The organism is Hymenobacter monticola (genome assembly GCF_022811645.1).
GTDB classification, from domain to species: Bacteria; Bacteroidota; Bacteroidia; order Cytophagales; family Hymenobacteraceae; genus Hymenobacter; species Hymenobacter monticola.
Map to the genome: position 1 here is coordinate 2926111 of NZ_CP094534.1, position 230686 is coordinate 3156796.

Annotated in this window: 190 protein-coding genes and 3 tRNA genes (2 of these 193 running past the window's edge); 95 read left to right on the forward strand and 98 right to left on the reverse strand. The window is 61.9% G+C overall.

From position 1 onward, the window contains the following. On the reverse strand, window positions 1-608 hold the 5' end (the start) of the coding sequence (gene tilS / locus MTP16_RS12240) for a tRNA lysidine(34) synthetase TilS (RefSeq protein WP_243508867.1). 724 nt of this gene lie to the left of the window's left edge; only the first 608 of its 1332 coding nucleotides appear in the window; it begins with the start codon at window positions 606-608; the stop codon falls past the left edge of the window. Between the two features lie 216 nt (window positions 609-824). Between tilS and MTP16_RS12245 the strand changes: the two genes are divergently transcribed. The 11 genes from MTP16_RS12245 (at window position 825) to MTP16_RS12295 (ending at window position 11767) form a co-directional block, all read left to right on the forward strand. Further along, complete coding sequence (locus MTP16_RS12245) at window positions 825-2612, forward strand: OstA-like protein (RefSeq protein WP_243508869.1); 1788 nt, start codon at window positions 825-827, stop codon at window positions 2610-2612. Window positions 2613-2716: 104 nt separating this feature from the next. Further along, on the forward strand, window positions 2717-3547 hold the full coding sequence (locus MTP16_RS12250; protein ID WP_243508872.1) for an outer membrane protein assembly factor BamD: 831 nt from the start codon (window positions 2717-2719) through the stop codon (window positions 3545-3547). 92 nt (window positions 3548-3639) lie between these two features. After that, a complete protein-coding gene (locus tag MTP16_RS12255) occupies window positions 3640-3987 on the forward strand; it encodes a DNA-directed RNA polymerase subunit omega (RefSeq protein WP_243508874.1) in 348 nt (115 codons plus the stop codon). 149 nt (window positions 3988-4136) lie between these two features. Then, on the forward strand, window positions 4137-4712 hold the full coding sequence (locus tag MTP16_RS12260) for a flavoprotein (protein WP_380286635.1): 576 nt from the start codon (window positions 4137-4139) through the stop codon (window positions 4710-4712). Between the two features lie 137 nt (window positions 4713-4849). Then, window positions 4850-5500 (forward strand): phosphopantothenoylcysteine decarboxylase, encoded by a 651-nt coding sequence (locus MTP16_RS12265; RefSeq protein WP_243508876.1) that lies wholly within the window; start codon window positions 4850-4852, stop codon window positions 5498-5500. Between the two features lie 5 nt (window positions 5501-5505). Further along, a complete protein-coding gene (porD, locus tag MTP16_RS12270) occupies window positions 5506-6429 on the forward strand; it encodes a type IX secretion system protein PorD (protein ID WP_456237608.1) in 924 nt (307 codons plus the stop codon). Between the two features lie 89 nt (window positions 6430-6518). After that, entirely contained in the window at window positions 6519-8192 is a 1674-nt protein-coding gene (gene recN / locus MTP16_RS12275; protein ID WP_243508879.1) for a DNA repair protein RecN, read from the forward strand. Window positions 8193-8257: 65 nt separating this feature from the next. Then, complete coding sequence (locus tag MTP16_RS12280) at window positions 8258-8734, forward strand: hypothetical protein (protein WP_243508881.1); 477 nt, start codon at window positions 8258-8260, stop codon at window positions 8732-8734. An 86-nt stretch (window positions 8735-8820) separates the two neighbouring features. Next, window positions 8821-9651: an enoyl-ACP reductase FabI gene (locus MTP16_RS12285; RefSeq protein WP_243508883.1), complete on the forward strand. Its 831-nt coding sequence runs from the start codon at window positions 8821-8823 to the stop codon at window positions 9649-9651. A 139-nt stretch (window positions 9652-9790) separates the two neighbouring features. Next, window positions 9791-10732, forward strand: coding sequence for a pectinesterase family protein (locus MTP16_RS12290; protein WP_243508885.1), 942 nt, complete (start codon window positions 9791-9793; stop codon window positions 10730-10732). Window positions 10733-10813: 81 nt separating this feature from the next. After that, entirely contained in the window at window positions 10814-11767 is a 954-nt protein-coding gene (locus MTP16_RS12295; RefSeq protein ID WP_243508888.1) for a pectinesterase family protein, read from the forward strand. Between the two features lie 222 nt (window positions 11768-11989). Here MTP16_RS12295 and MTP16_RS12300 read toward each other — a convergent pair whose 3' ends face one another. After that, a complete protein-coding gene (locus MTP16_RS12300) occupies window positions 11990-12928 on the reverse strand; it encodes a D-2-hydroxyacid dehydrogenase (RefSeq protein WP_243508890.1) in 939 nt (312 codons plus the stop codon). Window positions 12929-13123: 195 nt separating this feature from the next. Then, window positions 13124-13927 carry an SDR family NAD(P)-dependent oxidoreductase gene (locus MTP16_RS12305; RefSeq protein WP_243508892.1) on the reverse strand — a complete coding sequence of 268 codons (804 nt, stop codon included), beginning with the start codon at window positions 13925-13927 and terminating at the stop codon, window positions 13124-13126. A gap of 136 nt (window positions 13928-14063) precedes the next feature. Here MTP16_RS12305 and MTP16_RS12310 point away from each other — a divergent pair, with 136 nt between their 5' ends. Beyond that, on the forward strand, window positions 14064-14720 hold the full coding sequence (locus MTP16_RS12310) for a hypothetical protein (RefSeq protein WP_243508894.1): 657 nt from the start codon (window positions 14064-14066) through the stop codon (window positions 14718-14720). Window positions 14721-14992: 272 nt separating this feature from the next. On the opposite strand, the gene MTP16_RS12315 is transcribed toward MTP16_RS12310, so the two are convergent. From MTP16_RS12315 to MTP16_RS12345, 7 genes are all read right to left on the reverse strand, one after another. Then, complete coding sequence (locus MTP16_RS12315) at window positions 14993-15259, reverse strand: barstar family protein (RefSeq protein WP_243508896.1); 267 nt, start codon at window positions 15257-15259, stop codon at window positions 14993-14995. Next, window positions 15256-15684, reverse strand: coding sequence for a putative toxin-antitoxin system toxin component, PIN family (locus tag MTP16_RS12320; protein ID WP_243508898.1), 429 nt, complete (start codon window positions 15682-15684; stop codon window positions 15256-15258). Before MTP16_RS12320 ends, MTP16_RS12315 begins: the two co-directional genes overlap by 4 nt. Before the next feature lie 4 nt (window positions 15685-15688). Beyond that, a complete protein-coding gene (locus MTP16_RS12325; RefSeq protein WP_243508902.1) occupies window positions 15689-15898 on the reverse strand; it encodes a hypothetical protein in 210 nt (69 codons plus the stop codon). Window positions 15899-15909: 11 nt separating this feature from the next. Beyond that, the gene (locus MTP16_RS12330) at window positions 15910-16149 is read right to left on the reverse strand and encodes an MmcQ/YjbR family DNA-binding protein (RefSeq protein WP_243508904.1); all 240 of its coding nucleotides are present in this window, start codon (window positions 16147-16149) and stop codon (window positions 15910-15912) included. Then, on the reverse strand, window positions 16130-16852 hold the full coding sequence (locus tag MTP16_RS12335) for a hypothetical protein (RefSeq protein ID WP_243508907.1): 723 nt from the start codon (window positions 16850-16852) through the stop codon (window positions 16130-16132). Before MTP16_RS12335 ends, MTP16_RS12330 begins: the two co-directional genes overlap by 20 nt. Window positions 16853-16962: 110 nt before the next feature. Further along, window positions 16963-18774, reverse strand: a complete 1812-nt coding sequence (locus MTP16_RS12340) for an ABC transporter ATP-binding protein (RefSeq protein WP_243508909.1) — start codon at window positions 18772-18774, stop codon at window positions 16963-16965. A gap of 61 nt (window positions 18775-18835) precedes the next feature. Then, a complete protein-coding gene (locus MTP16_RS12345) occupies window positions 18836-19201 on the reverse strand; it encodes a hypothetical protein (RefSeq protein ID WP_243508911.1) in 366 nt (121 codons plus the stop codon). 421 nt (window positions 19202-19622) lie between these two features. On the opposite strand from MTP16_RS12345, the gene MTP16_RS12350 reads away from it, so the two are divergent. The 3 genes from MTP16_RS12350 to MTP16_RS12360 all read left to right on the forward strand — a co-directional run bounded on the left by MTP16_RS12350 (window position 19623) and on the right by MTP16_RS12360 (window position 23222). Continuing rightward, complete coding sequence (locus MTP16_RS12350; protein WP_243508913.1) at window positions 19623-20234, forward strand: M949_RS01915 family surface polysaccharide biosynthesis protein; 612 nt, start codon at window positions 19623-19625, stop codon at window positions 20232-20234. A gap of 100 nt (window positions 20235-20334) precedes the next feature. Next, the gene (locus MTP16_RS12355) at window positions 20335-22575 is read left to right on the forward strand and encodes a xanthine dehydrogenase family protein molybdopterin-binding subunit (RefSeq protein ID WP_243508915.1); all 2241 of its coding nucleotides are present in this window, start codon (window positions 20335-20337) and stop codon (window positions 22573-22575) included. After that, window positions 22572-23222 (forward strand): class I SAM-dependent DNA methyltransferase, encoded by a 651-nt coding sequence (locus MTP16_RS12360; RefSeq protein WP_243508917.1) that lies wholly within the window; start codon window positions 22572-22574, stop codon window positions 23220-23222. The genes MTP16_RS12355 and MTP16_RS12360 overlap by 4 nt, the downstream gene beginning before the upstream one ends. 73 nt (window positions 23223-23295) lie before the next feature. Here MTP16_RS12360 and MTP16_RS12365 read toward each other — a convergent pair whose 3' ends face one another. Both MTP16_RS12365 and MTP16_RS12370 read right to left on the reverse strand, forming a co-directional pair. Continuing rightward, the gene (locus MTP16_RS12365) at window positions 23296-23874 is read right to left on the reverse strand and encodes a DUF4890 domain-containing protein (RefSeq protein ID WP_243508919.1); all 579 of its coding nucleotides are present in this window, start codon (window positions 23872-23874) and stop codon (window positions 23296-23298) included. A gap of 118 nt (window positions 23875-23992) precedes the next feature. Continuing rightward, window positions 23993-24385, reverse strand: coding sequence for a hypothetical protein (locus MTP16_RS12370; RefSeq protein WP_243508921.1), 393 nt, complete (start codon window positions 24383-24385; stop codon window positions 23993-23995). Between the two features lie 319 nt (window positions 24386-24704). On the opposite strand from MTP16_RS12370, the gene MTP16_RS12375 reads away from it, so the two are divergent. Beyond that, the gene (locus tag MTP16_RS12375; RefSeq protein ID WP_243508923.1) at window positions 24705-26261 is read left to right on the forward strand and encodes a M28 family metallopeptidase; all 1557 of its coding nucleotides are present in this window, start codon (window positions 24705-24707) and stop codon (window positions 26259-26261) included. 75 nt (window positions 26262-26336) lie between these two features. Here MTP16_RS12375 and MTP16_RS12380 read toward each other — a convergent pair whose 3' ends face one another. The 5 genes from MTP16_RS12380 to MTP16_RS12400 all read right to left on the reverse strand — a co-directional run bounded on the left by MTP16_RS12380 (window position 26337) and on the right by MTP16_RS12400 (window position 29330). Further along, window positions 26337-26627, reverse strand: a complete 291-nt coding sequence (locus tag MTP16_RS12380; RefSeq protein ID WP_243508926.1) for a hypothetical protein — start codon at window positions 26625-26627, stop codon at window positions 26337-26339. A gap of 79 nt (window positions 26628-26706) precedes the next feature. Further along, window positions 26707-27564 carry a dienelactone hydrolase family protein gene (locus MTP16_RS12385; RefSeq protein WP_243508929.1) on the reverse strand — a complete coding sequence of 286 codons (858 nt, stop codon included), beginning with the start codon at window positions 27562-27564 and terminating at the stop codon, window positions 26707-26709. Window positions 27565-27601: 37 nt separating this feature from the next. Continuing rightward, entirely contained in the window at window positions 27602-27973 is a 372-nt protein-coding gene (locus tag MTP16_RS12390; protein ID WP_243508931.1) for a cupin domain-containing protein, read from the reverse strand. Window positions 27974-28129: 156 nt separating this feature from the next. Further along, window positions 28130-29071, reverse strand: a complete 942-nt coding sequence (locus MTP16_RS12395) for a GNAT family N-acetyltransferase (protein ID WP_243508933.1) — start codon at window positions 29069-29071, stop codon at window positions 28130-28132. A gap of 13 nt (window positions 29072-29084) precedes the next feature. After that, window positions 29085-29330, reverse strand: coding sequence for a Kazal-type serine protease inhibitor domain-containing protein (locus MTP16_RS12400; protein WP_243508935.1), 246 nt, complete (start codon window positions 29328-29330; stop codon window positions 29085-29087). Window positions 29331-29571: 241 nt separating this feature from the next. Here MTP16_RS12400 and MTP16_RS26010 point away from each other — a divergent pair, with 241 nt between their 5' ends. Together MTP16_RS26010 and MTP16_RS12410 are read left to right on the forward strand one after the other, a co-directional pair. Further along, the gene (locus MTP16_RS26010) at window positions 29572-30009 is read left to right on the forward strand and encodes a CsbD family protein (protein WP_317244062.1); all 438 of its coding nucleotides are present in this window, start codon (window positions 29572-29574) and stop codon (window positions 30007-30009) included. 138 nt (window positions 30010-30147) lie between these two features. Beyond that, window positions 30148-30525, forward strand: a complete 378-nt coding sequence (locus tag MTP16_RS12410) for a YtxH domain-containing protein (RefSeq protein ID WP_243508937.1) — start codon at window positions 30148-30150, stop codon at window positions 30523-30525. Window positions 30526-30900: 375 nt separating this feature from the next. Here the strand turns inward: MTP16_RS12410 and lysS are convergent, their stop codons facing one another. From lysS to MTP16_RS12440, 6 genes are all read right to left on the reverse strand, one after another. Next, window positions 30901-32451, reverse strand: a complete 1551-nt coding sequence (gene lysS, locus MTP16_RS12415; protein WP_243508939.1) for a lysine--tRNA ligase — start codon at window positions 32449-32451, stop codon at window positions 30901-30903. Window positions 32452-32671: 220 nt separating this feature from the next. Next, window positions 32672-33760, reverse strand: a complete 1089-nt coding sequence (locus tag MTP16_RS12420) for a hypothetical protein (RefSeq protein ID WP_243508941.1) — start codon at window positions 33758-33760, stop codon at window positions 32672-32674. A 263-nt stretch (window positions 33761-34023) separates the two neighbouring features. Next, a complete protein-coding gene (locus MTP16_RS12425) occupies window positions 34024-36195 on the reverse strand; it encodes a carboxy terminal-processing peptidase (protein ID WP_243508943.1) in 2172 nt (723 codons plus the stop codon). A gap of 232 nt (window positions 36196-36427) precedes the next feature. Then, window positions 36428-37282 carry a hypothetical protein gene (locus MTP16_RS26015; protein ID WP_317244063.1) on the reverse strand — a complete coding sequence of 285 codons (855 nt, stop codon included), beginning with the start codon at window positions 37280-37282 and terminating at the stop codon, window positions 36428-36430. Window positions 37283-37433: 151 nt separating this feature from the next. After that, a complete protein-coding gene (locus MTP16_RS12435) occupies window positions 37434-37820 on the reverse strand; it encodes a hypothetical protein (RefSeq protein WP_243508945.1) in 387 nt (128 codons plus the stop codon). Window positions 37821-38065: 245 nt separating this feature from the next. Continuing rightward, a complete protein-coding gene (locus tag MTP16_RS12440; RefSeq protein ID WP_243508946.1) occupies window positions 38066-39265 on the reverse strand; it encodes a proline dehydrogenase family protein in 1200 nt (399 codons plus the stop codon). A gap of 146 nt (window positions 39266-39411) precedes the next feature. Between MTP16_RS12440 and MTP16_RS12445 the strand changes: the two genes are divergently transcribed. Then, entirely contained in the window at window positions 39412-40539 is a 1128-nt protein-coding gene (locus MTP16_RS12445) for a chorismate mutase (RefSeq protein ID WP_243508948.1), read from the forward strand. Window positions 40540-40548: 9 nt separating this feature from the next. On the opposite strand, the gene MTP16_RS12450 is transcribed toward MTP16_RS12445, so the two are convergent. Beyond that, entirely contained in the window at window positions 40549-40965 is a 417-nt protein-coding gene (locus MTP16_RS12450) for a hypothetical protein (RefSeq protein ID WP_243508949.1), read from the reverse strand. A gap of 26 nt (window positions 40966-40991) precedes the next feature. Further along, window positions 40992-41420, reverse strand: a complete 429-nt coding sequence (locus MTP16_RS12455) for a hypothetical protein (RefSeq protein ID WP_243508951.1) — start codon at window positions 41418-41420, stop codon at window positions 40992-40994. 137 nt (window positions 41421-41557) lie between these two features. On the opposite strand from MTP16_RS12455, the gene aroB reads away from it, so the two are divergent. After that, window positions 41558-42604, forward strand: a complete 1047-nt coding sequence (gene aroB / locus MTP16_RS12460) for a 3-dehydroquinate synthase (protein WP_243508953.1) — start codon at window positions 41558-41560, stop codon at window positions 42602-42604. A gap of 75 nt (window positions 42605-42679) precedes the next feature. Continuing rightward, complete coding sequence (locus MTP16_RS12465) at window positions 42680-43921, forward strand: 3-phosphoshikimate 1-carboxyvinyltransferase (protein WP_243508956.1); 1242 nt, start codon at window positions 42680-42682, stop codon at window positions 43919-43921. Here the strand turns inward: MTP16_RS12465 and MTP16_RS12470 are convergent. From MTP16_RS12470 to MTP16_RS12505, 8 genes are all read right to left on the reverse strand, one after another. After that, window positions 43905-44711, reverse strand: coding sequence for a helical backbone metal receptor (locus MTP16_RS12470; protein WP_243508958.1), 807 nt, complete (start codon window positions 44709-44711; stop codon window positions 43905-43907). The two genes, MTP16_RS12465 and MTP16_RS12470, sit on opposite strands and share 17 nt — an antisense overlap. Before the next feature lie 134 nt (window positions 44712-44845). Next, window positions 44846-45916: a M42 family metallopeptidase gene (locus MTP16_RS12475; protein WP_243508962.1), complete on the reverse strand. Its 1071-nt coding sequence runs from the start codon at window positions 45914-45916 to the stop codon at window positions 44846-44848. Between the two features lie 114 nt (window positions 45917-46030). Beyond that, window positions 46031-47599, reverse strand: coding sequence for an acyl-CoA carboxylase subunit beta (locus MTP16_RS12480; RefSeq protein ID WP_243508965.1), 1569 nt, complete (start codon window positions 47597-47599; stop codon window positions 46031-46033). Between the two features lie 185 nt (window positions 47600-47784). After that, window positions 47785-50397 carry an ATP-dependent Clp protease ATP-binding subunit gene (locus MTP16_RS12485; RefSeq protein WP_243508969.1) on the reverse strand — a complete coding sequence of 871 codons (2613 nt, stop codon included), beginning with the start codon at window positions 50395-50397 and terminating at the stop codon, window positions 47785-47787. A 183-nt stretch (window positions 50398-50580) separates the two neighbouring features. Next, window positions 50581-51255, reverse strand: coding sequence for a WbqC family protein (locus MTP16_RS12490; RefSeq protein ID WP_243508972.1), 675 nt, complete (start codon window positions 51253-51255; stop codon window positions 50581-50583). Between the two features lie 99 nt (window positions 51256-51354). Further along, a complete protein-coding gene (locus tag MTP16_RS12495) occupies window positions 51355-52542 on the reverse strand; it encodes an efflux RND transporter periplasmic adaptor subunit (RefSeq protein ID WP_243508976.1) in 1188 nt (395 codons plus the stop codon). Window positions 52543-52733: 191 nt separating this feature from the next. Further along, window positions 52734-57149 carry a CusA/CzcA family heavy metal efflux RND transporter gene (locus MTP16_RS12500; RefSeq protein ID WP_243508979.1) on the reverse strand — a complete coding sequence of 1472 codons (4416 nt, stop codon included), beginning with the start codon at window positions 57147-57149 and terminating at the stop codon, window positions 52734-52736. 150 nt (window positions 57150-57299) lie between these two features. Further along, entirely contained in the window at window positions 57300-57716 is a 417-nt protein-coding gene (locus tag MTP16_RS12505; protein ID WP_243508983.1) for a hypothetical protein, read from the reverse strand. 184 nt (window positions 57717-57900) lie between these two features. On the opposite strand from MTP16_RS12505, the gene MTP16_RS12510 reads away from it, so the two are divergent. Then, entirely contained in the window at window positions 57901-58770 is an 870-nt protein-coding gene (locus MTP16_RS12510) for a hypothetical protein (RefSeq protein ID WP_243508986.1), read from the forward strand. Window positions 58771-58772: 2 nt separating this feature from the next. After that, a complete protein-coding gene (locus tag MTP16_RS12515; protein ID WP_243508989.1) occupies window positions 58773-59690 on the forward strand; it encodes a lysophospholipid acyltransferase family protein in 918 nt (305 codons plus the stop codon). 200 nt (window positions 59691-59890) lie between these two features. On the opposite strand, the gene MTP16_RS12520 is transcribed toward MTP16_RS12515, so the two are convergent. Continuing rightward, window positions 59891-60523 (reverse strand): L-threonylcarbamoyladenylate synthase, encoded by a 633-nt coding sequence (locus MTP16_RS12520; protein ID WP_243508991.1) that lies wholly within the window; start codon window positions 60521-60523, stop codon window positions 59891-59893. 204 nt (window positions 60524-60727) lie between these two features. Here MTP16_RS12520 and mltG point away from each other — a divergent pair, with 204 nt between their 5' ends. From mltG to MTP16_RS12565, 9 genes are all read left to right on the forward strand, one after another. Further along, window positions 60728-61816, forward strand: a complete 1089-nt coding sequence (gene mltG / locus MTP16_RS12525) for an endolytic transglycosylase MltG (protein WP_243508993.1) — start codon at window positions 60728-60730, stop codon at window positions 61814-61816. 5 nt (window positions 61817-61821) lie between these two features. Continuing rightward, window positions 61822-62169 (forward strand): hypothetical protein, encoded by a 348-nt coding sequence (locus MTP16_RS12530; protein WP_243508995.1) that lies wholly within the window; start codon window positions 61822-61824, stop codon window positions 62167-62169. A gap of 21 nt (window positions 62170-62190) precedes the next feature. Then, a complete protein-coding gene (locus MTP16_RS12535; protein WP_196287696.1) occupies window positions 62191-62682 on the forward strand; it encodes an acyl-CoA thioesterase in 492 nt (163 codons plus the stop codon). A gap of 92 nt (window positions 62683-62774) precedes the next feature. Beyond that, window positions 62775-63779 (forward strand): YihY/virulence factor BrkB family protein, encoded by a 1005-nt coding sequence (locus tag MTP16_RS12540; RefSeq protein ID WP_243508997.1) that lies wholly within the window; start codon window positions 62775-62777, stop codon window positions 63777-63779. 112 nt (window positions 63780-63891) lie between these two features. Further along, a tRNA-Ser gene (locus MTP16_RS12545) sits at window positions 63892-63978 on the forward strand. Window positions 63979-64051: 73 nt separating this feature from the next. Further along, window positions 64052-64136 (forward strand) — tRNA-Ser (locus MTP16_RS12550). 253 nt (window positions 64137-64389) lie between these two features. Then, window positions 64390-65247: a DNA/RNA non-specific endonuclease gene (locus MTP16_RS12555; RefSeq protein WP_243509000.1), complete on the forward strand. Its 858-nt coding sequence runs from the start codon at window positions 64390-64392 to the stop codon at window positions 65245-65247. 149 nt (window positions 65248-65396) lie between these two features. After that, window positions 65397-66659 (forward strand): zinc dependent phospholipase C family protein, encoded by a 1263-nt coding sequence (locus MTP16_RS12560; protein WP_243509002.1) that lies wholly within the window; start codon window positions 65397-65399, stop codon window positions 66657-66659. A 411-nt stretch (window positions 66660-67070) separates the two neighbouring features. Next, a complete protein-coding gene (locus tag MTP16_RS12565) occupies window positions 67071-72227 on the forward strand; it encodes a beta strand repeat-containing protein (RefSeq protein ID WP_243509005.1) in 5157 nt (1718 codons plus the stop codon). A 125-nt stretch (window positions 72228-72352) separates the two neighbouring features. Here the strand turns inward: MTP16_RS12565 and MTP16_RS12570 are convergent, their stop codons facing one another. Then, on the reverse strand, window positions 72353-72835 hold the full coding sequence (locus MTP16_RS12570) for a cupin domain-containing protein (protein ID WP_243509007.1): 483 nt from the start codon (window positions 72833-72835) through the stop codon (window positions 72353-72355). Between the two features lie 202 nt (window positions 72836-73037). Here MTP16_RS12570 and MTP16_RS12575 point away from each other — a divergent pair, with 202 nt between their 5' ends. Together MTP16_RS12575 and MTP16_RS12580 are read left to right on the forward strand one after the other, a co-directional pair. Beyond that, a complete protein-coding gene (locus tag MTP16_RS12575) occupies window positions 73038-76334 on the forward strand; it encodes a pectinesterase family protein (protein ID WP_243509010.1) in 3297 nt (1098 codons plus the stop codon). 173 nt (window positions 76335-76507) lie between these two features. Continuing rightward, window positions 76508-77392, forward strand: coding sequence for a T9SS type A sorting domain-containing protein (locus tag MTP16_RS12580; protein WP_243509013.1), 885 nt, complete (start codon window positions 76508-76510; stop codon window positions 77390-77392). A 162-nt stretch (window positions 77393-77554) separates the two neighbouring features. Here MTP16_RS12580 and MTP16_RS12585 read toward each other — a convergent pair whose 3' ends face one another. The 4 genes from MTP16_RS12585 to MTP16_RS12600 all read right to left on the reverse strand — a co-directional run bounded on the left by MTP16_RS12585 (window position 77555) and on the right by MTP16_RS12600 (window position 84456). Beyond that, entirely contained in the window at window positions 77555-78433 is an 879-nt protein-coding gene (locus MTP16_RS12585; protein ID WP_243509016.1) for an EamA family transporter, read from the reverse strand. Next, a complete protein-coding gene (locus tag MTP16_RS12590) occupies window positions 78433-79821 on the reverse strand; it encodes a TolC family protein (RefSeq protein ID WP_243509019.1) in 1389 nt (462 codons plus the stop codon). The genes MTP16_RS12585 and MTP16_RS12590 overlap by 1 nt, the downstream gene beginning before the upstream one ends. Window positions 79822-80001: 180 nt before the next feature. Further along, window positions 80002-83109 carry an efflux RND transporter permease subunit gene (locus MTP16_RS12595; protein WP_243509023.1) on the reverse strand — a complete coding sequence of 1036 codons (3108 nt, stop codon included), beginning with the start codon at window positions 83107-83109 and terminating at the stop codon, window positions 80002-80004. A 126-nt stretch (window positions 83110-83235) separates the two neighbouring features. Next, entirely contained in the window at window positions 83236-84456 is a 1221-nt protein-coding gene (locus tag MTP16_RS12600; protein WP_243509026.1) for an efflux RND transporter periplasmic adaptor subunit, read from the reverse strand. A 199-nt stretch (window positions 84457-84655) separates the two neighbouring features. Here MTP16_RS12600 and MTP16_RS12605 point away from each other — a divergent pair, with 199 nt between their 5' ends. Beyond that, complete coding sequence (locus tag MTP16_RS12605) at window positions 84656-85006, forward strand: MGMT family protein (protein WP_243509031.1); 351 nt, start codon at window positions 84656-84658, stop codon at window positions 85004-85006. Window positions 85007-85009: 3 nt separating this feature from the next. On the opposite strand, the gene MTP16_RS12610 is transcribed toward MTP16_RS12605, so the two are convergent. Then, window positions 85010-86470: a hypothetical protein gene (locus tag MTP16_RS12610; RefSeq protein WP_243509033.1), complete on the reverse strand. Its 1461-nt coding sequence runs from the start codon at window positions 86468-86470 to the stop codon at window positions 85010-85012. Between the two features lie 224 nt (window positions 86471-86694). On the opposite strand from MTP16_RS12610, the gene MTP16_RS12615 reads away from it, so the two are divergent. Continuing rightward, window positions 86695-89427 (forward strand): TonB-dependent receptor, encoded by a 2733-nt coding sequence (locus MTP16_RS12615; protein WP_243509037.1) that lies wholly within the window; start codon window positions 86695-86697, stop codon window positions 89425-89427. A gap of 89 nt (window positions 89428-89516) precedes the next feature. Here the strand turns inward: MTP16_RS12615 and MTP16_RS12620 are convergent, their stop codons facing one another. The 6 genes from MTP16_RS12620 to xseA form a co-directional block, all read right to left on the reverse strand. Then, the gene (locus tag MTP16_RS12620) at window positions 89517-89930 is read right to left on the reverse strand and encodes a response regulator (protein ID WP_243509039.1); all 414 of its coding nucleotides are present in this window, start codon (window positions 89928-89930) and stop codon (window positions 89517-89519) included. Continuing rightward, window positions 89927-90703, reverse strand: a complete 777-nt coding sequence (locus MTP16_RS12625) for a sensor histidine kinase (protein ID WP_243509042.1) — start codon at window positions 90701-90703, stop codon at window positions 89927-89929. Before MTP16_RS12625 ends, MTP16_RS12620 begins: the two co-directional genes overlap by 4 nt. 223 nt (window positions 90704-90926) lie before the next feature. Further along, the gene (locus MTP16_RS12630; RefSeq protein WP_243509045.1) at window positions 90927-91625 is read right to left on the reverse strand and encodes a hypothetical protein; all 699 of its coding nucleotides are present in this window, start codon (window positions 91623-91625) and stop codon (window positions 90927-90929) included. A 22-nt stretch (window positions 91626-91647) separates the two neighbouring features. Continuing rightward, entirely contained in the window at window positions 91648-91908 is a 261-nt protein-coding gene (locus tag MTP16_RS12635; protein WP_243509048.1) for a hypothetical protein, read from the reverse strand. A gap of 153 nt (window positions 91909-92061) precedes the next feature. Beyond that, entirely contained in the window at window positions 92062-92352 is a 291-nt protein-coding gene (gene xseB / locus MTP16_RS12640; RefSeq protein WP_243509051.1) for an exodeoxyribonuclease VII small subunit, read from the reverse strand. 51 nt (window positions 92353-92403) lie between these two features. Next, window positions 92404-93771: an exodeoxyribonuclease VII large subunit gene (xseA, locus tag MTP16_RS12645; RefSeq protein WP_243509054.1), complete on the reverse strand. Its 1368-nt coding sequence runs from the start codon at window positions 93769-93771 to the stop codon at window positions 92404-92406. A 238-nt stretch (window positions 93772-94009) separates the two neighbouring features. Between xseA and MTP16_RS12650 the strand changes: the two genes are divergently transcribed. Further along, complete coding sequence (locus MTP16_RS12650) at window positions 94010-96067, forward strand: M13 family metallopeptidase (protein WP_243509057.1); 2058 nt, start codon at window positions 94010-94012, stop codon at window positions 96065-96067. A gap of 239 nt (window positions 96068-96306) precedes the next feature. Then, the gene (locus MTP16_RS12655; protein ID WP_243509060.1) at window positions 96307-98406 is read left to right on the forward strand and encodes a M13 family metallopeptidase; all 2100 of its coding nucleotides are present in this window, start codon (window positions 96307-96309) and stop codon (window positions 98404-98406) included. 244 nt (window positions 98407-98650) lie between these two features. Here the strand turns inward: MTP16_RS12655 and MTP16_RS12660 are convergent, their stop codons facing one another. From MTP16_RS12660 to MTP16_RS12675, 4 genes are all read right to left on the reverse strand, one after another. After that, window positions 98651-99856: a PAS domain-containing sensor histidine kinase gene (locus MTP16_RS12660; protein ID WP_243509063.1), complete on the reverse strand. Its 1206-nt coding sequence runs from the start codon at window positions 99854-99856 to the stop codon at window positions 98651-98653. Window positions 99857-99989: 133 nt separating this feature from the next. Continuing rightward, window positions 99990-100715, reverse strand: coding sequence for a peptidylprolyl isomerase (locus MTP16_RS12665; RefSeq protein WP_243509066.1), 726 nt, complete (start codon window positions 100713-100715; stop codon window positions 99990-99992). 65 nt (window positions 100716-100780) lie between these two features. Then, complete coding sequence (locus MTP16_RS12670; protein ID WP_243509069.1) at window positions 100781-101707, reverse strand: manganese catalase family protein; 927 nt, start codon at window positions 101705-101707, stop codon at window positions 100781-100783. Between the two features lie 152 nt (window positions 101708-101859). Beyond that, a complete protein-coding gene (locus tag MTP16_RS12675; protein WP_243509072.1) occupies window positions 101860-103053 on the reverse strand; it encodes a zinc dependent phospholipase C family protein in 1194 nt (397 codons plus the stop codon). Between the two features lie 155 nt (window positions 103054-103208). On the opposite strand from MTP16_RS12675, the gene MTP16_RS12680 reads away from it, so the two are divergent. Next, complete coding sequence (locus MTP16_RS12680) at window positions 103209-103829, forward strand: hypothetical protein (protein WP_243509075.1); 621 nt, start codon at window positions 103209-103211, stop codon at window positions 103827-103829. On the opposite strand, the gene MTP16_RS12685 is transcribed toward MTP16_RS12680, so the two are convergent. After that, window positions 103826-104383, reverse strand: coding sequence for a CinA family protein (locus tag MTP16_RS12685; protein ID WP_243509078.1), 558 nt, complete (start codon window positions 104381-104383; stop codon window positions 103826-103828). The two genes, MTP16_RS12680 and MTP16_RS12685, sit on opposite strands and share 4 nt — an antisense overlap. 201 nt (window positions 104384-104584) lie before the next feature. Beyond that, entirely contained in the window at window positions 104585-105883 is a 1299-nt protein-coding gene (locus MTP16_RS12690; protein ID WP_243509080.1) for a metal-dependent hydrolase family protein, read from the reverse strand. Window positions 105884-106130: 247 nt separating this feature from the next. Between MTP16_RS12690 and MTP16_RS12695 the strand changes: the two genes are divergently transcribed. From MTP16_RS12695 to MTP16_RS12715, 5 genes are all read left to right on the forward strand, one after another. Beyond that, window positions 106131-106385 (forward strand): acyl-CoA-binding protein, encoded by a 255-nt coding sequence (locus MTP16_RS12695; protein WP_243509083.1) that lies wholly within the window; start codon window positions 106131-106133, stop codon window positions 106383-106385. A 97-nt stretch (window positions 106386-106482) separates the two neighbouring features. Further along, the gene (locus MTP16_RS12700; RefSeq protein WP_243509085.1) at window positions 106483-107523 is read left to right on the forward strand and encodes a hypothetical protein; all 1041 of its coding nucleotides are present in this window, start codon (window positions 106483-106485) and stop codon (window positions 107521-107523) included. An 80-nt stretch (window positions 107524-107603) separates the two neighbouring features. After that, a complete protein-coding gene (locus MTP16_RS12705) occupies window positions 107604-109145 on the forward strand; it encodes a hypothetical protein (RefSeq protein WP_243509088.1) in 1542 nt (513 codons plus the stop codon). A gap of 140 nt (window positions 109146-109285) precedes the next feature. After that, entirely contained in the window at window positions 109286-111910 is a 2625-nt protein-coding gene (locus tag MTP16_RS12710; protein ID WP_243509091.1) for a hypothetical protein, read from the forward strand. 66 nt (window positions 111911-111976) lie between these two features. Next, complete coding sequence (locus tag MTP16_RS12715; protein WP_243509094.1) at window positions 111977-114685, forward strand: hypothetical protein; 2709 nt, start codon at window positions 111977-111979, stop codon at window positions 114683-114685. Between the two features lie 67 nt (window positions 114686-114752). Here the strand turns inward: MTP16_RS12715 and MTP16_RS12720 are convergent, their stop codons facing one another. Together MTP16_RS12720 and MTP16_RS12725 are read right to left on the reverse strand one after the other, a co-directional pair. Next, window positions 114753-114983 carry a CDGSH iron-sulfur domain-containing protein gene (locus tag MTP16_RS12720; protein ID WP_243509097.1) on the reverse strand — a complete coding sequence of 77 codons (231 nt, stop codon included), beginning with the start codon at window positions 114981-114983 and terminating at the stop codon, window positions 114753-114755. A gap of 109 nt (window positions 114984-115092) precedes the next feature. After that, window positions 115093-115620, reverse strand: coding sequence for a GNAT family N-acetyltransferase (locus MTP16_RS12725; RefSeq protein WP_243509100.1), 528 nt, complete (start codon window positions 115618-115620; stop codon window positions 115093-115095). A 113-nt stretch (window positions 115621-115733) separates the two neighbouring features. On the opposite strand from MTP16_RS12725, the gene MTP16_RS12730 reads away from it, so the two are divergent. Then, entirely contained in the window at window positions 115734-116189 is a 456-nt protein-coding gene (locus tag MTP16_RS12730; protein WP_243509103.1) for a hypothetical protein, read from the forward strand. Here the strand turns inward: MTP16_RS12730 and MTP16_RS12735 are convergent. Then, entirely contained in the window at window positions 116186-116641 is a 456-nt protein-coding gene (locus MTP16_RS12735; RefSeq protein WP_243509106.1) for a hypothetical protein, read from the reverse strand. The two genes, MTP16_RS12730 and MTP16_RS12735, sit on opposite strands and share 4 nt — an antisense overlap. A gap of 128 nt (window positions 116642-116769) precedes the next feature. Here MTP16_RS12735 and MTP16_RS12740 point away from each other — a divergent pair, with 128 nt between their 5' ends. Further along, window positions 116770-117393, forward strand: a complete 624-nt coding sequence (locus tag MTP16_RS12740; RefSeq protein WP_243509109.1) for a deoxynucleoside kinase — start codon at window positions 116770-116772, stop codon at window positions 117391-117393. Between the two features lie 99 nt (window positions 117394-117492). Here the strand turns inward: MTP16_RS12740 and MTP16_RS12745 are convergent, their stop codons facing one another. From MTP16_RS12745 to MTP16_RS12755, 3 genes are all read right to left on the reverse strand, one after another. After that, window positions 117493-118182 (reverse strand): DUF2461 domain-containing protein, encoded by a 690-nt coding sequence (locus MTP16_RS12745; protein ID WP_243509112.1) that lies wholly within the window; start codon window positions 118180-118182, stop codon window positions 117493-117495. Window positions 118183-118262: 80 nt separating this feature from the next. Further along, complete coding sequence (locus MTP16_RS12750; RefSeq protein ID WP_243509115.1) at window positions 118263-119087, reverse strand: MOSC domain-containing protein; 825 nt, start codon at window positions 119085-119087, stop codon at window positions 118263-118265. 24 nt (window positions 119088-119111) lie between these two features. Then, window positions 119112-119630, reverse strand: a complete 519-nt coding sequence (locus MTP16_RS12755) for a hypothetical protein (RefSeq protein WP_243509118.1) — start codon at window positions 119628-119630, stop codon at window positions 119112-119114. Window positions 119631-119955: 325 nt separating this feature from the next. Here MTP16_RS12755 and MTP16_RS12760 point away from each other — a divergent pair. Then, window positions 119956-120028, forward strand: a tRNA-Lys gene (locus MTP16_RS12760). Window positions 120029-120192: 164 nt separating this feature from the next. Here the strand turns inward: MTP16_RS12760 and MTP16_RS12765 are convergent. From MTP16_RS12765 to MTP16_RS12810, 10 genes are all read right to left on the reverse strand, one after another. Next, window positions 120193-121137 (reverse strand): Rossmann-fold NAD(P)-binding domain-containing protein, encoded by a 945-nt coding sequence (locus MTP16_RS12765; protein WP_243509121.1) that lies wholly within the window; start codon window positions 121135-121137, stop codon window positions 120193-120195. 366 nt (window positions 121138-121503) lie between these two features. Next, window positions 121504-121872 (reverse strand): hypothetical protein, encoded by a 369-nt coding sequence (locus tag MTP16_RS12770; RefSeq protein WP_243509125.1) that lies wholly within the window; start codon window positions 121870-121872, stop codon window positions 121504-121506. A 44-nt stretch (window positions 121873-121916) separates the two neighbouring features. After that, entirely contained in the window at window positions 121917-125147 is a 3231-nt protein-coding gene (gene carB, locus MTP16_RS12775) for a carbamoyl-phosphate synthase (glutamine-hydrolyzing) large subunit (protein ID WP_243509129.1), read from the reverse strand. A 92-nt stretch (window positions 125148-125239) separates the two neighbouring features. Beyond that, window positions 125240-125611, reverse strand: a complete 372-nt coding sequence (locus tag MTP16_RS12780; RefSeq protein WP_243509132.1) for a hypothetical protein — start codon at window positions 125609-125611, stop codon at window positions 125240-125242. Between the two features lie 33 nt (window positions 125612-125644). Then, a complete protein-coding gene (carA, locus tag MTP16_RS12785) occupies window positions 125645-126727 on the reverse strand; it encodes a glutamine-hydrolyzing carbamoyl-phosphate synthase small subunit (protein ID WP_243509135.1) in 1083 nt (360 codons plus the stop codon). Window positions 126728-126781: 54 nt separating this feature from the next. Continuing rightward, complete coding sequence (locus tag MTP16_RS12790) at window positions 126782-127087, reverse strand: hypothetical protein (protein WP_243509138.1); 306 nt, start codon at window positions 127085-127087, stop codon at window positions 126782-126784. Window positions 127088-127151: 64 nt separating this feature from the next. Beyond that, window positions 127152-128315, reverse strand: coding sequence for an aspartate aminotransferase family protein (locus tag MTP16_RS12795; RefSeq protein WP_243509140.1), 1164 nt, complete (start codon window positions 128313-128315; stop codon window positions 127152-127154). A 539-nt stretch (window positions 128316-128854) separates the two neighbouring features. Beyond that, window positions 128855-129835, reverse strand: a complete 981-nt coding sequence (argC, locus tag MTP16_RS12800) for an N-acetyl-gamma-glutamyl-phosphate reductase (protein ID WP_243509144.1) — start codon at window positions 129833-129835, stop codon at window positions 128855-128857. Further along, window positions 129825-131015, reverse strand: a complete 1191-nt coding sequence (argG, locus tag MTP16_RS12805; RefSeq protein ID WP_243509147.1) for an argininosuccinate synthase — start codon at window positions 131013-131015, stop codon at window positions 129825-129827. Before argG ends, argC begins: the two co-directional genes overlap by 11 nt. Continuing rightward, a complete protein-coding gene (locus MTP16_RS12810) occupies window positions 131016-131648 on the reverse strand; it encodes a GNAT family N-acetyltransferase (protein WP_243509151.1) in 633 nt (210 codons plus the stop codon). A 428-nt stretch (window positions 131649-132076) separates the two neighbouring features. Between MTP16_RS12810 and argB the strand changes: the two genes are divergently transcribed. The 3 genes from argB to argH all read left to right on the forward strand — a co-directional run bounded on the left by argB (window position 132077) and on the right by argH (window position 135298). Beyond that, the gene (gene argB / locus MTP16_RS12815) at window positions 132077-132859 is read left to right on the forward strand and encodes an acetylglutamate kinase (protein WP_243520049.1); all 783 of its coding nucleotides are present in this window, start codon (window positions 132077-132079) and stop codon (window positions 132857-132859) included. Further along, a complete protein-coding gene (locus MTP16_RS12820) occupies window positions 132847-133914 on the forward strand; it encodes a M20 family metallo-hydrolase (protein WP_243509155.1) in 1068 nt (355 codons plus the stop codon). Before argB ends, MTP16_RS12820 begins: the two co-directional genes overlap by 13 nt. A gap of 70 nt (window positions 133915-133984) precedes the next feature. Then, a complete protein-coding gene (gene argH / locus MTP16_RS12825) occupies window positions 133985-135298 on the forward strand; it encodes an argininosuccinate lyase (RefSeq protein WP_243509158.1) in 1314 nt (437 codons plus the stop codon). A 117-nt stretch (window positions 135299-135415) separates the two neighbouring features. Here argH and MTP16_RS12830 read toward each other — a convergent pair whose 3' ends face one another. Both MTP16_RS12830 and MTP16_RS12835 read right to left on the reverse strand, forming a co-directional pair. Next, the gene (locus MTP16_RS12830) at window positions 135416-136681 is read right to left on the reverse strand and encodes a T9SS type A sorting domain-containing protein (protein WP_243509162.1); all 1266 of its coding nucleotides are present in this window, start codon (window positions 136679-136681) and stop codon (window positions 135416-135418) included. Window positions 136682-136971: 290 nt separating this feature from the next. Continuing rightward, a complete protein-coding gene (locus MTP16_RS12835) occupies window positions 136972-137388 on the reverse strand; it encodes an EamA family transporter (protein ID WP_243509165.1) in 417 nt (138 codons plus the stop codon). A gap of 356 nt (window positions 137389-137744) precedes the next feature. Between MTP16_RS12835 and MTP16_RS12840 the strand changes: the two genes are divergently transcribed. From MTP16_RS12840 to MTP16_RS12860, 5 genes are all read left to right on the forward strand, one after another. Beyond that, window positions 137745-138461 (forward strand): PD-(D/E)XK nuclease-like domain-containing protein, encoded by a 717-nt coding sequence (locus MTP16_RS12840; RefSeq protein WP_243509167.1) that lies wholly within the window; start codon window positions 137745-137747, stop codon window positions 138459-138461. Window positions 138462-138769: 308 nt separating this feature from the next. Then, window positions 138770-141190 (forward strand): T9SS type A sorting domain-containing protein, encoded by a 2421-nt coding sequence (locus tag MTP16_RS12845; RefSeq protein WP_243509169.1) that lies wholly within the window; start codon window positions 138770-138772, stop codon window positions 141188-141190. Window positions 141191-141303: 113 nt separating this feature from the next. Beyond that, window positions 141304-141897 carry a TetR/AcrR family transcriptional regulator gene (locus MTP16_RS12850; protein ID WP_243509171.1) on the forward strand — a complete coding sequence of 198 codons (594 nt, stop codon included), beginning with the start codon at window positions 141304-141306 and terminating at the stop codon, window positions 141895-141897. Between the two features lie 45 nt (window positions 141898-141942). After that, window positions 141943-142869 carry an alpha/beta fold hydrolase gene (locus MTP16_RS12855; protein ID WP_243509174.1) on the forward strand — a complete coding sequence of 309 codons (927 nt, stop codon included), beginning with the start codon at window positions 141943-141945 and terminating at the stop codon, window positions 142867-142869. 72 nt (window positions 142870-142941) lie between these two features. Then, window positions 142942-143886, forward strand: coding sequence for an NmrA family NAD(P)-binding protein (locus MTP16_RS12860; protein WP_243509177.1), 945 nt, complete (start codon window positions 142942-142944; stop codon window positions 143884-143886). 15 nt (window positions 143887-143901) lie between these two features. Here the strand turns inward: MTP16_RS12860 and MTP16_RS12865 are convergent, their stop codons facing one another. Together MTP16_RS12865 and MTP16_RS12870 are read right to left on the reverse strand one after the other, a co-directional pair. After that, entirely contained in the window at window positions 143902-144927 is a 1026-nt protein-coding gene (locus MTP16_RS12865) for a J domain-containing protein (RefSeq protein ID WP_243509180.1), read from the reverse strand. Between the two features lie 24 nt (window positions 144928-144951). Continuing rightward, window positions 144952-145854 (reverse strand): histone deacetylase family protein, encoded by a 903-nt coding sequence (locus MTP16_RS12870; RefSeq protein ID WP_243509182.1) that lies wholly within the window; start codon window positions 145852-145854, stop codon window positions 144952-144954. Window positions 145855-146849: 995 nt separating this feature from the next. Between MTP16_RS12870 and MTP16_RS12875 the strand changes: the two genes are divergently transcribed. The 6 genes from MTP16_RS12875 to MTP16_RS12900 all read left to right on the forward strand — a co-directional run bounded on the left by MTP16_RS12875 (window position 146850) and on the right by MTP16_RS12900 (window position 156615). Next, a complete protein-coding gene (locus MTP16_RS12875) occupies window positions 146850-148025 on the forward strand; it encodes a PcfJ domain-containing protein (protein WP_243509185.1) in 1176 nt (391 codons plus the stop codon). Window positions 148026-148259: 234 nt separating this feature from the next. Beyond that, window positions 148260-149783, forward strand: coding sequence for a TROVE domain-containing protein (locus MTP16_RS12880; RefSeq protein WP_243509187.1), 1524 nt, complete (start codon window positions 148260-148262; stop codon window positions 149781-149783). Between the two features lie 419 nt (window positions 149784-150202). Then, entirely contained in the window at window positions 150203-151060 is an 858-nt protein-coding gene (locus MTP16_RS12885; protein WP_243509190.1) for a TIGR02452 family protein, read from the forward strand. Between the two features lie 1063 nt (window positions 151061-152123). Continuing rightward, entirely contained in the window at window positions 152124-153524 is a 1401-nt protein-coding gene (locus tag MTP16_RS12890) for an RtcB family protein (protein ID WP_243509194.1), read from the forward strand. Window positions 153525-153844: 320 nt separating this feature from the next. Next, window positions 153845-154741: a C1 family peptidase gene (locus MTP16_RS12895; protein ID WP_243509199.1), complete on the forward strand. Its 897-nt coding sequence runs from the start codon at window positions 153845-153847 to the stop codon at window positions 154739-154741. Window positions 154742-155214: 473 nt separating this feature from the next. Further along, complete coding sequence (locus tag MTP16_RS12900; protein WP_243509203.1) at window positions 155215-156615, forward strand: RtcB family protein; 1401 nt, start codon at window positions 155215-155217, stop codon at window positions 156613-156615. Between the two features lie 241 nt (window positions 156616-156856). Here the strand turns inward: MTP16_RS12900 and MTP16_RS12905 are convergent, their stop codons facing one another. The 3 genes from MTP16_RS12905 to MTP16_RS12915 form a co-directional block, all read right to left on the reverse strand. Then, window positions 156857-160927 carry a DUF4394 domain-containing protein gene (locus MTP16_RS12905; RefSeq protein WP_243509205.1) on the reverse strand — a complete coding sequence of 1357 codons (4071 nt, stop codon included), beginning with the start codon at window positions 160925-160927 and terminating at the stop codon, window positions 156857-156859. A gap of 183 nt (window positions 160928-161110) precedes the next feature. Further along, the gene (locus MTP16_RS12910) at window positions 161111-161626 is read right to left on the reverse strand and encodes an MOSC domain-containing protein (protein ID WP_243509208.1); all 516 of its coding nucleotides are present in this window, start codon (window positions 161624-161626) and stop codon (window positions 161111-161113) included. A 77-nt stretch (window positions 161627-161703) separates the two neighbouring features. Continuing rightward, window positions 161704-162168 carry a hypothetical protein gene (locus MTP16_RS12915; protein WP_243509211.1) on the reverse strand — a complete coding sequence of 155 codons (465 nt, stop codon included), beginning with the start codon at window positions 162166-162168 and terminating at the stop codon, window positions 161704-161706. A gap of 340 nt (window positions 162169-162508) precedes the next feature. On the opposite strand from MTP16_RS12915, the gene MTP16_RS12920 reads away from it, so the two are divergent. The 3 genes from MTP16_RS12920 (at window position 162509) to mutM (ending at window position 165546) form a co-directional block, all read left to right on the forward strand. Beyond that, window positions 162509-163477 (forward strand): M48 family metalloprotease, encoded by a 969-nt coding sequence (locus tag MTP16_RS12920; protein ID WP_243509214.1) that lies wholly within the window; start codon window positions 162509-162511, stop codon window positions 163475-163477. Window positions 163478-163609: 132 nt separating this feature from the next. After that, a complete protein-coding gene (locus MTP16_RS12925; protein WP_243509217.1) occupies window positions 163610-164524 on the forward strand; it encodes a PhzF family phenazine biosynthesis protein in 915 nt (304 codons plus the stop codon). A gap of 191 nt (window positions 164525-164715) precedes the next feature. Then, the gene (mutM, locus tag MTP16_RS12930; RefSeq protein WP_243509220.1) at window positions 164716-165546 is read left to right on the forward strand and encodes a DNA-formamidopyrimidine glycosylase; all 831 of its coding nucleotides are present in this window, start codon (window positions 164716-164718) and stop codon (window positions 165544-165546) included. A 121-nt stretch (window positions 165547-165667) separates the two neighbouring features. On the opposite strand, the gene MTP16_RS12935 is transcribed toward mutM, so the two are convergent. The 9 genes from MTP16_RS12935 to MTP16_RS12975 all read right to left on the reverse strand — a co-directional run bounded on the left by MTP16_RS12935 (window position 165668) and on the right by MTP16_RS12975 (window position 175870). Further along, complete coding sequence (locus tag MTP16_RS12935) at window positions 165668-170083, reverse strand: beta strand repeat-containing protein (protein ID WP_243509223.1); 4416 nt, start codon at window positions 170081-170083, stop codon at window positions 165668-165670. Window positions 170084-170337: 254 nt separating this feature from the next. Further along, the gene (locus tag MTP16_RS12940) at window positions 170338-170874 is read right to left on the reverse strand and encodes a hypothetical protein (protein WP_243509228.1); all 537 of its coding nucleotides are present in this window, start codon (window positions 170872-170874) and stop codon (window positions 170338-170340) included. Between the two features lie 98 nt (window positions 170875-170972). Then, the gene (locus tag MTP16_RS12945) at window positions 170973-171272 is read right to left on the reverse strand and encodes a hypothetical protein (protein WP_243509231.1); all 300 of its coding nucleotides are present in this window, start codon (window positions 171270-171272) and stop codon (window positions 170973-170975) included. A 17-nt stretch (window positions 171273-171289) separates the two neighbouring features. After that, window positions 171290-171610 carry a hypothetical protein gene (locus MTP16_RS12950; RefSeq protein ID WP_243509234.1) on the reverse strand — a complete coding sequence of 107 codons (321 nt, stop codon included), beginning with the start codon at window positions 171608-171610 and terminating at the stop codon, window positions 171290-171292. Window positions 171611-171753: 143 nt separating this feature from the next. After that, on the reverse strand, window positions 171754-173160 hold the full coding sequence (locus MTP16_RS12955) for a radical SAM protein (RefSeq protein ID WP_243509237.1): 1407 nt from the start codon (window positions 173158-173160) through the stop codon (window positions 171754-171756). 92 nt (window positions 173161-173252) lie between these two features. Next, the gene (locus MTP16_RS12960) at window positions 173253-174095 is read right to left on the reverse strand and encodes a tetratricopeptide repeat protein (RefSeq protein WP_243509242.1); all 843 of its coding nucleotides are present in this window, start codon (window positions 174093-174095) and stop codon (window positions 173253-173255) included. Window positions 174096-174099: 4 nt separating this feature from the next. Further along, window positions 174100-174588, reverse strand: a complete 489-nt coding sequence (locus MTP16_RS12965; protein ID WP_243509244.1) for a hypothetical protein — start codon at window positions 174586-174588, stop codon at window positions 174100-174102. Window positions 174589-174677: 89 nt separating this feature from the next. Beyond that, window positions 174678-175052, reverse strand: a complete 375-nt coding sequence (locus MTP16_RS12970) for a hypothetical protein (protein WP_243509247.1) — start codon at window positions 175050-175052, stop codon at window positions 174678-174680. A 29-nt stretch (window positions 175053-175081) separates the two neighbouring features. Beyond that, entirely contained in the window at window positions 175082-175870 is a 789-nt protein-coding gene (locus MTP16_RS12975; protein ID WP_243509250.1) for a prolipoprotein diacylglyceryl transferase, read from the reverse strand. A 36-nt stretch (window positions 175871-175906) separates the two neighbouring features. Between MTP16_RS12975 and MTP16_RS12980 the strand changes: the two genes are divergently transcribed. Together MTP16_RS12980 and MTP16_RS12985 are read left to right on the forward strand one after the other, a co-directional pair. Next, window positions 175907-176470 (forward strand): hypothetical protein, encoded by a 564-nt coding sequence (locus tag MTP16_RS12980; protein ID WP_243509253.1) that lies wholly within the window; start codon window positions 175907-175909, stop codon window positions 176468-176470. 295 nt (window positions 176471-176765) lie between these two features. Then, window positions 176766-177074, forward strand: coding sequence for a hypothetical protein (locus tag MTP16_RS12985; protein WP_243509255.1), 309 nt, complete (start codon window positions 176766-176768; stop codon window positions 177072-177074). Window positions 177075-177176: 102 nt separating this feature from the next. Here the strand turns inward: MTP16_RS12985 and MTP16_RS12990 are convergent, their stop codons facing one another. Then, on the reverse strand, window positions 177177-178223 hold the full coding sequence (locus MTP16_RS12990) for an SDR family NAD(P)-dependent oxidoreductase (RefSeq protein ID WP_243509259.1): 1047 nt from the start codon (window positions 178221-178223) through the stop codon (window positions 177177-177179). Between the two features lie 186 nt (window positions 178224-178409). On the opposite strand from MTP16_RS12990, the gene MTP16_RS12995 reads away from it, so the two are divergent. Further along, the gene (locus MTP16_RS12995; protein WP_243509263.1) at window positions 178410-178937 is read left to right on the forward strand and encodes a hypothetical protein; all 528 of its coding nucleotides are present in this window, start codon (window positions 178410-178412) and stop codon (window positions 178935-178937) included. Between the two features lie 207 nt (window positions 178938-179144). Continuing rightward, window positions 179145-180173: a bile acid:sodium symporter family protein gene (locus MTP16_RS13000; protein WP_243509268.1), complete on the forward strand. Its 1029-nt coding sequence runs from the start codon at window positions 179145-179147 to the stop codon at window positions 180171-180173. Window positions 180174-180300: 127 nt separating this feature from the next. Here MTP16_RS13000 and MTP16_RS13005 read toward each other — a convergent pair whose 3' ends face one another. Further along, window positions 180301-181014: a dienelactone hydrolase family protein gene (locus MTP16_RS13005; protein ID WP_243509271.1), complete on the reverse strand. Its 714-nt coding sequence runs from the start codon at window positions 181012-181014 to the stop codon at window positions 180301-180303. 146 nt (window positions 181015-181160) lie between these two features. Here MTP16_RS13005 and MTP16_RS13010 point away from each other — a divergent pair, with 146 nt between their 5' ends. The 8 genes from MTP16_RS13010 (at window position 181161) to MTP16_RS13045 (ending at window position 194172) form a co-directional block, all read left to right on the forward strand. After that, window positions 181161-182219, forward strand: coding sequence for an LLM class flavin-dependent oxidoreductase (locus tag MTP16_RS13010; RefSeq protein ID WP_243509274.1), 1059 nt, complete (start codon window positions 181161-181163; stop codon window positions 182217-182219). A gap of 158 nt (window positions 182220-182377) precedes the next feature. Beyond that, window positions 182378-183544 carry a DUF4856 domain-containing protein gene (locus tag MTP16_RS13015; protein WP_243509277.1) on the forward strand — a complete coding sequence of 389 codons (1167 nt, stop codon included), beginning with the start codon at window positions 182378-182380 and terminating at the stop codon, window positions 183542-183544. A 137-nt stretch (window positions 183545-183681) separates the two neighbouring features. Beyond that, window positions 183682-184803, forward strand: coding sequence for an imelysin family protein (locus MTP16_RS13020; RefSeq protein WP_243509278.1), 1122 nt, complete (start codon window positions 183682-183684; stop codon window positions 184801-184803). Beyond that, window positions 184803-186158: an HTTM domain-containing protein gene (locus MTP16_RS13025; protein ID WP_243509282.1), complete on the forward strand. Its 1356-nt coding sequence runs from the start codon at window positions 184803-184805 to the stop codon at window positions 186156-186158. Before MTP16_RS13020 ends, MTP16_RS13025 begins: the two co-directional genes overlap by 1 nt. Then, a complete protein-coding gene (locus tag MTP16_RS13030; protein WP_243509286.1) occupies window positions 186136-188601 on the forward strand; it encodes a TonB-dependent receptor domain-containing protein in 2466 nt (821 codons plus the stop codon). The genes MTP16_RS13025 and MTP16_RS13030 overlap by 23 nt, the downstream gene beginning before the upstream one ends. A 262-nt stretch (window positions 188602-188863) precedes the next feature. Then, a complete protein-coding gene (locus MTP16_RS13035) occupies window positions 188864-191353 on the forward strand; it encodes a TonB-dependent siderophore receptor (protein WP_243509289.1) in 2490 nt (829 codons plus the stop codon). Between the two features lie 111 nt (window positions 191354-191464). Next, on the forward strand, window positions 191465-192733 hold the full coding sequence (locus MTP16_RS13040; protein ID WP_243509291.1) for a PepSY-associated TM helix domain-containing protein: 1269 nt from the start codon (window positions 191465-191467) through the stop codon (window positions 192731-192733). 545 nt (window positions 192734-193278) lie between these two features. Continuing rightward, window positions 193279-194172 (forward strand): T9SS type A sorting domain-containing protein, encoded by an 894-nt coding sequence (locus MTP16_RS13045; RefSeq protein ID WP_243509294.1) that lies wholly within the window; start codon window positions 193279-193281, stop codon window positions 194170-194172. Between the two features lie 55 nt (window positions 194173-194227). Here MTP16_RS13045 and MTP16_RS13050 read toward each other — a convergent pair whose 3' ends face one another. From MTP16_RS13050 to dnaB, 3 genes are read right to left on the reverse strand one after another with little or no spacing between them, the layout of a single operon-like run. Then, entirely contained in the window at window positions 194228-195013 is a 786-nt protein-coding gene (locus MTP16_RS13050; RefSeq protein ID WP_243509297.1) for a sulfite exporter TauE/SafE family protein, read from the reverse strand. A gap of 19 nt (window positions 195014-195032) precedes the next feature. Further along, window positions 195033-195449 carry a hypothetical protein gene (locus MTP16_RS13055; RefSeq protein ID WP_243509300.1) on the reverse strand — a complete coding sequence of 139 codons (417 nt, stop codon included), beginning with the start codon at window positions 195447-195449 and terminating at the stop codon, window positions 195033-195035. 3 nt (window positions 195450-195452) lie between these two features. Beyond that, window positions 195453-198011 (reverse strand): replicative DNA helicase, encoded by a 2559-nt coding sequence (gene dnaB, locus MTP16_RS13060; RefSeq protein WP_243520051.1) that lies wholly within the window; start codon window positions 198009-198011, stop codon window positions 195453-195455. A gap of 280 nt (window positions 198012-198291) precedes the next feature. Here dnaB and MTP16_RS13065 point away from each other — a divergent pair, with 280 nt between their 5' ends. Further along, window positions 198292-199689 (forward strand): UDP-N-acetylmuramate--L-alanine ligase, encoded by a 1398-nt coding sequence (locus MTP16_RS13065; RefSeq protein WP_262922608.1) that lies wholly within the window; start codon window positions 198292-198294, stop codon window positions 199687-199689. A gap of 2 nt (window positions 199690-199691) precedes the next feature. Continuing rightward, window positions 199692-200393, forward strand: a complete 702-nt coding sequence (locus tag MTP16_RS13070) for an alpha/beta fold hydrolase (protein WP_243509303.1) — start codon at window positions 199692-199694, stop codon at window positions 200391-200393. Window positions 200394-200526: 133 nt separating this feature from the next. On the opposite strand, the gene MTP16_RS13075 is transcribed toward MTP16_RS13070, so the two are convergent. Next, window positions 200527-201084: a hypothetical protein gene (locus MTP16_RS13075; protein ID WP_243509310.1), complete on the reverse strand. Its 558-nt coding sequence runs from the start codon at window positions 201082-201084 to the stop codon at window positions 200527-200529. An 87-nt stretch (window positions 201085-201171) separates the two neighbouring features. Next, on the reverse strand, window positions 201172-201969 hold the full coding sequence (locus tag MTP16_RS13080) for a M48 family metallopeptidase (RefSeq protein ID WP_243509316.1): 798 nt from the start codon (window positions 201967-201969) through the stop codon (window positions 201172-201174). Between the two features lie 188 nt (window positions 201970-202157). Here MTP16_RS13080 and MTP16_RS13085 point away from each other — a divergent pair, with 188 nt between their 5' ends. The 7 genes from MTP16_RS13085 (at window position 202158) to MTP16_RS13115 (ending at window position 209993) form a co-directional block, all read left to right on the forward strand. Next, complete coding sequence (locus MTP16_RS13085; RefSeq protein WP_243509323.1) at window positions 202158-202772, forward strand: fumarylacetoacetate hydrolase family protein; 615 nt, start codon at window positions 202158-202160, stop codon at window positions 202770-202772. 201 nt (window positions 202773-202973) lie between these two features. Continuing rightward, a complete protein-coding gene (locus MTP16_RS13090; RefSeq protein ID WP_243509326.1) occupies window positions 202974-204977 on the forward strand; it encodes a M23 family metallopeptidase in 2004 nt (667 codons plus the stop codon). Window positions 204978-205246: 269 nt separating this feature from the next. Next, window positions 205247-205693 (forward strand): thioredoxin-dependent thiol peroxidase, encoded by a 447-nt coding sequence (gene bcp / locus MTP16_RS13095; RefSeq protein ID WP_243509331.1) that lies wholly within the window; start codon window positions 205247-205249, stop codon window positions 205691-205693. A gap of 362 nt (window positions 205694-206055) precedes the next feature. Beyond that, window positions 206056-206943: a transketolase gene (locus MTP16_RS13100; protein WP_243509336.1), complete on the forward strand. Its 888-nt coding sequence runs from the start codon at window positions 206056-206058 to the stop codon at window positions 206941-206943. Between the two features lie 151 nt (window positions 206944-207094). After that, window positions 207095-208465 (forward strand): vWA domain-containing protein, encoded by a 1371-nt coding sequence (locus MTP16_RS13105; protein ID WP_243509342.1) that lies wholly within the window; start codon window positions 207095-207097, stop codon window positions 208463-208465. A 102-nt stretch (window positions 208466-208567) separates the two neighbouring features. Then, window positions 208568-208930 carry an endonuclease domain-containing protein gene (locus MTP16_RS13110; RefSeq protein WP_243509348.1) on the forward strand — a complete coding sequence of 121 codons (363 nt, stop codon included), beginning with the start codon at window positions 208568-208570 and terminating at the stop codon, window positions 208928-208930. Between the two features lie 106 nt (window positions 208931-209036). Next, window positions 209037-209993 carry a transketolase family protein gene (locus MTP16_RS13115; protein ID WP_243509351.1) on the forward strand — a complete coding sequence of 319 codons (957 nt, stop codon included), beginning with the start codon at window positions 209037-209039 and terminating at the stop codon, window positions 209991-209993. A gap of 85 nt (window positions 209994-210078) precedes the next feature. Here the strand turns inward: MTP16_RS13115 and MTP16_RS13120 are convergent, their stop codons facing one another. Together MTP16_RS13120 and MTP16_RS13125 are read right to left on the reverse strand one after the other, a co-directional pair. Then, a complete protein-coding gene (locus MTP16_RS13120; RefSeq protein WP_243509353.1) occupies window positions 210079-210726 on the reverse strand; it encodes a hypothetical protein in 648 nt (215 codons plus the stop codon). A gap of 138 nt (window positions 210727-210864) precedes the next feature. Then, on the reverse strand, window positions 210865-211503 hold the full coding sequence (locus MTP16_RS13125; RefSeq protein WP_243509356.1) for an MBT domain-containing protein: 639 nt from the start codon (window positions 211501-211503) through the stop codon (window positions 210865-210867). A gap of 134 nt (window positions 211504-211637) precedes the next feature. Between MTP16_RS13125 and MTP16_RS13130 the strand changes: the two genes are divergently transcribed. The 4 genes from MTP16_RS13130 (at window position 211638) to MTP16_RS13145 (ending at window position 214632) form a co-directional block, all read left to right on the forward strand. Further along, window positions 211638-212186: an RNA polymerase sigma factor gene (locus tag MTP16_RS13130; protein ID WP_243509359.1), complete on the forward strand. Its 549-nt coding sequence runs from the start codon at window positions 211638-211640 to the stop codon at window positions 212184-212186. A gap of 65 nt (window positions 212187-212251) precedes the next feature. Next, window positions 212252-212710 (forward strand): hypothetical protein, encoded by a 459-nt coding sequence (locus MTP16_RS13135; protein ID WP_243509362.1) that lies wholly within the window; start codon window positions 212252-212254, stop codon window positions 212708-212710. 14 nt (window positions 212711-212724) lie between these two features. Then, on the forward strand, window positions 212725-213219 hold the full coding sequence (locus MTP16_RS13140; protein WP_243509365.1) for a hypothetical protein: 495 nt from the start codon (window positions 212725-212727) through the stop codon (window positions 213217-213219). A 216-nt stretch (window positions 213220-213435) separates the two neighbouring features. Then, window positions 213436-214632 (forward strand): aspartate aminotransferase family protein, encoded by a 1197-nt coding sequence (locus MTP16_RS13145; RefSeq protein ID WP_243520055.1) that lies wholly within the window; start codon window positions 213436-213438, stop codon window positions 214630-214632. Window positions 214633-214825: 193 nt separating this feature from the next. Here the strand turns inward: MTP16_RS13145 and MTP16_RS13150 are convergent, their stop codons facing one another. After that, window positions 214826-215284 carry a tellurite resistance TerB family protein gene (locus MTP16_RS13150; protein ID WP_243509368.1) on the reverse strand — a complete coding sequence of 153 codons (459 nt, stop codon included), beginning with the start codon at window positions 215282-215284 and terminating at the stop codon, window positions 214826-214828. Window positions 215285-215517: 233 nt separating this feature from the next. Between MTP16_RS13150 and pfkA the strand changes: the two genes are divergently transcribed. After that, window positions 215518-216489: a 6-phosphofructokinase gene (pfkA, locus tag MTP16_RS13155; protein WP_243509371.1), complete on the forward strand. Its 972-nt coding sequence runs from the start codon at window positions 215518-215520 to the stop codon at window positions 216487-216489. Window positions 216490-216611: 122 nt separating this feature from the next. Here the strand turns inward: pfkA and miaA are convergent, their stop codons facing one another. Continuing rightward, entirely contained in the window at window positions 216612-217538 is a 927-nt protein-coding gene (gene miaA, locus MTP16_RS13160) for a tRNA (adenosine(37)-N6)-dimethylallyltransferase MiaA (protein WP_243509375.1), read from the reverse strand. 183 nt (window positions 217539-217721) lie between these two features. After that, on the reverse strand, window positions 217722-219395 hold the full coding sequence (locus MTP16_RS13165) for an amidase (protein ID WP_243509380.1): 1674 nt from the start codon (window positions 219393-219395) through the stop codon (window positions 217722-217724). Between the two features lie 232 nt (window positions 219396-219627). Between MTP16_RS13165 and MTP16_RS13170 the strand changes: the two genes are divergently transcribed. Together MTP16_RS13170 and MTP16_RS13175 are read left to right on the forward strand one after the other, a co-directional pair. Further along, window positions 219628-220401: a hypothetical protein gene (locus MTP16_RS13170; protein ID WP_243509383.1), complete on the forward strand. Its 774-nt coding sequence runs from the start codon at window positions 219628-219630 to the stop codon at window positions 220399-220401. A 368-nt stretch (window positions 220402-220769) separates the two neighbouring features. Continuing rightward, window positions 220770-223772 carry a histidine kinase gene (locus tag MTP16_RS13175; RefSeq protein ID WP_243509386.1) on the forward strand — a complete coding sequence of 1001 codons (3003 nt, stop codon included), beginning with the start codon at window positions 220770-220772 and terminating at the stop codon, window positions 223770-223772. A 22-nt stretch (window positions 223773-223794) separates the two neighbouring features. Here the strand turns inward: MTP16_RS13175 and MTP16_RS13180 are convergent, their stop codons facing one another. Continuing rightward, complete coding sequence (locus tag MTP16_RS13180; RefSeq protein WP_243509390.1) at window positions 223795-224448, reverse strand: LuxR C-terminal-related transcriptional regulator; 654 nt, start codon at window positions 224446-224448, stop codon at window positions 223795-223797. Between the two features lie 208 nt (window positions 224449-224656). On the opposite strand from MTP16_RS13180, the gene MTP16_RS13185 reads away from it, so the two are divergent. Further along, a complete protein-coding gene (locus MTP16_RS13185) occupies window positions 224657-226516 on the forward strand; it encodes a beta strand repeat-containing protein (protein WP_243509393.1) in 1860 nt (619 codons plus the stop codon). Between the two features lie 42 nt (window positions 226517-226558). Continuing rightward, window positions 226559-227992: a T9SS type A sorting domain-containing protein gene (locus MTP16_RS13190; RefSeq protein WP_243509396.1), complete on the forward strand. Its 1434-nt coding sequence runs from the start codon at window positions 226559-226561 to the stop codon at window positions 227990-227992. A gap of 92 nt (window positions 227993-228084) precedes the next feature. Here the strand turns inward: MTP16_RS13190 and MTP16_RS13195 are convergent, their stop codons facing one another. Next, the gene (locus MTP16_RS13195) at window positions 228085-229197 is read right to left on the reverse strand and encodes a glycosyltransferase (RefSeq protein ID WP_243509399.1); all 1113 of its coding nucleotides are present in this window, start codon (window positions 229195-229197) and stop codon (window positions 228085-228087) included. Window positions 229198-229350: 153 nt separating this feature from the next. On the opposite strand from MTP16_RS13195, the gene MTP16_RS13200 reads away from it, so the two are divergent. After that, window positions 229351-230686, forward strand: the 5' end (the start) of a protein-coding gene (locus MTP16_RS13200; RefSeq protein ID WP_243509401.1) for a PAS domain S-box protein. The gene runs 2336 nt beyond the window's last position; the window shows 1336 of its 3672 coding nt (coding positions 1-1336); it begins with the start codon at window positions 229351-229353; the stop codon falls past the right edge of the window.

Below are 230686 nucleotides of genomic sequence, written 5' to 3' on the forward strand. Positions count from 1 at the left end.
AGCACGGGCAGCACCTCGTGGCGCAGCAGGTTGCGCTGGTACACGGGGCTGTCGTTGCTGTCGTCTTCGCGCCAGCGCAGGCCGCGCTCCACCAGGTAGTCGTGCAGGTCGTCGCGGCCCAGGCCCAGCAGTGGGCGCACCACGTGGCCATTTTTCACCTGAATGCCGTGCAGGCCGGCCAGGCCGGTGCCGTGCGTGAGGTTGAGAATCATGGTTTCGGCCTGGTCGCGCTGGTGGTGGGCGGTGGCAATGGCGGCCAGCTGCTCCCGTTCCCGCACTTCTTCAAACCAGCGGTAGCGCAGCAGGCGGGCCGCCATTTGCGTTGAAATGCCTTCCTGCTCGGCAAATTCCTTGGTGCGGAAAAACTCGGCAAAGTAGGGGAGGCCGTACTGCTTGGCCAGCTTGCGCACAAACTGCTCGTCGGCGTCGGCATCTTCGCCGCGCAGGCCGAAGTGGCAGTGCGCCACCGCTACCTGAACCCGGAGGCGATGCAAAATGTCTAACAGCACCACCGAATCGAGTCCGCCGCTGACGGCGACCAGAATGGGGTCGTTTTCGATGGAAAAAAGGTCGTGCTCCTCAATGAAGCGGCGTACGGCATCAAGCATAGTAACAGAAGTATTCAAATAAAAAGCCGGTCATGCCCATCTGGCGTCCGCGTAGCCGAAGCATCTCTGCCGCAGCAGTAAATAATTGAATTGCGCAGTAGAACTGCGGCTGCGCTCAGCATGACCGCCGGGTAACCAAGCTTGCGCGGGCCCCGCAGACACTACACCGCAAAGATGGCCGTTAGCGCGGGCCCCGTCCGTACCTTTGACCACCGAATGTCTTTCTTCCGCTTTTTAGTTCTGCTCTTTGCGCTGGGGCCGCTGCTGGGCCACGCTCAAAACCCGACGGTGGCGCGCCCTGGTGCTGCTAAAGCGCCGGTTGCTCCACCGCGGGCAACCACCGGCACGCCGCCGGCCAAGGGGGCGCCCATCAAGCTGCTCACCTCGGGCCAGTTGGTGGGTGGCGTATTTGATGGGGTGAAGATTCGGAAGCTGATTGGCAACGTCAGCTTTCAGCAGGACGACGTGTTCTTGTATTGCGATTCGGCCTACCAGTACATTGATAACAACCAGGTAGAGGCTTTCAGCAACGTGCGCGTGGTGCAGAGCGACACCATGACCATCACCGGCGACCACGGCTTCTACGACGGCGCCAAGCGCACGGCCCGCATGACCGGCAACGTGGTGATGCGCGACACCCGCATGACCCTCACGGCCCCCTCGCTGGAGTACGACATGAACCGGAAGACGGCCTACTACACCGAAACCGGCCACCTCACCGACCCGCAAAACACCCTCGACAGCCAGGAAGGCTTCTACGACCGCAACTCCAAGGTCTTCCTCTTCAAGCGCAACGTGCACTTGGTGACGCCTGATTCGGAACTGAACAATGACACGCTGCGCTACAACACCGTCACCAAAATTGCCTACTTCAACGGCCCCACGCGCATTAAAGGCAAGCAGGGCAACCTCTACGCCGAGGGCGGCAACTACAACACCATCACGCGCGTCTCAGACTTCAAGAAGAACGCGAAAATCGACACGCCCAACTACCTGCTGGGCGGCGACAACCTGGTGTACGATGAGCTAAAGCTCTACGGCGTAGCCAAGGGGCATGTGTCCCTCACGTCCAAGAAAGACAACCTCGTGTTACGCGGCGACGCCGGCAAATACTGGCGCGCGCTGGGGCGCACCAAGCTTTATGGCGGCCGGCCAGTAGTGCGCAACATCGGCTCTCAGAAAGACACGCTCTACATGGCTGCTGATACGCTCATCAGCATAGAAGCCCGGCCCGGCCAAACCACCAAGCGCACTGTGCTTTACGCGTTTCCGCGGGTGCAGATTTTCCGGGGCAACCTGCAGGGCATCTGCGACTCGCTGACCTACGACCGGCAGGACAGCATCATCTACCTCAACCAAGACCCCGTGCTGTGGCAGGCCAAAAACCAGCTCACCGCCGACTCGATGCAGATTCGCTCGAAGCGCGGCAAGGTGGATGAGATGCGCCTGTATGCCAACGCCTTCGCCGTGAGTCAGGACACGCTCCTGAATTTCAACCAGACCAAGGGGCGCAACATGATTTCGTATTTCCGCGACAACAAAATCCGACGCGTCGATGTGCTGGGCAACGCGGAAAGCATCTTCTACGCCCTCGACGGCGACACCGCTACCACCGGCATGAACCGGGTGCTCTCGGCCAACATGCGGATGCTGTTTGTTGATAGCAAGCTCAACAAAATATCGGTGCTCTCGAACCCCGAGGCTAAGTTTATTCCGCCCCACGAACTCAAGCCCGCCGATGAGCGCCTGAAGAACTTCCGCTGGCGCGCCAAGGAACGGCCCACCCGCCGGCAGGTGTTGGGCAAGCAGTTCGACGACCGGCCCAAAAAGCCCAAGGCCGTTAAGAAGAAAACCAAAACGACTCCCAAAAAAGCCCCCAAGGCCAAGCCCACCCCGAAAAAGACGACGGCCAAGCCCGCAAAGCCGGTGGCCAATGCCGCGCAGCTTCCCGCTGGCCCCGCTGCCAGCCCGGGGGCACCCAAAATTCCGGCCGCGCGGCGCTAGCTGCAACCTTTGGCCGCCGCCGCGCACTCTAGTGGCCGGTGGCCCGGCCCGATTCGGCGCCCCGTTTGCCTTCGCCGGCTCAAATCGTTACCTTTGCACCCCTTATGCCGATTTCCCGCCTCACGGTTCTGTTTCTGCTGGTTAGCACGCTCTTGCTGGGCGCTTGCGCCAGCGGCTACCAAAAATTGCTGAAAAGCACCGACGTCAATAAAAAGTACGCCGCGGCCGTGCAGTACTACGAAAAGGGTGACTTTTTCCGGGCCGGCACGCTGCTCGAAGACCTCATCCCGTTGCTGAAAGGCCGCCCCGAAGCCGAAAAAGCACAGTTCTACTTCGCCAACACCAACTACAAGCAGCGCAACTATGTGCTGAGCGCGTTCTACTTCAAGCAGTTCACTGACACGTATCCAAACTCGGAGTACACCGAAGAAGCCACGTTTCTGAATGCCAAGTCGCTGTTCCTGGACTCGCCCGGCTTTGAACTCGACCAAACCAACACGGTATCGGCCCTCGAATCCATCCAGGATTTCCTGAACCGCTACCCCGACAGCAAGTTCAAGGCCGAAACCGATAACATGGCCCAGGAGCTGCAGAAGAAGCTGGAGAACAAGGCTTTCGAAAGCGCCCGCCTCTATTACCAGCTGCGCTACAACCAGGCAGCCGTGGTGGCCCTCACCAATTTTCAGCTGCAATACCCCGCCTCGGCCTTTGCCGAGCAAGCGGCCTTCCTGCGCCTCACCGCCCAGTATTCGTGGGCCAAGGAAAGCGTGGAGTCCAAGCAGCGTGAGCGGTATCTGGAAGCCGTGAGCTTCTACCAGCAGTTCGTCGATACGTACCCCAAGAGCAAAAACCTCAAAGCCGCGCAGGACATGTACGATTCCAGCCAGGCCGAAATTACCCGTTTGAAAGCCGTGCCCACTGCTGCGGCCAATTAATCTTTTGTTGTTAGTTGCCTGTTGCAGATTTACTTCTGACACCGCACGGGCCTGACAACTGACAACAAATCACTATTAACTAATCTGTGCCCATGAAACCCAATCCCAACGCCGTATCGAGCTCCATCGTAACGCGCAACATCGCCGACATTACCGGCGACAACGGCAATGTGTACGAGGCCATTTCCGTGATTTCGAAGCGCGCCAACCAACTGTCGGTGAAGCTGAAAGAGGAATTGAACGACAAGCTGGCCGAGTTTGCCTCCACGGTCGACAACCTGGAAGAAGTATTCGAAAACCGCGAGCAAATCGAGGTTTCGAAGCAGTACGAGCGCATGCCCAAGCCCACGAGCCTCGCCATTGAGGAGTTTCTGCAGGGTAAAATCTATTACAGCACGCCCGAGCCCGAGGAGGTTCAGATTCCCCGCGAGCTGTTCTAAGACGCGGCTGTAAGTAGCCAATCGAAGAGAACGTCATGCTGAGCGCAGCCGAAGCATCTCGCGTGCAAGAGTAAATAATTACTTCTGCACGCGAGATGCTTCGGCTGCGCTCAGCATGACGTTCTTTTGTCAAAAGCAAATCCTCAATCATGGCCGACCTTACCCCGCCACGCAACGCCCTGCACGGCCGCCGCATTTTGCTGGGCGTGAGCGGCAGCATCGCAGCCTACAAAGCCGCGCCGCTCACCCGCCTGCTGGTGAAGGCGGGGGCCGAAGTGCAGGTCATCCTCACCGAAGCTGCTGCCGCTTTTGTCACGCCGCTCACCTTGGGCACGCTCTCCAAAAAGCCCGTGCTGACCGGCTTTTTGCGCAATGCCGCGGCCGGCGAGTGGCACAACCACGTGGAGCTGGGCCTGTGGGCCGATGCCCTGCTGATTGCGCCCGCCAGCGCCAATACCATCGGCCAGCTGGCCAACGGCCTGTGCCCGAACCTGCTATGCGCGGTGTACTTGTCGGCCCGCTGCCCGGTGTTTCTGGCCCCGGCCATGGATTTGGACATGTACGCCCACCCAGCCGTGACGCAAAACCTAGCCCGGCTGCGCTCCTTCGGTAACCACGTATTTGACTCGCCCAGCGGCGAGCTGGCCAGCGGCCTCAGCGGCCACGGCCGCATGCTAGAGCCGGAAGACATTGTGGAGGAGCTGGAGCAGTTTTTTGAAAAATAGCCCGTCCGTCATGCCAAGCGCAGCCGAGGCATCTCGCTTGTGGTAGTAAATTCTAATGACTGGATTACTTCCCCATGCGAGATGCCTCGGCTGCGCTCGGCATGACGTTCTTTGCAAGGCTTATACTTTTCTCAACCATGCACGTCCTCCTCACCGCCGGCCCCACCTACGAACCGCTCGACCCCGTCCGCTTCCTCGGCAACCGTTCGACGGGAAAAATGGGCTATGCGCTGGCCGAAGCTTTCGCGGCCGAAGGTGCACAAGTGACGCTGGTGAGCGGCCCCAGCCAGCTGGCCGACCCGGCCAATCCGCGGATTCAGACCGTGCGGGTGGAGACGGCGGCCGAGATGTTTGCGGCGGCTTCGGCCGCGGCTGAGGTGGCCGATGTATGGGTATTTGCAGCGGCGGTGGCCGACTACCGGCCGGCGCAGGTAGCAGCCGAAAAGATTAAGAAAGCGGGCGAAACGCTGACGCTGGAGCTGGTGAAAAACGTAGACATTGCCGCCACGCTCGGCCAACAGAAGCGGGCTGAACAATTTGCCGTGGGTTTTGCGTTGGAGACTACGAACGAGCTGGCCCACGCCCAGGACAAGCTGTACCGCAAAAACTTCGACCTGGTGGTGTTGAATTCACTGCGCGACCCGGGCGCCGGGTTCGGCCACGACACCAACAAGGTGACCGTGCTGGATGCGGCCGGCCAAATCGTTAATTTTGAATTACAGTCCAAAGCCGAGGTGGCCCGTGGGCTGGTTAGCCTGATTTTGGCCCGCCGGGCCGCAAAACTTTGATGCTCATGCTGCGAAAGCTTCTCGCCGTCCTGCTTTTGGTTGTTTGCTTGCTGTTGGCTGGCCCTGTTGCCCGCGCGCAGGAGCTGCAGGCCGAGGTGCAGGTAACCACCCAAAACGTTACCATCACCGACCCAACGCTGGTGACGCAGATGCAGAATGAAATCCGCAACCTGCTCAACACCACGGCTTGGACGACGCAAACCTATCGGCCCGACGAGCGCATCAAGGTGCGCATGTTCATCGGCATCACGGCCATCCCGCAAAACGGCACTTACAACGCCACCATGCGCCTGATTTCGACGCGCCCGGTGTACGGCACCGGCTACGAAACCAACGTCATCAGCCTCACCGACCGCAGCTTCAACTTCAACTACTCGCCCCAAAACCCCATCGCCTTCTCGCAAAACAGCTTCACGTCCAATCTGGCGTCGCTGCTGGGGTACTACGCCTACCTGGTGATTGGCATCGACCGCGACACGTTCGGCCGGCTCGGGGGCACGCCGTACTACGAGCTGGCGCGCAACATCGTCAACTACTCGGCCAACCAAACCCTCACCAACGAGCCCGACGAAGGATGGCGCGGCTCGGGCTCGCGCGAGCGACACAACCTGCTCGACAACCTGACCGACCCGCAGCTTGAAGCCTTCCGCCTCGGGTTTTATAACTACTATCGTTTGGGCATGGATTTATTCATCGAAAAGCCCGAAGAAGCCCGCGCTTCGGTGATGACCGCCCTCACGGGCATTCAAAAAGCCGTGGTGACGCGCCCCACCGCGCTGATAACCCGGGCATTTTTCGACGCCAAAGCCGACGAAATTGCCAACATATTCCGCACCAGCCCCGACGCGAGCCAGAAGCAACAATTGGTGGCCATGCTTACGGAGGTAGACCCCGGCAACTCCGCTAAGTATCAAACGGTGCTGCAATAAATTATGAATTATCAATGATGAATTCAGAATTGTTGTACAGGCGATTCTTGAATTCATCATTGATAATTTAAAATTCATAATTAATTATAATGTTAGTCGATTTACGAATTAAAAATTACGCGCTGATTGAGCAGCTGGAGCTGCGTCCGTCGCCGCTGTTGAATATCATTACGGGCGAAACCGGGGCCGGCAAATCCATCATGCTGGGCGCCATTGGCCTGCTGCTGGGTAACCGCGCCGACTCGCGCATGCTGTTCGATACCGAACGCAAGTGCGTGATTGAAGGGCAGTTTGACATCAGCAACTACCAGCTGCAGGACATTTTCGACGCCGAGGATTTGGACTATGACACGCACTGCATTCTGCGGCGCGAAATCAGCCCGAACGGCAAGTCGCGCGCTTTCGTGAACGACACGCCCGTGACGCTGGAAGCCCTGCGGAAAATAGGGGCCAACCTGATGGACATTCACTCGCAGCACGACACGCTGCTGCTGGGCGACGGCGTTTTTCAGCTCAACCTGCTCGATTTGTATGCCGGGCTGGTGCCGCAACGCACCATGTACGGCAGTGCCTTTCGCACCTACCGCAAGCTGGAAGTTGATTTGCAGGCCCTGGAAAGCCAGGCCGCACAGGCCAGCAAGGAGCTGGACTACAACAGTTTCCTGCTGAATGAGCTGGAGGAAGCCCGCCTCGACAACGAGGACCAGGAAGCCTTGGAGCAGGAAATTAAGCAGCTGGAGCACGCAGAGGAAATCAAGTACAAGCTGAGCCAGGCCCTCCATGGCCTGCGCGACAGCGAAACCTGCGCCACCGGCACCATGAAGGAGGCTTCTACGCTGCTGGGCCAGGTGGCCAGCTACGCCGACAACTTCCGGGAGCTGCGCGAGCGGCTGGAAAGCTGCCTGATTGAGTTGCACGACATTGCTGACGAAGTGGAAACCGCCGAGCGCCACACCGAGGGCGACCCCGCCCGCGCCGAGGAGTTGCAGGACCGCCTCAACGTGCTCTACACCCTGCAGCGCAAGCACCAGGCCCGCGACCTGCCTGCCCTGCTGGCCGTGCGCGACGAGCTACGCCAAAAGGTGAGCTCGGTGCTGAACCTGGACAAGGAAATTAACCGCCTGCGCAAAGACTCGGACGCCGCCCTGGCCGCCGTGACCAAGCAGGCCGCCAAGCTATCGGAAAGCCGCCGCAAGTCGTTTCCGCATTTCGAAAAGCAATTGGGCCTGCTGCTGGCCGACCTGGGCATGCCCAACGCCCGCATCGTGATTCAGCACAGCACCGGCGCGCCCGCCGCCAGCGGCACCGACGTGGTGAGCATCCTCTTCACCGCCAACAAAGGCGCCCAGCCCCAAACCCTGAGCAAGGCCGCGTCGGGCGGTGAGTTTTCGCGCCTGATGCTGTGCATCAAGTACATGCTGGCCGACAAAACGGCACTGCCCACGATAGTGTTCGACGAAATTGACACCGGCATCAGCGGCGAAATAGCCGTGAAGGTAGGCCGCATGATGCAGCAGATGGCGCATAAGCACCAGTTGGTGGCCATTTCGCACCTGCCGCAGATGGCCGCGGCCGGCGATGTGCACTACTTCGTGTACAAGGAAGACCGCGCCGACCGCACCGTGAGCCGCATCCGCGAGCTGAGCCAAGAGGAGCGCATCAAGGAAATTGCGCACATGATTGCGGGCGCCAAACCCAGCGAAAACGCTTTCCAGAGTGCTCGTGAGCTGCTGGCGCTGCGCGGTGAGGTGGCGGCAGGGTAGGGCAATGTGGCAAAGCCGATGGCAAGGCCGGAATGGTTTTGCTTTTGCGTTGCTAACCTTGCACCGTGCTGGGCAATTTAGAATACATCACCGTCAGACTGCCACTCCCGCCCAAACGCTGGTGGGCCGTGGTGCTGGCCGTGGCGTTGGGTGCCATCTGCTGGCAAGGTTTTGTGGTGTTAGCGGTATTGGTGTGGGCGCTGGTGCCAGTTGCGCTGGCAGTGGGCGACAAATTTGAGCTGGACCTGGCCCGGCGGCGTTATCGTGCGGGCCTGCATTGGGCCAATATTCTGAATCCGGGTTGGCAGCCGCTACCTGGGGTGGAGAAGATTGTAGTGAAGCCGTACCGCTACCGTGCGGTGCAGCCGACTCGCTACAACGGCACTGTTGATGAAGGCAGTAGGCACGCGTTTACGGTGCTGCTGTCGTTGTCACAGGCACGGCTAGGCACCGTGGTGGCCACCGTGCCCAGCGAAACCGAAGCTACTAAAATTGCCGCCATGCTCGCCGATGCCTTGCAGGTGCCCTGGCAACAGGCATAAGCGCGAATGCCTAACTTGCAGGCGTAATTCTGCTTAAGACGCGGCGGAAGCATTTTCGCCCATCCACTACTTTACCACCCCACCTCATGGCTAACAACCTCCTCGCCGGCAAAGTCGGCATCATTTCCGGCGCCCTCAACGACCAGTCCATTGCCTGGAAAGTGGCCCAGCGCGCGCACGCCGAAGGGGCCCGCTTTGTGCTCACTAACGCGCCGCTGGCCATGCGCATGGGCGAAATCAACAAGCTGAGCGAGGAATGCAACGCCCCCATCATTCCGGCCGATGCCACGTCGACGGAGGAGCTGGAAAAGCTATTTGCGGGTGCGCAGGAGCAACTGGGCGGCAAGATTGACTTCGTGCTGCACAGCATCGGCATGAGCGCCAACATTCGCAAAAAGAAGCACTACGGCGAGCTGGACTACAAATTCTTCCAGCAAACCATTGACGTGTCGGCCATGTCGTTTCATAAGATGATGGCCGTGGCCGAGAAGCAGGACGCCATGAACGAGTGGGGCAGCATCGTGGCCTTGAGCTACATCGCCTCGCAGCGCGCCTTCCTCGACTATACCGACATGACGCAGGCCAAGGCCATGCTCGAAAGCATCGCCCGCAGCTACGGCCAGCGGTTTGGCAAACTCAAGAAGGTGCGCGTGAACACGGTGTCGCAGTCACCCACCAAAACCACGGCCGGCACCGGCATCACGGGTTTTGACGCGTTCTACAACTTCGCCGACATGATGTCGCCGCTGGGCAACGCCCCGGCCGAAGCCTGCGCCGATTACTGCATCTCGCTGTTCTCGGACCTAACCCGCTACGTGACCATGCAGAACCTGATGCACGACGGCGGCTTCAGCACCACCGGCATCTCGGCCGAAATCGTGGACGTCCTGACCAAGGTGTCGGGCCAGCAGAGCTAAGCGCTGCCAATGATGAAAAGCAAAAGCCCGGCCGGTTGGTCGGGCTTTTTTGTGCGCTGTCGTCGGGAACGATTGCGCAGAAAACACGAGGATTCGACAGCGACGGCTGCTAGGTTTACGGTGGATTTATCGCGCTTCCATGAAGAATTTTTTGCTGCTCCTGCTCCTCATCAGCCTTTCGTGGGGCCGCGCCTTCGGCTACGATTTTGTGGTGGCCCAGGACGGAAGCGGCAAGTTTCGCACCGTGCAGGAAGCCTTCAACGCCGTGCCCGACTTTCGAAAAAAGGTCACGACCATTTTTATCAAGAAAGGCATTTATAAGGAAAAGCTGGTGCTGGCCGGCTCCAAGCAATTCGTCAAAATCATTGGCGAAGACCGGGATAAAACCATTCTGACTTACGACGACTACAATCAAAAGAAAAATATTTTCGGCGAGGACAAGGGCACGTCGGGTTCGGCGAGCTGCTACATCTACGGCGGCGATTTCTCGGCCGAAAACATCACCTTTCAAAACTCGTCGGGGCCGGTGGGGCAGGCGGTGGCCGTGTGGGTAGATGGCGACAAGGCCGCTTTTGTGAACTGCCGTTTCCTGGGGTTTCAGGACACGCTTTACACGTATGGACGCGGCAGCCGGCAGTTTTACAAGAGCTGCTACATCGAGGGAACGGTGGATTTTATTTTCGGCTCCAGCACGGCGTGGTTTGAGGACTGCGAGATTTTTTGCAAAAAGGGCGGCTTCGTGACGGCCGCCAGCACACCCGACACGGCGCGGTTCGGCTACGTGTTCAGCCGCTGCCGCATAATGGGCGACGCGCCGGCGGGCAGCTTCGGCCTGGGCCGGCCCTGGCGGCCCTACGCCAAAACCGTGTACCTGAACTGCCAGCTCGGGGCGGCGATTCGGCCCGAAGGCTGGGACCCCTGGGACAAAGAATCGAATAAGAAAACGGCTTACTACGCCGAATATAAATCGACCGGCCCGGGCGCCGCGCCCACCCAGCGCGCGCCGTGGTCGCATCAGCTCACGGAGGCCGAGGCCAAGCAATACACCCGCGAAAACGTGCTGCACGGCTGGCAGCCGTAGCGTGGACTCTGCGAGTCCGCGCCTGCCTGAATAATCCCCGCCACGCGCGGACTCGCAGAGTCCACGCTACATCCCGCCCCCATGAAACTTTCGTTAATCGCGCTGCTGGCCACTTTTGCCGCCCACGCTCAAACACCTTCTAAAACCGGTCCCATCACCGTGGCCCAGGATGGAACCGGCACCTACCGCACCGTGCAGGAAGCCGTGGATGCTGTGCCCAACCGAGCGCAGAAGCCGGTCATTATTCGCATCAAAAAAGGCACCTACCGCGAAAAGCTGGTGGTGCCTGCGGGCAAAACTCACCTTCGCTTTGTGGGCGAGGACAAGGACAACACCATCCTCACCTTCGACGACCACACCGGCGACGCGGGCGGGCACAACACCCATACCTCGCACTCGGTGCTGGTGCAAGGCAACGACTTCACGGCCGAAAACCTGACGTTTGAGAACAGTGCGGGCTACACCGCCGGCCAGGCCGTGGCCCTGCACGTGGAGGCCGACCGCGCCACTTTCCGCAATTGCCGCATGGTGGGCAACCAGGACGTGCTATTCCTCTCTACCGACCACACCCGGCAATATTTCAAAAACTGCTACATCGAGGGGACAACGGATTTCATTTTCGGGGCCAGCACGGCTGTATTCGACCATTGCACCATTCTCAGCAAGAAAAACTCGTTCATCACGGCGGCTTCCACGCCTCCTCAGCAAACATTTGGCTTCGTGTTTTTGAATTGCAAGCTGCTGGCCGACACGGCGCGGGCGAAGAAGGTGCACCTCGGCCGGCCCTGGCGCCCCACCGCCCGCGTGGTTTACATCAATACTGAAATGGGCGGCCACATCGCGCCCGCTGGCTGGGACAACTGGAAAAACCCGGAAAACGAAAAAACGGCTTATTTCGCCGAATATCATTCGACCGGCCCCGGCGCCAACCCCCAGGGCCGGGTTGGCTGGTCGTATCAAATGACGGCCGCCGAAGCCAAATCGTACACGCTGAAGGCCATTTTTATGGCAAAGGAGCCGTGGCTGCCGAAGTAGTGGATTGGTGGATTGGTGGGTTGTCATTGCGAGCGTAGCGAAGCAATCCGTCCTGTCAAAGTCAGACACGCTTTTTTACCACAAAGCCCCGGCACTGCGTAGCGCCGGGGCTTTTTATTTGAGCTTATCACAATAGAAGGCTGGTCGCTGAAAACAGGACGGATTGCCACGGCCTGCGGCATCGCAATGACAACCCGCTACCTCACCACTCCGCCAATCCACCTAATACCCTTTGCTCAGCTCCACCAGATTCTCCAGAGGCTGGCCGTTGCGAAGCTGCTCCACGTTGTGCAGCAGCACATCGACCTTGCTTTCGTCTTCGAGGGCCTGGCCGCCGCCGGTGTGCTGGGTGAGCAGCACGTTGGGTAGGCTCCAGAGCGGGCTGTCGGCGGGCAGGGGCTCAATGGCCGTCACGTCGAGCACGGCCCCGCCGAGGTAGCCGGCTTGCAGCAGGCGCACCAGTTCCGGCTCGTCGGTGGTGTTGCCGCGGCCCACGCTGGCGTAGATGCTGCCCGGGCGCATGGCCTGCACCAGTTCAGCCGAGAAAAAGCCCTCGGCGCTGCCGGGCAAGCAGTTGATGACGATGTCGGTTTCGGGCAGCACGGCCTTCAGCTCTTCCGGGGTGTGAAGCTGGGCCGAGGGGTCGGTGCGGGCCAGCAGCTGCACCTGGCACTCGAAGCCGCCGAGCTGCTGGCGCACGGCCACGCCAATGGCGCCGGCGCCCAGCACCACCACGCGCTTGCCGCGCAGCAGGCCGGCGCGGTTGCGCACGAAGGCACCGCCTACCCATTTCTTCTGCGATTGCAGCACCGCCAGCTCGGGCAGGTGGCGGTAGAGGGCCAGCAGGCCGCCCACCATGGTTTCGGCGCAGGGCCAGGCGAAGAAGTCGCCCATGTTGGCTACCGGAATGCGCAAATCGAGGTGGCGGTAGCGCTCGAAGCCGGCCGAGTCGATTTGCCAGAAGCGCAGCAGCGGGGGCGGGCCGGCCGTGAACCAGGCCGGCGGCGGGTTGCCCATCAGCAGCTCCGCTTCTTGGAAAGCCGGAAACTGCTGTTCGGTGGGCAGGTCGTTGCAAAAAGTAACTTCCAGGTCGGCCGGCGCCAGCCGCTGCAAGTGCCTGCGGGCCGAAGCACTCAGGGGCGAAAAAACAAAGAGACGCATGCGGGAGCCGCTTCAAAAAGCAGCAAAATGAAGGAAACGCCCAAAACGTAAGCGGGGCCGCAAAGTTGCCGCCCGCAAAGCGTAGTTTTCATGAAGCTAAAATATCCCGGCCGGAAAAGCGCCATGACGCCTCTGCCGACCGGGATATTCAACGGTAATCAATCAAGCCAAGAGCCCGCTTCAGGCCTTGCCGAATTAGCGGGCGCTTTCGTCGCCGTCCACGGGCTTGCTTTGCTGGTGCACCTGGGCGGCCACCAGCGGGTCGGGCATCACCTTGCTGAAGCCTACTTGCACGTTGTTCATCACGCCGGCAATGTGACGGCTTTCGCCTTTCATCAGGGCTTTGTAGCCTTCTTTGGCCACGTCGGCGGCTTCCATGCCCTGGCCTTCGGCCACGTTTTTGGCCTGCGTCATGTGGGCTTTGTTGAAGAAGTCCGTCTTCGTGATGCCCGGCAGCAGGTTGGTAATGGTGACGTTCGAGTCCTTGTTCTCCTCCTGAATGGATTCGACGAAGGAGTTCACGAAGGCTTTGGTGCCGTGGTACACGGCTTGCAGCGGGCCGGGCAGCTCGCCGGCGATGCTGCCCACAAACAGGATTTTGCCTTCGTTGCGGGCCTTGAATTCCTGCAGGTAGAGCTTGGCAAACACTACGTAGGCGCCGATGTTGAGCTGAATGATGTCAAGCTCCCGGTTGATGTCGGTGGTGTCGAAGGTGCCGTACTGGCCCTGGCCGGCGTCGTTCACCAGCACGTCAATCTGCGTGCCTTTGGCTTTGATTTCGTTGTAGACCTCGAACGGCGCGTCGCGCTTGAACAGGTCCTTGGTGATGGTCGTGACTTCGACGCCGTATTGCTGGCGGATTTCTGAAGCCGCTTGGTTGAGCAGGTCGGGCTCCAGGGCCACGAGCACGAGGTTGTATTTGTCTTGCGCGAAACAGTTGGCCAGCTCGCGGCCAATGCCGCTGCTGGCGCCGGTGATAAGGGCGGTTTGGGTTGCCATTAGATGTGGAAAGGTTTAGTTGGAAGGAGTATTTCCTAACGAGTCCGGTTTAGTTGAGGTTACTGCGGATGATGTGGCGGCCGAGTGCATAATTTGGGTGCGCGGCCGGCGCTCCATTTCCGGCCGCGCCCTGCGCATGCTGTTCGAAGACCTGGCCGACTTTACGCGCAACTCGAAATACCTGCCCGATTTGGCGCCCGACGTAGCCTTTCTGATAAAACCGGACTTTTTCTACGGCAACTTCAGCAAGCCCGAGCCGAACGATATGCGCGACAAGGTGGTGAAGCTCTACCAGCCCCGCCAAACGCGCAGCGGCCACCTAATGCTGAGCGCCGCCGCGCTGGGGCACGAAAACGAGCTGGCGCGCTACTACACCTCGGTGGTGCAGGCGGCGGCCAAGCACCGCAAGCAGCTGCGGGAGCAGTCGCACTACTTCTGGATGCGGCCCGTGCTGCTGAGCCGCGGGGAGGTGCAGCTCACGTTTCCGTGGTACGACAGCTACCCCGAAAGCGCCGGCCTGCTCAAAAGCCTGCTCGACCCGATGCCGGAAGGGCTTATCAATACCGACATGGACCAGGGCTGGCGCTTCGGCGCCTACGCCACCGCCGACAAGGTTTACTTCCTGCAAGGCGGCGAAACCGGCAAGCCCCACACCGCCGTGCACACCGACCGCGCCCGCTTGCAGCAGGCGGCTACCCTGGCGCTGGCGCGCACGCAGCAGGTGCTGGAGGCGCTGGTGAAACAGGTGGGGCAGGACTACTGGCGGTTTCGGCCCGACGTGCCGAAATGGTGAAACACGGCAAATCCCCGCGCAGCGTGTTTCGGCCCAAACGTCGTGTTTCGGTCTGCGCGGCCTCTTTTGGTCTGCGCGGCCTGCATGAGCGGGTTCGCGGGGCCAATGGTGCCTTTAGCGGCCTGCATGGGCGGATTTGCGACCTCCATGCGCGACTTAGCGGCCCCCCTGAGCGGATTTGCGGCCTGTAGGCATCGGTTTGCGTGGCCTATGAGCGGGTTTGCGGGGCCCATTGGCGGATTTGCGGGGTGTGACGGCGGTTTCGCGGCGTCCTACGGCGCGAGCAGGAGTTGCTTGCCGGGCTTTTCGAGGGGGTAGTTGGCGATGATGTCGCGTAGGATGAGCATGTCCTTGGGGCAGGCGGCGGCGAAGGTTTCCCAGTTTCGCAGCACCACGGTGTCGGGCATTTCGACCACGGCGATGATGGCGTCCCAGAAGGCGTCCCAGCTCACGCCGTACCAGTCGGGGAAGTGCAGCTCGCGCTTCATCAGGTGGTGAAAAGCGGCTTTGGTGTCGACGTGGGCGAGGTCGATGGTCATGGGTTGGAGGAAGACGGTTCCGGCAGCAAACGCAAAAAATCCTCCGCCCGAATGATGTTAACGACCGGAAACGGGACGCCGCGCAGCCGGTCAAAATGACGGTCATTCGTCACCAGATAGTCGGCGCCGCAGGCCACGGCGCAATCCACAAATTTGTCATCGTCGGCGTCCACATCGGCGAGCAAGTGCCATTGGTAATAAACGGTCAGCTCCCGCACGGAAGGCAGCTCCAGCAACTCGCGCATCTGCACCTCGGTGCGGGCCAGGCCCAGGCGGCGGCTGATTTGCTCCTCGTATTCGGCCAGCGTTTCGGTGGTGACGAATAGTGTCAGCCGGCCATCCAGCACGGCTTGGTAGAGCGCGTGAAACGGCGAATGGCTGGGCAGGGAAACCAGCAGCACGTTGGTATCGAAGACGACGCGCACGGGGCTACTGGTTTTCTTCGTTCAGCCAGTCGTGCATGGTTTGTGCGGTCCAGCCCTGCTGCTCCCAGGCGTGGTCGGCCAGCTTGGTGAGGCGCTGGGCGAAGTACTGGCCAATCAGGGTGCGGATGTTGAGCAGGTCCGTTTCGCTGACTTGCTGGGCGTACAGCTTCAGGAGTTCCTGTTGCAGGTTGGTGAGCGGTTGGTTCGGGGACATAGCCAGCGAATTTACAAACCTACCCGCACATGCCGGGGCGGGGCGATGAACGAGGCGGTGGGCGGCAGGGCATCGGGCGAGGTGACGCGGTACATTTTGCCGCCCACGCTGAAGCACAGGTGCACGCCCCATTTCAGGTCCTCGGTGGTGCCGGGCAGGCGCAGGCAAAGGGCTTGGAGGGCTTCGAAGGTCCTAGACCACTTTTCTGTCCGATAGAAAGCAGAAATGAAGTCATTTTTTTCGAAAAGCAAATGCTCTCTCTTGAACTAGAAGGGTGTCTCCACTAATAAGCTGGTTTACAATTGATGAATTAAATTTATTCCATAATCCACCGGACCCTAATGAACAGTATGTATTCGGGGATTGCTGCAATTTTACATAATAACCAAGTTGAGGCGCTAAAAGCTGTCCATTCACAATACTAATTAACGTGGTTGCACGAAACTTGCAAAACGAGCCAGGGGCTACAGGTTGACAACGTTCTGGTGTGCGAACAGCAGGAATACTCTCATTTAGCATTGCGCATCTACTCGTAATATCATAGCGGCGAGCAGCTGCTGAGTCAATAGCAAGAAGGTGAATTACTTCTGAGCTTCTGGATATTATGGCATAATTAGTTGTGTTGATAATAAAAGAATGTTTGGAAACTATTGTTGCTTTATTGTCTGGTGAAATGGTAAGCGTATATAAGACACCATTTGGGTCAGTTATATTAGAAATAGAGAATAATAAGGGGTTAGGTGTTACGGAGTTTCTTCTCATAAATTTTTCAATCACCGTTTGATTATTGATTGCCCCATTTACAGTATACATTACAATGGGATTAATAGCCAGAATCGTAGGAGTTGATTCATAGGTCCCTTCTAATGACGGTAAGGCCTCTTCCTTAGGTTCTTTTTTGCACGCACATAGCAAAAGCATTCCTGAGAAAAAGAGGTATGAAAGCTTATTCATAAATTAGCTGTTAGGGTGTTGTCAAATCTATGTGCAAATGACCAATATCTCACCATGTTGATGATAGTGAGCGGTAAAAAGCTTACTTAAAAACGCAAATACACTATTCATCACGAAGCCGTATCCAGTACCTCGTCGCCGTCGTCGGCCATTGTCTTGGCTAGCTTTTCGATGTTTAAGCTCCGGGCCGAGGCGTCGAAAATTTCGCGATAGGTGCCGTGGCGGGCGTAGAGCTCGTCGTGGGTGCCGCTTTCCACGAGGCGGCCTTTTTTCATGACGTGGATGCAGTCCGAATCCACGATTTGGGCGAGGCTGTGGGAGATGATGACTACCGTGCGGCCCTGCTTGATGGCGTCGAGCGAGTTTTTGATTTGCTCGGTGGCGATGGCGTCGAGGCTGGCGGTGGGCTCGTCGAGGAAGATGATGGGCGGGTTTTTGAGGAAGAGCCGGGCGATGGCGATGCGCTGCTGCTGGCCGCCGCTGAGCTGCTGGGCATCGGACTGGTACTGGCGGGGCAGGTCCAGAATCTGGTCGTGGAGGTAGGCTTGCTTGGCGGCGGCTTCGATTTGGGCCTGCGTGGAGGTGAAGTCGCCGTAGCGGATGTTTTCTTCGATGGTGCCCTTGAAAATGTGGTTTTTCTGGAGGACCAGGCCGATGCGCTGGCGCAGGGCGTGGGTGTCGTAGTCGGCCAGGGGGCGGCCGTCGAGGAGCATTTGGCCGGAATCGGGGGCGTAGAACTTGCAGAGCAGGTTGATGATGGTGCTTTTGCCAGCGCCGCTGAGGCCCACGAGGGCGGTGGTTTTGCCTTCTTCGATGGTGAGGCAGACGTCGTGCAGGGCCTGGGTGCCGCTGGGGTAGGTGAAATCGACGTTGCAGATGTCGAAGGTGCCGCGCACGTCGGCGGGCTGGAGCGGGCCGGTTTCCTCGATGGCCGCGTCGGCGTCGAGGATGGCGAAGAAGCCTTCGGAGTAGGTGAGGGCCTCGTTCATCTCGTCGTAGATGCGGTGGAGCTGCCGGATGGGCGCCGACACGTTGTTGAAGAGCAAGATGTGGAACATGATGGCGCCGATGGAAATCTGGCGGTCGAGCACGAGGTAGGCCGTGAGGACGATGATGACGACCACGCCAATCTGCTCGACGAAGGTTTTGAGGCCGTCGTAGCGGAAGTTGGTTTTGCGCGTCACCAGTTGGGCGTTCACCAGCTTGGCCTGGGTGTCGGCCTGCTTGTTGGCCTCAAAGGCTTCGCGCACGAAGCTTTTGATGACCACAATGGAGTCGATGATGCTGATGATGCCGTGGTTTTTCTCCTCGCGCAGCTTTTGCAGGCCGCGGCGCACGCCCTGCAGGCGGTCGGCCTGCCGGAAGCTCAGCCAGAAGTACACCGGCAGGATGGCCAGCGCCACCAGCCCCACCCATTTGTTGGCCACGAACATCACCACCAAGGCCACAATGGCGTTGGCAAACAGCGGCAGGATGTCGATGAAGAAGTTTTGGACCAGCTTCATGAGGCTCTCCACGCCGCGGTCGATGCGGGTTTGGAGCTTGCCGGTCTGGTTGCCCTCGTCGGAGAAAAAGCCCAGCTCGTAGCTCAGAATCTTGCTCACGGCCGTCTGCGACAAGGTGCTGCTCACGTTGATGCGGATTTTCTCGCCGTAGTACTTCTGCCCGAAGGTGATGAAGGTGTTGATGATTTCCTTGCCCAGCAGGATGCCGCTCACCCAGGCCAGCAGGTTCCAGCCGTCGGCCAGGGCTTGGCGCCGGTCGAGCAGGCCCTGCACGGTGTCGACGGTGTAGCGCAGCACGAAGGGATTGACCTGCGCGGCCAGCGAGCCCACCAGCGTGAGCAGCAGCGTGGCAATGACCAGCGGCCGGTAGGGCCGCACGAAGGGCAGCAGGCGTTGAATGATTTGCCAGAGACTCATCTAAGCGGGGAAGGAGTGGAGCCGGTTAGACGAGGGGGGCGGGGGTGGGGTTGTTTAGGGTTTAACCTAGGTTTTCTGGTGGTCCAAAGCCCCCGCCAAGTTCACCGCCAAATTTTATAGCCGAAAGTAGTCGTTGTACCGGCCACTGCAATTCATCCTTATTACACCAGTATTCTTCAAATTCCCCATAGTGCTGATAAGGCGAAATATTGAAGCCTTCTTCAATGTCATTATACCAAATAATTCTTCGCCCAAAAATGGCAACTACCCAGAAGCCACCGCCCTCTTTTCCATAAGAATCCTGAGCCCATTTCTCGGGAAATATTTGAATTAACTCCCAAAATCGTAGAAGCTCACCCCGCATTTCTTCTTCTGCATGAAGAATCTGGTTGTATAATTCTTCGAGGGTAATGGGTTCCCAAGTCATAAAAGTGGATGAATAGGCAGTAGCGCAAAGTTTATTGTTTGCGTGCCCCGCGCCGTCTCAACGGATATCGTTCTGCCGCGCGAACTACAAAGTTCGCGCTACTCGTGGCTTCGGCCACCGACCGGCTAATCCTAAACCAGTTCACTCCAAAGCCCAACCAGTTGCCCGCAACACTAAACTGACTATCCTTTCAACCAAACCAGTTGCCTTCCGAGCACAATTAGTTAGGGTCCGAACAGAACCTGTTGTGCTTGGAGGGCAACTCACTGCCTTCCGGACCCAACTGGTTCGGCTTTGAGGGCAACAACTTCTGTTTCCCGGCTGCTTCTGAAACATCTGGGGCCAGCCCCGCCGGCCGAGATGCTGCGGCGTCCAACTTTTCCTCGGCGGCCTGCGAATAGCCTTAAAACTATTCCATCTCATGCGTCCATTCCTCTTGCTGCTCCCGTTGCTGTGGCCGCTCGCCGGCCGGGCGCAGGTGAAAACTATCCCGCTGGAGCCCACCGCCGTGCCCGCCACCCTGAAGCACGCGGGCAAGGTGAAGCAGGCCCTGCGCTACACCGACCGCACCGGCACCTACACCGTGCTCGCCACCGAAACCGGCCTCGTGCCCGCCGCCAACCCCAACGACGGCCTGCGGGCCGACCTCTACGCCTACCACTACCAGCTGCCGGCCACTGGCGCGCCCACCCTCGGCTGGCAGGTGCACGACTTCGTGCCCGACTGCCCGCTCGACCTCGAAGCCCGGTTCCTGCCCGGCAGCCTCGCCGTGACCGACCTCGACCAGAACGGCACGGCCGAAGTGTGGGTGGTGTACCGCACCACCTGCCGGGGCGACGTGAGCCCGAGCACCCAGAAAATCATCATGCGCGAAGGCGCGAAGAAGTACGCCGTGCGCGGCAGCAGCCGCATCCAGGTAGGGGCCAAGCAGTACGACGGTGGCGACTATCAGTTGGATGCTGCCTTCCAGGCAGCGCCCGCGGCGTTTCGGCAGCAGGCCGTGCAACTGTGGCAGCGGTACGTAAAGGAATAACTGGCGTAGCACGGGTAGCGTCGGAGCCTAGTTGACGCCAGCCCGTTGCCGAACGAACCGCCGCCGGAGCCCGTAAAATCAGGCACTTGCCCGATTTTTTATGGAAAATTCCTCACTCGCCTCGCCTGCTACCGGCGAACCGCTCAACCGCGTTGATGGCCGCCAGAAAGTGACGGGCCAGGCCCGCTATGCCGCCGAGCACGCCGTGCCGGGCCATGTGCACGGCGTGCTGGTGGTCAGCACCATTGCCCGCGGCCGTATCCGGCGCCTCGACGTGGTGGCGGCCGAGCAGGCGCCGGGTGTGCTGCGCATCGTGTCGCACCTGAACGCGCCTAAGGCACCCGGCTACCTGCGCCCCGAAACCGCCAAAAACCCGCGCGTGGAAGGCGAAGAAATCAAGGTTTTCTTCGACAACCAATTGCATTTCAGCAACCAGCCGGTGGCCCTGGCCGTGGCCGAAACGCTGGAACAGGCCCAATACGCCGCCTCGCTCATTCGGGTGGAATATGAAGCCGCGCTCCACCAGACTGACTTGACGAAAAGCCTTGCCCAGAACATGGCGCCGAAAAAGGAGGCCGAGTACTCGCGTGGCCAGCCCGATGCCTACAAAACGGCCCCGGTGCACATCGAGCAGGAATACCGCACGCCCCTGCAGGTGCACAACCCCATGGAAATGCACGCCGTGGTGGCGCTGTGGGAAGGCGAAACGTTAACGGTTTATACCAAAACGCAGGGGCCGAAGCTGGCGCAACAAGACCTGATGCGCATGTTTCAATTGCCGGCCGAAAGCGTGCGGGTGCACTCCGAGTTCGTAGGCGGGGCGTTTGGGGGCTCGTCGCGCATCTGGCCGCCGGAAGTGGCCGCCATTCTGGCGGCGAAGCTGGTGGGCCGGCCGGTGAAGCTGATGAACCGGCGCGAGCACGAATTTAACCTGGTGGGCTACCGGCCGCAATCCATGCAGCGCATCGGCCTCGGCGCCCGGCCCGATGGCACGCTGGTGGGCCTCACGCACCGCGCCTATGGCAACACCTCGCGCTACGAGCAGTTTGTGGAGCGCATCGTGCATCCCACCAAAACGGCCTACGCGGTGCCCAACCTCAACACCCACTACCGCCTCGTGCCCCTCGACCTGAGCACACCCGCCTGGACGCGCGGCCCCGGCGAAACCAGCGGCTCCTTCGCCCTGGAAAGTGCGATGGACGAGCTGGCCGTGGCCCTGAACATGGACCCGCTGGCTTTGCGCCTGAAAAACTACGCCGACCGCGACCCCGAAACCGGCAAGCCCTGGAGCAGCAAGCACCTGCGCCAGTGCTACGAGCGTGGGGCTGCGCTTTTCGGCTGGAGCAAGCGCACCGCCGCGCCGCGCTCCATGCAAACCGACGGCTACCTGGTGGGCTGGGGCATGAGCACCGGCATCTACAAAGCCGAACGCCAGGCCGCCAGCGCCCGCGCCCGCCTGCTGCCCGATGGCACCCTGCTGGTGCAAAGCGCCACCGCCGACACCGGCCCCGGCACCGCTACCATCATGACGCAGATTGCCGCCGACGCCAGCGGCGTGCCCGCGGCCAGCATTCGCTTTGAGCTGGGCGACGCCGCTTTTCCCGAAGCGCCTTTGCAGGCGGGCTCGCACACGGCCACTTCGGTCGGCTCGGCCGTGCACGAGGTGTGCGCCGCCCTCAAAAAGCAGTTGCTGGATTTGGCCGCGAGCGTGCCGGGCAAGGCTTTGGGGAAAGTTGGGCCCGAAGGCTTGATGATTGAGAATGGCTTTATTATCTCAACCAAAAAGAATGGCCGGCGCCTGAGTTTTGGCGAGGTGCTGAAGCAGCATGGGCTGCCTGTGCTGGAAGTGACGCAGAAAGCGGAAAAGTCGCCGGAGATGGAGAATTACTCGGGCAAGTCGTTCTGCGCCAATTTTGTGGAGGTGCGCGTGCATCCGCTCACGCGCGAGGTGCGGGTGAGCCGCGTGGTGAGCGTGGTGGACGCCGGCCGGGTGCTCAACGCCAAAACGGCCCGCAGCCAGGTGCTGGGCTCCGTGGTGTGGGGCATCGGGCTGGCATTGATGGAGGAAGCCCGCCTCGACCACCGCTACGGCCGCGTGGTGAACCACGACCTTGCCGATTACCATGTGCCCGTGCAAGCCGATGTGCCCAATATCGAAGTCGAATTCATCAACGAGCCCGACCCCGTGCTCGACCCCATCGGCGCCAAAGGCCTGGGCGAAATCGGCTTGGTAGGCTTCACCGCCGCCGTGGCCAACGCCGTGTACCACGCCACCGGCCGCCGCGTGCGCGACCTGCCCATCACGCCCGATAAGCTGCTCACAGCCACCAAAGGCGCTTGACCCAAGTAGCTTTGGGCATGGACGTGCAAACTGCTTACAACGCTTGGGCCGGCTCTTACGACGAAGTCGTCAACAAAACCCGCGACCTGGAAGCAGCCGCCATTCGGCAGCTACTGGCCGATATTCCGCGTGCCGAAATCATCGAAATCGGCTGCGGCACGGGCAAAAACACCGAGTGGCTGGTCTCAAAAGCTCTTCACGTCACGGCCGTGGACTTCTCCACCGAAATGCTGGCCCGCGCCGAGGCCAAGCTGGCGGGCGGCAACGTCCGTTTCCAGCAAGCCGACATCACGCAGCCGTGGACTTGGGTAGAGCCGCCCGCCGACGTGGTGACCTGCAGCCTGGTGCTGGAGCACATCGAGAACCTGGGCTTCGTGTTCGAGCAATGCCGCGCGGCGCTGAAAGCGGGCGGGTGCTTCTACGTGGGCGAACTGCACCCTTCCAAGCAGTACCTCGGCAGCAAGGCGCGGTTTGAGGCCGGCGCCGGCGTGTTGGAGCTGCCGTGTTTCACGCACCACGTTTCTGATTTCATAGCCGCCGCGCAGCAGCACGGGTTCCGGTGCGTTGAGCTGCGCGAATGGTTTGATGGCAACGATAGAACCACCGTGCCCCGGATACTGGCGCTGCTGTTTCAAAAGCAGCCATAATCAGCTTATTTATAACAAAAAAGCCCCGCTCAAGCGAGCGGGGCTTTTTGTTGCGGCTGATACGCGAGCCGTATTATTGGTCGGTTTTCACTTTCAGCTTGCCTTCTTTGCCCGCGGCTTTGGCGGCTTTCAGCTTAAGCTTGTCTTCTTTCATTTTGACTTTGTCGCCGCCGTCGGCTTTGGCCTTCATCTTTTCGATGCCGGGGCCGTCCATTCCCGGGCCGCCCATGCCACGGCCACCGCCGCGGTTCATGCGGTCGGCCTGCATGGCGGTGTACTTGGTGTACTGGTCGGCGGTCAGCACTTCTTTGAACTGGGCGTCGTATTTGGTGCGGCTGGCTTGCATTTGCTCGCGCATGGCTTCGCGGTTGCCGCCCTGGCCCTGGCCGCGCATGCTCTGCATTTCCTGGCCGCGGGCCATCATGATTTGCTGAACTTTGGTGGCCTGGTCGGCGCTGAGGCCCAGTTCCTGGGTCATGCGCTCGGTCTGGCGCTTGGCCATTTCTTCGGGCGAGCCTTGCATGCGGCCGTAGCCGCGGCCCGGGCCCTGCATGCCGGGGGCTTCGGTGGTCGTGGTGGTCGTGGTTTGAGCCGCGGCGGTACCAATGGTGAAGGCAAAAGCGGCGAACAGGGGCAACAGATACTTTTTCATGAGGGAAAGTTGGGGGTGATAAATTGAAAAGCGGGACTTAGCATGTAAGCTGCGAAAAAGCCCCGTTCCACGGAATAGAACGGGACTTTCTCGTTGGAGTTAAAAAAGCGGGAATAGATTAACGGCGGCCGTACTGGCGGTGGGCAGCTTCCCGGCGGGCGCGCTCCTGGGCTTCGCGCTGGGCGCGCTCCTGGGCCTCGCGCTGGGCGCGCTGCTGGGCTTCCCAGCGGGCTTTTTCCTGGGCCGTCACGCGGTGGCTGCGCTCAAAGCCGTAGTTCTGGTTGCGGTCGTAGTGGTCGTCGCGGCGGTTGTCGTTGCGGTGGGCGGCCTCCCAGCGGGCCCGCTCGGCGGCGGTCACGCGGTGGTTGCGGTCGTAGCCGTAATTGAAGTCTTTGCTGTTGCGGTCGTCGCGGCCGTCATAGCGGCGGTCGAAAGGGCCTTCGGCGGCGAAGGAAGCGCTGGAAGTGAAGAGGGCCGCGGCGGCGATGATGGAAAACAAGGAAGCTTTCATGATTTCTAAGAGAAGTAAGAGAGGGGACAAAAACCAGGCTCGGGTGCTGCAGGCTGCGGGCGCCGGGGATGAGAATCGGCTCATCCTGCCAGGGTATTTGCAAACCATCGGCCGGGAATGCGGCCAAAAGCCCCGCGGTGGACGGGCAGGCAGCAGGCATCGACCAACCGGCACGAATGCCAGACCGAACCCTTCAATGCATGGCAGGAAATGGGCTTGAATGCGGCTTTTTAGGTCATTGGAGTTGAATGCCAGCTGCTGCGGGCTGCCCATTTTTCATACCTTAGATGGATAGATTCTCCCACTCCAGCTCATTTCAATGAATAAACTTGTGCTCCTGACGCTGGCCGGCGCCTTGGCCAACGCCGCGCCCGCCCTGGCCCAGGCTACCGAAAAGCTTGATGCCGCCGCGCTGGGCAAAATCCGCGACGAAGGCATGAACCGCTCCCAGGTGATGCAAACCGCCTTCTACCTCACCGACGTGAACGGCCCGCGCCTGGCCAACTCCGACGGCCTGAAGCGGGCCAACGAGTGGACCAAGGCCCAACTGGCCAAATACGGCCTCGTAAATGCCAACATCGAAGCCTGGGGCGACTTCGGCCGCGGCTGGGACATCGAGAAGTCGTACGTGGCCATGACGGCCCCCTACTACCACGCCCTGGTAGGCATCCCGAAGGCCTGGACGCCCAGCACGCCCGGCCCCGTGCGCAAGCAGGTGGTGGTGATGAAAGCCGCCACCGAAGCCGACCTTGCCAAGTACAAAGGCCAGCTGCGCGACAAAATTGTGGTCATGAGCGTGGCCACCCCGCCCAAGCCCGCCACCGAAGGCGCCATCCGCCGCCTGTCGGATGAGGACCTGAAAAAGATGGCCGAGCCGGCAGCTACGGCCGCCCGCCCCGCGCCCGATGCCGCCATGCTGGCCTCCCGCAAAGCCATGGCGGCCCTGCGCACCGCCATGGCTGATATGCTGGTGAGCGAAGGCGCGGCGGGCGTGCTCAGCACCCGCGGCGGCATCTACGGCACCTTCAACACCAGCAACGGCGCCCCCTATGCCGCCGACGCCAAGCCCGTGCTGCCCGAAATCGAAACCGCGCCCGAAGACCAGCTGCGCATCATTCGGCTGGTAGAAGCCGGCGTGCCGGTAGAGGTGGAGATGGAAACCAAAACCCGCTTCCAAACCCAAGACTTGAAGGGCTACAACGTGGTAGCCGAAATTCCGGGCACCGACAAAAAGCTGAAATCGGAAGTGGTGATGCTCGGCGGACACCTCGACTCTTGGCACGCTGCCACCGGCGCCACCGACAACGCTGCCGGCTGCGCCGTGATGATGGAAGCCGTGCGCATTCTCAAGGCCACCGGCCTAAAGCCGCGCCGCACCATCCGCATTGCGCTGTGGGGCGAGGAAGAGGAAGGGCTGCACGGCTCGCGCGGCTACGTGAAAAACCATTTCGCCGACCCCGCCACCATGCAGCTCAAGCCCGAGCACGAAAAGCTGGCCGCTTACTTCAACCTCGACAACGGCGCCGGCAAAATCCGCGGCATCTACGCCCAGGGCAACGAGGCCGCGGCAGGTATATTCCAGCAGTGGCTCGCGCCCTTCGCCGACCTCGGCGCCAGCACCGTGACCTTGCGCAACACCGGCAGCACCGACCACATCGCCTTCGACGCCGTGGGCCTGCCCGGCTTCCAGTTCATCCAGGACGGCCTCGACTACTTCCCCACCACCCACCACACCAACCAGGATACCTACGACCGCCTTATCGCCGACGACCTCAAGCAAGCGTCCGTCGTCGTGGCTAGCTTCGTGTACGACGCCGCCATGCGCGACCAGAAGCTGCCCCGCAAGCCGCTGCCCGCGCCGGCCAAGGCGCAGTAGGGGTAAGACGTTTGTCCTATAATCGTTTGTCATGCTGAGCGCAGCGAAGCATGACAAACGATTTTTTTTAACGCCCTACTCCACCAGCCCCAGCGTGCGCGTCAGCCCGTTTTTTGGTATGCTCACTTTCAGGGTTTGGTCGCCGGTTTCGGAGCGCTTGCGGCGACGGTCCAGGATGTCCTGCACCTTGCTTTTGCCCTCGGGGCTGCGCGAAAACAGCACCGAAGCCACATCCGTCACCAGCGACACGGCGCGGGGCACCGGCACCGTCACCTGCTGATAGTCAGGGTCGGCAGCCGATGGCCGGGCCGGCGTGGGCTGGCTTTGGGCCAGGCTGCTCGTGGCTTTAAACACCAAGGCAGCCAACAGAAGGGGTAGCTTCTTTCGCGACATGAGTACCGGTCGATACTGCAAAGATGCCGCTAAAAGCGCTGCGGTTGTCCGGCTAGCCTAGTTTTTCCTTGAATAGTTTCAGGGTGCGGTCCCAGGCCAGCTTGGCGGCTTCGGCGTTGTAGCGGGCCGGCGAGGTGTCGTTGTTGAAGGCGTGGTTGGCGCCTTCGTACACAAACAGTTCGTACCTGGTGCCGGCCGCTTTCAGGGCTGCCTCGTAGGCCGGAATGCCGGCATTGATGCGTTGGTCGAGCCCGCCGTAGTGCAGCAGCAGCGTGGCCTTGATTTTGGGCACGTCCTCGGCCTTGGGCTGGGCGCCGTAGTAGGCCACACCGACCTCAAGCGTGGGGTCGTGCACGGCCAGCTGGTTCACCAGGCCGCCGCCCCAGCAGAAGCCCACGGCGCCGGTGCGGCCGTTGCAGTCGGGCCGGGTTCCCAAGTAGGCAAGGGCGGCCAGGTAGTTGTTGAGGTTTTTCAGCGGGTCGAGCTGGCCGATGAGCTTCCGGCCCTCGTCCTCGTCGGCCGGCGTGCCGCCTAGCACGCTCAGCGCATCCACGCCCAGCGCCAGGTAGCCGGCCTGGGCCACGCGCCGCGTCACGTCCTTGATGTGCGGCGTCAGCCCCCGGTTTTCGTGAATGACCACCACGGCGCCGCGCTTTTTCTTGCCTTTGGGCCGGGCCAGGTAGCCGCGCACGGTAGCCCCGTCGCCGGGCCAGCTCACTTCCTCAATTTCGAGCTTGTCGTCCTCGGGCGCTACGGTGGCGGCGGCCGCGTAGCCGGGCTCCAGAATGGAAAGGGCCGAAAACGCCAGGGCCGTGCCGCCGGCCAGCTTCGCCAGCCGCTCCATAAACACCTTGCGCGATAGCGGGGCGTGGGTGTATTCGTCGAAAAGGTCGATGATGCGTTGGTCCATAAGGTAGAAGCTGCTGATTATGCGAAAGATATGACGGTTATTCTGCTTCGCGGTTCACCGTGTCGGGGCTGAAAGCCGGCACGCAGATGGACCAATACTCGCACTCCTCCTCAAACGGGTTGGAGTAGCGCACCCGCGCTCCGCCTTTTATCAGCAGCGCCTGCCCAGCCTGCAGTTCCACTACGTCGCCGTCGATTTCAAACCGCTTTCGGCCGCGCACCACAATCGTTATTTCATCGAAGCTGGGCGTCTGGTGCGGCTCGCTCCAGTGCGGCGGGGCCACCATGTGGGCCAGGCTGTAGGCGGTGGTGCCGGTGCTGGCGCCGCCCACGTGCTCTTCAATGAGTTTGCCGTCGGTGGTGGGCACCACGAAAGGAGAGAGGTTGAGGACGTAGCGTTTTTCGGACATTTTTAGTTAAGGTTAGTTGAGGTTGGTAAAAAGAACGGTCATGCAGAGCGCAGCGAAGCATCTCGCTTGGGGTAGTAGCTCAATTGAGTGATTTAGTCAAAGCAAGCGAGATGCTTCGCTGCGCTCTGCATGACATTCTTTTAGGTCGTTCTTACACTACGGCCGAAGCTTCTCGAGCAGCTCAAAAGCGCGCGAGGTATACTTCCACACAAAGAAATACGGTGTTTGCACCGCCCCAAACTGCACCCGGATGCGCTCCACCGCCGGCAGCATGCTGCCCTCAAAGTCGAAGCAGTCGAGCCCCAAGACCTCGCTGGCGTAGCGCACGGCCTCCCAAATCAGCAGGATGCCCGCGCCGCTGTCGCGCAGGGCGGGGTCGTCGCCGGCTAGGTGGTAGTAGGCCGCTTGTTGGTCCCATATCAAATAGGAAGCCGAGTGAACCCGGCCCTGCGCATCCACGGCAAAGAAAAACTGCCGCGCCTCGTGGGCCGCCAGCGCCGCATCGTGCCGCTCGAATTGTGCCCAGGAATAAGGCATGGGCAGCTGCTGCCGGTCAAAGCTCATCTTATTGAGCGCATAAAACCGCTCGGGGCCCAGGTCGTGCACCACCTGCACCTGCTCGCGCGCCTTCTGCACGTTGCGGCGGATGTTGCGGTTGATGCCCGCTTCTACCTGCGACAAGTTTTGCAAGCTAAGGAGGCGATAGGTATAGTAAGTGCTTTGCCGAAATTTTTGCCAATAGAAAGGCAGCCAGTTGGTAGTGCTGGGGTAAAAATTCTGCTTGAAGGCGGCCAGCGGCGGCAGTTGCTTGATTAGCTCCTCCAGCAGCAGGTGCTCCTTCTTCAGCACACCCCGAAACTCGGGCAGCACGTACGGCCCCAGCCACTTCACAAACGGCGGCATGGTAGCGTAGCGAAAGGGTCCTTTCTGCTTGTAGAAATATGGCAGCGCGGCCACCACGCAGCCGTTTTCTTCGGCCAGCACCACGTCCCAGCCACCGCCCTCGCCGCAGGCATCCAAAAACCACGGCTGCGCAAACACCGGCACATCGGGCGCGGTGCGGCAAAAGGCACGGTAACGGTCGGCAGCGGCTGGCAACGGAGCGGCGGGCTTATTTGGGTTGGGCCTCCGGGCAGGGCCCTTTGGTAAAGGTGCGCACCCCCGCGTTGCCGGCCACGCAGGCGTTGGAGTAGGTTTTGCCGTCGCAGCCGCACACCGGGTCGTACTGCATAGTGCAGATGCCGTCGGGCTTCACCTTGGCCGGGTCGATGCAATCGGCACCAGCGGAGGCCGGGGCGGGCCGTTGGCAGGCCGAAGCCAATAGCAGGGCAGCGTACAGAAGCGAAGATATTTTCATAGAATAAGGCCAGGAGAGGGGCGAATCTACAGCAACTGCTGCATAAGTGCGTCTGAATTTGCTGGAAGGGCTTTCTGGCAAAGGCCAGCTTCGGAAAATTTGCCCTTAAGCTCAACCCCTGGCCCGTGCCTTCGTATAGGCAGCCAGACCAAACGCGGCACTAAAACAGAATATTCCATTTTGTGTGTGCTGCGCGCCCTCTGAACCTCTTTCACTCATTCACCCTTCATTACCCATTACCATGTCGTACCACGAAGAAGACAACAACGCCGGTAAAATCCTTTTGGCCGCCCTCGCAGGTGCTGGCGCTGGCATCATCGCCGGCATGCTGCTGGCCCCCGACAAGGGCTCGGCCACGCGCGAAAACTGGAAAGGCGTTGCTTCCAAATACAGCGGCCAACTCGGCGAGCAAGCTACCAAGCTGGGCTCCGACCTCGAAGCGAAATTCAAAGAGTACGCCGGCAAGCTCGAAGACCTCGGCGTGACCCTGCCCGGCAGCAGCCTGAAAATCAAAGGCAACTGGGACGAGGCCAAAGGCAAGCTGAAGCAGCAATACGCCCAGCTCACCGACGAAGACCTGACCTACACCGAAGGCAAAGGCGACGAACTCGTAGGCCGTCTGCAAGACAAGCTCGGCAAAGGCAAAGCCGAAATCACCAAGTTGCTGAACGACCTGTAGGTCTTGCTCAGCTATTTGCTAAAAAGCCCCGCGCCATTCGGCGTGGGGCTTTTTGCTGAAATCCAACAACCCGGCCCGCATCTGCGTTAGCCAAAGGCTCCTGACCTTCATCAGGAGCCGCTCAAAACCTGCAAAATCATGAAAGACGACAAAGGCAAAGTCATTTTCTCGCTCATCGCCGGTGCCACCGCTGGCATCGTAGCCGGCCTGCTCCTCGCCCCCGAAACCGGCGACGACACCCGCTCCAACCTCAAACGCTCGGCCTCGAAGTGGGGCGGCGACCTCAGCAAGCTCGTAAAAGATGCGCTGGCCAAGGTGCAAGGCCAAGGCGCTGGCCACACCAATGAGAACGCCAGCCTGAGCGAAGACAAACAAGCCGCCGACCGTCTCCTTGCGGGCCTCGACGCCAATGCCAAAGCCCTTGGCGAGCCCGGCGACCTCACCACCCCGGCTTCCGGCAACGGCAACTCCCTGGCCGGCGACACCGCCGCTCCGGCCCACCTGAGCGAACAATAGGCCCTTTGCCAACAACATAATTTTGGCAATTTCGATGCTGGCGCAACCTCACCTGTCCAGCCCCGTAAAATCCATCACAACCAACTTGAAAGAAGGCCGAAACGTAATATCAGTAAAATTGCCGGTCGTAGGAGCTTCTGCTGAAATTGGTCAAACAACTCAGTAGTAAAATCAGACGAATCCATCGCAAGCTTCTGATAAGAACAGCGGTTTGAAGGGTAAGAAGGTTGTAAAAAGAAAAGCCCCGCACGACATTTTCGTGTGGGGCTTTTCGATTTTTAAGCCGTGTGGCACGAGTACCTCGAAGCTCCCGCTTCGGCCCGTCAGAGCGTCGTTGTTCTGGCGGGCCGAAGCAGGAGCTTCGGGGTACAAGTTTTATTTCTCTTCCTGCTTCTCCTTCTGCACGTTTTCCGGTTTCATCTGCGGGAAAAACAGCACGTCCTGGATGGAGTGGGAGTTGGTCATAATCATGCTCAGGCGGTCGATGCCGATGCCCAGGCCGGCCGTGGGCGGCATACCATACTCCAGGGCGCGTAGGAAATCCTCGTCGAGCACCATGGCCTCGGTGTCGCCGCGCTTGCCCAACTCCAGCTGGTCCTCGAAGCGCTTGCGCTGGTCGATGGGGTCGTTGAGCTCGGAGAAGGCGTTGCAGATTTCCTTGCCGTTGCACACGGCCTCAAAACGCTCTACTAAACCCGGACGGTCGCGGTGCTTCTTGGCCAACGGCGACATCTCCACCGGGTAATCGGTGATGAAGGTGGGTTGAATCAGTTTGGGCTCGACATGCTCCCCAAAAATCTCATCAATGATTTTCGATTTGCCCATGCTGGGGTCCACGTGCACGTTCAGCTCCTGGGCGGTTTCGCGCAGGGCCGCCTCGTCCATCTCGCCAATGGCCTTGCCCGTGTACTTCTCAATGGCCTCAAACATGGTGTAACGCTGCCAGGGCCGCTGGAAATTGATGACGTTCGGGCCCACCTGCACCTCCGTCTGGCCGTGCAGGGCCATGGCCACGCGCTCCACCATTTCCTCCACGAGGTCCATCATCCAGGCGTAGTCCTTATAAGCCACGTACAGCTCCATCTGGGTGAACTCGGGGTTGTGGAAGCGCGACATGCCCTCGTTGCGGAAGTCCTTGCTGAACTCATACACGCCATCAAAGCCGCCCACAATCAGACGCTTCAGGTACAGTTCGTTGGCAATGCGCAGGTATAGCGTCATGTCCAGCGTGTTGTGGTGCGTGGTGAAGGGCCGCGCCGCCGCCCCGCCGTACAGCGGCTGCAGAATCGGCGTTTCCACTTCCAGGTAGCCCTTGTCATTCAGAAAATTCCGCATCGACTGCACCAACTGCGTGCGCTTGATGAAAGTGTCGCGCACGTTGGGGTTCACCACCAGGTCCACGTAGCGCTGCCGGTAGCGCTGCTCGGGGTCGTTGAAAGCATCATAAGTCACTTTCTCGCCGGTGGCCTCGTCCACTTTCTCCTTTACCACCGGCAACGGCCGCAGGGCTTTCGAGAGCAGCTTCAGCTCTGTCACGTGTACCGAGGTTTCGCCCACCTGCGTCTTAAACACGTGGCCCTTCACGCCGATGAAGTCGCCCAAATCGAGCAGCTTCTTAAACACCACGTTGTAAAGCGTTTTGTCCTCGCCGGGGCAAATTTCGTCGCGGTTGATGTAGAGCTGAATGCGGCCCGACGTATCCATCAATTCCGCAAACGAGGCCTTGCCCATCACGCGCGACGACATCAGCCGGCCCGCCAGCGTCACTTCCTGGAAGTTGTTGAGTTCGGGGTGGTAGTTGTCGTGTATTTCCTTGGCGTAAAACGTCACGTCGAACAATTCCGACGGGTAGGCTTCGATGCCCAGCTTTTCCAACTCTTCAAGTTTCTGGCGGCGCTGTATTTCCTGTTCGCTGAGGTGCTGCATAGTGTTGTCTGAACCACGGATTCGCTCGGATTTTTCGGATTCCACGGATTTCGTGGACGATTGATTCAGCCGGAAAACCAGCCTGCTTCTTAAGGCAGGTAGGGGCGTGGTGCTTAAAGTGAACCGCAAAAGTACGGCACGAAAAAAGCCGCTCCGAAACCGGAGCGGCTTTCCATTCACAAAATCCGTGGAATCCGAAAAATCCGAGCGAATCCGTGGCTTAGGCGGCCATGCGGAACTGCGCGGCTTCGGCGGCAATGGCCGGGGCCGTGGGCGGCGTGGGCGCCAGCACCGGCTCGACGCGGGTGCGCAACCGCTCCTGCACAAAGCCCGACTGCAAGTGCGCCGGCAGCTCGTCTACCAACTGGCGGTAGCGCTCCAGGCCCAGGGCCTTGGCCACGTAGGTCTCGTGCACACCGTTGAGGTAGCTCACGATATTGAGCAGCGAAGCGTGGAACAGGCTGAAATCGATGTCAGCCTCCACGTAGCGCTCAATCTCACGGGTGCTCTCCGAAATGCGCAGGCGGCCCAACAAATCGAAGATGGTGGTGTAGCCCAAGCGCCAGGTAATCTGCTGCCAGTGCGCAGCCGTCCACTTGTCGAGCGGGCGGCCCGTTTTCTGGCTGCGAATGGCCGTGTTGGGGTTGGCCTGCACCTGCGCGCGGGTCCACTGAGCCTTCATCTTGCGCGTGGTGCGCAGGAACTGGCCAATCTGAGCTTGCGCGTCAATCTCCTTGCTGGCAATGTGCAGCCCGGCCTTATAGCCGGCCAGCGGCAGGCGGTGAATGCTGAAGTCGCCGTAAGCCCCGGCGGCGTAAAACGATACCGGGCGCGGGTAGGCATTCTTCACCACTAAGCGGCCCACTTCGCGGCGAGTGAGCTGGCTGTTGGTCGAGCGCACGCCCGTGGTGTACAGGAAAGCCTGCAGGCCCGATTGAATGGCGTGGTAAGCCTGCGGGAACGTCCAGTGCAGGGCGTTGCGCAGGAAGTTCTCATCGCCCAGCTCGGCCGTGGCGCGCAGGGCGTACTCCGTGCTCCAACTGGTGTGCAACAGCTTGGTGAGCGTGGCTACGTCGGCGTCGTTCAACTCAGCCGTGTGGCCGCGAAAGAACGGCAGGTTCTGCAGACCGCCGAGCACGTCGTCGTTTTCCTGAATGTGATAGTTAATGGCAAAGAAGTAGTTGAGGAAAACCTGCGCTGGAATGGATTTACGCCAGTTTTCATCAGCCAATTTCTGCTGCAGCTCATCGGCAGGAGCCTCTACCTGCGGATTGAGCGGAATGATGCGGGTTTCCTCTTTAGTTGTCATGCTAAGTAAACAGGGAGAAGGGTGCTAAAAGTTGCACGTTTGCTAATTTTGTTGTCAATTTATATGAAGCTTATTATCTTTGATAATCAATTAATTAACTTGAAATGATAAAATAATGTCGAAAGATTTAAAATGGGCTGTTTACTAGTGAGGTTGACATTCAAAAACGTGCCAAAAAAAGCCCCTGCGCCAAGAGGCACAGGGGCTTTTGCTAAACCAAGTACTGTAGTCGGCGAGTAGGCTGGCAGCCTTGGTTCGCAGGGCTACTTGCTTTTGATTTCGTCTTGAATAACGGCCACGGCCTCGCCAATGGTGATGTCTTTCTTGAGGCCCTTGGTGAAGCGGGCAGCGCGGTTGATGCGCACAGTATCGCCGCCCAGCGCCCGCACATCGGCCGAGAGGGGCGAGAAGGCCAGCGCCGTGGTGGTTTTCTGCGCCGCTTCGTAACGGTCCGAAATGGCTTTCGACTCCCGCTGCTCGGCCTGGTAGGCACTGAGCTTCAGCGAAACGGTGGTTTCGTCCTTGCGCTTGCGCATGCTCTTCACCATCTCATCCATCACCTTGAAGCTGGGGTTGGTGGCCACGCGGGCCTTGCTGGCGGCGCGCAGCTTATCCAGGTTGGGGGCATCGCCCCAAGTCTTGTAGCGGGCTGGCTGAATCTCATCCCACTTCAATGGGTAGTCCGATTCCTTTTCGCCCTGGTCAAGATACGAATACAGGTCGGGTACCACGATATCCGACAGCACCCCCTTGAATTGGGTCGAGCCCCCGTTCACGCGATAGAACTTTTGGGTCGTCAGCTTCAGCGAGCCAATGGGCTTCACGCTGCTCAACTCGGCGGGCAGCGCCTCGTCCAGGTCGAAAATGCGCTGCACCGTGCCTTTGCCGTAGGTGCTGGTCGAGCCCATGATGACACCGCGGTGGTAGTCCTGCACCGCCGCTGCCAGAATCTCCGACGCCGAGGCGCTGTACTTGTTCACCAGCACCACCAGCGGGCCGCTGTACTGCACGCGTGGGTCGTTGTCGGTCATCACCTGCGTGCGGCCCTGGCCGTCGCGCACCTGCACCATCGGGCCGCTCTCCATGAAGAGGCCGGCCATCGACACAGCATCGCCAAGCGAACCGCCGCCGTTGAAGCGCAAGTCCATAATCACGCCTTTCACGCCTTCGGCGTTGAGTTTGGCGAGCTCCTTGCGCACGTCATCGGCCGAGTTGCGGCCGCCGGTGTCGCTGAAATCGGCATAGAAGCCCGGCAGGTGCAGGTAGCCGATTTTCTGCCCTTTGTCGGTAATGACCGACGACTGCGCGTACTTGTCGTCAATTACCACCACATCGCGGATGATGGACACAATTTTGGTGCTGCCATCGGGCTTTTTCACCGTGAGGCGCACCTCCGAGCCTTTCTTGCCCTTAATCAGCGTCACGGCTTTGGCCGTGTGCCAGCCCTCAATGCTCACGGGCTCGGCGGCACCCTGGGCCACGCGCAGCAGCGCGTCACCTTTTTTCAATTCGCCCTGCCGGGCCGCTGCCGAGCCGGGAATAATCTCCTCGATGTAAATCAGGTTGTCTTTCTCGCGTAGCGTGGCCCCGATGCCTTCGAAGCGCCCGGTCATTTCGTAGTCGAAATCTTCCTTGGCCTTGGGAGCAAAATACTCGGTGTGCGGGTCGTAGGTGTTGGCAATGGTGTTGGCATACTCGGCCAGGCGCTCGCTAGCGTCGGTGTCGTTGATTTCCTCGAACTGCTCGTCGTAGTATTTCAACACGCGCTTGCGGGCCTCGGCTTCCATCTGAGCCGGAGTCCGCGGGGGCTCGGCCTCGGTGGGAGCGGCGGAATTGGCCGCGTTGGGCGCCGCAGTAGCACCAGTGGGCTTGGCTTGCTTGGCCTTCTCCTGGGCTTCCATCATTTCCGAAACACGCGTTAGGGTTTCGTATTTCAGCAGCTTGCGCCACAGCTCACGCTGGGCCGCTTTGTCGGCCGGAAAGGGGGCTTTTTCGAAGTCCGACTGGAAGGTTTCTTCTCCATTGAAATCGAAAGGCTTGGCCAGAATCTCGCGGTACAGGCCCTGCATTTCCTTGGTACGCTCGGCCATGAGCTTGGTGCTCAAATCCAGAAATTCGTGGCTGCCACGCTTCACCTGGTCGTCAATTTGCGACTGGTAGCGGCGCAGCTGCTCCACGTCCGACGCCAGCAGGAACTGCTTGCGATAGTCGAGGTGCTTCAGGTACAAATCAAAAACGCGCTTTGAGAAAGCGTCGTCGATGCGTTCGGGCTGGTAATGCTGGGAAGTGAGGCCGCTCATCATGAGCCCAATGATGACTTGGTCCTTGCTCGGCACCGCCGAGTCGGCCCGGCGGAACAGCCGGTAGGAGGCCAGAACAAACACGGCCGTCACCAAAAAGGCATACAGGCCGACCTTCAAGCGGGAGGGAGACATGGGCAAAAACTAAAACGGATGAAATTCAAATATAAGGCCGCTGCCATGCAACGCCAGGCCATTTTGCCTACGTCGAAAACGCCCCGGCGGGTGCATTAAGTGCCCGCTGCTGAAACGGGCTGACCATTACCTCCTAAGAACTACCCCAGCCAACCGAAGGTTGCAACAAAAAAGCCTTTCCCGGACGGGAAAGGCTTTTTTCAGGATAGACAGGTCGGAACCTGCGACGGACTTAGTACTTGTAAATCTTGTCGCCGTTGTGACGACGGAACTCCTCTTCGAAGTACTGGGCATCTTCGGCGTTGCGGGGTTTCACGCCCATCACAATGCCGCCATTTTTCACGCCTTGCTCGTACTCGGCAGCGTGCTCCTCGGGGATGCCCGAGCCCACCAGGGCGCCTACCAGGCCACCCGTGAGGCCACCGGCACCGGCACCGGCCAGCGCAGCGGCCAGCGGGCCGGCAATGATGAGGCCCAGACCGGGCAGGGCTACCGAAGTACCGATGGCGGCAATGGCGCCAATAATGGCACCGGCCGTGCCACCGATGGCCGAGCCTACGCCGGCACCTTCCATGGCTTTGTCGCCAAGTTCGGTATGGGCGGTGTCATCGCCGAAATGCGTTTTGCGGGTTTCGTCCGACATCAGCACGTTCACGTCGTCTTTGCCATAGCCGCGCGACGAGAGCGACTGGTAAGCCTTCTCAGCGCTGGTACGGTCGCGGAACATGCCAGTCAGGTTTGAACCGCGGCTCGAATCATAGGGCTGACCAGTTACGGCGTGAGCGGCGTGGTCAGCAGTGTTCTGCACGCCATCGATGGCGCGGCCCACTACTGCGCCGGCAGTGCCAGCGGCGGCAGCGCCTTTGGCGGTAGCGCTGAAGTCGTCGCCATCAACCGAGTTGGTGGTGTTGCCCAGCGATGCGCCGGAGGTCGACGAAGTACCCGTGCCGGAGGTAGAGCCGGTGCCAGCGTTGTAACTGGTGCCTTCGTTGATCATGCCGGTGCTGTTGCCCGTGTTCTGGGTGCCGTAGTTAGAGCCTGCGCCAGTGCCGGTATTTTGCGGGTTGTTCGAATCGTTGGTGTTCATGCTAGGGAGGGAATGAAAATGTGGAAAGAATAACCAACCTCCTGGCTGGTTGAGGCTCTTAACGGGGCCACCGCAGTAGAGGTTACATCCTACTTACTTTCCAACTATTTCTTGTTCCTATCCCGGCTGCGCACTTGAGCTGGCCGCTGCTCTACTGCGAGTCGCCGTTGGAAGCGAACTGTTGAAAGTTGGCTTCGTCGCGCCAGAAAGCGCGGCAGTCGCGAATAAGGCCCTTCAGAAACTCCTCGTCCTGCTTGAGGCTACGCCATTCGCCCATGCCCATTTTTTCGCAGAGCTTGTAGAAGTTATCGCCCTGGCCTTTCGAGCCCTGCACTTTCACCAGGCAGCTGAGCGGCGGACGGCCTGCTTCGTGTTCGATAGTAGATATTTCGGCCAGCATTTCATTGAGCCGGGATTTCTCATGCGAGATGTCCAGGTTCAGCCCTAATTCGGCTTCCTGCACAAGCGTGAGGTAGCTCACAGTTCCGGTTTGCAGCCGGGCATAACGAATCAAATACGTGCGAATGCGACCAATCATGATGGGACTTGAGGTGAAAAAACGATTTTTAGGGGGAGAAAATTAGCGACTTTCGGCTACACCGCACCGATAAGCAACGCGGTGATGTTCGCTACTTTTCCAGGCCCTCAAATCATACCTCGTGCCACTTTGGTGAAAAACAGGAATTGTTCAATATTTTTAGATATTCAACAATCAGAATTTCAATAAGTTGATTGGCTGAAAAAATATGATGCCCACGAATATGCTACAGAGATTCTTCGGGGTTATCTGTTCTGGCGGCGGCGAATTTCTTTTTGAATAAGTAAAAATTCGCGGCTGCTCTGGCCGGCAATGGCGGTGTTCTCGTCGGCGCGGCGCAGCAGATAGGGCATCACGGCGGCCACCGGGCCGTAGGGCAGGTATTTGGCCGTGTTGTAGCCGGCGTGGGCGAGATTGTAGGTGAGGTTGTCGCTCATGCCGTAGAGCTGGGCAAACCAGATGCGCGGGTCGCCGGGGGCCAGGCCGGCCTGTTGCATGAGCTGGGTGAGCAGCAGCGAGCTGGCTTCGTTGTGGGTGCCGGCGCAAATGCTGATGCGGTCGACATGCTGCACGCAATAGCTTAGAGCCTCGTCGTAGAGCGCGTCGGTAGCGTTTTTGGTGGGGTTGATGGGGTTCTGGTGGCCGCGCTGCTTGGCCACGCGGGCTTCTTTCTCCATGTAGGCCCCGCGCACCAGCTTGGCGCCGATGTAGTAGCCAGCTTCGGCCGCGGCGTCGTGGGCCGCTTTCAGGGCGTCGAGGCGGTCGTGGCGGTAGAGCTGGTAGGTGTTCCAGACAATGGCCTTCTCACGGTTGTACTTGGCCATCATGTCGTAGGCCAGCAGGTCGATGGTGTGTTGGAACCAGCTTTCCTCGGCGTCGATGAAGAGGCGGATGCCGTGCTGGTGGGCGCGGGCGCAAATGGCCTCTACGCGGGCCACGGCGCGGGTGTGGGCGGCCTCCTCCTGAGCGGTGAGGAGCTGGCCGGCCTGAATTTTCTCCAAGATGGCCACGTCGGCCACGCCGGTTACTTTAAAGACGGAGAAGGGGATGTGCTGGGAGCGGTGCGCCTCGTCGATGGTGGCCAGGATTTCGTCGCGGGTGTGGTCGTAGCTGGCGTCGCTGCCTTCGCCTTCCACCGAGTAGTCGAGGATGGTGCCGATGTTGTACTTGCCCAGCTCGGCCGTGACGGGGCGGCACTCGGCAATGGTTTCGCCGCCGCAGAACTGCTCAAATATGCTGTGCTTGATAAGAAACTTGGTGCCGGGCAGGCCCCACTTGAGGGCCGCTTTCATCAGGCCGCTGCCGGTTTTCACAAGGCTGCCGTTGTTCATGGCCGCAAACAGGGCGTAGACCTTGCGCAGCTGGGCATCGGATTTGGAGGCGAAGGCCACGCGGGTGTCTTCGAAGGAAATGGGCGGGGCTTGGGTGGGAGCGTCGGGCGACATGGGCAGGGGATGAGGGCGTGGAAATGGGGAGGAAAAGGAACGGTCGGGCGAAGGTAACCGGTAAACAACGTTCCCTTGAAACGAGTTACGTTTGCCGGGCTTTTCGGCTGCTGGTCGAAAAATCCGCTTCCTTTTTTTCCTTGCCAATGCCCGCCGCCGCTAATACGTTCTTCACCCGCTTGTTGGCTCAGAAAGGCCAGCCCATCCTCATCGCCGGCCCCTGCTCGGCCGAAACCGAAGAACAGGTGATGGCCACCGCCCGCGGCCTGCAGGCGCTGGGCAAAATCGATTTGTTCCGGGCCGGCATCTGGAAGCCGCGCACCCGGCCGGGTTCCTTCGAGGGCATGGGCGGGGTGGCGCTGCCCTGGCTGCAGCGCGTGAAGGCCGAAACCGGCATTCCGACCGCCATTGAAGTGGCCACGCCGCGCCACGTAGAAGAAGCCCTGGCCCACGGCATCGACGTGCTCTGGATTGGGGCGCGCACCACCGTGAACCCCTTTGCCGTGCAGGAGCTGGCCGACGCCCTGGCCGGCACCGGCGTGCCCGTGATGGTGAAAAACCCCGTGAACCCCGACGTGGCCCTGTGGGCCGGCGCCCTGGAGCGCTTGGAGCGGGCCGGCATCCGGGATTTGGCGGCCATTCACCGGGGCTTCAGCACGTTTGCACCCAGCCGCTACCGCAACGCGCCTACCTGGGTGCTGCCCATCGAGCTGAAAACGCGCTTCCCGCACATTCCCCTCATCTGCGACCCCAGCCACATCGGCGGGCGGCGCGACCTGCTGCTGCCCATCGCCCAAAAGGCCCTCGACCTTGACTACGACGGCCTCATCATCGAAACGCACCCCGACCCCGACCACGCCCTGAGCGACGCCGAGCAGCAGGTGACCCCCGAGCGCCTGGGCGAAATCCTGCACGAACTGAAATACCGCTACCGCTCCAGCAACAACGCCGACTACCTCAACAAAGCCGAGGACCTGCGCCACAAGATGGACGTGGCCGACCGCGAGATAGTGGAAGCCCTGGCCCGCCGCATGGCCCTGGTAGAGGAGTTGGCCGAGTACAAGAAGGAAAACGACGTGAAAATCCTGCAAATCGACCGCTGGCAGGAAATTTTCAGCACTCGGCAAGAGTGGGCCCGCAAGCTCAACGTGAATGAAAAGTTTGTGGCCGAGCTCTACAAACTCATTCACATTGAAAGCATTCGCAAGCAAACCGAAGTGCTCAACGGCCGCCCGCAGGTAGATGGCGTGCCGCACCTCGGGCCGGGGCTGTAGCCCGAGGCGCTAGGGCAGCCGCAGGTAGGTGTCGACGGGGTGGTCGCAGGGCCCGCCGTAGTCGAGCACCAGCGAATCGCCGCGCAGCGTAATGATGGCCTCGCGCGGGCCCAGAGTGGCATCGACGAAGCGCAAGCCGGACGCCGGCGTGGGAATGCCGCAGGTCTTTACCGACGCGACGCTGTAGGTGCCGCTGGAAACGGGCTGGGCGTTTTTGAAAAAGGTGTAATCGGTGGCCGTGAAAGTGGCCGTTTCGTTGGGCGGCGGGCCGGGAACGCAGTAGCACTGCCGGTGCACCAAGCGCCAGTTGCCCGTCAGCCCCTCGTGATGGGGCGTGGCTTCTTCGTCATCATCGGGGACACAACCGGCCAGACCCAAGCCGGCAACCAGCGAGAAGAGAAGCGAAAAGCGGATGAAATTGCTCATAACCAAGCTGATAGTGTTGGGTTGTCTTAGCGGCGCGTGTAGTAATAGCCCCGGCCATCGGTGTAGTCTTCCACGATGACCAGTTCGTTGGGTGAGAGTCGTTCGATAAATTCTTTTTCGGAGCCATTGCGGCGGCCATACGCCAGGAAGGTTTGGGGCCGGCGGTTGACGAAAGAGTTGGCTTTGAACAGCACGTACTTGGCCTTAGTGCTTACCGCACCATTAAGCAGAAACGTGGCTTGCTTGTCGTCATCAAACACGATTTCCTGGCGCTGGGCCGGGTCGGCTGGGTGGACCTGGCCGGTGAGGCCGCCGTCGGTTTGGGTAAGCTGCCAGCGGCCCACCAGCAGGTCGGCTTTTTGGTCTTCGGGCGAAACGGCGCCTTTGGAGCAGCCGGCCAAGCCGCTGGCGGTGAGGAGCAGAAAAAGGGCGTAGTGGTGATAAGAATGCTTCATAGTAGGGAGGGAGTGTAGAAGCGGTGAGCCGGCAAAAAGCGCGCCATCAGTCCACTTAGCCGCATGACCGGTGCTCCGGCCAAAAGGTTGCTCTATGGCAGCGGCTGAACTGAAAAATTTATCCTGACTTTTGCCCCATGGAGAATTCCGTCATCATTGGCCCCGAGGCGCTGCCGGCGCTGGCCGAACTGCTGTACCGGCCGGCCGTGAGCCGGGTGTTTGTGCTGGTCGACGCGCACACGGCGCGCGCCTGTCTGCCCCTGCTCGAACCGCATTTGCCAGCCAATTATTGCCTCATCGAAATCCCGGCCGGCGAAGAATACAAGTCGCTGGCCAGCTGCGAAGTGGTGTGGAGCCAGCTCACGGCCCAGCGCGCCGACCGCCACGCCGTGCTCGTGAACCTGGGCGGCGGCGTGGTGACGGATTTGGGCGGCTTTGCGGCGGCGCTCTACAAGCGCGGCATTCGTTTTGTGCAGGTGCCCACCACGCTGCTGGCCCAAGTGGATGCCAGCGTGGGCGGCAAGACGGGCATCGACTTTCAGGGCTACAAAAACCAACTGGGCGTGTTTCAGGAGCCGGCGGCGGTGTTCATCAACCCAAAATTTCTCGAAACCCTCGACCCACGCCAGGTGAAATCCGGCTACGCCGAAGTCATCAAGCACTGGCTCATTGCCGATGCCGACGCCTTTAACACCAACCGCCGCCTGGGCTGGCTGACCGACAACTGGACCCCCATCATCCGCGAGTCGGTGGCGTTGAAGCAGCGCATCGTGGCCGAAGACCCCCTGGAGGCCGGGCCGCGCAAGCTGCTCAATTTCGGCCACACCGTGGGCCATGCCATCGAAAGCTACCTGCTGTTGCAGCCCGGCCGCGAGGCCCTGCACGGCGAGGCCGTGGCCGCCGGCCTGGTGTGCGAAAGCTGGCTTTCGGTGCAGCACGGCCTGCTGAGCGCCGAAGAGCTGGACAAAATTGAAACCTTCGTGTTTTCGGTGTTCGACAAGCTTTCCTTCGTAATGATGGAAACCGCTGCCATTGCCGAATTTGCCTTGCAGGACAAGAAAAACGCGGGCACCACCATCAATTGCACATTGCTCAAAGGCATCGGGCACGGCGTGTACGACCAGCCTGTGACAGTAGCCGAAATCGCCGAGGCGCTTCGGTATTATCTCCGCTTGCAATCGTAGCACCTGCCTGCCCAGACGTCTGTCAGCGCATTTAGAACCTTGAAAAGCGCCCGCTAAAGCAGGCGTCCCTCACTCATGCACCTTTCCTGGCCCGGCGGCCTGCTCAGCGGCACCGCCCAACTCCCGGCTTCCAAAAGCGAAGCCAACCGCGCCCTCATCCTGCGAGCCCTGGCGGGTGGCGGCAAGGTTGATAACCTGTCCGACGCCAACGACACGCAGCTCATGCAACGCCTGCTGATGGAGGTGCCAAACACTAATGTGCTTGATGCGGAGGATGCCGGCACCGTTATGCGTTTTCTCACGGCCTATCTGGCCGTTACGGGTTGGAAGGGCCGCCTCACGGGCACTGCGCGGGCGCAGGAACGGCCCATTGCGGTACTAGTGGAGGCACTGCGCCAGGCCGGGGCGGTCATCAATTATTTGGCGAATGAGGGCTACCCACCCCTGGAATTTGCGGGCTTCGCGGCGGCCGATGCCTCAGAGCCCACTGAGCTGTCGGTGCGCGGCGACATCAGCAGCCAGTACATTTCGGCGCTGCTGATGGTGGGGCCGTACCTGCCTGGCGGCCTGCGCCTCACGCTCACCGGTCCTATTGGCTCGCGGCCTTACATCGAGATGACCCTGGCGCTGATGCGGCAATTCGGCGCGCAGGTCTCGGCTGAGAGCGACGTACTAACGGTGCCGCCGGGGCAGTACCGGCCCACAGATTATGTGGTGGAGTCGGACTGGTCGGCCGCCAGCTACTGGTATTCATTGGTTGCGTTAGCGTCGGCGGGCTCCGAAATTACCTTGCCGGGACTGCGGCGCGAGTCGCTGCAAGGCGACCAGGCCATTGCCGGAATAATGACGCATTTCGGCGTCAAAACGACTTTCCTAAGCGACGGTGTTCATTTGCAACAACAGCCGCCCGCGCCGCAGCAGGAAATCCCCACTCTTGATTTTACCGACTGCCCTGACTTGGCCCAAACGGTAGCCGTAGTGGCCGCGGCCCTCACGCGGCCCGTAGAAATGACCGGGCTCGAGAGCCTGCGCATAAAGGAAACCGACCGCATTGCCGCCCTGCAAATGGAGCTTGCCAAATTCGGCGGTGACCTGCGCGACTTGGGCGAAGGTCGTTTTCGGGCCGAATCGAACGGGTTTTCGGTGTTCGAGCAATCGGTGGCAACCTACCACGACCACCGCATGGCCATGGCTTTTGCGCCGCTGGCGCTGCTTGGCCCGGTGCACATCCAAAGTCCGGGAGTAGTCCGGAAATCGTATCCGCAGTATTGGAAGGAATTGGCGAAAATTGGCTTTTCTATTAGCGAAGCTGCCTAAAATAGGCAGCTGACTTTCGTAGCCGGCTGCCGTACCAGCTAAATAATTCGCCGTCGACAGTTTCAATGGTTGCGCCGGGGCAAATAGCCTGAAATTCGGCCACGTGCTTTTCACCAAAAGGGTAGGGCTCGGAGGAAAGCAGGATGCGCTTCGGCGCAACGGCAGCCAATTGCTCGGCGGTTATTTCCGGGTAGCGGGTTTGGCCCGCGAATGCATTGCGAAAACCCGCACGGCGCAGCATATCATCAATGAAAGTGCCGCTGGCGGCCACCATGTACGGTTTGCGCCAAATAAAGTAGGCGGCCGATGCCAGGCCATCAGGTGCCGGGACTTCTAACGCAGCGAAAGACGCTTTAATTTCCGCGGCCAGCGCAGCGGCTTTTTCCTTGGCGCCCGCAGTGAATCCAACGCGCCGAATCATGTCCAGCGCTTCGGGCAAGTTGCCGATGTCGCTGAGCCAAACCGAATAATCAGCGGCTAATTGTTCGATGCCAGCCTGGTAATTTTCTTCCTTATTCCCAATAATTAAATCGGGTTTTAGCGCGGCTATTTTCTCAAAGTCAAAATTCTTGGTGCCGCCAATTACCGCGGCTTTCGTGCGCGCCTCGGCGGGGTGAATGCAGAATTTGGTAACGCCCACAACTTTCTCACCCAGCCCTAAGTCAAATAACAATTCCGTTTGCGAAGGCACCAGCGACACAATGCGCTGCGGCGGAAACGGCACGGCCACGCGCCGGCCCATCTGGTCGGTGACGGTGAGCGGGAGAGAAGGAATAATGGGTAATTCCATATTAATAGCAAAGCGACGTATTGAAAATAGTTTGTCATCCTGAACGCAGTGAAGGACCTTATCGCGTTGAGGCATCATGCTCAACCGTGATAAGGTCCTTCACTGCGTTCAGGATGGCAAACGGAGCTTAAAGCTTAATTGAAATACCGGAAATCGTGACAGTCCTCGATGCGCAGCAGCGTCTCGTAAATCAGGCGCGTTACGCTTTCTACGTCGTCTTTGTGCACGGTTTCTACGGTGGTGTGCATGTATTTAAGCGGCAGCGAAATTAAAGCCGAGGCCACGCCGGAGCCCGAGTAAGCAAAGGCATCCGTGTCGGTGCCGGTGGCGCGGGTGGCGGCGGCGCGCTGGAAGGGAATTTCGGTTTGCTTGGCGGTTTCGATGATGAGGTCGCGCAGGTTGTTCTGCACGGCCGGGCCGTAGGTTATTACCGGGCCTTTGCCGCAGGAAATATCGCCAGCTGTCTTCTTCTCGTACATCGGCGACTGGCTGTCGTGCGTCACGTCGGTAATGATGGCCACGTCGGGATTGATGCGGTGGGCCACCATTTCGGCGCCGCGCAGCCCAATTTCCTCCTGCACTGCATTCACGATGTAGAGGCCGAAGGGCAGGGTTTTATTGTTTTCCTTCAGCATGCGGGCCACCTCGGCAATCATGAAGCCGCCCACCCGGTTGTCGAGCGCGCGACCTACGTAGAACTTGTCGTTCAGTACGGTGAATTCGTCCTCGAACGTCACCACTGAGCCCACGTGGATGCCCATTTCCTCCACTTCTTCCTTGGAGGTTGCGCCGCAATCAAGAAACACGGTTTCAATGGTCGGCGCCTTGTCCTGCTCCACCTTGCGCACGTGGATGGCGGGCCAGCCGAAAATACCTTTCACAATGCCCTTTTCGCCGAAAATATTCACGCGCTTGCTCGGCGCCACCAGCGGGTCGGAGCCGCCGTTGCGGCGCAGGTAGAGGTAGCCTTCCTTCGTGATATAATTCACGAAATAGGAAATCTCGTCGGCGTGAGCTTCGATGACGACTTTGTATTTCGCCTCGGGGTTAATGACGCCCACCACCGTGCCGTAGGTATCCACGAAATACTCGTCGATGTAGGGCTTGATGTATTCGAGCCACAGTTTCTGGCCTTCTTTTTCGAAGCCGGTGGGAGAGGGGTTGTTGAGGTAGGTCTGAAGAAATTCGAAAGACTCGGGACGCATAATAACTGTCATTCTGAGCGCAGCGAAGAATCTTATCACGTCAGCGCCGCTAGGTAGAAAAAGGAACGAAGGCAGCCGTGATAAGATGCTTCCTTCGTCAGCATGACAAAAAGTTTACAGCGGAATGTTGCCGTGCTTCTTACGCGGCATGGTGTCCACTTTGTTTTCCAGCATCTTAAAGGCACGAATCAGTTTCTGGCGCGTCTGTGAGGGCAGAATCACCTCGTCCACGAAGCCGCGGTGGGCGGCGCGGTAGGGCGTGGCAAACTTCTCTTGGTACTCGTCCACCTTTTCCTGCAGCTTGGCTTCAGGGTTCTCGGCCTGAGCTATTTCGCGCTTGAAGATGATTTCAGCCGCGCCTTTAGCGCCCATCACCGCAATTTCGGCGGTGGGCCAGGCGTAATTCATGTCGGCCCCGATGTGCTTGGAGTTCATCACGTCATACGCGCCGCCATAGGCTTTGCGGGTGATGACGGTGATGCGCGGCACGGTGGCTTCGCAGAAGGCATAGAGCAGCTTGGCGCCGTTGGTGATGATGCCGCGCCACTCCTGGTCGGTGCCGGGCAGGAAGCCGGGGACGTCTTCGAGCACCAGTAGCGGAATGTTGAACGAGTCGCAGAAACGCACAAAGCGCGCGGCTTTGGTGCTGGCGTTGATGTCGAGCACGCCGGCCAGCACCGCCGGCTGGTTGCCCACAATTCCGATACTGCGGCCTGCCAGACGGGCAAAGCCGACCACAATGTTCTCGGCAAAATTCTGGTGCACTTCCAGGAAAGAACCCTCGTCGATGATGCCCTCAATCACCTCGCGCATGTCGTAGGGCTGGTTGGCATTTTCGGGAATCAGCTTGTCGAGCACCGGGCGGCTTTCATCGCCGGCGGCCTCGTAAGGCTGGTTGGGAGCGGTTTCCTCGCAGTTCTGCGGCATGTAGCTCAGCAGTTGCTTGATGTGGTTGATGCACACCACTTCATTGGCACAGCTAAAGTGCGTGACGCCGCTCTTGGCCGAGTGCGTGCTGGCGCCGCCCAGCTCTTCACTGGTCACATTTTCGTGGGTCACCGTCTTCACCACGTTGGGGCCGGTCACGAACATATAGCTCGTGTGCTCCACCATCAGAATAAAGTCGGTGATGGCCGGCGAGTACACCGCGCCGCCCGCACACGGCCCCATAATGGCCGACAGCTGCGGCACCACGCCCGAAGCCAGCGTATTCTTATAAAAGATGTCGGCGTAGCCGCCCAGGCTTACCACGCCTTCCTGAATGCGGGCCCCGCCCGAGTCATTCAGCCCAATGACGGGAGCACCGTTCTTCATGGCGAGGTCCATGATTTTAACGATTTTCTCGGCGTGAGTTTCGCTCAGCGAGCCGCCAAAAACCGTGAAATCCTGCGAGAAAACGTACACGAGGCGGCCGTTCACGGTGCCGTAGCCCGTCACCACGCCGTCGCCGAGGTAATGCTCCTTATCCAGGCCGAAGTCCTTGGAGCGGTGCATCACAAACTTGCCGATTTCTTCAAACGAGCCTTCGTCGAGCAGTAAATCAATTCGCTCGCGGGCGGTGAGCTTGCCCTTTTTGTGCTGGGCGTCGATGCGGGCCTGGCCGCCGCCCAACAGGGCTTCTTCGTTTTTGCGGGCCAGCAATTCGGTTTTGGAGAGGTGTGCGTGGGCGTGCGGGTCGGGCATAAGTCAGGTATGGCGCGCGGGTGGGAAGCAGCGCAAAAGTGAAAGGCCAAAGGTAGGCTACGGGCCGATTATGAGCCACCGGAATGATGGCATCTGGTTCGGCTCGTACCTAAAAACAAAAAAGCCGGTCCCATTGCTGGAACCGGCTTTTTCAACTGGCACAACTCGAATTGTGAGCTATAATCTTACTTCTTCGCGTCAGCATCGTCGGCTTCCGGCTTGTCGGCCGGGCGCTCGTCGCTGGCAAGGTTTTGCGCCTCACCGCTCTTGCTTACGCTGAAAATCAGCTCGTCTTTGCCGTCCTCGTAGTCGGCAGTAATCACGTCGCCGTGCACCACCTGAGCTTTGAGGATTTCCTCGGCAATCGGGTCTTCGATGTACTTCTGGATGGCGCGGTTCAGCGGCCGGGCACCGTACTTGGGGTCGTAGCCTTTGTCGGCCACGAAGTCCTTGGCCTTCTCCGTCAGCTCGACACGGTAGCCCAGGGCCTGCACCCGCGAGAGGAGCTTGCTGAGGCTGATGTCAATGATGCGGTGGATGTCGGCTTTCTCCAGCGAGTTGAAGACGATGACGTCATCCAAGCGGTTCAGGAACTCGGGCGAGAAGGTCTTCTTCAGGGCGTTGGTGATGGTGCCCTTCGTAATCTCGTCCATGTTTTCCTGACGGGCCTTGGTGCCGAAGCCGATGCCAGCGCCGAAGTCCTGCAGGTCACGCGCCCCGATGTTCGAGGTCATGATGATGATGGTGTTGCGGAAGTCCACCTTACGGCCGAGGCCGTCGGTCAGGATGCCGTCGTCCAGCACCTGCAGGAGCAGGTTATACACGTCCGGGTGCGCCTTCTCAATCTCGTCAAGCAGGATTACTGAGTACGGCTTGCGGCGGATTTTCTCCGTCAGCTGGCCTCCTTCTTCGTAGCCCACGTAGCCGGGAGGCGCGCCCACCAGGCGCGACACGCTGAATTTTTCCATGTACTCCGACATATCGACGCGCACCAGCGCATCTTCTTTGTCGAAGAGGTAAGTGGCCAGCACCTTGGCCAGCTCCGTCTTACCCACGCCCGTCGGGCCGAGGAATACGAACGAGCCAATGGGCTTCTTGGGGTCTTTCAGGCCCACACGGGTGCGCTGAATGGCTTTCACCAGTTGCTTGATGGCTTTGTCCTGGCCAATTACTTTGCCTTGCAGCTCCTCGTTCATGTTGAGGAGTTTCTGGCTTTCGTTCTGGGCCACGCGCGAAACGGGGATGCCGGTCATCATGGCGATTACCTCGGCCACGTTTTCCTCTTTCACCGTGTAGCGCTTCTTCTTGGTCTCCTCCTCCCAGTTTTTCTTGGCAGTTTCGAGCTGGTCGAGCAGCTTCTTCTCGGTGTCGCGAAGCTTGGCGGCTTCCTCGTATTTCTGCGATTTCACCACGCGGTTTTTTTCACCCTTGATGTTCTCGATCTGCTCTTCGAGCGTGAGAATGTCCTCGGGCACCACGATGTTGTTGATGTGCACGCGGGCACCGGCTTCATCGAGAATGTCAATAGCCTTGTCCGGCAGGAAACGGTCGGACATGTAACGGTCCGACAGCATCACGCACTGCTCAATGGCCTTGTCGGTGTACACCACGTGGTGGTGGTCCTGATACTTGTCCTTGATGTTGTGCAGGATTTCGATGGTCTCCTCGGGCGTGGTGGGGTCCACCATCACCATCTGGAAACGACGTGCCAAAGCGCCGTCTTTCTCAATGTACTGACGGTACTCATCCAGCGTAGTGGCGCCGATGCATTGAATCTCGCCGCGGGCCAGAGCCGGCTTGAACATGTTCGAAGCATCGAGCGAGCCCGAAGCACCGCCGGCGCCCACGATGGTGTGCAACTCGTCGATGAACAGAATCACGTCGGGCGACTTTTCCAGCTCGTTCATCACGGCCTTCATGCGCTCCTCAAACTGGCCGCGGTATTTGGTACCAGCCACCAGCGAAGCCAGGTCCAGCGTCACCACGCGCTTGTTGAACAGCACGCGGCTCACCTTCTTCTGAATGATGCGCAGGGCAAGGCCTTCGGCGATGGCGGTTTTACCCACGCCGGGCTCGCCGATGAGGATGGGGTTGTTTTTCTTGCGGCGGCTCAGGATTTGGGCCACGCGCTCAATCTCTTTTTCACGGCCCACGATGGGATCGAGCTTGTCTTCCTCAGCGAGCTTGGTAAGGTCGCGGCCGAAGTTGTCGAGCACCGGGGTGCGCGACTTTTCGCCGGGCTTCTTGGCCGCGCCCGCTCCGGCGCCGCCACGGCCGCCACCGGGGCCCGAGGCGCCAAAGAGGCGGTCGTTGTCGTCGTCGTCCGTGTCGGGCGTGCGGTTTTGCGGGGCTGCGCCGGCATTACCGTGGTAATCCAGCGAGTCGCGCACAGTTTCGTAGTTCACGTTAAACTTGGAAAGAATTTGGGAAGATATGTTGTCCTCGTCCCGGAGGATGGACAACAGCAGGTGCTCGGTGCCAATGATTTCCGACTTGAAAATCTTGGCTTCGAGGTAGGTGATTTTGAGGACTTTCTCGGTTTGCTTGGTGAGCGGAATCGAGCCGGTGATGCTGGTGCCTTGGGTGGCCGTGTTGCGGGTGGCCTGCTCCAGCGAAAACTTGAGCTCGTCGATGCTCACGCCTAGCTTACGCAAGAGGCCGAGGGCGGTTCCTTCGGCTTCGCGAATCATGCCGAGCAGCAGGTGTTCGGTGCCGATGTAGTCGTGTCCGAGACGGATGGCCTCTTCCCGACTCAGAGAAATAACCTCTTTGACGCGGTTTGAGAATTTAGCTTCCATGCCAATAAACGTAGTGAAAAATCAGATAAGCCCCGCGTCGGGCATGTAAACACGAATGACGGGTTGGGCCGATGTAGCTTGAAAACAAGCTGGTTCGGGCGAAGGTTCGGGCCGGGCAAGGCCCGCAAGCAGTTAATTCTTAACGTCGGCAGAAATTGGCAGGTTACGGTGATGAGTACCGAATTACTGCAAAAAGGAGCCGGCCGCCGGGCCCTGCGAAAACAGCAGGTCCAGCACGCTCAAGCCCGGCTCAAAACCTGGGCCAAACACCTGCGGATAGGGCCGCACCCGGACCAGGGCTGCCGGAGTGTCAGGTTCGGGCGGTTTTGCGCCGGTTTTGGGTGTCAGCCAGTCGCGCTGGTCGGCCACGACGGACGGGGTAGAAGCAGGACCCGGGAAAGCGGGGGAAGGTTGCGCGGAATAGTGCGCGTGGTACTCGGAGGTAAGATGCACCGGCAGGGTGAGCCGGAAGCATTTCAGTAACAAACGCAAAAACTGCTGATTTAGGTCAAAAAGCAGGGCGGGCTTACCTACGTAAATATCGTGCAGGTAGTCGGCGTAGTACTCAAAATAAGGGCTATTGCCATAAGCCGTCTGCAGCGTGCGCCAGTGACGGTGAATCCAATTCTGCCGGTAGTCGATTTCGATTTTCGCAATGCTGACCTTTTCGGCCCGGTTGCCGTCAATGACCGGCACGGTGAGGGGCTGCACGCCCTGAGCCGTTTTGATGAGGCAACGGTTGCGGTAAGTCTGCTTGCGGTAGTGCTCATGCGCTTCGAGCAGCAAGCCGTCGGCGTGCGCGAGCGTGGCGAAGAAGGCGGCGGGCGGGTGGTAGTGGAGCTCGGAAAGAATAATCATGGGATGGCGTAGAGACGCATATTTGCGTCTCGTCGTTGAACCGGGCGGGCAAAAATCGTTCGCTGATTCCGTTCAACGACGAGACGCAAATATGCGTCTCTACTCATCACCACCCTGCCCTTTACTGCGCTCGGCATCCAGGAAATAAGCGCCCCGGATAACCAAACGAGTGGTATCGGGCAGCTTATCCAGCAAACTCACGGCTACCTGGCCCTGGTCGGTGGCGCCAGGGCGGAGGCTGAAGCGGCGGAAGGTGCTGCCACTGGCATCGGATTTTACCTGATAATAGCCGTAGCTGACTTCGCCGCCGGGCACGAGGGCATCTTCGGGGAGGGTGCGCTGCGGGGTGCGGCCGGTGAGGATACGGGCACTGACGTATTGGCCGGGCAGCAGGGTGGCGGTGGCGGCCGCGTCGGGGCCGGTGTCGTGCAGGTGGGCGTGCACGGGCACGGTGCGGCCGTCGTCATCGAAGGCTTTGCCGACCAAGAAAACGGTAGCGGCCAGGGGCCGGGCACTGGCGCCCTGCGACGGCACGCGGAATAGGACGTCCTGGCCCTCCTTCACCTTGGTGATGTCGCGCTCGAATACTTTCAGCTCCAGGTGCAGGTCGGAGCGGTCGACCAGCTCAATCAGCACGTCTTGCGGGTTCACGAACTGACCGGGGTTGACCAGCACGGCCTTTACGTAGCCGCCAATGGGTGCTACAAGCGGCACGCTGGGCCGGATGCTGGTGGCGCTGAGCGACTCAGGTTTCAGGCCAATGAGGCGGAGCTGGGCGGCGAGGCTGCCGGCCGCGGCCTGCTCGGTGCGCAGCTCGGCGGTGGCCTGCTGAAGCTTGCGGCGGGCGCCCACGTCCTCGTCGTTGAGAACTTGCTGGCGAGCGGTTTCCTGCTTCAGAAACACGATGCGGGCCTGGCTTTGGAGGTAGTCCTGTTGCAGCTTGAGGTACTCGGGGCTGCGCAGCGTGGCCAGCACGGTGCCGCGCGCCACGTGCTGGCCGGGCAGCGTCGGCAGCTGCTGTACATAGCCACCCATGATGGCCGTGACGGATACGCGGTGGCTGGGCGGCACGTCAATCTGGCCGGTGGCTTGTACTTCGGTGCCGAGGTCGCGGCGGGTGAAGGTGCCCAGCTCGATGCCGGCAGCTCGTAGCTGGGCTTTATTGAGGAATACTTCGTCGGGCGCGCGGGGTGGGGGCGGGGCGGGCTTGTCGGCGGTTTTTTCGTCGGCATTTTTACCGCAGGCGATGAGGAAGGGTAGGAGGGCGAGGCAAGTGACGGATTTCATGTTGTTTCTACTCAATTGATGAGAACGTTATGCTGAGTGGAGTGCAGCGAAGTCAAAGCATCTCTGGTGTTTTGTTCAAACGTGGGGCCTCACCCCCGGCCCCTCTCCCGCGGAGAGGGGAGCCAGACGATGCACATGAGATGCCTTGGCTTCGCTCGGAATGACGTTCTTTTAGTCTATTCAATTTTTAATTATTGCTCATCCGCTCCGGCCAGCGCCTGAATGTTGGCTACCAGTTCATTGTATTGCCGAAGCTGCTCGAAATACGCCTCCTGAATCTGCCAGGCGGGCTGGGTGTTCACCACGTACTCCACGTACTCGATGTCGCCGGCGCGGAAGCTTTTTTCGGCAGTGGTGAGGATGAGGCGGGCTTGCAGAAGAGCGTAATTTTCGTAATAAAGCAGAGAGGCCTGGGCGCGGGCCAGCTGCTGGCGCAGGGTGCTTAGCTGGGTGCCGAATTGCGTGTTGGCATAAGCCAGCTGCACCTGAGCAGCTTCTTCGCCTATTTTGGCGGCGGCAATGCGGGCGCGCTGGGCGCCGCCCAGCAGCGGCACGGCGATGCCAGCCTGGGCCACGTTGAAGCCTCGTTCCTTGTTAATGGTCTGGTTGAAGTAGCCAGCCCGCAGGTCGGGCAGCCGGCGTAGCTTTTCGAGCCGGGTTTGCTGCTGGCTGAGGGTGAGCTGCTGCTGGTAGAGGGCCAGGGTGGGGTTGGTGGCGGGCGTGAGGGTGGCCGTATCGGCGGGTAGCAGCACGGCGCGGGGGCTGGCGGTGGTGTCGATGTCGGCCAGACCGGACTGGCCCAGCAGCAGGGCCAACTGGCGGCGCTGCACCAGTAGTTCGGAGCGCAGGGTGGCGAGGCGGTTTTGCAGCTCGCGGGCGCGGGCTTCGGCCGATACCTGCTCCAGGCGGTTGGTTTCGCCCACCTGGTAGCGGATGCGGGCGGCCCGGGCGGCGCGCTGGTAGAGGCTGTCCTGCCGGCGTAAAAGGGCCGTGAGGCGGTAAGTCACCAGCAAATTATAGTAGCCCGACCGGATGTTGCGGGCCAACTCGCGGCGCTGGGCCCGGGCCCGGATGGTGCCGGCCTCGGCCGTGGTTTGGAGCACCTGGCGCTGCGCGCCGTACACAGTGGGGAAAGCCGACTGTTGCAGAATGTTGAAGGTCTGGTCGTTGAGCGCGCCCTGAATCTGGCCATACTGGTAGTCAATGGTCAGGCGCGGCAAGTCGTAAGCGCTGCGGGCCATGGCCGCCTGCTGCTGGGCCTGTAAGGTGGCCGACTGAACCAGCGGGCTTTGCGCCAAGCCGGTGCTCAGGGCCCGGGAGATGCTGAGCGGCGCATTGGTGGGGGCTTTGGTGGCTTGTGCGCGACCGGTGGCCGGTGCCAACAGCAACCCGCCAAGCAGCAGAATCACCGCGGCCGGGATACCGGCCGTGCCTCCTGTTTCGGCGGCTACTTTAGCTTCGTGGGCCGCCTCGGCGGCGTCAACGGGGCTAGGCTCGTCGTCTTTCACGAAGAAAGTATAGAGAACCGGCAGCACCACCAGCGTGAGCAGTGTGGCCGTTATTAGTCCGCCGATGACGACTGTGGCTAGCGGTTTCTGCACCTCCGCGCCGGCTGAGTTCGACAAGGCCATCGGCAGAAAGCCCAGCGAGGCCACTGAGGCCGTGAGCAGCACCGGCCGGAACCGCTCCTCGGTGGCGCGCAGCACCCGCTCGCGAATCTTCCGCACGCCGGCGCTGGCTAGCTCGTTCAGGCTGGCCACCAGCACAATCCCGTTCAGCACGGCTACGCCGAACAGCGCGATGAAGCCCACGCCGGCCGAAATGCTGAACGGCATCCCGCGCAGCCACAGCGCCAGTACCCCGCCAATGGCCGCCAGCGGAATACCCGTAAAAATCAGCAGCGCCTCCTTCACCGAGCGGAAGGCCAAGAACAACAGCATGAAAATGAGCACCAACGACACCGGCACGGCAATGGCCAGCCGGTCCTTGGCGTGGTTGAGGTTTTCGAACTGGCCGCCGTATACGATGCTGTAGCCGGCGGGCAGGCGCAGGCCGGTTTGCAGCTTGCCCTGGATGTCCTGCACGAGGCTTTGTACGTCGCGTCCGCGCACGTTCACGCCGATGTTGACGCGGCGGCGGGCGTCATCGCGCGAGATTTGGGCGGGGGCGGGTTTCAGGGCCACGGTGGCTACTTCGGCCAACGGAATCTGGCTGCCGTCGGGTAGGGACACGAGGAGCTGGTTGAGGTCGTCGGCCCCGCGGCGGTGCAGCGAGTCGAGGCGCAGCACGAGGTCGAAGCGGCGCTCACCTTCGTAAACCTGGCCGGTAGTTTGGCCGGCGAAGGCGGTTTGCAGCAGGGTGTTAAGGTCCCGCACGCGCAGGCCGTACTGGGCCAAACGGGCGCGGTCGTAGCTCACCCGCAGCTGGGGCAGACCGATGATTTGCTCCACCTTCAGGTCGCCGACGCCGGTTAGCGGGCGGATGAGGGCCGCCGCCTCGTCGGCTTTGGCTTTGAGTAGGTCGAGGTCATCGCCGTAAATCTTGACCGATATGTCCGACTTCACGCCGGATATTAACTCATTAAACCGCATCTGAATGGGCTGTTGGAATTCCAGACTGATGCCGGGCACGCCGTCCAGGGCTGCCTGCATCTTGTTAGCCAGCGCCTCGCGGGTGGGAGCGCTGGTCCAGTCGGCGCGGTCTTTCAGAATAATCATGATGTCGCCGTCTTCCATCGACATGGGGTCGGTGGGGATTTCGGAAGTGCCGATTTTGCCCACCACCTGCAGCACTTCGGGAAACTGGCTTTTGAGAATGCGCTGAATCCGCCCGGTTATCAGGACGCTTTCTTCGAGCGACGAGCCCGGGGCCAGTGTCACGTTCATGGCAAAGTCGCCCTCGTCGAGCTGCGGAATGAACTCGCCGCCCAGCCGCGAAAACACCAGGCCGCCCAGCGCCAGCAGCCCTAGCGCCACGCCCACCACCAGCCCGCGGGCCCCCAGCGCCGCCCGGATAATCGGCTCGTAGCCGCGGTGCAGGAAGCCGACAATCCGGTCGGCCAGATTGGGTTTATCGCTGATGTTTTTCTTCAAGGCCCAGGCCGTTACGGCCGGCACGTAAGTGAGGCACATCAGCATGGCGCCCAAGATGGCGAAACTCACCGTCAGGGCCATCGGCCGGAACATCTTGCCCTCGATGCCGGTGAGTGAGAGAATGGGCAGGTACACAATGAGAATAATGAGCTGGCCGAACAGGGCCGACTTCATTAGCCGGTTGGTGACGCCTTCGGTGATGTCGTCCATAGTTTCGTGGGCGGCCTTGAGGCGCTCGTGCACGAGATGGGCGATGACGGCTTCCACAATAATCACGGCCCCGTCCACGATGAGGCCGAAGTCCAGCGCGCCCAGGCTCATGAGGTTGGCCGACACGCCGAAGGTGCGCATCATGCCCAGCGCGAAGAGCATGCACAGCGGAATCATGCCTGCCACCACCAGCCCGGCCCGCAAGTTGCCGAGCAGCAACAGCAGCACCGCCACCACGATGACGCCGCCCTCAATCAGGTTTTTTACCACCGTGTGAATGGCCTTGTCTACCAGCTTGGTGCGGTCGAGGAACGGGTCGATTTCCAGACCTTGTGGCAGGGTTTGCTGGATTTCTGCTACCCGCGCCTTCACGTTTTTGATGGTGGCCTCGGAGCTGGCGCCTTTCAGCATGAGCACCACGCCGCCCACGGTTTCGCCCTGGCCGTCGCGGTTCATGGCCCCGTAGCGCACGGCGTGGCCGAAGCGCACGGCCGCCACGTCGCGCACCAATAGCGGCGCGCCGCCCTGGCCGGGCACACCCACGGGCTTCACCACAATGTTGCCAATGTCTTGCAGCGAGGTGGCCCGACCCTCGCCCCGAATGAAAAAGGCCCGCGGACCGCGCTCTAGGTAGCTGCCGCCGGCGTTGCCGTTGTTGGCTTGCAGGGCCTCGTAAAGCTCGGCCATGCTCACGCCCGCGCCGGCCAGGCGGGCGGGGTCCACGCTCACCTCGTACTGCCGCACGTAACCGCCGAAGCTGCTCACGTCCACCACGCCGGCCACCCCAGCCAGGCGGCGCTTCACCAGCCAGTCCTGGATTTCGCGTAGCCGGGCCAAGCTGTAGCGTTTCTCGTAGCCGGGTTTCACCTTGAGGGTGTACTGGTAAATCTCGCCCAGGCCGGTGGTAATGGGCGCCATGCCCGGTGCGCCCAAGCCTTGGCCAAGGTCGGCCTCGGCCACTTTTAGCTTCTCGGCCACCAGCTGGCGGGTGTGGTAGGTGTCCACGTCTTCCTCGAAAACGACGGTAATCACCGACAGCCCGAAACGCGAGATGGACCGGATTTCGGTGACGCCCGGAATGGTGCGCAGCTCCAGCTCCAGGGGCACGGTAATGAGCTGCTCCACTTCCTGGGCCGCCAGCGCGGGGCTTTGGGTGATGACCTGAACCTGGTTGTTGGTGACGTCCGGAATGGCGTCAAGCGGCAGGCTGGCAGCCGAAAAAACGCCCCAGGCAATGAGGCCCGCCAGCATCAGGCCCACCAACAGTTTATTGCGGATGCTGAAATTAATAATCGCCGAAATCATGCGAAACGATGCAATGCGGCCCGGCCCGAACGCGGCCACGTGGCCACCCCGGCAGGCGCTAAAAATCCAATAAGAGAGGGGAGAAGGCCAGGATTTCAGTGCCGAAGCCTGGTCAGGCGCGGGCACACTGCGTCCGGGGGCGCGGGCAGGCTAGGCTCGGGGCGGCTGGCCCAGCGAGCTGCTGAAGGTGAAAGCGTAACGCGGCGTGGCGGCCACGCGGTAGGCCCGCACGGGCGCCGGCACAGGCCGGGCCACAAACACCAGCCGCGTCACGGGCGCCACCACCAAACTGAGCAGCACGCAGCCGTGGTGGCAGCGCAGGGGCAAGTTGTGGTGGTCTTGCTGGTGGCGGGAGCTCAGGGTGCAGCCCGCGTAGTGCTTGGTGCCCGCACCGTAGTGCTCAGCAATGAACTGGCCGAAGCTCAGCCCGCCGCCCGCCGCCGAGTGGTGGTAATCGTAGTGCTCCACCAGTTGCGGCAGCTTGGCCAGCTCGCCTAGGTCGTTCTCGGGAATGAAGCTGCCCAGCAGCATCAGGATTCCCAGAAAGAAGGCGATGATGGGGCGCATGATGGGAGAGAAACGAGGCGGTGCGGGAAATGTTTGCCGCATTGCTGGCACAAAAATAGAAAGGAACGTCATGCCGCCGCGGATTGTAGCGTGGACGCTGCGAGTCCCCATACGCCCAGAACGTTCTTTCAGGCGCGGACTCGCAGCGTCCACGCTACATCATTACCCGCCGTACTTTTGCCTTATGCGCTACCTCCTGACTTTCCTCGCCGCTTTCGCCACGCTGGCCGCCCAGGCCGGCCCGCCGCAGCTCCTGCTCGACGTGGCCCGCTTCCGCAACCTCGATAAAGTAGTGAAGGGGGCCGAAGTGGAAATCTACGTGACTGTGCCCACCCAGCCGCTCACCTACCGGCAGCGGGCGCCAAAGTCGTTTCAGTCCTCGGCCGTGGTCACGCTCGATGTGTTGAAGGCCGACGGTACCTCGGCTTACCACGAAGTGGTGACGCTGAAGCCGCCGGTGCTCACCGACACCACCATTGCCATCAAAAACCCGCAGAGCTTCCTCAAGCGCATCCTGCTGCCCGACGGCAAATACACCCTGCGCGGCACCGTGAAAGACCAGTACCGCAGCGCGGGCGGCGAAACGACCGTGGAAAAGCCACTGGTGCTGGAAGCGCCCGTCGGCCCCTTTCTTTCAGACGTAATTCTGCTCTCGCGCCCGGCGGCCAAGAGCGGGGGCGACGATAACTTTGCCCGCGGCGGCTATCGCCTGGCCCGCGCGGCTGGCGGCACCTACGGCCGCGGCTCCGACAACGTGTTCTTCTACACCGAGCTGCACAACGCGCCGCAGGGCCAGCCCCTGCGCGTGCACTACCACCTCACCACCCCCGACGGCTCGGCCGCCGATGCCGATGCCTCGCTCACGCCGCAGAGCGGGCGTCCGACCACCATCGTGGGGCAGATTCCGCTGGGGCCGCTGCCCGACGGGCCGTTCACGCTTTTCATCGAAGTGTACGGCGGGCCGGGCAACAAGAAGCTGCTGGCCGGACACCGTGCCATCGGCCAGCGTGCCTCAGCCGAATTTGCGCCCGGCAACGCGGCCGTGCCCCGCTAAGCATGGCCACGAAAGGCACTCTTTCCAGCTCCGGCCGGCCTTATGCCTGGTACTTCGAGCCGCTGCGCTGGCTACTGCTGGGCCTGGCGCACCTGCCGCTGGCGGTACTGTACCTGTTTGCGGAGGTCATTTACTTCCTGCTGGCCTACGTGGTGCGCTACCGCTGGCGCGTCGTCACGGAAAACCTGCGCAACTCCTTTCCGGAGAAAACGCCGGCCGAAATTGAGCGCATCGGCAAGGCATTCTACCGACATTTCTCGCAGGTTATCATCGAAATTCTGAAGCTGGCCGCTATTTCGCCCGAGGAATTACGGCAGCGGATGCGCTTCGTGAACCCGGAGCTGATGACGCGCCATTTCGCCGAGAAGCGACTGGTGCTCTCGCTCGGTTCGCACATGGGCAACTGGGAGTGGATTCTGAGCGGCGCGGCGCTGGAGTTTCCCGGCCGGGCTGCCGGCGTATACAAGCCGCTCAATAACCTGTTCTTCGAGAGCTTCATGCGCCGCCTGCGTACCCGGCTCGGTGCCGATGCGGTGCCCATGCTGGCCACGTTGCGCTACTTAGTGGCGCATCGCGGCGAAGGCCGCACCCTCAGCCTGCTCACCGACCAGGCCGCCGGCCCCGAAGACCGGCCCTACTGGACTGATTTCCTGCACCAGGACACCAGCTTTTACACTAGTGCTGACCGCCTCGCCGTGCAGCTCGACTGCGCCGTACTCTACGTGGGCATCCGCCGCGTGCGGCGCGGCTACTACGAAGTCACCTTCACCGAACTGCCTGACGGCCGCGAAGCCAAGCAGGCACCGGCTGGCACCTTTCCCGTCACGGAAGCCTTCGCCCGGCAGCTGGAAAAAGATATGCGCGCCTCGCCCGAGCAGTACCTGTGGACGCACCGGCGGTGGAAGCATAAACGCAGTTAGGCGGCGCCTGTCATTGCGAGGGTGCAGCCCGCGGCAATCCGTGCGCTCAACGCGACAAGCCTTTTAATGTGATAATGCCTTAATAGAAAAGCCCCGGCACTGCGTAGTGTCGGGGCTTTGTCACTTTATTAAGCTGGTCGCTGAGAACAGGACGGATTGCTTCGCTGCGCTCGCAATGACGGGCGGGCCTGTCATTCAGACTACAAAAACTGCTCGATGTCGCCGGCGCCGTCGCGCACGATGTCGAAATCGTCGTTGGTGCAGTCCACGATGGTGCTGGGGGTGTTGCCGCCGAAGCCACCGTCGATGACGAGGTCCACGAGCAGGCGGTACTTCTCGTAAATCAGGTCCGGGTCGGTCACGTATTCTTCCAGGGTTTCCTCGCTCTCGCGCACCGAGGTGCTCACGATGGGGTTGCCAAGTTCTTTCACCAGCTGACGGATAATCTGGTTGTCGGGCACCCGAATGCCGACTTGCTTGCGCTTCACGCCGCCGAAACGGGGGGCCTCGGCGCTGGCCTCGAAGAGGAAGGTGAACGGGCCGGGCAGTGCTTTTTTGATAACCTTATAAGTCGAAGTCGAGATGCCGTGAGCGTAGTCGGAGATGTGCGACAGGTCGTAGCAAATGAAGCTCAGGTTGGCTTTTTCAGGCTTGATGCCTTTGATGCGGCACACGCGTTCCACGGCCTTGGCATTGGTCACGTCGCAGCCGATGCCATACACGGTATCGGTGGGATAGATGATGACTCCCCCCTTGCGCAGCACGTCAACGGCTTGCTGGATACGGGCTTGGGGCGGATTTTCGGGGTGAATGCGGAGGAGGGTGGCGGGCATAAAGGGAATAATGGATTGAATGCGTGAAGGCCAGCCAGCGCCGGCGATGGACAGCCCCCGGCGGCGGCACGGGGCCGGCCCAGCCGTAGGGGCGGGCAAGGTACTACACCCCGCCGAAACGAAACAACTACGCGCCGCGTGCGCGCCCGGGTTCCCGGCTTTCGTACTTTTGGCGCCGCGCTTCCGCTATCCGCTTTATCCTCCATGGCCAAACCCGCCCAAAAGTCTGTCATCGAACGCCGCGACGCGGCCCTCAAACGCCGCAAGCGCTGGGGCATCGTCAGCATTGTGTTCACGCTCACGCTGGTGTGCTTCTCCTACTATTTCTACCAGGTGTTCTTCACCGCCAACGTCGAAACCAAGGGCAAGCCCACCTACGTGGTGATTCCGCGCGGGGCCACCTGGAAGGACGCCCTCAACACCATCGACCGCACCGGGGCCATCGTCGACAAGCTCTCGCTGCACTTCGTGGCCCGGCTGATGAAGTACGACAAGCCCGGCGCCGTGAAGCCCGGCAACTACGAGCTCAAGGACGGCTTCACCAACCGCCAGCTCATCAACGTGCTCAAAAGCGGCGCCCAGTCGCCCGTAAAACTCACCTTCAATACGGTGCGCCTGCGCAACGAGCTGGTGGCCAAGCTGGCCAGCCAGGTCGATGTGCCCGCCGCCCGGCTCGACTCGCTGCTGCGCGACCCGGCTTACACCAAAAGCCTGGGTTTCGACACCACCACGGTGCTGACCATGTTCATCCCGAACACCTACGACGTGTACTGGAACACCTCGGCCAAGCGCCTGATGCAGCGCCTGAAAACGTCCTACGAGCAGTTCTGGACGCCCCAGCGCGACGCCGAGCGCGAGAAGCTGCACCTCACCCGCGCCCAGGTAAGCACCCTGGCCAGCATCGTGGAAGCCGAGCAGCAGCAGCACGCCGACGAGCGCCCGCGCATTGCCGGCGTCTACCTCAACCGCCTCAAGCGCGGCATGAAGCTACAGGCCGACCCCACCGTGGTGTACGCCAACCACGACTTCACCATTAAGCGCGTGCTGAACGTGCACCTGCAAAAAGACTCGCCCTACAACACCTACAAGTACGCCGGCCTGCCGCCCGGCCCCATCAACCTGCCCAGCATCGCCAGCATCGACGCCGTGCTAAAGCCGGAGAGCAACAATTACCTTTATTTCTGCGCCAAGGAGGATTTCAGCGGCTACCACGCCTTTGCCACCAATGAGCAGGAGCACATTGCGAATGCGCGGCGCTACCAGGCGGCATTGAACAGAGCTGGCATCAAATAGAAAAGGTGAAAGCGCTGAATGCAACGGCATTGCGTATTAGTTGGTGGTCAGTATGGCTGCTGATGGCTGCCGATGCCGCAATAGTGTCGTTCTGCTTTTATCAGAATGCTTATTATCACGGTGATGGGTTTGGCAATTTGCCCATTGGCGCACCCAAGTGGATGCACTCCTTAAAGGAAGCCATGGGCTGGCTGGTGTGCTTCGCAACAATCGTTATACCGGTGCTCGTTTTGGTGAGTGTTGCATTCAGCGCCGTCTATTGGCGGTCATTTAAACGGCTTATTCCGTTAGCCTTGCTGGCAGCGTTAAGCGCCATTATCATTTGGTTTTTCGGCGCATATATCTTTTGGTAAACCAATTTTAAGAATCCCAGCTTGTACACCTCCGACATCCAAATCCGCGTGCGCTACGCCGAAACCGACCAGATGGGCTACGTCTACCACGGCAACTACGCGGCCTATTTTGAAGTGGCGCGCACCGAGGCCTTTCGCAAGCTCGGCATCAGCTACAAAGAGCTGGAGGCCGATGGCGTGGGCATGCCGGTAGGGGAGCTGCGCACCCGTTTCCGCCGCCCCGCGCGCTACGACGACTTGCTGACCGTGCGCCTGCTGCTGCGCCAGCCGCCCGAAGGCACGCGGGTACTGTTCGAGTACGAGATTTACAACGAAGCCCAGGAACTGCTCACCGAAGGCCACACGCTCATGGTGTTTGTGAAAACCACCACCGGCCGGCCCGTGCCCATTCCCGAGAGTATCCAGCAGCAGCTGGCGCCGTATTTTAGCGAAGACGACCTGGAAAGTCCGGTGCTGCCCAAGCCCGGCGCCATTTTGCCCGATGCGCCCGCCCCGGCGGCGTTCAGAAAGTAAAAGGGTTGAGTTTTGAATGTTGAGGGTTGAGTTTCACTTGGCCGATTCACTCAAAACTCAAAACTCAACCCTCAACATTCAACCCTAAATCCGTGAAAGCCCCCGCCGCCATCAGCCGTGCCCGCTTCCCCGATGTGCGCAAGCAACGCACCTACCGGCGGCTGATTGTGGGCCTAAAGCGACTGCGGCTGCCCGGCGGCCAGGCCTCGCTCTACGACGTGCTCGACCGCATCCTGCACGAACTGCGCCTCGACTCGCTGGAAAAACGCGCCGCCTACATGGCCTTCAACCTCACGGTAGCCCTGTTTCCGACCATCATTTTCCTGTTCACGCTCATCCCGTTCATCAGCGACTACCTCAACATCCCCAACCTCAACGTCGACATCCTGCAGTACCTGGCCGATTTTATGCCGCCGGAGCTGTACGCCGCCACGGCCACGACCATTGAGGACATCGTGAACATCCCGCACGGCGGCCTGCTCTCGTTCGGTTTTGTCACGGCGCTGGTGCTCAGCTCCAACGGCATCATGGCGCTGCTCGATGCGTTCGAGAAGAAATACCCGTGGTTTAAGCACCGCAGCTACCTGCGCAAGCGCGTGATTGCAACGGCGCTAACTTTTGTGCTGGCGCTGATATTGCTGCTCTCCATTGCGGGCATCTTCTTCGGTACTTATATGATGGACGCGCTGGTATTCTATGAAATCGTGCCCGAGCGGTTCACCGACCTGGTGCTCACGCTCATTCGCTACGGCTCATTGGTGGGGCTCTTTTTGAGCACGACCTGCGTGATTTATTACTTCGTGCCGCCCGTGCACGACAAGTGGCCGCTGCTCTCGGCGGGGGCGGTGGTGGCCACGCTGCTCATTTTTCTGGTGTCTTTTCTCTTCACGCTCTACGTCCGCATCTTCAACTCCTATAACACGTTCTACGGCTCCATTGGGGCGCTGGTGGGCTTCATGGTGTGGCTCGAGTTTGTGTGCATGACGCTGATTATCGGCTTTGAGGTGAACGTGAGCATGGACGCCATCACCGGCCGCCGGCGCCAGATGATGCGCGAGCAGCTGGCGGCGCAACGCGACATGCCGGGCAAAAAATGAGGCCTTGACATTCAGGAGCGTAGCAAAAAGTTTGTGATTTTTTTTCAAAGCGGGTTTTTCATTCCGCTTTCCTTTTTACTTTTGCACTCCCCAATCACTCGGGGGCCTGTATAGAGAGGTGGCAGAGTGGTCGAATGCGACGGTTTCGAAAACCGTTATACCGGCAACGGTATCGGGGGTTCGAATCCCCCCTTCTCTACAAAAAGGCTTTTTCTGCGCTGGAAAAAGCCTTTTTTGTTGACTAACACCCAGCGCAACAACACAATTGACCCAGAGAAGTGGCAGAGTGGTCGATTGCGGCGGTCTTGAAAACCGTTGAGGGTTAAACCTCCGGGGGTTCGAATCCCTCCTTCTCTGCAAAAGCCCGTTTCCACCTTGGAGACGGGCTTTTTGCTTTTTCAGGAGACGCCAGCGCATCGGGTTGAAATGGTGGGCTGGGAGTATTGACGAGGGCTTTGCTGGGGGGCTTGCCACTAATAGCTACGGGTGGCTGCGCAATGAGGAAGTCGCCTGCACCCACGTTGGGCGCACCATTGCCTGGGCCGGGCCCGTATCATGGCACAAAGCCTTCGTCACCCCTGATTTCCCTTTTCCGCTGGACCTTTTCCGCATGCTTTGTAATCTTTTTACGCGCCTTCGCTGGGCGGCCTTCGCCGGGGGGCTGCTGCTGGCGGCGTGCCAAAAGCAGGAAGCCACGCCTGCAGCACCGGAACTGCCTGAGCACCTGACGCTGGGCAACCCCAGCGGGGCCACGGCCGATGCCAATGAGCCCACCAACTACCTGCTGCTAAAAACCCAGTACGCACTGTCGTACCACCGCGACCGCGGCATACCAAACTGGGTGAGCTGGCACTTGGATGCCAGTTGGCGGGGCACGGCGCCCCGGCAAGACGACTTCCGGCCCGACCCGGAGTTACCGACTGCCTGGTACCGCGTTGGCGCCGGCAGCTACAGCGGCTCGGGCTTCGACCGGGGGCACAACTGCCCCAGTGCCGACCGCACGCGCACCGCGGCCGACAACTCGGCCACTTTCTTGATGACTAACATGATGCCCCAGGCGCCGCGCCTGAACCAGCAGACCTGGGCCGACCTAGAAGACTATTGCCGTACGTTGGCCGGCCAGGGCAACGAGCTGTACATCATTTGCGGCAGCTACGGGCGCGGCGGCACGGGGGCCAATGGGTTCGTGAGCACCCTAGACCAGGGCCGCGTGACCGTGCCGGCCCGTTGCTGGAAGGTGGTGGTGGTGCTGCCGGCAGGGGAGGAAGATGCCCGCCGCGTCGCGGCCACTACCCGCGTCATTGCCATTGATGCGCCGAATGATAATGCGCTGAGTACCGCCTGGGGCAGCTACCGCACCAGCGTGGATGCCATCGAGGCAGCCACCGGCTACGACCTGCTTTCCGCCGTGCCCGCGGCGGTGCAGCAGGTGGTGGAAGCGCGCGTCGACACAGGGCCAGTCAATTAAGTGGCCCTTGCGCGCCAGGCCAGAGGCACCCGTAGCGGCGCGGCGGCATGTGTGAGCGGGGCACGCCGGGGCGCTCGAAAACAGAAGCGTGGGGTTTGCCGTTGCAGGACCCCGAGGCTGCTCCCAGCGTCGGGCTTACTCATTTCTGCATGTCGCGTATTTATTTCCTATTGCTGGCGGTGCTGCTGGCTTTTTCGGCTCGTCCGGCGGCGGGCTACGCTGTGCTCACGCACGAAGCCAATATTGACTCGACCTGGGAACGGTGCTTGGTGCCGGCCATTCTGAAGCGCTACCCCACCACCACGCCCGAGCAGCTGGTTGATGCCAAGGCCTATGCCTACGGCGGGGCTATTATTCAGGACATGGGCTACTATCCGTTTGGCTCGGTGCTGTTTACGAACCTGACCCACTACGTGCGCTCGGGCGACTTCATCCGCAACCTGCTCATGGAAGCGCAGGACCGCAACGACTACGCCTTTGCCCTGGGCGCGCTGGCCCACTACTCGGCCGACCTCAACGGCCACTCCGAGGGCACCAACCGCGCCGTGCCCATGGTGTACCCTGAATTGAAAGCGAAATACGGCGACGTGGTGACCTACGAGCAGGGCAAGTACCAGCACGGCCAGATGGAGTTTTCCTTCGACGTGGTGCAGCTGGCCAGCGGCAAGTACCGCAGCCAGGACTACCACCAGAAAATTGGCTTCCAGGTGAGCAAGGCCGTGCTGGAGCGGGCCTTCCTGAAAACCTACGGCCTGGAACTGGGCCAGGTAATTCTCAACGTGGACCTGAGCATTGCCAGCTACCGCTTTGCCGTGAGCCAGCTCATTCCGCAGGCAGCCCGGGCCGCCTGGCACTACAAGCGCAAAGAAATACTGAAGCTGAGCCCCGGCGCGCGCCGCCGCGACTATATGGCGCGCAACAGCCCCGCCGCGTTTCGCAAGGAGTACGGCAACGACTACCAACGGCCCGGCTTCGGGGCGCGCATCATCTCGTATTTCATTCGGGTGCTGCCCAAAATTGGTCCGCTCAAGCCCTTTGCCTTCAAGCTGCCCACGCCTGAAGCGCAAAAAGTATTCCGGACCAGCTTCCAGAAGGTGATGGCCAGCTACTGCGCCAACATCGCCCGCCAGCCTGCCGACACCGCCGCTGCCCCGCTCGCCCTGGCCAACGCTGACTTTGACACCGGCCACCCCACGCACGCCGGCGAGTACGGCCTAGCCGACGAAACCTACGGCGAGTGGGTGCGCAAGCTGGCCAAGAAAAAATTTGAGGCCCTGAGCCCGGTGGCGCGCCAAAACATCCTGGCTTTCTACGGCTCGGCGCCCAAAGGCCCGGTTTCGCAGGAAGAGAAGGAAGGTGACAAGCAAAAAGAAACCCAGGAAGCGCTGGAGCAACTGCGGGCGCTGCGCTGAGCACCCCTTCCCCCGCTGCGTGGGCGGATGCTGCTGAAAAAAGGTGCCCGGACGCCACGCGGCCCTTTGCTGCCATTTACCATCGGTCTCGGCGGTGCAGCACCGGCGGCTCGGGCCTCATTATAAAGAAAAGACGAAAGCAAACCGGCCAAAATCCTGCCGGAGGGCCGGCTTCGGTGCTGCCAAAATACTCCTGTCGGGACTGATTAAAGTATAGCTATGTCCACCAGAATTTTTCGTAGGTTTGATAAGAAGTCGGCAGGCTCAGGGCAGCGGTGTTTGCTGGTAACAGAAACTTTAAACAAAGAATAGTACCACAGGTGCTAATTTTGCCCTTTCTTGCTTGCATCGGAGTTCTTGTTTTTGATTTTCCCACGGTTGCGTTTTTCTTTTCCCACATTCCCACATTTTATGAGACAAACCACTACTGCGCGGCAGTCGGCTTTTGGAGCCTGGTTGCTTTTGTTGTCGCTGTTTTTAGGCCCTTTGGGTGCCTGGGCTCAGTTGCAAACCCCTACTGCCATCACGCCCATCAGCCTGGGCGCCACGGCCTATACGCAGAATTTCAACGTCTTGGCTGCCACGGGCACCAGTTCAATCGTCCCGGTGGGCTTTGGGTTTGTTGAAACCAACGTCTCGGGCTCGGGCGCCAACAATACCTACACGGCGCTAACCATTACCGCTGCCGGCGGCGGCAGTTCGGGCACCGGCGACACCTATAGCTTTGGCACGAGCGCGACGGGCTCGACGGACCGGGCGTTTGGTAGCGTGCGCAGCGGTTCGCTGAATCCTTCCTTCGGCTTTGCCTTCACCAACAACACCGGCGCTACCGTTACCAGCCTGAACGTGAGCTACACGGGCGAGACGTACCGCCTGGCCGGGGCCACCCCGGCCCGCGGCACCGCCGACCGTCTGGACTTCCAGTACAGCACGAATGCCACCTCGCTGACGACCGGCACGTACGTGAACGTGGACCCGCTGGACTATAACGGCGTGGTGAACAACGTCACTTCAAGCATTGGCCTGGATGGCAACGCCACGGCCAACCGGGCGACCGTTTCCGGCACCATCTCGGGCCTGACCATCGCCGATGGCGCCACCTTCTACATTCGTTTTAACGACTTCGACGCCACCGGCGCCGACGACGGGCTGGCTATCGACGACTTTTCCATCACGGCTGTCACGCCGGCCGTCTGCGATGCCCCGACCAACCTGGCGCCGGCCAACGTGACGACGACGACGGCGGACGTGACGTTTACGGGCAGCGCCTCGGCCACGAGCTACACGGTGACGACCACGCCGGCCACCACCCCGCAGACGCTGCCGGCCGGCGCCACGTCGGTGAGCTTCAGCGGGCTGACGGCGGGCACGGCCTACACGGTATCCATCGTGAGCAACTGCGCCGGCGGCGCCACCGCCACGGCCGCTACCACCACCTTCACCACGTCGGCGTCGGCGTCGCCCTGCGACGCGCCCACGGCGCTCTCGGTGAGCGCCATTACCAATACCACGGCCACGGTTTCCTTTACGGGCAGCGCCACGGCCACCGGCGGCTACACCCTGACCACCACGCCGGCTACTTCGTCGCAAACCCTGGCGGCCGGCGCCACCTCGGCCAACCTGACCGGCCTGACGGCGGGCACGGCTTACACGGTGAGCATCGTGAGCAACTGCAACGCGGGCGCTACTTCTGCTGCGGCCACCACCACGTTCACCACTACCTCGGTGTGCAACGCCCCCACGGCGCTGGCCTCGGCCAACGTGACCACCACTTCGGCCGATGTCACCTTCACGGGCAGTGCCACGGCCACGAGCTACACGGTGACAACCGTGCCAGCTACCACCACGCAAACGCTGGCCGCCGGGGCCAACTCGGTGAGCTTCAGCGGCCTGACGCCTGGCACGGCTTATACCGTGAGTATCGTGAGCAACTGCGCCGGCGGCGCCACCGCCACGGCCGCCACCACCGCCTTCACCACCGCCACTCCGCCGCCGCCGTCCATTAGCATTGCGGCGGTGAATACGCCTTACAGCGAGAATTTTAACAGCCTGGCCACGGGCGGCACTGCCAACAGCATCAGCACGCTGCCGCTGGGCTGGACTTTTGACGAAGCAGATACCAATGCCAACACAACCTACCGAGCCGATGACGGCGGCTCTGCCACGGGCGATACCTTCAGCTACGGCACGGGCACCGCTACGGAACGGGCTTTTGGCACACTGGCCAGCGGCAGCCTGCAGTCCACCATCGGCGCGACTTACACGAACAACACCGGTGTGCCCATCACCTCGCTGCTCATCAGCTACACCGGCGAGCTCTGGCGCTTATCGGCACTGAGCGGGCGGCTCGACCGGCTGGAGTTTAGCTACAGCACGGGCGGCGGCACCTTCGCCACGGCTACTTACACGCCTTTTTCGGCCCTCAACTTCTCGACGCCCACGACGGCTGACTTTAGCGCGGCCGTTGGGGCGCGGAACGGCAACGCCGCCGCAAACCAAACGGCCGTTTCGGGCACCATTTCGGGCCTGAACATTGCACCCGGCGCCGTCTTCTTCATCCGCTGGGTTGACCCGGACCTCACCGGCAACGACGACGGCCTGGCCATCGACAACTTCTCGCTGACCGCCAACCCCGTGGTGGTGGCCTGCGGCGCACCCACCATCGCCAGCATCGGCAGCATCGCCCAAACCACGGCCAGCGTGAGCCTGACGCCCGGCACCAACGGCGGTACCACCTTCACCGTAACGGCCACGCCCACGGCGGGCGGCACGGCCGTCACGGCCACCGGCACTTCGCCGGTCAGCCTGACGGGCCTCACGGCCGGCACCAGCTACTCGGTAACGGCTACGTCGGATTGCAACGCGGGCTTCTCCAGCCCCAGCCAGGTCTCGGCTTCCTCGCCTCTGACCACGGCGGCTGCGGTTACTGCCCGCCTGTCGGTGCGCCGCGGCATCACGGCCTACCCCAGCAACGGCACGACCTACAACTTTGGCAACCAGACGCTGGGCACCACCAGCGCGCCGATTTCCTTCACGCTGGCCAACAACGGCACGGGCACCCTCGCCATCAGCGGCATCAGCACCACCGGCGATTTTGCGGTGAGTGGCCCGGTGCCCACCACCATTGCGGCCGGCGACACGGCCGTGGTAAGCGTCACGTTTACGCCCACGGCGCTGAACACGCGCACGGGCACGCTGGTCATCAACTCAGATGCCAGCAACGGTGCTGCCTACACAGTGAACCTGACGGGCAACGGGACGGCCGTGCCGGTGCCCGTTATCACCGTGCTGCAAGGCGCTACGCCCTATGTTAGCGGTAGCACGTTCAGCGGATTTGCTCCCACCACGGTGGGCAGCTTCAGCAACGTCACGTTCACCATTCAGAACACGGGCACCGCGCCCCTCACCATCACCGGGTTGGCCCCGGGTGGTACCGATTTTTCGACTTCATTCGGCTCGGGTGGTCCGACGCTGCCCTTCACTATTGCGGTGGGAAGCTCGGCTACGTTTCTGGTGATTTTTGGGCCCACAGCTCCGGGCACTCGCACGGGTACTGTCACCATCAGCAGCAACAGCACCGTTAACAGCAGCTACGTTATCAACCTGAGCGGCCAGGGAACGGCCGCCACGCTGCCCGACCTGACGGTGACAACGGGCACGCCCACCGCGCCCACGCCCATTGCGGGCAACTACAACAACGTGACCATTGCCTCTGGCGGCAACGCCATCGTGGCCGGGGCGCTCACCGTGGCCGGCACCCTTACGGTGCAGCCCAATGGCCTGCTCATCCAGAACTGCCAGTCCATTTCGGGAACGGGCAATTTCGTGCTGCAGGCCGGCGGCGGGCTGGCCATCTGCGACCAGGCTGGCATCTACGGCACAGGCACGGGTGCGCTGGGCGCCATCCGCGTTTCGGGCAACCGTACCTACAGCCCGGCGGCAGCCTACATCTACAACGGCACGGTAGCTCAGGTGACGGGCCCGGACCTGCCCACGCAGGTGGCGGCTCTGGGCGTGACCAACGCTGCTGGCCTGACCCTCAGCCAGGCTGTGGCCGTGGCTCAGCAGGTGACTTTGCAGATAGGCAACCTGAACACGGGCGGCCAAACCTTCACGCTGCTCTCGTCGGCTGCGGGCACGGCGGTGCTCGATAACGGCACGGCGGGCAGCATAGTGAATGGCACGGCCACCGTGCAGCGCTACATCGACAACGCCAACCCCATTGGCTACCGCCACTACTCGGCGCCGGTGAGCAACACCACGGTGGATGACCTGGCCACGAGCAACTTCACCCCAGTGTTCAACACGGCTTACAATACCAGCCCGACGCCGAGCACAATTCCGAATTTCCCGAACGTGTTTGGCTACAACGAAGCCCGCGTGGGCACCGTCACGTCCACTTACGGGCCCTTCGATAAGGGCTGGTTTGTGCCCGCAGCGGGCAGCCCCATGGCCGTGAACCGCGGCTATACCGTGAACGCGCCCAACACCGCGCTGGTTGATTTTGTAGGCTTGCTGAACAACGGCAGCCAGAATTCGGGCGCGCTGGGCTACACCAGCGTCAACGGCGGCTGGCAGTTCCTGGGCAACCCTTATCCGGCCCCGCTGGACTGGAGCACCGTAGCCCCGGCCCAGCGCCCCGGCATGGAGGCTGCCATGTACGTGTTCCAGAGTAGCGGCCAGTACGGCGGCAGCTACCGCAGCTACACCAACGGCATCGGCGGCGCCTCGCCGCTGATTCCGACGGCCGCAGGTTACTTTGTGCGGGTGGGTACGATTGGCGCTGCCGGCGCAGTGAACCTGACCAACGCCAACCGCGTGACTACCTTCGGCCCGCAGCCCGCCTTTGGGCGTGGTGCTACCGACACGCGCCCGCAGCTGCAGCTGCAGTTGAACGGCGCCACGGCCGGCCTCGACGAGGCTTATATCTACTTTGAAGCCGGTGCTACCGCCGCCGCCGATGCTGAGTACGACGCCCGCAAGCTGGCCAACCCCAGCGGCCTGAGCCTGGCCTCGCTGGCTGCCGGTGAGGAGCTGTCCATCAACGGCCTGCCCGTGCTGACCAACGCTACCGTACTAGTACCCCTCACGGTGCAGGTGCCGCAGGCTGGCAGCTACCTCCTGCAGGTAGGTGAACTGGCCAACTTCACCGGCACGGCCACGCTGGTTGACGCCCTGACTGGCACTCGCACGGTGCTGGCCACCGGCACCCGCTACGCCTTCGCCCTGACGGGTACTTCGGCTACGGGCCGATTCTCAGTAGAATTCCGCTCGGCTAGCGTGCTGGCTAGCACGCCGGCGCAGGCCCTGGCCGCGCAGGTGCAGGTGTTCCCGAACCCGGCTTCGGGCTCGTTCCGCCTGCAGCTGCCGGTGCTCAGCAGTAAAGCCGCGGTATCGGCTACGCTGGTGAACGCCCTGGGCCAAACCGTGCTGACCCGCTCGCTAAGCGCGCCCGCCGGCCAGGCCATCGATGCCGCCTTCGACGTGCGCGGTTTGGCCGCGGGCGTCTACACGCTGCGTCTGAACGTGGACGGCACGCCGCTGGTCCGTAAGGTGGTGGTGGAATAAGCTACGCCACTCAATATTGGCAAAAAGGCCGGCCCTGATAGGCCGGCCTTTTTGTTGTGCCTTAGTCAATTTGCTGGTGAGGACAAATGCGGCGGGAGTGTTCGCACGCATTAATGTGGTGGTGTTCAATGTGTCATTTGCTCAATAACCGGGGCATACTCTGGGAATTCCTCGGTGAGCCGGGCGCGGTCGGCCAGCTCAAAATCAGCAAAATCGAAGCCCGGCGCCACCGTGCAGCTGACCAGCGCGAAGCCCGTGCCGCCCTGTACCCGCGCGCCAAACCAAGTGTGTGCCGGCACCACAGCTTGCAGCAGTTCGCCCTGGGTTACATCGTGGCCCAGCGTGAGAATGGTCAGTTCGCCATTTTGCAGCAACAGCACCTCCAGCGGCTGCCCTTGGTGAAAGAACCACAACTCGTCGGATTGGATGCGGTGGAAGTGCGAGCGGTTGTCGTTTTCGAGCAGGTAGTAGATGGCGGTGCTCACGTTGCGCAGGGCGCCGCTGTCGGCGGCGATTTCGAGTGCCGCCCGGTAGGTTTCGCGGTAGTAGCCGCCTTCGGGATGGGGCTGTAGTTGCAGGTGGTCAACGAGGTCTTGAGCAGTTGTCATGGTGCCGAAGGTAAATGGCGACTGAAAGAGTTGGACATGTAGCCTGCGAGGTTGCCCGCTGCAAGGCTAGTGGGAACGTTCCCGGCAACGATTGCGAGGATTTAATTGGGCTTTTCAGTACGGTACCGGTAGGCGGGGAGCTTATCTTTCTTCTGCCTAAAACCATTCATTTTAAGGAGTCCCACCCAACACTGTTCCCCCTATGAACCCAATTCCTACGCTACGTGCCGTGCTCACCGGCGCTTTCACGCTGCTGCTGCTGGCCTTGTGCCCGCAGCTGTATGCCTACGACCTGACGGTGGCCAAAGACGGTACCGGCAACTACACCACCGTGCAGGCCGCCATCGACGCGGCCCCGACCGGGCGCACCGCGCCCTTCAGCATTTTTATCAAGAACGGCCGCTACCGCGAGCTGGTGCACGTGCCCGCCAACAAGCCCTTCATTCAGCTGGTGGGCGAAAACGTGGGCAGCACCGTCATCACCTACAACAACTCGGCCGGCACCATCGTGAACGGCGTGGCCCTGGGAACCCAGAATTCGGCCTCAGTGACCATCAACGCCGCCGACTTCTCGGCCATGAACCTGACGTTTGAAAACTCGTTTGGCGAGGCCGCTTCCAACGGGCAGGCCGTGGCCATTCTGGTGAACAACGACCGGGCGGCCTTCCGCAACTGCCGCTTCCTGGGCAACCAGGACACCATGTACCTGAAGGGCAACGGCACGCCGCGCCAGTACTTTGTGAACTGCTACATCGAGGGCAACACCGACTTCATCTTCGGTAGCGCCATTGCCCTGTTCGAGAACTGCAACGTGTACGCGAAGAACAAGGCTACGGCTTCGACCTCCTACATCGCCGTGCCCAACACGCCCACCGGGCAGGCGTACGGCCTCGTGTTCAAGAATTGCAACGTAACCGGGCACTCGGTGGCCGGCGGCACCCGCTACGACCTCGGGCGCCCCTGGCAGGCCAACCCCAAGGCGGCTTTCCTGAACTGCAACCTGTCCACGCCCCTCATCTTAGACGAAGGCTGGTCGCCGACCAGCTCGGCCGGCACGGCCACCATCCGCGACTCGTATTTCGTGGAGTATCAGAACACCCACTTCAACGGCCGCCCCATCAACGTGAGCAGCCGCGTGCTGTCGGGCCAGGGCCTGACGCCGGTGCAGCCGTCGTCGCAGCTCACCGCCGCCCAAGCGGCTACCTACACCAAGGCCAACATCCTCGGCACCTGGGACCCCTGCACGCTGATTGACTGCACCACACCGTTTGTGAAAACCGTCATCGTCAACAACCTCCGGGGCGTGAAGGGCACCACCAACTCGACCTTCACCTGGAACACAAGCTGGCCCATCAGCGGCGACATCCTGAGCATCTTCCGCGCCACGGCCACGCCGCCGGCCGCCCTCGGCGCCTTCGCCGTGGTGGGCACCCAGACCGAGCCCAGCGACACCATTTTCAACTACTCGTACTCGGACGCCATCCCGGCTTCGGGCAGCCTGTATAAGTACTTCGTGCGCGGCAGCAACGCTGTGCGCCAGATTTCGTCCGACACCGTGACCATTAGCAGCGCGCCCGCCATCGTGACGGTTGGCAACATCGGCAACTTCACGCAGCAGCTGGGTTCGGGCTCGCCGGGCCAGAGCGTGGCGGTTTCCGGCTCCGATTTGGCGGGCCCGGTGACCGTGACAGCATCGGCCAACTACCAGGTTTCGCTGACTTCGGGCGGCACCTATGCCAACAGCGTGACCCTGACGCCCACCAGCGGCGCCCTGGCCAGCACGCCGGTGTACGTGCGCCTGAATGCCACCACGGCCGGCACCTACACCGGCACGCTGACGCTGACCAGCACCAACGCTACCACCGTGGTGCTGAACCTGAACGGCACGGCCATTGTGGCGCCCACCATTACTTCGAACATTCTGCAGTTCTGGCCGCTGCGCGTGAACGCTGCCGATAGTGCCCAGGCCCGCAACGCCCGCCTGACGGCCTCCCTGCCCACGCTCAAGCGCCTGTACCTGTCGAACGGCACCACTATGCCCACCATCCCGTCTTATTCGAACCAGTTCGGCCAGGCCTTCGGCCCCAGCGCCAACGGCGACGGCACCTGGACCGTGGTGGGCGGCACGCTCAACCGCATGTACTACGAGCAGTTTACGATGACCGTGGCCGCCGGCGCTACCAACGTGCGCGTCGATTCGCTGCTGTTCAACACGGCCTTCTACAACACCAGCTCCAACACCAAAATGGCGGTGGTGTATTCGCTCAACGGCTTTACCTCGCCGGCTGACTCGACGGAAATCACCGGCGTGACGGGCCCGGGCGGCGCGCAGGCCCTCACGGCCAGCGGCAACTTCAACCGCTCGTTCCCGCTGCTGAACCAAACGGCGGGCCCCACCGCCCTCTACCGCGTGGCCCTCAACGGCCCCAGCACCGCCAACCCCAGCGGCGGCGTGACGGTGAACGCCGGCCAGACGCTGACCGTGCGCCTGTACTACGCTTGCGGCAGCACCGGCACCCCCCGCTACGCCATGCTGAAAAACTTCCGCATCAAGGGCGACGTGGTGGCCGCGCCGCTCGTATCGAACGTGCTGGAGCACTGGCCGCTGCGCGTGAACAACACCGACAGCGCCCAGATTCGCAGCAACCGCGTGGTGGCCACCACGCCCACGCTCAAGCGCCTGTACCTCTCGAACGGCACTACCATGCCCACCATTCCGGCCTACTCGAACCAGTTCGGCCAGGCCTTCGGCCCCAGCGCCAACGGCGACGGCACCTGGACCGTGGTGGGCGGTACCCTGAACCGCATGTACTACGAGCAGTTCACGCTGACCATGGCGGCCGGCTCGACGGCTCGCGTCGATTCGTTGCTGTTCAACTCGGCCTTCTACAACACCAGCTCCAACACCAAGATGGGCGTGGTGTACTCCCTGAACGGCTTTACCTCGCCGGCCGACTCGACGGAAATTGTGGCCGGCACGGGCCCCGGCGGTGCTTTGGTTTTCACGGCCAGCGGCAATTTTAACAACTCCTTCCCGCTGCTGAACCAGACGGGCGGCCCGACCAACCTCTACCGCCTGGCCCTGCGCAGCGGCGGCGTGACCATCCCGGGCGGCCGCACCCTGACCGTGCGCCTGTACTACGCCTGCGGCAGCACCGGCACCCCGCGCTACGCCATGCTCAAAAACGTGCGCTTCAAAGGCCTGGCCTCCGCCGTGCTGGCCACCACGCCGCAGGCCCTGAATGCCCAGCTGCAGGTGTTCCCGAACCCGGCTTCGGGCTCGTTCTGGGTGCAGCTGCCGGCCGCGAATAGCAAGACGACTGTTTCGGCGGCGCTCATCAATACGCTGGGCCAGACCGTGCGGACGCAGCGCCTGAGCGCCGCTCCCGGCCAAGCCCTCAACGCCGAAGTGAACGTGCGCGGCCTGGCCGCCAGCGTCTATACCCTGCGCCTGAACGTGGACGGCACGCCCGTGACGCGCAAAGTGGTGGTGGAGTAACCCCTGCCAAACGCAATGAAAAGGCCAGCCCGCACGGGCTGGCCTTTTTTGTGGGCGCTTACGGGCAAGCCGCGTTGAGGAGCCGGAAAAAAATGCGGCTTATTTAAACCCCTTCGCCACGGCTACGTCTATAGGTATTGATTGACAATCTATTGTTTACATCTCAAATTCCTATGAAAACACCTTCACTCAAATTGCGCGGCCTCCTGCTGCTCATTCTTCTCTCAACTACTGTTGCCAGCCAGGCGCACGGTGGCCGACATCCGCACGAAGGCCGCCCCGGTGGCCGCGAGGTAAAAGCCTATGTCGAGGCCAGCGTGCTGCCCGTGCTACGCCAGCAGCGCCAGAAACTGGAGGCACAGCTCGCTGCCGATGACCGGGCCCAACTGGCCACCTACCGCGCCCAGCTGCAGGCGCTGAAGGAAAAAGGCCAGGTCCTGCGCCAAAGCCTCCTGTCTGCCGATGCTCCGCAGGGCCGGTTCCCAGAAATGACGGATGCGCAACGCAACCAGTTCTACTTGCTACACCGGGAAACGCGCGCCATCATGACCAACGTGGCCCAAATGGCCCAGAAATACGAGGCCAACATCACTAAACTGACCGAGGAGGTGCAGCCGCAAAGGGAAAAGTGGACGGCTGATATGAAAGCCATTGTGACGAAAAACGCCACGCCCGAGCAGCGAGAGCATCTGGCGAAGTTCGCCGGCCACATGCACGGCTTTGGCGAGATGCACCGCTTCTTCCGCCCCGTGCAGTTTCTGCTGATGGAGCCCGCCGCAGTAGAGAAAGCCGAGCGCACCCTGGTAGCCACCAGCTTTTACCCCAACCCCACCACAGCCACCAGCCAACTCGAATACGAGATGAAGAAGGCCGGCCCTGTGACCGTCAACCTGCTCGATAAGAACGGCAACCAGCTCCGCACTCTCCTAAACGAGCGCAACGCCGAAAAAGGCCCTCACACCCAGCAACTCAATTTGAGCGACCTGCCCGCCGACACTTACTACTATCAGATTGTCACCAACGGCGCCAAGGAGACCAAGCGCTTTGTGAAGGAATAACGGCTGTCATTGCGAGGCGAAGCCAAGGCAACCAAAAGTCAGCACAGCTAATCCGTTCTGTCAAAACCAGACACGCTCTTTTACCATAAAGCCCCGGCACTGCGCAGTGCCGGGGCTCTTTGTTGTTTACCAAGTAAGAGTCAGTTGGCTCCATTGCCTTCGTTATTCTCCATGCGCCTCCAGCTGCTTCGCCCCGAAAAGCGTAGCCCCCGCGCTGGCCACCACAATGAAGCCTACCGCCAGCCATTGGCCTGGCGTAAGCCGCTCGCCCAGCAGCAGCCAGCCTGAGAGGGCTGCCGCCACCGGCTCCAGGCTCATCAAGATGCTGAAGGTGCGCGTGGGCAGCGTCTTCATGGCCTGCATTTCGAGCGAGAAGGGCAGCACGCTGGAAAACAAAGCCAACAACGCTCCCAGTAGAAACAGATGCGGCGTGAGCGCCAGCAGACTGCCGCCAGCCGTTCCGAAAGGCAGCACCAGCAACGCCGCAAATAGCATCCCCACCGCTACCGCCTCAGAGCCTGACAGTACGGCGGCCGTGCGCCGGCCCAGCACAATGTAAATAGCCCAGCAGCCGCCCGCTGCCAAGGCCAGGGCCATGCCCGCCAGGTCGAGGCCGGCGCCGCTCCAGGGGGCAATGAGGGCGATGCCGCCCGCCGCCAGCAGGGCCCACACCACGTCGGTCCACCGCCGCGAACCCGTCAGGGCCAGCCCCAGCGGCCCCACAAACTCCAGCGTGACGGCCAGCCCGAGCGGGATGCGCGCCAGGGCGCAGTAAAACAGAAAGTTCATGGCGCCCAGGGCCAGGCCGTAGGGCACCACCGCCCGCCACTGCGCCGCCCGCAGCTGCCCCAATCGGGGCCGCACCACGGCCAGCAGCACCAGCGCCGACAACCCGATGCGCATACTGGCCGTGCCCGCTGCGCCCAGCACCGGAAACAGCCCTTTGGCAATGGCAGCCCCGCCCTGCACGCTCACAATGGCCAGCAGCACCGCGGGCACGGCCGGCACCGTGAAGCGGGGTGTGGAAGTGGTAGTCTGCATTACTGAGGCCCTTGCACCAAGCCGCCGCTCAGCCGGCGCAACGCGGTTTCGGCCTGCTTGGCCGAGTAGCGTATGTCGAGCAGGCGCGTTTCGGCGGCGAGCTGGTTGCGCTGGGCCTCGCGCAGCGCCAGAGGCGTGAGCAGGCCCAGGCGGTAGCGTTCCAGGGCGATGTCCACGTTCTGGCGCGCCAGCTGGATGTTGGTTTCCTCCAGGTCGAGCAGCTGCAGGAAGTTCTGGTATTGGGCAAAGGCCGTGGCCGCGTCGGCATCGAGCTGCAAGTCGGTCTGGGCCAGGCTGAGCTTGCTTTGCTCCTCCACCACCCGCGCGTTTTGCTCTTGCCTCCGGAGGTTGAACCCGTTGAAAATGGGCACCGAAGCCACCAAGCCGTAATTCAGGCCCAGGGTTTGGCCTGTATTTGTAACCAGCTGATTGCCAAAGAAAGCAGCGCCATTGATGTTACGGTTGAAGCCGTAGCCCGTGGTGAGGCCCAGCTGCGGAAACCGCGACGCTGTGACGAGCTTGCGGTCGTAGTTGGCCACGTCCACGCCGAGGCGCGCCTGCATCAGGCGCGGGTTGTTGGCCTTGATGCCGGCAATGACGGCGTCTTCGCGCAGGTCGCGGGTCACGGTCAGGCTGTCGCTGGGCTCAAAATTGACGCGCGAGGCCCTGCCCAGCAGGTTGTTGAGGTTAATTTTGGCGGCGGCCAGCGTTTGCTGCTGTTGCAGCAGCAGGCTGCGGTCGGCGTTGTAGTCCACGCGGGCCGTCAGTACTTCCACCTTGGCACTCACGCCCACGTCCACCTGCGCCTGGGTCAGGTCGATGCGGGCCTGCCCGATTTCGAGGGCCTGTTCCAACGACTTGATTTTGCCAGCGTTGCGCACCACGTCGTAGTACGCGTTGGTCACGGTTTCCACGGTCTCCTCAATGGTGGCGCGGGTGATTTCCCGCTGCTGGCCGCGCAGGGTTTTCAGCCGGTCGTAGGCAATGAACATGCCCAGCCCATCGAAAATCGTCCAGGTAGCGGCCACGTTGGTATTGAGCAGGTTGGACCGGGCGGCGTTGGCCGTGCTGGCCTCGGGCCGCGCCGACGACTGCTGCCGCACGTTGTTGATGTTGAAGGAGCGGGTCAGATTGCCGTTCACCACAGGCAGCTGGCCGGCATTGCCGCGCGTCACGTTGTTTTCCGCAATCTGTACGTCTTTTTGCGAAAGCAGAATGCCGTAGTTATGCTGCAGCGCCTCGGCAATGGCCTGCTGCAACGACAGCCCCGGCGCCGGGGCCACCGTGGCCGGCCGCGCCAGTTGGTTGGGCCGCGCCGCGGGCACCTGCTGCTGCGCCAGAGCGGCGAAGGGGAGGAGGGAAAAGAAAAGGAATGAAGGGAATTTCATGAGAACAGTCAGAACATCAAACTCCCCTCCTTACCAAGGAGGGGATGTTCGAGCCAACGGCTCGAACGGGGGTGGTTGTGGGCGTCTGAATAGTTGAATCAAGTGCGCCAACTGTTCAACGCCCACAACCACCCCAGCTGCCGCTTCGCGCCAGCGTCCCCTCCTTGGTAAGGAGGGGAGTTATGCCGTTACCGCTTCCGGCTTGGCCGCGGCCTTCTTGGCCGAATGCTTTTTGGCCGTGGCGAAATACGAATACATCACCGGCACCACAAACAGCGTGAGGCCCGTGGCAAACAGCAGGCCGCCCACCACGCCAATGCCCATCGCCCGGCGGCCCAGCGCGCCCGCGCCCTGCGCCATGGCAATGGGCAGGATGCCCAGCACGGCGCACAAGCTCGTCATCAAAATCGGCCGGAAACGGGCCGCCGAGCCCTCAATCAGGCCCGTCATATAATCGGCGCCTTTTTCCACGCTTTGGTTGGCGAATTCGACAATGAGAATACCGTTCTTCGTCACCAGGCCCACCAGCATGATGATGCCGATTTGCGAGAACAGATTCATGGTCTGGTTGAAGTACCAGAGGCTGAACAACGCGCCCGAGAGGGCCAGCGGTACCGTCACCATGATGATGCCGGGGTCGCGGAAGCTCTCGAACTGCGCGGCCAGAATGAGGTAGATGAGCACCAGGGCCAAACCGAAGGCAAAGAGCACCGAGGAGGAGCTTTCGGCAAAGTCGCGCGACTGGCCGGTAAGGGCCGTCGAGAAAGAGTCGTCGAGCTGCTTGTCGGCAATGGCCTGCATGGCGGCGATGCCTTCGCCCAGCGTCTTGCCTTTGGCCAGCGAGGCCGAGAACGTGGCTGCGTTGTAGCGGTTGAAGCGGTAAAGCTGCGGCGGCGTGCTTTTCTCCACCAGCGTAATCACGTTGTCGAGCTGCACGAGCTTGCCGGTGCGGCTTTTCACGTTCAGCGTGCGCACGTCGAGCGGCTGGTTGCGGTTTTCGCGCGCTACCTGGCCGATAATCTGGTACTGCTTGCCGTTGCGGATGAAGTAGCCGTAGCGCTGCCCGCTGAGGCCGGCCTGCAAGGTTTGCGAGATGTCCTGCACACTCACGCCCAGAGTCTGGGCCTTTTCGCGGTCAATCACCACGCGCAGCTCGGGCTTGTTGAACTTGAGGTTCACATCCACAAAGCTGAAAGTTTTGTCGGCCAGTGCGGCTTCCAGAAACTTGGGCACGGCGGCCGTCAGCTTCTCAAAGTCCTGGGTTTGCACCACGAAGCCCACCGGCAGGCTACCGCCCCGGCCGCCCCCGCCCCCTGAGCTAATGCTCTGGTCCTGAGACACCGACACCCGAGCGCCGGTGTATTTCTTCACCGTGGCCGTCAGAATATCGGCCAACTGCTGCTGCGAGTGCGGGCGCTCCTCGGGGTCCTTGAGCAACACGCGGGCAATGGCCGAGTTGGCCGCGCCGCCGCTGCTGCCGCCGCCCGGCGAGGTCACGGTCAGGATGTTGTCGGCGTCCTGCTTCGAGCTGTCAGTCAACACAGCGGTCAACGTCTTCATGTAGTCGTCCATGTATTCGAATGACGCGCCTTCCGGCGCCGTGGCGTTGATGCTGAGGCGGTTGCGGTCTTCCACCGGGGCCAGTTCGGAGGGCAGGGTTTTCATGAAAAACCAGATGCCTACGCCCGTCAGGGCCACCAAACCCCAGGCCATCCAGCGACGGTCGAGGAAAGAAACCAGCGCGTTGCGGTAGCCGTTGGTGAGGCTTTGGAAGAAGGGTTCGGTCTTGCGGTACAGCCAGTTGTGCTCGCCGCCCGATTTCAGCAGCTTCGAGCACATCATGGGCGTGAGCGTGAGCGACACGAAGGCTGAAATCAGCACCGAGCCGGCCAGCACAATGCCGAACTCCCGGAACAGCTTGCCCGTGATGCCCGACAAAAACACCACCGGCAAGAACACCGCCGCCAGCACAATGGTGGTCGAAATCACGGCCATCAGAATTTCTTCCGAGCCGTTCTTAGCCGCTTCGAGCGGGCTTTCTCCTTCCTCGATGCGGCTGTAGATATTCTCCAGCACCACAATGGCGTCGTCTACCACCAGGCTGATGGCCAGTACGATGGCCAGCAAGGTCAGCACGTTGATGGTGAAGCCCATCAAGTCCATCACGAAGAAAATGCCGATGAGCGACACCGGAATGGCCACCACCGGAATAATGGTGGAACGCCAGTCGCGCAGGAACAGGAAAATCACGACCACCACCAGCACAAACGCCTCAATGATGGTGTCTTCCACCTCCGCAATCGAGGCCCGGATAAACACCGAGTTGTCAAAACCAGTGCTGACCTTCAAGTCCTTGGGCAAGTCGGTCTGGTATTGCTTCATCCGCTTGTTGAACTCGTCGGTGATGGCAATCTGGTTGGTGCCCGGCTGTGGAATGGCCATGATGCCCACCATCGGGATGCCGTTGCGGCGCAGGATGGTCTGGTCGTTTTCGGGGTACAACTCGGCGTAGCCCACGTCGCTCAGCCGCACCAGTGAGGTCGGGTCATTGCGGATAATCAGGTTGTTGAAGTCCTGCACCGTGGAGAGGCGGCCCATGGTGCGCAGCGAGAGCTGAGTGCTCTGTCCCTGCACGGCGCCGCTGGGCAGCTCCACGTTTTCGCGGGCCAGGGCCTGCTGCACGTCCACCGGCGACACGCCCAGCGCGGCCAGCTTCACCGGGTCGAGCCAGAGGCGCATGGAGTACTTACGCTCGCCCCAGACCCGGATTTCGCTCACGCCGGGAATGGTTTGCAGGCGTTCCTTGAGCACGTTGTTGGCGTAGTCAGTCAGCTCCAGCAGGGTGCGCGAGGAGGAGCTTAGGTAGCTCAGGATGATGGGGGAGGAGTCGGCATTGGCCTTGCTCACGGTGGGCGGGTCCACGTCGCGCGGCAGGCGGCCCTGGGCGCTCGATACCTTGTCGCGCACGTCGTTGGCGGCCGCTTCCAGGTCCACACCAAGGTCAAATTCCACGGTGATGGTGCTGGCGCCGTCGCGGCTGGTACTCGACAGGTTGCGGATACCCGCAATGCCGTTGATGCCTTCTTCCAGCGGCTCAGTTATCTGGCTCTGAATCACGTCGGCTGAGGCACCGGTGTAGCTGGTTTGCACCGTGATGATGGGCGGGTCGACGCTCGGGTACTCGCGGATGGCAAGCGAGCGGAACCCGATGCCGCCAAAAATCACAATGAGCAAGCTCATCACAATGGCGAGCACCGGCCGGTTGATGCTGACGGAGGAAAGGCTCATGTTTTAGTTTATTCTATAGCTGATTGCCGCCTGTCATCCTGAGCGTAGCGAAGGACCTTATCACGATTGGACAAATCGTTCGCCAGTGATAAGGTCCTTCGCTACGCTCAGGATGACAGATTTATCTTATTTCTGAATACTCACCCGGTCACCGGCCTTCACCTGCAAAATCCCGGTGCGAATAATCGTGTCGCCCACGGCCAAGCCCTTGGTAATCTGAATCACCTTATCCGAGCGCACGCCGATGTTGACGGGCTGAACTTTGGCCTTGCCGTTTTTCACCGTGAACACCGTGTAGCCGCTGGCTACCGGCACCACGGCCTCGGTCGGAATTTGCAGAGCCTCATTGGTTTCGCCCAGTTCCAGGTTCACCTTCACGAAGCCGCCGGGGCGCAGCTCGCTGTTTTTGTTGGCATAAATGGCTCGCACCGGCAGCGTGCGCGACACCGGGTCAATCTGCGGGTTGATGGCGTAGACTTTGGCCTCGATTTGCTTGGCGCTGGCCTCGTCGGTCACCTTCACCGGGTCGCCCACCCGCACGGCTTGGGCAAAGCGGCTCGGTACGTTGAAATCAATCTTCACCGGCGACACCCGCGAGAGCGTGGTGATGGCCGTGCCCGGCGACACATACGCGCCAATTGACGTGTTGCGCAGCCCCAGAATGCCGTCGAACGGGGCCCGCACGTAGGCTTTCTGCAAGGTCACGCGCAGGGCAGCCAGGTCGGCTTGGGCCGTGAGCAGGGCATTCTGCGACTGCTCATATTCCTGCCGGCTGATGTATTCCTTGGCCAGCAGCGTGCGCTGGCGGGCCTCCTGGTCGCGGTAGAGCTTGATGTTGTACTCCTGTTTTTGTAGCTGCGCCTGCACGTCGGCCGCGTTGATGGTGAACAGCAGCTGGCCCTTGCGCACCGGCTTGCCCTCCTGAATGTTGAGGCTGGTGATTTTGCCCGAAATCTCGCTCTGAATGGTGACCGACTCGTCGGCGATGATAGAGCCGGTGGAGGCCACTTCGTCGGAAAGCTTGGTGGCAGCCACCACATACACCTGCACGGGCACCTTGGCGCCGGGCCCGCCTGCGCCGCCGGGACCACCCTTGCCGCCCTTGCCACCGCCGGCCGCGCCGCCTTTGCCACCGCCTTTCTCACCGGCCGTAGGGCTGGGGAAGTATTTCATCTTGGCCCAGGCCATGCCGCCGATAACCAGGGCCGCCAGCAGCCAGCCTATCCAGCCACGCTTGCCCTCAGGGGGCGTTTCCGGAGTAGGAGCAGGAGGCGGGGCGGCGGTAGGAGCCGGGGTAGTTGTGGTGTCCCAGGTTTTGGCGGGAGCGGTGGGCGTTTCTAAGGACATAGCGGCGAAAACACGCGAGCGGCGGAGGAATGGAAGCCCTTACTAAAGAAGGAAATGCTTATACGGCAACGGACGCCCGGCAGGCAGACTACCGGACAATCCGAGCATACATAGTGCAAATTTCGGCCGCAGAGTTGCGCCACTGCCCGATAAATAGACGTAGAACGGCATCACCCTGACCAAGACTACCTTCGCCCCGATGAAGCCTGACGCCCCCGCTGAGCCCCGCAATTTCTTTCAGGACGTGCACGAGGTGGTGCGCCTCGTGCCGCCGGGCCGCGTCACCAGCTACGGTGCCATTGCCCACTACCTGGGCGCCCGCCACGGCGCCCGCACCGTGGGCTACGCTATGATGGCCGCCCATACCGCCGACCAGTACGTGCCCGCCCACCGCGTGCTCAACCGCTTGGGCCACCTCACCGGCCGCCTGCACTACGCTACCCCCTTCGCCATGCAGGAAGCCCTCGAAGCCGAAGGCATTCGGGTGGAGGAAGACCGGGTGGTCGATTTCGCTAAGCTGTTCTGGGACCCCAGCGTGGAGCTGGCGTAGCGGCTACTGGCGCCGTTTCTCCAAGGCATCTACTTCAGCCTCGCCCTGGCGGGCCGGCATGAGCTGCCACGGCGTGAAGGCCGATGTGGGCCATAGCCGAATGTAGGTGGCCGTGGTGGTGCTGGGCGCCAGCAGCAAGGCCGGGCCGCCCGCGGTGCCCATCCCGATGCGCATGGCGCGCCCGAAATGCGGCCAGGGAATCTCCAGGGATTCGCCCGGTCGCAACTTCCCTATCTGGTGGTCATTCAGCAACACGCGCTGGGGCTCGGGAGCGCCACCGAGCGGGCGGTACACATATACAAAGGCGGTGTCGCGCTTCACTACCTGGCCGGGCGCGGGGAAGGGGACGGCCTGGCCGGTGCGCAAGTCAAGCGAATACACAATGGGCTGGCCTGTATTGCCGTCCGGGCCGTTGTCGTAGTAGCCGCTGGCCATGGCCGCCCGCGACGCGTTGTTCGCGGCGCGGCGGTTGGCAGCCGTCACATCCAGCGGCGCGGCGCCCACAAAGGTGTAGAAGTCGCCTTGCCGGGTGAGGGGGCGGTAGTAGTTTATCTGGCGGAAATAGGCCTGGCGGCCATCCGAAAAGCCCCACACTTCTTTGGCCGGAATCCGGTCGCCTTGGGAGGTGCGCATGCGGCCGCGCAGCACGGTGGTCCCCTTCCACTCCGAGCTTTTGCCGGAGGGCATGTCCGGCTCCAGCAGCATGGTCACGCCGTGCGCCCCCACGGTGTCGATGCGCATCTCGGCGGTAGTGTCGGGCTCATTGGCCAAAAATTGCCCCAGGCTGAAATACAGGCCCCGGCGCGGCGCGGCCGCCCGCAAAATGGCAGGCCGGGCCATGCCCTGAGGCTTGTCCGCGACCAGCTGGGCCAGGCTACGGGCTGGCTGGGGCCGCGCCCAGTCCGTGGCCAGCACCTGGCTCAGGCTGCTTTGCAGCACCGCGGCCAGGTGCTGGGCGTGGTTGCCGTTGTCGCCGATGCCCCGGTCGCTGGCCTGGTCGGCCACGGTGCGCACAAAGTGGTAGCCATCGGGCCGGTGGGCGTAGATATCGGCCACCAGGTTGGCGCTGGCAATGGCGCCCTTTGCCGTGCCGCGCACGGTCTCGGTCACCCCCAGCTGGCGCACGCACAGCACCACCGCGTGGTCGGTGGGGCGCTTGGGAAGCTGCTGTTGCAGCCAGGCGCCAAGCTCAGCCTCCAGGCTTTGGCGAAACAGGACGGGGGCTTGCTTGTCGTGCATGCCCCGGTAAATCATGCCGATGGCGGGGCGGCCGGCGCGTCCGTCCACTACCTGCTCTACATATAAGGTGCGCGCCGGCAGGCTGAGGGTTTGCGTGCTCAGGTCGAGGAAGTAGGGCTTGGCGTGCGGGGTCGAATGGTCGTCTTGTGCCGTGGCCGGTACGGCCGCGCCCCAGGCCAGCAGCAGCACGAGCCCGCGCACGGCCCGCCATTGTCTGGCAGGCATGAAGGAGTAGAGAGGAAAAAAGTAATGGCTCATTGGCCAAAACTACTGACTTCCACTGGCCTAAAAAAAAGGCGCCGCAGCGAATCCGCCCGGTCGGGCAGAGCCAGTTGCCGGCTTATGCCGGCAATTTTTCATTTAAGCTTAAACCCCTTGTCCCGCAGCCAGCCCCGGCTGTGCAGTATATTTGTAGCCCCCGGCATGTGTCGGCGGGTCTTTTATTAGATATGAAGCACTTTATTACTGCTCTGTTTGCCGTGCTGCTAACCCTGCCGGCGCTGGCTCAGAACACGTTTTCCATCCGGGGGCGCGTGCTCGACAAAGTGACGGGCGAAACCCTGCCCGGCGCCACCGTGCAAGTGTCGGGCAACGGCCAGAACACCGGCGCCGGCGCCGATACTGACGGCGGCTACAAAATCGGCAGCCTGCCGGCCGGCACCTACACCGTGCAGGCCAGCTTCATTGGCTATAAACCCAACACCCAAACCGTGAAGATTTCCACCCAAAGCGTGGTGGTCACCTTCTCCCTCAGCTCCGACAACGCCAGCCTGGAGGAAGTTCAGGTGGTGGCCAGCCAGGCCCAGGAGCGCGAAACGCCGGTGGCCTTCTCGGCCGTGAACGAAGTGAAGCTGCGCGAAACCCTCGCCGGCCGCGACCTGCCCATGATTCTCAACGAGACGCCCGGCGTGTATGCCACGCAGGGCTCGGGCGGCGGCGCCGGCGACTCGCGCATCACCATCCGCGGCTTCGACCAGCGCAACGTGGCCACGCTGGTGAACGGCGTGCCCGTGAACGACATGGAAAACGGCCAGGTGTTCTGGAGCAACTGGGACCTGGGCGACGTCACCAAGTCGTTGCAGGTGCAGCGCGGCTTGTCGGCTTCCAAAATTGCAGTGCCCGCTGTGGGCGGCACCATCAACATCCTCACCAAGGGCTTCGACGACAAGCGCAGCGCCCTGGCCCGCGTCGAAACCGGCTCGAACAACTACCGCAAGTACTCGCTCATGCTCAGCAGCGGCAACCTGCCGGGCGACTGGGCCGTCACCGCCTACGGCTCGCGCCGCACCAGCGACGGCTGGGTGAGCCACGCCTTCGACGATGCCTGGACTTACTTTGGCAACATCAGCAAGCGCCTCGGCAGCCACAACCTTTCGCTCACCGGCATGGGCTCGCCCCAGCGCCACGGCCAACGCTTCACCTACAACTTCCTGGGCACCTACTCCAACGCCAAGGCCCGTGAGCTGGGTGCCACACCGGTAGCGGGCGGCGACCGGGGCTTCGACTACAACACCGACTGGGGCACGCTCAACCGCTACACCCTCGATGCCAACAAGAACCGGATTTACCAAGGCCCGGAAGACATCAACACCGCCGCCAACTACTACCACAAGCCCCAAATCAGCCTCAATGACTTCTGGCAGGTAAACGACCGGTTTTTCCTGTCGAGCGTGGTGTATGCGTCCTTCGGCAACGGCGGCGGCGTGGGCGGCCTCAACGGCAACACCGGCACCAGCCTCACCGAGAGCAACGCCACGGGCCAGAAAGACCTGCAGAAAATCTACGACGACAACTTCAACAGCCCCACCAAGCGCTCGACCCAGATTCTGGTGAACAGCGTGAACAGCCACCGCTGGTACGGCTTCGTGGTGGGCGGCGACTACCTGCTCAAGCCCACGCTCACGCTTTCGGCCGGCCTCGACGGCCGCACCTACACCGGCTACCACTACCGCGAAGTGCGCGACCTGCTGGGCGGCGACTACGTGACCAACCCCGGCAACCGCAACGTGGACCCCAACACCCGCCTCTACGTGGGCGACAAGCTGGGCTACAACTACGACGGCCGCACCGATTGGCTGGGCGGCTACGGCCAGCTCGAATACAAAACGCCGCTGCTCTCGGCGGTGGTCAGCGGCACCATGTCGCAGATTCGCTACAAGCTCATCGACTACTTCGGGGCCCGCGTGGTGACCGTGAACGGCACCGACGTGTCGGTGCCCTATGGTGCGCCCACCATGGTGAACGGCACCGCCTACACCAACGCCGACGGCCGCACCGTGGAAACCGGCTGGAGTAACTTCAACGGCTACAGTGTGAAGGCCGGGGCCAACTATAACCTCACCGAGCACGACAACATTTTCTTCAATACCGGCTACAACTCCAAGGTGCCGTTCTTCAGCTTTGTGTACACCCGCAGCGGCGGCCAGTTCAAGGACGTGCGCAATGAAGGCATCACCTCGTTTGAGGTGGGCTACGGCATCACCTACCCTTCGCTGAAGGCCACTTTGAACGCCTACTACACGCTGTGGAGCAACAAAAGCAGCTCCTACGCCGGCACCGACCCCACCGGCAACAGCAACTCCAGCGTGTTTTATACCTTCCGCAACGTGAACGCCCGCCACGTGGGCATCGAACTGAGCGTGGCCCAGGAAATCAGCCGCAGCCTGCAGCTCAACGCCGCCATTTCGCTCGGCGACTGGCGCTGGGCCGGCGATGGCCGCTACACCGTCATCGACGCCAACAACAACGTCGTGCCCGGCTACGAGGACAACCCCATCTACCTCGACGGCGTGCACGTGGGCGACGCCGCCCAGAACCAGTTCCAGCTGGGGCTGCGCTACGAGCCCTTCAAGCGCTTCTACATCCGTCCTTCGTACCTGCTGTTCACCAAGTACTACGCCGCCTTCAACCCCAACGGCCTCGTGAGCGAGTCGAGCCGCACCGATTCCTACCGCGTGCCCACCTCGCAAAACCTCGACCTGCACCTGGGCTACGACCTGCCGGCCATTGCCCACGACCGCCTGCGCCTGGGCATCAAAGGCTCCGTCCTGAACGTGCTCGACCAGTACTTCATCACCGACATTCCGATTGGCGCCAGCACCAGCGTGACCGACCCGCGCGGCCTGAAAGGCTACTTCAACCGCGGCCGGACCTTCACCATCGGCCTCTCGGCTACGCTGTAGGTAAAAACGCCAGGGCGTAAACGAGGAAGGGGACGTTCAATGGCTTTTTGCCGTCGAACGTCCCCTTCCTCGTTTATGCCCTGGCGTTTTTACCGATTTCCCGCCGCCGCGGCAGCCAGTACGGCGCTGCGCATTTCTTCGGGCGAGGTGTTTTTGACGAGGTAGCTGTGGGCGCCTTCGGCCAGCACGGTGCTCACCAAGGAGGGGTCGTCGTGCATGGAAATGATGACCACGCGCACGTTCGGGAACTGCGTGCGCAGCAGGCGAGTGGTTTGCAGGCCGTCGAGGATGGGCATTTGCATGTCCATGAGCACCACGTTGGGGCGGCTGCCCTGGTCGAGGAGCTCGAGCAGCTCCTGGCCGTTGCCGGCTTCGCACACCACCTCGATGCCCGCGTAGCCGCTGAGCAAGGCGCGCAGGCCTTTGCGAAACAGGATGTGGTCGTCGACGATGGCTAGCCGTACGGTACCGGCCCCGGCCGCGGATGCAGAGGGAGAGTTCATGAGTTAAGCGTAAAAGTGGGGGTGGGGGTGCCGGCGGGCAGCAGCGTCACGGGCAAAATGGCCTCGACGCGCGTGCCGGCGCCCGGTTCGGAATGATAATGCAGCTGGCCGCCGAGCACGGCCACGCGGCTGCGCAAATTGATGAGGCCCATGCCCACGGGCTGGCCGTGGGGGCCGGGCGGGGGCAGTTCTTCCAGCGCCGCCAGGTCGAAGCCGCGGCCGTCGTCGGAGTAGGTGAGGGTGAGCAGCCCGGGCGTAGCCCCCACCCGCAGCAGGATGTGCCGCGCCTGGGCGTGCACCAGACCGTTGGTAAGCAGCTCTTGTGCAATGCGGTACACCATCAGCTCGTGCGGCGGAATAAGGCGGCCCAGCTGGCCTTCCTGTTCCAGGCGCACCTCGGGGCCGTGGTCGGGCGGCACGGCCTGCACCAGCGCGCGCAAGGCCTGGGCCAGGCCCAGCTGTTGCAGGGTGGCCGGCTGCAGGTTGCGCGAGATGCGGCGCACCTCGGCCACGGCCTGGTCTATCAGGGCGCTGGCTTCGGGCGCGGGCGGGCTGCCCGGGGCAAACAAGTGCAGCTTGGCCAGCGCCAAGATGGTGCCCACGCCGTCGTGCAGCTCGCCGGCAATGCGCTGGCGCTCATCTTCCTGGGCCACCAGCGCAGCAGCCAGGGCCTGCTGCTGGGCGGCTTCCTGCAGTTGCGCCAGCTCTTGCTGCTGGCGCAACTGCCCCCGTTGGTAGCGTACCACGAACCACACCAGCCCGAGTACGAGCAAGAGTAATGTAGGAGTAAGTAGCAACAACGGTAAAATGGAATTCACATGAGAGCTCTGAAGCGAGCTGGAAGCGCAAAGTAGTAGAAAAAAGCCGCCGAACCGTCAGACGCCGAACGGATTTCGGGATTAGTAGCGCAGGTGCCAACGACCGGGTTGCAATGGAACAGAAAAAGCTTGGCCCCGGCACCGCAGCAAAAGGTGCCGCGGCGTCTGCCCGCTGCCCTTAGAGCGAAGCTAGCCGAGTGACGGGCTGCGGCCGTGTGGTATCCGCCGCCGTACGCTTGGCGCGTCGGAAGGCGAGCGTCAGGAATCCGTTAAATACCAGCCCCAGCGTGGCAGCGACCAAACCCTTGGGGGTTTGGTCGTAGATGGTTACGGAAAAGTAGTCGAAGCTGAAAGCAGTGGCCGTGCCAGCCGAGTACAACAACTGGCCAACGCTAACCAGCCAGATGGGGTCGCGGCTGGCCCGCCAGGAGGTTGATTGACTGAGGGTTTGCTCCAGGTACAGCATGGCGAAACCTGCCAGTACCGCGCATTGGCTCAGCCGGGCACAGGTGACGCCTGCGTATGTGCTGTAGCTAAACACTGCCAGCACGCACACCGCCGCCACCATCGTAATACCCATTACCGCCCGCCGCAACGGCGCCGATTCCAGCACGGAATAGTAGACGGCCCCAAACAGTAGAATCTTGCCGAAATTGAATCCGGCCAGAAACCAGTAATTGGTCGCAAAAACCGAGGGATACAAAATGCTGGCGCCAAACGAGCACAAAGCCGACAGATACACGTAGTTGCTCAGCAGTTTTACGGCCGGGCTGAAGTGTTTCCGCCGCCGCCACACCACCGTCATGGGAATGATGATGCTGACCTGATTTGTATATTGTAGGAGTTTGCTACACGCATTCAGTTGCTCGGGACTCATGGCAAAGAGCGAAGGCTAAGAGTTAGCTATTGAGGACGTCGGCCATGCCCGAATGCGGCGGGCCACACGAGCCATCATCGGCCACGAGGAAACCTTCGCCGATAAGGTCGTTTTCGTTTTTGTCGGCGCTCACTGCCACCAGGCGGGTCGTCTCCCCGTCGAGTGCATAATAAAAACGAATGCCTTGCGTGTCAGGCTGCTCAAGGAGCTTGTGCAATATGCTGTTACCCAAAAAGATGCTTTGGGTCTTGCCGGGGTTGGCATCTCGGTAAGCCTTGGTCATGGCAGCTGCTTGGGGCAGTGCAATTTCGTTGCCTTCACTACCGTTAAATGGCATAAAAAGATTAATTTTAAATTGAACAAAAAAAAGTTTAGTTTGGATGCTTGGGCCAAATATAGAGTCTTGTTCGAATAAAAAAATTCTTAAATAGAAAAATCACCAAGCGCGGCCTGGGCCGCCGCTCAGGTGGTCGTGGTCGTCCTCGTCGTCGCCTTCAAATTCCTCCTCGGTTTCTTCTCCCGCTTGGTCGTCGGCATCGTCTTCATCGTCAAGGGTATCAAACACGCGGTCTAAGGACTCTTCGGCATGGCGCAGCTTGCGGCGGCACAAGCGAATGAGCTCGGCCGAGCGTTCGACGCGGGCCGTGAGGTCGTCGACATCCACGGAGTCGGTTTCGAGGGCACGCAAAATGGTTTCCAGTTCTTCAATGGCTTCGCGGTAGGTCATTTTTAACAGGGAGCATTGCTCAGTGAGCAATGAACAGTGAATGTTATCGATTTAATGGTTGGGAGTGCGTGGGCTAACGGTTGACTGCTTACTGTGAACAGCTAGCTGACAAAGCCGCAGCTCGGCGCGGTGCAAGCGCCGCTCCAGGGCCAGCTGCAGCTGGTAGCGGCGGTGTAGCAGGGTTTCGCGGCGGTGCTGGTGGTGGCGGGCAAAGCGCTTGAGCAGCACGCGGCCCCGCTGGCGCAGGCCGCGGTGCTCGTGGGCCAGCCGCTGGCGCGCGGCCCGGGGCAGCAGGTGCCGGAAACGCTCCAGGTCCTGCCCCAACTGGCGCAGCTGCTCGCGCGGGCCGGTGGCGGCCTGGCGGGTGCGGGCCCGCAGAGCGTCGCGGGCGCCGTCGAGCTGGCGGTGGGCCGCGTAGCGGCTCTGCCCGCTGAGCTGGTCGAGGCGGGCGTGGCGCTGGCTGAGCTGCTGGCGGGCCGTGTTGATGATTTGTTCGCCCAAGCCCAGGATGGCCGCTTCGAGCCGGGCCAGGCGCTCAACCAGAAACGCGGCCACGGCGGTGGGCGTTTTGAGGGCGCGGTGGGCGGTGAGGTCTACCACGGCTTCGTCGCGCTCGTGGCCGATGCCCGTGAGCACCGGCAGCGGAAAGGCGCCCACGGCCGCTGCCAGGCCATATTCGTCAAAGGCCAGCAGGTCGGTGCGGCTGCCGCCGCCCCTGATAATCACCACGGCATCGAACTGCCGTCGCCGGGCGCGCACCCCGTCGAGCGCCGCCCGGATGCTGGCCGGCGCGTCGTCGCCCTGCATCATGGCCGGAAACAGCGTGAGGGCGAAGTCGTACGGCGCCTCGTCCAGCTGCTGCACGAAGTCCTGAAAGCCCGCGGCGGTGGGGGAGGAGATGACGGCCAGCCGTTGCGGCGCCAGCGGCAGCGGCAGCTGCTTCTGGCGTTCAAGCAAGCCTTTTTCTTCGAGCTGGCGCAGCGTGTTCAGGCGCTGCAAAGCCAGTTCCCCTACGGTGTAGCTTGGGTCGATGGCCACCACGTCGAGGCTCAGGCCGTACTGTTCGTGGAAGCGCACCTGCACCCGCAGCAGCAGCTTGAGGCCGGGGCGTAGCGTCTGGCCGGTGGCGCGCTCAAAAGCCGGCGCCAGCTGCTGGTAGCGCTGGCTCCAGAGCGTGGCGCGGGCCTGGGCCTTCATGGGCATGCCGCGGCTGTCGGTGCCCTGCTCGGTGAGGGTGAGGTAGCAGTGGGCGCCGGCAAAGCGGGGCACCGTAATTTCGGCCACCTCGGCCACCACCCAGTAGGAGTCGGCCAGCTGCTGCTGCAGCACCTGGCGCACGCGGCCCAGCAGCTCGGCCAGCCCCAGCGGCGGAGGCGGGGCGAAAAGAGGAAGCTCGGGGCGACGGTTGTAGAGAGGCATAAGGCGCAAGTTACGGGCGAGGAAGGGGGCTGGCAGAAAATGAAGCGCGGGCGATGGTGTCATTCTGAGCGCAGCGAAGGACTTTCTCACGATAGGGCAAACAGTGCAGCTGTGATAAGGTCCTTCGCTGCGCTCAGGATAACAGACGTTTCTAGTGGGAGAGAATACCAGTGCAACCCCGGTTCTGCCTGCGCGTCCCTAACTTCACGGCATCATTTATTCATCCCACTCATCATTCATGATTGCAAATTTGATTGCGCGGCGGCTTGGCCTGGCCGTGCTTGGCCTCGGCAGCCTGGTAGCCACCAGCGCTTCGGCCCAAACTGCTTCGGCGCAGAAAGGCGTCGGCATCAACATCGCCAACATCGACCCGTCGGTGAAGCCCTGCGAGGACTTCTTTCACTACGCTTCGGGCAACTGGTTGAAAAACAACCCAATTCCGGCCGCTGAGTCGCGCTGGGGCTCGTTCAACGAGCTGGCCAATAACAACAACGCCACCCTGCGCGCCATCCTGGACCAAGCGGCTAAGAATGCCGCCAAAGAGCCCAAAGGCTCGAATGCCCAGAAGGTGGGCGACTTCTACGCTTCGGCCATGGACTCGGCCGCTATTGACGCGGCCGGCCTGAAGTACCTCAAGCCGCACCTCGACCGCATCATGGCCATCAACAGCCTAGCCGACGAGCAAAAGCTGCTGGCCGACCCGAAAAGCCACGTGGGCAGCGTATGGTTTGGCTCAGGCGTGGGGCAAGATGAAAAAATCAGCACCCAGTACGCCATTTACCTGGGCCAGGGCGGCCTCTCGCTGCCCGACCGCGACTACTACCTGAAGGACGACGCGCGCAGCAAAGCTATTCGCAACGCCTACCAGACTTACCAGGTCAACATTTTCAAGATGCTGGGCGACGACCAGGCCACGGCCGAGAAAAACGCCGCCGCTGTTACCCGCATCGAAACGCGCCTGGCCAAGGCCAGCAAGAGCCGCGTGGACCTGCGCGACCCCTACGCCAACTACAACAAGATGACGGTGGCCCAGGCCAACGCCGCCTACCCCAACCTGGCCCTACCCATGATGCTGAAAGCCGAAGGCCTGGGCGCAGCGAAGGAAGTGATTGTGGGCCAGCCCGATTTCATGAAGGAAGTGAGCGTGATGTTGAAGGACGAGCCCCTGGCCGACCAGAAGCAGTACCTGCGCTGGCACCTGGTGAGCAGCGTGACTTCGGCCCTGCCTAAAGCCTACGGCGACGAAGCCTTCAACTTCAGCAAGGTGCTGAGCGGCGCCAAGAAGCAGCAGCCCCGCTGGAAGCGCATGCTGGGCTCGACGGACCGCGCCCTGGGCGAGGCCTTCGGCCAACTCTACGTGGACAAGGCCTTCACGCCCGCTGCCAAGGCCCGCGCCAAGGAAATGATTGAGAACCTGCGCAAAGCCTACGCCGAGCGCATTCAGGCCACCGACTGGATGAGCGCCGCCACCAAAAAGGAGGCCCTCACCAAGCTCAACGCCTTTGTGGTGAAAATTGGCTACCCCGACAAGTGGAAGGACTATTCGAGCCTGAACGTGAGCCGCGAAAGCTACCTCAACAACCTGTTTGCTGCCCAGGAATGGGCCAACCGCGAGGAGGTAAGCAAGTTCGGCAAGCCGATTGACCGCAACGAGTGGGGCATGACGCCGCCCACGGTGAACGCCTACTACAACCCGCCGATGAACGAGATTGTGTTCCCGGCCGGCATCCTGCAGCCTCCGTTCTTCGACCCCAAGGCGGATGACGCGGTGAACTACGGCGGCATCGGCGCGGTGATTGGCCACGAAATGACCCACGGCTTCGACGACCAAGGCCGCCAGTACGACTCCAAGGGCAACCTGCGCGACTGGTGGACCAAGGAAGATGCCGACAAGTTCAACGCCAAGGCGGCCATTGTGGGCAAGCAGTACGACGCTTTCTCGCCGCTGGACTCAGTGCACGTGAACGGCAAGCTGACGATGGGCGAAAACCTGGCCGACCTCGGTGGTCTGACCATTGCCTATCAGGCTTTTGAAAAGACCCCGCAGGCCAAGGCCGGCCAGAAAATTGACGGCTTCACGCCGGAGCAGCGCTTCTTCCTGGCTTACGGCCAGATTTGGCGCACCAACACCCGCGACGAGTACATCCGCCAGCAGGTGCAGACCGACCCGCACTCGCCGGCCATGTACCGCACCAACGGCCCGCTCATGAACATGCCGGAATTCTTCAAAGCCTTTGGCTGCCAGGACGGCAACAAGATGATGCGCGCCGCCGCCGACCGCTCGAAAATCTGGTAGGTCAGGGCTGAACGCAGACGTTGGAACGTCATGCCAAGCAAAGTCGAAGCAGTTCTACCGGGCTACTAATTCATTTTAGTAAAACGGCAGAGATGCGGCGATTTTGCTCAGCATGACGTTCTTTTTTTGTGACTGTAGATTGCCAAAATCGCATTGTTCTGCTTAATGCTTTGCATTTTTTGCACGAGAATGCGGTTGTAACTTGCACATTCTAACTAATTCCCACTTTTCGTTTCCACATGACTCACATTTCTTTTTTGCACCGGGCGGCTTTGTCGGCGGCGGTGCTGGGGCTGGCGGCCGGCGCGGCCCACGCCCAGGACCAAAAAATCAAGACCAAGTCAAGCGCGGGCAAGACCAAAACGACGGTGAGCACCTCGGGTCAGTCAGGCGTGGGCATCACCCTGGCCAACCTTGACCGCTCGGTGCCACCCTGCGACGACTTCTTCCAGTTTGCCAACGGCACCTGGATGAAAAACAACCCCATTCCGGAGTCCGAAACTTCCTGGGGCGGCTTCAATCAGCTGCGCAACCGCAACCGCGACGTGGTGCACGGCATCCTGGAAAAGGTGGCCGCCGACCGCACGGCCAAGCCCGGCTCGAACGCCCAGAAAGTGGGCGACTTCTACGCTGCCGCCCTCGACAGCGTGGCGGTGGAAAAGGCAGGCCTGAAGTACCTGCAGCCGCGCCTCGACAAGATTAACGCCATTCAGGACGTGGCTGGCATTCAGCGCTACCTCGCAGACCCGCGCAACCTGGGCAAGGGCTGGTACGGCCTGGGTGTGGGCCAGGACGCCAAGAACAGCAACGTATACGCCGTGCAGATGCGCCAGGGCGGCCTCACCCTGCCTGACCGCGACTACTACCTGAAAGACGATGCCCGCTCGAAAGCTATTCGGGCCGCCTACCGCACCTACCAGGTGAACACCTTTAAGCTGCTGGGCGACGACCAGGCCACGGCCGAGCGCAACGCCGACGCCGTGACGCGCCTCGAAACGCGCATGGCCCGCGCCAGCCGCGACCGGGTGGCCCTGCGCGACCGCGAAAGCAACTACAACAAGATGACCGTGGCCCAGGTGGCCGCCGCCTACCCCAACCTCGACATTCCGCTGCGCCTGAAGGAAAGTGGCCTGAGCGGGGCCAAGGAAATCATTGTGGGCCAGCCCGACTACCTGAAGGAGGCCAACGTAATGATTAAGGAGGAGCCCATTGCCGACCAAAAGCAGTACCTGCGCTTCCACCTGGTGGAGGGCGTGTCGTCGGCCCTGCCCAAGGCCTACGTAGACGAGAACTTCCGCCTCACGCAGGTGCTCACGGGCGCTAAGGTGCCCCAGGCCCGCTGGAAACGTGCCTTTGCCGCTACTGATGGCGCCCTGGGCGAAGCTTTCGGCCAGATTTATGTCGACCAGGACTTCAGCCCCGCGGCCAAGGCACGCGCCAAGGCCATGGTGGAAAACATGCGCCAGGCCTACGCCGAGCGCATTCAGGCCACCGAGTGGATGAGCGCCGCCACCAAAAAGGAGGCCCTCACCAAGCTCAACGCCTTTGTGGTGAAAATTGGCTACCCCGACAAGTGGAAGGACTACTCCAAGCTGAACATCAGCCGCGAAAGCGCCCTGAACAACCTGTTTGCCGTGGCTGAGTTCAACACCATGGACAACCTGAGCAAGTTTGGCCAGCCCGTGGACCGCGCGGTGTGGGGCATGACGCCGCCCACGGTGAACGCCTACTACAACCCCTCGCTGAACGAGATTGTGTTCCCGGCCGGCATCCTGCAGCCGCCGTTCTACGACCCCAAGGCGGATGACGCGGTGAACTACGGCGGCATCGGCGCCGTGATTGGCCACGAAATGACCCACGGCTTCGACGACCAGGGCCGCAAGGTGGATTCGCAAGGCAACCTGCGCGACTGGTGGACCAAGGAAGACGGCGAGAAATTCATGGCCAAGGCCGACGTGGTGGGCAAGCAGTACGACGCCTTCACGCCGCTGGACTCGGTGCACGTGAACGGCAAGCTGACGATGGGCGAGAACCTGGCCGACCTCGGCGGCCTGACCATTGCCTACCAGGCCTTCATGAAGACGCCCCAGGCCAAGGCCGGCAAAATGATTGACGGCTTCACGCCGGAGCAGCGCTTTTTCCTGAGCTACGCCCAAATCTGGCGCGTGAACCAGCGCCCCGAGGCCCTGCGCCAGCAGGTGCAAACCGACCCGCACTCGCCGGGCCACTACCGCACCATCGGGCCGCTGCAGAACTTCCCGGAGTTTCACAAGGCCTTTCAGTGTAAGGACGGCGACAAGATGGTGCGTTCGGCCAGTAACCGCGCCAAAATCTGGTAAGGCGTTTGCATAGCCACTCCTGAATCACGCACGGGAAACTGTTTCCGCGCCCGATACGAGAAGGTCCGCTCCCCCTGGGGGCGGGCCTTTTTAATGGGCTCTTACTGCTGCAATGAGGTTTTTCGCTCAAGCAAACGGCCTGCTTTCGTGTGCCGGACGGGTGCGTTTGCTGATGCGTTTTGCAGCTCTTCCAATGCCCGTTGTCTGGTAATCGAGCGAATAATGAGGAGGAGCTTACCGGTTTTTAAGCCAGCTCAATAAAAAAGCTGGTGCCTTTTTGCTCCCGGCTTTCGAGCCAGATGTGGCCGCCGTGCAGCTCTACTATCTGGCGGGCGATGAAGAGGCCCAGGCCGGTGGTTTTTTCGCCCTGCAGGCCGGCGCGCCGGGTGGGATTGAACTTGTCGAACAGGCTGGCGTGAAGCTTTCCCGGAATGCCAATGCCGGTGTCCTGCACCACGAAGCGCGCCCTGTCGGCGTGCTGAACCACGCGCAGCGTGACGGCGCCGCCGGCGGGGGTGAACTTGATGGCGTTGCTGAGCAGGTTGTCGAGCACGCGGCTGAACTTCTGGCGGTGCAGGCGGGCGTACACAGCCTTGGCAGGGAGTTTCAGTTTCAGCTTCACGCCGGCGCTTTGGGCGGCCAGCGTGTGCACTTCGAGCCGGGCGGTAGCGTAAGCGTTTAAGTCGGTGGGGCTTTTTTGCAGAGCGTCGGCGTCGAGGTCGCCCACGTAAAGCACGTCTTCGAGCAGGGAGTTGGCTTGGCCGCAGGCGCTCTGGATGAGGGCGAGGTAATTCACCATTTCGGGTGGTGGGGGCCCTTCACCGCTGCGGCTATCTACCTCGCGCCGCAGCAGGTCGGTGAGCAGTTCGATGTGGGCTATGGGGCCCTTTAAGTCGTGGGTGGCCAATTGCAGAATGGTTTCCTGGGCATCGTAGAGCCGCCGCAGGTTGGCTTCCAGTTTTTTGCGCTCGGAAATATCTTCCAGGATGGTGTAGCCAAGCTCGGCGCCCTCATCTGGAAACAGCACCGAGGTGACCTGGCACCAGAACGAGGAGCCATCGGCGCGCACCAGGCAGGTTTCGAGGGCGAAATGCGGTAAACGGTGTTCCCAAAGGCGCTTTTGGAGCTCCTGCCAGTCGGCGCGATGGTCGGAGTGGGTGAACTCCATGATTTTGCGGCCAATGATATCCTCGGGGCGCGTATAGCCAAGCATGTCCACCACGGCTTGGTTCACCTGCCGGATGGTCAGGTCCGGCGTGATGATTTTCTGGCCGAGCGGGGAGTTTTCAAACACCGTCCGGAAGCGGGCCTGGCTTTGGGCGTACGCCTCGTCCTGCGTCTGCTGCTCGGTACTGGCGTGCTGGCTTTTACTTAGTGAGCGGACCTGCTCGCGCAAGGCATCGTTCTCCGCCTGGAGGGCAGCAGCGGAGGAATCGGGAGCTTGCGACATGAAAGGGGCATCTAAACAGGCTGAGGGCAACGTTGGAGCAGGCAAAGCCGCAACGGCAGACGTATGGAGTGAAGGTAGCGTAAATGAAAGTGGCAGAGGCCTGCGCGCCCAACCCCTGGGATGCCAGCCAGCCTCACCGCACTACCTCCACCTTCATCGGAATGTCCTTCACTGGCCATTTGTCCGACTCCACGGGCTCGTTGGAAATCTTGTCTACCACGTCCTGGCCTTCGATAACCTCGCCGAAAACCGTGTACTTGCCATCGAGCGAGGGCACGCCGCCCACGGTGGCGTAGGCTTTGGTTTGGGCGGGCGTGAGCTTGCGGCCGGCCATAGCCTGCGACTGAAACGGCGCCATCTTTTCGCCCACCACAAAGTAGAAATCGGTGTTGGAGGAGAGGTGGCCGGGGTTCTGCTCGTCGTCGTAGCGGGCCATGCCCAGCGCCCCTTTCCGGTGGAAATGCTCGGCCCGGAACTCGGGCGGCAGCCGGTAGCGCTTCAGCCGGATGGTGCGCGCGCCGTAGGTTTGGCCGCCCTGCACGGCGAAGTTTTTCACCACGCGGTTGAACATGGTTTCGTCGAATACGCCCTTGCGGGCCAGCAGCAGGAAGTTGGCCTTGTGAATGGGCGTGTCGTCGTAGAGCTTCACCCGGATGTTGCCCAGGCGCGTCTTAATCAGCACTTCGGAGCCGGGATATTGTTTGCCATAAGCCAGCAGCGCGGCCGGGGCAGTGCTGTCGGCCAGCGTGGCCAGGTCAGGGCCGGGGGCGGTGGGCTTGGCGGCGGAGGCGGCCGTGGGGGGGGGCGTCTGGTTGCAGGCGACCAGCAGCGCCAGCCCAATGAAAAGGAAGCGGTTCATGCCACAAAATAAGCCCGGCTCCGCGCATTGGCAGAGCCGGGCTTGGCATGACGACGGGCAATGGACTAGCTGGGCCGGTACGACTGCAGGTCTTTGCCCAGGCCCAGCTTCTTGGCGATGTCCGAGAACATCTCGGGGTCGAAGTTGTCCTCGCCGGGCGAATTCAGCTGGGGCTCTTCCTCCAGGATGGGATAGGGAACCCCCGTTTTCGCACCCTGAATCACCGAAAGCTCGGAGCCGTCTTCGGGGTGCTTGCCGTTCCAAATCACGCCGGCTTCCATGTAGGCGTTGGGCGAGAAGGTGTACAACTCGCGGTGCAGGCCGTGCTTCATGAACTCGCGCGCCTCCGGGAACATCTTGTTTGAGAGGTTGGGCACGGGCATGAGCTTCTTCACGTCCACGCCGGTTAGTTTTTCCAGCGCCAGGGCGTAGGCATACACGTGCAGGCCGCCGCGCACCAGCAGGTAGCCCACCATGGTGCGGGCGCAGGGGTCCGAAACCATTTCGTACACCCGCATCTTATTGGCGCGGGCGCCGCACTCCAGGAAGAAGTTGTGCAGCAGGTCGAGGCGCAGGTTGCCGGAGCTGAACACGTTGTCGCCGGTCCAGGGGCGGCCCATCGAATCCATCGGCAAAGCGGCCTGGCCGCTGGCAATGAAGTGGTGGGTGTTGCGGGCGTCGGCCGCACCAGCCAGCGGGGCCGATACCGGGTCGGGGTTGCGCTTGCTCGTGCCGGTCAGCAGCAGGTTGATGGCGTAGCTAACGGCTTCAATGTGTGAGTACTCCTCGGCGGCAATGGCCGACGTGAGGGCGTAGAAGGGGCGGAGCCGGTCGCGCCCCCGGAAGTTGAAAGACTGGAACGTGTAGTTCATCAGCGTGCTCATCTCTCCAAACTTGCCGCCCAGCAGCTCCTGCACCGCGGCAGCGTCGTTGGCGGAGGGGTTCTTGGGCTTCGGCAGGTCGAGGGCCAGCTCATCGAGGCGCAGTATCATAGGCGGTAAGAAAAAAGTGGAAAGGAAAAAGCCGGCCTCGCACCCGCGACACCGGCTTTCCTTACGGCCTTCTATCAAGCACGGCCAACCTTGTTTTTCTAGCCTGAACTGTAGAAAATCAGTATTTTGGCTTCAATAGCCAAGAGGCTTGCCTATTTCGGCGCGTCGCCCTTCAGCTTAACTTTTTCGCTGCCTTCCTTGCCCTTTGTTTTGATTTTGACCTTGTCGGTGGCGGGGGCGGCGTCCGTGGCCGGCATTGCGGGGGCCGCCGGAGCGGCTTCGGTGGCTTCGGCCGGGGCGGGCGCTTCCATGTCCTGTGCCGACTTGATTTGGTCGGCGGCATCGGCCTTCTTCACCTTTTGCTGGGCCAGCAGCAGCTGGTCCTGGGCCAGGGTGTTCTTTTTCCAGGCGCTCAGCTCGGTGCTGAGCTTGGCCTTCTCGTCCTTGCTGGGCTTGCTGGGCGTCATCAGGGCGTTGAGGTCGGGCTTGCCGGCGTCTTGCCAAGCCGAGAGCCACAGCGACGACACCAGCGTGGGCGCGCCCTTGAGGCGGTAGTCTACCATGCCGCCCACGGCCTTCTCGTATTCGGCCGCGAAGGCGTCGGAATAGCGGCGCGAGGTTTTGCCGTACTTGTGCGAGAAGGTGAAGCGCACTTCCGGCTTCATCACCTTTTCAATCTTGGTGGCGCGGTCAAACGTCTCGCCTAGGAAGCCGTAGCTCTGCGCCAGCACGTCCCAGATGGCCGCCAGCGGGTCTTTGATGTACTTGGCCGGCTCGCCGTCGAGCTTGTAGTCGTTGATATATTTCTCGGGTAGGGTGCTTTCCCAGAGGCTGTGCAGGCCCTTCTGGTCGGTGAGCTGGCCGTCGTAGTTCACGGTGGTGTGCAGGGGCACGAAGGCGTCGCCCACGTAGTGGCTCAGCTCGGCCGAGAACTTCACAATGGCGGCCGTATCGCGCGCGCGGAAAGCCTCCGTCAGGTTGTCTTTCATTTCCATCACCACCCACGGCACGGTGCCGTACTTTTTCAGGGTGTCGGCCTTGAATTTTTCCACCGCCTTGTCGTACTGCCGGGGCATCTTGCCGAAGGGGTTGTCTTCGGAGTAATGGTCCATGTCGATGTAGTGCTTGGGGGCCTCGGTGGGGTCGTCGTTGCGGCGCTCATCCGGGGCCGTGCTCAGGCGCACCAGCTCGGGCATGTGGCGGTAGTAAAACGCCTGCATCGAGGACGGCAGCTCGTACACCGCCACCTGTGAAATGACGCGGTGGCCGAAGAAACCCCAGGCGCCGGCGGTGCCGTGGGCAAGCATGAGGGCCGCCAGCAGCAGCGGCAAAAGGATTTTTTTCATGGAAAAAAAAAAGATGACGGGAGGGAAAAGACGGGTCCTGCCCAAAGTTCGGGAATGGTTTGCACATTCGCTCGTGTTGCCGCTTCCGAACCCACGGGCTGGCTCCGGCCGGCCCTACCTTTGCCCACGCGGCGGGCTCCTCCCACCCCTTGCTTATGCGTTTTTTCCGTTTTTCGATTGTGCTGTTGAGCGCGCTGCTGGCCGAACCGGCAGTAGCGCAAGTGTCGCAAGTGCCGCGCCCGCCCGGGGCCTACCGCACGGCCGCCGCCTACCACCGCCGCCAGCCCCAGCCCGCTGGCTCCGATGCCTTCTACCCCGACAAGCGCGGCTTGGTGGTGGTGGAAGTGCCGCAGGGCGCCCGCACCACCAAGCTGCGCCTGGCCCCCGACAGCGTGTGGGGCTTTGTGAATGGGAAGGGCCGCACCACGCGCCTGTTCCGCGGCAACGAATACCGCCTCGAATACGCCGACACGCTCTGCGTATACAGCAGTAGCAACATCATGGCCGGCGCCGACCGCAACGGCACCAACGTGCTGGTGCCCGGCGCCAACGCCATGGGCGCCTACACCAACGCCCGCTACTACTTCAGCCGGGGCCTCACCGGGCTTATTTTTCCGCTCACCACCGCCTACCTACGCCAGGCCTACGAGGCCAGCAACCCGGCCTTCGTAGCCGCTCTCACCAAGCTGCGCGTCGACCAAAGCCTGGTCGATTTTGACCGCAAAACCGGCCTCTTCCGCATCACCACGCTCTACCACGAGGCCGCGGGGAACTAGTCGCCGGGGTGGGTGGTGGCGCCGGTTTTGCTCCGCACCGAGCTGGGTTGGGCCGCCACGGCGGCTTCCTTGCGCCGCTCCAGCAGCTCGCTCAGCTTCTCGTAGATAAACAGGGCGGCTTGCTGGCGCAGGCTGTCGGCGTCGCCGGTCAGCTGCACACGGTACTCGTGGGCGTGGCCGTCGAGCAGGATGGTGACGAAGGTGGTGCCCACAGGTTTGTCGGGCGTGGCCGAGGCGCCCGCGCCGCACAGTCCCGTCACGGCCACGCACACGTCGGCCGCCGGCAGATTCTTGTGCAGGCCCAGGGCCATTTCGTTGGTGGTTTGCTGGCTTTCGGCCGAGTAGGTGGCCAGGGTTTCCTTCTTCACGCCCAGCAGCTTCTGCTTGGCGTCGGTATGATAGGTAACCACCGAGCCCAGCAGCACCTCGCTCACGCCGGTAGCCGAGGCCATTTGGGCCGCGGCCAGGCCACAGGTGCAGCTTTCGGCCAGGGCCAGGGTGAGTTTCTGTTGCAGAAACTGCTGCACAAGGCCTTCAACATCGGGTTTTTTCATAGCACGGGAGGGAATCAGAACGTCCCTGCCATACGCTACCTGTTGCTGCCTATGTTGCAGTGGAGCTTAGTTACTCAGCGCTTAACGGGCAGTGGTCAGCGAGAAAAAAGCATAGCCCGCTGAGCTTGACTAAGCAGTTTGCTAGCGTCGTTCAGGCGTGGCGCTGCACTCCCTGGCGCCACGCTAGGACGAAGCGAAATGCTACTCATTCCGGTATGTCACCCCCGCCTTCATCACGAAGCGCGGGCGCATCAAGGCCGAAATATCCTGCAGCGGGTCGCCTTCCACGGCCACGATGTCGGCCAGCTTGCCTGCCTCAATAGCCCCGAGGTCGGCGGTTTCGCCCAGTAGCTCAGCGGCGTTGAGGGTGGCGGTGCGAATGGCTTCGAGCGGCGGCATGCCGGCCTCGGTCATGTAGCCAAACTCCTTGGCGTTCTGGCCGTGGCGGTACACGCCGGCGTCGGTGCCGAAGGCCACGCGCACGCCTGCCTTGTAGGCGCGGGCAAAGGTGCCCTGCATCTTGGTGCCCACATTCAGGGCTTTGGCGGCAATGACGGGCGGGAAGTACCCCGGGTGCGTGCGCGTGGTGTCGGCCACCGACTTGCCAGCGATGAGCGTGGGCACGTACCAGGTGCGGGTTTTGGCCATGAGCCGAATTGCCTCATCGTCCATCAGCGAGCCGTGGTCGATGCTGGTCACGCCGGCCCGCACGGCCCGCTTGATGCCTTCGGCGCCGTGGGCGTGGCAGGCCACGCGCAAACCCAGGTCGCGGGCGGTTTCCACCACGGCCCGGATTTCTTCTTCGGTGTACTGGGCGCCGGTGCCGTCCTTGCTCAGGTCGAGCACGCCGCCGGTGCTGGCAATCTTGATGAGGTCGGCGCCGCGCTTGAACTGCTCGCGCACGGCCTGACGGCACTGGTCGGGGCCGTTGGCGAGGTTGAGGGGGTGGCCGGCGTGCGCCATTTGCTCGAGGCTGAGGCCGTCGGTTTCGTCCATGTGCCCGCCGGTGGCCGAGATGGGCATGCCCGCCGAGAAAATGCGCGGCCCCGGCACCAGGCCCTGGGCCACGGCGTTGCGCAGGCTGGTGTTCACGCCCGAGCCCCCACAGTCGCGCACCGTGGTAAACCCGGCGCATAGCGTGGTGAGGGCATAGCCCTGGGCGCGGAAGGCAATGTCGGCGGGGTTGAGGGTGAATTGCTCGCGGAAGTTGTTGCGGCTCGATTCCGACTCCAGGTGCACGTGGCAGTCGATGAGGCCGGGCAGCACGGTACGGTTTTCGAGGTTGATGACCTTATCCTGCGGGCCGTTGGCGGCCGTGTAGCCGCTTTGAATGGCCGTTATCCGGTCCTTTTCCACCACAATGGTTTGCTGGGCTAGCAGCTTGCCCGTGCGCACGTCGAGCAGCTTGCCGCAGTGCAGATAGGTTTTCTGGGCGAAGGCGGGGCCGGCGGCCAGCAAGAGAGCAACTGTCGTCAGCAGGGGCGTAAATTTTTGCGTCATGCGAAGAGGCGGATTGATGAGTTGACGTATTGCTGAAATTTTCGCAATAAAAGAACGGTATGCTAAGCAAAGTTGAAGCATCTTGCCCGCCCTATTGAATAAAATGGATTGCTTCCACATTAAAGATGCTTGGCTCCGCCGGCCCTCAGTTCGGCTGCGCGGATGAAAGCTGAGGCATGACGTTCCTTTGCGCCGTTCGGCATGCTGATGCCCCACCCATTCATCCACTAACCCATCATTCCACCCAATGACCACGCAAGAAGAATTTGAAGCCGCCAGCCAGCGCGCCCAGCAGCTGCCCTCGAAACCCAGCAACATGGTGCTGCTCCAGCTTTATGCTCTTTACAAGCAAGCCACCGAAGGCGACCTCACCGGCGACCGCCCCGGCGGCTTCGACTTTAAAGCCATTGCCAAATACGACGCTTGGAACGGCCTGAGAGGCACCAGCCAGGAAGCCGCCCGCCAGCAGTATGTGGAGCTGGTGAACGAGCTGGCCGGCTAGTTTTTAGGGTAAGAGGGTGTGGGGGTAGGAGGGCAGGAGTCAACGAACATCCCTCACTTCATACCCTCCTGCCCCCACACCCTCTTACCCTGATAGAATGGACATCTCCCGCAAAAAGCCCGCGTACCCGCTCACGCCCGCCCTGCGCGAGTACCTGCGCGACTACGACCGCGCCGTGGCCCTGCCCGTGGCCTACGCCGACCTGCGCCGCTTCAGCAACTCGTTTCCGCTGATTGACCGCACCGGCAAGGACACGCTCTGGCAAACCATCTACTTCGAGGGGCCCGAGATGCAGGAGCTCAGCACGGCCCTCACGGAGGTGTACGCGCTGCTGAAAACGGCCGGCGACCTGTCCTTTTCCAAGCACCTCGTGGCCGACCGCATCGACTACTGCGAGTTTGGCAACTCGCAGCCCTTCCGGGTGCGCATCGTGAACCTGCTCAACGACAACTACGACTACTTCTACGTGAAGCAGGCCGACGCCTCGCGCCTCTACGGGCTGGAACTGGAGCACCTGCTCTCGCCTAATTCCATCAACTTTCTGGTGAGCGGCGACACGCTCATCGAGGAGCACATCGTGGGTATTCCCGGCGACGACTTCATCGAAAAGCACCTCAGCCGCCCCCACCTCAACCAAGTGCGCATTGCCAAGGAGTTCGTAAAGTTCAACGAGCGCTGCTTCGTGCGGCTGCTCGGCGACATGCGCGCCTACAACTACGTCATCGCCGTGACGCCCGACTTCGAAGACGAGCAGTACCGCGTGCGGGCCATCGACTTCGACCAGCAGAGCTACGAGGGCCGCCGCAGCATGTACCTGCCCCGGTCCTTCAAAGACAACGCCCCGGTAGTGAACATGTGCGCCCACCTGCTCAAGCCCGATACCGTGCGCCAGTACCAAACCGAGGAGCGCGCCCTCATGGCCGGCCGCGCCCGCGCCGAGCGCCACCGCCTCAAGGCCCTGCTCGACGTGATGCGCGCCCACGAACTGGCCCCTTTGGAAAAGGTGGAGCAGCTTAAAGCCGAACTCAACCGCTACCACCACACCCAGTCCTTCGACGCCTGCGACTCGATGGGCGACCTCGTGCGCCAGCACCTGTGGCACATGCTGGCCCCCGGCGCCAAGCCGGCGGCAGGATAAGGACGGGCGGAGCAATATCTTTGGTGGCCCCGGCATTGAGCGCCAGGGGTATCTGTGCTTCCCTTCTACTCATTCGCTGCATGAAAAAACCGCTACGCTACCTGCTCATTTTTCTGCTGGCGCTGGGCCTGACCGCCCCGGTCCGGGCCACGGCCCCGCCCACCACCGGCCCCTCCCTGGCCGATGCCCTCAACCCCGACGGCACGCTGCGGCCCGGGGCCAACGGCTCGTTCAACGCCCGGCAGTTCTGCATGAGCACAGCGCCGGATGGGCGGCCGGTGTTCCGGCCAGCGGGCGTGACGGGAGCCGGGGATGAGCGGTGGGCCGACGGCTTTGGGCTGCCCGGCAATGGGATAAACGGCCGTGTTGATGCACTAGCCGTTGACGGCAGCGGCAACGTGTACGCAGGAGGCTTTTTCACGCAGGCGGGTGGCGCGGCGTCCAACGGTGTAGCCAAATGGAATGGCACCACGTGGACCACCCTGGGCATGGGCGCGGCCAACGGCCTAACAGACACGCGTGGTCGTAATGGAAGTGTATCGGCCATTGCGGTGGCACCCGATGGCAGCGTGTACGTAGGCGGTCAGTTCAACCAGGCGGGTGGCGTGCCGGCGGCCAACGTGGCCCGGTGGGACGGCACCACTTGGAGCCCGCTAGGTGCAGGCACCGGTGGCACGGCCGACCTGGTACGCACGCTGGCTGTGGCCCCTAACGGGGATGTATACGCCGCTGGGGACTTTACCCTCGCCGGTGGGCAACCCGCCAGCCGCATTGCCAAGTGGAACGGCACGGCTTGGACGAGCCTAGGCAGTGGGATGAACCTGCCAGTGTATGCGCTGGCGGTGGCCGCCAACGGCGACTTGTATGCTGGCGGAAGCTTTTTCCAGGCCGGTGGCGTGGCGGCCAGCAGCATTGCCCGTTGGAATGGCACCGTATGGAGCCCGATAGGCGGGGGCATGAATGGACCCGTCGCAGACTTAGCCATCGCGCGCAACGGCGACCTGTACGCGAGCGGCGGGTTTACGCAGGCCGGGGGCGTGGCGGCCAACCACGTGGCCAAGTGGAGCGGTACAACCTGGAGCAGCCTCGGCACCGGCTCCGCCAATGGAACCGCTGCCAGCGTAGAGGATATTGCCATTGCCAGTAACGGCGATGTTTACGCAGGGGGAAATAGAATAACACAATTCTATGCGCCCCTCTACCGCTGGAACGGCTCGGTCTGGACGACCGTTGGCACAGGCCTGAATAGCTCAATAGGGCCGCTGGCCTTCGGACCAGCGGACAAGCTGTGTGTGGGCGGAGCCTTCACCGCTACTGGCGACGGCAGCAAAGTAATGGCTTGCTTCGGCATCTACGACCCCAACGCCCCTTTGGCCATCAAAGCTGCCCAAGCTGCGCCCGCCGCCCAGCTCTTCCCGAACCCGGCCCACGGCACGGCCACCCTGCGCCTGCCCATCGGTGCCCCCCGCCTGCCACTGACGCTGTTGGACGCGCAGGGCCGCACCGTGCGCCGCTACCCCGCCCCGGCTACGGCCGAGGCCGCGCTGGACCTGCGCGGTCTGCCCACCGGGGCCTACCTGGTGCGTTGCGGCGAGTACGCCCAGCGGCTGGTGGTAGAGTAGGCAAGAAGCAGTCTCCTGTAAAGTAGAAAAGCCTGCTGGCCGGGTTGGTCAGCAGGCTTTTGTGCGTTAGGTATAACCAAGTGAGTTAGTTAGCACGTTTATTTGTAAATAAGTATTTTTTCATTCCTATCGCTGACTACATGCGCAACTTTACCCGTTTTGTTGCTGCTCGCCTGCTGGGGGCACTGTTGCTGATTATGTGGCTTAATTCCTCGGTGCAGGCCACGGCACCGCCCGCCACCGGCCGCCCCTTGGCCGATGCCCTCAACCCCGACGGCACGCTGAAGGTGGGTATCAACGGCTCTTTCGACGCTCGGCAGTTTCGGATGGGCACTGCCCCCGATGGGCGGCCGGCGTTCCGGCCGGCCGGCACCGCGGGGACGGGCGATGGGCCGTGGCAAAGTGGGTTTACGCTGTTCGATGGAGCCGATACCGCGATAAAAACCATCGTGCAGGCGGGCACTGACCTCTACGTTGGCGGAAGCTTCACCGCGGTGGGAGGCCTGAAAGCCAGCTACGTAGCCAAGTGGAACGGCAGCGCCTGGAGCAGCCTGGGCACGGGCATGGCCAACGGTGGCGCAGAGAGCACAGTGATGGCCTTGGCCGTGGCTGCCAACGGCGAGGTGTACGCCGGGGGCGACTTTGCCCAGGCCGGCGGCACCGCTGCCAGCAACGTGGCCAAATGGAACGGCACCGCCTGGGGCAGCTTAGGCACGGGCACAAGCAACGGCGTGAACGGCAGCGTGTCAGCATTGGCCATCGCCGGCAATGGCGATGTGCTGGTGGGCGGCGATTTTACCCAAGCCGGCGGGCGGGCTGCTGGGCACGTTGCCCGTTGGAATGGTAATGCGTGGAGCACCCTGGGAACGGGCGGTTTCAATGGCGTCGATACGGGCGTGCTGGCCCTGGCGGTGGCTGGCAACGGCGACGTGTACGTGGGCGGCTATCCGCGCACTGCTGGTGGAATGACGATTAACAACGTAGCCAAGTGGAATGGCACCGCTTGGAGCAGCCTGAACGGTGGCGTGAATGGGGACGTGAAGGTATTGGTAGTAGCCGGCAACGGCGAACTGTACGCCGGAGGGACATTTTCCCGGGCCGGCGGCACCGCTGCCAGCAACGTGGCCCGGTGGAACGGCAGCGCCTGGAGCAGCCTGGGCACGGGCACAAGCAATGGCGTGAACGGCAGCGTACTGGCGTTGGCCGTAGCTGGCAACGGCGGCGTGTACGTGGGTGGCGGATTTTCGCAGGCGGGCGGGGCGGCGGCTGGCCACGTGGCCCGGTGGAATGGTACTGACTGGAGCACGCTGGGCACCGCTGCCGCCAATGGCGCCAACGGCGATGTGTTTGCCCTAAAGCTGGGAAGCAACGGTGATGTTTACATGGGCGGGGACTTCACCCAGGCCGGTGGGGCGGCCACCAGCTTCTTAGCCAGATGGAATGGTGCCGCTTGGAGCACCCTGGGGGGCGCAACGATAAGCAATGGCCTGAACCGTCAAATCAATGCCCTGGCCGTGGCTGCCAACGGAGACGTATACGTGGGCGGCTACTTCACCCAGGCCGGCGGCGGCGCCGCCAACTACATCGCCAAATGGAACGGCAGTGCCTGGAACAGCCTGGGCAGCGGTTCGGCTAATGGCTTGAACGGCGAGGTTTCCGCGCTGGTGGTGGGGAGCAACGGGGATGTATATGTCGGCGGCAGTTTTACGCAGGCGGGTGGGCTCCCTGCCAATTACATAGCTCGCTGGAACGGCAGCGCCTGGAGTTCTGTGGGCGCCGGCCCGTCCAATGGCGTAAACTATTTTGTCAGGGCCTTGGCCGTAGCCGGCAACGGCGACCTCTACGTGGGCGGCAACTTTTCCCAGGCCGGTGGCGTGACCGCCAACAACGTGGCCCGGTGGAATGGTGCCACCTGGAGCAGCCTGGGCACGGGTGGGGCAAATGGCGTCGATGTTGGCGTCATGGCCCTGGCTGTAGTCGGCAACAGTGAAGTATACGTTGGTGGCTATTTTACCCAGGCGGGTGGCATGGCCGCCAATTACATAGCCAAGTGGAATGGCACGACTTGGAGCAGCCTGGGCACGGGCCTGAATAGCAGCGTGCTGGGGCTGGCGGTGGCCGGCAACGGAAACGTGTACGTGGGCGGTAGCTTCACCCAGGCCGGTGGCGTGCCCGCCAATAGGGTGGCCCGGTGGGATGGTACCATTTGGAATAGCCTGGGCACGGGCTCGGCCAATGGGGTAAACAGTTACGTTGGGGCGCTGGCAACGGCCAGCAACGGCGATGTGTACGTGGGGAGCAGCTACATGAGCCAAGCCGGCGGTATTGCCGCCAACCAAGTGGCTAAATGGGATGGCACCGCCTGGAGTGCGCTAGGAACCGGGTTAAACAGACAAGTCTACGCCCTGGCTACTGGCCCCACGGGGAGAGTATACGTCGGAGGCGATTTTACAACCACTGGCGACGGCAGCAAACTGATGGCCCGCTTCGCCATCTACGACCCCAACGCCCCTTTGGCCATCAAAGCTGCCCAAGCTGCGCCCGCCGCCCAGCTCTTCCCGAACCCGGCCCACGGCACGGCCACGCTACGCCTGCCCGCCGGCGCCCCCCGCCTGCCACTGACGCTGTTGGACGCGCAGGGCCGCACCGTGCGCCGCTATCCCGCCCCGGCCAGCGCCGAAGCTGTGCTGGACCTGAGCGGCCTGCCCGCTGGCTCCTACGTGGTGCGCTGCGGCGAGTATGTCCAACGCCTGGAGGTAGAATAAAGCTGAAACGCTTCAAGCAGCAGCCTCTGCCAACATATATTAGCTCATCTTTTTCTCCCTATCCCTATGAAATATTTACTGCTACTGCTCGTGTGGCTGAGCACCTTCCGCCCGGCCCGGGCCACGGCCCCGCCCGCTACCGGCCGTTCCCTGGCCGAGGCCCTCACCCCCGACGGCACCCTGAAAATGGGCCTGAACGGTTCCTTCGACGCCCGGCAGTTTCGGATGGGTACCGCGCCCGACGGGCGACCGGTGTTTCGGCCGGCCGGTACCACCGGCGCCGGCGACGAGCGTTGGGCAGATGGATTTGAGCGGCCGGGGGTGGATGGCACCCTGGTAGCCGTGGCGCGAGCCGGAACCAATATCTACATTGGGGGCAGCTTCACAATGGTAGGCAACGTGCCGGCCCAACGGGTGGCCCGTTGGAATGGCACGGTTTGGAGCTCGCTCGGCACGGGTATTAGCAAAGGCACGCAATACGCTATAGTCAACGCCCTGGCCGTTGCCGGCAACGGGGACGTATACGCCGGTGGCGAATTCACCACGGCCGGTGGGGTAGCCGCCAATAATGTAGCCAAATGGAATGGCACGACCTGGAGTCCCCTCGGCAGTGGCGTAGCCAGCAATGCCCTCACCGTGATTCCAAAAATCACTGCGTTGGCAGTGGCTGGCAATGGCGATGTATATGCGGGCGGCAACTTTGGTTTGGCGGGAGGAGTAGCTGCCAACTATGTGGCTCGCTGGAACGGTACGGCCTGGAGTGCGCTCGGCACGGGGGCAGCCAACGGGGTGAGCGGCGGGAGAGGTTTCAGCATGGGTGGTTCGAGGTACTCAACCGTCTACGCCTTGGTGGTAGCTGGCAACGGCGATGTGTATGTGGGCGGCGATTTTACCGCCGCCGGTGGGGCCGCTGCCAACCAGATAGCCCGCTGGAACGGCACGGCTTGGAGCGCCCTCGGCACGGGCGTCAGCGGCGGCTTCACTAGCGTCGGCGCCACGGTATATGCGCTGGGCATCTCCAGTGCCGGCGACGTATATGCGGGCGGTGATTTCACCCAGGCCGGCGGCGCAGTGGCCAGTGGCATTGCCCGTTGGAATGGTTCGGCTTGGAATTCGATGAACACCGGGGCGGCCAACGGGGTGAACAGCACCGTTTCGACCCTGGCCTTGAGCGGAACCGATGTGTACGTCGGCGGGAGCTTCTCCCAGGCCGGCGGGGTGGGCGTCGGCTACGTAGCTAAATGGAACGGCACGGTATGGAACAGCCTGGGCACGGGCGCCGCCAACGGAATGAACTATCGTGTTGACGCGTTGCTGGTGGCCGGCAACGGCCAGGTGTATGCGGGTGGCTCCTTCGACCGGGCCGGTGGGGTGAGTGCGACCGGGCTGGCTAAGTGGGATGGCACTGCCTGGAGCCGGGCCGCAGCGGGGGCGGGCAATTATCACGGCGGTATTAAAGTGCTGGCCGTGGCCCCTAACGGCGATGTGTACGTAGGAGGCACCTTCGTCGAGGCAGGTGAAGGTGCCGCCAACCGGGTGGCCAAATGGAACGGCACCACGTGGAGCAGCCTGGGCACCGGGGCGGCCAATGGCTTGAACTGGTCAGTGACTGCCTTGGCGGTGGCCGCCAACGGCGATGTATATGTGGGCGGCAACTTCACCCAGGCAGGTGGGATAACCGCCAACCGGGTGGCCAAATGGAACGGCACGGCCTGGAGTAGCCTGGGCACCGGGGCGGCCAACGGTGTTGGTGTTAGTCTTAGCACCGAAATTGTCAATGCCCTGGCCGTGGCCCCCAACGGCGATGTGTACGTGGGCGGCTATATCTCCCAGGCGGGTGGCGTAGCCGCTAACTACGTGGCCAAATGGAACGGCACCACGTGGAGTGCACTCGGCACCGGCATAACCAATCCGGGGGGAATGAATACCGTTGTGCAGGCGTTGGCCGTAGCCCCCAACGGGGACGTATACGCCGGCGGCAATTTTACGCAGGCAGGAGGCGTGCCCGCCAACTGCGTAGCCAGGTGGAACGGCACCACCTGGAGCAGTCTCGGCACGGGAACTGCCAACGGCATAGTGGCCGACCTCAATAGCTTCGGCAATACCGTTTTCGCGCTGGCCGTAGCCCCCAACGGCGACGTGTACGTGGGCGGAATCTTTGCACAGGCGGGCGGCATAACCGTTAACCACGTAGCAAAATGGAACGGCACGACCTGGAGTGCGCTCGACACAAGTGTGAGCTCTAGTGGTTTGGGAGGAGCGGTGGTCTACACGCTGGCCGCGGCCGCCAACGGCGACGTGTACGTGGGCGGCTACATCACCCAAGCGGGCAGCATCTCGGCCAAAAATGTAGCCAAATGGGACGGTAGGGCCTGGACTGGCCTCGGCACGGGGTTAAACGCGTCTGTGAACACACTCGCCTCCGCCCCCAATGGAAACATTTATGCCGGCGGTCCTTTCACGGCCACCGGCGATGGCAGCAAAATCACGGTTGGATTCGCCCTCTACGACCCGGCCGCCCCGCTGGCCAACAAAGCTGCCAAAGCCGCGCCCGCCGCGCAACTCTACCCCAACCCGGCCCACGGCACGGCCACGCTGCGCCTGCCCGCCGGTGCCCCCCGCCTGCCACTGACGCTGTTGGACGCGCAGGGCCGCACCGTGCGCCGCTACCCCGCCCCGGCTACGGCCGAGGCCGCGCTGGACCTGCGCGGCCTGCCCACCGGCGCCTACGTGGTACGCTGCGGCGAGTTCAGCCAGCGCCTAGTGGTGGAGTAAGAAGGAGCTAATAACGAAAAAGCCCGCTGGCCAATTGGCCAGCGGGCTTTTTCGTTGAAATGTGAACCTACACGGCCGGCTTGGGCGCGGGCAGGTCAAACGCCGTGGCGTCGTGCTCGAAGTGGCCTTTGTGCGAGCCGTCACAAAAAGGCTTCTGGCTCGAAAGCCCGCAGCGACAGATGCTGATGCGCTGCCGGCCGCCGAGGCCGTAGGGGTTGCCCTGGGCGTCTACCAGTTCGATGTTTTCGCCCTCCACGCGGAGGGAGCCATTGGAAAGGACGGTGAGTTTGGTGGCCATTTTAGAAGGGTTGAGTTTTGAGAGTTGAATGTTGAGTGGGAAGAAAGCAGGGTTAAATGTAGCGGGTCAAATGTTGAGGTAAGAATCAAACAACTCGACCCAGAGCCCTTTACAGCGCCTTCCGCATGATGTAATCGTTCATGAAGTACGGCCCGATGGGCACGTCCACCTCGCGCTGGCGCTCGAAGCCACGCCGCTCATAGAAGGCAATGGCGGGGTTGTAGCGGTTCACGTTCAGGTCCAGGAAACGGCCGCCGGCGTTGCGGGCGGCGTTTTCCACCGCTTCGATGAGGTGCACGCCCAAGCCCTGGCCCTGGCGCGTGGGCAGCACATAAATCTTGTGCAGCTTGTAGCCGGCGTGGCCGTCTTCCTCCACCGGCAGGGGGCTGAAAGACGCAAAACCAGCCGGCTCGCCCTCCACATACGCCAGCAGAAACGAGTGCTGCTGTTCAGTCATCTGCCGCTTGAGCGAAGCCGAGGTGTAAATCACGCGGTACATGTACTCCAGCTGCTCGCGCGAGATGATGAAGCGGTAGGTAGGCTCCCAGGTGGCTTCGGCCAGGCCGATGATGGTGGGAATGTCCTGGAGCGTGGCGGGCTCGATGCGCGGCGGCGCGAGTTGGGCGTCAGAAGTCATAAGCAGCAAAACACGAAATTGCGGCGAAAAAACCGAACCGGCCGCCCGCTTTGATACGGTTGGCGCGCTCCTTGCGTTAAAAGGCCGGTTACCGTTTCAAAAAGAACTCTTCTATGAAAGCTTCTGCCTTCGTTTTGCTGCTCTCGGGCCTGGCCCTGGCCGCGCATGCCCAGCCCAACACCGCCCAGGGCGAGCTGCTGCGCCGCGGCGAGCTCACCGGCGCCCGCCCTTCGGCCAAAGCCCAAATGCAAGCGGCCACGCGCCCCGCCAACCACGCCTCCGACCCCGCCCAGCAGCACCTGCTGCAAACCGACGTGAACCTGGCCCAAACCCGCGCCGAGGAACTGCCCAACCTCTACGAGCGGTTCATTGCCACCACCCGCGAGGAGCGCCGCACCTGGAACGACCAGCAGTGGGACGTCGCCGGGCAAGTGCTGGCCCGCCTCAACCAGCGCTACGAGCAAGTCCGTACCGAGCTGCCCCTGGAAGACCGCCTGCTCGTCCGCAGTTTTCAGGGCGAATTCCATACCCTGCGCGGCGCCCGCAACGTCAAAGAAAAACTCGACTAATCGGCCTGCCCGGGCGTGGGCGGCGGGGCTTGCTGCACCAGCCACTTCATGGCCGATGCCGGGTCGTCGAACTGCTCGATGGCAATGTGGGGCCGCAGGGCGGCGATGAACTCGTGGCTGGCGAACTGGTTTTCGCGGTCGGGCGAAAACAGGTAAGCCATGGCCCGCACGCCCACTTTCACCGCCTGGGGCAGCCATTCGTATTGCAGCCAGGGCAGGGCGTCACTCCAGTCGCCGCTGGTATCGCTTTTGTCGTTCAATATCAACGGGTAGTCGAGCTGCCCGCGCCACTGCGCGCCCTGCTGCACGCCCCGCACTACCTCCGCACCGGTGAGGTGGCCGTGCCAGCGCACGTACAGGATGCGCTGTTCGGGGTAATACAGGTATTCGGCCAGCGGGGCACCATGGGCGTCGGTCAGGCTGAGCAGTTGGGTAGCAGGAGAGAACGGCATGGCAGGAAATTACGATAATCTCGCAGGGGTTTTCAAATATAGTTGGCTTCGCATAAAAGGCAAGTAATTGCGTGGCCCTGCTACCTTTGGGGTTCTGCTTTTCCCTCGCCTTTACACGTTCGTAGCGCATGCACATTGCCATCGTCGGCAACATTGGAGCCGGTAAAACCACCTTGGCGCACAAGTTGGCCCAGCATTTTCGGTGGGAAGTTTTTCTCGAAGACGTGGACGACAATCCCTACCTGAAGGATTTCTACCACGACATGCCCCGCTGGGCCTTCCACCTGCAGGTGTACTTCCTCAACGGCCGCTTCCGCCAGACGCAGCGCATCAAGGAGCTGCAGAAGGCCGGCCGCGGCATCATTCAGGACCGCACCATCTACGAAGACGCCCACATCTTCGCGGCCAACCTGCACGAGTCGGGCCTGCTCGAAACCCGCGACTACAACAACTACTACGCGCTGTTTGAGTCGATGATAGACCTCGTGGCGCCACCTGACCTGCTGCTTTATCTGCGCGCCGACCTGCCCAAACTGGTGAGCCAGATTGAAAAGCGCGGCCGCGACTACGAAAACAGCATCAGCATTGAGTACCTTAAAAGCCTCAACGAGCACTACGAGAAGTGGATTAGCGGCTACACGGCCGGCCGCCACCTCATCGTCGACGTGAGCGAGCTGGACTACGTGCGCAACCCCGAAGACCTCGGCACCATCATCGACAAAATCAATAATACCCTGTTCGGCCTGTTTTAAGCAGGCAACGCGTGGCACGAATACCCCGAAGCGCCGCTTCGGCCCGTCAGAACATCAATCGTTCAGCGCGGGCCGAAGCGGCGCTTCGGGGTATTCGTGCTACACGGCTTTCGAATCCGCGCCCGGCAGCGCCGCATTGAAAAAATCGACCAATGGCCGCGCCGCCGCAATAGCCGCCACCAACTGGTCCACAAAGTCCGGGGCCAGCACCTCCGCATCGGTATAAAACCGGCCCGCCCCAAACGTCTTCAAGCGCAGCCAGGTCAGGTCCGGGTCGTCGGCGGTGTAGCCGCGCGGCGGCCTGGTCAGCTGCGGGCCCGTGGTGTCGAGCCCGTGGGGAAAGTAGCGCAGCAGCTCCGGCCCCTGCCGCAGCCGGTGAAACTCATCCGAATTGTAGTGAATTTCCTGCCGGATGGCCGCCAGCATTTCCGGAGCAGGGTGGAAGGTGCCAGCCCCCAGCCAACTCTGGCCCTCGGGCTGAATGGCGATGAAATACCCTGCCCGCGGCGCGTGGCGCCCGCCTAGCTTCAGGCCAGCACCCATGCGGCGCTTGTAAGGCTCGGGGTCGCGGTGGGCGCGGTCATTTTTGTGCAGCCGAAACATCACGTCGGCGGGCGTCAGATTCGCCAGGTCGGGGTCGGTGGCGGCCACTCGGGTGAGCACCTGGCGCACCAGTTCGGTGCAGGCGGCGCGGGCACGCTGGTAGTCGGGGCGGTGCTCGGCCATCCAGGCCGTGGTGTTGTTGGCCGCCAGCCGGGCCATAAATTTCAACAGGTAGTCCAGTTCCATGCAGCTAGGCGGGCATTGAGCCCGGTCCAGCAGAACGCCGCCGTTGAGCCAAGAGTTGCGTAGGCTGCCGGCAACCCCCGCTACTTGGCGTGAAGTACCGTCACGGCGTCGCCCACGCGCAGGCGGCCGTGGCCGGGCCCGGTCACGTTTTGGCCAAAGAGCGTGCTGTTTTCCACTTTGCGGTAGGTCGCCAGCGTGCGCAACGGGTCACCCACGGGGCTTTTTTGCGCGGTGGTTTGGTCAATGGTGGTCAGCACGCAGCGGCCGCAGCCGCGCACCGCCCGAAATGGCAGTCCACCGATTTCGAACTGCTCCCACCGGTCGTCCTCGTACGCCTCGCCGCCACTGAATACCAGGTTGGGCCGGAAGCGGTTCATGGGCACGGGCTGGGCCAGGCGGGTATTCAAATCAGCTAAAGCAGCCTCGCCCACCAGCAGAAACGGGTAGCCGTCGGCAAAGCTTACTAATTGCCCTTCTGGGTTAAACTCCGGCTCCACATCGCGCCGCACCATGTCGGACATGTAGACCAGCCGGCAGGGACGCCCCAGGGCTTCGGCCAGCCATTCATCGGCCTCCGCCGTGCCCCGCCAAGCCCACAGAATATCGTCCCACACGGTCACAAACAGCGTGCGGTCGGGCGTGGCCTCAAAGGGGATGTAAAGCGGCAGCAAATTGGGCCGCTGCCGGTGGCTGATGAGGAAGCCATTGTAAGCCGGGGCCACAGTCAGCAAGGCCAGTTCGGGCTGTTGCCGCTGCGTCATGAAGCGGTTGCGCTCGTCTACCAGCAGCCAGCGCCGGTCGTAGCGCAGGCCACGAGCCGTCACCTCGGCCTCCGGCACAGCGTAGCCGCCCAAGGACTTAACAGGGTAGATAAATAAGCCGGAAAGCGTAAGCGGTGCAGACATGGGCACAAAAGTACCGCGCCCTGCCTACTCTACCACCAGCAAATCCGACGCCCGCACGAATGCCACCTTGCGCTGCCACTCCACTCGGCACCAAATGTCTTGCCGCCCCAGCACCAGCAGCCGGTCGCCCAGCGCGGCCGTACTCAGCCAAGACGCGCCCGCGCTGGGCCCGGCCATCAGCGCCGCCCCCGAGTGGGCCACTAGCCCCACCGGCGCCGGCCGCAGCAGGTGCAGGTAGGCCCCCAGCAGCGCCACGTAGGCCGCGTAGCCCAGCCAGGCACTTCGGGGCCCGCGCCGCCACAGCAGCCAAATAGCGCCCACCACGGCGCCGCCCAGCAGCGCCTGCAAGCCGGGGTAGTAGTAGCGCTGGGCCTGCACCCGTAACTCTTGCTGCCAGGTAACCGGGTAGCCCACCAGCCGGTGCCGGGCCGCGAGCGTGGCCATTTGCTGCCAGGTGCGCACCCGCGGCTGCCGGGCCTGCGCCATGCTCAGGTACAGCAGCGCGGCTGGGGCGTGCCCCAGTTGCTGTTGCGCGTAAGCCATTTTGAGCAGCAGCCCGGTCGAAACCTGTCTTTTTTGCCATACCTGCGCCCGGTAAGCAGGAAATGCCGCGGCGTATTGCCCCACGGCGAAAAGGGAATCGGCCCGATTGAGGTCAATAGGGCGGGCAAAGGAGCCGGAGATTAATTTTTTTTTAACGGGTAGCTGCGAACCCAAGCCACAGATAGGCAGGAAGATTAGAAGAAGGTAAAGGGTCCGCACAGTAAGTAGAACGACTTTTTTTTGGAGTCGTGTTTGTGTAGTTCGGGAGGCTGTAGTACTTTTGTACCACCAAAGCAGGAAACGCCTCGCCAAGGTAAAGATAACTGATTCTGTAGCTCAGCTGGTAGAGCAGTACACTTTTAATGTACGGGTCCTGGGTTCGAATCCCAGCGGGATCACAGCAAAGCGCCCCATTCTGGAAACAGGATGGGGCGCTTTCGTTTTGGTGGGTCCAGCTGCTGCCAGCTGCTGGGCAGTTGGTTTTGAAAATCAGCCAAACGCAAAAAGGCCTCGCAGAAGCTAGTGCTGCGAGGCCCCCGGGGACTTGGATAGCGGCTGATAGCTACTTCAGCAGCTCGTGCAGCACGGTTTGCATGGAGATGGTGCGGTTGCCAGCTTCCTGGATAATGAGCGAGCCGGGCGCGTCGAGCACGGCGTCGGACACTTCCACGTTGCGGCGCACGGGCAGGCAGTGCAGGAATTTGGCACCGTCGGTCAGGGCCATGTGCTCGGGGGTGAGCATCCAGGCGGGGTCGTTTTGCAGCACCTGGCCGTAGTCGAGGTAGCTGCTCCAGTTTTTGGCCTGCACGTAGTCGGCGCCTTCCAGTGCTTTTTTCTGGTCGTATTCGATGCGGGCGCCTTTGGTGAACTTGGGGTCCAGCTCGTAGCCCTCGGGGTGGGTGATGACGAAGTCGACCCAGTCGATTTCCGAAAACCAGTCGCAGAAGGAATTGGGCACGCACTGGGGCAGGGCGCGCACGTGGGGGGCCCAGGTGAGCACCACTTTCACGCGCTCCTTTTGCTTGGTTTCGGCCACGGTGATGAGGTCGGCGAAGGACTGCAGCGGGTGCAGCGTGGCGCTTTCCAGGCTGATGACGGGCACGGTGGCGTACTGCAGAATCTTGTTGAACACGACTTCGCCGTAGTCCTCGGCCTTGTCCTTGAGGGTGGGGAAGGTGCGCACGCCCAGCACGTCGCAGTATTGGCTCATCACCGCAATGGCGTCCTTGATGTGCTCCTGGGTGCCGCCGTTCATCACCGCGCCATCGGCCATTTCCAGGGTCCAGGAGTCGGCGCCGGCGTTCAGCACCCAGGCTTGCGCGCCGAGGTTGTAGGCCGCTTTCACCGAGCTGAGGCGGGTGCGCAGGCTGGGGTTGAAGAAGATGAGGCCGACGGTTTTGTTGCGCCCGATGTGCTGGTAGCCGTAGGGGTTGGCTTTGATTTCCAGCGCTTGCTTCAGGAGGGCCTGGTAGTCGCCGGCGTCGGCGAAGGAGGTGAAGTTTTTCATTTGGTCTTTGTAGTTAAATCAATTCAAAAAACAAGGGGCCAAACCCTACGGCTCAGCCCCTTGCACCCGCTAGCTTATCCAGTGTCGGGCCGCAGCGGCTAATGCCACTTTGACCGTTTCCAGAACCAGCCACCACCAGAAACCTTTTTCAGGTACCGATGGTATGGGTTTACGAAGTATGGCTTTTCGCCGTACCTTCGCCGCACGTTTCTTGCTCATCTGACCGAGAAGTTAGGTGCTCTTCCACCTTCTTCTTCGAAGCCCTTGGTATTCCCGTACCAAGGGCTTCACCTTTTCAGGGGTAGCCGTGTGGTGAGGTGGAAAAACCGTGCGGTAGGGCGAAGGTAATTGGCTGCTAGGCCTATTCTACTTACTTAAGAGATGCTTGCGGTATTCTTCCGCAATCATTCCAAATGCTACAAACCTGTTAGCAGAGGCGCCATAGTTTTGAACAGCAAAAGCAACAGCTGCTTCTACTGTGTTAAAAACATGGTTTATACCCAAAGGAGCATCTTCTGGGTCAATTACACTGAACTCGTGAACATCGTAAAAATCTTCTTCGCCTTCATCGAATGATTCGAAGTAGGTTAAGCCAAATTGCTTTTCTTCGCGGTTAAGCGCAATCCATTTAATGACCGTATAATCCGCCTTATGAACATGGGAAAGCCACTGTTCAACAGGCTTTCCCATGTTCACACGAGCCACTAATTCTTGAGGAGAAAGGTATAAGGTCATTGTGCCGTTTGCTGTGAATGATACGCGGACTCGCAGAGTCCACGCTACATCGCCTTATACTCGTTCCAGCTCTTAATCTTCAAATCCTTCATCTCCAGCGTGCAGAAAGCCTGAATAAACGCTTTTGCGAGGCGCGCATTCGTTAGCAGCGGCACGCCGAAGTCGATGGCCGTGCGGCGAATTTTGTAGTCATTATCCAGCTCGCCTTTCGACAGGTTTTTGGGAATATTAATTACCAGGTCAATTTTCTTGTCCTTCAGGTACGTCAGCACGTTGGGCTCCTGCATTTCGTCGGGCCAGTAGAGCAGGCTGCTGGGGATGCCGTTTTCGGCGAAGAAGCGGTGCGTGCCCTGCGTGGCGAAAATGGTGTAGCCTTTCTTCACCAGCAGCTCCGTGGCCGACAGCAGGGCGACTTTGGAGGTGAGGGGACCGCCGGAAATCAGCACCGTTTTCTGCGGGATTTTGTAGCCCACGCTCAGCATCGATTTCAGCAGGGCTTCCTCGGCGGTGTCGCCTAGGCAGCCCACTTCGCCGGTGCTCACCATATCCACGCGCAGCACCGGGTCGGCGCCGGGCAGGCGGGTGAAGGAGAACTGCGGGGCCTTCACGCCCACGTAGGGCAGGTCGTATACTCGCTCGCTGTCGTCGCGCTCCACTTTCTTGCCCAGCAGCACCTGCGTGGCCTTCTGAATCAGGTTGTGGCCCGATACTTTCGACACGAAGGGGAAGCTGCGCGAGGCGCGGATGTTGCACTCAATCACCCGGATTTCGCCGTTTTTGTCCAGAAACTGAATGTTCAGCGGGCCGCTGATTTCGTAGCGCCGGGCAATTTTCTCGGCGATGACTTTCAGCTTGCGGATGGTGCGCACGTACACTTTCTGAGGCGGGTAGTACATGGTGGCGTCGCCGGAGTGCACCCCGGCAAATTCCACGTGCTCGGAAATAGCGTAGCTCACGATTTCGCCCTTGTCGGCCACCGCGTCCAGCTCAATTTCCTTGGCGTCCTGAATGAACTCGGACACCACCACCGGGTATTCGGCGCTCACCTCCACAGCCGTTTGCAGGAAAGCGTCCAACTCGTGGGGATTCGACACCACGTTCATGGCCGCACCCGACAGCACGTAGCTCGGCCGAATCAGCACCGGGAAGCCCACTTCCTGCACGAATTCGTGCATGGCTTCCAGCGAAGTCAGCTCCTTCCAGCGGGGCTGCGCAATGCCCAGCTCGTCCATGATGCTGGAGAACTTGTGGCGGTTTTCGGCCTCGTCGATGCGGGCCGGCGCGGTGCCCAGGATGGGCGCTTTGGCCTCGGCCAGGCGGGTGGCGAGGTTGTTCGGAATTTGCCCGCCGGTGGAGAGGATGACACCTTCCGGCTGCTCAAACTCCAGGATGTCCATCACCCGCTCGAAGCTCAGCTCTTCGAAATACAGCCGGTCCGACACGTCGTAGTCGGTCGAAACGGTTTCGGGGTTGTAGTTGATAATGATGGTTTTGTAGCCTTCGGCGGCGGCCGTTTGCACGGCGTTCACGCCGCACCAGTCAAACTCCACCGACGAGCCGATGCGGTACACGCCCGAGCCCAGCACCAGCACCGACTTGTCGGTTTCGGGTTCCAGGTCGTTTTCGGTGCCATGGTAGGTGCTGTAGAGGTAGTTGGTTTTGGCCGGGAACTCGGCCGCCAGCGTGTCAATCTGCTTGATGACGGGCAGCACGCCCAGCGCCTTGCGGCGGGCGCGCACCCGCAATTCGTCGGCCTTCACGTCGCCCTCGCCCAGCAGCTGCACGGCAATCTGCTGGTCGGAGAAGCCAGCCTTCTTGGCCTCGCGCAGCAGGCTGGTTTCCAGCCCGTCCACGCCCGCGCTGCGGCCGGCGCTCAGCTGCTTGCCCAGCCGGAAGATGGTGAGTAAACGCTGCAAAAACCAGTGGTCGATTTTGGTGAGCTCGTGCACCTGCTCCAGCGTGTAGCCGGCCTCAAACGCTAGGTTGATGGCGAAGATGCGCTCCTCGTTGGGCTCGCTCAGCAGCTGGTCAATCGTCGCATTATCAACGGTTTCGGGCTTGTTGGCCACGAAGCCGCGCTTGCCGGTGTCCAGCATCCGCAGGCCTTTCTGGATGGCTTCCTCGAAGGATTTGCCGATGGCCATAACTTCGCCCACGCTTTTCATGGCCGAGCCAATCTGTCGGTTTACGCCCTCGAACTTGCCCAGGTCCCAGCGCGGCAGCTTCACCACCACATAGTCCAGGGCCGGCTCGAAAAACGCCGAGGTCGTCTGCGTCACGCTGTTTTTCAACTCCGACAGCGAGTAGCCCAAACTCAGCTTGGCCGCCACAAACGCCAGCGGGTAGCCCGTGGCTTTCGAGGCCAGCGCCGACGAGCGGGAGAGACGTGCATTCACCTCAATCACGCGGTAATCTTCCGACACGGGGTCGAGGGCGTACTGAATGTTGCACTCGCCTACGATGCCCAGGTGGCGGATGGTCTTGATGCCGATGCTGCGCAGCTTGTGGTACTCGCGGTTGCTCAGCGTCTGCGACGGGGCCACTACGATGCTCTCGCCGGTGTGAATGCCGATGGGGTCGAAGTTCTCCATGTTGCAGACCGTGATGCAGTTATCGTACTGGTCGCGCACCACTTCGTACTCCACTTCCTTCCAGCCCTTCAAGGATTCCTCCACCAGAATCTGGTCGGAAGTGGTGAAGGATTTTTGGGCCAGGGCCCGCAGCTCGTCCATGTTGTTGGCGAAGCCGCTGCCCAGGCCGCCCAGCGCAAACGCCGCCCGCACAATGATGGGGAAGCCGATTTTCTCGCCCGCCGCCAGGGCGTCTTCCATCGTCGTCACGGCCACGCTGCGGGCCGTGAACACGCCAATCTGGTCGAGCTTGTCTTTGAAAATATCCCGGTCTTCGGTGTCGATGATGCTCTGCACGGGCGTGCCCAGCACCTTCACGTTATACTTCTCAAACACGCCGGCGCGGTACAGGGCCACGGCGCAGTTCAGCGCCGTTTGGCCGCCAAAGGCCACCAGAATGCCATCGGGCTGCTCTTTCTTGATGACTTCCTCCACGAAGAAGGGCGTCACGGGCAGGAAGTACACGTCGTCGGCAATGTTGTCCGACGTCTGCACGGTGGCAATGTTGGGGTTGATGAGGATGGTGCGGATGCCTTCCTCCTTCAGCGCCTTGAGGGCCTGCGAGCCGGAATAATCGAACTCCCCGGCCTCGCCAATTTTCAGCGCGCCGGAACCAAGGATGAGAACTTTGTTGGGTTTGTTCATTCTAAGGATTGGGTAACAGACCGTTGAGGTCGTGTTAAAAGGCAGTCGTTTGAAGTCTGCTGAAGCGTAGAGCCTACGTGGCAGGGTAAGATTTATTTGCTGATAAAGAGGGTGTCGCTTTTCACGATTTCCCACTTGTTGGACGCCCGTTTGGTCATCCAGATTTTGATGGTGGCATCTGCCCGCTCGCCGTCCAACAGAAAGCGATAAATGAGCGTGTCTTTCGTCGCACTCATGTTTTCAACCTTGAAGTGCCGGGCAGTTATTTCGCCCGTTCGGTCGGTTATTCTGGGAGAGTCCCGCGCCGAATTCATGGCCGCGTTAATTAAATCGCCTGGCTCCCCCAACACGGCTCTTAAAATGGTTTGCTGGCCCATATTCCGGATGAAAATGAACGCGGCGAAAGCCAGAATTCCCACCAGCAAGTACCCCCAGTATCGGAACCCCCGGCTTTCGGTTTGCATAAGAATGGCGCGTTGAGGACAGTGAAAGGCAAGTTATCGATTCTTGTGCTCCGCCACCGACTTCAGAAACTCATCAAACAGATACTCGGTATCCTCCGGGCCACCGGCAGCTTCGGGGTGGAACTGGGTGGAAAAGAACGGCTTGGTTTTGTGCTTGATGCCTTCGCAGGTGCCGTCGTTCAGGTTCTCAAACAGCATTTCCCACTCGGCGGGCAGCGTAGCGGTATCTACCGCGAAGCCGTGGTTTTGGCTGGTGATGAAGCTGCGCTTGGTGCCCGTGAGCAGCACCGGCTGGTTGTGGCTGCGGTGGCCGTATTTTAGCTTGAAGGTGTCGCCGCCAGCGGCCAAACTCATGAGCTGGTTGCCGAGGCAGATGCCGAAAATGGGCTTGTCCTGCTGCAGGGCGGTTTGGAGGTGGGCTATGGTGGCGGTGCACATCTTGGGGTCGCCGGGGCCGTTGCTCAGGAACAGGCCGTCGTAGTCGATTTTGGTGAAATCGTAGTCCCAGGGCACGCGAATCAGCTCCACGTCGCGCTCCAGAAAGCAGCGAATGATGTTGGTTTTGGTGCCGCAGTCCACCAGCACGATTTTGTGCTGGCCACTGCCGTAGTGTTGCACGCCGGGCTGGCTCACCTGGGCCACGAGGTTGTCCTGGTTGGGGTCGTGCAGCGGAATGTCTTCGCCGGCCACTATTTTGCCCAGCATGGCGCCTTTCTCGCGCAGCTTCTTGGTGAGCATGCGGGTATCGACGCCGAAAATGCCGGGGATGTTGTACTCGGCCAGCCAGTCGCCGAGGCTTTTGGCGGCGTTCCAGTGGCTATGCTCCTCCGAGTAGTAATTGACCACCAGCCCGGCAATGTGGATTTTGTCGGACTCGAAAATCTTCGAAATCGACTCGTACAGCTCCTCGCCGGGCACGCCGTAGTTGCCCACCATGGGGTAGGTGAGCACCAGAATCTGGCCGGCGAAGGAGGGGTCCGTCAGGTTTTCGGGGTAGCCGGTCATGGCCGTGCTGAACACCACTTCGCCCGCCACCGACGTGTAGGCGCCAAAGGAAGTGCCCTCGATTTCGGTGCCGTCTTCGAGGATGAGTTTAACCTGTTTCGTGTTTTCCAATCTAGTAGGAGTGTTAAAAAAAACGGCTGAACGCTAAGCGCTCCAGCCGTTTCCCTATTGTTGATATTTTACTGACCGTACGCTGTCGTCACGCAGCTTTATTAGTATCTGGCTACCATCGGTATCGGGTAGCTCGTAGGCCATTACCAGCAAGGAATCGTCCTTTGATTTTTCCCAATAAGAGGAATCGGGCGTTGATAAGGTATTTAAAACCTGCTGCCTCGTCATGCCTTCTTTCGTCTGGCTCATCCGGGTGATGCGATTGATAGTGCTGTAGGCCCCGACGTAGAGTTTCAAATAAAGCCCGTATCCGACCGACAAGCAGCAGCAGATAATGATGGCGATAGTTGAGAGTTTCATCGGGTCAACATCCTAAATCGAATTCGACTTCACGCCACAAAGATGCGGCACAACGGCAAAAAAATTAGTCAAGTGCCGAGGCTTGTTGGATAATTTCTACCGATTTCTCTGTCAGCGCATACAGCGCCTTCAAGAACTGGTCGACTTCTACCTGGCTGATATTCAGCGGTGGCAGCAGCCGGAGAACGGTCGGGTCGGAGGCGTTGCCCACGAAAATGTGGTAGTCGCTCAGCAGTTTGTCGCGCACGTCCTTGATGGGGAAGTCGTACTTGATGCCCACCATCAGGCCCCGGCCGCGGATTTCTTCGGCGCCGGCGTGGGCCAGCAGTTCGCGGCGCAGGTAGTGGCCCATCTCGGCGGCGTGGGCGAGCAGGTTCTCATCTTCAATGACTTCGAGCACGGCCAAGGCGGCGGCGCAGGCCAGGTGGTTGCCGCCGAAGGTGGTGCCCAGCAGGCCGTAGGAGGCTTTCAGCTCCGGTGCAATCAGGATGCCGCCGATGGGGAAGCCGTTGCCCATGCCCTTAGCCACGGAAATGATGTCGGGCCGGATGCCGGCGTGCTGGTGGGCGAAGAACCTGCCACTGCGGCCGTAGCCGCTCTGCACCTCGTCAGCAATCAGGATGACGCCATATTGCTTGCACAGCGCCGCCAGTCCCTGCAGGAATTCATCGGAAGGCATAATGATGCCGCCCACGCCCTGAATCGGCTCGATGATGACGGCGCACACGTCGCCGCCTTGCAGCGTGGTTTCCACCGCCGCCAGGTCGTATTCGAGAAAGCTGATGGCGTGGCCCGCGTTGAAGGGCGCGACGATTTTCGGGTTGTCCGTAGCCGCCACCGCGCCCGAGGTACGGCCGTGAAACGCGCCTCTAAACGCTACCACGCGGGTTTTGCCGGTGTGGAAGGAGGCCAGCTTCAGCGCGTTCTCGTTGGCCTCGGCCCCCGAGTTACATAGAAACAGCGCGTAGTCCTCGTAGCCCGACACCTGGCCCAGCTTGTGCGCCAACTGCGTCTGAATCGGAATCTGCACCGAGTTGGAGTAGAAGCCGATGTTTTGCAGCTGTTCGGTGAGGCGCTGCACGTAGTGCGGGTGGCTGTGACCGATGGAAATAACAGCGTGGCCGCCGTAGAAATCCAGGTATTCCTGGCCCTGGTCGTCCCATAGCTTCGCGCCGAGCGCCTTCACGGGCGTGATGTTGACGAGGGGATAAACGTTGAAAAGCTCCATGTTATTTAGCTGTTAGTCGTTACCAATTAGTCTCGCAACTCAGTGATTCGATGGTAAACAGTATCTGATTTTATATCAAAAATTAAGTAGTGCATGAAAGGAGGCTTTAAACACTTGTAAACTTTTGAGCTTTTCAATTTCTCGTATCGCCAAAAAAAGGAATTTCGCTCGTTTTTTTCTTCGGGGGCGATTCTCAGTGGGCCGCTAGATTCTACAACGTGGCACGCATCTGATGTGTAATAACTCAGTTTAGTGTCAGGTTTAATTGCTTCAACTCCGGCCAAAACCTTCTGCCGAGGTGCAGTATATACATAGTAGTCAACGTATAACATGGCCTGTGTATCGATTCGCACTCCATGCACCTCGTGAATAGTAGAATCCTTGATGAAAGATGGAACAAAGTTTCGAACGGAAGCCTGCTGAATAGTTTCAGATTCAATTACTTTTCCGTGGCATGCAACTAAAAAACAGTTTAACAGACACAATCGCCACTTCGTCCAAATTTGAGTAGTCATAATCCGGAGCCAATTAATTCGCAATTAAAAAAACGAAGCCTTACTCATCAACCCCGCAGTTTCCGGCAGACCAAACAGCAAGTTCATATTCTGCACCGCTTGGCCCGAGGCGCCTTTTACCAGATTATCAATAACCGAGGTAATTAATAATTGCTTGCCCTGCTTCTGCACGTGCAGCAGGCATTTGTTGGTATTCACCACCTGCTTGAGGTGGATTTCCTTGTCCGAAGCCGTGGTGAACGGTGCGTCAGTATAGAACTGCTTGTACAGCTCCCGCGCCTCGTCCTGCGTCAACTCCGACGGCGTGTAAACGCTGGCGAAAATGCCCCGCGAGAAATTGCCGCGGTAGGGGATGAAGTGCATCTCGGCGTCCGAATGCGGCTGCAGCTGCGCCAGGCTCTCACCGATTTCGCCAAGGTGCTGGTGCGTGAAGGGCTTGTAGATGGACACGTTGTTGGTGCGCCACGAGAAATGCACCGTTTCCGACAGGCTCTGCCCTGCGCCGGTCGAGCCGGTGATGGCCGACACGTGGATGTCGTCGGTGAGCCGGCCGGCCTGCGCCAGCGGCAGCAGCGCCAGTTGAATGGCCGTGGCGAAGCAGCCCGGGTTGGCGATGCTCTGGGCTTGTTGGATGCGGCTTTTGTTCAGCTCCGGCAGGCCGTACACGAACTCGCGGCCTTCAAACTCGGCGTCCGCATTCAGGCGGAAGTCGTTGCTCAGGTCGATGACGTGCGTGGTTTCGGGCAGGGCGTTTTTGTGCAGCCACGCTTTCGAATTGCCGTGGCCGAGGCACAGAAACACCACGTCCTCGTCGCCGGCCAATTCGGAGGCAAACACCAAATCGGTTTCGCCTACCAGGTCATCGTGCACCTGATAAACGGGGTTGCCCGCGTTCGAGGAGCTGACGATGCCGCCCAGCTCTACGAACTCGTGGTGCAGCAGAATGCGGATGAGCTCGCCGGCCGTGTAGCCGGCGCCGCCCACGATGCCGGCCTTAATTTTCATCGTGCAGGCTGTTGCTGATTTTCAACTGGTTGCCGAAAATCTTGATGAATCCCCGAGCATCGCGCGAATCCCAGGCGTTGTTTTCCTCGCCATAGGTGGCCACTTTCGACTGCATCATGTCGTACTTCGATTCCACGCCGAGCAGGTCGAACTGGTAGGGCTTGAGCTGCACGAACACCTTGCCCGATACGTGGTTTTGCGACGACGTGAGGAAGGCTTCCATGTCGCGCATCACCGGGTCGAGGTACTGCGCCTCGTGCAGCAGCGTGCCGTACCAGTTGGCGATGTAGTCCTTGTGCAGCAGCTGCCAGCGGGTGCTGGTGTGCTTTTCCAGCAAGTGGTGCGCCTTGATAAGAATGAGTGGCGCGGGCGCCTCAAAACCTACCCGGCCTTTGATGCCGAGAATGGTATCGCCCACGTGAATGTCGCGGCCCACGGCGAAGGCCGCGCCCAGCTCGTTCAGCTTCTGAATCAGGGCCACGGGCTCCAGCGTTTCGCCATTCAAAGCCACGGGCTCGCCTTTTTCGAAGGTGATTTCCACGCGCTCCGAATCCTGCCGCTGCAGCTGCGACGGATAAGCGCTTTCGGGTAGCGCCTCGTGCGAGGTCAGCGTTTCGACGCCGCCCACGCTGGTGCCCCAGATGCCTTTGTTGATGGAATATTTTGCTTTCTCCCAGCTCATTTCGAAGCCCTGTTTTTGCAGGTACTCAATCTCGGCCTGGCGCGACAGTTTCAGGTCGCGGATGGGCGTGAGGATTTCCGTTTTCGGCGCAATCACGGCGAAAGCCACATCAAAGCGCACCTGGTCGTTGCCGGCGCCGGTGCTGCCGTGCACGATGTAGTCGGCCTCGTTGGCGCGGGCGTATTCGGCAATGGCCAGCGACTGAAACATGCGCTCGGCGCTCACGCTCAGCGGGTAAGTGTCGTTCTTCAACACGTTGCCGAACAGCAGGTAGCGCAGGCAGTCCTGGTAGAAGCGCGTCGTTACGTCAATCACCTCGTGTTTCACCGAGCCCAACTCGTAGGCGCGCTTCTCGATGGCGGCCAACTCCTCGGCCGTGAAACCACCGGAATTGACGATGACGGTGTGGACTTCCAAATCAAGCTCGCGCGACAAATAGACGGCGCAAAACGAGGTGTCGAGGCCGCCGCTATAGGCGAGAATGGCTTTTTTCTTCATTTATTGTGCAGAATCGGTTTCAGAGGGAGTAGGAGCGGGGTCGGTGCCGATGGGCAGGGGCGGCGTGATGTGCGCGGCAAAGTCGGGCACTTGCACCTGCACTAGCTGCTTCTCGGGCGTGTCGTAGAGCATACCGGTGCAGAGGCACATTTTGCGCTCGTTCTCCATCAGAATGCTATAGTTTTTGCAGCTTTTGCAGCCCTTCCAGAAGTCTTCGCTGGTGGTGAGCTCCGAGAAGGTGACGGGTTCGTAGCCCAGGTCGGTGTTGATTTTCATCACGGCCAGGCTGGTCGTGATGCCGAAAATCTTGGCCTGCGGGTACTTGGTGCGCGACAGTTCAAACACAGCCTGCTTGATGGCCCGGCCCACGCCGCCCTTGCGGATTTCGGCGTTTACAATCAGGCCCGAATTGACGACAAAAGTCTTGTCGTCAAAGGTTTCGATGTAGCAAAAACCGGCCAGCTCGTCATCGACAAAAGCAATGATGCCGTCGCCGCTGGCCATTTTTTGCGCCACGTAGGCTGGCTCGCGCTTGGCGATGCCCGTGCCCCGCGTTTTGGCCGACTCGACGTACCATTGGCATAATAGTTCAGCGTACTGTGCGTCCGCTGCCGTTGCAACCCGAATTGTCATTGATTTTAAAAAACTTAGGGATAGATGCGCGGCTTTTCTGGGTACCCGTTTCGAATGTTCTACGGGAAACTCCGGCGAAAGCCCAAACCTGTCTGTAAGTTGAGCGGATACTGGCCCGGCTCAAAGGGCTGGCCAAGGGGCCAACATGCGGCTGCTGAAGCCGCTAGGGTCGTCGCACAAGAGCGCACGTCATTTCGCGCACGTCGGCCACCACCGGCTGGAAGGCCGGAGCGGGCATCAGGGACGTGGAAACGAGGAGGGGCATGGCGAAAAGCAAAGTCGATTCGGCGCTCTAACGAAGCCGCGAACCAAGAGGTTCAATTCTGCCGCAAAGGTAGAAGTACCTACTTTTGCTCACAACATTTCCCGCATTATTTTTGAATGAAGCGCCGCCGGCCTCCGGGTAGGCGCCAGCAGGTGAAGCCGTGATGAAGCCCGAATTACACGTATTTAAAATTGGCGGTGGCATAATTGATAACGAATCCGATTTGATGGAATTCGTACGATTATTTGCCGAGATAAATGGCCCGAAAATTCTCGTGCACGGCGGCGGCAAAGGCGCCAGCGAGATGCTCCAACATCTGGGCATTGCCCCCCGCATGGTCAACGGCCGCCGCATCACCGACGCGGCCACGCTGGATTTGGTAACCATGTTCTACGCCGGCAAAACCAACAAACAAATTGTGGTGGCGCTGCAAAGTCGCGGCGTCAACGCGCTGGGCCTCAGCGGCGCCGATGGTAACGTGATTCAGGCCACGAAGCGCCCGGTGCGCGAAATCGACTACGGTTTTGTGGGAGATTTGAGCGAGGCCAGTGTGAATACGAACCTTATTCATCAGTTCATAACGCTGGGACTGACGCCGGTGTTCTGCCCGATTAATCACGACGGCCAAGGGCAATTATTAAATACCAACGCCGATACCATTGCAGCTTCGGTAGCGAAGGCTCTGAGTAAAGAATATGCCGTTGCGCTGCATTTTTGCTTTGAAAAGCGCGGCGTGCTGACCGACGTTAGCGACGGCAATTCAGTAATTGCAAAAATTAATCTGGCGAATTACGCCGAGTTAAAAGAAAGCGGCATCATTGCCGATGGCATGCTGCCAAAATTAGAGAATGCTTTTGATGCGCTGCAATTTGGCGTCGAAAAAGTAATTATTGAGCACGCGCTGCATATCAACGACCCGCTGAAAACAACGCTATGCCTGACTTGATAACCCGGCTGAGCGATGAAGCCGTTGAGCTATTAATTCGGCTGATTAATACGCCGTCCTTTTCTCGCGAAGAAGCCGGTACAGCCACGCTGATTGAGGAGTTTCTGACGGTGCACGGCGTGACGGCAAAGCGCCAGCAGAACAACGTATGGGCCATTTCGCAGCACTTCGATGCCAGCAAGCCCACAATACTGCTCAACTCTCACCACGACACCGTGAAGGCCGGTGCGGGCTGGCAATACGACCCTTTTGGCGCGGTGCTGGAAGGCGATAAATTAATTGGGCTGGGTAGTAACGACGCGGGCGCTTCGGCAGTAAGCTTGCTGGCAACCTTCCTGTATTTCCAGGACAAGCCTAGCGCGTTCAATTTAATTTGTGCTATTACCGCCGAGGAAGAAATTTCGGGCGCTAACGGCATTCGTAGCGTATTACCGGAGTTTGGAAAAATTGACCTAGGAATTGTGGGCGAGCCCACCGGCATGAACATGGCCATTGCCGAAAAAGGCTTAATTGTGCTCGACTGCACAGCTCATGGCAAAACCGGCCACGCTGCCCGCGATGAAGGTGAAAATGCCCTTTACAAGGCGCTGGATGATATTCAATGGCTGCGGCAGTTTCAGTTTCCTGAGGTGTCGGCGCTGCTGGGGCCCGTGAAGACGACGGTGACGCAGATAAGCGCCGGTGCGCAGCACAACGTGGTGCCGGACAGGTGTCAGTTTGTAATTGACGTGCGGACGAATGAGCTGTACCAGAACCAGAAAATTGTTAATTTCCTGCGTGAGAAATTACAGTCGGAAATTGTGCCACGCTCCACGCATTTAAATTCATCAAGCATTGGCGAAACGCATCCGCTGATTCAGAAGGGAATGGCAATGGGCAAGACGACCTATGGCTCGCCCACGTTGTCGGACCAGGCGATGATGCCGTTTGCAACGCTGAAAATGGGGCCGGGCGAAAGCGCCCGCTCGCACACGCCGGACGAATTTATTTTACTAAGCGAGATTAAATCGGGCATCCGGGATTACATCGAATTGCTAACGGACTTGCAATTCTAAAGCATTGCCGTGGCATAAATGCCAGCCGCACGTTGCACAACTTTATTTAAACCCTGCGAAACTTCGCGCTATGAAAATCTGGGAGAAAGGCATTGCCGTTGATAAGAAAATTGAGCAGTTTACCGTAGGCCACGACCGGGAGCTGGACCTGTATCTGGCTAAGTTCGACGTGCAAGCCTCTAAGGCGCAGGCCAACATGCTGGCCAAAGCAGGACTACTGAGCGCGGCAGAGAACCAACAGCTGCAGCAGGGCTTGGAAGAGCTGGCTGCTGAAATTGAGGGTGGCACCTTCACCATCGGCGAGGAATTTGAGGACGTGCACTCCAAGATTGAGCACTACCTGACCGAGAAGTTTGGCGACGCGGGCAAGAAAATCCACACGGCCCGCTCGCGCAACGACCAGGTGCTGACGGCCATTCAGCTGTTTATTAAAGACTACACCGAGCGCACGGCTGCCCGGATGTTGGCGCTAACCGAAGTGCTTTTGCAAAAAGCCGAGGCCCACCAAAACGACTTGCTGCCGGGCTACACGCACTTTCAGGCGGCCATGCCGAGCAGCTTTGGGCTGTGGTTTTCGGCCTATGCCGAGCATTTGCTGCTGGATTTGGCCTTGTTCGAGGCAGCGCACACGGTGGCCGACCAGAACCCGCTGGGTTCGGGCGCCGGCTTCGGCAGCAGTTTCCCCATCGACCGTGAGATGACAACGCGCGAAATGGGGTTCGGCAGCGTGGCCGTAAGCAGCGTGGGCGCCCAAATGCTGCGCGGCAAAACCGAGAAAACGCTGGCCTTCGCCATTGCCGGGGCGGCGGGCACACTGGGCAAGCTGGCGTACGACCTGGTGCTGTACAACAGCCAGGATTTGGGCTTCGTGACGCTGCCGAAGGAGTTCACGACGGGCTCCAGCATCATGCCGCACAAGAAAAACCCCGACGTGTTTGAGCTGGTGCGCGGCCACGCCAACCGCTTGCAGGCGCTGCCCAACGACATCATTCTGGCCACCAGCAACCTGCCTAGCGGCTACCACCGCGACTTTCAGCTGCTGAAGGAACTACTGTTTGGGCCCATGATGCAATTCTCCGATTTGCTGGACATGCTGCTGTTTGCGCTGCCCGAAATCAAGATTAATGCCGGCGTAATTGAACAGGGGAAATACGACCCGATTTTCTCGGTGGAGAATATCAATCAATTAATTATCGCCGGGGTGCCGTTTCGCGACGCGTACCAGCAGGTGGGCCGGGCCGTGGAAGACGGCAGCTACGTGCCGCACCGCACGTTTCAAACCACCCATCTGGGCAGCGTTCACAACCTGGGGCTAGCGAAAATTGCGGAGAAAGTGGAGAACTTGAAAAGCAAAAGCCCCTTGCTGAATGGATTGATTGCCTAACTCCGGCAAATAGGGGCAGTATTGGCCGCTAATTCTCCAATGCTTTACCATCATAAAAAAAGCCGTTCCTGACTGGCAGGAACGGCTTTCTGATTATTTAGCTAACTCATTAGCCCGTTACTGGGCGATGCGCTGGCTGAAGGTGCCGGCCACGGTAATGAGGCGCACAATGTACACGCCCGTGGGCAGCGAGCCCAGGTCGAGCGCCCAACGGCCGGTTTGGCTGGCGTCGGCCACGGGCGTGGCCTTTTGCAGGCGGCCCACGGCGTCGAACACCTGCACGGTGGCGGGCGCTACCAGTGCCTCGGCGGGCAAGGTGCTGAGCACCGTCCACTGGCGAGCCGTGCCGCCGGGGTACACGGCCAAGGTATGGCTGCTGGCACTGCCCAGCTTCACGGTGCGTACGGACGAGTAGTTAGCGGTGCCATCCAAATCGACTTGGCGCAGGCGGTAGTAGCTGGTACCGGGCAGCGGCTGTTCATCGGTGAAATCGTACACTTTCTGGGTTTGGGAGGAGCCGGCGGCCTCTACGGTGGCGAAGTCGCGGAAGGTTTTGCCGTCCATCGAGCGTTCTACCACGAAGTTGCGGCTGTTCTTTTCCGATGCTGTCACCCAGTGCAGGGCCACTTGTTTTTTGTCGGTGGCCGTGGCCGAGAAGATGACTAGTTCGACGGGCAGCGGCCTGGGGCAGGCTGTGACCAACGCATCGCAGGCCCGCTCGTTGGCGTTGGCACCGGCCACGGGGCCGGGGCAGCCGGTGGTGGCCTGCTGGGCGCACACGGTGGTCACGAGCGAGGCCGCGCAGTTATTGGCCAGCTTGTTCACCGCCCCGTTGCCGCCATACACGCAGCCCGTGATGCGCACGCTGCCGGTGCCGCAGAGGGTGTTGTTGGCCCCGCCGCCGGTCACGTCCACGTTGCCGTTAATTATCACGCGGCTGTTGTCGGTGATGTTGGAGTTCATGAGCACCAGGTTGCAATCGGTGGCCAGCGTGGTGGGGGCAGCAGCGTTGAGCGGAGCGTCGACGGTGACGGTGGCTTTGTTGACGGTAAGCTGCGCCACCCGTACGGTACTGCCGGGCGCCACCGTGAGCCGGGTACTGACCTGAGCGCCGGTGCCATCGCCGAGCCGCAAATCGGACCCACCTACCAAGGAGCCGCCGCCCAGCACGCTAATCGACCCATTTTTGCCTACTTGGTAGTTGACGTCGAGCGAGACGTTAAATCCCTCGATGATGATAATGTCATCGCTGCCGGGGGTGGGGGCACCGCCGCAGGTTGAGCTCCAGGTGCTGGCGCTGGAGAAGGAACCACTGTTAATGGCACGATAAGTACACTGGCTCTGCGCAAAGGCATTAATAGAAACAAGGCTATTAAATGTCATTGCTAATGTAAGGAGCGAAAAAATCTTTTTCATAGTAAAAACTGGATTATTGCGATAAAAAGCTGCAACCCTCCTTCTACAATGAAATGCAGAGAAAAATTCTCTAATTATATAATAAGTGTATAAAGTGCAAAATCTGGCTCGCTCACAATTAACATGGTGCTGTTATATAAAGCGGCCATGTTTCTGGCATCACACCCAAGCCAAACAAAATTGCAAAGCTGTTCATTTGGCCTTTCAAAGTCTAGCAACCACCTTATAAGACTTGGTTCTGCCCTGCCCGAGGCCGGTCAGGACCACGCCAGCACCACGGTGCCGGCTAAAATCAGTCCAGCACCCAGCGCGCCGCGCAGGGAAAGCGATTCACCTAAAAATGCCACGGCCAATATCAGCGCCAACGCCACGCTGAGTTTGTCGACGGGCGCCACCCGGCTCACGGGGCCCAACTTGAGGGCGCGGAAGTAGCACAGCCACGACGCCCCCGTGGCCAGCCCCGACAGCACCAGAAACAGCCAGGTGCGCTGCGTGAGGGCGGGCAGCCCAGCCGTGGCCCCGCGCGCGATGGCAATGCCCCAGGCCAGGAGGAGAATGACGACCGTGCGAATGGCAGTGGCGAGGTCGGAGTCGACCCCTTTGATGCCGATTTTGGCAAAGATGGCAGTGAGGGCGGCGAAGAAGGCGGAAAGCAGCGCGTAGGGAAGCCACATGGTGAGTGAGGGAGAGAAAGGGGAGTGGGGGAGGGAGGGAGAAGCCGAAAGCTGGATTCAACTCCAGCGACAGGGGGGGAAACCGGCTACGGAGGCGTTGGGATGGTCGATGTTCGTTGTCGGTTCGGGAAGCGAAAGCGTCATCTGGGATGAAACGGGTGAGGCCAGAGCGACGGGCAGCTGGTGCCCGGCGGCCTGGGGCGCACCGAAAATTGCCTGCAGCCGGGGCTGTATTTTCTTACGCAATAGGTGGCCGGTTGAACGAATAGCAGGTGCTGTCTGCTCTTAGGCAGACTCCAGCACTTTTCTTGTGAGTCCTCGCGCCACCAATTGCGGGGTTTTGCTGTTTAAGGCTTATGCCTACCCCGTCTGCTTCTCGCCCCGACCTCCTCCGCCTCGACTACGACACTTACCGCGCCATGCCTGCCGTGGCCAACTCGGACCTCTCGCGCTTGCGCGACGCCCTCGACGGGCGCCCGCCGCGCGCCCACAGCACTTCCAACGACGGCGCCTTAAGCTTTGGTACCGCTTTCCACACGGCCCTGCTGGAGCCCGACGACTACGTGCCCGGCCAGCCCGGCTTGAATGATACCCTGGTCTGGTGGCTGGTGGACGGCGTAAAAATGGACGCCCGGCTGAACGAGCTGCTGGCCGTGGGCCGCTCCGAAATGAGCGCCCTGTTCACCGAGCCCGTAACTGACACGCTCTGCAAGCTGCGCGCCGACCTCATTGTGGATGACCCGGCCCAGCCCTTTACCATCATCGACTTCAAAACCACCATGGCGCGCGACGCCGACCATTTCCTCTGGCAATGCTCGGCCTACGACTACGACCGGCAGGCCGCTTTCTACACCGATGCGCTGCGCGCCGAACGGTTTCTGCTGGTAGGGGTGCAGAAGGTGGAGCCCTTCGGCGTGTTCACCATCGAAGTAAGCGAGCAGATGCTGGCCGAAGGCCGCCAGAAATACCAGCGCCTGCTGCGCCTGCTGAAAGCACCCGCCTCCGCCCCCGCCTATCGGGCCGAGGCCGTGCAGGCCGCGGTTGATTCCCTGGGACTCGGGGCCGGGGAGTAGGGGGCGGGCAGTGGTGGCGTGAGGTATTCCGGAAGCCAGGTTCATGCTGTTCAAGTGCACTGGTTTTCTATTGACCTCCGGATACGTGCCCTGATGCTGGCACCAAGACAACTTGGGCAGATGCCATCAGTTTATTTATAAATACAATATTTTTGAAATGACGCTAGTTTTATAAATATTTTTATTAAATAAGGTAATTTTTGGCATAGTAATATAAATTTATGCGGAAAGTGTGTTCGAGGGTTTAACTTTGTGCCACCTGTTTTGCAGGCATAATGCAATAAGCGTACTCAACAACTCATTCCGCTATGCGTAAAACCTCTATTTTCTATGGCCTGGGTGTGTGGGTTGCCAGCCTGCTGGCTTTGCCTGCCCAAGCCCAGTATCTTTTCACGGATTCCAACCTAGGGTCATACAGCCAGAACTTTGATGGACTGGCCAACACCAAGGCCATTTTTACCAGCAACTCGACCCTGACGGGCGTGTATGCCAAGTATACTCTGGACACCGGCATGTTTGCGGGTCAGGAGCTGGAATCGTCGCAGCGAAACGGCACCGCGGCGAAAATGGCCCCCGATGATGGCTCGGAAGGCTCTACTGCCGCGGGCACCGTGGATGCCGACGGCACGCCCCACGGCCCGTCGTGGTACCATTTCGGCATTGTCGGCGACCCGGACCGGGCCCTGGGGGGCATTGCCGGTACCACGCTCACCTCGGGCAAGGGCTACGTGGGCATTCGCCTGAAAAACAGCTCGACCAAAACCATCGTGAACCTCGAAATCCGCTACGCCATGGAGCAGTGGTACAATTCGAGCCAGACCCAGGCCGCCAACGTGACGGTGGACTACCAGCGCAGCGCCGCCAACGTGGCCATCAACTCGCTCATCGCGGGCACTTGGCTGCCCATTACCGACCTGGGGGTGCCGGCGCCGTCCACCTCCACCGCCATTGCCCCGCGCAACGGCAACGCCGCCACCAACCGCCGCGTGAAGCAAACCACCCTGATGGGCCTGAACCTGCTGCCCAACCAGGAAATCATGATTCGCTTCGGCTACGTGTTCAATTCGGCCACCAACGGCAACGGCCTGAGCGTGGACGACATCGTGATTACGCCGCAAACCAACATCTTTTACTCCTCGACCGACGGCAATAAAAACCTGGATGCCAAGGGCAACTGGAGCACGAATACTTCCGGCACCGGCGGCACCTCACCCGCCAACTTCACGGCTCCTAACACGACTTACTACGTGCAGGGGAACACCGGCACCGCCGACCGCATCAACGGCACGTGGGCGGTGAGCGGAGCCAACTCCAAGATTATAGTGGGCACGGCCGCTTCGCCGGCCACGCTTTATGTGAATTCCACCGACTTCATTCAGGGCACGGTGGATGTAGGCGCGGGCTCAACGCTGCAAATAAACCAGGTGAACAACAACATCAGCCTGGGCACGGTACACCCCACCAGCACCGTTGAGTACGTGAACACGGGTACTACTACCCAGAACATCAAAAGCGCGAGCTACGGCACGCTCAAACTGACGGGCGCTGGGCCTAAAACGCTGACCGGCAATGTGCTGATAAATTCTGGATTCGCCTTTAACACGCCTTCGACGGCTGCGCTGAGCCTGAACGACTACGACCTGCTGCTGCTGAAAGGCGCGACGCTGACCGGCCTGAACGGCGCCAGCACGATTTTCGTGACCAACGGCAAAGGCAGCCTGCAGCGCACGGTGACCAACGACGGGGCGGAAGTGCTGTTTCCGGTCGGTACGTCGGCCACTTCCTACACGCCGGCCCTGCTGAGCCAGACGCAGGCGCAGTCGGAAGATACCTACGGCGTGCGGGTGGCCCCGAATACTTATACCAGCTACACGGCCGCTGAAGTTGGCGTGGCGGGCACGGAAGTGGCCTCTAGGAATGTGAAAAAGACCTGGTTTGTGGACGAGGAAGTGAGCGGCAACTCCAACATTACTTTGAAACTGCAATGGAACACGGCCGACGCCACGGCCAACTTCAATAACACCCAAGCCCACATCAACCACTACACCGGCGGCGCCTGGGATAAGTACACGGCTACCGGGGGCGCCACCACGGGCAGCATCGCTGGGTCCAGCGTGGTTTCGCGGCCGGGCATCACCAGCTTTTCGCCGTTTGGCGTGTCGTCGCTGCCCAACGGTGCGCTGCCGGTTGAGCTGACTGCGTTTGCCGCCCGCCGGGCCGGTGCAGCCGTGGCCTGCACCTGGAGCACCGCCAGCGAGAAAAACAGCCGCGAATTCACGGTGGAGCGCAGCCGCGACAGCTTCACGTTCGGGCCGTTGGGCTCGGTACCAGCCGCCGGCAATAGCAGCACTGCGCGCAGCTACCAGTTTGCCGATGAGCACCCGCTGAACGGGCTGGCTTACTACCGCCTGCGTCAGACCGACCTCGACGGTACGCAGTCCTTCTCGCCGGTTGTGGCGGTCAATGGGGTTGAATCTGAGGTGGTGCCGGTGGTGGTGCCCAACCCGGGCACCGGCCACTTTGCCATCGTGAGTGGCTCCGGGCAGCGCGTGGTCGGGCCAGCTGTGGTGCGCAACGCCTTGGGTGCCGTGGTGCGGCGGGTTGCCGCTTCCGACGCTGATGATGCACAAGCCGGCACCTTTGATTTGAGCGACCAGCCAGTTGGTTTGTACCTGGTGCAGGTACAAACGGCGAACGGGGTTCGTACCCTGCGGGTGCTTAAGAACTAACTTCAGCGCTTCATTAAACCCCTAAAAAGACCCTTCTCTATACTGAGGAGGGTCTTTTTGTTTAAAGTCGAAAAACTTACTAATTAGTAAGTAAGTGTTATCTTTGTGCCGTAATGACAAGTCCAACTTCTCAAGCGGCCCTGGCGCCGGACACCCGCACGCGTATTCTCGACTTGGCCGAAGCACTGCTACTGGAGCGCGGCTTTAATGCCTTTAGCTACCAGCACCTGGCCAAGGAGCTGGGCGTGAAACCGGCCGCAATTCACTACCACTACCCCAGCAAGGACGACCTGGGCACTGCCCTGGTGACGCGCCAGCTGCGCCGCCTGCGCAAGTGGCGCGACCTGCCCCGCGTGGCCGACCTGCCGCCCGCCGCGCAGTTTGAAGCGCTGCTGGCCGTGTATGACAACCACCTGGCTCACGACCGGCGGGTGTGCCTGTTCGGCGCGCTGGCGGCCGACTTCCGCACCTTGCCGCCGCCCATGCAGGCCGAGCTGCGCACCTTCAACCGGGAGCTGACCGAGTGGCTGGCGCAGGTGCTGGCCGTGGGCCGCGCCACGGGCAGCCTGCGCTTTGTGGGCAGCCCGGCAGCCAAGGCAGCGCAGGTGCTCACCACCCTGGCCGGGGCGCTGCAGGTTGCCCGCGTGCATGACGAAACCCCGTTCCAGGTCATTGTGGCCCAGTTGCGGCTGGAGCTGCTGGCCTGAAAGGGCTGAATGATGCTGGTTTTACACCCTTTCAAAAGCTGAGTTATGACGAACACCTTCTCGCCCGCCCACGACTATTTTCCGCTTGAAGCGCCGGCCCGCAGTGCGGCTCCGCGGGTACGCTACCCGTCGCCGCCGGCGGGCCTGCGCCTGTTGCGCGGGCAGTTGAAGGTGCTCTCGCTTCTGGCGCCAGGCCTGGCTTTCCGGCGGGCCTGGGAGGTGTTTTGCACGCCGCGCCGGCTGCCGCAAAAGGATTGGGAGGCGCCCGCGTTGGCCGATGCCCGGCGCCGCACGGTGACTTACGAAACCGGTCCGGTGGCCGTGTACGAGTGGGGGAAGGCCGCGGCGCCCGCCGTGGTGCTGGTGCACGGCTGGGAGCACCGCGCTAGCTTCTGGCGGGCCTGGGTGCAGGCCCTGCTGGCGGCGGGCTACCGCGTGGTGGCCCTGGACGGGCCGGCTCACGGCGCCTCGGCTGGCAAAATGACAACGCTGACGGACTTCGGTGGGGCCGTGCAAGCAGTCGTCGATACGGTAGGGGAGGTGCGCGCCATTGTGGCCCATTCGTTCGGTGGGGCGTCGGTGGCGGGGCTGCCGGTGCGGCTGGCGGGCGGGCAGCCGCTGCCGCGTTTGGTGCTGCTGAGCACGCCCATCGGGCCGCGGGCCGTGGCCGGCCGGTTTGCCGATTTTCTGCACCTGCCCAAAACGTTCGTGGAGCAGTTTGCCCAGTATGTGCAGCAGGCCACGGGCCGCACGGCCGAGTCCTTCGGCGCGGCCGTGGCGGGCCCCACGGCCGGCACCGAGCGGGTGCTGGTGCTGCACGACGAGGATGACGAAATCATTCCCTTTGCCGAAGGCCGGCAGATTGCCGCGGCTTGGCCCGGGGCGGTGCTGCACGCCACCAAGGGGCTGGGGCACAACCGTATTTTGCGCGATGCGGCCGTGGTGCAGGCCGGCGTGGCCTTCATTGGTTAAGGACCGAAAAGGCATCTTAGCGCCGGCTGCGCCGTAAGCGGAAGTATTTCATTCACGCTTACCTGCTTTGTTTTGACCGAACCGCAAGCTTCCACGCCTCGCCGCCCATCTGCTGAAAAGGCTGTCATTGTATTGGCTGGCGCCACCGGCGACCTGGGCCTGCGCATTGCCCGACACCTGGCGCAGCGCGGGGCCACGGTGCGGGCGTTGGTGCGGCCGGGCAATGCCAGCCCGGCTGTGGCCGCCTTGCGTGAGCTGGGCGCGACAATAATAGACGCCGATTTCAACAGTGTAACGGCTTTGACCAAGGCCTGTGCCGGCGCCGACTGCGTGGTGTCGGCCCTGTCGGGGCTGCGCGAGGTGATTGTGGAAACCCAAAAGCGGCTGCTTGACGCGGCCGTGGCGGCGCAGGTGCCGCGCTTCATCCCGTCGGACTATTGCATTGACTACACCAAGCTGCCCGCCGGCAGTAACCGCAACCTCGACCTGCGCCGCGAGTTCAACCAGCGCCTCGACCAAGCCCCCATTGCGGCCACGTCGGTGCTCAACGGCATGTTCACCGACTTGCTGACCGGGCAGGCCCCGGTGGTCCTTTTTGGCTTGAAGCGCGTGGTGTACTGGGGCGATGCCGACCAGCCGCTGGACTTTACCACCATTGAGAACACCGCGGAGTTTACGGCCGCTGCGGCCCTCGACCCCGGCACGCCGCGCTACCTGCGCGTGGCCGGCGAAGTGGCCAGCATCCGCGACGTGCAGCGGGCGGCCAGCGCCGCCTCCGGCCAGCCGTTTGGGCTGCTGTGGGCCGGCAGCGTGGGGGTGCTGGGTGCCCTCAGCAAGCTCACCAAAGCCCTGATGCCCGAAAGCGACGACGTATTTCCGCCCTGGCAGGGCATGCAATACCTCCACAACATGTTCACCGGCCTGCCCAAGCTGGCCCCGCTCGACAACGCGCGCTACCCGGAAATCCGATGGACGTCGGTGCAGGATGTGCTGGCCACACGCCCGCTGGGGGAATAGTGGGCGGTTGAGCCGCTACACGCTCGTCAGTCCTTTGGCAGCCAGCTGACGCAATACCTCCCGCAATCCTTCCGCCTCGCTTATCATGCGCCCCACGTGCTGCACGTACTCCGCCTCGGCCCGCAGGTCGCGTTTGATTTGGCGTAGCTCCAGCTCCTGCTTGCGGCCCAAGCCCGTGACGAAGCCATTGGGACCGTATTTCAGCTCATTCATCTGCTGTTTTAGCTGGGTTTGCTGCTGAAGCAGGGCGCGGGTGTAGCGGGCCAGCACGTCGTCGGCTTCGGCATCGGCGGGGCCCGATTCGGCCAGCAGCTGCAGCAGCGTGCACAGGTCATCAGCCTCGTAGGCTTCGGTGATGCGCTGCATCAGGGCCGTGCGGGCGGCTTGCTTTTCGGGGTCGCGCTCCAGGTCGGGGTGGTGCTGGCGGGCGAGCTGGCGGTAGATGGTTTTGGCGTTGGATTCGAGCTGCTGCTGGTCGGCCCGGGCGGCCTGCTCGATGGCTTCCTGCTGGCGCTGGGCTTTGGTTTTGCGGCGCGCCTTGGCGGCTTGGGCAGCTTGCTCGTGCAGTGGCAGCGAAGGGTCGGGGATGAACTCAGGCGCGGCTTTGGCTTCGGCATTGCCAGCTTTTTCCTCACGGTCCTTGGGCATTTGACCACGCCCGCCCGGAGCATATTTTCGAATGATTTCGCCCTCGTCCTCTCCAAACCGGTTTTCCAGCGCCCGCGCATTGCCCAGAATCAAGTCCACAATCTGCTGCTCTTCCAAGCGGCTGAAGTAGCCCAGCAGCATCGCTTCCTCCAGCGCCGGAAACAGGTCGCGCCGGGCCGTTACCACGGCCGCGGCCGCTGGGCCCACCTGCTGCCAGTAGCGCCGCCGGGCCTCGGCCTGCTCGGCGCGCAGGTCGCGCAGCCGCTCCCGCAGGTTTTCCACGTCCAGAATGGCCTGCCGAAAAGCTTGCTGCGCCGGCGTGCCGGTGGGCTGCTCGTCGGTTCGAACGGGGACGGTAATGCGGTCGGGATGCGCGGAATCGGGGTTTTTCATCGGTGGCAAAGGTACAGCCCGTGCTTACGGCCACAGTTCAAACGCCACCCGAAAGGTGTTGCAGTGCGCGTCCACGATGTCGGCCAGCCGCTCGGAGTAGCCGCCGCCCATGCTCACGGCCACCGGCAGGCCCCGCGCCCGGCACAAGCCCAGCACCAGTTCGTCGCGCTGCCGGCTGCCGGCCGCTGTCAGCGCCAGCTTGCCCAGCTTGTCGGTCGCCAGCACATCCACGCCGGCCTGGTAGAAGATGAAATCGGGTTGCACGCGCTTCACTAGCGGGTCCAGCGTGGCGGACAACAGCTTGAGGTACTCAACATCACCGGTGCCCAACGCCAGCGCCACATCCAGGTCCGACTGCTCTTTGCGCAACGGATAGTTAGCCCCCGCGTGCATCGAAAACGTGAACACGCGCGGCTCATCCCGAAAAATGCTGGCGGTGCCGTCGCCCTGATGCACGTCCAAATCCACTATCAGAATCTGGCGGGCCAGCCCGTGCGCCAGCAGGTGCGCGGCGGCAATGGCCTGGTCGTTGAGCACGCAAAAGCCCTCGCCCCGGTCGGCAAAGGCGTGGTGCGTACCGCCCGCCAGGTTCAGCCCGACGCCATCGCGCAGGGCCCGCAAGGCCGATTGCAGCGTGCCTGCGCTGCTGCTCAGCGAGCGGCGCACCAGCTGCGGGCTTTGCGGCAAGCCCAGGTTGCGCACCTCGCGGGCCGACAGCTGTAAGTCGCGCACCTTGTGCCAGTACTCGGCGGTGTGCACCCGCAGCACGTCTTCCTCGGCGCACAGCCCCGGCTCGTAAAAATCCTCGGGCGCCGCAATGCCCTGCCACATCAGCTGCTCCCGAATCAGGGCGTACTTGGCGATGGGGAAGCGGTGGTCGGCAGGTAGGTCGAGGGTGTAGTGGTCGGAAGTGGCAAGGCAGGGCATGTAGGCGTAATACCAGAAAGCACGAGTTAGGGTTCTTATTTGTGATTAAGCGAACGAAAATATTTATTGATAAAATCTGCTTAATTCGTTTGAATTCGCAGTTTGGAAAAATATTTAACAATTTATTTGAAAATAATTTGCTTGATAAAAATTAATTATAAACCTTTGTCGCACCAAAAGCAAACAACCATGTACCGCCACACATTCCTCACCAGCAATTCGGATAAGATGCAGTCAGAACGACTGCTTCCGCTCGGTACGTTTGCCTGATTTCACCTCTCTGCTGAAACCTGACACCGCCCGAGCCCGTAAGCTCGGGTTTTTTGTTGCTAGCCGGTTATCAACCGCTTACCTCATTCCATCCATGCGCAATATCCGCCCCAGTTACCTGCCCAAACAATTCCAGCTCCGGCCCAATGGCGGCTTGTTGGATGGGTGCGGCCGTGCTTTTCTTCTTTGTTGGAAACGCTGATAACTTCGGCGTAAACTTCCGCGAAATTGAAAAGCCCGGCCCTGAAAAGCCGGGCTTTTTCGTGTAATTAATTCCCAAATAAAATCTTGTTTTTATTTGAACGGAAGAGGTGCGTATAATTCAAATAGAATTAACGAATGCTTTCTGTTTAATTAATTGCTACTCGCTAATTCATCTGCAAATCTCTGCACTTCCACCTTTCTAATTCCTTTTTTCACCGTGCGTTTCTTAGCTCCACCCCCCGCATATCGGCCCCTTGCAGCGGGCCGGCTGCTCCAGCCAGCAGCCCATTGGTTGCGCCCTGCGCGAACCCGAAAACGGCTGAAATCGGGCCGCTCACTGCGGGCGCCCACTTCTCCATATCGAAAACCTAGCTAGGCACTGTCTGCGGGCAGGCCGCCGCTTTATGGCAAACCGTAACAAACCCCTTTCGGCGGAAGCTTACCGCCGGAAACAGGCCGGTGCCGCCCTCGCGCGGCACGTCGACTGGCGCAATTGGCCCCAGTCCAAGCAAGTAGAATACATGTTTTCCTTCGGCTCGCCGCACGCACTGTACGAAGAATTGGGCGTCGATTCGGCCCTGGCGCAGCTTTATGCAGCGTGCGTGGCAGGCCGCACCGGACCGGAGCAGGGCAGCGCGCTCGGCGCCTTGCGGGCGCTGGCAACCAAACGCACCGGCCTGCTGCACCGCCCCGAACTGGCCCCAAACGTGGCCGCGCTGGCCAGCCGCTACGCCAAGCGAGTGCGCGAAGTGGCCGACTGGAAACCCAGGAGCAACAACGTGTTCCGGCAACTGGCCAGCTTGGTTCGGCACTTGTTCGACCGATACGGCAACGCGCCGGACTGGCTGATTGAGTCCTGGACGCGGCCAACGCTGGCCCAGGACGGCGTGTCCCTGCCCGATTTGACTTTGCACCTCGGGCAGGGACACTCGCTGCGCAGCTTCCCTCGGCTGCCCGTGCCCATCAGCAAACGGCTGGAGCACGGCATGCGGGAAGCGCCCGCCGGTTGCACCTTCCGCGAAGCCCTGCGCTACGCCCAGCTCGCCGCCCGCGGCGCATTGGAGTGGTGGGGCGTGGTGATGGAGTCGCGCCTGGGCCGCGCGGCTTTGGTCGATGATGGCTTCTGGCTGAGCGTGGTGGACTTTTTCGTCGCTTCGCCCATGGTCGACCCGCGCCATTTTGGCCCCGTCTGCGACTGGATTCATCAGAAGCGCAGTGTCGGCATCGGGCCCGAGCCAGCCCAGCCGGGCTTCACCCTCAAGGGCCGCAGCATGGCCTCCGTGCTGGCCCAAACCGAGCAGTGGCACAATGGCCAAGCCCGGACGCGTCGCCAATCGGGAGGCGCTAATGTGGCCAGCAGCTGGCCGGGCCTGCCGGTGGATAATTTTCTGGACGGCCCGGTGCGCATCGAACAGCTCACCACCGGCGCGCAGCTGCAGAAAGAGGGCAACGCGCAGCGCAACTGCGTGGCCACCTACCTGCAATCGTGTCTGGCGGGCCGCTGCGGCATCTTTTCGCTGACCGTGGACGGCACCCGCGGCCTGACCATCGAGGTAAACGCCCACCGCACCGTGGTGCAGGTGCGCGGCCGCTACAACCGCTGGATGACGCCGCAGGAACACGCCTGGATAATCCAGTGGCTCAGCCAGTCCCGCCTGGTGCTGTCGAAGCACGTCGGCGTGGATTGGCAGGACTAATGCGGGAAATCTCACCCCCGGCCCCTCTCCCCAGGAGAGGGGAGCCTAACGATTTGTAGCGCGGACTTTTAGTCCGCGAGCCTCTGAATTTTTAAAAGACGCATTTCACTCGCGGACTAAAAGTCCGCGCTACATCACCCACGCCGCTGTGGCTCCCCTCTCCTGGGGAGAGGGGCTGGGGGTGAGGTTCCGCCGGCTGCACCAATAGAAAAATCAACTCAAAATCCTACCACTATGCGCTTCAACTTCTTCTCTCGAAATACCGCTCCGACGGTAAACCACGAAGGCGCACCCGCCTTCACGCTCACGCCGCAGGTGGAGCTGTACGCCGCCGTGGCCACCGCCGCGCTCAGCGACCAGTTCTATGAAAAAGCCGACACCCGGCTGGCGCGTTTGCGCGAGTTGGTGGCGAAGAACGAGCCGCGGTTCGTGGCGCAGTTGGCGGTGTATGCCCGTGAGAGCCTGAACCTGCGCTCGGTGCCGCTGGTGCTGTGCGTGGAGCTGGCCCGCCTGCACCGCGGCGACAGCCTCGTGAGCCGCCTGGTGGCCCGCGTGGTGCAGCGCCCCGATGAAATCACGGAATTGCTGGCCTTCTACGCCCAAGCCAACGGCCGGAGCGGGACCAAAATCCTCAACCGCCTCTCCAAGCAGCTGCAAAAAGGCCTGGCGCTCAGCTTCAACCGTTTCGATGGCTACCAGCTGGCCAAGTACGACCGCGACGGGGCGGTGCGCCTACGCGATGCCCTCTTCCTCGTTCACCCGAATGCGAAAGATGAGGCCCAGCAAGCCCTGTTCGACCAGTTGGTGCGCGGCGAATTGCCCACGCCCTACACTTGGGAAACCGAGCTGTCGGCGGTAGGGCAGGAGACCTTCGCCACCGAGGCGGACCAGCAAACGGCCGTCCGCCAGACCTGGGAAACGCTCATTGACAGCGGCAAGCTGGGTTACATGGCCTTGCTCCGTAACCTGCGCAACATCATAGAAGCCAACGTTTCGGCTGCGGTGATTGAAAAAGTGTGCGACACGCTGGCCGACCGGTTTGCGGTGGCGCGCAGCAGGCAGTTGCCGTTCCGCTTCCTGGCCGCTTACCGTGAGGTGAAAGCCTTGCCAAGCGGCCACGTGGCCGGCGTGCTGGCGGCCCTGGAAACGGCCATTGCACACAGCGCCGTGAACCTGCGCGGTTTCGGGCACGACACCCGCGTGGTGCTGGCCTGCGACGTGTCGGGCTCGATGCAACAGCCCATTTCGGCCCGCAGCAAAGTGCTGCTCTACGACGTGGGCCTGGTGCTGAGCATGTTGCTGCAAAGCCGCTGCCAGAACGTGGTTACCGGCATGTTCGGCAACATCTGGAAGCGCATCAGCCTGCCCCGCGGCCCGGTGCTGCGCAACGTGGACGAGCTCTACCAGCGCGAAGGCGAGGTGGGCTACGCCACCAACGGCCACTTGGTGGTAGAGGAGCTGTTGTTGCGCCGAGAAGTGGTGGACAAGGTGATGATTTTCACCGACTGCCAGCTCTGGAACAGCACCGGCGACGGCGGGGTGTTCGGCCGCATCTGGGCCGACTACCGCCGCACCGTGGCGCCCCACGCCCGCCTCTACCTCTTCGACCTGGCCGGGCACGGCACCGCCCCGCTGGAAGTGCGCCCCGAAACGGGCGTGGCCCTCCTCGCCGGCTGGTCCGACAAGGTGTTCGACGTGCTGAGCGCGCTGGACAACGGCGGCTCGGCGCTGACGGAAATCGAGAAAATTGAATTGTAAATAATACGCGGAACGGCCGGGCAATAAAGCGGAACCCCCGGCCGCCTCAGAAATAAAACCGGCGCCGTAGCTGCGCCCTACTTCGTCCTGAAAACACGCTAGAAGCTTAAGTGCTTCGCTGTGCCTTGGGCACAGTACCGTGGGTGCCGCGACAGTTGCCCGGTTTTAGCTGCCTCCGGTTGGGTGCCGTAGGCAGGCGCTACTTCGTGGTAAAGTTCTCGGTTGAAATACGTTTCATCTCGCGGGTTCGAATCCCGTTTCCGCTTCGGGCGGAAGACGAAAACATTGCGCCTGTCGCTTGTTGCCCCAACCTTTTTAGCTGCTGAAAAGCAGGTTAATAAACCCCGGGAATAATATTCTTCAACAATAAAGCGGCCGTTATTCCCGGGCCGCTGCCCACTAAGCTCTACCCTTTTGCCATGACGCCTAATACCATCAACCGCGACGTTCGCACCCGCATTGCCCTCAGCACGCTGGCCGCGCTGGAGCAGGGCGGCTACCAAACCGCCGCCGGCCAGCCGGTTTCCCTGGCGGCCAGCCAGAAAGCCGCCGAAACCGGCAGCCGCCTCTACCGCCCCGCCGATGCCGAAAGTCTCCTAAAGGAGTTCGACCAGCCCGGTGGCGCCCCGGCTGCAGTGCGCGTGTACCACGCCACCACGCTGGAGGCGGCGGCCGCTTTGGTAGCTGATGGCGGCCGGATGGGCTGCCTGAACTTCGCCTCGGCGCGCAACCCGGGCGGCGGTTTCCTGGGCGGCAGCCAGGCGCAGGAGGAAAGCCTGGCGCGGTCGTCAGGCCTGTACCCGTGCCTGCTGCAGTTCCGGGAGATGTACTCGTACAACGCCCGGCCCGACAGCACGGCCCTCTACAGCGACTACTTCAGCTATGCGCCGGGCGTGCCGGTGTTTCGCGGCGAAGCAGGGGAGTGGCTGCCCGAGCCGTTTCTATTGGACATCATCACGGCGCCGGCCGTGAACGCCGGGGCGCTGCAACGCAACAACCCGGAACTGCTGCCCGAACTGGTGCCCACCATGCGCCGGCGTACTCGCCTGGTGCTGGCCGCGGCCGCCCGCCACGGCATCGACCACCTGATTCTCGGGGCCTGGGGCTGCGGCGTGTTTGGCAACGACCCGGCCCAGATTGCCGAGCTGTTTGCCGAAGTGCTGGCCGAGCCCAACATCCGGGGCCGGTTCCGCCGGCTCGATTTTGCGGTGTTCGACCCGAAGCCGCCGCAAGCCACGCTGCAAACCTTCGAACGCATACTAAAACCACTTTTCTAACCGTTTAACCCTTAATTCTACTTGCCGACATGAGGAAGACGGCTGCCCACTTGGGGCAGTCGCCGACCGGGACGGCGCCACTGCGTGTGCCGTCCCAACCCGGCAGAATCCGCATGGTTCGGGTGCCGTAGGCGGGCGTTACTTCGCTTGGTGAAAGAAGGGCCCTTCGGGACCTTTCTCGGGTTCGATTCCCCCTCCGTAGCCCCGGCTGCGGTTGACACGCCTGCCGCTTTTTGCCCCGAATTTCCGGACAAAGCCGGGTGAAATATGTTTCCGGACGGGTGCCATAGCAGGGCCTTTCTTATCTGGAAACAAAAGCTTGCATTGGGTGCCGTAGGCGAGTGTTCCTTCGTTTATGTTGTTCCAATTGGAATCGGGGGTTCGAATCCCTCCTTCAGCTGGCAATGGCTGAGGTGGCTGAGTGGTCGAAAGCGCAATACCGTTCTAGTCACTCGCCGCTTTTTTGCCCCAATGCATTGATTTCAACTCCTGTCCGGGTGTCGTAGCCCGGCCATACTTCGCACCCTTAATGCCCAGGTCGCGGGTTCGAACCCCGCCGGAAGCCATCCAAAGACGGTTGCCGTAGCTCAGTTGATAGAGCAGGACTAGAAGGCCGGGCGTTTGTTGCCCCGGGCAGGGATTGATTTTTGTGTAGAGACGCGACACTTCGCGTCTTGGCGTCCGTGCCGTTCGCCGGTCAGTTCGCCCAAATCGTTCAGCGTGGAGACACGAAGTGTCGCGTCTCCACACACCTCACGGCCGGATGCCGTAGTCTTGCGCTACTTCGACCTGTCACGTCGGCCCCTGGGCCAATACGCAGGACGCCTGTTGCTCCGGTTTTTTCTGAATTAAAACGGGCTGGTGCCGTAGCACCGCCTTACTTCGTTAGGGACGATGGGGTCGCCGGTTCGATTCCGGCTCGTGGGTTCCGGCCCATGGTAGCTCAGTTGGTAGAGCACACATGCAGGCGTTGCGCCTTGTTGCCCGGTCCGTTTTATTTCTTTTTCATCATCAACGAATGAGGCTCAAATATTCGCCTCAACCTCGTGCAACGACCATGCTCATGGCCAATTCATTACGCGGCAACGACCTCCGAAACCTCGGTTTCCCCGAAGGTCGGGCCATCGGGCTCGCGCTGGCTCAATTGCAGCGCAAGCACCTCAAAAAACTCTCCCAAACCGACCAGCTGGCCTTGCTAGGTCAGCTCTTAGCCAATCCCAACGACTACCTCATGCACCTCGATTGGAGCCACACGGCCGCGGCCCTGCTGCCCCCGCCTAACCGCCACATCGGCCTGGTCGAGCGCAAAGACTACGCTGTGTTCGGGGCCGAGCATATCGACCCCAGCGCCATCCACCAAATGGAAACGGCCATGAAACTGCCCGTGACCGTGGCCGGCGCGCTCATGCCCGACGCCCACCACGGCTACGGCCTGCCCATCGGCGGCGTGCTGGCCACGGACAACGCCGTGATTCCCTATGCCGTGGGCGTTGACATTGGCTGCCGTATGGCGCTGTCGGTGTTCGATTTACCGCCCAAGTACCTCACGCAGCGCACCCAGGAGTTGCGCAGCCTGCTGCTCGAAAACACCCGTTTCGGCAGCGGCCGGGGCTGGGAGCGGGGCCAGCGCCTCGACCACGCCGTGCTCGACCGGCCCGAGTTTCAGGAAATTCCTTTCCTGCGCAACAAGCTCGACAAAGCTGCCGAGCAAGTGGGGACTTCCGGCTCCGGCAACCACTTCGTGGAGTTCGGCATTGTCGAAATCACCGAAGCGGAAAACGAGCTGGGTGTGCCCGTGGGCCAGTACCTGGGCGTGCTCTCGCACTCCGGCTCGCGGGGCCTGGGCGCGGGCATTGCCGAGCGCTACACCAAGCTCGCTAAGGACGTGTGCCAGCTGCCCGGCGAAGCCCAGCACCTCGCCTGGCTCGGCCTCGACACCGAAGCCGGCCAGGAATACTGGGCCGCCATGACGCTGGCCGGCGACTACGCCTCGGCCTGCCACGAGCAGATTCACCGTCGCCTGGCCAAAGCCCTCGGCGAGAAGCCCCTGGCGAAGGTGGAAAACCACCACAACTTCGCCTGGAAAGAACGCCTGGCCGATGGCCGCGAGGTTATCACCCACCGCAAGGGGGCCACGCCGGCCGGCGCGGGCGTGCTCGGCATCATTCCCGGCTCGATGACGGCCCCCGGCTTCATCGTGCGCGGCCGGGGCGTGGCCGAGTCGCTGGCTTCGGCTTCGCACGGGGCCGGGCGGCTGATGTCGCGCACCCGGGCCAAGGCCGAATTGGGCGAAGGCCAGGTGCGCAAGTACCTCGCCGAGCACGGCATCGAGCTCATCGGCGGCGGGCTGGATGAGGCCCCGCAGGCCTACAAGGACATCCGCGCCGTGATGGCCAGCCAGCGCGAGCTGGTGGATGTGCTGGGCTCCTTCACGCCGAAAATCGTGCGCATGGACGGGGCGTGAGCCCTGACTATGAGGCAACAAACAGTGTTACCAAACTTCATCAAAAAAAGGAAAGCAGCCCCAGCTTGTTGGCCGGGGCTGCTTTTTGCGTTGGTGCCAGGTGGTTATTGTGCAAGCTGCTGGTGGCATAATGGCCGACATTGTGCCGCCGCCGCGTGCCGTATTGGTGGCCACGTCCTACATTCATAGGCTGATTGCACGTCGCACCTTTGGCGGGCAGCAGCAGCCGGATAATCAGCTAAGCGAAAACACCCAGACATCTGGCTGCCGGCATTGGCTTTCGCGGCCATTTTTCCCCAAACTCTCTACAACAACGAAGTATGTCAGCAAATGCACCGGCGGGTTCGGCCGGAAGAAGCGCAAAATACGCGGGCGGCCCGGTGACGGGGCGGCCCGGCATCGGCAACCAGCACGGCACCGTCCGGTCGAAGCGGAAGGAAGAGGACTGGACCGTTTTCGACGCGCTCAAGCAGGGCTTGCTGCGGGAAGAGTTTCCGGCCGAAATAGACCACCGGAAGGACGAGGCCGACTGGAACGACATCATGTGGCAAGGCGACACCAGCTCGTGCGTGGGCTGGGCCTCGACGGATTCGCTGTTGCGGTGGCATTTTATAAAAGCCAACCTATTGGATAAGAGCCTGTCGCTTTCGGCACGCTTCACTTGGATGGCGGCCAAGGAGACGGACAAAGAAGTTGCCTTTCCCGAAACGTTTATCGAAAGCGCGGGCACGCCGCTGAAAGCAGCGTTGAATGTGCTGAAAAAATACGGTTGCGTGCTCGAGGATGACTTTCCGTTTTATAGCTCCCCCCAGGACGGCACCACCGGCCTCTTCATGGTGCGCGGAATGGATACGCAGGAGTTTTACGCCAAAGCCGCGCAGTACCGCCTGAAGAGCTACTACAGCCTGGTGATAGATGAGAAGCCCAACATAGACCACCTGCGCATGTGGATTTCCCAGCAGGGCCCCATCCTGGTAATGTCTGACCTGGATGCCAACTTTCGGGAACTGTACCACGGCAAAACGACCCTTGACACCTACGATACGTCCACGGTAGTGGTGGACCGGGGGCATGCTTTTGCGCTGGTAGGGTATACCCCCGACCACTTTATCATTCGCAATACGTGGGGCACCGCGTGGGGCGACAAGGGCTATGCCTACGCCACCAACGCGTATGTGGCAGCCGCCATTTGCGAAGGATACGGCATCTGCATCTGACCCCGCAAAGGCAGCTTTGCAGCCCGCGCGGGCCGTTGCGCGCCGGTTGATGATGGATGAAACAGCGTTTAAGAAAAAAGATAAGCTGCTACATTAAGACCATCCAATAATCTGGTTCACCCAAGCCTGCCCGGAAGCAGGTGCGGCAGTAGCAAAATAGCTTAACACGGAAACCTGGCCATGCCGCGCCGAAAGCGTGAACTGAGGGCTTCGAAACAACGTATCAGTAGCAGATAGCAGGCAATGCTGGTCGGCCCAAGCGCCAATCACAACGGCCGTGCCTGCTATGGGGGCGCCGCGCCACGGCCCCAAGGATGCGAACACCAGCTACTGGCCAAGCTGAGGAAACCCCAGACACATCAAAAAAAGCCCCGTTGGCCGTGCGCTGGCGGGGCTTTTTGCTGCTTAACGCGGCCATAACATCGGCTTTTGGGTGCCCGTAAACGGTAGCCTCACCCTTTCCCACTCTCGCTATGGCAAACCAACTTCGCGGCAACGACCTCCGCAAAATCGGCTTCCCCGAAGGCCCGGCCATCAACCGCGCCCTCAATGTGCTGGCTCAAAAGGAATTTAAAAAGATGGACAAAGGGAGCGCCCTGGCCCTGCTCAAGCAAATCAAGGACGACCCGTTCAAGTACGTGCGCGATGAAAACTGGCGCCCGGTGGCCGAGCAACTAGTGCCCCAGCCCAGCCGCGACGTGGCCCTGAACCCCGCCATCAAAGACTACCGCCGCTACGGCAACGACTTCATCGAGGACGGCGCCCGGCGGCAGATGGACGTGGCCATGCAGCTGCCCATCACCCTCGACGGCGCGCTCATGCCCGATGCCCACCAGGGCTACGGCCTGCCCATTGGTGGGGTGCTGGCGGCCGACAACGCCGTAATTCCCTACGGCGTGGGCATGGACATTGGCTGCCGCATGGCGCTGTCGGTGTTCGAGCTGCCGCCCAAGTACTTGGAGCAGCGCCGCGACGAGCTGCGCAAGCTGCTGCTGCACCACACCAAGTTCGGCAACAAGGAGGTCTTCAAAAAGGTGAATATGGACGACCCCATTTTCGACCGGCCAGAATTCCGGGAAATTGCCGTGGCGCGCCAGAAGCGCGAGTCGGCCGTGAAGCAGCTGGGCTCCTCCGGCTCCGGCAACCACTTCGTGGAGTTCGGCCTGGTAGATATTACCGAGGTAAAAAACGACCTGGGCCTACCCGTGGGACAGTATATGGGTGTGCTTTCGCACAGCGGCTCGCGCGGCCTGGGTGCGGCCATTGCGCAACACTACACCAAAGTGGCCATGGACAAGTGCCCGCTGCCGCATGAGGCGCGGCACCTGGCCTGGCTCTCGCTCGACTCGCAGGAGGGGCAGGAGTACTGGGCCGCCATGAATCTGGCCGGCGACTACGCCTCGGCCTGCCACCACGACATTCACCGCCGCCTCAGCCAGGCGCTGGGCGAGAAGCCACTGGCGCAGGTCGAAAACCACCACAACTTTGCCTGGAAGGAAGTGCTGGCCGACGGCCGCACGGCCATCGTACACCGCAAGGGCGCCACGCCGGCCGGCGCGGGTGTGCTGGGCATCATCCCCGGCTCGATGACGGCCCCCGGCTTCATTGTGCGCGGCCGGGGCGAGCGGGAGTCGCTCAACTCGGCTTCGCACGGGGCCGGGCGGCGCCTCTCGCGCACGCAGGCCAAGGCCAAAATCACCGAAGGCGAATTACGCCGCGAGCTGCGCGACCACGGCGTGGACCTCATGGGCGGCGGCCTCGACGAAGCGCCCGCCGCTTACAAAGACATCCGGCAGGTGATGGCCCACCAGCAGGATTTGGTGGACGTGTTGGGCTCCTTCACTCCCAAAATAGTGCGCATGGATGGCGCCTAAAATCCAAATTCGGCAAACCGACTACCTGAGTTCTAGCGTAAATGGCTCTATGTCTTCTACAGGAGACAGTTGTTTTCATAGCTAGGAAAGCCTTCCGCCACTGGCGGAAGGTTTTTTAGTGCTTACCGCAGGCGCCACCGTACCAGTTGGCTTTGCGCTATTATCGTGACATATCCGCAGCAAAAAGCCCCACCTGATTTCAGGCGGGGCTTTCTATTAATATGCTTGTTGAAGCGGGGCTTTATTCCACCACCAGACGCTTCACCACCAAGCCGGAGGCCGTGCGGGCCTGCACCGAGTACACGCCCGTGGCCAGACCGCCCAAGGGCAGCTCCAGCGTTTCGGCAGCACCGGCGGCCAGCGTACGGGTCAGCACGGTGCGGCCCAGGTTGTCGACCACCGACACGGCCGTGGCCTGGGTGCCGCGCAGGGCCACCGGCAGCAGCAGCGTGGCCGAGCCGTGGGCCGGGTTGGGGTACACATTGGCCAGCTTGGCCAGGGCGGCCGGCGCCGTAGCCAGCACACGAGCCTGCGTGGTGAACACCACGGCGTAGCGGCCACCGGGGGCGGCGTTGGCAGCCAGCGTCAGGCTCACCGTGGGCGTGGTGCCCAGGTCGGTGTAGGTGCCGGCGAGGGCGTCGCGCAGGTAGGCGTGGTAGCCGGCGGGCAGGTTGTCGAGGTCATCCACGGCCAGGGTGTAGGTGCCGGCGGTGGCCACAGCCAGTTGCAGGGGCAGCACCACGTCGGCGCCGGTCAGGGCCGGCTGGCCGCTGATGGAAAGGTGCTCGCCCGTGGGCGTTTCGATGGCCAGCGTCAGGCCGTTGGTGGCCGGCAGGTAGTGAGCGTCAAAGGCGGCGTCGAAGGCGGCGGTAGCGCCGGCCTCAAAGTACGTCACGGTTTGTGCGCGCAGGCTGGCCGTGCCCAGCGACAAGGTCAGGCGCGGGCGGGTGTCGGCGGTAGTGCGCTGGAAGAGCGTGTTGTCGTACGTGGTGAGGCGGCTGCTATTGGTGAAATTCACCGTGCCGGTTTGCCCGGCAGCCACCCGCACAAAGAAGCCCTGGGCCACCGGCAGCACGTTGGTGCCGGTGTTGGTGCTTTGGCCGTTCACATAGCTGGTGTAGGAGCCCGTGTACTGGCCGTTGCTTTTGAACACATACAGCGCGTTTTCTATCCCAGTCGAGTTGGTACGCACCACGTCGTAGTTGATGGCCGACGGGTAGGGGTTGCCCAGGAACTGCCAGCCGGCCGTGGCCTGCGGGCCCCGGGCCAAGCCGGTGCGCGGGTAGGTGCCCGTATTAAGCGTGCCAGTGAAATCGACCAACGCCGAGGCGGCGATGTTTACCGTGTAGCCGGTAGCTACCGCAATGGGGTCGCTGGTGTTATTCGGCGACTGGAAGCCCTTATCAAATTCCGGCGAGGTGTTGGTGAGGTTCAGGCGCGACTGGTCATAGGTGAAGATATTGGGGAAGGTCGGCACCAGGGGCGGGGTGGGGCTGGTGTTGTAGGGCGGATAGACCACCGGGGTGAAGCCCGCAGTGGCGAAGTCGGCCACCGTGTTGCCGCTCACCGGCGAACTGTAGTGGCGGTAGCCGGGTCCGGCGTTCAAGTTGGAGGTAATGTAGCGCTGTACAGTAGCCGTGCCGTTCACCGCACCGCCGGCGTTATCTACGATGGCCGTGCCCGCGGCCGACGACAGCAGCGTCAGGGCCTGGCTGTTGGTATTGAGGTTGCCGGCTTGCAGGCGCAGTACCTGCGTCAAGCTCAAGGCCTGGCTCAGCGTGAGGCCGGCCGGGTTGGCCACCACCAGGTTGAGCACACGACTCGGCAAGCCCGAGCCCGTCACCTGGGCGGTGCCGGGGTTGTTGTAGGCATAGCTGGCATCGGGGCTGAAGCTACGGGGGCTCAGTTGAATGGCGCCCGTTGCGCCCGAGGCCGTGATGCCGGCCGGGTCGCAAATCACGAGGTTAGCGCCGGCCTGCAGCACGAAGCTACCGGTGCCCGTCACCAACTGGCAGTTCTGCACTAGGCCGCCGCCGGTTTGTACGGTCAGGGTGCCGGCCACATTCAGGGTGCCGGTCAGGTTGGCAATGCCGGTGCTCGTCACGGTCACGTTGTTGTAGCTGCCCTGCACGTTTTGCGGCGTGTTCACGGTCAGGTCGGTCAGCGGCGCGGCGCTGGTCGTGAAGCTAGTCGTGGCAGCGCTGGAAGTAGCACCGGCTGCGCAGTTGCTCACAATGCTCACGGTGTAAGCCGTGCTGGGCGTGAGGCCGGTGAAGTTCACCGAGGTAGCCCCGGCCGGCAGCGTTTGGGGCGTCGTGGCCGGCGAAGTCGTGACGGTGTAGCCCGTAGCCGTGCCGCTGCCCGTGAAGGTTACCGTGGCCGAGGTGCTGGTTACGTTGCTGGAGGCCAGGCCCGAGGGTGCGTTGCAGACTGCTGGCGCATTCACGATGAACGTGGCCGGGGCCGACGTGCCACCGCCCGGGGCGGGCGTGGTCACGGTCACATTGTAGGTGCCGGGCGTGGCCTGGTCGGCCGCCGTGAGTTGAATGGTAAGCTGCGTGGCCGACACCAACGTGGTAGCCCGCGTATTGCCGTTGAAGCTCACCGTCGAGCTGCTGATGAAGCCCGTGCCGTTCACGGTCAGCGTTTGGGCAGCGGCCCCGGCCGTCACCGAGGCCGGTGAAAGGCTGGTGATGGTGGGCGCGGCGTTGGTGGTGGTGAAGCTCACCGTGGCCGGGGCGGTGGTGCCGCTGGGGCAGGTAGTAGTAATGCTCACCGTGTAGCCGGTGCCAGGCGTGAGGCCGGTGAGGTTCACCGAGGTGGCCGTGGCGGGCAGGGTTTGGGTAGTGGTGACCGGCGAAGTCGTCACGGTGTAGCTCGTGGCCGAGCCATTGCCCGTAAACGAAACCGTGGCCGAGGTGCTGGTCACGTTGCTGGCCGCCAGGTTGGTGGGGGCCGCGCAGGGCGGCGTCACGTTGAAGATGGCTGGTGCCGACGGCGGCTCGTTGGGGAACGGCGGGTTGGTCACGGTCACGTTGTAGGCGCCCACCGTGGCCAGGTCGGCGGCCGTCAGCGTCACCGTCAGCTGTTGCACCGACACGAAGGTGGTCGGGCGGTCGGACCCGTTAAACTGCACCGTGGCCCCCTGGATAAAGGCCGTGCCGTTCACGGTCAGCGTTAGGCCCGGCGTGCCCACCTCGGCCGAAGGAGGCGAAAGGCTGACGATGGTAGCCCGCGGAGCAATGGCAAAATCGATAATATTCAAAGGCCGGAAAGGGCTGTTATCAACCAGCAACCGCTTGCTCGTGGCCGAGCCGGGCGGATAAGTGTTGGCCGGGTCGTTGGGCGAAGTCAGGCTGGCGGGCAGCGAGAAATCATACAGGTTGGTGCCCGACTGGCCGCTGGTGTTGGGCGAAGTCACTTCCACCAAATAGCCCTTGTTGTAGGTGCCGTTCCAGTAAGTGTCGATGCTGATAAGCGAGGCCGGGGTAATGCCAAAAAAGTTGCCATTGTTCTGAATCCGCACCGAATCGATGGTATTCAAAGTGCCCACGTTCGGCGGGTTCTGGCTCGATAGTATGCCGAAGGGCGCACTGGGCTGGTTGCGCACGTCCACGTCGTAGAGCACCGTGCTGGTGCTGCCCCGGAAGGCGTTGGTGTAAGCTACGGTTTGGATGCGCGGGTCGGTGCTGGCCCGGGGGTCGCCGGCCGCGTAGGCGAGCGGGCCGTCGGCCCCGCCGGTGGTCACCACGGCGCCGTTGGTGGGGCTGAGGCGGTAGTTGGCGTTGTTGGTGCTCACCACCCGGACCAAATCAGCCACCGGGTTGAAGCTGAACGACACCCGTTCGGTCGGCCCGCCCAGCGCCAGGGAGGTGCGGGGCGCCGTAACCGGATTCACCGGGGTCACCTGCGCGTCGTACTGCTGCGCCGTGCCCGGTGCCCCCGACGCGTAGGTGTTCACAATGTAGAGTTGAACTTCGTCGGTGCTGGTACGGGCCAGGCCATACAGTTGCCCGGTGCTGGGGCGAAACGCAATGCCCACCAGCTTTTCATCGCTCCGCAGTCCCACGAAGCGCAGGGGAAAGGCAATCGGGCTGCCCGAGACCGGGTCAAAGGTGGTCAGGCCCTGGTCGCCCACAACGCCCCCCGGAGGAAAGAAGGGGTTGCCTGCGGATACGTTTCGGGTCAGGGTTCCCAGCCCGTAGAGGGTGGTTTGGGCCCGCGCAGCCAGGCCCGTCAGCAAAAGCACCGCCCCCAGGGCGAAGCTTACCAATCGACTTGCTCGCCGGGGCGAAAGTAGGGGTGTGTACATAAGAGAAAGGAAAAAAATGATGCAGTAACCGAGCAGACCGGGCAGGTTCTTGCCCGTTCCGCCTTTGGCGGCTCATACGCTGACGCCCCGTTTTAGGATGAAAATAAGCGAAAAAAGCGCATGCGCTGCCGCCAGCAGGTACTTCTAATATATCGGTTAAATGCCTAAAATCCGCTCAAATAATCAGGCCAACACCCGCACCACATCGCCCACCCGAATGATGCCGCCCTGAGCGATGTGGGCCGTAAGGCCGCCGTGGCCGCGCATGGCGTTGTACCCGCCCGGGCCCAGCTCTTCTTCCATGCGCGAGCAGGGGTGGCACTCGCCGGTGATGTCGAGAATGACTTCCTCGCCGATTTGAATCTGGCGGTTTTTCAGGGCTAGCAGGTTGAGGCCGCTCACCACCAGGTTGCGCCGCAGGCGGGCCGGGTCGAGCGGCGCCGGCAGCCCCAGAAACCCGGCCACCGCCGCCAGGTGCTCGTGCTGAATGAGCGTGACCTGCCGCTTGCCGCCAGTCTTGGGCCGGGCGTGGTCGCCGAGCAGGTGCGAGTCGGTTTTCAGCTCGGCTTCGGCCACCGACACCAATGCCTGTCGGCGCACGGGGCGTTGCCCAATCCACTCCAGGCGGCCGGTTTGGGGCAGGGTGGCCAGCAGGCGGGCCACGGTCGACTTATCATCGCCAAAAAAAGGGAATGCCATTGGATGTTGGTTGCTGGGTTTGGGATATGCTTACGATAAAGCCCGTAAACCAATAACGAAAACGAGGAGCAGAATCCTCACAGCTGAACGGGCCTGTCATGACCTTCCCGGATTTCGGGATGCCCGATGAGGCCGCCCAGGCTGCCGGCCCGCGCCAGCAGCCCAAAGCTGAGCAGCGCCGCCCCCAGCGTGACCCAGGCCAGCAGTGGGGCTTTGGGCGAAGCATTCTTGAGCAGCAGCAGCCCAAACAGCGCCAGCGCCGCCGCGCCTTCCAGCGCCCAGAATCCTAGTTCGGCCGCGGCCGCGTGCGCCAGGATGAGGCGTCGGCCAATACCATGTGGGTCTTGCATGACAAACGCCGCGCCTTCGCCGGTGAGCTGGGCGGGCAGGCACAGCAGGCCCGCCACCAGCACGGCCACCAGCCCGGCCTTCGTCAGCGAAACGTTGCGCTTCAGCAGCCCCGCCCCCAGCAGCACGGCGGCAAACAGGCTGCCCACAATGGGCAAGTGGTTGACGAGCAGGTGAAGGTGAGCTTGGTTCATGAGACTGATTCGGGTAGGCGCCTCGGGCAGGCGGCCGCGGCCACAAAGTTACTGCGGGGCTCCGCAGCAGCGCCGGCAAAGCAACCGTATGGCCCCTCGCACGACTCTTGGAAATTGAACTGCGACGGCCGCGAAATCGTTATTTCAGCAGCCTCCGACGCGCTGCGCGAAACGGCCGTGGGAGGAAACATCTGCAATGAAAAGCCTTGCTTGCCCGTTGTGACAAAAATAAGGCGCATGCACCGTTGCGGCGTGAAAATGCAGGGTGCATTTTCACATTTCTGGCATCACGCTTGCCTTAGGTTTCGCCAGTAGTCATTCACTTTTTCGATTGCCTGTTATGACTTTGTTCTCACGTCTTCTGAGCCGGCTGGCTGCTCCGCTGCTGGCCCTTCCCCTGGCCCTGGCAACGCCCGCCGCGCAGGCCCAATCCGCTCCGGCGCCCACCGACGTCATCCGCGAAATCACGGACGCCGTTGGTCTCAAGGCCCGCTTCGAGCTGCGCTCCACCCGCGAGGTCGACAACGCCGCGGCCGTGGTGTACAACGGCAAGCGCTACCTGCTCTACAACCCCGATTTCCTGAACGAAATCAACCGCGCCGGCCACACCGACTGGGCCGGCATCAGCATCCTGGCCCACGAAATGGGCCACCACCTCAACGGGCACACCCTGCGCGGCGGCGGCTCGCAGCCGGCCGATGAGTTGGAAGCCGACGAGTTTTCGGGCTTTGTGCTGCGCAAGCTGGGCGCCAGCCTGGCGCAGGCGCAGGCCGCCATGGCCACCGTGCCTGACGACGGCGGCTCGGCCACGCACCCCGGCCGGGCGCCGCGCCTCGTGGCCATCGGTCAGGGCTGGCAGCGGGCCAATGGCCAGATTGTGGCCAGCACCCAGGCCAAAGCCCCTTCGGCCGCGCCGGCCGTGGTGGCGGCCAGCCAGCCGAAGCCCGCGGCGCGTCCTAGCTACGATAACACCTCGGTGCGCCTGTTTCCGACCGCGCAAACCGATAGCGACAACTCGCGCGAAATGGTGGCCGTCAGCCAAACCAGCGGCGACGCGGTGCGCTTGGTGGGCCAGCTCACGTTCCGCAACGACCCCAGCCGTCGCTACTACCTCACCAACGCCCTGAAAGTGGTGCGCGTCGACGACGAGGACAACGCCGAGGTGGTGGGCCGCATCAGCCGCACCGGCAGCGAAACCTTCCCCTTCGTGCTCACCGATAGCCAGCAGCGCCGCCTGTTCATCACCGCCCGCGGCGATGTGTACGACAAAGCCGGCCAGCGCGTAGCCAAAGTGCACGACACCATCTAAAACCCGCCAAGCCTTGTTTGCAAAGCCGGCCCACTGCGTAGTGGGCCGGCTTTTTTGTGCCGCAATGGGTTGGGTTCTGGTGGGCTGTTGTTCCTTCGTGGTCGGTTTCCCATCTCACTGTTCCCTTCAAACATGCCCCATTTGCCTTTCCTGCTGGTCGATGCCTTTACCACCGAGCCTTTGCGCGGCAACCCCTGCGCTGTGGTGCTCGATGCCGACGACCTCGCCCCGAGCTTGCGCCAGCGCCTGGCCCGCGAGTTCAACCAGTCGGAAACGGCTTTCGTGAACCGCGCCGCGCCGGGCAGCACCGAGTTCACGGTGCGCTTCTTCACGCCGGCCGAAGAGATTCCGCTGGCCGGCCATCCCACCATTGCCACCGTCACGGCCCTGCTGCACGCCGGCCGGGTGGCGCTGCCGGCAGCCGGCGGGGCCCTCGCACTCACCTTGCACCTGCTGCACGGCCCCATTCGGGTAGATGTGCTGCCGGGCGTGGCCGGTGCGCCGGGCCTGGTGTGGATGACGCAGCGCCAACCCGTTTTCGGCGCCACGCATGCCCCGGAAGCGGTGCTGCCGCTCTTCGGCCTCACGCCCGACGACCTGCTGCCCGGCGCGCCCATCCAGACGGTGAGCACCGGCACGCCGCAGCTCATGATACTGCTGCGCGACCACGCCGCCCTGCGCCGCGCCCACGTAGCCGATGCCGCCGCCCTGGGCCGCTACCGCGCCGGCAGCGATTTCTTCAGCCCGCACTTGTTTTGCCTGGGCGGGGCCACGCCGGCCGGCCACACCTTCGCCCGCCACTTCGGCACCCCGCCCGACGTGTCGGAAGACCCCGTGACGGGCTCGGCCACGGGCGGCATGGCGGCCTACCTCTGGCACCACGGCTATATTGATTCGGCCGATTTCATTGCCGAACAGGGCCACGACATGGGCCGCGCCGGCACCGTGCAGGTGCGGGTGCACGGCCCGCGCGAGGCCATCGAATCGGTGCAGATTGGCGGCACGGGCGTGGTGGTGCTGGAAGGCGGGCTGCGGGCGGATTTGTAGCGCGCAAGTGCAACTCCGGCCGAAGCCGGGCTGTTAAAGAGCGAAAAGAGAACGTCATGCCGAGCGCAGCTGAGGTATCTGGCTCGTGGTAATAATCCACTCATAAGAACTGTGTTGCACAGGCGAGATGCCTCGGCTGCGCTCGGCATGACGGCCTTTCTCAGATACTCTTAACCTCTAGCATTCCGCCAGTGCCTGAATTACCCGAAGTCGAAACCTACCGCCGATTTATTGACGAGCTGGCCGTGGGCCAAACCATTGCTGCCGTGCAGGTGAACGATGCCCACGTGCTGGCAACGCCCGAAGCCGAGCTGCGCGCTGGCCTGGTGGGCCGCACCATCACGGGCACCTCGCGCCTGGGCAAAAACTGCTTTCTGGAGCTGGAAAACGGCAAAGTGTTGGTGCTTCACTTCGGCATGACCGGCGACGTGGGCGCTTACCGCGACGAGCCCGACGCCCCGCGCTTCACCCGCGTGGCCCTGCACCTCGCCGATTCCGGCTTACGCCTAGCCTTCATCGACCCGCGCAAGTTTGGTCGCATCCGGCTGGCCGACAGCGCCGCCGCGCACCAAGCTGCCAAAAAAATCGGCCCCGATGCGCTGGCCATCAGCGCCGCCGAGCTGCACCAGAAGCTCAGCCGCCGCAAGACCCTGCTCAAACCGCTGCTGCTCGACCAGGGCATCACCGCCGGCCTCGGCAACTGGATTGTGGATGAGGTGCTTTTCCAGGCCAAAATTCACCCCGAGCGCATCGGCGCCTCACTCACCGAAAAGGAAGGCAAAGCCCTGCACGACGCCGTGCAGCTGGTGCTAAACACCGCCATCAATCAGGAAGCCAACTACCGGCATTTTCCGGCCTCTTTCCTCATCCATGCCCGTGAGTGGGACACTTCGCCCACACCCGCCAGCGACGACGCCCACACCTTCTGCCCGCGCCACCCCAAGGTGAAAATCGACAAGTACTACGTGGGCGGCCGGGCCACCTACGTATGCCCCAAGTGCCAACCCGCGCCGCAGGTCTGAAGAGACGACAGAGGTGAAGCCCGTCCCGATATCAACCCTGACGTGTTAACAATTAAAGTCAAAAAGCCCCGCTGGCGCATTGCCAGCGGGGCTTTTCTATGAATGAAACTACTCCAAAACGCTACTCCCGCACCACCCGCTGCGTGAGGACACCCGCGGCCGTGAGCACCCGCACCGTGTACACGCCGGCCGCCAGGTTGCTCAGGTTCAGAGTGGCGGAGCCGGCGGTCGTGCTGGCATGCACTACTTGCCCCAAGGCGTTGAGCACGGTCAGGGGAGCCGTTTTGGCCGAGAGGCCGCGCAGCTCCACCGTAAGATGGCCGTCGGCGGAAGGCGTGGGGTACACGCGCAGCGTCACACCGTTGCGTGTGGCTGTGGCGGCAGACGTCACCACCGAAGCCACCGAAGTAGCCGAGCAGCCCGAGGCGCCCGTGACGACCACCGTGTAGCCGCCGCTCAGGCCGGCGGGCAGCGTCAGGGTATTGCTGCTGCTGGCTGGGCCCACCGACGTGCCGCCGTGGAAAAACTGGTACGTGGCCCCTGCTACGGCCGTAGCCGTAAGCTGCACCCCGCCACCGGGCAGCGCCACGGCCGTGAGGGTGGGCGTGACCACGCCCGCTTGCACGGTGATGGTGGTGGAAGACGTGACGCTGCCGCACACGCCGCTGGTGGCTACCGTATTAATAACGGTATACGTGCCGTCGATGGTGGTGCGCGACAGGTCAATGACGCCCGTCACTGGGTCGATGCGCAGGCCCACGCTGGGGCTGCTGAACGTACCGGCCACCGCGCCTGTGGCCAGCACGGGTGCCACAGGTGCGGCCGCGCCGGTGCAGTACAGCCCCACCGGATAGCTAAAGGCCGCGACGGGCGGCGCCGTGAGCGTGAGCACCACCCGGCCCGTGGAGGTGCAGGGCGAGGCAGGGCCGGTGGGCGTCAGGGTCAGCGTCACGGTGCCGGCGGCCACGTCGGCGGCCGAGGGCGTGTAGGTGGCGTTGAGGGTGGTGGCGTTGGGCGAGAAGGTGCCCGTGCCATTGCTGGTGTAGGTAGCGCCCGTGGCCGCGCCGGCAATGGTACCGGCCAGCGCGTAGGGCGTCTGGCCGCAGCTGGCGGCCGTGGCGGCGGGCAGCGCTGCCACCAGGCCCGGCGTCACGTTCACCTGAATGGGCGTGCGGGCGTTGCTCACACATTCATTCCGGAAGGTCAGGTTGAAGAAGCTGTTGTAGGTGGTGTTGGCGTATGAGGGGGAAATCGACAGCGTGTAGGAACCCCGCACAATGAGCACGCCGCCCGGCGCCACCAGCGGGTAGGTGCCCACGTAGGTGCTGTAGCGCCCCAGGCCGCCCACGGTGGTGGCCAGCTTGTATTCGCCCGGCGCCAGCGCGTAGTTCAGCGGCACCGTCACGCGCGTGCCTACCTGGGCCGCCGTCACGTTGATGGTTACGTCGGAGCCGGCCACGGCCGTGGCATTCCCCGAGGGTTGGCTGCCGCTCACCGAGAACAGGCGGATGGTGAGCGTGCCCGCCGCCGTGGGGTAAACATCAGTTGAAGCCAGTACCCCGGCCTGCGTCACGGCAAAGCCCAGCGCATAGTCGGTAAACGTCGACTGCGAGAAGGTGCCGTTGCCGGAGTTGTTGTCGGTAAGGCCGCCCACGCTGGTGGTGGAAGCGAAAGCTTCGGCATAGTAGGTGGTGCTGGCCGTGAGGGCCGGCGTCACGTAGGGGTTGCCCGTGCCCAGGGCCGTGCCGCCGATGGCCGCCGCAAAGTAGCGCACCGAAATGCCCGCCGGCACCGTGGCCGAAAGCGAGGCCGTGCCCCCCGTGCAGGCGCTCAGAGGTGAAGGTGCCGCCGAAATCACCGGGTTGTTCACCGTCACGGTTACCACGTTGCTGTAGGCGGTGTTGGCGTTGCAGGTGGCGCGCACGCGGTAGTAGGTGGTGCTGGTGAGCACCGGCGTGGTGTAGGTGGCCGCCGTGGCCCCGCTGATGTCGGTAAACGTCACGTTGTCGGGGCTGCTTTGCAACTGGGTGTTGCCGCCGGCCGCGGCCGCCAGCGCCAGCGTGGTAGTGCCGCTTCCGCACAGACTGGTCACCCCGGCTATGGCCAGCGTGCCGGCCACGGGCTGGATAGCCGTGCGCGTGGTAGCCGTGGGCAGCGTGTTGTTGGCCGCGTTGAGGTCGCCGGTGACCGTGGCCGTCACGGCAAACGAGTAGTTGCCCAGCGCCGTCATGTCGAGCGTGCCGCCCAGCGTCACGGTCTGGGTGGCGCCGCTGGCCAGCGTGCCCGTGCTCACGGTGCCTGTGAAAGTCTGGGTGTTGCCATTGGGCCGCATGGCAGTCACCGTCACTGTGGCCGGATTGGTGGCGAAGTTCAGCGGGGCGGTGCCGTTGTTGCGCAGCTGCACCACCACGGCCTCGGCCGGGCCGAAGCAGTTAGAGGTGGCGGCCGGGCTTACCAGACTCACCGGGGCCACATCAATGGCCTGGGCCGTGAATTCATAAGCGCCCAGGTCTGGCGCCGCGCCGCGTGGGGCACCCGTAATGTCTTCTGTGACGCGGGCCAGCGGCGTGCCGGCGTTGTTGAGCAGCACGTTGTCGGGGGTGAGGTTGCCGGTAGCGGCTCCGTTCAGCACCGGGTCGGCCGAGACGCTGTTCTGGTCGAAGGCCGCGGCGTTGGCCGTTTGCCAGTTGGCCAGCGTGGCGTAGGTCGTTGTGTTGTAGATGCCCACGCTGCCGCTGGGCACGTAGATGTCGTTGTAGTTGCTGGTGGTGGCCACGGTGTAGTACAAGCCAACCTTGGCGCCGGGCCCCGACCGCGTGATGCTCACGACGTTGTTTTTGACGTCGGCACTGGCGCCGGTGCTGGTGTTGTAAATGCCATAAGTAACAGCCGACGTAGTGGCCGCTTGGTTGTCGGAGAGAATGGTGTTGTGATAAATCCGGGTATTAGCAGCCCCTGAATTATAAATCAGGTACTGCAGGCCGTTGCCATTCAGGTTGTAGAACGCGTTGTTCACGATGTCATTAGGCAGGGCGGCCGTGGCCCCGGTGCTGGTTGCCACGTAAATGCCGTACACCAGATTGGTTGAGCCTGGCGCGGACGTGTAAGGGTCGTGCATTCGGTTTTTCTCAATGGCCTGGCCCCGCGAGCCGCCGAACGTGTAGAGCCCGTAAAACGCGCCAGGGCTGGTGCGCAGCGGCCGGCTCAAGTCGTTGCCCACGAACTGGGCCCCATCCTGGTAGCCCGTGTAAATGCCGTAGCTGTAGAAGTCGCGCAAAGTGTTGTTGCGCACAATATTGCCCGTATTCAGCGACGTGGTGCTGTTGCCGAACATCGAAATGCTGTAGTAGCCGCCGTTGATGGTGTTGCCCTCCAGCAGCAGGTTGTTGGCCGAGTTGCCAGTGAGGGCGGCGCTGCTGGTCGAGCCGTTCACCACCACGCCCGCGTAGCTGGTCGATGTTGAGCTCAGGGTGGCGTTGATGACGTTGTTGGTCAGGCGGTTGTTGTCGGCCGCGTTGGTCAGCAGCACCCCGTAGCCGTAGGTGCCCAGCGTGCCGCCGGGCACGCCCGTCGCGTCAATCACCAGGTTGTCGAGGGTGACGTAGTCGCTGCCGTTGAGCTGCACCACGGCGCGCCGGAAGGCGTTGTCCGGCGCAAACCGCAGGGTGGTGCCCCCGCCGTTCAGCACCACCCTATTGGCGGCGCTGGTGCCCGGAATCTGCCCCAGCAGCAACTGCTCAGTATACGGCCCGTTGCTGACCGCCAAGGTCACCGGGCCGCTCACCCCGTCCAGGTTCAGCCGGGCGGCCGCGTCGGCGAAGCTGGCGAAGTTGGTGCCCGCCGTGGCCAGGTTCTTGTTGATGGTGTAGGCGCCGCTCAGGGGCTCGGCCGCGCGGGTAGTCACCGTCACGTTGTCGAGTGCTACCGGGGGCTGGGTGCCGCCCCCCGCGTCGTTGCGCCACGTGAACACCAGGCGTTGGGTGGTGCCCGCCACGCTGGCCGGCACCGGCAGGGTGAGGCGCCCGAACGAGGTCTGGAAATTGAGGTTGTCGCCGATTTGCACCGCGCCGCCCGCGCCATTCACCAGCGCCGTGCCCGCCACGGGCGCGGTCGCCGTCGGCATCACGAACACCTGCAGGTAGTCGAAGGTGCTTTCGCCGCCCGCCTGCCAGTCGAAGCTCAGCTGCACCGCGCCCTCGCCCGCCGGAAACGTCACGTCGCGGTACAGGTGTGTTACCGAGGCCGTGCCCAGCGCGTAGGCATTCGTCGTCCCGTTGTCGTTGCTGATGAAGGCCGACCTGGTGCCGACCGTGCTGGGGCCGTTGCCGCCCGCCGGGCCCACCACCCACTGGTTGGGCTGGGTGCCGTTCGCGGCCGTGAAGCTGGAGGTGGCCCCCTCAAAAGTTTCGGTGAACACCGTGGTTTGCGCCTGCGCCGCCAGGCCGCTCAGCAGCAGGCCGGCCCCGAAAAGTCGTCCCGCGGACCGAACTAACGCCCGTACGAATGGCTGTGGTTGACCGTGTAAGAATGTTTGCATAGGGAAAGGATGGGAGTGAAAGGGTGTGGTGCTGCCAAACGCTCCGCCTGGAGCGGTTTGAAAACATTCCAAGAAAAGTAAGGACTTCCTTTGCGGAAACCAAATCAACCGGATGTCGAAACAGGGTTTCATTCGCCAGCGGCTAACTCCCTGCCACGCACACCCTTTCTGCGCCTTTCGGCGATGAAGCCGCGGCAGATGCTGCGCTGTGCCCATGGTCTCGTCGGCGCCCTCCAAGCAGCCGCTAAAACCCGCTATTTTCCCGGCTTTACATCCAGCGTTTGGGTGATGAGGGCAAAACCTTTCCTGTTCTTCACCGAATCCTCGTCGGCCTGCTGGCGCAGCACCATAAAGGTGTGGTTTTTATAGTGAAATGCGTCGAGCCAGCCGGTGTGCGGCACTCCCAGCATCGACATACTAAACTGGCTTTGCAGGGTATGGTGCGGCCCAAAGCGCCCTGGCCCAGCCGAAGAGAATTTTACCCCGGCCAACTTGTACAAGCTGGTAGAATCCAGTTGGTTGTGAAAAATATTCTGAACCTCGTCCAGGTCCAGGCTGTCGTTGAAGCACGAAACGGTAATCAGGCCGCTCTCGTCGAGGCCGGACTTCTGGCAGGTCACCGTCACCGCGTTGGGGCCGGCCCGGTCGGCATCGTCGGCCGACCAGTTGCCGGGGTGTTGAAACGTAATACCGGCCTGATTGAACACCTCGATTTTTTGCGATTGGGTTGAATCGCAGCTTGTCAGCATGGCCATCCCCAGCAATAGGGCGCTAAAAGTCAGGTGTTTCATGAGGGAAAGGAAGATAAAGTGTCGTATTCGGCAGACGCGCAAACGCTAACACCGCGTGCGTTTGAGCCCATGAGAAGGCGCGCCAGCAATGTGGAGCCTCAGTGCATGTTGGCGAGGGCCCCGGCCGAGATGAGAATGCCGGAGCACGCCCCAAAGCCCACGATGAGCACCAGCAGCATGCTCACGAAATAAGGCGCGGCGCCCACATCTTCCGGCCCCCGGCCAAGGTGCGCCAGGGCCAGAATCAGGTTGTACAAGGCTTGGCCCAGGTAGAAAAACCCAAACAGAAAAATGCCAGCGTCGACGCCCATATTCGCCGCCAGCCCCAGCACGACGGCCGCGCCCAGCACCACGAGCAGGTTGTTGCGAACGATGCGGCCAAAAGTGGGCTTGTCCATGAGCGAAATATAAGGTTTTAGGAATTGCTTACCGGCACGATTATTTCCGTTCCCCGGCGGTGGTTCTCGGCCTCTTTCGAGCACATACCGAATCCAATGAGCAGCAGTAGCAGAAAGGAAAGAAAAAAGCCACCGGCGTAGCCCGAGTCTCGCCGCCGCTCAAACAGCAGAAACCCAAAACCTAGCAAGCCATTGACAAGGGCCAGCAGTAGCAAAGCCAGGCCATTGCCATACAAATGGGGCCAGCTAAGCCCGGCCAGCAGTAGCAGCAGCGCCAGGTTAAAGCCTAGCGGCCATGCATAAAGATGCTGGCCCTTTTCAGGCGGGTCGGTAGCCATGGCTTATTGCTGAGATACTTCGTACCCGCCGCCGCACATGCTCCAGCCAATCAGCAGCAACACCAAGCAAATGAGCACGGCAATGAGGCAGCCATTAGAATTGGGTGGCTTGGTCGGGGGCGGCAAGGGCTTGCGCGGCTCCATCACACGATGCCCACCCGCTCGGCCCGCAGTTCTTCCAGCCGCGCCAGCTTTTCCTGGTCGCGGTAGAAGATGTTCATCGTCTCAAACGGGATGATTTTCAAATCTTTGCTCACGATGTGCACGCAGGACTTTTTCACCGCCCGCACGTCGAAATTCCACGGGTCCATGAATTGCAGGATGATGATGCGGAACAGGTTTTCGTAGCTCAGGTTGGGGGCCGACACCTGTGGCAGGCAGCACAGCAGCTGGTTGATTTCGGGCACCACCGTGTCAACCGTATTGGCCGTGCTGAAGAGCTTGAGCATGTGCTGGCGCAGGCGCGGGTCGCGCTCATATACGATGGTGTTGCCGGCGTTGGTGAGCAGGTCGGCGGGGTCGACGTAGCGGGTGAGGGGGAACACCTCGCCGTCGAGCTTGAGGGCGTAGGCCATGGCCAGCGCGTCAGGGTTGCAGGGCACGGGCAGCAGGTCGTCAGCCGTGAACACCGGGCTTTGGTCGATGATGCCCTGGCGCACTTCCGTCAGCGAAAACGAGTCGGTTTCGGGGTTGAAGTTGTCGAGCCGCCCGGCTGCCTGCGTGGGCTGAAACGTGACGCCGCGGATGCACTTCTGCTTGAGCGCGTAGTCAATGATGGCGCCCATCTCGTCGTCGTTCAGGCCCTTTTGCAACGTCACCACCAGCGTGGTGCTCAGGTTGTACTTGTTCAGGTTCTCGATGGCCTGCCGGCGCACCTCGCGCAGGTCGCGGCCGCGCATGGTCAGCAGCACGTCCTCCCGGAAAGAGTCGAACTGCAGGTACACCTCGAACGCGCCCGAATACGTGGCCAGCCGCGCCACAAAAGCTTCGTCCTTGGCCAGGCGCACGCCGTTGGTGTTCACCATCAGGTGCTTGATGGGCTTGCGCTTGCACATGTCCAGAATTTCCCAGAACTGCGGGTGCAGCGTGGGCTCCCCGCCCGAAATTTGCACCACGTCGGGCTCGCCCTCGTTGGCCACCACCAGGTCCACCATGGCTTCCACCTCGTCGAGGGAGCGGTGGCGGCCGTGGGTGGGGCTGCTTTCGGCGTAGCAGGTGGGGCAGGTGAGGTTGCAGCGGTCGGTTATCTCGATGACGGTGAGGCAGCTGTGCTGCTCGTGGTCGGTGCAGAGGCCGCAGTCGTAGGGGCAGCCGAAGTGCGTGGCGGCGTTGAAGCGGCGTGGCGTCTCGCTGGGCTTCACGTAGTTGCGAATGCTCTTGTAATACTCCACATCAGTGGCGATGCGCACTTTCTGCCGCCCGTGCTCCGGACAGCGCTTGAGCATAAACACGTTGCCGTCCTCAAAAACGATTTTGGCCTCGATGCGGCGCAGGCACTGTGGGCAGAGGCTGAGGGTGAAGTCGTAGTAGGTGTAGGGCCGTTCGGGCATGGCAGGCGTAGGGAAAGGAATTGAACGGCGGAAGATAGTAGGGGCGGGGCTTGCCCCCGCCCGGTCGACTGCGTTTATTTCAACGATTTCGTTCAACGATGGGCGGGGGCGAGCCCCGCCCCTACATCGTTTTTTAGTGCCTGCGTCACTTCGTACTCCGTTATTTGCTCCGGGTAGTTGGCGTAGAAAATATTGTCCTCGTTCAGCCGGTAGCCGCCAATCAGGGCGCGCTGCGCGGTTTCCAGGTGCTGCCGCGCCAGCGCGGGCTGTCCCTGCGCCTGGTAGTTCAGGGCCAGGTAATAGTTGGCCTCCGGGTGCTGCGGGTAGGCCTTCAGGCACTGCTGCAGGTAGGCCTGGGCTTGCGCGTACTGCTTGAGGCGGGCCGCTGCCACACCGGCATACCACAGCGTATTGAAATGAATGGAGCCCTGCCCGTCGGCGCCGCGCTGCAGGGCCATGTCAGCGGCAAAGGCTTTTTCGGCCAACTTGTAGTGGCCCAGCTCCAACTCGCAAGCACCCTCAAAAAAGGCGAAGGTGTGGTCCATCTCGCGGCCGTTGGGCTTGAGCTTGGCCACGCGCTGGAAATCTGTTATGGCCCCGGTGTAGTCCTTCGTGAAAATGCACTTCAGAAAGCCCCGGTACGCCAGGTAGCGGGTTTCATCAAGTGCCACGGCTTTGTCTATCAGCGGCATGGACTTGGCGTAGTCGCCGCATTTAATCAGCGGCATGGCCTTCTGCTGGTAGGCGTAGGCGATGTTGGGGCAAGCGGCAATCAGGCTGTCGCAGTACTGCGCCCAGCGCGGGTCGAGGTAGCTGATGCGGTGCGCGCCCCGGTCGAGGTAGCGGGCCACTAGCGTGTCCTGGTAGGCTTTGCTGGCGCAGTCGCCAGCTGTTTTACCGCTGGCCGGCTGGCCGTAGCCACAAGCCGGCGCCAATAGGCTAAGGAATAACGGCCACCACTTTCCCATCGGTCAGCTTGAAGGTTAAATAAGTGAAGTAGCTGAAGGCCTGGCCCCTGTACGTGGCCGCCCGCCAGTCTTTCAGCGTTTTCAAAAAAGCATACAATTCGCTTACCAACTCCGGGCGGAAGTGGGTGGACACGTAGTTGGCATCGGTTTGCAGCACCTGCGTCATCGGCTGCCGAAACCCCGCACAATCAATCATAAACCGAAACGTGACGTAGCCGCTGCCGCTGAATTTGCGGCCTCCGCGCTGCAAAAAGGCCGTTGCCTCCTGCACCAGTGTGGCCGAGCTGCGCGGGTATTTCCCATCCACGTTGAAATAGTGTGCAGTTGGTGCCTTCACGCAGGCGGGGTTGCGGACGGTGGTGGTGTCGAGGTATTCGCCACCACGTAGGGGAATGTATTGGGCACGAGCTGAGGTACTGAAAAGCAAGGATATGAGCCCGGGGAGAAGCAGGTGTTTCATGCCGGTTCTAAGGTTTCGGCATGTTGTAGGCGGCGCCAACATGGGACATCTGGCAATGGTGGACTTCGATTAACATCTGTTAAGCCGGTTTATTTTTTCTCCTCCCAACAGTCAATATTGAGGGCAATGCCACTTGCTCCAAGCCGCAACAGTTCTTGAGCATTAAAGCCTAATGAACATTGATGTTCATAATTGTATAGCAGCCAAAAGGTGATGTTATCACGGAAGATGCCTAGCTTTTCCAGAGCATCAAACTTCGTTTCTAATAAATCAAGAAACACATTGATGAAGTCAAAGTAAGGTTGATTGTCTTCTGTTCCAACAGCATAGGTCCACACGCTGTATTCGGATTTCGAAAACGCGCGGCCTTCATCTTCCAGCGGGGCAACGCCCAGGATTTTAGTTATTGCTTGATAGGTTTCAGCAGTGTTATCACCGAAGATTGATAAGTGATGATACTTCACGTACTACGAATTTAAATAACACTTGAAAATTACTTGGCAGAACGTAACGGGGCGTTATCAAGCTGGTTTTGAGGACGCGGCGGCTGTCGCATCCATCCCCAAACATAATACCCCAGCCCCGCTACGCACGCCCACTGAATGGCCGTGAGGCCCAACCCTGGCAGCGCCGCCGTGGGCTTGATGAACTCCACCAGCAGCCGAAACAACAGGTAGCTGCTCAGAAATAGCTGGAACCGCCGCCCATTGGCCAGCGGGCCGCGTTGCCGCTCCAGGGCCCACAGCCCCAGCCCCAGCGCCCCCAGAAACAGGATTTCGTAGAGGTTGGTGGGGTGGCGGCGCACGCCATCGCCGAAGTTGATGCCCCAGGGCAGGGCCGTGGCCGTGCCGTAGGTGCCGTCTTCCAGCCCGCTGAAGAAGCAGCCGAGGCGGCCGATGGCCAGGCCGAGAATAATGGGAAACACCATGAGGTCGCCGCTGCTGGCCGTCACGCCCAGGCGCTTTTTGGTGATTTCCACGCCAATGAGGCCGCCCAGGAAGCCGCCCACGATGGTTTTGTTGGTGAAGTAGTAGAGCGAGCCGCCGGGCGGGTGCACCAGCAGCTCGGGGTGTTCCAGCAGGCCCAGCAGGCGCGAGCCCAGCAGCGCTCCGGCCGCGGCGCCCACGAAAATCCACTGCCGGTGCGCGTCGCTGATGCGGTCGGGGTGGCCGGCACGCAGGCGTTGGTAGAGGCGGTAGCCCAGGGCGTAGGCCAACACCTCGCACAGCAGGTGCACGGGCAGGCGGGCGGGGCCCAGGGCTAGCTCGACGGGAAAATGCATGTCGCAAAGATGCGCGCAGTACGTACTTTTAGGCCTGTGCCCCGCCCCAATGCCCTGCTTCGCCTGCCCTTGCCCAGCGTGCTGTTGCTGGGCCTGTTGGCGCTGCTGCTCTGGGGCGCCTGCAACAACAGCAACGATGCCCCCGACTGTTGCGGCGAGCGGGTGGTCCGCGTCGACAGCCTCGCTGCCCCGTTTCCAGGGGCGCCGCCCCGGCTCTACCTCACCATCGGCTTGCGCAACGACGACGCCGACCAGGCCAAGGTAGAAAGCATGTATGGCATACTGATTTTTCGGGGCCAGTTCTGGAACGACCTCAACGAAGGACAGCGCCAATACCTGACCATTCCGCCCAAGCGGGAGCGGCTTGTATCGATGGCGCTGCCGCTCACCGATTCGCTGGCCTGCGACCCCGCCTTGCTGCGCCCGCTGCAACAGGCCCTAGCCAAAGGCACTGCCGGCGATTCCACGTTGGTGCTGCAACTAGGGGTTAATGTGGAGCTTCGAACCGAAAACGGGTATTTGCAGGATTCCGGCCAGGAGTTTCCGCTACCTGCCATGCGCGCACCGGCCCGACCTGCTCAGGCAGCAGCTGCGTACTGAGCAAAGGCCTTTCAGCTTGGTTATGATGGTTCCTCAAAGGGCCCGAGCGGCAGAAAAACGTCTTCTGCTCACAACTTTTTTCGAAATTTTTAGTGTGTGCGCCGTTGGCTTAAATGGTTAAAAGCAGATATTCTCGTTAGTTGCTGGTAATCAGCATGCTGTTGTGCCGATAGGTGCCCCGCCAACAGCTGTTGCCATTGCGGGATTTGGTTGAAACAAACGGCCCGATGGTCGAACGAAAGAGGGAGATTTGCAATAATTCTGCCGCGGGCAGGGTTATCAACCTGGAAGCGACATGCTGCAGATGGGCGCTTCCGGTTGCCCGGATTACTTTTTTATCACGAATCCTACCCGTATGTTCCGCAACGTTCTTGTGCTTGTTGGTCTGCTGAGTTTATTAACCCTCGCCGACGCTTCCGCTACTTCCGCCAGCGTTTTTCGCAACCCAAACCGTAAAATTATGCCCGGTAATCACCGCCCGATTTACCGGCGTTACGGGCACCACGGCCTCTTTCACAAGGGCTTCCTCGGCATTCACAGCCGCCGCCAAACCAAGATTTCGGGCGCCAAAGTAGGCGGCAGCAAACGCCGCGGCACCCTGTAAGAAATCGAATGGCCGAGTACCCCGAAGCTCTTGCTTCGGCCCGGGCGAACGTCGTTGTTCTAACGGGCCGAAGCAGGAGCTTCGGGGTACTCGGGCCACGCCTTACACTTCATTATTCTTCTCCGCTGCTTTGCGCGTGAGGGCCGTGAGTGGCGAGCGGGTCAGGTCCGACTCGCTTTCGAAGCCGCTGCGGCGCACATTGGCGGCGGCGCTTTCGCCGGTGGCGGGCAGGGCACGGTTCATCCAGCTCAGGATGTCGGTGGTGGTGCCGGGCAGCAGGCCGTGGAAAGCGGCCAGGAATTTGGCCGGCAGCGAAAGGATGATTTCGCCGTCGCCGCGGCGGCAGGCGTTCCAGATTTGGCGGGCGGCCTGCTCGGCGCTGAGCGTGAAGCCGGGCAGCGAGTCGGCGATGCTGAACCAGGCAAACTCCTTTTCGTGCTGGCCCTTCACGATGGCGTGGTCGGGGCTGCCGGTGCGCAGCAGGCCGGGGCACACCGTCGTGACCGATACGCCGTGCTGCCGCAGCTCGGCCCGGAAGCCTTCCGACAGGCCCACCAGCGCAAACTTGCTGGCGCTGTAGGGGGCCATGTGCGGCAGCGCCACCTTGCCGCCCAGCGAAGAAATATTGACGATGCGGCCGGCCCCGCGGCGGCGCATGCTGGGCAGCACGGCCTGCATGGCGTGTAGCGGCGCCCAAAAGTGCACGGCCATCGAGTCTTCGAAGTCGCGCAGGTCCATGTTGTCGAGCGGGCCGCCCACAATGATGCCGGCGTTGTTGATAAGGACGTCTACTGGGCCAAGGCGGGATTCAACTTCGGCCACCATGGTGCGCACTTCGGTTTCGTTGGTGATGTCGCGGGCCACGGTCAGCACATCGGCTTCGGCGGCGCCGGCCATCAGCAGGTCCTGGCGGGCGCGGGCCAGTTCGGCTTCGTCGCGGGCGCAGATGGCCACGCGGGCCCCCTCGGCCACGGCCTGGCGGGCCAGCACCAGGCCCAGCCCGCGCGAGCCGCCGGTGATGAGCACCACGCGCCGGTTCAGGTCGTAGGAGCCGCGGCGGTTGCCCCACAGCGTGGCGGCCAGGGCGGCCGCGCCCAGGCCGGCGGCCAGCAGCCAATTCGTCGAAGAAGTGCGCTTGTGTTCTTTCATGGGTGATTGTATGCCAAACCGGGCCGAAAGGTTGCACGGACGAGCCAACCGGTCCCGATTTTCGCGCGGCTCTGGCACGAAACGTGGTTGGCGAGGCGTTAGGGACTGAAAGCGCGGGCTTTTTGCCGATATTTACTCCGCCGAAACGCCCTTTTTTCTGTGCCCAAGTTTCCCGCCCCGTTTCCAATGAAAGTTATTTTGCTCTCGTCGCTGCTGGTCCTGGCTGCGGCGCCCGCCGTGCTGGCCCAGGCGCCAGCCCACACCGTGGTGAAAGCCAAGACCAAAACCGCCGGCCAGCCCAGCGTGAAAACCAAAGCCCGCACCCCCGCCCAGCCGGCCGCTGCATCCGAGGAGCCAATGCCCATGGCCGACGCGGCCGTGGTTGATGCCAAAACCAACGCCCTCACGGCCAACATGCAGAAAAACCTGGGCCTCAACCCCCAGCAAACCGAGAAGGTGCGGGCCATCAACCGCCGCAGCATCGACGCGGTGGAATCGGCTCACCTGCGCTACAAAGCCGACCCGCGCAAGCTGGCCGGCGTGGTCGAAACCGTGAGCAGCTCGCGCCTCTCGGCCATCAAAGATGTGCTCACGCCGGCTCAGTTCGACAAATACCAGCGCAAGCGCGAAGAAAAAATGGGTGTGCCCAACGTGCAGGGCGTGCAGGGCACCCCACCGCCTGGCCTGGGCCGTGGCGCTGCGGGCGATGAATAAGGACTAACATTAAGCGACGTAGGGGCGGGGCTCGCCCCCGCCCGGACGTTGAACGACATCGTTGTTGCAAAGCAGGCGGCCAGTCGGGGTAAGCCCCGCTCCTACATCATTTAAACCAACGCGCCGGACCCTCAAAAGTCCGGCGCTTTTTTATGCCACACAACCTCAATTTCGGCCATTAAAGCATCCGCAGGCGTATGCGAAGGAATGAATAAACCTTCTGCTTCCGGCCGTTTGGCCGATTTGCTGGCCCGCGCCGGCCTCGACTGGTTTTTGCTGGCACTGCTGGGCGTGGTGGCACTGGCCTACTTTGCGCCCGGCCTGGGCAGCAAGGCCAGCCCGGTGCCGTGGCACACCATTACCACCGTGGGCGTGGCGCTGGTTTTCTTCTTTTATGGCCTGAAGCTGAGCACCGAAAAGCTGCGCGCCGGCATGCGCAACTGGCGACTGCACCTGCTGGTGCAACTGGCCACATTCGCCCTGTTTCCGGCTTTGGCGCTGCTGGTAAAGCCGTTTTTCGGCGGCGAAAGCGGCGGCATGCTGTGGCAAAGCATTTTCTTCCTGTGCGCGCTGCCCAGCACGGTTTCTACCTCGGTGGTAATGGTGAGCATTGCAGGCGGCAACCTGCCGGCGGCCATTTTCAACGCTAGCATTTCCAGCTTGCTGGGCATTGTGCTCACACCATTGCTCACCAGCCTGTTTTTGCACACGGGCACGGGCGGCGGGCAGCTTTGGGGCCTGGCCACGCAGCTGCTGTGGCAGGTGGTGCTGCCGGTAGGGGCAGGGGTGTTGCTCCATTCCCGCTTCAACGCTTTTGTGGAGGAGCGCAAGGCCGGCCTGCGCATCTTCGACCAGATTACCATCCTGCTCATCGTCTTCACCGCCTTCTGCGATTCCTTCGCCGAAGGCATTTTCAGCCGCTACGGCTTGGGCGACATCGTGAAGCTCAGCGCGGGCATGGTGGCGCTCTACCTGGTGGTGTTTGGCCTCATTTGGGGGCTGTGCCGGGCCTTGGGGTTCGCGCGGGCCGACCAGATTGTGGCGGTGTTCTGCGGCTCCAAAAAGTCGCTGGTGCACGGCAGCGTAATGGCGAGCCTGCTCTTTCCGGCCAGCGCGGCCACGGGGCTCATCCTATTGCCGTTGATGCTCTATCATGCCCTGCAGATTATTCTGGCCAGCAGCATGGCGCAGTACCTGGGGCGGCAGGCGGTGGCGGCTGATGCTCGTGTGGCTTGACGTTCAGGCTTTGGGCCTAACCCCCTGACCCCCCTCCGAAAAGGAGAGGGGGCACCGGTTGTGCTTCTGACGAGAAACGGCTGGCACCCCCTATCCTTTAGGAAAAGGGGCCGGGGAAGGCGTCACGTTAAGCTCCCAGCTTCTCCTTGAAAAAGGCCAGCGTCAGCGCCCAGGCTTCGGCGGCGGCTTGGGGGTGGTAGCTGGGCCGCTCATCGCAATGGAAGCCGTGGTCGGCGTAGGAGATGACCGTGTTGATGAAGGGCTTGCCGGCGGCTTCTACGGCATCCGTCACCTCGGCAATGTGCTCCTTTTTGATGTGCGCATCGAGCCCGCCCCAGAAAAAGAGGTGTGGCGCGTGCAGCTCATCGGCGCGGTCTTTCAGCAAGTGGGTGCCGCCGCCGTAATACGAAACGCCGGCCGCCAGCGGCAGCACGGCGTTGGCCAGAAACGACACTTTGCCGCCCAGGCAAAACCCGATGCTGCCAATTTTATCGGCCATTACCAGTGGCTGGGTGGTGAGCCAGCCGTGGGCAGCCTGCAAGTCGGCGGTGAGGCCTTCGTTGGTAATGGCGCTGTAATGCGGCATTGCCACGGTGTTGAAATCTGAATAGGCAATTTCCAGCCCGGGCGCGGCGGTGCGGTGAAACAGCTCGGGCGCCACCACGGCGTAGCCGGCCGCGGCCAGCCGGTCGGCCACACTGCGGATATGGTGGTTCACGCCAAAGGCCTCCTGCAGCAGCAAGATGCCGGGCACGGGGCCGGTGCTGTCGGGGAAAGCGGCGTATGCGTGCATTTCGGTGCCGTCGGCTACGGCGATGATGACGTTGTTCTGGTCGCTCATTACAAGGGAGTAGGTAAAAGTCCGGGTGCGTATACCGGCAACGCCGGCAAATGTTCCGGCTCGGCCGGGCGGCGGTCGGCACGGGCCGGACTCTCGAACCGGATGGCCCTACCAGTAGTTTAAGCTTTCTACCCCTCTTTCAAGCTATGACTCCCTCCCCCAAACTTCGCCTCAACGTGCTCGACCAGTCGCCCATCCGGCCGGGTGCCACGCCCCGCCAAGCCCTGCTCGAAACCGTGGAGCTGGCTCAGCTGGCCGACCGCCTCGGCTACACCCGCTTCTGGGTGAGCGAGCACCACAACACCAACACCCTGGCCGGCTCGACGCCGGAAGTGCTGCTGGCCCACCTCGGCAACCACACCCGGCGCATCCGGCTGGGCTCGGGCGGCATCATGCTGCCGCACTACAGCGCCCTGAAGGTGGCCGAAAACTTCCGCATGCTCGAAAGCCTGTTTCCCGGCCGCATCGACCTGGGTATGGGCCGCGCCCCCGGCGCCGACCGCCTCACGGCCTACGCCCTCAACCCCAACAACCAGTTCAACGAGAAGGACTTCGTGGAGCAGCTGATGGACCTGCAGGCCTACCTGCGCGACGAGAAGGTGCCCGACACCATTCACGAGCGGGTGATGGCCATTCCGCAATCGGCCACTGCGCCGGAGCTCTGGATACTGAGCTCCAGCGGCCAGAGTGGCCTGTTTGCGGCGCACCTGGGCATGGGGTTTTCCTTCGCGCAGTTCATCAACGGCACGGGCGGCCCGCAGGCGGTGCGCACCTACCGCGAGCGGTTCCGGCCGTCGCTGGAACTGGCCGAGCCGCTGGCCAACGTGGCTGTGTTCACGCTTTGCGCCGACACCGAGGAGAAAGCCGACGAGCTGCGCAAGGCCATGGACATGCAGCTCATCCGCTTCAACCGCGGCGAATTCCGCACCTTCCCCTCGGCCGAGGAAGTGCGCAGCTACCAGTTCACGGCCGAAGACCAGGCCCACCTGCGGCACAACCACGCCCGCGTGGTGAGCGGCACGCCCGCGCAGGTGCACGCCCAGTTCACCCAGATGGCCGCCGACTACGGTGTGGACGAAATAACCGCCGTCACCATCACCGCCGATTTTGAGGACCGCCGCCGCTCTTACGAGCTGCTGGCTGAGGTATTTGATTTGCCAAAAGGTGAAAGTGTGGCTGCAAACCAAGTGGTTGAAGCCGTTTAAGCAGCTAATTTCTGATGTGAGGGCCGAGAAAAGGAGGTGACGGCGGAATTTATTTGGAACGGTTCTAAATAGCCTATACTTTTGTGGCAGTTTAGAACAATTCTAAACAAGGTTGGGCTATTTGTTCACTCCGGCACACTTTTCTCTTTTCTCCTTATATGGGCCTTTTTAGCCGTTCTTCTTCCGCCGTTCTGTTTGTCGCCACGCTTGGGCTGGCCTCTTGTAGCAAAGACGAAGTAGCTCCCTCGGCACCGGCCCTGCGGGCGAAAGTTGACTACAGCACCCTGACCGCTACGACGCCCTACACCACCACGTTTAAGGACGAAAAAGGTGCTGCTACGGTGGATTTGGGCAAGGCTGCCAACCGCCTCGACATGTTCTCGGAGCTGAACAGCTATATGGGCACCGTGGCCGTGGCGGCCCCGGCCGCGCCGGCCACGCTGGACTTGGCCAAGCTGCGCAACCTCTACGCCGGCACCAACGCCCCCTTTGCCTCGGCCACGCTGAACACGGCCGCCGCCAGCGGCGTGCAGCTGCGCGATAAAACGGCCGCTTCCTTCGCCACCGCCAACGGCGACGTGGTGCGCACCTACCTCGACACCAAGCTCGCCGAGCTGGCCACCGCCAGCCAGAGCGTGAACCAGGTTGCCACCCCCGGCAACGCCGGCCGCCTGGGCCGCTACCTGGTGGATGGCCGCGGTTTCGAAGTGAATCAGATTGTGCAGAAGGCTTTGCTCGGCGCCCTGCTGCTCGACCAGATTGGCAACGTGCTGATGACAAACAGCGCCCTGACGGCCGATAACAGCAAAGTGGTGGCCGGCACGGTGTACTCGGAGCGCGAGCACAACTGGGACATGGCCTATGGCTATCTCACCAGCAACGCGACGATGGTGACCGACTACGCCATCACGCCCCGCGAGCGTTTCCTGGCCGGCTACCTTAACGAGAAAAACGGCGCTGCTTCACCCGGCGTGTACATGGCCTTCCTGAAGGGCCGTGCCGCCATCGTGAACAACGACGACGCCACCCTGAAAGCCCAGTCCGACATCATCCGCACCGAGCTGGAAAAGACCCTGGCCAAAGCCGCTGTATCGTACCTGGCCAGCTGGAAAGCTGCCGCCGCGCTCGACGTGAAAGCCCACGCCCTGGGCGAAGGCCTCGGCTTCATCTACGCCCTGCGCTTCTGCACCAAATACGGCGTCGATACCGCCTGGGCTGACTCGGTGCTCAACGGCCTGACCTCGGGCAGCCAGGGCGCCTGGAGCCTGACCAACGCCCAGGCCGATGCGGCCATTGCCGCCATCAACACCAAATTTTCGCTTTAATGACGAAGACCGGGGCTGGCATAGTCACCTAACGGGCCACCGGGCAGGGTTCCTTCGAGCAAAGGTTTTGCTCGATGGAACCCTGCCTCGCGTTCCGGGCTTTGCTTCATGCCTGGGTTATTTCCCTTTTGTTTTTTATGAAAAAGTCGCTTCTGCTGGGTTCATTGTCGGTGCTACTTGCCGTGGGCGGCATGGTGAGCTGCAAAAAAGACACCGCCAACCCCGACACGTCGACGGATAGCAACGTGGAGCTGAGCCGCAAAGCCCTGGTGACCTACTGGGCCGACAGCCTGGTGAAACCCAGCTACCAGCGCTTCAACACCAAGCTGACCGTCCTCAAAACCCAAACGACGGCCTTTACGGCCACGCCCACTACGGCCAACCTCGCCAGCACGCGCCTGGCCTGGCGTGAGGCTTACCTGGAATGGGAGAAAGTGGAGATGTTTGAGTTTGGCCCCGCGGCCGACGTGTCGCTGGTCAATCACTTCAACATTTACCCCGCCGACGCGGCCGGCATTCGCCAGAACATTGCTTCCGGTACCTACAACTTTGAGCTGGCCACGGCCATCCCGCAGCAGGGCTTCCCGGCCCTCGACTACCTGCTCAACGGCACCGGCGCCAACGACGCGGCCATCGTGCAGTCGTACGTGGCCTCGGCCAACCAGCGCCGCTACCTCACCGACGTGGTGGCCAAGATGGACCAGCTGCTCGCGGGCGTGCAGGGCCAGTGGAATGGCACTTACCGCACCACCTTCGTGAACAGCACCGGCACCAACGCCGGCAGCTCGCTGTCGCTGCTGGTGAATGCCTACTCGCGCTACTACGAGCATTTCCTGCGCACCGGCAAAATCGGGATTCCGGCGGGCGTGATGTCGTCGGCCCCCCAGCCCGACAAGATTGAGGCTTACTACCAGCGCGGCACGCTGCCGCTGCAGCTGGCCACCACGGCCCACGCGGCAGCCCAACTGGCCTTTAATAGCCGCGCCGGCCAGCCCTCGCTCAAGACCTACCTCGACGCGCTGGGGGCCAAGGACTCGCGCACCGGCCAGTCGCTCGCCCAGATTGTCAACGCGCAGTTTGCCACCTCGGCGCAGCAGTTGGCCTCGCTGGGCCCCGACCTCTACACCACCATGCAAACCCGCAACGCCGACGCCGTGCAGTCTTATGCCGAGATGCAAAAAGCCGTGCGCCTGCTGAAAGTGGACATGACCTCGGCCATGAGCATTTCGGTCACCTACGTCGACAACGACGGCGACTAGTGCGCGCCCGCTACTTTCAGACCTATACCCCAGCCGCGCCGCTGGCCGTATTCCGCGTGGCGTTTGGCCTGCTGATACTGGCCAGCGTCGTGCGCTTTTGGGCCAAGGGCTGGATTGCCGAGCTTTACCTGCAGCCCAGGTTTTTCTTCCCGTACTACGGGCTGGAATTCATCAAGCCGCTGGGGCCGTACACGTACGGCCTGTTTGCCGTCTGTGGGCTGTGCGCGCTGCTGCTGGCCCTGGGCTGGCACTACCGGCTGGCGGCGGTGGGGTTGTTTTTGAGCTTCACTTACATCGAGCTCATGGACAAAAGCACCTACCTGAACCACTACTACTTTGTGAGTCTGGCGGCGCTGCTGCTCGTTTTCCTGCCGGCCGGCTGCTACTTCTCGCTCGATGCGGCCCGCCACCCCGGCCGCTGGCACAACCAGGTGCCCCGCTGGACCGTGGATGCCCTGCGCCTGCTGCTGGGCATTGTGTACGTGTACGCCGGCCTGGCCAAGCTCAACTCCGACTGGCTGCTGAACGCCGAGCCCCTGCGCATCTGGCTGCCGGCCAAAAACGACCTGCCGGTGCTGGGGCCGTTGTTCAACTACCCGGCCACGGCTTATGCCTTCAGTTGGTTTGGGGCGTTTTACGACCTCACGGTGCCGTTTTTTCTGCTGAACCGGCGCACCCGGCCGCTGGCCTACGCGGCCGTGGTGGTGTTCCATGTACTCACGGCCATTCTCTTTCCCATCGGCATGTTTCCGTACGTGATGATGGTGGCGGCCCTCATTTTCTTCCCGGCCGAGTTTCATGAGCGGCTGCTGCGCGGGCTGCGCCGGCTGCTGCGGCTGCCCGCGCCGCCGGCCCGGCCCAGCGCGCCGCTGGTGTACACACCCGGGGCGCGGCGCGCCTTGCTCTACGGGCTGGGCGTTTTCTTTGCGGTGCAGTTGCTGCTGCCGTTTCGCTACCTGCTGTACCCGCGCGAGCTGTTTTGGACGGAAGAAGGCTACCGGTTTTCGTGGCGCGTGATGCTGATGGAAAAGCTGGGCCAGGTGCAGTTCAAGATAGTAGACTCAGCCACCGGCCGGGCTCGCTTCGCCAATAACGAGGAACACCTGAGCGTGCTGCAGGAAAAGATGATGGCCACCCAGCCCGACATGATACTGCAGTTTGCCCACTACCTGCACGACTACTACGCCCAACGCGGCGTGACCAATCCCCAAGTTTACGCCGATGCCTACGTGACCCTGAACGGGCGCCTGGGCAAGGCCTACATCGACCCCACGGTGGACCTGGCCCGCCAAACCGAAAGCTTCGCCCCGAAGCCGTGGATTTTACCCTTTGATGATGAGATTTCCGGTTTATAGAGCGCTGCCCTTGCTGCTCACCCTGCTGCTGGCCCTGGGGGCCCGGGCGCAGGAAACGCTGCGCGGCCGCGTGCTTACCACTGCTGCTAAGCCCGTGATAGGCGGGGAAGTGTACGTGAAAAGCGTGGGCCGCACCGCCCTCACCGACAGCACCGGCCGCTTCGAGCTGCGCGGCCTGCCCGCCGGCGTGCAGCAGGTGCAGGTGTCGGCGCTGGGCTTTCAAGCGCTGCAAACGGAAGTGCGCCTGCCGGCCGATGGTTTCACGTTTGAGCTGCGCAGCCGCGACCAAACCACCCTGAAAGAAGTGGTAGTGGCTGCTCCCAAAACCACCTTTGGCCAAACGCGCCTGCGCGAGGTGGAAGGCACGGCCATTTTTGCGGCCAAGAAGTCGGAAGTCATCGTGCCCGAAAACCTGGTGGCCAACCTCGCCACCAACAACGCCCGCCAGGTATACGCCCGCGTGCCGGGCCTCAACATCTGGGAAAACGACGGCGGCGGCTTGCAGCTCAGCATTGGCGGGCGCGGCCTCGACCCCAACCGCACCAGCAACTTCAACGTGCGGCAAAACAACTACGACATCTCGGCCGACGCCCTGGGCTACCCCGAGAGCTACTACACGCCGCCCACCGAGGCCGTGCAGCGCATTCAGCTGGTGCGCGGGGCGGCTTCGCTGCAGTACGGCACCCAGTTTGGTGGCCTGCTCAACTTCGAGATGCGCGGGCCCGACCCCAACCACAAAGCCGCCATCACCTCGCGCCAAACGGTGGGCTCGTTCGGTTTTTTTAACTCCTTCAACAGCGTGGGCGGCACGGTGGGCAAGTTGAGCTACTACACCTTTGTGCAGTACAAGCGCGGCGACGGCTGGCGTCCCAACTCCCACTTCGACAGCAAAACCGCCTACGCCGACGTGCGTTACCAGTTCACCGACAACCTGAAGGTGGGCGCCCAGTACACGCACATGGACTACCTGGCCCAGCAGCCCGGCGGCCTCAACGACAAGCAGTTTGCGCAGAACCCGCGCCAGTCTAACCGGGAGCGCAACTGGTTTGCCGTCGACTGGAACCTGTTCAACGTGAACGCCGACTGGAAGCTGAGCCCGAAAGCCAACGTCAACTTCATTGGCTTTGGGCTGCTGGCTTCGCGCAAGTCGCTGGGCTTTCGGCCCAACCAGGTGGACCGCCGCGACGAGGAATACATCGGGCGCGACCTGATTACGGGCGACTTCCGCAACTACGGCTTCGAGGCGCGCTTCCTCGACCGCTACCAGGTGGCGGGCAAAGACGGGGTGCTGTTAATGGGCGCGCGCTACTACCGCGGCAACACGCACAGCATCCAGGGCTTTGGCCCGGCTGGGCGCGGCGCCGATTTCAGCTTCGTGGCCCCCGACCAGTTTGCCAGCACCCGCAACCGCTCCGACTACCGCTTCCCCAACCACAACGTGGCCGCGTTTGCCGAAAACATCTTCTACCTCAGCGAGAAATTCTCCGTGACGCCGGGCGTGCGCTACGAGTACATCCTGACCCGCTCCAACGGCACGCTCGACGTGATAAACCGCGACCTGGCCGGCAACATCATCCAAATCCGCAGCCAGGACGAGCACCGCGAAAGCGGCCGCGGCTTCGTGCTGGGCGGCCTGGGCCTGAACTACAAGCCGCGCGAGCAGTTGGAAATCTACGGCAACGTGTCGCAGAACTACCGCTCCATCACGTTCAGCGACATGCAAATCGTGAACCCCTCGTCCGTCATCGACCCCAACCTGCAGGACGAGCGCGGCTACTCCGCCGACCTGGGCGTGCGCGGCGAGAAAACCGGCCGCCTGACTTATGACGTGAGTTTGTTCGCCCTCAACTATGGCAACCGCATCGGCGAAATCCAGGAGTACGACAACCTGAACAACGTGTACCGCCGCCGCCTCAACGCCGGCCGCGCCTTCATCGCGGGCCTCGAAACCTACGGCGAACTGGAGTTGCTGCACTGGCGCGATGCCCCGGCCGACGCAGCGGCGGAAAGCCCGGCCGCCCGCACGCAATGGTCGGTGTTCGGCAATGTGGCCCTCATCCGGGGCCGCTACGTGGAAAGCCAGCTGAACGAGGTGCGCGGCAAGCGCGTGGAGTTCGTTCCCGATGTCAACCTCAAGCTGGGCACCCGCGCCGGCTACGGCCCCTTCAAGGCCTCGCTGCAGTACGTGTATCTGTCGGACCAATACTCCGACGCCACTAATGCCCCGGAAGGAGGGGGCTCGGCGGTCATTGGCCTCATTCCGGCCTACCAGATTCTGGATGCCTCGCTGTCGTGGGAACGCCGCTGGCTCAAGCTCGAAGCCAGCGTCAACAACCTGGCCGACGCGCGCTACTTCACGCGCCGCGCCACGGCTTACCCCGGCCCTGGCATCCTGCCGTCCGATGGCCGCAGCTACTTTTTCACGGTTGGGGTAAAGCTGTAGCAGCCACAAAAGCCGCTGAAATGGCTTACAAAATTGGGTTGCTTTAGAAAAAGCCTGACTTTATGGTCATGCTTTTTCTATTTATAATCAATGGTTTGGCGGGTGGCAGGTAGTACAGATTTCCAGTTGAGTATTTTTAACAGAAATATTATTTGGAATCATTCTAAATAGTGCTTCACCTTTGTGGCGTATTTTGAATCATTCTAAATAAGCTATGCGCCCAGCACACTTACCCTTCCTCTTAGTTGGCTCTCTGCTGCCAATGGTTTCCCAGGCTCAAACCGGTGCCCCGCACCATCCGCACGAAAAACGGCACAGCCGCATGGGTGAAGTAACGGGCCGCATTGAGCTGGCCGATGGGCAAGCCGCTGAGCAGGTTTCGGTGCGGGTCAAGGGGACGGATATGGGCGTGAACACGGCCCCCGACGGCAGCTACCGGCTGCAGGCGCCGGCCGGCTGGCAAGTGCTCACCATCAGCTGCCTAGGCTGCACGCCGCAGGAAGTGACCGTGGAAGTGAAGCCCGGCCAAAGCGTGGCGGCCCAGCCCGTGCGCCTGGCTGCCGGCGAGCAGCAGCTACGTGAAGTAACCGTGACGGGCGCCAAAAGCCTGAACCAGCGCGTGGTGAGCGCCAGCAAAATGCCCATCGCTCCGCTCGACAACCCGCAGAGCATCGTCACCATCGAGCGCGCCGTGCTGGAGCAGCAGCAGGCCCTGCGCCTGAGCGACGTGCTGGCCAACGTGAGCGGCGTGTATGTGATGGGCAACACCGGCGGCACCCAGGAGGAAATCGGCAGTCGCGGCTTCGCCTACGGTAGCTCCAACACCTTCAAAAACGGTGTGCGCTTCAACAACGGCATCATGCCCGAAGTAAGCTCGCTGGAGCGCATGGAAGTGCTGAAGGGCAGCGCGGCCATCCTATATGGCAACGTGGCGGCCGGCGGCATCCTCAACCTCGTCACCAAGAAGCCACAGTTTCAGCGCGGCGGCTCGGTGGGGCTGCGCGTGGGCAGCTTTGGCTTCGTAAAGCCGCAGTTCGACGTGTATGGCGCTGTGGGGCAGAGCCAGACCGTGGCCTTCCGCCTGAACGGCACCTACGAGCGCGGCAACAGCTACCGCGACGGCGTGAGCAGCAACCGCGTGTATGTGAACCCCTCGCTGCTGTTCCGCCTCACGCCCAAAACCGACCTCATCATCGAGGGCGACTACCTGCGCGACCGGCGCACGCCCGACTACGGCATTGGGGCGGTGAACTACCAGATTTACGACTCGCGCAGCCGCTTTCTGAACACCGCCGACGCCCGCAACGCCACCAACCAAACCAGCGCCACGGCTACCCTCACCTCGCGCCTGAGCGACGCTTGGCAGGTGCGCGCGGTGGGCTCGTTCCAGCGCTACGACAATGAGCTGCTGAGCGCCGCCCGCCCCACGGCCAACGTCATCAAGCCCGGCCGCAACTATGGCAACTGGCAGCGCAGCCTGCAGCGCACCGAAACCGCCGAGAACTACTTCCTGGCCCAGCTCGACATGACGGGCACGCTCCGCACCGGCCGCGTTGGCCACACCCTGCTGGTGGGGGCCGACGCCGACCAGTACAATACCAACGCCCTGAGCTACCTCTCGCAAGCCTACGATTCGCTCAACATCATCGACCCCAGCCGCAAGCTGGGCGCGCCCAAAAATGCCGTGAGCGGGTATGATGCGCTGGTTTACAACACGCGCACGCTCGGCAACACCCGCCGCGCCGGCTTCTATGCCCAGGACCTCATCAGCCTGATTGACCACGTGAAAGTGCTGGCCGGCGTGCGCTGGAGCTACCAGGAAACGCCCAGCAATGTGTACAATTACCGCGCAACGGTGAATGGTGCGAACAACAAACCCGTGCTGGATGCGGCCGGCAACCCCGTGCTGGTAACCGCCGTGACCGAAAATTTCCGCTACGACAACGCTTTCTCGCCGCGCCTGGGTTTGGTATATCAGCCCCTCAAGACCACCTCGCTGTTCGCGTCCTACTCGAACTCCTTCGCGCCCAACTCCGGTTTCGACGAGCAAGGCGATGCGCTCGCCCCCTCGCTCATCGACCAATACGAGGTAGGCATCAAGAACGAGTTGTTCAAAGGCGCCTTGTCGGCCAACGCCACGGCCTACCGCATCGTCAACAGCAACCAGGCGCAGTCCATTCTGCCCACCGACCCGCGCTTTGCCACCAGCAGGGTGAGCGCGCCGCAGGAGCTGGCCGGCGAGGTCACGAGCCAAGGCGTGGAAGTAGACGTGCAGAGCCGTCCCGTCAACGGCATCTCGCTCATCGCCGGCTACAGCTACAACACCATCACCTACACCAAGAGCAACCTCTACGAAAACGGCAGCCGCCTGCGCTACGCCCCCGCCCACACGGCCAACGCTAGCCTGTTCTACAGCTTCGCCAACGTGTTTGCCAACAGCGCCACCCTGCGCGGCCTGAACGCCGGCTTCACGGCCTACTACGTGGGCGACCGGCTGGGCGGCCGCAACGCCCGCCTGCTCGACCCCGCCACCGGCCGCCCCTGGGCCGCGGGCACCGACGCCTTCCAGCTGATTGCCGTGCCCAACTACTTCCTCTTCGATGCCTCGGTGAACTATACTTACGACCGGTTCTCGCTGCGATTCAAAATGGCCAACCTGCTCAACGAGCTGAGTTACAACCTGCACGACGACAACAGCATCAATCCCATTGCGCCGCGCACCTTCTCGGCCACGCTTGGTTATAAGCTCTAATACGATGCCGGGCACCAGGGGCCGGCTGCGTTAAAAGTGGCCAGCCCCTGGTGCCTAATTTTACCCTGTGCCACGCCTTTTTACTTTGTTAATCCGTTTTCTGCAAGCCCGATGACTCCACTTAAATATGCTTTCCGAACCGTCCACTTGTGGCTGGGGCTCGCCTCGGGCCTGGTCATCGTTTGGGTGTGCCTCACCGGCTGCGTGCTGGCTTTCGAAAAAGAGCTGGAGCAGGCCTGGCATTCAGAGCGCTACTTTGTGGCGCCGGCCAGCACGCCGCGCCTTTCGCTGGCACAGGTAGCCAAGGCCGTGCAAGCCTACAAACCCAAAGCCAAAATCGGCAGCTTTAAAGTATATGCCGACCCCACCCGCACCGTGGAGGTAAGCCTCGCCGGCGCGCCCGAGGGCAGCAAGGGCAGCCGCCCCAACAACGCGGCTGCCGAGCAGAAGGGCCAAGAACGCGCCAGCCGGCCCGCTGCGGGCGAAGGGCCTGAAAAAGGCCCCGGCAAGGGTGGTAAAGGCGGAAAGGGCGGCGAAGGCGGCGGCCCCCGCGTGTTCGTGAACCCTTACACTGGCGCCGTCACCGGCGAGCTGAACCCGCGCGACAACTTTTTCAAAACGGTGGAGATGCTGCACCGCGGCCTGGTGGCTGGCAAGGTGGGCAAGCTCGTGATGGGCATCAGTGCCACCACGTTTCTGTTCATCCTCGCCACGGGCATCGTGCTGTGGTGGCCCACGGCCCGCAAGGCTTTGAGCACTCGCCTCAAGGTGAAGTGGGGCAGTAGCTGGAAGCGTCTCAACCACGATTTTCACATCGTGCTGGGCTTCTACGCGTCCGTTTTCCTGTTCGTCATCGCCCTCACCGGCGTGGGCATGTCGTTCGATTGGGTAGGGGAGGGCATCAATAAGCTCACCCACTCGCCCCTGAAGCGCCCCGAAGCCCCCGAGTCGGCCGCGCCCGTTGCCGGGGCCGCCGCGCCGGCCTTCGCGCCCGATGCTGTGCTGGCCCTGGCCCGCCAGCAAGCCCCCGATGCCGAATTTTACGCCGTGCAGCTGCCCAAAGACCCCAAAGGCAGCATCCGGGTAGCTGTGCTGCGCCCCGGTGCCATCACCGAAAACGCCACCGACGAGGTGTACCTCGACCAATATTCCGGCCAGGTTATCAGCGTCCAAACCTACGCCCAGCGCCCCGTGGGCCAGCGCATCCGCGGCTTGTTCAAGCCGGTGCACACGGGCGCCATTTTCGGCTGGCCCACTAAGGCGCTGGCTTTGGTGATGACGCTGCTCGGCGCCACCTTCCCCGTCACGGGCACCATCATGTGGCTCAACCGGCGGCGCAAGCAGCAGCGCAAGCCCCGGGAACTGGTGGCTGTGAGCTGAAAAACCAGTTCATAAAACGGAAATGCAGGGTTGGTCGAATTTTTCGAAAATTGACCAACCCTGCTTTGCTTTGTGCCGTAATGTGGCAAAACGTTAGAAAAACGGCTTCTTATTTTAATTATATAAAGTGTTGATGCTGTTGTTCCTCCTAAATTATTAAAATAATTTGCTGCTTGCTTGATATATCATTTTTATTGCTAAAAAATTGTTGAAATAGCAACATATAAAAGTTGTATCAATTCCCACTTTGAGTCTTGTATTCCCAAATTAATTCTATCGGTGGTTAATGCGAATTTATTAAAATGCTTGCCAGCAAGGCATTGATTTACAGTAGCGCATTTGGCAGAAATATTGTTTTTGCGGGAGAGTAACTATTTAGTCTCTTCCTTATGCGCTTATTTTACTTATCCCTTCGTGCCTTTTTCGTGGGCATTCTTCTGCTAGGTGCTACTGCTTTTTCGGGCATAGCGCAGCAAATACGATATGCCAACGCTGTGCATTCATCCTTGAATGCCACGAGCGAACCTTTGGCGGTCGATAACTCTTTGACAACGGCGGCCCGGATTGAGGCCCCGGCGCTACTGGGGGCGTCCCGCCTGCGGATGAACTTTCCGATGACGGTTCGGCGCGGCACCAAAGCGGGCCTGGTGATTCAAATGGGCTCGAATGTGGACCTAGGCATCCTAACCGGTACCAGCATCCGAACTTACCTAAACGGCAGCTCAACGGCGGTGGACAACTTCGCGGCGAGCACGCTGCTCGACCTGACTGCAACCGGCAGCAACAAGGCGGTGCTGGAATTCATCGTAGCCGACGACATCAACCAGATTGAGGTGCGCACCGCCGGCCTGCTCAACGCCAGCGTGAGCATCGACATTTTTGCCGCCTACGGCACCGTGACCCCGCTGCCGGTCGAGCTGACGGCCTTTCTGGGCAAGGCCACCAGCTCCGGCGTGGTCCTGACCTGGAACACCGCGTCGGAACGTAACAACGACCGTTTTGTGGTGGAGCGCGCCGACGACCAATCGGATGCTTTCCGGGCCATTGGCCAGGTAAAAGGCGCCGGCAATAGCATCCAGCCCCAGCAGTACCAGTTTGTTGATGCCAATCCGCTAGCCTTGGGTTATTACCGGTTGCGCCAGGTCGATGCCGATGGCAAAGAAGAGTTCAGCCCCATTGTGGCGGTGAAAAGCGCCCTCAAGGCCGCCGAATTGGCTGCTTACCCCAGCCCCGCTGTCGAGACCCTGACGGTAACCGGTGCAGCGGGTGCTTCTTTCGGCGTGTTCAACCAGTTCGGCCAAAAGCTACTGGAAGCAAAAATGACCCTGGAGCAACGCCAGCAGCTGGATGTGCGCAGCCTGCCCAATGGCGTATATTTCCTGAAAGACCTGAGTACGGGCCAAAGCACCCGGTTTGTGAAAACAGCCAGCGTGCGCTAGGCTTTTAAGTCTCTAGGCAATGTTAAAAACAGGCTCCTGAACGGAGCCTGTTTTTTTATGCAAACGTCTCCCAGCCAAGCTTCAGAATAAACGCGCTGACGACGACTAAGAACAGCACTCGCACGAAGCCCGTGCCCTGCCGCAGCGCCAGCCGCGCGCCCACCAGCGAGCCCAGCACGTTGCACACGGCCATGGGCACCGCCACGTGGTAGAGCACCTGTCCGGTGGAGATGAAGTAAGCCAGCCCGGCCATGTTGGTGGCCACGTTCACCACCTTGGCCGAGGCTGAGGCGGCTAGAAAGTCATAGCCAAACAGCCCCACGAAGGCAAACAGCAGCAAACTGCCCGTGCCCGGCCCAAAAAAGCCGTCGTAGAACCCGATGCTGGCCCCCAGCACCACGCCCGTCCACAACTCCCGGCGGCCGTGCAGACGCGGCGCGTGCAGGCTGCCAAAATCCTTGCGCCAAAACGTATACGCGGCCATGAGCACCAGCAGCGCCAGCACCAGCGGCTTCACCAGCTCCTTGTTGAGGCCGCTCACGGCCCGCGCCCCCAGCAACGCAAAGCAACCCGCTACCACGGCTGCCACCGCCACCGTGCGCCAGCGAATGGGCACCCCCGTCAGCCCCCGCAAATACCGAAACGCCGAGGCCGACGTGCCCGCCAGGCTCGCCACTTTGCCCGTGCCGAGCACCGTGGGCACCGGCACCTGAGGCAGCAATAGCAGCAGCGCCGGCAACTGAATGAGCCCGCCCCCGCCCACCATGCCATCGATGAGGCCGGCCAGAAAGGCAAAAAAGCTTAACAGGACAAGCGAGGGCAAGGCAATGCCGTCTATCATAACAATCGGAGATGAACTACTAAATGCCCGGCTTTGCGGCAGAAAAGACTAAACCAAACAGCAGCCCTAACACAGAGAGGCAAATAATGAAGGGCTTGACATTGCTTTTCACCGGCTGGGACTGCCAATCAGCAATAAATCGTTTGCCGTACGCTTCCAGCCCCAGTCCGGTGGCCAAGCTGCTTGCCCAGGACAGCCAGGGGAAAAGCGGGGCCGGTGCAAAGTGAGAAAGCAGGTAAAGCGTGAGCCCTGTGTAGAGAGTACTGCCGCCCAACGCCATACGTGCAGCACCGGGCTGCTGCATATCTTTTAGGTTTCGGGCCATCATTGCCCCGCCTACCACCGGATTGAATAGCAACGAGAGCAAGCGAATGCCTCCGGCCGAGTAGAGCGCTCGACCGGAGGCAGTAGCCGTTGTCGCGTTGGCCGGCGGCATGGCTTAAAACGGCGGCTCCTCGTTGCTAAAGTTGCTCTTCGGGAACGGAACCGGCGACTCGTTAATCTTAGAACCCAGGCGAATGGTGTTGGGCGCAAAGGGACTGGGCTCGCTGTCGAAGTTGCTGGCGGGCAGGCTCATGGTCTGGTAGTTGCCCGGGTCGAAGCCGCCGCCCATGCCGTCGAGGTCGGCAAACTTGGTGAACTTGCCGATGAACTTGAGCTGCACGGTTTCGAGGGAGCCGTTCCGGTGCTTGGCAATGATGACTTCGCCCACACCCTGCGTCGAGTTGCCCTCGGCGTCCTGGTCGAGGCCGTAGTATTCGGGGCGGTAGAGGAAGATTACCATGTCGGCGTCCTGCTCGATAGAGCCCGATTCGCGAAGGTCACTCAGCTGCGGCTTTTTGTCGCCACCGCGCGTTTCCACCGAGCGCGAGAGCTGCGAGAGGGCCAAAACGGGCACGTTCAGCTCCTTGGCAATGCCCTTGAGGGCCCGCGAGATGCTGGCGATTTCCTGTTCGCGGTTGCCGCCGCGGCCGTCGGTGTTGCCACTCATCAGCTGCAGGTAGTCGATGATAATCATCTGCACGTCCTTCTGCGAGCGCAGGCGGCGGCACTTGGTGCGCAACTCGCGGATGCTCAGACCGGGCGTATCATCGATATAAATCGGGGCGGCCGAGAGGGCCGTGATTTTGTGGTTGAGCTGTTGCCACTCGTGGTCGGCCAAGCTACCTTTCTTGATTTTCTCCGAATCCAGCTCCGCCTCAGCCGAAATCAGACGGTTGACGAGCTGCAGCGAGGACATTTCGAGCGAAAAGATGGCCACTGCTTTCTTGAAATCCACGGCCGCGTTGCGCATGGCCGAGACTACGAAGGCCGTGTTGTGCGTCACGGTCATGTCCTGCAGCAGGAACAGGCGGTTGCCGTCAATCTCAAAGCCGTAGTAATCATCGACTTTGTCGAATTCCACTGTGATGCCTGTCTGCCGCCAGTCGACGGGCGAGGCCCAGGGTTGGGCCTTTTTGCGGGCCACGCGCACCGGTACGCGGTTGATATCGCCGTAGAGGCGCACGCGCCACACTTCACTCTCGTAGCCGATGCTGGAAATGGTGGCCCGCTTCTTCGTGAGCGAGGTGCGGAAACCCAGCGAGTCACCCAGAAATTTGATTTGCCGGGCCAGGCGGTGGTTTTTCTGGGTGATTTCGTAGCCGTTGGAAACCGGGTCGAGGTGGCCGTCACTGTCGATGAGGCCCGCCAGCAGGCGCAGACGGTTCTCTGTCGAGTTGATGGCATAGTCACGCGGAATGTGCTTGTCGCCGAGCACGCCCAGTTGCCGCAGCTCATCCTGCAGGGAGTATTCGGCAATGTTGCCGCCCTGCCGTCCGCGCGTGATGCCGTAGCTGTTGCAGCGGTTTTCGACCACGCCCACCGTTACCTGCATGCCCAGCGTAGCGGCATATTCGTGCAGATAATCAATGATTTCGGGGTCTTGTCCGGTAATGCGGCAGTTGTTGCTGGCGCCGTCGCCCAGCCACACGCCCAGGAAATACGGGTCGACGGGCAGCTCCTGCGCCTCAAATTCCACAGGCACTTTGTAGCCCTTGTAGTTCGAGCGGAACTTCGGCCCCTTGGCCAGATAGTCCTTCACGGTGATATTGAGCACGTCGCCGTGGCGGTGCGGGCCCTCGTTGCGGCTACGCTTGAGCGAGAGAATGTGGCTCTCATTCACGCGGTAGTCGTCGCCTTTGTTCTGGCGCACCCAATACATGTTTTCGCGGCCGCGGGCGATGCTCAGCACCCGACGCGGGGTCGAGTCGTCGCCCATGAGCAGGTCGCCGGGCAGTACGTCTTCCACGTTGCGCAGGTCGCCATCGAACATCAGCACCTTCGTGCCTTTGCCCAAGCACTTGCCCATGCCCGGACGTGCAGCAATAATCACCAGGTCAGACGGTTGCCAGCCGCTCGTGACGCGGTCCAGGGCCGAGAAGCCGGTGGGCACACCGGTGAGGCCGTCGCTCTGGTTTTTCTTTTCTTCGAGCTCCTTGATGGCCTTGCCCATCAGGCTGCGCATGTCGTCGAAGTTCTTGCGAATGTTCGCCTCCGATACCTCAAACAGCGCCGATTCGGTGTCGTCGAGCAGCTTGAACACGTCGGTGGTGTCCTCGAACGCGTCGCGCTGGATTTCGCTCGAAATCCGAATCAGCTCGCGTTTGATGGCGGTTTCGGTGATGATGCGGGCGTGGTATTCCACGTTGGCGGCCGAGTTCACCTTGAGGGTGAGGTTGGCCACGTAGAAGGGGCCACCGGCGGCTTCGAGCTCGCCCATTTCGCGCAGCTCGTGCACCACGGTGAGCTGGTCGATGGGCTCGGACTTATCAAACAGCCGGATGACGGCCTTGTAGATGCGCTGGTGGGCATCTTTGTAAAAGCTCTCGGGCTTGAGCAGGTCAATCACCGAGGTGAGGGCATCTTTTTCCAGCATCAGGGCCCCGAGCACGGCCATTTCGAGCTCGGGCGCCTGGGGCGGCAGCTTGCCGGCCGCGCTGGCATTAAAGGGGACCATGCCGGTTGCGCCCCGGCCCGCCCAGGCCGCTTTGGCTCGGGCAGCGGATTGCTTCAGGCGGTCGTCCATTTGGTCAGGCATCGGTTGGGGAAGGGGTTGGAGCGGCGAGTGAAAAGCGGGCGGCCCGATTAGTAAAAACCGTCGGGCACGCCTTCTATACAAAGCTAACCCGCAAGCCGGGGAAAAGTGCCGCTGGAAAATTCGAATCTTTTGGCTATGCAGGGGGCCCGGCGTCCCGGCTTTCGTACTTTCGCGGCTTAGCTTTTTTTGTTCCTTCCGCTTGGCTTCCGATACGCTTCTTCCGCCATCTGCTGCGCCGCAACGCGTCCACCTCATCGCCGTGGGCGGCAGCATCATGCACAACCTGGCCCTGGCCTTGCACCGCCAGGGCGCCCGCGTGACGGGCTCCGACGACGAAATTTTTGAGCCCGCCCGCGGCCGCCTCGCCGCCGCCGGCCTGCTGCCCGCCCAGGAAGGCTGGGACGCCGCGAGCATCACCCCCGACCTCGACGCCGTGATTGTGGGCATGCACGCCCGCCCCGATAACCCCGAGCTGCTGCGCGCCCAGGAGCTGGGCTTGAAGGTGTATTCCTTCCCCGAGTACATCTACGAGGCCAGCCGCGACAAGCAGCGCATCGTCATCGGCGGTTCGCACGGCAAAACCAGCATCACGGCCTGCATTCTGCACGTGCTGCGCTACCACGGCCGGCAGTTCGACTACGCCGTGGGCGCCCAACTGGCTGGTTTCGATTTGATGGTGCAGCTGACGGACGCGCCCATCATCATCATTGAGGGCGACGAATACCTGTCGTCGCCGGTAGACCGGCGGCCCAAGTTTCACCTCTACCAGCACCACATCGGCGTGATTTCGGGCATCAGCTGGGACCACATCAACGTGTTTCCGACCGAGGAAATCTACCGCGAGCAGTTCCGCATCTTCGCCGACATGACGCCCAAGGCCGGCGTGCTCATCTACGACCGCGACGACGAGCAGGTGCAGCTGGTGAGCGTGCCCACCAACCCCGACGTGACCTACATCGGCTACGGCCCGCACGAGCACGTCATTCGCAACGGCAAGACCTTCCTCATCAACAAGAAGGACGAGGAAGTGCCCATTCAGGTGTTTGGCGAGCACAACCTGCGCAACATCTCGGCCGCCAAGGAGGTGTGCAAGCAGCTGGGCATCAAAGGCAAGGATTTCTTCAAGGCGGTGGCTTCGTTCCCCGGTGCCGCGCGGCGCCTAGAGCTGGTGAAGGAAGGTGCTACTTCGGTAGTGTACAAGGACTTCGCCCACGCGCCCAGCAAGCTCAAAGCCACCGCCACAGCCCTGAAGCGGCAGTTTCCGCAACGCCGCCTGGTGGCTTGCCTGGAGCTGCACACTTTCAGCAGCCTCAACCCGGCTTTCCTGCCGCAGTACGCGCACTGCTTTGATGCGCCCGACGTGGCCGTGGTGTACTTCAACCCCCACGTGCTGGAGCACAAGCGCCTGCCGCCGCTGGCCGCCGCCACCGTGGCCGAGGCCTTCCAGCGCCCCGACATCCGGGTGATTACCGACAGCGCCGAACTGGCCGCCTTCCTGCGCGCCCAGAGCTGGCACGATGCCAACCTGCTGCTCATGTCGTCGGGCACGTTCGATGGACTGGACCTGACGGCGCTGGCCGCTGAAATCACCGGTTGAGCATGAAACCAACGCTGTTGTTGCTGCATGGTGCCCTGGGTAGCCCCACGACTCTGGAGCCATTAGCAGAGCTGCTGGTGGCCGATTTCACGGTCAAAACCTTCGCCTTTGCCGGCCACGCCGGACGTGAGGTGAATCCGGAAACGTTCACGCTGCCGCATTTTGCAGAGGAAGTTCTGGCGTTTCTCAAAACCCACGAAACCGCCCCGGCGCACGTGTTTGGCTACAGCATGGGCGGCTACGCGGCGCTGCTGGCGGCCCGGCAGCAGCCGGCGCTGTTTGCCAGCATCACCACGCTGGGCACCAAGCTGGACTGGTCGCCGGAAAGCGCGGCGGCTGAAACCCGCTTCCTCGACCCCGAGAAGATGCAAGCCAAAGTGCCCGCCTTTGCCGAGCAGCTGCGCCAGCGCCACGCGCCCGCCGACTGGGCCGCTGTGGTGCGCGCCACCGCCAGCATGATGCTTGCGGCCGGGGCCAACCCACCACTGGCTGCGGCTGATTTTGCGGCACTGCAAGTGCCCGTGCAGGTGCTCATGGGCGACGGCGACCTGACCCCCGAAAGGGGAGACGCCAGCCGCCTGCTGGCCGGGCAGTTGCCCCAAATGCAATACGCGGTGCTGCCCAACACGCCGCACCCCATCGAACGAGTCGACATTCCAGATTTAGCAAAAAGGATTAAGGCTTTTGCTTTGGCACATTCTTGAAAGTGAATGAAAAAAGCCCGCTACTCAGCGGGCTTTTTTGGTGTTTTGGAAGCTTGAATCCGCGGCCGGTCGGTGGTGATGAGGACGGCCAAAGCGGTGAGGGCGGCGCGGAGCAGCCATTTGCCGGTGGTGCTCATTTGTTGGCGAACAGTTCGTTGTTGGGTTCTACTTTCAGGTCGCAATGGCTGCCGGGGTAGCTTTCGGTGCAGCTGGTGCCCACGATGCGGCCGTTCTCGAAGTTGAAGTAACAGGCCGGGCAGCCCACGCTGGTGAGGGTATAGCGCTCGGCCGCCGGGCGGAGGTAATAGGTGTTGTCGCCGCCGCTGGTGAGAGGCAGGGCCATGGCCCGAAACGTGCCCCCGCGCAAGCCCATGCCAATGAGGTAGTAAGTAACCGGCGCCCCCTCAATGCCCGGGGCTTTGCGCACCTGAATTTTATCGACCACCGTGCCGTCGTTGAACTGGCGAATAAACGCCCGGGCCATCTCGCTGCGCGGCGTCTTGTATTCGGTGGTGGTGTCGGTGAAATGCACAATTTGCCGGCTTTCGGGCTTGGCAATCACCTCGCCCTTGATGCGGTTGGGGCTGCCGAATTCGTTGGTGGCTGTCTTGGTGCTTTCGCACGACATGGCCAGCAGCATCACCAGCAAGCTCAACAAACCCAAACCAAGCAGACGGGGAAGGAATTTCATGGGTTAGTGATTAGTGGTGAGTGGTTAACAATTAGTGATTGATGGTAGCGTTAACCACTCACCGCTAATCACTCACCACTAACTGAATTAGCGGGCCGTGTAGTATTTGCGGGCCTCGGGCAGCTCGCGCTGAATGTCGGCGATGCGCGTGCCGTTGGAGGGGTGGGTGGAGAGGAACTCGGGCGGCGAGGCTTGGTTTTCGCGGGCGTCCATGCGCTGCCAGAACGTGATGGCGCCGTCGGGGTTGTAGCCGGCCATAGCCATGAAAATCAAACCCAGGTGGTCGGCTTCCGATTCCTGGTTGCGGCCGTACCGCAGCAGGCCCAGCTGCGACCCCACGCCAAAGGCTTGCAGGGCCAGCTGCTGGGTAGCCGGCGCGTTGGTAGACAGGGCGGCCGACAAGGCCTGACCGCCTGCCTGCTGCAGCAGGCCCTGGCTCATGCGTTCGGAGCCGTGCTTGGCCACGGCGTGGGCAATTTCGTGCGCCATCACCACGGCCAGGCCGTTTTCGTCCTGCGTGATGGGCAGGATGCCGGTGTACACGGCCACCTTGCCGCCGGGCATGCACCACGCGTTTTGCTGCTTGTCGTCCTGGATGACGTTGAATTCCCACTGGTAGCCGACCAGCTGGTCGGAAGCGTTTTGCTGGCGGAAATAACTTTCCACGGCGCCTTGGATGCGCTGGCCCACGCGGCGCACCAGAGCCACATCCTGTGAGTTGTTCGACAGTGGGCCTTTGGCAATGACTTCGCGGTACTGCTGGGCAGCCAGCGAATTGATTTCGTTGTCGCTCACGAGGCTGAGCTGGCGGCGGCCCGTGATGGGCACCGTGGAGCAGGCAGCCATAAAAGCGAGGCTGGCCACAAGAGTGAGTTTTTTGAACATAGCTAGTAGGGAAATGAAGAAACAGCCACGCCACAGGGCGGCGCGCTTGGTTGGCGGCTATACGGCAGGCGGGCGGGTAAATGTTTTTCGGGCGCGCCTGGGCGGCCGAAAAACTGCCCGACGGGTTGCCGCAAGCCGGCCGGGGGGCGTAGTTTTGGCTTCCTTCTCCGCCTCCCGAGCCTGCTTCCATGAAAATTATTTGCATCGGCCGCAACTACGCCGACCACATTGCCGAGCTGCAAAACGAGGTGCCGAGCGCGCCCGTCATCTTCCTCAAGCCCGAAACCGCGCTGCTGCAGCGCGGCCAGCCGTTTTTCCTGCCCGAGTTTTCGCCAGACATCCACCACGAACTGGAGCTGGTGCTGCGCGTGAGCAAAAACGGCCGCCACATCGAGGAGCAATTCGCCCACACCTACTTCGACGCCATCGGCCTGGGCATCGACTTTACGGCCCGAGACCTGCAGAGCGAGCTCAAGAAAAAGGGCCTGCCCTGGGAGCTGGCCAAAGCTTTTGATGGCTCGGCGCCCATCTCGCCCACGTTCAAGCCGGTGAGCGAGTTTGCCGATTTGGCCAATATCAACTTCCACCTCGACGTGAACGGCGAAACCCGCCAGACCGGCAATTCGAGCCTGATGCTGCACCCGTTTGCCAAAATCATCAGCTTCGTGTCGAAATACATCTCGTTGAAAATGGGCGACCTGATTTTCACGGGCACCCCTGCCGGCGTGGCCGCCGTAAAGCTGGGCGACCAGCTGACCGGTTACCTGGAAGGGGAGAAGCTGCTGGAGCTAGCAGTGAAATAGGGACAATAATTGAAACAACAGAACGTGCATGTGGCGCGGCTGATGGAACCTCACCCCCTGACCCCCTCTACGAAAAAGGAGAGGGGGCACCGGACTTGTTCCAAATGGAAATCGTCAGGCTCCCCTCTGCTGTGGAGAGGGGTCGGGGGTGAGGTTTTACCGTGTCAGGCCACATAAACGTTCTTTCTGAATACACCGAAGTTGAAGAATAAAGCGAAGTTGATAATCGGTCTGGCGCTGGCCCTTGCGGCCGGCGCGGCCAGCCGAGTAGGAGGGCAGGAAGCCGACACCGTTGACCGCGACCGCCACACCGTGAGCGAGCTGCTGCGCGCCGGCCGCCCCTCCGTGACGCCGGGCTACTTTATGTTCCCGATTGCGCCGGGCAAGCCCAATTTCCTAGCCGGGAGCATGGGCGAATTGCGGCCCAACCACTTCCACGGCGGGCTCGACATCAAGACCGGCGGCGGGGTAAACCAGCCCGTGTACGCGGCCGCCGACGGCTACGTGTCGCGGCTGAAACAGTCGTCGTTTGGCTACGGCAACGTGCTCTACATCACCCACCCGAACGGCACGACTACCGTGTACGGCCACCTGAACGAGTTCAAGGGCGCCTTTGCGGCGGAGCTGCTGCGGCGGCAGTACGACAAGCAGAGCTACGAGCTGGAAGCCTTTTTTGAGAAGGACAAATACCCAGTGAAGTGCGGCGAGCTGGTGGCGCTAAGTGGCAACACGGGCGGCTCGGCCGGGCCGCACCTGCACTGGGAGGTGCGCGACGCGCAGGACCGGCAGTACAACCCGCTGCAGTGGGGCGGCTTTCCGGAAATTCAGGACCATTTGGGGCCGATTTTGCAGGCGTTTGCGCTGGAGCCGCTGGCGATTGAGTCGCGGGTAGAAAAGGTGTTTGCCAAAGCGGTATTTGTGCCCAAGCTGCAGCCGGCGCCGGGCGCGGGCACCACTTGGGCCGATACCATCAGCGCCTACGGCACGGTGGGGCTGCTGGTGCAGGGCTTCGATAGGTTCGACAATGCCTGGAACAAGAACGGTATTCAGCGGGTGACGGTGACGGTGAACGGGCAGCCGTTTTACCAGCATAATATTGACGCGATTCCTTTCCCGACGGGCACCCGGCAGGTGGGCAACTTCGTCGATTTCCTGTACCAGAACACCCAGGGCCGCACCCTGCAGAAGCTGTGGGTAGACGAGGGCAACGACCTGCAGATGTATACCGCCGGCCCCACCAAAGGCCGCCTGAGCGTGGAAGCCGGCAAGGTGTACAACGTCGACATTACGCTGGCCGACTCCTATAACAACCAGGCTCCCGTGCATCTGGTCATTCGCGGCGAGCAGCCCGCCTACTTCAAAACCCGCTCGGCGGCCGTGAAGAAGCCGGCCCTGCGCTTCGAGGTGACGCGCAACCTGCTCAAGGCCGTGGCCGCCGACCCCAGCGCCGACTCCGTGGCCGCCAATCTGACGCTGCTGCGCGGCAGCCGCCGCCTCGCAATCAAGCCCAGCTACACGCAGAACAGCCAGAACGTATACCTCTACGACCTGCGCGCCGGCCTGCCCGATTCCATCCGTTTCGGCTCTATCACGAAGAAATTCGACCGGCAGGTGATGATTCCGGCGGGCAAGGAAACCAGCTACGCCACCAACCACCTCAACCTCGTGTTTGGCCCCGAAACCTTGTTTGGCAACCTCTATCTGAGCACCAGCTTCAAGCCCGAGGCCACCGGCAGCGGCTTCTGGACGGTGGGCTCGCCGCTGCTGCCGCTCTACCACACGGCCGTGCTCACCCTCAAGCCCGCCACCCCGCCCGCCGACCCACGCCGCACGGCCATCTACTCGGCCACGGCCAACGGCGGCAAGGCGTACCTGGGCGGCGTGTGGGACGACAAGGGCCAGATTACGGCCAACATCCGCCAGTTTGCTTCCTACCGCATTCTGCGCGACACCACCGCGCCGCGCGGCAGCCTCATTGGGCGCGCCGGCGGGCAGCTGTCCTTCTCGGTGGGCGATGACATGTCGGGCCTGGCCAGCTACCGCCTGCTCATCGGCGGCAAGTTCCGGCTGCTGCGCTACGAGCACAAAAAAGCCCTGCTCTTCACCGTGGCTTCGGATACGCTAGGCCCGCGCCTGCACGGCCCCGCCGAGCTGCGCCTCACCGACCAGGCCGGCAACGAGCGGGTGATTCCGCTGAGCTTGTAAGTAGGAGCGGAGAGAACGAAACTCCCCTCCTTAGATGAGGAGGGGAAGTTGCCGCGTCAGCGGCAACGGGGGTGGTTGACGTCGTTGAACGATGTTTGAACGACTCGCGCCTGTTTGGTTCTGCCACCGTTCAATGCCCACAACCACCCCCGTTTGCGCTTCGCGCAAACATCCCCTCCTTGGTAAGGAGGGGAGTTTATCGTTCTTTATAACCCCATAACCCCATAACCCCTAAACTCCCACCCTTCCACCCTCATACCCTAATCAACATGCTCCTCGAACCCGGCCAGCCCGCCCCCGATTTCACCGCCCAGGACCAGGACGGCAACACCGTCAGCCTGCACGACTTCCGCGGCCAGAAAGTGGCCCTCTATTTCTACCCCAAAGACGACACGCCCGGCTGCACCGCTCAGGCCTGCAACCTGCGCGACCACCAGGAGGAGCTAAAGGCCGGCAACATTCAAGTCATTGGCGTGAGCATCGATGGCGAGGCCGCTCACAAGAAGTTCGCCCTGAAATACGACCTGCCGTTTCCGCTGCTGGTTGACACCGAAAAGCAGATTGTGCAGGCGTACGGCGTGTGGCAGGAGAAAAAGAACTACGGCAAAACCTATATGGGCACCGTCCGCACCACGTTTTTGATTGACGAAAACGGCTTGGTTGAGAAGGTGATTAAGAAAGTGGATACCAAAGAGCACGCCGCGCAGCTGCTGTAGAAACTGCGGAACTCAGGCAATTGGCTGCAACACGAGCGTACGTCGGCCTTCGCTAGGCGGAAATAGGCGTTGTACGTGCGTGCCCTGGCCTCCGCCGAAGGAGAATGGCCGTGGTACGCGCGTATCAAAAGCATTTTCCTTCGGCGGAGGCCAGGGCACGCGCGTACCATGGGCATCTTCGCATGGAAGCGCCTGTGGTACGCGCGTAGTGTGCCCGCTACCATCCGGCGAAGGCTGCGGTACGCGCATTTTAAAGAGTGCTATCGGGACCGTTTGCAATAGGCCGGCCCGGAAAAAGGCCCTTTGGGCCATTGCCCCGTTCACTACCTTTACCCCCAACGAAACCAACTTCATCCGAAATTATGGCCGATACGACCACCGCCAAAACCGTCGAGCAACCCGAAAAATCCAACGAGGAGCTCAAGGAAATAGCCACCCAGGTGCGCCGCGACATTCTCCGCATGGTGCACGCCGTGAACTCGGGCCACCCCGGCGGCTCACTCGGCATCACCGATTTGCTGGTGGCGCTCTACTTCAAGGTGATGAAGCACCACCCCGAGCCCTTCGACATGAACGGCAAGGACCAGGACCTGTTTTTCCTCTCCAACGGCCACACCTCGGCCACCATGTACTCCTGCCTGGCGCGCTCCGGCTACTTCCCGGTGAGCGAGCTGGCCACGTTCCGCAAGCTGAACTCCCGCCTGCAGGGCCACCCCACCACCCACGAGGGCCTGCCGGGCATCCGGGTGGCTTCGGGCTCGCTGGGCCAGGGCCTGAGCGTGGCCTGCGGTGCCGCCCAGGCTAAAAAGCTGAACGGCGACAAGCAGCGCGTATTCGTGCTGATGGGCGACGGCGAGCTGGAAGAAGGCCAGAACTGGGAGGCCGCCCTGTACGCCGCCCACCACAAAATCGACAACCTGATTGCCATCGTGGACCGCAACGGCCAACAGATTGACGGCTCGACCGACGAAATCGGTGGCCTCGGCAACCTGCGCGCCAAGTTCGAAGCCTTCGGCTGGCACGTCTTCGAAGGCGACGGCAACCACTTCGACGCCCTGCTGCCCACCCTCGAAAACTGCGTGGCCGCCGCCGGCAAAGCCCGCCCCATCATGTACATCATGGACACGAAAATGGGCTTCGGCGTCGACTTCATGATGGACGGCCACAAGTGGCACGGCGTCGCTCCGAACGACAAGCAGCTGGCCGAAGCCCTCGACCAGCTGAAACTGGGCACCGACGGCGACTACTAGCATGTGGTACCGCGCGGACGTTGGGCCTCACCCCCTGACCCCCTCTCCCAAGGGAGAGGGGGCACCGGCTATGTTCCTGACGAACTTCGTTCGGCTCCCCCTCTCCTTTGGGAGAGGGGGCCGGGGGGTGAGGCCCAACGTCTGGCCGGTATTGTTGCTTATTCTTCTGCTTTTAGGGGGAAACGCCCACGCTCAGAACGCGGCGCCCGAGAAGCCCAAAGTCACCCGCATTCTCTTCTTGCTCGATGCCTCGGGCTCGATGATGGCGCCCTGGGAAGGCCAGCCGCGCTGGGCCGTGGCCAAGCGCATGCTCAGCAAGATGGTCGACTCGCTCAACGCCTACCCCAACCTGGAGCTGGGCCTGCGCGTGTACGGCCACCAGTTTCCGAACGCGGATAAGAACTGTGAGGACTCACGGCTGGAAGTGCCGTTTGCGCCGCGCAACGCCAAGGCCATTAAAGAGAAGCTGACCACGCTCAAGGCCCAGGGCAACACGCCCATCACGTATTCGCTGGAGCAGTCGGCCAACGACTTTCCAACGGATAAGGCCTCGCGCAACGTGCTGCTGCTGATTACCGACGGCCTCGAATCGTGCAACCGCGACCCCTGTGCGGCTTCCATCGCTTTGCAGCGCAAGCACGTTTTCCTCAAGCCCTTCGTCATCGGCATCGGGGCCGAGCGGGACTTTGGCAAGCAGCTCGAATGCCTGGGCCAGTACTACAACGCCGCCGAGGTGAAAACCTTCCGCACGGTGATGGACGACGTCATTGCCCAGACGCTGAGCAAAACCACCGTCTCCGTCAATCTGACCGATGCCAACGGCAAGCCCGTGGAAACGAACGTGAACATGACCTTCGTGAATAACGTGACCGAGCAGCCCGAGTACAACTACGTGCACTACCGCGACGCCCAGGGCAAGCCCGACGTGCTCGACATCGACGCTCTGCAGAGCTACGACCTCGTGATAAACACCGTGCCGCCCGTGCGCCAGGCCAACCTGCCCATCAAGCCCGGCAAGGCCAACGTCTTCACCTTCAAAACGCCGCAGGGCACCCTCTGGCTGCAAAACCCGCCCCTCACGCCCAACCCCTACGGCACCATCCGGGCGGTGGTGCGGAGCCAGGCGGGTGCCACCGTCACGGCCGGCACCTTCGGCACCCGCCAGAAGCTGCTGGCCGGCAACTACGAAGTGGAAGCCCTCACGCTGCCCCGCACCGTGCGCCGCATCACTATCAAGCAGGGCCAGGAATACACCTTCACCTACGCCGCGCCCGGCACCCTCAACATCACCTCGGATTTGAAAGGTTACGGCAGCTTGTATCAGTTGAATGATGACGAGTCGCAGACCTGGATTTACGACCTGCCGCAGGGCGGGAGCAGCAAGGTGAACCTGCCCATGCAGCCGGGGGCCTACCGGCTGGTGTTCCGCACCAGCAACAGCACCGCCAGCAAGTTTACGGACGTGCGCAACTTCACCATCCGGAGCGGACAGACAACGTCGGTGGCCATTTTTGGAAAATGAAATAAGAACAATAAACTCCCCTCCTTACCAAGGAGGGGACATTTTTGCGAAGCAAAAATTGGGGTGGTTGTAGGCGTTGAACAAATCTTAAAGAGCAACCTCATGACCACCCTCAATAACCTCTCGCACAAGAAAGATGAACGCCGCATCCTCCGCAACAACCTCACCACTGCCGAGGCTGTGCTATGGAACCGACTAAAAAGCAGCCAACTCAACGGCCGTAAATTCCGCCGCCAGCACAGCATCGGCGAGTTTATTCTCGATTTCTATTGTCCGCAGGAAAAGCTTGCGGTAGAACTGGACGGCGCGGGCCACTTCACCGCATCAGGCAACTTACATGATGCGGCACGTACGGAGTATTTGAATGCTGTGGGCATTCGGGTAGTCCGATTTGAAAACAAGCTGATTTGGTCGGCGCTGGAGAGCGTATTGCAAACCATTGAAAGTAGTTTTAATGGACGCTGACGTTAGTAGTTCAACGCCCACAACCACCCCAGTTGCCGCTAAAGCGGCAACGTCCCCTCCTTGGTAAGGAGGGGAGTTTTGACCGCCTTTAACCTCCTTACATACCATGAAAGACTTCCCCTACACCGAATCGAAAGACACCCGCAGCGGCTTCGGCGCGGGCCTGGCTGAGCTGGGCAAAACCAACCCCAATGTAGTGGCCCTCTGCGCCGACCTCACGGGCTCGCTCAAAATGGACGCCTTCAAGAAGGAAAACCCCGACCGGTTTTTCCAGGTGGGCATCGCCGAGGCCAACATGATGGGCGTGGCCGCGGGCATGACCATTGGCGGCAAAATCCCCTTCACGGGCACCTTCGCCAACTTCAGCACCGGCCGCGTCTACGACCAGATTCGCCAGAGCATTGCCTACTCGGGCAAGAACGTGAAAATCTGCGCCTCCCACGCCGGCCTCACGCTGGGCGAAGACGGCGCCACCCACCAGATTCTGGAAGACCTGGGCATGATGAAGATGCTGCCCGGCATGACCGTCATCAACCCTTGCGACTACAACCAGACCAAAGCCGCCACCATTGCCATTGCCGACTACGAAGGCCCGGTGTACCTGCGCTTCGGCCGCCCCGTGGTGCCCAACTTCACAGCCCCCGACCAGAAGTTTGAAATCGGCAAAGCCTGGACCCTGAACGAAGGCACCGACGTGAGCATCTTCGCCACCGGCCACCTTGTGTGGAAAGCCGTGCTGGCTGGCAAGCTCCTGGCCGAGAAAGGCATCAACGCCGAAATCATCAACATCCACACCATCAAGCCGCTCGACGACGAAGCCATCCTCGCCTCGGTGCGCAAAACCCGCTGCGTGGTAACGGCCGAGGAGCACCAGATGAACGGCGGCCTCGGCGACAGCATTGCCCAGCTGCTGGCCCGCGAGGAGCCCCTGCCCCTGGAAATGGTGGCCGTGCACGACAGCTTCGGCGAAAGCGGCACCCCCGACCAGCTGATGGAGAAATACCACCTCAACGAAGCCGCCATCGTGGAAGCCGTGGAAGCGGTGATGAAGCGGAAGAAGTAGCGTTATTGACTAAAAAAAGCCCCCGTAGCTGCTGAAGCTACGGGGGCTTTTTGCGTGAAGAGGTTGATTATCCCAGCAATGGCTTCTAAAACAATTCTGTCGCTGCAATGGCGCGCTCCTGGCGCAGTTGCCGGGCTGCTTTCATGCCGCGAAACACGATGACGCAGAAAAAGACCCGCATAAATAAGCCGCCTATTGCTGGGCTATGATTGGTGGCCACGGCGCTGCCGATGCTCACAATGCCATCGAGCACCAGCAGCACGAAGGCAGTGGTGAACGCCGGCACCGAGCCCCGGTAGTAGCCCAGCCAGCCCAACGCCACAAACGCCACACCCTCAACCAACGAGCCCCAGCCCAACCCCAGTTGCCGCAGCACCTCAAGTTGCCCGAATTCGGTCAGCAAGCCCAGCCCGATGTTGAGCACGCCCAGCACCAGGAGCAGGTACCAGGCCTGTTTGACTTGTTCGTGCGGGTCGGTGCCGCTGCCCGGCACGGGCCGCCCATCGAGGAGGAGTTCCAAGTGCTGCGGGTAGGAGTTCTCGATGAGTCGCGCGGAAAAAACGCGGCCATCGGGGAGAGGATAGGAGCGGCCTTTGGCAATTTTGGCGTCGGGGTCGGTGGCGGCAAGCTCCTGACCGGCATAGCTGACAGTGAAATTCCGGTAGAAAAAGCCCCAGCTGGCGGTAATGGCATCGGTGCGGGCGGGGTCGAGGTAGTAGGTTTTGCTGGGCATTTAAGGGGTTGCGCGAATGAGCTGCGTGGTGAAAGTTGTCATTAAATATGGGGAATGTTTCTGCCACGATTAATTATTGTCGACCTCAAAGCCTCGCAAAGCCATTTCTGCCAGTGGCGCGCATCTAAAAGACCACGCTCAGTTGTCTTTAGAGCAAGTCCATTCGCCGGCTTGGTTGATAAAAAAGCTAAAGTCGCTGTTGACCTGCTTTTGAGCTACTTGGCCTTTGTAGTCCTCGCACACGTAGTAAGTCATTTTCACCGGGTAGATGGTGGTGTTGGCCGGCGCGCCGGAATGCCGCCGGGTGGCGCCGCGGCCGGGCACGTTGGCGGCGGTGTTTTTATAAGCGGTGCCGCGGCTGAAATAGGTGAAAACTAGCCCAACGCGGTTGGGACGGCCCGAGGTGCCGGTGGCTAGCTGGCTGTACCAATCGTACACTTCCCGCTTAAATAAGGCGTCTGATGGCGCTGAGGCGGCTGAGAACGTGCCCGGCGGCGGCCCGAAAGCGCAAGCAACGGTGGTGGCAGCGCCGCTTTTGTCCAGGTCCCGGATGTAGGAGCGGTGCACCCATTTGTCGTCGGCGCTGCCGTAGCCGTCGTAGTGCACTTTGGATAAGTCGCCTTTCTGCTCCAGGATGGTTGCTTTGTACCAGTGGCCGCCGTCGTTCACTTCCACTCGTTTGCCGGCCGGGTTTTGCAGGGGCGTCGCTTTGGTTTGGTGGGCATGGCTCGCGGCGGCCGCCATGCCCAGGGCCAGGAACAGAATAAATGCTTTCATACGGCTTACTGCTTTGATATCGATAAAAGTATTTATTTAAACGCAGAAAGCAGGTTCTGCGAGGTCCGCGTTAAACTTGTCAGGCTGCTCGGCATCCAACCGCCCATTCTCCGCCTCACGCCCGGCCCTCCCGTTTGGAAGACCACGAAATCCTCCTCAAGTTCCAGGACCCCGCCAGCCGCAACCTGGCGTTCAACCAGCTCGTGCGCAAGTACCAGAGCAAGGTGTACTGGCACGTGCGCAAGATGGTGGTGGACCACGACGACGCCGACGACCTCACCCAAGACGTGTTTGTGAAGGTGTGGAAGCACCTGGAGAATTTCCGGCAGGACGCCCAGCTCTTCACCTGGATTTACCGCATCGCCACCAACGAGTGCCTCAACTTCTTGAGCAGCAAGCGGCGCAAGTTCCTGCTGCCGCTCACCGACGTGGGCGCCGAGCTGGCCGCCAAAATCGAAGCCGACCCTGCTGTGGCCGGCGATGAAGTGGAACTGAAGCTGCAAAAGGCCATCCTGCGCCTTCCCGACAAGCAGCGCCTCGTCTTCAACCTGCGCTACTACGACGAGATGCCCTACGAGCAAATGGCCGAAATAACGGGCACCAGCGTGGGCGCGTTGAAAGCTAGCTACCACCACGCCGTGAAAAAAGTGGAAGAATACGTGACCCGCACCACCGACGATTAAGCCATCGAAAGACAATTTTTTATCCGCGGAGTTAAACGCCGCCCCCCGTTCTTCATCCAAGAGCCATGAAAACTTCCTTTAAGCTCGACGCGCACCCCCGGCGGCCTCGCCCGCTGAGTGAGCCGCCGCCGGGCTACTTCGATAAGCTGCCCACCCAAATAATGGCGCGGCTGCCCCAGGCCGAAGCCCGCGCCGCCGTGCCCGGCTGGTTGGGCTGGCTCACGCCCGCGCTGCGCACCAGCCTGGCCTCGGTGGCCGTGCTGAGCGGCTTTGCAGCCTCCTTCTACCTGAGTGGCACACCGCGCCTGGTGCCCGCCACCGCTTCTACCGCCTCGCTCGATGCCGTGCCGCGCACCGAGCTGGTGGGCTACCTGCTCACGAGCGGCGCCCGCGTCGAAAACTCCGACCTGGCCGTGCTCACTGCCGCTCACCCCAACATCACCAAGGGCTTCCTGCAGGCGTCGGACGAAGAGCTGGCCGATGCCCTGGACGCGCAGCCGTCCGAAGACCTGACTTATCTGTAATCCATTTCCTGAATATGCTTTCTATCGCATCCGTTTTTCGATTAACCAGCCTGGCCGTCTTGCTGATGGCTGCCCCCGCTGCGCACGCGCAGGAGGGCCCCGGCCCGGGCGGCCGCCGGCCCGGCCAACGCCTCGGCCAGCTCGAAAATGCCAAAATCGCCTTCATCACCAACCGCGTTTCCCTCACCCAGGACCAGGCCCAGAAATTCTGGCCGCTCTACAACGAGTTTTCCGCCAAACGCCGCGAAATCAACCGCAGCGGCCGTATGCTGCGCCGCGACGTGACCGAGGGTATGACCGACCAGCAAATCCGCGACAATCTCACCCAGTCCTTCGCCATGCGCCAGCAGGAGCTGAACCTGGAGAAGGATTACTTCGATAAATTCCAAAAGGTGATTTCCATGCGCCAGGTGGCCCAGCTGTTTCAGGCCGAGCGCGACTTCACCAAGGAAGTCATCAAGCGCGTGGCCGGGGCGGGCGGTACCGCGCCCGCTTCAGGCAACGATTAACATCCTTTTCTTTCTGAGCTATGCCCGAGGCCGCTGCCCCCGCAGCGGCCTCGTTATTTTTGCGAAATAATCGAAATGGGTTGTTGTCGGTTTCAATGGAGACAACAAGCGCCGTTTGTCATCCTGAGCATTATTCGATTAAAGCAGAGAAGAAGGATAACAAACGACTATGCACAAAATCCGATTAATCCGTAAAATCCGAGCGAATCCGTGGTCCTGACGCCCCGCCAATTATTTCTGCGCCACCAAGCCCAAACCTCTGATTTTCCGCTGCTGCTGGAAATTGAGCGGGCCGAAGGCATCTACATGTACGGCCCCGACGGCCGCCGCTACCTCGACCTTATTTCGGGCATCGGGGTGAGCAACGTGGGCCACCGCCACCCGCGCGTGCTGGCCGGTATCCAGGCCCAGCTCGACAAGTACCTGCACCTGATGGTGTACGGCGAACTGGTGCAGGCCGTGCCCGCCCAGTTGGCCGAGGCCATTCATAAAACCCTGCCCGTGCATTTGGATTCGGTGTATTTCACCAACTCCGGCGCCGAGGCCATCGAGGGCGCGCTGAAGCTGGCCAAGCGCCACACCGGCCGCACCGAGCTCATTTCCTGCCTCAATGCCTACCACGGTTCCACGCACGGGGCGCTGTCCATCACGGGTTCCGAGGGCTTCAAGAACAGCTTCCGCCCGCTGCTGCCCGACGTGCGCCACATCCGCCACAACGAGTTGGCCGACCTCGCGCACATCACGGAGCGCACGGCCGCCGTCATCATCGAGACTGTGCAGGGCGAGGCCGGCGTGCGCGTGCCCGCCCCCGAGTACCTGCCCGCCCTGCGCGCCCGCTGCACCGAGGTAGGCGCCCTGCTCATCCTCGATGAAATCCAGTGCGGCTACGGTCGCACCGGCAGCATGTGGGCCTTCGAGCAGTTCGGCATCGAGCCCGACATCTTGGTGTGCGCCAAGGGCATGGGGGGCGGCATGCCCATCGGGGCGTTTATTTCGAGCACCGAAATCATGTCGGGCTTCAAAACCAACCCCATCCTGGGGCACTGCACCACCTTTGGCGGGCACCCGGTGAGCTGCGCGGCGGCCCTGGCCACGCTGCAAGTCATTCAGGAAGAGCACTTGGCCGAGGGCGTGGCCGAAAAAGCGGCGCGGTTTCGGGCGCAGCTACGGCACCCGGCCATTCGCGCGGTGCGCGGCGCTGGGCTGCTGATGGCGGTGGAGTTTGAGTCGTTCGAGGTGCTCAAGCCCATCATCGACCACGCGCTGGCGCACGAAGGCATCCTCACCGATTGGTTTCTGTTCTGCGACAACTCGCTGCGGCTGGCTCCTCCGCTTATCATCACCAATGAGCAGATTGACGAAGCCTGCGCGGCGCTGTTGCGGGCCATTTCGCACGTCACCGGCGTGGCGTAGGGGCCGATGAGCCGCTAGAACGAGTACCCCGAAGCTCCTGCTTCGGCCCGCGTCAGAGTCGTTCGCCCGGGCCGAAGCAGGAGCTTCGGGGTACTCGTTCTAGCGGGCTGTTACGCAAGCCGGCCCGCCGCAAGCCTGTGGAAACAGGAGCGACGGGCCGGCATTGACCGATGAATAAGCTTATGCCATAAGCCTACAGAGTAACCGTAGGCCGGGGCAATTCGTTGTAGTTCAGAAAGGAAGTGCTTTCTTCCTTAATGCGTTCGCGGGGGAGGCCGTCTTTGACGCCCTGGGAGATTTTGCGCACTAATACACCCACAATGGCTTTGCGGAAACCCAGCTTCTCGGCCATCATGATGCAGAATTCCATCTCGGTCTCGTCGACCACGCCGTCGGCCAGCATCATGTCCACGAGGTCAAAAATCTGGTCGAAACGCTCGGAATCGTTGGTGGGAAGGTCGCTGCTCATGCCCTTGGCGCCCGAAACCAGGGCTTGTACCTCCGATTGGCTCAGGCCGTTTTTCTTGCCCACAGCTAGGATGAAGTTCATTTCCCGGGCGTCGATGTGGCCGTCGGCTTTGGCCAGGGCCGCAAGGTTCAGCAGGTGGCCCTTGATTTTTTTTGCCTGCTCATTTTCGAAGAAACCGAACATAAAACGTGGGAATTAAGAGGTGGGAGATGATTTAACGGCTTTTCGGCCGATTGTAGGGGTAAGGTACTCGAAAAAACAACCGGTTTTGCATCTGATTACGCGAAATGTTGAAAAAAAGATAACGCGGCCATTTTCAACAATCTTCAGCTTACTGCTGGGTGTTTGCAATCGTTTCGCCAACTTTGCGGGGTTTGGGCGCCAGTGGTGCGCCCGCTTGATTTAAGGTTCAGTAGATGAAAAGAATAGCAGTATTTACCAGCGGCGGCGATTCGCCGGGCATGAACGCCGCCATCCGGGCGGTGGTGCGCACGGCCACCTATCACGGCATCGAGGTATACGGCATCATGCGCGGCTACAGCGGCATGATTAAGGGTGAATTTGTGCGGCTCGACTCCGCTTCGGTTTCCAACACGGTGCAGAAGGGCGGCACCATTCTTAAATCGGCCCGCAGCCTGAAGTTCATGACCAAGGAAGGCCGCCAGCAGGCCTTCGACCAGCTGGTGAACCACGGCATTGAGGGCCTGGTGGCCATTGGCGGCAACGGCACCTTCACGGGCGCCACCATCTTTGAGGAAGAGTTCGGCATCCCCACGGTGGGCGCGCCGGGCACCATCGACAACGACCTCTACGGCACCGACTACACCATTGGCTACGACACGGCCGTGAACACGGCGCTGGACTGCATCGACAAAATCCGGGACACGGCGGACTCGCACGACCGGTGCTTCTTTGTGGAGGTAATGGGCCGCGACTCGGGCTACATCGCCATTCCGTGCGCCATCGGGGGCGGGGCCGAAATCGTGATGATTCCCGAAACCCAGATGAGCACCGACGTGGTGGTGGACACCCTGCAGGCCGGCTGGAAACGCTCCAAAACCTCGTTCATCGTCATCGTGGCCGAGGGTGACGAGGAGGGCAACGCCACGCAGGTGGCGGCCCGCGTGAAAGAAGCCATTCCGCAGCTTGACACCCGCGTCACGGTCATCGGCCACATTCAGCGCGGCGGCTCGCCCACGGCTGCCGACCGTCTGCTGGGCTCCCAAATCGGCATCGCCGCCGTGGAAGGCCTCATGAACGGCATGCGCAACGTAATGGCCGGCATCATTGATAAAAAGCTGGTGTATACCCCGTTCGTTGATACCATCAACAAGAAGAAGCTCATCAACCAGAGCTTCATGCGGATGGTAGAGATTTTGAGCGTATAGGGGTGCCTTAGAATTAAAAGAACGTCATGCAGAGCGCAGCGAAGCATCTTTACCGCAGAAGTAAATAATTACCATTGCAGTAAAGATGCTTCGCTGCGCTCTGCATGACGTTTTGATATCAATCAACCCAGTTCCACCCATTGGTAAGCCGTGTCCCTCCGCAGCCAGGTGAGTTGGCGTTTGGCGTAGCGGCGGGTGTTGCGCTGAAGCAGGCGCACGGCCTCGGCCCAGTCGTATTCGCCATCTAAAAACCCAAAAATCTCCTGGTAGCCCACGGTTTGCAGGGCGTGGTGGTGACGGTAGGGGAGGACGGCGCGGACTTCCTCCAGCAGACCGGCAGCCAGCATGTGCTCCACGCGCAGGTTGATGCGCTGGTAGAGTTCCTCGCGTGGGCGGGTAAGGGCCACTTTCACGTTGCGGAAGAGCGGGTTTTCGGGCGGCGGGCCGTCGCTATGAAAGCTGGAGAACGGCCGGCCGGTGGCGCGGGTGATTTCCAAAGCGCGCACCACGCGCTGGTGGTTTTGCTGGTCGATGCGGGCGTGGGCTACGGGGTCGGTTTCGGCCAACTCGGCTACCAAATGGGGCAGGCCGTGGGCCGCCAGTTCGGCATGAAGCTGGGCCCGCACTTCGGGCGGCACACTGGGCAGTTCGTCCAACCCATCGGTCACGGCCTGCACGTAAAGGCCCGAGCCGCCGGTGAGAATGACCAGCGGGTGCCTCTGGAACAGGTTTGCCAGCACGGCCAGCGCGTCGGTGGCGAAGCGGCCGGCACTGTAGTCCTCGCTGATGCTGTGGCTGTTGATGAAATGGTGCGGCACGCCCTGCATCTCCTCGGGCGTGGGCTTGGCCGTGCCAATGCTCAGCTCCCGGAAGAACTGGCGCGAGTCGGCCGATACGATTTCGGTGCCAAACTGCTGGGCCAGCTGCACGCACAGGGCCGTTTTGCCCACGGCCGTGGGGCCGGCAATGGTGAGCAGCACGGGCCGCGGGTCGGTGGCGGAGGGGGAGAGTTGGGCGAGGATGGCGGGGGGGAGGGCGTTTTCTTTCATTGCGAGCGTAGCGAAGCAATCCGTCCTGTTCTCAGCGACCAACTTCTTATTGCCACAAAATTAAAAGCAAAAAGCCTCGGCGCTGTGCAGTGCCGGGGCTTTCGGGTGAGAGGACGTGGCGGGCTCAGACAGGACGGGTTGCTTCGCTGTACTCGCAATGACAGACGCCCCCGCCACGACAAACTACAAAGCCGGGTGTTTCTCGTCAAACGCCGTGGCATCTTGGTAAGCCTTGGCCAGGGCCAGGAGCTTGCCTTCCTCGTACAGCTGACCCACGAAGGTGATGGTGGTGGGCAGGCCCGCGGCGGTGAAGCCGTTGGGCAAGGCGATGGCCGGGTGGCCGGTGAGATTGGTAGTGACGAGCGTGGCGCTGAAGGTAGGCGTAATGTAGCAGTCGAAGCCTTTCAGCTTTTCGTCCATCTGCTCGATGAGCAGGCTGCGGGCGCGCTGGGCCTGAATGTATTCAACGGCCGGCACGAAGCGCGAGGAGCGGAAGGTGTTGGGCCAGGCGAAGCGGTTTTGCAGCACCATCTGGCCGTCGCGGCCCGAGCGGGTGAGGTCGTCGAACGCCGCCGCGCCCTCGGCCGTGAGCACAAAGCGCATGATATTGCCCGACAGCGCGGGCATCTCCAGCGGCACCAGCTCCACGCCCAGCTGGCGTAGCACGTCGAGCACGGCCTGGTCGTTGGCTTTGGTAGGGTAGTCCTGGTCAAAGGCCTTTTTGATGTAGCCCACGCGCAGCTTTTTCGGGCTGGTGCCGAAGGCGTACTCGAAGCGGTTGGGAGCCAGCAGGGTGGCGGGGTCGCGGGCGTCGGAGCCGGCGGCGGTGAGGGCGGCCAGCACCAGGGCGCAGTCCTCGGCCGAGCGGGCCAGGGGACCGGCCTTGTCCATGGTCCAGCTCAGGGCCATGGCGCCGGCGCGGCTCACGCGGCCGTAGGTGGGGCGTAGGCCCGTGACGCCGCAAGCCGTGCTCGGGCTGAGGATGGAGCCCAGTGTTTCGGTGCCGATGGCAAACGGCAGCAACCCCGCCGCTACCGCCGAAGCCGACCCGGCCGAGGAGCCGCTGGAACCTTTGGTCACGTCCCAGGGCGTGCGGGTCTTCTCGCCAAACCATACGTCGCCCTGCGCCAGCTCGCCCAGCGTGAGCTTGGCACATAGCACGGCCCCAGCCTCGCGCAGGCGCTGCACCACGGCGGCGTCTTCGTCCAGCACCTGCTCCTTGTAGGGCACCGCGCCCCAGGTAGTTTTATAGCCTTTGGCGCTGAACAAGTCCTTTACCCCAAACGGAATGCCGTGCAGCGGCCCGCGGTACTTGCCGGCCTTTATTTCGGCGTCAGCCTGCCGGGCCTGCTGGTGGGCCAGGTCCTCGGTGAAGGTGATGACACAGTGCAGCTTGGGGTTGTATTTCTTGAGGCGGGCGAGGAAGAAAGTTGTCAACTCTTCCGACGAAATCTGCTTGGTGCGCAGCAACTCGCCCAACTGGCGCACGGTGTAGAAGGCGAGGTCGTCGCGGTTGGCGGGCAGCTTCACTTTGCCCGTGTCGGGCAGGCGGCCGGCGCTGCCTCCGCCGCTCACCTGCGCCAGCCGCAGCCGCAGCGGGCGCGGGTCGAACACCACGGCCGGAGCCAAGCTATTGGGCATTTCGAGCTTGCGCAGGGCCTCGTAGTTGGCGCGGTAGCCGCTCAGGTTGCCGCGCGTCGAGTCGAGCTGGGCATCGGTGAAGCTTAGGCCCATGAGTTGCTGGGCGGCACGCAGCAGGGGCACCGTGATTTCGTCGGGCGCCGTGGGGCGGGCCACCAGGGCGCCGGCCGCGAAGCAGGCTGTGCCGAGGAGCAGGGTGGGGAGCGGTGTTTTCAAAAGCAAAGAATGGATAACCTGTCTGGGAAATTTCTATCGCAAAAATGTGTGGTAGCTTGCCAAAGGCTAAAGGGCTAGACGAAGGTATGTAGCTGGAGGCTCAAGGTGCGGCTACGCCACGAGGTACCTGTGCTCTTGCGATAGGTGTTTAAGTTGGGGTTCTACTACCGTTCTACTTTAACCCTAGCGGACGCTCTGCTCTCGGTCATCGTGCATTTAGTTTGCCTGTCGTATGAGCATGGCCTTCTTTCCACTAATAGTTATTGGCTACTGCCTGCTGATTGTCGGTGGACGCCGCCTGTTCGGCACACGCCGCCACGCGGGGGCGCAGACCACGCGCCGCAGACAAGCCCTGCGCTGGCTGTATGGACTGACCACGGCACCCGTCTGTTTGGCTGTCCTCGCGTATGGCGCGCCGCGGGTGTCTTTAACGAACGACTTGCTGCCGACCTTTGCGTGGCTGGCAGTTGGCAGTGGGGTGGTCGCGGGCACATACGTGCCGGAAGGGAGGGGGCGCTGGCTGTTGCGGGCCCATGCCGTGGTAGGGGGGCTACTAGCGCCCGTAGTCGCCTATGGTTTCTGGGTGGCAGGAGGTCTTGGGAAGCCGCTCTATCAGCAGTATCCCTTCACTGTCCAGGTAAGGTCGGAAGAATTCGAGGCGTCCAACTGGACGTGGAAAGGGTATGCGGAGCCCAAGAGCTATTACACGAATGGCTTGTACAAAGCGTACTGGGGGTTCGATTATTATGTGGGGGATATCCGGCTCGAATACCCACTACAGGCCGTTGGCGTGGGTCCTTTTTCCCCCACAGCAGTAGCGCTTGACAAAGCCTTTTGGAACAACGTGCGCTCCCTCACCCTAAGCCCAGCTGACGACCAAGGGCAATTGCGTGTGCTGCTTCCTTCCCCAATGGGGGACTATGTCACGGGTGAGGTGAGCCCGGTAGTCGAGCAAACGCTGCCTTTTGGGGTGACTAGGTCGCCTGCTCAGCCGCCGCAGCCCTAGTAATGCCCACTTTGCGACAATTCTAAATCTTCTTTCCAAAGCACCTCTGCTGCTAGGTTGAATTTTGACTAACGGGTTTACCATTTGAACTTTAGGGAAACATCAGGCATCAATGAGGTCCTAAGCCGCTGCCGATACTTCGAGGTCATTTGCTCAGAACGCCGCCAATCTATTCCTTTTGATATCCGCCCACCGGCACCACCCCGCCCCACAGCCGCCGCAGTTCCTGCCCCTCGTGCTGCCAGCTAAGCTGCGGCGCGGCAGTTAGCAGTCTGATGCTGGTAGCAAGCAGGCAAGTAATATTAATTCAACATGATGTTGCCATTGCTATAAATCCGACGTCCTTTTCCTGGCCGTACTTTGCCGCAATGAAATGGTGGCGCTTACTAGTAGGAATGCTGGCGTTGCTGTGGCCGGCCCTGGCCCCGGCCCAGGCGCCGGCGGCCGCCGGCTGGCAGCCCGAGCCGGCGCTGGGCCGCCTCATGCTGCGCAGCCTGACCCAAACGCCCGCCGGCCTGCTCTGGGCCGGCACCGACGACGGCGTGTACCGCTTCGACGGCACCCAGGCCGTGCCCCTCAACGCCCTGCGGCGTGGCGGCCCTGCCTTGCCCCCCGTGCCCTGCAACGCCCTGCTGGCCACGCCCGATGGCAGCCTCTGGCTGGGTACCGACAATGGCCTTTACCACTTTTCATCCACGGGCACGCTGCGGCGGCTGCCACTGCCCGCGCCCGCCAGCGACAACCAGAAGGTGCCGACCCTGGCCCTGGCAGCCGGCGGCCGCCGGGTGTGGGTAAGCCAGGGCGACGCGGCGCTCCAGGCCTACACGCTGGCCGGGCAGGCCACCGGCCCGGTGCTGCCCAGCCTGCCGGGCCTCAGCAGCGTGGTGCCCGCCCCCGATGGCAGCCTGTGGCTCAACGGCGACGGCACCCGTCACCTGGCCGCCACCGGGCAGGTGCTGGGCGCTTGGGCGCACACCGGCCGTGCCCTGCGCCCCGCCCTCGACCCCGCCGGGCGCCCCTGGCTGCTCAGCGACCGGGCGGCTTACCGGCTCGGCCCCGGTGGGCGCCTCACGGAAGTGTTGCGCTGGGAGCAGCCCGGCACCGAGCAGCCCGTGGAGGTGCTGCCCACTGCCAGCGGCCCCACCTTGCTGAGCCGGGAGCTGGTGCGCCAATTGGGCTGGACGCCCGGCCCCAACCCGCGCCCCCGCATGCGCTTTGCCCTGCCTTTGCCACCCTGGCCCACCGCCAACTGGAGTGGCCGCCTCTGGGCCGACCACGCCGGCCACTGGTGGGTGTTCGATACGGGCACGCGCGGGTGCTGGCAGCGCGAGGCCGCGCCGGTGTTCATTCGGGCGCTGGCCGGGCCGGGCGGGCAGCCCTACAGCGTGCGCGCCAGCGTGCGCCTGCCCGACGGCCACCTGCTGGTGAGCAGCTACGAAACCGGCTTGCTCACCCAGGCGCCCGATTCGCCGCTGGCCCCGCTGCGGCGCTGGGCGGCGGCCACTTTGCCCACCGGCAACGCGCCCGTGCTGCTGGCGGTACTGCCCGGCGCCCGCGGCCCGGGCGGCGACTGGCTGGCGGCGGGCGCGTTTCCTTTCCTGCGCTTCAACCCCCGCACCGGCCGGTTTCTGAAGCTGCCCGTGGCCGGCCAGTCGGCCACCGACATCGGCCTGCGCACGCTGGTGCTCGACAGCGCCAGCGGGCGCGTGTGGGCGGGCACCCAGCAAGGGCTTTATTACTACGACCCGGCGGCCCCAGCCTACCGCCCCTATGAGGTGCCGGGCCGTGCGGGCAGCACGCCGCTGGCCGGCCGCGTCATCGAAGACGTGCGGCCCGATGCGCGCGGGCACCTGTGGCTGGCCACGCCCGAGGGCGTGGAGCGCCTCATGCCGGCTACCGGGGCACGGGAAGTGTACGGGCCCGCCGCCCCCGAGCCGCGCCGCGCCGCGGTAGAGGGGGCCCGCTGCCTCTACCTGGCCCCCGATGGCCGGCTGTGGGTGGGCACGCGCACCCACGGATTAGCGGTGGTAGAGGCCGATGGCCACATTCGAGAGGCCCTCACGCCTAGTCAGGGGTTGCCCAGCCCCTCTATTGCCAGCATCTTGCCAGGGCCAGGGGGCATGCTGTGGCTGGGCACTTATCAGGGGTTGGTGCGTTACCAGCCCGCCACCGGGCAACTGTCGGTATACACCACCGCGCAGGGATTGGTGTCGGATGAGTTTAACAGCAGCGCGGCCTATGCAGACCCGCGCGACGGTTCCCTGCTGCTGGGCGGGGTGGCGGGGCTGCACCGCATTGTGCCTGGCGAAGTGCCCGTGCCGCCGGCCGTCCGGCCCCGTCTGGTGCTCACGGCGCTCACGGCCCTCAGCGCCTCGGCCGAAGCCAGCCGCACCCGCTACCTGCTGGCCAGCGATGCGCTCCCAGCTTTGCACATGGCGCCCGAGCAGCCCATTATCGACCTGCACCTGGCCCTGGCCAACAGCCCCGACGCCCGCCGCGCCCGCTACGCCTACCGCGTGCGGGGCTGGCTGGCCGACCGCTGGCTGGGCCTGGGCACCACGCCCCAACTGCGCCTTCAGGGCCTGCCGCCGGGCCAGTACACGGTGGAGGTGCGCGCCGAAACCAGCCAGGGCGTGCCCGCCGCCAACGTGCTGCGCCTGCCCCTGACGGTGAGCACCCCTTGGTGGAACCGCCCCCTCACCTGGGTGCTGGCCGCCTTGGCCGCCAGTGCCGCCGTGTATGCCTGGCAGCGGGGCCGCTTGCGCCAACTGCGCCGCGAAAATGCCCTGCGCGCCCGCTTGGCCGCCGATTTGCACGACGAGGTGGGCTCGCTGCTCACCCGCGTCACGATGCAGGCCGAGCTGCTGCGCGAGCTGCAGCAAGGCCCGCCCGCCCGCCTCACCACGCTGGTGGAAGACAGCCGCGCCGCCGCCAGCACCGTGCGCGACATCATCTGGAGCGTGGACACCGGAGCCGATACGCTGGGGGCGCTGGTCGACCGCATGCGCGACCACCTCGACGCTACCGCCCGCGCCACCGGCCGCGCGCTGCTGTTCGACGATGCGGAGCTGCCCGCCGAGCCGGGGCAGCCGCTGCCGCCCGCCGTGCGCCAGCACACCTACCTTATTTTCAAAGAAGCCGTGAACAACGCCTTGAAATACGCCGCGCCCGGCTCGCCCGTGGAGGTGCGCCTGGGCTACACGCCGCTGCTGGAGCTGACCGTGACCAGCCGGGGCGGTGTGGCCACCGGGGCGGCCCGCGCCGGGCAGGGCCTGCGTAACATGCGCCACCGGGCCGCCCTGCTCCGCGCCGAACTCATGGCTGGCCCCGTGGCGGGCGGCTGGCAGGTGCGCCTGCGCCAGCTGCCCTAGCTGAGGGCATCGATGGGAATACTTACAAATCGCCCTTGGCGGCGCGGCTGAGCAGCTCGCTGCGGGAGTTGACGCGGAGCTTCTCGTAGAGGCGCTTGACGTAGGTGTGCACCGTGTCGGGCGAGAGGCTGAGGCGGGCGGCTACTTGCTTTTCGCTCAGGCCCTCGGTTAGGGCTTGCAGCACTTCTTGTTCGCGGGCGGAGAGCAGGCCGGGCTGCTGGCTGGGCTGGGGCTGAAAGTGTTGCAGCGCCTTGCGGGCCACGGAAGGGGAGAGGGCCGCCCCGCCGTTGAGCACATCGAGGATGGCCTGCTTGTACTGGGGCAGGCTGGTGGCGTTTTTGATGACGTAGCCCGTGGCCCCGGCCCGCAGCGCCTGGAAAATGCGCTCGGGGTCGTCGTGCATGGTTTGCAGGATGATGTCGGTATCGGGCAGGCGTTTTTTAAGGGCGGGCAGGGCCTGGATGCCGGTTTGGCCGGGCAGGCTCACGTCGAGCAGCATGACGCGGGGCGCGAGGCTCAGGTCCAGCTCGGCCCAGAGTGCCTCAATGGAATCGACCACGATGGGGCAGGTGAACTCGGGCTGGTGGCAGAGGTACTCGCGCAGCAGCTCGCGCACGCGGGCATCGTCTTCAACAATGGCCAGGCGGATGGGAAAGTGGGAAACGGACGTGGGCATAAGCAAGGGCAAAGGTGCGGGCCTGCGGCGGGTTTCAGGGGCGGGTGGGTGTACCCTGTTTAGGGTACAAGCCGGTTTTTGTGCTCATGGGGCACTAGCGGAATTTCGCAGCTAGAATTCAAGCTTTTATTTCTCACGCACTTTCATCCAAACGCCCCATATGAAGCTTCATTTACCCTTACTGGCTGCTGCGGCCGCTGCACTGCCTATGGCTGCCCAGGCTCAGAACGTGGGCATCGGCACGCCCACGCCCAATTCCAAGGCTGCGCTCGAAATCTCGGCCACCGATAAAGGGCTGTTGGTTCCGCGCCTGACGGCGGCCCAGCGCACGGCCATTGCTAGCCCGCCGCAGGGCCTGATGGTGTACCAAACCGACGGTACGGCCAGCGGCGGTACCCAGACCGGCTTCTGGTACTATGCAGGCAACCCCGCCGCCTGGGTGTACCTGAACCCAAGCGCCGGGCCCAGCGGCGCGGCCGGCGGCGACCTTACCGGCACCTACCCCAACCCCACGGTGGCCACCGGGGCCATCGGCACCACCAAGCTGGCCGACGACGCCGTGACCATTGCCAAGCTGGCCGCTACCGGCACGCCCAGCGCCAGCACCTTCCTGCGCGGCGATAATACCTGGTCCGCTGTCGGCGGAGGGACCCCTAGCGGCACGGCCGGTGGCGACCTGGCCGGTACTTACCCCAACCCTAGCGTGGGCACCGGCGCCATAACGGCCGCCAAGCTGGCTTCCGCGGCCGTGACTACTGCTAAGCTGGCCGACGCCGCCGTGAACACTGCTAAGCTGGACGACGAGGCGGTGACCAATACTAAGCTGGCCGATGGGGCCGTCAGCGCCCTCAAGCTGGCTTCTGCGGCCGTGACCACCGCCAAGTTGGCCGACGGAGCCGTGACGACCATTAAGCTGGCCGACGTGGCCGTGACCAGCACCAAACTGGCCGACGACGCGGTGACTATTCCGAAGCTGGCCGCCACTGGCACCCCCAGCGCCAGCACCTACCTGCGCGGTGATAACACCTGGGCCACCATTGCCGCCAGCACCCCCGGCTGGAGCCTGACCGGCAACACGCTGGACGGCAACCAATTCTTGGGCAGCATCAACAACGAAGACCTGATTTTCAAGCGCAACAACACGGAAGCCTTCCGGGTGTACAGCAACGGCCGGGTGACGCTGGGTAATAATTCGCCCGCCTCCTTGTCGGTGATGCTGGGCTTCAACGCCGGCACCGCCATGACCACCGGCCAGAACAATACCCTCGTGGGGGCCAGGACGGGGCAGGACTTCAACGGCGGCAACGCCACCTTCATCGGCTCCGGGGCGGGGCAGAGCACGACCGGCAGCGACAATACCCTGCTGGGCGCCTTTGCCGGCAACCGCCTGACCACCGGTACCAACAACGTATTCATCGGCACCCAGGCGGCCTATAATAGCGGCACGACCATTACCGGCAGCAGCAACGTTGTGGTGGGGGGCAGCGCTGGGAACGGGCTGACCACCAACACCAACAACATCCTGCTGGGCAGCAGCTCCAACGCCAGCGCCGGCCTCTACGATGCCTACGCCATCGGCGCCGACGCCACCGTCACCCAGAACAACTCGCTGGTTATCGGCGCCGCGAAAGGCAGCAACAACGCCGTCAGCGTGGGCATCGGCACGTCGGCGCCCAACAGCAGCCTGCAGGTAAACGGCACCTTTGCCGTGGGCGTGCAGACGGGCTACGGCGGCGGTGGCAGCCCCGGCATCGGCGCCAACGGCCTGGACCAGGGCCCGTCCAGCCAGACGGCCATTGGTGGCAGCTATTATGGCCTGGCGCCCAGCAGCGCCAGCAACCAGCACTACCTCCTGCCTGGTGCCGGCTCCTGCACCGGGCGCATCTACTACCTGCGCAACACCAGCGGCAGCACCGTGGCCAGGCTCTCCAGCAACAGCCCCATCATCGACGGCACGAATACCGTCAGCGCTGGCAACACCTTCGACATGAACACCACGGGCTCGTCCAAGGTCGTCACGGCCATCTCCGACGGCACGAACTGGGTTATCATCCGCACCGGCATTTAGGCGGTGGCCTGCCTGGAAATTTAGCTCCTGATGGATATTCCCATGAAACACTCTCTCCTGCTTGCGCTGCTGCTCGGCGGCGCCCGCGCCGCCTTGGCCCAGGACCTGACCAACAACGGCGCCACGCTGACGCTCACCGGCGGAGCCATCCTCTCCACCCGCGGCACGCTCAACAACGCCAGCGGCACGCTCGACCTGAGCAGCGGCGCCAACCAACTCTACGTGGGCGATAACCTGCTGAACGGCAGCGGCGCCACCCTCACGCCGGGCACCGCCAGCACCGTTACCCTCAACGGAACCGCCGCCCAGCAGCTCGACCTAAAAGGGGCCGGGCTGGCCAACCTCACGGTGAACAACACCAGCGGCGGCGTGGCCCTGCCCGCCAGCAGCAACGCCGACGTGGCCGGGGCCCTCACCCTCACCAGCGGCATGCTCACCACCGATGCTTCCTCGACGCTGCGGCTGCTGAACGGGGCCACGCTCACCGGCGAAACCAGCACCCGCTACGTGGCCGGCAACCTGGCCGCCGCAAAAGCTTCTGTGCCGGCGGGGGCCGTCACTGCTTTCCCCAACGGGCTTGCCATTACCCCCGCCGCGGCCCTCACCAACCTGACCGTGACCCGCACCGCCGGCCTCAACACCGCCCAGCTCAGCTACGGCACCAACGCCGCCGGTACCAACGCGGGCATCGACCAAATCTGGCGCACCTCGGCCCCGCTCACCGACGCCGCGGTACAACTCACCTGGCTGGCGGCCAACGACAACGGCCTCAGTAACCTGAGTAACAGCCAGGTGTGGGCCCGCACCGCCGCGCCGGTGGCGGGGTCGGGCTGGGCGCGCATCAGCGCTTCGCAGAACGCAGCCGCCACTCGTAGCGTCACGGGTACCGTGCCGGCTACGGCCGGCTTTTCCTTCTTCACGGTAAGCATTGCAGCCGAGCCCCTGCCCGTGACCCTGGTTGATTTCACGGCCCTGGCCGAAGGCCCGGCCGCGGTGCGCCTGCGCTGGGCCACCGCCTCGGAGCTGAACAACGCCGGTTTCACCGTCGAGCGTAGCCTCGATGGCCGGGCGTTTGCTGCCATCGGCAAGATGGCGGGCGCGGGCACCAGCACCACGGCGCACACCTATGCGCTGCTGGATGGCCAGCTGCCCGCCGGTGCCAAGCAACTCTACTACCGCCTCCGCCAGGAAGATACCGATGGCGTGGTCACTTACTCGCCCGTGCGCTCCGTGGCGTTCGAGGTGTCGCCAAACACGCTATTCTCCCTGTATCCCAACCCCGCCCGGTCCAAACTCACCGCCGACGGCCTGCTTACCGGCGCCGCGGTGGAAGTCTTCGATGCGGTGGGCCGCCGCGTTGCCATCGCCACGGCTGATGCCGCCGGCGTGGCCCAGCTGGTGCTGCCCACCGGGCTGGCCACCGGCGTGTACGTGGTGCGCAGCGGCGCCCAGGCTCAGCGCTTGGTGGTAGAATAAGCGCACCAGGCCTGTAAGCAAACGCTCCGGTCTTCACAACCCCGCCGCCCACTGGTTTTCATCGGCTAATGAAAACCAGCGGGCGGCTTTATTTAGGAAATGGAGCTGATACTACCCCACAGCCGCCGCAGCTCCTGCTCCTCGTGCTGCCAGCTGAGCCGGGGTGCAGCAAGGCGGCAGTTGGCGGCCAGGTACTGGTAGCGGGCGGGCTCGTCGCGCAGCAGGCGGTTGAGGGCGCGGGCCAAGGTAGTGGGCGCCAAATCAGAAACCAGCTCGGCCACGTCGAACTCGTCATTGAGGGTGCGGTATTCGGGGAAGTCGATGAGCACCTGCGGGATGCCGGCGTGCACGTAATCGAAGAACTTGTTGGCCAACGAATAATAGTAGCTAAGGCCCACGTTTTCGAGTAGCATGATGCCCACGGCGGCGTGGCGCGTCACCTCACGCAGCGCCTCGGGCAGCACAAAGCCGCGAAACTCCACCTGCCCCGAGGCCAGCAACCCCAGCCGTTCGGCTTGTGCCCTTAGGTCGGCCGATAGGTCGCCCTCGCCGCAAATCACCAGCCGGCCCGCCACCTGCGGCATAGCGTCGAGCAGTTGCTCCAGGCCGCGGCCCACGTTCAGCGCGCCCTGGTAGAGAATGTAGCCGCCGGGCGGAGCAGAACTTGTCGCGGGCGGCAGCGTTTCCCCGTCGCGCAGGCGGCTCACGTTGCGCACCACGCCGAAGGGCCGGCCGTAGCGCCCCTCAAACAGCCGGGCCAGGGCCGGGCCCACGGTGTAAGCCAGCCGGGCGCGCGGCACGATGAAACCCTCCACCCAGCGCCACACGCGCTGCACCGCCGGGCGGGCCACCACCTCGGGGACTTCGGTAAACAGCTCGTGGGCATCATACACCAAGGGCTGGCCGCCCAGGCGGGCGCGCAGCCACACGGGCAGGGCCGTGTCGAGGTCGCAGGCGCACCAGGCGGCGGCGCGCTGGCTTAGCAGGTAAAAGAAGAGCCGCAGGTTATACTCCACATAAAACAGCTTGCCCTTCTGAAACCAACCGCGCAGGCGGTGCTGTTGGTAGGGCTGCGGGGTGAGCGGGGGTGAGGTGGGCCGCTCCCAGCCCACCAGCTGCACTTGGTAGCCGGCCGCGGCCAGGCTGCCGCATATGCGCTGCATCCGCTGGTCGAAGCACAGGTCGGTGGTGACGGCGAAGAGCAAGCGAAGGGCGGAGGGAAGCGGCAAAAGGCAATGCGGACACTGCCAGGGCCGTTCCGCGTTAGTCGTTAATTTATTTTGGCCAAATTTACGCCGCGGCCCGGCCCGGCGCAGGCTATATTAGCAGGAAATTCAACTCGCAGGACGCGTTATTGTATGGCTTCATTTTCGGCTGCTTCTTCAACCCGCCCCGTGGCGCCGCCGCTGGCCGCGTTGCTCGACCAGTTGGGGCAGGTGTATTTGCTGACCGACCGGCAGGGCGCCATCGTGGAAGTCAACGAAGCGTTTCTGGCCCTGACCGGCTATCCGCGCGACAAGGTGCTGGGCCAGCTTTTCTACCAGATGCTGGCGCCCCAGCCCGAGCGCGAAGTGCGCAAGCGCGACTTCCTCGAAAGCATCGACCACCAAGCGCTGGCCCCTTGCTACGAGCAAACGTTGCTCACGCGCAGCGGCCAGCTGCGCCCCCTGCGCTGGCAAGCGGGCTTCACCCACAACGCCGCCGGCAACGTGACCGGCATGTGGATGGCCGGCCACGAACTGCCCAGCCTGAGCGCGCCCAGCCCGGCCCTGGCCGGCGACAGCACTCACCTGCAGGACTTCCTCGACAACGCCCAGGACCTGGTGCAGCACTTGAGCGCCGATAACGGCTTCCTGTTCGTGAACAAGGCCTGGAAGGAAAAGCTGGGCTACACCGACGCCGAACTGGCCACCCGCACCCTGGCCGATGTGGTGCATCCTTATTATAAGGCCAAGCTCCTCTATCAGCTGCGCAACCTGTATGACGGAGAGCCGGTGAACAAGGTCGAAACCGTGTTTCTGACCAATCAGGGCAAGCCGGTGCACCTCATCGGGAGCATGAGCGTGGTGCGCGAGGAGGGCCAGCCGGTGAGCAGCCGCGCCATCCTGCACGACATCACCGACCGCATCAAGGCCGAGCGGCTGCAGAAGGTGTACTACAGTATTGCCAACCTGGCTATCTCGGCCAAGGACTTGCCCAGCCTCTACGGGGCCATCCACCGCGAGCTGAGCAAGATTATCGAGACGAGCAACCTGTTCATTGCCCTCTGCGACGACGCCCGCACGCAGCTGCAGTTTGCCTACCACGTCGACCAGCACCCCCAGCATCGGCCCAAAGGCGCGCTGCCGTTCGGCAACGGCGTGTCGGAGTACATCATTGCCGGCGGGCAGCCGCGCTACCTCACCCACAACGACTTTCAGCAGCTGGTGCGCAGCGGCACCGTGGCTGCCCACGGCCTGGTGCCGGAGGTGATGCTGGCCTCGCCGCTGAGCATTGGCGACCGCATCATTGGCGTGCTGGCCGTGCAGGATTATACCCGCGCCGACGCCTACACGCCCGGCGACCTCGACGTGCTGCACTTCATCTCCAACCAGGTGGCCCTGGCCATCGAGCGCAAGCGCAATGAGGAGCAGATTGGCAAGCAAACGGCCCGCCTGAACGCCATTTTCGAGAGCGGCTCGCACGTGATGTGGA

Excerpts from the sequence above, each read along its gene's own strand:
- MTP16_RS12670 (WP_243509069.1), bottom strand. The coding sequence starts at position 101,707 with ATGATACTGCGCCTCGATGAGCTGGCCCTCGACCTGCCGAAGCCCAAG.
- MTP16_RS12875 (WP_243509185.1), top strand. The coding sequence starts at position 146,850 with ATGTTTTCCTTCGGCTCGCCGCACGCACTGTACGAAGAATTGGGCGTC.
- MTP16_RS13180 (WP_243509390.1), bottom strand. The coding sequence starts at position 224,448 with ATGCCCACGTCCGTTTCCCACTTTCCCATCCGCCTGGCCATTGTTGAA.
- MTP16_RS12725 (WP_243509100.1), bottom strand. The coding sequence starts at position 115,620 with ATGACTTCTGACGCCCAACTCGCGCCGCCGCGCATCGAGCCCGCCACG.
- MTP16_RS12730 (WP_243509103.1), top strand. The coding sequence starts at position 115,734 with ATGAAAGCTTCTGCCTTCGTTTTGCTGCTCTCGGGCCTGGCCCTGGCC.
- MTP16_RS12925 (WP_243509217.1), top strand. The coding sequence starts at position 163,610 with ATGCCCCATTTGCCTTTCCTGCTGGTCGATGCCTTTACCACCGAGCCT.
- MTP16_RS12820 (WP_243509155.1), top strand. The coding sequence starts at position 132,847 with ATGCCTGACTTGATAACCCGGCTGAGCGATGAAGCCGTTGAGCTATTA.
- MTP16_RS12945 (WP_243509231.1), bottom strand. The coding sequence starts at position 171,272 with ATGGACAAGCCCACTTTTGGCCGCATCGTTCGCAACAACCTGCTCGTG.
- MTP16_RS12355 (WP_243508915.1), top strand. The coding sequence starts at position 20,335 with ATGGAAAATTCCTCACTCGCCTCGCCTGCTACCGGCGAACCGCTCAAC.
- MTP16_RS12425 (WP_243508943.1), bottom strand. The coding sequence starts at position 36,195 with ATGTCTCCCTCCCGCTTGAAGGTCGGCCTGTATGCCTTTTTGGTGACG.
- MTP16_RS12845 (WP_243509169.1), top strand. The coding sequence starts at position 138,770 with ATGCGTAAAACCTCTATTTTCTATGGCCTGGGTGTGTGGGTTGCCAGC.
- aroB (WP_243508953.1), top strand. The coding sequence starts at position 41,558 with ATGGAGAATTCCGTCATCATTGGCCCCGAGGCGCTGCCGGCGCTGGCC.
- MTP16_RS13010 (WP_243509274.1), top strand. The coding sequence starts at position 181,161 with ATGACTCCCTCCCCCAAACTTCGCCTCAACGTGCTCGACCAGTCGCCC.
- MTP16_RS12565 (WP_243509005.1), top strand. The coding sequence starts at position 67,071 with ATGAGACAAACCACTACTGCGCGGCAGTCGGCTTTTGGAGCCTGGTTG.
- mltG (WP_243508993.1), top strand. The coding sequence starts at position 60,728 with ATGGCCAAACCCGCCCAAAAGTCTGTCATCGAACGCCGCGACGCGGCC.
- MTP16_RS12590 (WP_243509019.1), bottom strand. The coding sequence starts at position 79,821 with ATGAAATTCCCTTCATTCCTTTTCTTTTCCCTCCTCCCCTTCGCCGCT.
- MTP16_RS12400 (WP_243508935.1), bottom strand. The coding sequence starts at position 29,330 with ATGAAAATATCTTCGCTTCTGTACGCTGCCCTGCTATTGGCTTCGGCC.
- MTP16_RS12495 (WP_243508976.1), bottom strand. The coding sequence starts at position 52,542 with ATGAAATCCGTCACTTGCCTCGCCCTCCTACCCTTCCTCATCGCCTGC.
- MTP16_RS13075 (WP_243509310.1), bottom strand. The coding sequence starts at position 201,084 with ATGAAATTCCTTCCCCGTCTGCTTGGTTTGGGTTTGTTGAGCTTGCTG.
- MTP16_RS12750 (WP_243509115.1), bottom strand. The coding sequence starts at position 119,087 with ATGTCTGCACCGCTTACGCTTTCCGGCTTATTTATCTACCCTGTTAAG.
- MTP16_RS12870 (WP_243509182.1), bottom strand. The coding sequence starts at position 145,854 with ATGCCCTGCCTTGCCACTTCCGACCACTACACCCTCGACCTACCTGCC.
- MTP16_RS13185 (WP_243509393.1), top strand. The coding sequence starts at position 224,657 with ATGGCTGCCCAGGCTCAGAACGTGGGCATCGGCACGCCCACGCCCAAT.
- MTP16_RS12995 (WP_243509263.1), top strand. The coding sequence starts at position 178,410 with ATGAAAGTTATTTTGCTCTCGTCGCTGCTGGTCCTGGCTGCGGCGCCC.
- MTP16_RS12410 (WP_243508937.1), top strand. The coding sequence starts at position 30,148 with ATGAAAGACGACAAAGGCAAAGTCATTTTCTCGCTCATCGCCGGTGCC.
- MTP16_RS12680 (WP_243509075.1), top strand. The coding sequence starts at position 103,209 with ATGCGTTTTTTCCGTTTTTCGATTGTGCTGTTGAGCGCGCTGCTGGCC.
- MTP16_RS12585 (WP_243509016.1), bottom strand. The coding sequence starts at position 78,433 with ATGCAGACTACCACTTCCACACCCCGCTTCACGGTGCCGGCCGTGCCC.
- MTP16_RS12685 (WP_243509078.1), bottom strand. The coding sequence starts at position 104,383 with ATGAAAAAACCCGATGTTGAAGGCCTTGTGCAGCAGTTTCTGCAACAG.
- MTP16_RS12600 (WP_243509026.1), bottom strand. The coding sequence starts at position 84,456 with ATGTCCTTAGAAACGCCCACCGCTCCCGCCAAAACCTGGGACACCACA.
- MTP16_RS12475 (WP_243508962.1), bottom strand. The coding sequence starts at position 45,916 with ATGCGTCCCGAGTCTTTCGAATTTCTTCAGACCTACCTCAACAACCCC.
- MTP16_RS13030 (WP_243509286.1), top strand. The coding sequence starts at position 186,136 with ATGATGAGATTTCCGGTTTATAGAGCGCTGCCCTTGCTGCTCACCCTG.
- MTP16_RS12255 (WP_243508874.1), top strand. The coding sequence starts at position 3,640 with ATGAAACCCAATCCCAACGCCGTATCGAGCTCCATCGTAACGCGCAAC.
- MTP16_RS12345 (WP_243508911.1), bottom strand. The coding sequence starts at position 19,201 with ATGACTTGGGAACCCATTACCCTCGAAGAATTATACAACCAGATTCTT.
- MTP16_RS12915 (WP_243509211.1), bottom strand. The coding sequence starts at position 162,168 with ATGAACCAAGCTCACCTTCACCTGCTCGTCAACCACTTGCCCATTGTG.
- MTP16_RS13125 (WP_243509356.1), bottom strand. The coding sequence starts at position 211,503 with ATGAAAGCATTTATTCTGTTCCTGGCCCTGGGCATGGCGGCCGCCGCG.
- MTP16_RS12910 (WP_243509208.1), bottom strand. The coding sequence starts at position 161,626 with ATGGCATTCCCTTTTTTTGGCGATGATAAGTCGACCGTGGCCCGCCTG.
- MTP16_RS12465 (WP_243508956.1), top strand. The coding sequence starts at position 42,680 with ATGCACCTTTCCTGGCCCGGCGGCCTGCTCAGCGGCACCGCCCAACTC.
- MTP16_RS12560 (WP_243509002.1), top strand. The coding sequence starts at position 65,397 with ATGTCGCGTATTTATTTCCTATTGCTGGCGGTGCTGCTGGCTTTTTCG.
- xseA (WP_243509054.1), bottom strand. The coding sequence starts at position 93,771 with ATGCCTCTCTACAACCGTCGCCCCGAGCTTCCTCTTTTCGCCCCGCCT.
- MTP16_RS12445 (WP_243508948.1), top strand. The coding sequence starts at position 39,412 with ATGCCCGCCGCCGCTAATACGTTCTTCACCCGCTTGTTGGCTCAGAAA.
- MTP16_RS12985 (WP_243509255.1), top strand. The coding sequence starts at position 176,766 with ATGCTGCAGATGGGCGCTTCCGGTTGCCCGGATTACTTTTTTATCACG.
- MTP16_RS12245 (WP_243508869.1), top strand. The coding sequence starts at position 825 with ATGTCTTTCTTCCGCTTTTTAGTTCTGCTCTTTGCGCTGGGGCCGCTG.
- MTP16_RS12965 (WP_243509244.1), bottom strand. The coding sequence starts at position 174,588 with ATGAAACACCTGCTTCTCCCCGGGCTCATATCCTTGCTTTTCAGTACC.
- MTP16_RS12720 (WP_243509097.1), bottom strand. The coding sequence starts at position 114,983 with ATGGCCACCAAACTCACCGTCCTTTCCAATGGCTCCCTCCGCGTGGAG.
- MTP16_RS12900 (WP_243509203.1), top strand. The coding sequence starts at position 155,215 with ATGGCAAACCAACTTCGCGGCAACGACCTCCGCAAAATCGGCTTCCCC.
- MTP16_RS13100 (WP_243509336.1), top strand. The coding sequence starts at position 206,056 with ATGGCCGATACGACCACCGCCAAAACCGTCGAGCAACCCGAAAAATCC.
- MTP16_RS12850 (WP_243509171.1), top strand. The coding sequence starts at position 141,304 with ATGACAAGTCCAACTTCTCAAGCGGCCCTGGCGCCGGACACCCGCACG.
- MTP16_RS13020 (WP_243509278.1), top strand. The coding sequence starts at position 183,682 with ATGAAAAAGTCGCTTCTGCTGGGTTCATTGTCGGTGCTACTTGCCGTG.
- MTP16_RS12765 (WP_243509121.1), bottom strand. The coding sequence starts at position 121,137 with ATGAAAAACTTCACCTCCTTCGCCGACGCCGGCGACTACCAGGCCCTC.
- MTP16_RS12375 (WP_243508923.1), top strand. The coding sequence starts at position 24,705 with ATGAATAAACTTGTGCTCCTGACGCTGGCCGGCGCCTTGGCCAACGCC.
- MTP16_RS12480 (WP_243508965.1), bottom strand. The coding sequence starts at position 47,599 with ATGCCCGACCCGCACGCCCACGCACACCTCTCCAAAACCGAATTGCTG.
- MTP16_RS13135 (WP_243509362.1), top strand. The coding sequence starts at position 212,252 with ATGAAAACTTCCTTTAAGCTCGACGCGCACCCCCGGCGGCCTCGCCCG.
- argH (WP_243509158.1), top strand. The coding sequence starts at position 133,985 with ATGAAAATCTGGGAGAAAGGCATTGCCGTTGATAAGAAAATTGAGCAG.
- MTP16_RS12340 (WP_243508909.1), bottom strand. The coding sequence starts at position 18,774 with ATGAGTCTCTGGCAAATCATTCAACGCCTGCTGCCCTTCGTGCGGCCC.
- MTP16_RS12890 (WP_243509194.1), top strand. The coding sequence starts at position 152,124 with ATGGCCAATTCATTACGCGGCAACGACCTCCGAAACCTCGGTTTCCCC.
- MTP16_RS12450 (WP_243508949.1), bottom strand. The coding sequence starts at position 40,965 with ATGAGCAATTTCATCCGCTTTTCGCTTCTCTTCTCGCTGGTTGCCGGC.
- MTP16_RS12790 (WP_243509138.1), bottom strand. The coding sequence starts at position 127,087 with ATGAAACTCTCAACTATCGCCATCATTATCTGCTGCTGCTTGTCGGTC.
- MTP16_RS12665 (WP_243509066.1), bottom strand. The coding sequence starts at position 100,715 with ATGAACCGCTTCCTTTTCATTGGGCTGGCGCTGCTGGTCGCCTGCAAC.
- MTP16_RS12935 (WP_243509223.1), bottom strand. The coding sequence starts at position 170,083 with ATGCAAACATTCTTACACGGTCAACCACAGCCATTCGTACGGGCGTTA.
- MTP16_RS12435 (WP_243508945.1), bottom strand. The coding sequence starts at position 37,820 with ATGATTGGTCGCATTCGCACGTATTTGATTCGTTATGCCCGGCTGCAA.
- MTP16_RS12710 (WP_243509091.1), top strand. The coding sequence starts at position 109,286 with ATGCGCAACTTTACCCGTTTTGTTGCTGCTCGCCTGCTGGGGGCACTG.
- MTP16_RS12855 (WP_243509174.1), top strand. The coding sequence starts at position 141,943 with ATGACGAACACCTTCTCGCCCGCCCACGACTATTTTCCGCTTGAAGCG.
- MTP16_RS13080 (WP_243509316.1), bottom strand. The coding sequence starts at position 201,969 with ATGTTCAAAAAACTCACTCTTGTGGCCAGCCTCGCTTTTATGGCTGCC.
- MTP16_RS12300 (WP_243508890.1), bottom strand. The coding sequence starts at position 12,928 with ATGCGTCTCTTTGTTTTTTCGCCCCTGAGTGCTTCGGCCCGCAGGCAC.
- MTP16_RS12865 (WP_243509180.1), bottom strand. The coding sequence starts at position 144,927 with ATGAAAAACCCCGATTCCGCGCATCCCGACCGCATTACCGTCCCCGTT.
- MTP16_RS12250 (WP_243508872.1), top strand. The coding sequence starts at position 2,717 with ATGCCGATTTCCCGCCTCACGGTTCTGTTTCTGCTGGTTAGCACGCTC.
- MTP16_RS12610 (WP_243509033.1), bottom strand. The coding sequence starts at position 86,470 with ATGCCTGCCAGACAATGGCGGGCCGTGCGCGGGCTCGTGCTGCTGCTG.
- MTP16_RS13120 (WP_243509353.1), bottom strand. The coding sequence starts at position 210,726 with ATGCCCAGCAAAACCTACTACCTCGACCCCGCCCGCACCGATGCCATT.
- MTP16_RS12620 (WP_243509039.1), bottom strand. The coding sequence starts at position 89,930 with ATGAACTCTCCCTCTGCATCCGCGGCCGGGGCCGGTACCGTACGGCTA.
- MTP16_RS12510 (WP_243508986.1), top strand. The coding sequence starts at position 57,901 with ATGCGCTACCTCCTGACTTTCCTCGCCGCTTTCGCCACGCTGGCCGCC.
- MTP16_RS13035 (WP_243509289.1), top strand. The coding sequence starts at position 188,864 with ATGGTTTCCCAGGCTCAAACCGGTGCCCCGCACCATCCGCACGAAAAA.
- MTP16_RS12500 (WP_243508979.1), bottom strand. The coding sequence starts at position 57,149 with ATGATTTCGGCGATTATTAATTTCAGCATCCGCAATAAACTGTTGGTG.
- MTP16_RS12285 (WP_243508883.1), top strand. The coding sequence starts at position 8,821 with ATGGCTAACAACCTCCTCGCCGGCAAAGTCGGCATCATTTCCGGCGCC.
- MTP16_RS12810 (WP_243509151.1), bottom strand. The coding sequence starts at position 131,648 with ATGACAATTCGGGTTGCAACGGCAGCGGACGCACAGTACGCTGAACTA.
- MTP16_RS12390 (WP_243508931.1), bottom strand. The coding sequence starts at position 27,973 with ATGTCCGAAAAACGCTACGTCCTCAACCTCTCTCCTTTCGTGGTGCCC.
- xseB (WP_243509051.1), bottom strand. The coding sequence starts at position 92,352 with ATGACCTACCGCGAAGCCATTGAAGAACTGGAAACCATTTTGCGTGCC.
- MTP16_RS12440 (WP_243508946.1), bottom strand. The coding sequence starts at position 39,265 with ATGTCGCCCGACGCTCCCACCCAAGCCCCGCCCATTTCCTTCGAAGAC.
- MTP16_RS12770 (WP_243509125.1), bottom strand. The coding sequence starts at position 121,872 with ATGACCTTATACCTTTCTCCTCAAGAATTAGTGGCTCGTGTGAACATG.
- argB (WP_243520049.1), top strand. The coding sequence starts at position 132,077 with ATGAAGCCCGAATTACACGTATTTAAAATTGGCGGTGGCATAATTGAT.
- MTP16_RS12605 (WP_243509031.1), top strand. The coding sequence starts at position 84,656 with ATGAAGCCTGACGCCCCCGCTGAGCCCCGCAATTTCTTTCAGGACGTG.
- MTP16_RS12695 (WP_243509083.1), top strand. The coding sequence starts at position 106,131 with ATGACCACGCAAGAAGAATTTGAAGCCGCCAGCCAGCGCGCCCAGCAG.
- MTP16_RS12575 (WP_243509010.1), top strand. The coding sequence starts at position 73,038 with ATGAACCCAATTCCTACGCTACGTGCCGTGCTCACCGGCGCTTTCACG.
- MTP16_RS13000 (WP_243509268.1), top strand. The coding sequence starts at position 179,145 with ATGAATAAACCTTCTGCTTCCGGCCGTTTGGCCGATTTGCTGGCCCGC.
- MTP16_RS12795 (WP_243509140.1), bottom strand. The coding sequence starts at position 128,315 with ATGGAGCTTTTCAACGTTTATCCCCTCGTCAACATCACGCCCGTGAAG.
- MTP16_RS12655 (WP_243509060.1), top strand. The coding sequence starts at position 96,307 with ATGACTCACATTTCTTTTTTGCACCGGGCGGCTTTGTCGGCGGCGGTG.
- MTP16_RS12470 (WP_243508958.1), bottom strand. The coding sequence starts at position 44,711 with ATGGAATTACCCATTATTCCTTCTCTCCCGCTCACCGTCACCGACCAG.
- argC (WP_243509144.1), bottom strand. The coding sequence starts at position 129,835 with ATGAAAATTAAGGCCGGCATCGTGGGCGGCGCCGGCTACACGGCCGGC.
- MTP16_RS12740 (WP_243509109.1), top strand. The coding sequence starts at position 116,770 with ATGCACATTGCCATCGTCGGCAACATTGGAGCCGGTAAAACCACCTTG.
- porD (WP_456237608.1), top strand. The coding sequence starts at position 5,506 with ATGCTGCGAAAGCTTCTCGCCGTCCTGCTTTTGGTTGTTTGCTTGCTG.
- MTP16_RS13085 (WP_243509323.1), top strand. The coding sequence starts at position 202,158 with ATGAAAATTATTTGCATCGGCCGCAACTACGCCGACCACATTGCCGAG.
- pfkA (WP_243509371.1), top strand. The coding sequence starts at position 215,518 with ATGAAAAGAATAGCAGTATTTACCAGCGGCGGCGATTCGCCGGGCATG.
- MTP16_RS13015 (WP_243509277.1), top strand. The coding sequence starts at position 182,378 with ATGGGCCTTTTTAGCCGTTCTTCTTCCGCCGTTCTGTTTGTCGCCACG.
- MTP16_RS13055 (WP_243509300.1), bottom strand. The coding sequence starts at position 195,449 with ATGCCGCCGGCCAACGCGACAACGGCTACTGCCTCCGGTCGAGCGCTC.
- carB (WP_243509129.1), bottom strand. The coding sequence starts at position 125,147 with ATGAACAAACCCAACAAAGTTCTCATCCTTGGTTCCGGCGCGCTGAAA.
- MTP16_RS12520 (WP_243508991.1), bottom strand. The coding sequence starts at position 60,523 with ATGCCCGCCACCCTCCTCCGCATTCACCCCGAAAATCCGCCCCAAGCC.
- MTP16_RS12780 (WP_243509132.1), bottom strand. The coding sequence starts at position 125,611 with ATGCAAACCGAAAGCCGGGGGTTCCGATACTGGGGGTACTTGCTGGTG.
- MTP16_RS13190 (WP_243509396.1), top strand. The coding sequence starts at position 226,559 with ATGAAACACTCTCTCCTGCTTGCGCTGCTGCTCGGCGGCGCCCGCGCC.
- MTP16_RS12705 (WP_243509088.1), top strand. The coding sequence starts at position 107,604 with ATGAAAAAACCGCTACGCTACCTGCTCATTTTTCTGCTGGCGCTGGGC.
- MTP16_RS12835 (WP_243509165.1), bottom strand. The coding sequence starts at position 137,388 with ATGTGGCTTCCCTACGCGCTGCTTTCCGCCTTCTTCGCCGCCCTCACT.
- lysS (WP_243508939.1), bottom strand. The coding sequence starts at position 32,451 with ATGCAGCACCTCAGCGAACAGGAAATACAGCGCCGCCAGAAACTTGAA.
- MTP16_RS12265 (WP_243508876.1), top strand. The coding sequence starts at position 4,850 with ATGCACGTCCTCCTCACCGCCGGCCCCACCTACGAACCGCTCGACCCC.
- MTP16_RS12570 (WP_243509007.1), bottom strand. The coding sequence starts at position 72,835 with ATGACAACTGCTCAAGACCTCGTTGACCACCTGCAACTACAGCCCCAT.
- MTP16_RS12840 (WP_243509167.1), top strand. The coding sequence starts at position 137,745 with ATGCCTACCCCGTCTGCTTCTCGCCCCGACCTCCTCCGCCTCGACTAC.
- MTP16_RS26010 (WP_317244062.1), top strand. The coding sequence starts at position 29,572 with ATGTCGTACCACGAAGAAGACAACAACGCCGGTAAAATCCTTTTGGCC.
- MTP16_RS13175 (WP_243509386.1), top strand. The coding sequence starts at position 220,770 with ATGAAATGGTGGCGCTTACTAGTAGGAATGCTGGCGTTGCTGTGGCCG.
- MTP16_RS12490 (WP_243508972.1), bottom strand. The coding sequence starts at position 51,255 with ATGATTATTCTTTCCGAGCTCCACTACCACCCGCCCGCCGCCTTCTTC.
- MTP16_RS13150 (WP_243509368.1), bottom strand. The coding sequence starts at position 215,284 with ATGTTCGGTTTCTTCGAAAATGAGCAGGCAAAAAAAATCAAGGGCCAC.
- MTP16_RS12745 (WP_243509112.1), bottom strand. The coding sequence starts at position 118,182 with ATGGAACTGGACTACCTGTTGAAATTTATGGCCCGGCTGGCGGCCAAC.
- MTP16_RS12315 (WP_243508896.1), bottom strand. The coding sequence starts at position 15,259 with ATGACCATCGACCTCGCCCACGTCGACACCAAAGCCGCTTTTCACCAC.
- MTP16_RS12455 (WP_243508951.1), bottom strand. The coding sequence starts at position 41,420 with ATGAAGCATTCTTATCACCACTACGCCCTTTTTCTGCTCCTCACCGCC.
- MTP16_RS13170 (WP_243509383.1), top strand. The coding sequence starts at position 219,628 with ATGAGCATGGCCTTCTTTCCACTAATAGTTATTGGCTACTGCCTGCTG.
- MTP16_RS12615 (WP_243509037.1), top strand. The coding sequence starts at position 86,695 with ATGAAGCACTTTATTACTGCTCTGTTTGCCGTGCTGCTAACCCTGCCG.
- MTP16_RS12895 (WP_243509199.1), top strand. The coding sequence starts at position 153,845 with ATGTCAGCAAATGCACCGGCGGGTTCGGCCGGAAGAAGCGCAAAATAC.
- MTP16_RS12635 (WP_243509048.1), bottom strand. The coding sequence starts at position 91,908 with ATGACCAAGGCTTACCGAGATGCCAACCCCGGCAAGACCCAAAGCATC.
- MTP16_RS12305 (WP_243508892.1), bottom strand. The coding sequence starts at position 13,927 with ATGGCAACCCAAACCGCCCTTATCACCGGCGCCAGCAGCGGCATTGGC.
- MTP16_RS12715 (WP_243509094.1), top strand. The coding sequence starts at position 111,977 with ATGAAATATTTACTGCTACTGCTCGTGTGGCTGAGCACCTTCCGCCCG.
- MTP16_RS13040 (WP_243509291.1), top strand. The coding sequence starts at position 191,465 with ATGACTCCACTTAAATATGCTTTCCGAACCGTCCACTTGTGGCTGGGG.
- argG (WP_243509147.1), bottom strand. The coding sequence starts at position 131,015 with ATGAAGAAAAAAGCCATTCTCGCCTATAGCGGCGGCCTCGACACCTCG.
- MTP16_RS12370 (WP_243508921.1), bottom strand. The coding sequence starts at position 24,385 with ATGAAAGCTTCCTTGTTTTCCATCATCGCCGCCGCGGCCCTCTTCACT.
- MTP16_RS12365 (WP_243508919.1), bottom strand. The coding sequence starts at position 23,874 with ATGAAAAAGTATCTGTTGCCCCTGTTCGCCGCTTTTGCCTTCACCATT.
- MTP16_RS12990 (WP_243509259.1), bottom strand. The coding sequence starts at position 178,223 with ATGAAAGAACACAAGCGCACTTCTTCGACGAATTGGCTGCTGGCCGCC.
- MTP16_RS12700 (WP_243509085.1), top strand. The coding sequence starts at position 106,483 with ATGGACATCTCCCGCAAAAAGCCCGCGTACCCGCTCACGCCCGCCCTG.
- MTP16_RS12950 (WP_243509234.1), bottom strand. The coding sequence starts at position 171,610 with ATGGCTACCGACCCGCCTGAAAAGGGCCAGCATCTTTATGCATGGCCG.
- MTP16_RS12660 (WP_243509063.1), bottom strand. The coding sequence starts at position 99,856 with ATGTCGCAAGCTCCCGATTCCTCCGCTGCTGCCCTCCAGGCGGAGAAC.
- MTP16_RS12385 (WP_243508929.1), bottom strand. The coding sequence starts at position 27,564 with ATGGACCAACGCATCATCGACCTTTTCGACGAATACACCCACGCCCCG.
- MTP16_RS12650 (WP_243509057.1), top strand. The coding sequence starts at position 94,010 with ATGATTGCAAATTTGATTGCGCGGCGGCTTGGCCTGGCCGTGCTTGGC.
- MTP16_RS12290 (WP_243508885.1), top strand. The coding sequence starts at position 9,791 with ATGAAGAATTTTTTGCTGCTCCTGCTCCTCATCAGCCTTTCGTGGGGC.
- MTP16_RS13110 (WP_243509348.1), top strand. The coding sequence starts at position 208,568 with ATGACCACCCTCAATAACCTCTCGCACAAGAAAGATGAACGCCGCATC.
- MTP16_RS12920 (WP_243509214.1), top strand. The coding sequence starts at position 162,509 with ATGACTTTGTTCTCACGTCTTCTGAGCCGGCTGGCTGCTCCGCTGCTG.
- MTP16_RS12690 (WP_243509080.1), bottom strand. The coding sequence starts at position 105,883 with ATGACGCAAAAATTTACGCCCCTGCTGACGACAGTTGCTCTCTTGCTG.
- MTP16_RS12515 (WP_243508989.1), top strand. The coding sequence starts at position 58,773 with ATGGCCACGAAAGGCACTCTTTCCAGCTCCGGCCGGCCTTATGCCTGG.
- MTP16_RS12755 (WP_243509118.1), bottom strand. The coding sequence starts at position 119,630 with ATGGCTTACGCGCAACAGCAACTGGGGCACGCCCCAGCCGCGCTGCTG.
- MTP16_RS12630 (WP_243509045.1), bottom strand. The coding sequence starts at position 91,625 with ATGAGTCCCGAGCAACTGAATGCGTGTAGCAAACTCCTACAATATACA.
- miaA (WP_243509375.1), bottom strand. The coding sequence starts at position 217,538 with ATGAAAGAAAACGCCCTCCCCCCCGCCATCCTCGCCCAACTCTCCCCC.
- recN (WP_243508879.1), top strand. The coding sequence starts at position 6,519 with ATGTTAGTCGATTTACGAATTAAAAATTACGCGCTGATTGAGCAGCTG.
- MTP16_RS12975 (WP_243509250.1), bottom strand. The coding sequence starts at position 175,870 with ATGCATTTTCCCGTCGAGCTAGCCCTGGGCCCCGCCCGCCTGCCCGTG.
- MTP16_RS26015 (WP_317244063.1), bottom strand. The coding sequence starts at position 37,282 with ATGAACACCAACGATTCGAACAACCCGCAAAATACCGGCACTGGCGCA.
- MTP16_RS13050 (WP_243509297.1), bottom strand. The coding sequence starts at position 195,013 with ATGATAGACGGCATTGCCTTGCCCTCGCTTGTCCTGTTAAGCTTTTTT.
- MTP16_RS12260 (WP_380286635.1), top strand. The coding sequence starts at position 4,137 with ATGGCCGACCTTACCCCGCCACGCAACGCCCTGCACGGCCGCCGCATT.
- MTP16_RS12955 (WP_243509237.1), bottom strand. The coding sequence starts at position 173,160 with ATGCCCGAACGGCCCTACACCTACTACGACTTCACCCTCAGCCTCTGC.
- MTP16_RS12350 (WP_243508913.1), top strand. The coding sequence starts at position 19,623 with ATGCGTCCATTCCTCTTGCTGCTCCCGTTGCTGTGGCCGCTCGCCGGC.
- MTP16_RS12595 (WP_243509023.1), bottom strand. The coding sequence starts at position 83,109 with ATGAGCCTTTCCTCCGTCAGCATCAACCGGCCGGTGCTCGCCATTGTG.
- MTP16_RS12295 (WP_243508888.1), top strand. The coding sequence starts at position 10,814 with ATGAAACTTTCGTTAATCGCGCTGCTGGCCACTTTTGCCGCCCACGCT.
- MTP16_RS12555 (WP_243509000.1), top strand. The coding sequence starts at position 64,390 with ATGCTTTGTAATCTTTTTACGCGCCTTCGCTGGGCGGCCTTCGCCGGG.
- MTP16_RS12485 (WP_243508969.1), bottom strand. The coding sequence starts at position 50,397 with ATGGAAGCTAAATTCTCAAACCGCGTCAAAGAGGTTATTTCTCTGAGT.
- MTP16_RS12905 (WP_243509205.1), bottom strand. The coding sequence starts at position 160,927 with ATGTACACACCCCTACTTTCGCCCCGGCGAGCAAGTCGATTGGTAAGC.
- bcp (WP_243509331.1), top strand. The coding sequence starts at position 205,247 with ATGCTCCTCGAACCCGGCCAGCCCGCCCCCGATTTCACCGCCCAGGAC.
- MTP16_RS12675 (WP_243509072.1), bottom strand. The coding sequence starts at position 103,053 with ATGAAAAAAATCCTTTTGCCGCTGCTGCTGGCGGCCCTCATGCTTGCC.
- MTP16_RS12885 (WP_243509190.1), top strand. The coding sequence starts at position 150,203 with ATGACGCCTAATACCATCAACCGCGACGTTCGCACCCGCATTGCCCTC.
- MTP16_RS12325 (WP_243508902.1), bottom strand. The coding sequence starts at position 15,898 with ATGTCCCCGAACCAACCGCTCACCAACCTGCAACAGGAACTCCTGAAG.
- MTP16_RS12830 (WP_243509162.1), bottom strand. The coding sequence starts at position 136,681 with ATGACATTTAATAGCCTTGTTTCTATTAATGCCTTTGCGCAGAGCCAG.
- MTP16_RS13005 (WP_243509271.1), bottom strand. The coding sequence starts at position 181,014 with ATGAGCGACCAGAACAACGTCATCATCGCCGTAGCCGACGGCACCGAA.
- MTP16_RS13070 (WP_243509303.1), top strand. The coding sequence starts at position 199,692 with ATGAAACCAACGCTGTTGTTGCTGCATGGTGCCCTGGGTAGCCCCACG.
- MTP16_RS13140 (WP_243509365.1), top strand. The coding sequence starts at position 212,725 with ATGCTTTCTATCGCATCCGTTTTTCGATTAACCAGCCTGGCCGTCTTG.
- MTP16_RS12880 (WP_243509187.1), top strand. The coding sequence starts at position 148,260 with ATGCGCTTCAACTTCTTCTCTCGAAATACCGCTCCGACGGTAAACCAC.
- MTP16_RS12310 (WP_243508894.1), top strand. The coding sequence starts at position 14,064 with ATGCTGTTCGAAGACCTGGCCGACTTTACGCGCAACTCGAAATACCTG.
- MTP16_RS12505 (WP_243508983.1), bottom strand. The coding sequence starts at position 57,716 with ATGCGCCCCATCATCGCCTTCTTTCTGGGAATCCTGATGCTGCTGGGC.
- MTP16_RS12580 (WP_243509013.1), top strand. The coding sequence starts at position 76,508 with ATGAAAACACCTTCACTCAAATTGCGCGGCCTCCTGCTGCTCATTCTT.
- dnaB (WP_243520051.1), bottom strand. The coding sequence starts at position 198,011 with ATGGTCCCCTTTAATGCCAGCGCGGCCGGCAAGCTGCCGCCCCAGGCG.
- MTP16_RS12335 (WP_243508907.1), bottom strand. The coding sequence starts at position 16,852 with ATGAATAAGCTTTCATACCTCTTTTTCTCAGGAATGCTTTTGCTATGT.
- MTP16_RS12735 (WP_243509106.1), bottom strand. The coding sequence starts at position 116,641 with ATGCCGTTCTCTCCTGCTACCCAACTGCTCAGCCTGACCGACGCCCAT.
- MTP16_RS12940 (WP_243509228.1), bottom strand. The coding sequence starts at position 170,874 with ATGAAACACCTGACTTTTAGCGCCCTATTGCTGGGGATGGCCATGCTG.
- MTP16_RS13115 (WP_243509351.1), top strand. The coding sequence starts at position 209,037 with ATGAAAGACTTCCCCTACACCGAATCGAAAGACACCCGCAGCGGCTTC.
- MTP16_RS12420 (WP_243508941.1), bottom strand. The coding sequence starts at position 33,760 with ATGACAACTAAAGAGGAAACCCGCATCATTCCGCTCAATCCGCAGGTA.